This is a genomic window from Bacillus cereus ATCC 14579 (assembly GCF_000007825.1).
Taxonomy (GTDB): domain Bacteria; phylum Bacillota; class Bacilli; order Bacillales; family Bacillaceae_G; genus Bacillus_A; species Bacillus_A cereus.
Map to the genome: position 1 here is coordinate 4,007,964 of NC_004722.1, position 230,686 is coordinate 4,238,649.

A 230,686-nucleotide genomic window follows, 5' to 3' on the forward strand; every position below is an offset into this window, starting at 1 on the left:
CCACCTGCTCTTGATAAGAGTTGTATAATTTTTTGAATTTTTAACTTTATGTTGAAGACTATACCAAGAATAAAAATCACTTGTCAACATTTTATTTGTATAATTCTGGACGGCGATCCGCAAAAACTGGAATTCCTTTACGTACTTCTTTAATTTTCTCGAATTCAAGCTCTCCAAATAAAATTGATTCCTCTTCATTCGCCTCTACTACAACTTCACCCCAAGGATCCACAATTAAAGAATGACCTGCAAACACATTATTCGGATCCTTCCCTGCTCTATTACACGCAACAACATAACACTGATTTTCAACTGCTCTTGCTTGCAATAGCAAACGCCAATGTGCTAAACGAACTAATGGCCATTCAGCTACAACAAATAATACTTTTGCCCCTTTAGCAGTATGAACACGCATCCACTCTGGAAAACGAATATCATAACAAATTGTTCCAGCGCATTCAACATCATCTAGCTTAAATTCGCCCGTACCATTACCAGCTATTAAATATTTATGTTCATCCATAAGCTGAAATAAATGTACTTTACTATATTCGTTGACTAACTGTCCTTCATTATTTACAACATACATCGTATTTGTAACGCCTTGCTCTGTTTGCTTTGCTATGGACCCACCAACAATATGTACATCATATCGCTTCGCCCATTCTATTAACTTTTCTTTCGTTTCCACTCCATCCCTATCTGCAATTTCAGAAAGTCTCGTTAAATCATATCCTGTTGTCCATAGTTCTGGTAAGACGATAACATCTGGCCTTTCCTTCATAGCTTCACTTATTTTATTTTTAGCATTCTCAATATTTTTTTCTACATCTCCAAAAACAATATCCATTTGAATACATGCGACTTTCATTTTTTCAGCCCCATTCTTATTTTTCTCTTTACAAAATACTGGAAAGATTATATCATTTGTCACTAGAATTGTAACAACTTTCAAAAGAGGTGGAAAGTATGAAATTATTTCAACCTTCTGAGATAGTAACATCATTGCCAACACAATTTTTCGCTTCACTTGTTGCAAAAGTTAACAAAGTCGTTGCAGCTGGTCACGATGTTATTAATCTAGGTCAAGGTAATCCAGATCAACCAACACCGCAGCATATCGTAAAAGCTTTACAAGATGCTGCCGAAAAGACCATTCATCATAAATATCCGCCATTTCGCGGACATGAAAGCTTAAAGGAAGCCGTGGCTACATTCTATAAACGTGAATATGGCGTCGAATTAAACCCAAAAACTGAAGTTGCTATTTTGTTTGGTGGGAAGGCTGGACTAGTAGAATTACCGATTTGTTTTACAAATCCTGGTGATACGATTCTCGTTCCGGATCCAGGTTATCCAGATTATTTATCAGGGGTTGCTTTAGCAAAAGCACACTTTGAAAGAATGCCACTTATTGCAGAAAATAACTTTTTACCAGATTATACGAACATTGATGCCTCTATTGCAGAGCGTGCAAAATTAATGTTTTTAAACTATCCAAATAATCCTACCGGTGCTACTGCATCAAAAGATTTTTTTGATGAAACCATTTACTTTGCTAATAAACATAATATATTAGTTGTTCACGATTTTGCTTATGGCGCTATCGGATTTGATGGTCAAAAACCTGTTAGTTTCTTGCAAGCAGATGGTGCGAAAGATATAGGAATTGAAATTTACACATTATCAAAAACTTTCAATATGGCTGGCTGGCGCATCGCTTTTGCTGTAGGGAATGAAAGTGTGATTGAAACAATTAACCTATTACAAGATCATATGTATGTTAGTATATTCGGTGCAGTTCAAGATGCCGCTCGAGAAGCGCTATTAAGTTCACAGTCTTGTGTAATAGACCTTGTAAATAGTTACGAATCTCGAAGAAACGCTCTTATTTCAGCCTGTCACTCAATTGGTTGGAATGTAGACATTCCAACAGGATCGTTCTTTGCATGGCTTCCCGTTCCAAAAGGATACACCTCTGAGCAATTTTCTGATATTTTACTAGAAAAAGCACATGTCGCAGTTGCTCCTGGTGTCGGATTTGGTGAGCATGGCGAAGGGTATGTCCGTGTTGGTCTCTTGCATACAGAAGATAGATTACGAGAAGCCATTAATCGAATTGATAAATTAAATTTTTTCAAAAAGTAATTGACAACACGAAAAATATCTGACAAAATTCAGTTATCTTAAAAATTTAAACATTTCTAAATACTTCTTATCAAGAGCAGGTGGAGGGACGAGCCCGACGAAACCCGGCAACCGATCTACAATTGTAGACACGGTGCTAATTCTCGCAGCATTACGCTGACAGATAAGGAGCTGGTTGTAAAAAAACCTCTCCTTAGCTGAGAGGTTTTTTTATTTAACTAGGAGGTTATAACAATGAGCGGAATTATAGCGACGTATTTAATCCATGATGATTCACATAACTTAGAAAAAAAAGCTGAGCAAATTGCACTCGGTTTAACAATTGGCTCTTGGACTCATTTGCCACACTTATTGCAAGAACAATTAAAGCAGCATAAAGGCAACGTCATTCATGTTGAGGAATTAGCTGAACATGAACATACCAATTCGTATTTACGTAAAAAAGTAAAACGCGGAATTATTAAAATCGAATATCCGCTATTAAACTTCAGTCCAGATTTACCAGCGATTTTAACGACTACATTTGGAAAGCTATCACTTGATGGCGAAGTAAAATTAATTGACTTAACTTTTTCAGACGAGTTAAAAAAACATTTTCCTGGTCCAAAATTCGGGATAGATGGTATTCGAAATCTTTTACAAGTGCATGATCGTCCCCTTTTAATGAGTATTTTTAAAGGAATGATTGGACGAAACATTGGGTATTTAAAAACGCAATTACGCGATCAAGCAATTGGTGGTGTAGATATAGTAAAAGATGATGAAATATTATTTGAAAATGCATTAACACCACTTACGAAACGCATTGTATCTGGAAAAGAAGTTTTACAATCCGTATATGAAACATACGGACATAAAACGTTATATGCCGTAAATTTAACAGGACGAACTTTTGATTTAAAAGAAAATGCTAAACGTGCAGTGCAAGCTGGAGCTGATATTCTATTATTTAACGTATTTGCTTACGGACTAGATGTACTACAATCACTTGCAGAAGATGATGAAATCCCAGTTCCTATTATGGCACATCCTGCTGTAAGTGGTGCTTATTCAGCATCCAAGTTATATGGAGTTTCATCTCCATTATTACTTGGAAAGCTACTACGTTATGCTGGGGCTGACTTTTCATTATTCCCATCTCCATACGGAAGTGTTGCGCTAGAAAAAGAGGAGGCTCTTGCTATCTCAAAATATTTAACTGAAGACGATGCATCTTTCAAGAAGAGCTTTTCTGTTCCGTCTGCTGGTATTCATCCTGGTTTCGTTCCCTTTATTGTACGAGATTTCGGTAAAGATGTTGTTATTAATGCTGGCGGCGGGATACACGGACATCCAAATGGAGCGCAAGGCGGCGGTAAAGCTTTCCGTACTGCAATTGATGCTACTTTGCAAAATAAACCACTCCATGAAGTAGACGACATAAATTTGCATAGTGCACTACAAATATGGGGAAATCCCTCTTATGAGGTGAAATTATGAGTATTCAAGTATTTTGTGATTTCGATGGCACGATTACAAATAATGATAACATTATGTCCATTATGGAAAAATTCGCACCACCAGAAGCCGAAGAAGTAAAGAATAAAATTTTATCACAAGAACTATCCATTCAAGAAGGTGTTTCTCAATTATTTCAATTAATACCTACTAATCTGCACGATGATATTATTCAATTTTTAATAGAAACTGCTGAAATCCGTAGTGGTTTTCATGAGTTTATACAATTCGTAAAGGAAAATAACATTTCTTTTTACGTGATATCAGGTGGAATGGATTTCTTCGTCTATCCACTCTTACAAGGAATCATTCCAAAAGAGCAAATTTATTGTAATGAAACAGACTTTTCAGCAGAGTTTATTACAGTTAAATGGCCTCATTCTTGTGATGATCATTGTCAAATTCATTGCGGATTATGTAAATCATCATTAATCCGTAAATTAAGTGATACAGATGACTTTCATATTGTAATTGGAGATTCTATTACTGATTTACAAGCCGCGAAACAAGCTGATAAAGTATTCGCTCGCGATTTTCTTATTACAAAGTGTGAAGAAAATCATATTGCTTATACACCGTTTGAAACATTTCAAGATGTGCAAGCTGAATTAAAACTTTTGTTGGAGGTGAAGGCATGAAACAACTTTTTCGTCAATGGTATGACTTAAGCGAGATAAAAAAAGAGTTAACAACACGAAATTGGTTCCCAGCAACAAGTGGTAATATTTCTATAAAGGTTAGTCATGAACCACTTACTTTTCTTATTACGGCAAGCGGTAAAGATAAAACAAAAACCACTCCAGATGATTTTCTATTAGTAGATCATGTAGGAGTTCCCGTTTTAGAGACTGAATTACGCCCTTCAGCAGAAACAATATTGCATACACACATTTATAACAATACGAATGCCGGTTGCGTACTTCATGTTCATACAACCGATAATAATGTCATCACAAATTTATATAGTGATGCAGTCACCCTTCAAAATCAAGAAATTATTAAAGCTCTCGATATTTGGGAAGAAGGTGCAACCATTCACATTCCTATTATCGAAAACCATGCCCATATCCCAACACTTGGAGAAAACTTCCGAAAGCATATACAAGGAGATTCGGGTGCAGTATTAATCCGTAACCACGGTATTACCGTATGGGGCCGAGATAGCTTTGATGCAAAGAAGAGATTAGAAGCTTATGAGTTTTTATTCCAATTTCATATAAAACTATTATCAATTCAAGGAGGCGTTTCTAATGGCGCAAATTCGTATTCATGAAGTAAATACTCGTATTGAAAATGAAGTGGAAGTATCTAAATTTCTACAAGAGGAAGGCGTTTTATATGAGAAATGGAATATTTCTAAACTTCCTACTCATTTAAATGAAAATTATTCGTTAACAGATGAAAACAAAGCTGAAATATTAGCTATTTTTTCAAAAGAAATCGCTGATGTTTCAGCACGTCGAGGTTATAAAGCACATGATGTAATCTCACTTTCAAGTAGCACACCTAACCTTGACGAATTATTAATTAATTTCCAAAAGGAACACCATCATACAGATGACGAAGTTCGCTTTATCGTCAGTGGTCACGGCATTTTCGCTATTGAAGGTAAAGATGGGAAATTCTTTGATGTTGAACTTGAGCCAGGCGATTTAATATCTGTTCCTGAAAATGCAAGACATTATTTTACCTTGCAAGATGATCGCCAAGTTGTAGCTATTCGTATTTTTGTGACAACTGAAGGCTGGGTTCCAATCTATTAAGGTAGTTAGTTGAATAAAAGGACTTGGACCCCCTTTTCCAAACTTTTATTCACTCTACATATATACATCCTCCTATGGAACAGGCTTATTTCATTTTGAAATAAGTCTGATTTTTTATTTACTTGAAAGTACCATTTCATCACAAATTTACACCTTAATTTTTCAAGTGCATTTTTCGAACATTTTTTGAACATTTATTGAATTTTTTCTGAAAATTCTGTTTTATATGTGATATACTACAATTAACTTAGAAGGAAAATAATATCGCAAACAGAGGGGGATAATCATGAGCTTACTTATCGCACTTATACTTGGAGTTACATGTGGAGCATTTCCTGTTATTTTAGGAGCTATTATGGAAGAGTTAGAAATTGGTGTTTTAGGATTTGTCGCATCTTGTGTAAGCGCTTTATTATTTGGTTTATTCGGCGCTATTCCTGTTTCAATTCTGTGTGCTTTTTATATAATACGCCATGCTCGTACAAAACAATTTGGTCCTAATCACATCGCACAAATTATCCCGTTCCCGGTTGAACGATGCCGACGCGCTTCTAACTTATAATTATAAAAATTAAAGATGACTAAATAAATAAAAGTCCTCAAATGAGGACTTTTATTTATTTTCTTCTAGAAATTGAAACAATTCTTGTAGATGTAGGGCATCTTCACCATAGCTAACAGATACATGAAATATACCATCAATCTCAGCTTGCATATAAAGATCCACTCCATCACGATCATATTTCAATGCCAAATAAAACTCCATTTCTTCTAACATCTTTTTTGAGGTTCGAATTACATAATGTCCCTTCTCATCTCTTCCATATTCAAATTCTGGTTCAAAATCATATTTTTGTTTAAAAGCTTCTTTTTGTTTTTCATTAATTTGCATACAAGTAGCTCGCTGTACAGTATCAATCATCTCATCAAACTTTTGAAGGTCCACCTCGTTTACCCCCTTATATATTTTTTATATAGTACTTGTGTTCCACTATTTTCTTCGCCATCCTTAATTAACTCTTCATACAATTCTTTCGCCAAACTTAAGCCTGGGACTGGTAATTGTAATCTTTCTGCTTCCTCTAAAGCAATTTTCATATCTTTCATAAAATGCTTTACATAAAATCCTGGCTCAAAGTCTCCTTTTAACATTCGAGGAGCTAAATTACTTAATGACCAGCTACCTGCTGCCCCTGTTGAAATACTCTCTAACACTTTATCTGGATTCAGTCCAGCCTTCTTCGCGTAAGCAACAGCTTCACATACTCCAATCATATTGGAAGCAATCGCAATTTGATTGCACATTTTTGTATGTTGTCCACTCCCAGCTGGTCCTTGTAATTGAATGTTTGTTCCTAACTTTTCAAGTAAAGGTAAGCATCTATCATATATTTCTTTCTCCCCACCTACCATAATTGCGAGTTTTGCTTCTTTTGCGCCAACATCTCCTCCTGAGACAGGTGCATCTAACGTATATATATTTTTTCTTTTTGCAACTTCATTAATCCGTTTTGCTAAAGTAGGTGTAGATGTCGTAAAGTCAATTGCTATCGTACCTTCTTTTGCATGTTCTATAATTCCTTCTATACCAAAATACACTTCTTCTACATCATGTGGATATCCAACCATTGTCATTACAATATCAACTTGCTTTACTAACTCTTTTGGCGTATTACACCAATTTGCACCATCTTGCACTAAAGAATCTGTTTTTGCTTTCGTTCTATTATATACATATACTTTATGACCATCTTGCATTAAGTGATAAACCATACTTTTTCCCATTACGCCAATACCAATGAAACCTATTGATAAAGTTTTATGTTCCATTTTCTCATCCCCTTTGTTCTAATAAATCATTTACCATCTTTCGGAACTCTTTATTAAAGTCATCATCCATACTATTTTTCACATTTGAAAATAAAATAACAAAAGTTCCTTTTTCTTTATTAAAATTATTGAAAGTGTTCCAACCAGATAATACACCATGATTATGAAAATAATCTGGATATATATAAAAACTAAATGCATATTTCCGTTCTGCTGAAGGTGAAAACATTGCTTGTATACTTTGTTCAGAAAGAAGTTTTCCATTTATAATTGCTTCGTCTAATTTCTTCATATCTCCAACTGTCGTATACATCTCACCACAACCATATAGCCAATCCATGCCTAACTTCTGCGCTGGTACAAGCTCTTGATCTTTTTTCACATAACCCTTTGTAAAATTTTTATCTCCAGGTACCATATTTCCCATACCGGATTCATGCATATCTGCTTTTACAAATATGTTTTCTTTTATGTAATCTCCTAAAGGTTTTTTCGATATATGTTCTATTATATAAGCAAGCACCATATAATTATAATCTGTATATCTCCAACCTGTTCCTGCAGGAAATTCTAAATTTTGACGTCCAATCCAATTAATTAATTGTAAGCGGGAAGCCGCATTAATATTGCCTTTTGCGTGTTCAGGTAAACCAGAGGTATGCGTTAATAAATGATATAGCGTAATATTTTTATTCTCCGGAAATGAAGGAATATATTTATTTACATTATCTTGAATATTCAATTTCCCTTGTTCTTGCAGCTGTAAAATAGATGTGGCAACGACTGTTTTCGTAATAGAACCGATACGATATTTTGTTTGAGGCGTATTTTCTATTTTATTTTGAACATCAGCATACCCATATCCTTTATTCAATATAACATGCTCTTTATCTGTTACCAAAACTGTTCCATTGAATTGCTTTCCGACTAAATATTGATCTAATTTTTGAGATATGCTAGCATAATCAATTTGTTGCTCTTCTTTTTCTTCTATATTCCCTTGTACTTCCGATTCAATAGTAGGATTCACTTTAGTTGTTAATACAGTGTTTTCCTTTATATTGGGGCTAACAAGAAAATAGTATACTCCGCCGCCAACTATAGCAGACAGTGAAGCCACCACCATTACTTTTTTTATCATATTGATCCTCCATAATTCCTTCGCTAAAAATTGTCCCCCTATTCTATTATCAAACAATAAAAAAAAATCGCAACAATTTGTTGCGAAAAATCACATTTTTTCTTTTCTATACACACATACTTGATTCTTTCCATTTTTTTTCGCTTCATATAATGCAATATCCGCTCGTTGCATTAATTCTTCTCTTGTAGTTCCTTGTTCATATAACGCAACCCCAAAGCTAGCTGTTAACTTCGAAATTCCAGTGAATTGCTTTGTTTCAATGAAGAATCGTAATGATTCCGCAACTTGAAATGCTTCCTTTTCTACTGTATTTGTCACTAATATAATGAATTCTTCCCCTCCCCATCTTGCAAATACATGTTGCTGCTCCACTTTAGATTTCATAAGCTCTGCAAGTTGTATTAATGCCAAATCGCCAAAATCATGACCATATGTGTCATTAACTGTTTTAAAATTATCTATATCAAATAAAATAATTGCTATTTTCTCATCATTACGTATTACCTTTTCCCATTCTACCTCTAGTATTTGTTGAAACTTTAAACGATTATAAATCTCTGTCAATGAATCTATCATAGCAAGTCTTTCTTGTTCTTGATAGATTTCATCTAATTCTGTAATTTCCGTGCACTTTACAATAAATCTTGATAAATCTTCTGGCAATGGTGTCGCACGTAATAGAAAAGTAGATACTGCCCCTTCATAATTTGACATCTTAATTCTTCTACCGCTTGATAAAGTATCGTCTAGCCATGTTATATCATGCGTCGTCGAGTAGTATCCATTTTCTCTAATAAAATGTTCAGCAAATACTAAATGTTGCTCGCGATAGGCAAACAAATTTTCATATCCGAAAAACGTTAAAAAATTTGTATTACAATCAACAATTTCATCATCTTCTACTATAAATAATAAATCATTTTGAAAATCAAACATCGTTTGAAGCAGTTCCTGTTGTAAACTAACTTGCCTTACTAAAGAAAGTTGATACAAACTCTTATTCACTTCTTCTAACACTGCTTGCGGAGTTACAGGGGCTATTACAATATTACGTATTCCTAATGCAAGTACATCTGTAAATTCCTTTGTTATTTGTTGATCCCAAATGACAATGAATGTACTTTGCGAGGTATACATATTCTTTATATATTTTATTTGAGAATAATCTGTTACATACATAATTATAATGTGCGGTTTCGTTCTTTGAAATAATAGTTCGCCCTCTTCAAAACTATTTGCTATAAACATACATTTTGGATGGATATTTTCTATCGTTTGTTGATGTTTACATCCATTTTCTATATAAAGGACATTTAACTGCAGATCTTGTAACACATTTTGGAAAACCGTATTCTCTAATAAAAAATGTAGTATGTTCATCACTAGTCTTCACTCACTTCATATATCTTGTTCTACTGAATTCCTCACAAACATTTCTAAAAGACTGTTCTCCAATAAACTTTAATTTGTGAGAAATACATATTAACAAGCTAATTGAGAATGTTATCTTCCCTTTTCACTCTATAAATTCCTTTTTTAGTGTATGATTATAGGAATTATATCGTTTGTATGAATGCCCTAGCTTATTTCTTAAAACTTGACAATTAAAATAAAGATATTATATTCTTAAATTCGATAACTTACAAAATGTAAGTAATATACATTGCGTTTTCCCGATAATTTTATATACAATTTGGAGGATATATTATGACAAACGACAACTTTTTTAACGTTCTATATGAACGCACATCTACACGTGCATTCAACCCAAATAAAGAAATCTCATCTACAGAATTACATGAGATTTTAAAAGCAGCAGCACAAGCACCTTCCGCTTGGAACTTACAACACTGGAAATTCCTTGTTTTTCAAGGTGAAGATGTACAAAAACGATTACACCCAATAGCTTATAACCAACAACAAATTCTTGATGCTTCTGCAGTAGTCGCTATTTTAGGTGATTTAGAAGCTTATAAAAATGTTGAGCCAGTATATGGTCCAATTGTAGAACAAGGATTTATGAAAGAAGAAGCAAAAGAACGCTTAGCTAAAAATATTGAATCTGCATATGCTCGTGAACAATTCCCAAGAGATGCTGCCTTTTCAAATGCATCTTTAGCAGCAATGCAACTTATGCTTGCAGCTAAAGCAACTGGTTGGGATACTTGTGCTATTGGTGGCTTCAATCCACAAGCACTGACAGACGAATTTAACGTTTCATCTCGTTACGTTCCAATTATGCTTATTACAATTGGTGAATCAACTTTAAAAGGCCACCCTGCACCTCGCATGAGCGTAGAGCAAGTAAGCGAGTGGGCAAAATAATAAAAAACGAAGGCAACTACATTGCCTTCGTTTTTTTATTCCCTGTCATACTTTTGTAATATTACTACAAATCATTCGACATTTATACTTATGGAAAAGTATATTCTATTCCCTTCTCATAAATAAACGTGACGTTTCATGTCGAATTTTGTTAAGGTGTTGAAATATACCCGTGTATTTTTGTTACAATTGTGATACAATGATAACAAATAGATAACAAGAGAGGGATTTTCATTGAGTTCATACGGAAGCTTTATCGCACTTTTATGTTACATAGTAACTGTACTGCTTCTATATTTTATTGGTGATGCCGCAAACATCTCCATTTTACAATTTCCAAAAGAAGAAGCATTCCAATTAGAATCAGAAAAACATACTGCACGATCCATTGTACCACTACTCCTAGCTCTTCCTGTATATATCATCGTTTTATATAAAAGTAAAAAAGTGTAAAGGCTACCCATTTCATTTATTTCGGTGGTTTTTACATTTTTTTGTTATATTCCACCTATTTTAAACATCATTCCATACTAAACACCCAGCTAGTCATTTAAAATGAGAAAATCCCCTAGAAAAAATTCCACTCTCTGTCCAGTCACTAACTACCGAACTTACATAGATTATAAGTGTGAAGGGGGTGATGAGGATTATGTTTGGATCATTTGGATGCTGTGATAACTTTAGAGAATGTCATCATCATGAAAGAGAGCGCGACCATCGCGAGAAAGAGAGAGAGAGAGAGGTTAGACCACAACAACCAGCTGTATGTAACGTACTTGCTAGCATTTCAGTTGGAACAGAACTTTCTCTTTTAAGCATTAGAGGTAATGGTACTTTCAACAATGTAATTTTTGAAGGTTTCGCTAACGGTGTTGCTCTTTTCTCTGCTTTAGCTCGTAATGACAAAGACAACAAAGATAACAATAAAGACGATAAGAACAATCAAAATCGAAATACTTTTACTGGTATTTTACGTGTATGCCCAACTGATATCGTTGCAATCGCTATCTAATTCTGTCTCTTATCCTCGATAGTAAGCAAATAAGATTTACTTTTCTCATAGAAAAAACCTGAGACCGATTTCAAATCGACTCAGGTTTTTTTATTAATTAGATGCTTTTAACTAGTTCAACAACTTCTTCAGCAGTTGACATCATTAATGCTTTTTCTGCTAATGTTTCCATTTCTGCTTTTGACAACTTGCTTAGCTGTGTTCTTGCAGGAAGAATAGATGTTGCACTCATACTGAACTCATCTAACCCTAATCCTAATAGTAATGGGATAGCAAGTGAATCGCCCGCCATCTCACCACACATACCAGCCCATTTTCCTTCTTTATGAGCAGCATCGATAACCATTTTTACAAGACGTAAAATAGATGGGTTATATGGTTGGTATAAGTATGATACTTGTTCGTTCATACGGTCTGCAGCCATTGTGTATTGGATTAAATCATTTGTTCCGATAGAGAAGAAGTCAACTTCTTTCGCGAATTGATCTGCTAATACTGCTGAAGCTGGGATTTCAACCATCATACCAACTTCAATAGAATCAGAAACAGTTGTACCCGCTTCTACAAGTTTCGCTTTCTCTTCTAATAAAATTGCTTTCGCTTGACGGAACTCATCAAGAGTTGCAATCATTGGGAACATAATTTTTAAGTTACCGTATACGCTAGCACGAAGTAATGCACGAAGTTGTGTACGGAACACATCTTGCTCATCAAGACATAAGCGAATTGCACGATATCCTAAGAATGGGTTCATTTCTTTTGGTAAATGTAAGTATGGAAGCTCTTTATCTCCACCGATATCAAGTGTACGAACAACGACTGGTTGACCTTCTTTTACACCTTCAAGAACTGCTTTATACGCTTCGAACTGCTCTTCTTCTGTTGGAAGATTGTCACGACCCATGTATAAGAATTCTGTACGGTATAAACCAACGCCTTCTCCGCCATTATCGATAATACCTTGTACATCATTTGGTGTTCCGATATTTGCAACAAGCTCAACGTGATGTCCGTCACTTGTTACAGTAGCTTGGTCTTTTAATTTAGCCCATTCAGCTTTTTGCTCTTCAAATTTCGCTTTCTTTTCTTCAAACGAACGAAGAGTTTCTTCTGATGGGTTTACAATTACTTCTCCATCTAAACCGTCAATGATAACGATATCGCCGTTTTGGATTTTCTCCATAACAACTTTCGTACCAACAACAGCTGGAATTTCCATAGAACGAGCCATAATTGCAGAGTGAGATGTACGTCCACCGATATCAGTAGTGAAACCTTTTGCATACTTACGGTTTAATTGAGCTGTATCAGATGGTGTTAAATCTTCAGCAATGATGATTACCTCTTCAGAAATTGTACCAGGGTTTGAGAAGTTAATTCCTAGTAAATGTGCAAGAACGCGTTTTGTTACGTCACGAATGTCCGCAGCACGTTCTTTCATATATTCGTTATCCATGTTTTCAAACATAGAAATAAACATTGATGCAACTTCATCCATTGCAAATTCAGCATTTACTTTTTCGCTATTTACTTTATCTTTTACTGGGTTTACTAGTTCTGGATCATTTAACACTAATAAATGTGCTTCAAAGATCGCAGCTTTGTCAGCACCTAGCTCAGCAAATGCGTGGTCCTTAATAGCTTCTAATTCAGTTTTTGCTTTCTCAAGCGCAGCGTCTAAGCGTGCAATTTCTGCAGCTTCGTTTGTAATTGATTTCTTTTCGATGTTAAATTCAGGATTTTCAAGTCTGAAAGCCTTTGCAATAGCAATCCCACTTGATGCAGCGATCCCTTGAATGTTAAGAGTCATTATTCTCCTAATCCTTCGTTTTTCATAGTTTCTTCGATAGCTGCTAGTGCTTGAGCTGCATCATCACCATTTGCAGTGATTTTAATTTCTGCGTTTTGTTGAATGCCTAAAGACATAACGCCCATGATTGATTTTAAGTTAACGTTCTTTCCGTTATACTCTAAGTTAATATCAGAACCGAATTTGCTTGCAGTGTTTACAAGTAGAGTTGCTGGACGAGCATGAATTCCTGAGTCGCTAGTTACTTTAAAGATTTTTTCCATGATAATTTATCTCCTTTAAATTACAGTATTTTTTAGTTGTATAGACGTGAGTACTACATCATCTATTGTATATAATAGGCGATGTTCGGTCAACCACATCGCCTATTATAATTATAAACATTTTGCGTCAAATTCCTACTGAATGTCAATAATAGCGGTTTCGCCCTTCTTAACATTTCCATCTTTTTTCAATTCGACTTGTTGCCCTTGTTGTAAGTTTGTAAAGACAATTGGTGTAATGATAGATGGTGCATTTTCTTTTACAAATGCAAGATCTACTTTTAATAATGGTTGGCCTTGTTTCACCTTGTCGCCTTGTGCTACAAGCGCTTCAAAACCTTCACCATTTAATTTTACAGTATCAATACCGAAGTGAATTAAAATTTCTTTTCCGCCTTCAGATTGAATACCAATCGCATGTTTTGTAGGGAATACATTGACAATCTCACCGTTCACTGGAGAAACTACTGTTCCTTCAGTTGGCTCAATTGCAAATCCGTCTCCCATCATTTTTCCTGAGAATACTTGGTCAGGTACTTCTGTAATTGGTAAGATTTTTCCTTCGATTGGTGATACAATTGTTTCATTTTCATCAACTTTTTGAGGAGTTTCTTCCACTTTTACAGGATCTTCTTTTTCAACATGAGGTGTACGACCTGACATAATATCATGAATTTGTGATTTTAATGTGTCAGATTTCGGTCCGAAAATAGCTTGAATGTTATTTCCAACTTCAAGTACACCAGCTGCTCCAAGTTCTTTTAAGCGGTCTTTGTTTACATTCTTTTGTTCGTTAACTTGAACACGTAAACGAGTAATACAAGCATCTAAAGAAGCAATGTTTTCTTTACCACCAAGTGCTACTAATACTTCACGAGGGAGTTCGCCTGCTTCTGCTTTTCCTGCGCCGTCATTTGCATTTGCCACTTCACGACCAGGTGTTTTTAGATTCCATTTACGAATTGCAAAGCGGAATCCGAAGTAGTAAATAACTGCTAGTACAAGACCAACAATAATTACCCACCACCATGCTGTACGGCCTGGTAGTACACCGAATAATAGGAAGTCAATTAAACCACCAGAGAATGTCATACCAATTTTAACACCTAAAATTTGCATTGTCATAAATGATAGACCAGCAAATACAGCGTGAATTCCGAATAATACTGGCGCTACGAATAAGAATGAAAATTCAAGTGGCTCTGTAATACCTGTTAAGAAAGATGTTAATGCTGCAGAACCTAAAATACCTGCTGCTAATTTTTTATTTTCTGGACGTGCTTCATGGTACATTGCTAAAGCTGCTGCTGGAAGACCGAACATCATGAACGGATACTTACCAGTTGTAAATGTCCCTGCTGTTAATTCTACACCGTCTTTTAACTGTGCCATAAAGATTTTTTGGTCACCACGGATTAATTCGCCAGCTGCATTTGTATACTGACCGAATTCGAACCAGAACGGTGAATAGAAAATGTGATGTAATCCAAATGGAATTAATGAACGTTCAATTAAACCGAATATAAATGCTGCGATTGTTCTATTTGCATCAATCATTTGATGTGAGAACGTGTTTAAGCCACCTTGAATGTATGGCCAAACGAAGCACATGATAATACCTACTATTAAAGAGAATGTTGCAGTTGCGATCGGTACGAAACGCTTACCTGCAAAGAAACCTAAGTATGATGGTAATTCAATGTTGAAGTATTTATTATAGCAATATGCCGCTACTATACCGACGATAATACCACCAAATACCCCTGTTTGTAGCGTTGGAATACCTAATACGTTTGCATACGCTGGATCTGCAAATCCAATTTTTACTGGGTCTGCTCCAGAACTTGTTACTTTCACTAGCTTATCTACTTCTAAGAACACACTCATCGTTTTGTTCATAATTAAGTAGCCGACGAATGCTGCTAAACCAGCTACTCCGTCTCCACCAGCTAAACCAATTGCTACCCCAACTGCGAATAATAATGCAAGGTTAGCGAAAATAATATCACCAGATTGTTCCATAATTTTTGCAACCATTACGAACCAATCTGCTTTTAAAGCAGGAATAACATTTGTTAACTGTGGATTTTGAAATGCATTACCAAATCCAAGTAAAATACCTGCCGCCGGTAAAATCGCTACTGGAAGCATTAACGCTTTTCCGACTTTTTGAAGAACACCAAAGATCTTCTTAAACATGGAAACCCTTCCTCTCTTATCTATATTGATACCTTCCGACAAACGCCAAAAAGACATGAGGAAAAAAAGATAGAACGATAGCTATACAAAGGGTAGTATATCCCTTTCTCTAGCTTACATTCCTTACTTTTCTCCACTCATGCCTGATCGAATCAGTAACACGTGTCAAAAATAGGTTTACGTATAAGTTCACTATAATTAAGGCAAACGTTTTCGTTACTCACCTTAATGTGTTTGTCGAAATTTGTATAACTTTGCAATAGTTATTATACATAACTATTGTAAGCGATTCAATCATTTTTTTTAACGTTTTCATTTTAGACAAAAATATATGGCTTTTTACACATGCTCTGCCTTTACTAAGCGTTGCAAGTGCATCGTTAAATAAATACTTTCAGCTTCATATACAGGTAGTTGCAACTCTTTTTGCATGACCTTAACTAGCTTCCAAGCCAAGTTATAGCAAGCTGGATACTCCGCCTTTAATAAATCAGCAAAACTTTGCGATTCCTCTACTTTTTCTCCTTTTTTCACCCTCTCAATAGCATATTGAAGATGACGAATAAGACGTAAATAATGAATGCTCTCTTGATCTAATGTAATTTGTAAGTTTGTCTCAATTAAAGATACAAGTTGTGCAATGAGACGGGAGTTTTGATTAACTGAAGATAAATCAGAATTTGTAAGCGAACTGTAAATGTGAAGTGCAATAAAACCAATTTCTCCTTCTGGCAATGTAATTTGCAAACGAGAATTTAAAAGTTCTACAACACCTTCCGCAATTTCATATTCCTTTGGATAGAGCATTTTTGTTTCAACTAAAAAAGGGTTATCAATTGTAAGTCCTTGTTTTAACTTTTTAATCGCAAATGAAATATGATCTGTTAACGCAATATGAATATGTTCATTTAGTGGCGATTTCGCTTTCCCTTGAATGTACAGCATAATATCGTTCATCAATTCAATTAATTTTTCACTAATATGCGGCACTAATAATTTGTATTGTTCACGATCACGTTCATTTTTTAAGACAAACATCTTTTCGATTTGTTCTTGCTCCAATACATCTTTCGCTTTTTTCCCAAATCCAATTCCTTTACCAATCACTACTACTTCCTCGTGTTCCGGATGGCTAGCAATGATGACATTATTATTTAAAACTTTTTTAATTTCTAGATAATTACTCATATAACACCACCCTCGTACTTAAATAGCCTACTTTTATGTTACAGAATATTCTTCTTTGTCGTCAATGTAAAACATCTGCCATTTAATAAAAATTCATTTTTTAGACATGTTTATATATGATGCGTATAATGTAAGAGCAACTGTACATAGAAAGGAGATAACAGCATGATTAAAATGTTTGTAAGTGATATCGATGGTACAATGATGCAACACGGAGGTCTTATTGACGAACAAGATGTTGCGGCACTGCGCAGCCTTGCCGAGCAAAATGTTATTCTTTGCTTCGCTTCCGGAAGACTTGATAATGAAATTGCAGACTTAATGAAAGCTGTAAATACAAATTTTCATCGCATTAGTGTAAATGGTGTTTTTGTATATACACATGAAAATAAACAACTATTATCTGCAACTTTTGATTCCAACATACTTCCCGATTTGTTAGCTATGACGAATGAAGATCCTTATTTCCGTTATGTAAGTGATGAGCATAATTATTACATTGAAGAGAAAACACCTTTCATTCAAGAACTTGAACAACAAGTAACTATGACTTCTGTTGAAGAACCAAACTTACTACAGAAGATTGATGATACAATTTTCCCAAATAAAATTTCTGTCGGTGGAACAAAGGAGAGCTTACAACTCCTTCAGAAAAAAATTGATGAAAAATTCCACGGGAAAGTTAGTACTTTCATCTCAGCAGAACAATGTTTAGATGTAATGCCACCGAATGTTAGTAAAGGCTCTGCCATTTCTGTTTTATTAAATGAGTTTCAAATAAAACCTGAGGAAATTGCTTGTATAGGGGATTCTTATAATGACATTCCTATGTTTTCTTTAACTCCTCACAGTTTTGCTATGTCGCAAGCAGATGATGCAGTAAAAAAACACGCTCACTATGTAGTAAATCACGTCAAAGATGCTGTTAACCACGTAATTGCTCATAATAAAAATACGACTCATTCCTTATAAGGATGAGTCGTATTTTTATTTCTTTACATGTTAACCATTTTCAATTCCACTGTACTTCACAAACTGAAATATACTATTTGTTACGTGCGATATTCGTAATAAATTTATAACGATCTCCACGATAAATACATTTCACGTACTCTAGCGGTATCTCACCTTCTGAATATGACCATTGACGCATTACAAGTACAGGCGCCTTTTTAGGAATATGCAGATGTTCAGCTTCATTTTCCGTCGCAACGGAAGCTTCAATTGACTGAGTAGCGCTAACAAGTTTAAAGCCCAGTTTTTTCTCTAAATGTTCATATAAAGATTGTTGCAATATCTCTTCGTTAATATCTTTTACAAGAGCTGGCGACAAATATGTCGTCTCAAAAGCAATCGGTTCATCATCAGCTAAGCGAATACGCCTCACTTCATAAACCGATTCCCCCTCCTGTATTCTCAACCGGTCTGCTATTTTAGCAGTAGCTGGAACTAGGCGGAAACTAAGTAATTGACTACTTGGGTTCATCCCACGAGAAATCATGTCTTCTGTGAATCCCGTCATTCCTTGCAATTTTTGTTCCACTTTCGGAAGTTGGACAAATGTTCCAATTCCACGCTTCCGATATAAATAGCCTTGTTCCACTAAATTATTAATCGCCTGTCTGATTGTCATTCGACTCACTTCGAACTTATCACAAAGTTCATTCTCAGATGGGATTTTATCTCCCGGCTTCCATTCGCCGTCCTCAATTAGCTGTTTCACCCACTCTTGAATCTGATAATAGATCGGAAATGGTGAATACTTGTCGATGTTCATCAGCAATCGCCTCACTGCATAAAGATAGAGCTTCTTGATCAGCGATTACGGTTACATTCGGATGACGTTGTAAAACTGTAGCCGGACACTCTTCACTATATTCACCTTGCAATAATTCTTTAACAGCTTCTGCCTTTTTAGAACCCATAGCAACAAGTAGAACTTGTTTCGCTTTCATAATGCTTCCAATTCCCATTGTAATCGCATGAGTTGGCACATCTTCTTCTTTTTCGAAGAATCGAAGGTTTGCTTGGCGTGTAGATTCTGTTAATTCAACAATGTTTGTTGGAGAATTAAACGGTGTTCCTGGCTCATTAAATCCGATGTGACCGTTTTCACCGATTCCAAGAATCTGTAGGTCAACTGGGTTAGCAGCTAGAATGCTCTCGTAACGTTTGCACTCTTCCTCTAAATCACTTGCCATCCCGTTTGGTACATAAGTTTGTTTAAATGGAAGATGATCAAACAACTGTTCTTGCATGAAATAGTGATAGCTGTTTTTATCTTCATGTGGTAAATTTACGTACTCATCTAAGTTTACAGTGGTTACACGGCTTGTATCAAGTTTATTTTTTCGCATTTCTGCATAAATACCTAATGGAGAGCTTCCTGTAGCCATTCCTAATGTTGGATTTTCTTTTGTTTTTACAACTTCTTCAATTAATTTATAACCTGCTTCTGCTAATTCTTCTGGAGTTTTTACAACAAGAATATTCATTTAATTACTTCCCTTCCTTCATATGAATTCCTAAACGAACCGTATCATATACATGTAAATCTTCATTCATCACAACAAAGTCTGCATCTTTTCCTACCGCTAATGCACCTTTATTATTTAATCCAAACTCTTCTGCTTGGTTAACTGATGTCATAAGTACTGCATCTTCGATTGAACAACCTGTAAATTCAATTACATTTCGGAAAGCTTGATCCATTTTTAGAATACTACCAGCTAACGTTCCATCTTCTAATCGAGCACTACCATCTTTTACATGTACTGGCTGTCCGCCAAGCTCATATAATCCATCTTCAAGACCTTTTGCACGCATTGCGTCAGTAATAACACTTACTTTTTTCGGTCCTTTTAACTTATATGCTAATTTCACCATGTCAGGGTGAATATGAATACCATCTGTAATTACTTCAACCATTACATCTGGATTTAATAACACATGACCCACAACTCCTGGTTCACGGTGATGTAATCCACGCATTTGATTGTATAAATGTGTCGCATGTGTAATCTTTCTATTTTTTAGTTGCGCATCAATTGCATCTGTATGTCCCATTGTGCCAACTACACCAGTTTCAGCAAGATATTGTTCAAACTCTAATGCTCCCTCTTCTTCTGGTGCATATGTTACTAATTTAATTAAGTTCCCACTTGCTTCTTGCCATTGTTTAAATTGCTCAATATTTGCAGGAACGATATGTTCAAGTGGCTGTGCACCTGCACGTTTCTTTGAAACATAAGGTCCTTCTAAATGAATATATTCGAAATGCGCTCCTTTTTCTTTTGCTTCTTTCGCAGCAGTTAACGCTGCTTCAATTGCCTCTGGAGCTTGTGTCATTGTTGTTGGGAAGTAAGTTGTAACCCCTTCTTTTAACATTTCTTTACCTAGAGTTACTAACCCATCGCTATTTGCATCCATCGCATCAATATCGTATCCACCATGAATATGAACATCGATCATACCTGGAATTATAATCTTCCCTGTAGCATCAAAAACAGTTTCATTTTCTTGTGGTACATATTGAGCCATCAAACCAATTTCTTTAATGGTTTCTGCGTAACGAATAAATCCGTTTTCCACTATTTCTTGACCTGTGTAAATTTTGGCATTGATGACAATTTGCGTTTTCATTTTCATCGATCCTTTCCCATGAATTACCTACTTGTTATTATTACCTTATTCGCCTAGTTCCATCTTAATATACGCACAAGTAGTTGTCTATACATTCTAATGAAATTTCCTTTTTATTCAACAGAAAAGGAAATTTCTTACGTCTCTTATAATTATAATATATATTATTCATTTTTCCAAAAAGGGACAGTATCGCCCCCTAATATAGAAATCACTTCAACAATGGCATTAATCCGCTAGATTCTAACATAATATGTTCACCATCTGTTTCCATTTCTACTGTACGTTTATTCGTTCTATATACCATTATACCGTGCCTTTTTAAGCGTTTCACTACACTTTGGTGAGGATGTCCATACGGATTATTACTCCCGTACGATAGAATAGCAAACTGCGGTTCCACTTTTTTTATAAACGTTTCACTTGTTGAAGTATATGAGCCATGATGCCCCACTTTTAACACATCTGCATGGACATCAAATTGTTTTAATATTTCATGTTCTGTCCGTACATCCGCGTCACCCATTAATAAAAAATCCGCTTTTCCATATCGCACCTTTAAAACAATTGAGGATTCATTATTTTCATCTTTTGATTTCCCGTTGTTTAATACTTGTATAGAAACATGTGGATCCAGCGGTATATATTGTCCTTCCTTTACTGAAACGAAAGGTATTCCTCTTTTTTTTATATTATTCCGATACGTATGATAAGTAAGAGAACTATATGTTTTTCCGCTATCTAGTATAAGCGATACCGGCATTTGCTCTACAATTGGAATTAACCCCCCTATATGATCCATATCGGGATGCGTACTGACAATTACATCTAAATGATTAATCCCTTTCTCAATTAATTTCTGAATAATAACCTCTCCTGCTTCATAAGGTCCTCCATCAATTAACATTGTTTGTCCATTTGGCATTATAATAAGTGTTGCGTCACCTTGCCCCACTTTTAAAAAGCTCACTTTCATTTTACTAAGATGTTGCCGATGCATATGTAAAGGAGACGTAGTATGAATGGACATCATATACCTTTTAGCTGATGCGCTATTTAAAGAAAAACATAATAAAACAGAAACTAATAATAAAATAATCCGCATACCTCTCATAACTCGTCTCCTTTTTTCATTTAGTATGGCACTGTAAATAATTGATATACAAAAAAAGCTTAGCAAAATGCTAAGCTTTTATTTCCATATCTCCTGTAAGCAACCGAAGAATAAATCTGCTTCATTCATTTGTTCATTCTCTTCAGAAAGCGGTGGTAAATCATCTAATGTTTTCAATCCAAATGTGTCTAAAAATTCTTTTGTTGTTCCGTATAAAATAGGACGCCCTGGTCCTTCTGCTCTTCCCATTTCTTTTATAAGTAAATGTGAAACCAACGTTTGTAACGCCTTATCAGTTTTAACTCCTCTAATCTCTTCCATTTCAGTCCTTGTGATTGGTTGGCGATATGCAACAATCGCTAACGTTTCGAGGGCAGCTTGTGAGAGTGAAGCAGCTGTTGGTGTATCTATTAATTTTTGATAATATGAAGCATGTTCTTTCTTTGTAGCAAAACGATATACTTTTGCATACTGTACAATTTGCAAACCACGGTTTGCACCTTCACATTCTTGTTGCATTTCTTCTAAAATATTAATTGCTTCATTCATTTCAATTTCAAGAACTTTCGCTATTTGTTCTGGATAAATCCCTTCATCACCAGAAACAAATAAAAGGCCTTCAATAATTGACTTTTGTTCTTTCCTATCCATTTCACGAGCTCCTTCCTTCTATTTTCTCATAAAAATACACATCAAAAAACCGAATCACAATTAATGCGTTCGGTTCAATATTTTTTCTCTTGTTCCAAACGATACATTAAAACATAGCATGAGATAAAATGTTGCTATCCCATTTTCACATACTGGCTCTATGCAGATTTATTAGAGCTTGATACGAAAATTTCATCAAAATTATGTTCTTGCTCAATTATGATTTGTTGGTTTTTCATAAGTTCCAGAACTGCTAAAAATGTTACAACCATTATTTCACGTTCATCATCAACAAACAAATCATAAAAACTTTGGCGACCACCCTTTATTTTTAACTGTTTTAAAATATCAGTCATTCGCTGTTCAATTGGTATTTCTTGACGAGTAATACGTGTTGTTACAGGTTTTTTTGCCTTTTTACGGCGCATTAATTTTTGAAATGCTGCTAGCATATCATATAACGTAACATCAAGAGGTAAGCTTGTCTCCTCTTCTTGTTGCAACGATGTAAAGTCAATTGGTGGACGTGTATATAGCTGTGCTCTTTCTTGTTCTCTTTCTTTTAACTCAGTAGCAACTTGCTTATATTTCTTATATTCAATTAACCTCTCCATCAATTCTTGACGAGGATCATCTATAAAATCATCACCGTTATCAAGTACATCTTCTTCATGTTTCGGCAACAACATCTTACTTTTAATTTGTAATAACGTTGCAGCCATTACTAAATACTCACTTGCAACATCTAATTGAAGTTCTTTCATCGTATGCACATAAGATAAATATTGCTCTGTAATATCTGCTACAGGAATATTATATATATCAATTTCATAACGATGTATTAAATGTAACAATAGATCTAACGGCCCTTCAAAAGCCTCTACTTTAAAATTATATTGCACAAAGCATCCCACCACATTTTTTCTATAACAACATAAGTATAGAGCATACTCATGTTCTATCCAACCTTTTTAAGAAATTTAATTAAAAATAGACCGATGCCTATGTCATCATGCCCACCACTTCATATGATAACAGTGTAGTAAGAACAATGTAGGAGGTCAAAAAACTATGGGTCACGTTGATTGTGGTTTTAGCGGTGGGTTCGCATTACTTGTTGTACTGTTTATTTTACTAATTATTGTAGGAGCAGCTTGCTTCTGCTAATATGAACAATAACGGATAGGGGGAAACTTCCTAGTCGTTTATTGTTCATATTTCTATGATACACTTATATGTATAACCGTTAGATAGGAGCGAGAAAACATGTATCTTACCGAATACATACAATTTTTAATTCATTTCCATGGAGATTATGACTATTTTGAATGCCACGAAATACTAGAAGAGTATTGGAAGACAAAACCAAGAGGTAATCGTGATCATTACTTAGTTGGTCTCATTCAAATTGCAGTTTCTTTATACCACCAAAGACGTGCTAATTGGAATGGTTCTACAAAAATGATGAAAAGCGCAATTACAATTTTAGAAAAAAGCGGTGTGCCTTTACAACGTTTAGGAATTAATCAAGTACAACTTCTTTCCTTGCTCAATGAAAGATTGCAATCTATCCATAAAAAAGAACGTTTTGTACCTTTATTTTTACCCTTATCAGATTCATCGTTAGAGAAGCAGTGCATAGAGTTATGTCAAAAACAAAACCTCTCTTGGAAAGACTTGAATGCTATCCCAGGTGAATATATTATAAACAAGCACACTTTGCGTGATCGCACAGAGGTCATTACTGAACGAAACGAACAATTACAAAAAAGAAAGCAGAGATAATAAACTACTTATCTCTGCTTTCACGAATGTATATTTTGTTCTAGCCCTTTACATTTTTCGCAAAAACTTGCTGTTTGCTCATTTCCGCAAATTGTAAACTCAAGAAATTTACTCTTTAACTCTTGAACCATCTTCGTCCCAATCCCCACATGACGATGAGACGGGTTCACACTCAAATGCTGAATTTCTAATACTTGATTCTCTTTTTTTACAATCCCCATTATTCCAACAAAATCTTCATTTTCTTTCCACAAATACAATTGCCAATCATCTTTTGCTTCATATTCTTTCATTGTCAATTGTAATGTTTTCACATCTTTTTCAGTTGGCATAAACGAAAGAAGCCCCATTGCAATTTTTTCATAACTTTTTTTAAAACGAATTAACATAACCCTTATCCCTTCTTACAAAAGTTACAAACTAGTAATCCCCTCAATCACTCTTTTCATATCACATTCATTTTACAATATTTTCAACAGAGTGAGAAGAGTCTAAAACAACTTGATAATCATACAAAGCGAAAAGAAGAAAGTCAAATCTATGTTTCAGCACTATTCCTTTAATAAATAGAGTTAAAAAAAGAAAATTTTATATGGAATGGAAAGAAACATATCATTCAACAGCACTTCATTTATAGTTACTCTAAAGCAGCACAATTCTAGCAAAATTAATATAACAAAAAATATTTATTGAAACATATAATGTAATGTATTCTATGTAATTGGTTAAAGGTTTGTTCTCACAAACAATATATTTTAGCAACAATACTACTTGTATGATGAGCTGTAGAAGTAGTACTCAATCTCATTAAAAATAAAAAAGAGAGCAAAAGCTCTCTTTTTCCTTACCTTATTCTTCCCAAACTTTAACTTCTTTCATTACATCGCCTTGACGCATTTTTAATACTGTTTCAATACCGCTTGTTGCTTTACCGAATACAGTATGAACACCATCTAAATGCGGCTGTGGCTCATGAACGATAAAGAATTGGCTACCGCCTGTGTTACGGCCAGCGTGAGCCATAGAAAGTGATCCTACAAGGTGTCTATGAGGGTTTCCATCAGTTTCACATGGAATAGAGTAACCTGGGCCACCTGCACCTGTACCTGTTGGGTCTCCACCTTGGCTTACGAAGCCAGGAATAACACGGTGGAATGTAACACCGTCATAAAATCCTTGCTCTGCTAATTTTTTAAAGTTTTCTACTGTTTTCGGTGCTTCTTCTGGGAAAAATTCCAAGTCGATTTTTTCACCGTTTTCCATTAATATGTATCCTAAAGTTTTCATACGTATATGTCTCCTTTCAACTATCTCAGCACTATATTACCACATTCATGACTAGAAACAAAAAGAATCCGACAATCTAGATACTTCTTTTTTGAAATGTGGAAAAAGCTAGGTGACAAATAAGAAATATATACTATAATAACTTTGTTGCCCGAAAATTTTAGAAAGAGAAAGGGAGCGATTTTTCGTGAAAACGAAATTATTAGCTCTGCTATTAGCTGTAACGGTATTTATGATGCCAACAGCTTCATTTGCAGACATCATTGAGGGAGAATCAATTGTTACATTAGGAGAGAACTTATCCGAACAACAAAAACAAGATCTGTTAAAAGAAATGAAAGCACCAAAAGATGCTACAATTATCACTGTATCTAATGCGGAAGAACATAAATTTCTAGAAGGCATTGTTCCAAAAGCACAAATTGGTACGAGAGCAATTTCTTCTTCTATGATTACATACACAAAACCAGGATCTGGTCTTATTGTACGATCAAAGAACATTAACTGGGTAACAGATGCAATGTACACTAACGCTTTGATTACAGCAGGTGTAAAAGATGCAGAAATTCAAATTACTGCACCTTTTAAAGTTTCAGGAACTGCAGCTTTAACTGGATTAATGAAAGCATACGAAACTGCGTCCAATAAACAAATTCCTGAAGAAGTTAAAAAAGTAGCGAATGAAGAAATGGTACAAACAGCCCAGCTTGGTGATAAAATTGGTGAAGAAAAAGCAGTTCAACTTGTTGCAAAAATTAAAGAAGAAATTGCAAAAGAACAGCCAAAAACAACAGAAGATTTACGTTCATTAATTAAAAAAATTGCTGATCAACTCGGCATTACATTGACAGATGAACAGTTAGATAACTTAGTATCGTTATTTGATAAAATGAAAAATCTTAATATCGATTGGAATCAAGTTGGTAGTCAATTAAACAAAGCAAAAGAACACGTTTCTGCCTTCTTAGGTTCTCAAGAAGCACAAAGTTTTCTAGATAAAGTGAAAGATTTCTTCTCAAGTATCATTGATTTTGTTAAATCTTTATTCAAGTAAAAAAGAAGCCCGCCAGTGACGGGCTTCTTTTTTATACAAGTAACGGTAATTTCATAACAGCCTCTTCAACCGAACGCACTATATGATTTGCTTTCTCCTTTACATATGGATGGGCATGATGAAGAGTAAATGAATGCGGGGTTACTTCAAACATAGAAATATCATTGAAAGAATCTCCAATACAAGCAACTTCATTTGCTTCAATTTGCAAATGATCCATTAGTCGCTTTAGAGCACTCCCCTTACTCACGCCTCTTGGCATAATATCAACATAGCGTTTACCTGATATAAAAACTTCCGCTTCGCCTTGAAACGTATCTCGTAGCTCTTGATCTAACGTCACAATTTTCTCTTCTTCTCCAAAAACAAACAATTTTGCAGGGTGTACAGTCTTACCAAACTCTTCTTCTAACGCTTCAATTTCAGCGATATGCACGCCCATATACGCTTCAAAATTATGGTGATGTTCATTCTTCCTTTTTGTATATCGCTGCTCGTTTGCACAAACAATATCCGCTAGTCCTTTTTTATGTATATATCGATATATTTCCTGGGCAACCACATTTTCAAAACTCGATTCATGAAATAAATTTCCATCCGGAAGCAACATTGTCGCTCCATTTAAGCCAGTTGTGTAATATGGGAATGAAAACCTTTTTACAACTTCATCAATTCTGTGTGTAAAGCGGCCAGAGGCAAAACAAATATTTGTCCCTTTCTCAGCTAACCAACACAGCGCACGTTCATCTTCTTTTTGCATATGATTCACATCGTAAACGAGCGTGTCATCTAAATCACTTACAAATAATTTAATCATGTCCTCTTCCCCTTCCATACACAATATCTACTCTAAGTGTACACAAAAAATGTTTGATTTTTGTTAAAAAATAATAAATTTTTGCTAAAAAAAATAAACGGGTGTATAATCCCGTTTATTTTTGTCTTTTTACATTTTGAGGTCTTACAATACTTGGTCGTACTTTTAAACTAGACATCGTTGGACGGAGTAAAATTTTTGTTAATGCGCCCCAATCAAATGGTAAAAACGGCCATAAATAAGGTGTTTGTAAACTTTTTATAGACGTTAAAAATAAAATTAATATCGTCATACCAATTACAAATCCCATCTCATGGAAGAGGCCTGTTAAAATAATAACAAACAATTTCCCAACCTTATTCCCTAATCCTAATTCATAACTCGGTGTTGCATATGCACCAATCATCGAAACTGCTACATACAAAATTACTTCTGGCACAAACAAACCTACATCAATTGCAATTTGACCAATTAATATAGCGGAAATCAACCCTGCTGCAGACGATAACGGCGTTGGAGTATGAATGGCTGCCATCCTTAAAAACTCAAGTCCGACCTCTGCCATTAACACCTGTAATAAAATTGGTAAATGCGTCATCTTAGTCGGTCCAATAAAAGCAAGATTTGCTGGCAAAAGAGTTGGATCAAATACAAACACTAACCAAAATGGTAATAAAAATAACGAGAATATAACACCTAAAAAGCGCACCCAGCGTAAAAATGTACCGACAGCTGGATTTTGTCTAAACTCTTCCGCGTGCTGTAAATGATGAAAATATGTTGTCGGTGTAATCATAGCACTTGGCGATGTGTCAACAAGTACTAACACATGTCCTTCTAGTAGATGATTTGCTGCTACATCTGGCCTTTCTGTATATCGAATAAGTGGAAATGGGTTATAGCTTTGCTTTACAACAAATTCTTCTACTGTTTTATCCGCCATCGTAATTCCATCTACATCGATGTTATTTAATTCTTGTTTTATAATCTTTACTAAATCTGGATTTGCAACATCTTGAACGTATGTAATGCAAATATCCGTTTGTGATCTATCTCCTACTCGAACCATTTCATTTCGAAGACGTGGATCTCGAATTCTTCTACGGATTAATGCTGTATTTACAACGATATTTTCAACAAATCCATCCCTTGCACCGCGTACTACCTTTTCGGTATCTGGTTCTGTCGGCGTTCGCCCTGGATAACTACGAACATCGATTGCAAACGCTTCCGTTTCACCTTCCACAAATATCACGATGAGTCCTGATAATACTTGGAGCATTACCTCATCCATCGTTTTCACTTTACTTACTTGTTGATGGATTAAGCGATTCTCTAAAAGCTTCACTGTATCTTCTTCTACATCCCTTATCTCATTTGTATCCACCGCTTCTTCTAAAATAGGGATAATATAATTTGTATCACAAAGTCCGTTTACAAATAACACACCAATTTCTTTATTCAAAATTTGAAATTTACGAATGCCAACATCGTATGTAACGCCTAGCCCAACTGTCTGCTTTAAATAATTTTCATTGTCACTTATGAAAGTTGATATAGGGATATCCACTTTTTTAGGCTTCGTCATAAAAACCACTCCTTTCCAAAATTAATTGAATTGCTTTCTTCGTAATAGGTGATCCCCTCTCCCATTCATCATTTCCACACATCTTACCAATGTCACCGACTCCAACGATGACAGGAACATTCAAGTCATCTAAACAATAAATTGTATCTCCGCTAATTCTGCCAATTTCGCCATCTGGAAGTCCAAATTTATCAACACCGTATTCGGTTAAATTCCCATTCCGATCTACACTTACATCTACACGTGCCCATTCCCAATGATGCGTATTAGACGCTACCGCTAAAATACCGAGCACATCAATTTGTTTATGGGTAGCCACATATTTTAAAGCCTTTTCACCAGATCCTTCTCCAATAAATCCACTGTCATCAAACATGACAAATACAGGGTCATATGGCGTTTGCATAATAAGCTCAACAACTTTTTTCCCTGTCAATTTGGTTGGATTACTTTGTGATGCTGAAATACACCTTCCCCCAAATTCCTTCGTTAAAAGCTCAATTGTCCGCTTTGCATATTCATCTCCATCTGTGACCAAAACAACCCTTCGTCTCATTTGATTTATCCTTTCGGTTTACATATAAGTGCTATAAAAAACGAACACAATATCGCTGCGGAAATGCCCGCAGACGTTAAACTAAACATGCCAATACCAATTCCTAAATATCCATGTTTTTCTGCTGCATGCATTGCTCCGTGCAATAGTGAATGTCCAAAACTTGTAATAGGGACTGTTGCTCCAGCACCTGCAAACTTTATTAGTTTATCGTACAATCCAAATCCATCTAAAATTGCTCCGATGACTACAAAAGTTGCCATTAAATGAGCTGGTGTTAACTTTACGAAATCTAACAATAGTTGCCCAATTAAACAAATAACTCCACCTACAAGAAATGCATATATAAAATCCACAATTCACTCTCCTTTAACTCTCTCAAATACGACACCATGTGCAATTGTTGGAATCGTTTCCTTCTGTTGCATCATCATCGGGCTTAATAATGCACCAGTCGCAACGACAAAAATTCGTTGTAAATTCCCTTTTTGCATCTCGTGTAATAAATGACCATATGTGACAACTGCTGAACAAGCGCAACCACTACCACCTGCAAACACTTCTTCTTGACTTGATTCATAAATCATCAATCCACAATCATTGTATATATGCCCAAGATCATAACCTTCCTCAAGTAAAAGTTGTTTCGCAATCGGCGTCCCAACAGCTGATAAATCACCCGTAACAATCAAATCATAATCATCGGCACTTCTTCTTAAATCTTCAAAATGTTGTTGAATTGTATGAGCTGCTGCTGGAGCCATCGCTGCCCCCATATCCAAAGGATTTGTAATTCCTAAATCTTGCACTTTTCCAATTGTAGCCGACGTAATTTTAATTGCACTTTTTTCATTGCTAATTAATATAGATCCTGCACCAGTCACAGTTGAATTTGCTGTCCCTGGCTTTTGTCCACCGTACTCTGTTGGATAGCGAAATTGTCTTTCAGCCGTTGCATTATGACTACTTACTGTAGCTAAGACACGATTTGCAAATCCACCGTCTATAAAAGCTGAGCCAACTGCTAAAGTCTCCATAGACGTCGCACAAGCGCTAAACATTCCTAAAAAAGGAATGCCCCACTTACGCGCAACATAATTTGCTGTCACTGTTTGATTTAATAAATCTCCCGCTAAAAAGAAATCAATTTGCGATGTTTTTATATTCCCTTTTTGCACTGCTTGTTGAATTGAGTCTGACATTAATCTTCGTTCGGCAAGCTCCCAATTTTCTTCTCCACAATGCAAGTCACCATATGAAATATCAAATTTTTTCCCGAGAGGGCCCTCAGCTTCTTTCGGACCGACAGCAGTACCCGTTGCATTCACATATATATCATTTTGAAATACCCACGTTTGTTTTCCGGTCAACCTCATACTAGCCCTCCTTTAAGACATAAAAATTTTAAAGGTATACCTTATTAACCCAATGATATATGCACCAACAACCCCAAATACGATCACACTTCCTGCCAGTTTAAACATATTTGTAGCAATCCCTAGAACAACCCCTTCGCTCTTATGTTCTAAGGCAGCGCTCGCCATAGAATTTGCAAATCCTGTTACCGGTACCGCTGATCCTGCTCCAGCAAATTGACCGATTTTATCATATACACCACACCCTGTTAAAATCGCGGATAATAAAACAAGGGTTGCAACAGTTGGGTTTCCTGCCTCTTGTTCACTGAAGTGAAAATAATGTATATAAAATTTCATCAATACTTCTCCAACTGTGCAAATGAGTCCACCTACAAAAAATGCTTTTTTACAATTTAATAAATAGTTTGGCTTTGGATGATACTCCTTCACTTTATTTATGTAATCATCCTTCAATTTCTGACTTGTCATTTATATACTGCCTCCTACTTTACGAAATAAATCCAGTGAAACAACGATCCTATTACTTTTCCAAGTACAAGAGCAACGAGTAAAACAATAATCTTCCCCTCTACCCCTACTCGTTTCGCTAAAATAGGCAGAACATTTAACACCTCTGTTAATGCCGCAGCAAGCATTCCGATGAATGTGCCACAAAATATCCCTAATATAACGAGCCAATACTGCGACGTTTGAAATGTAATGTTTTTCAAACTGCACCAAGCCCCTGTTAAAGTACCTGCAATGACTGCCCACTCAAAATATTGAATATGCTTTCCACTTCTCGTTAATTGGGCTAAACGGGGGATTATACCAAGTACAGCTAAAAATGCGACATATCCGCTACCTACCGCAATCCCTCCAGCTAAACCAATTAAAATAACAAATCCAGACTCAATCATCGGCAAGTTGTTTCATATTATCCTTGTTTTCATTAACGATTACATACTGATCAAGTGACTGTTGGTATTGAAACATCTCAACTTCTAACGGACTCGGCTCTTCATTAATTCGCTTTTGAAATACATGATTAAAAAATAAAACCATCCCTAAGCCAAGACCTAAAGAATAAGGGATTTGAAATAAAAGTGGTTGCGCATTAAATTCTCCAGTAATCATGTAATATAACCGTTGATGTACTTGTTGCATACTTACATCTTCATGGAAATAAATAATCGCAAGGGCCGCTCCAATGAACAGTAACAGCCATACAAGCCCGAAAAAAATTGGGTGTGTCTTCTTTTTTTCGTATATAATTTCAACAAGAGTTTGTCCAGAACCGAGTAAATTAATTTGTACATGAGATGCTTTCTGTTGAATAATCTCAATTACTTTCATAACATCAATTACAACATGCGTCTTATCATGCGCTGTTATTTTGTAAACTATCTCATTTTGTAACAACTCAACTACGGAAGAATCTCCGGCAAGTTGAGCAACATCGCCCAGCTTTACTTCATAAGTAGGAGAAACTTTTAAACGATTGCGCATTTTAATATAAATCGTTTGTTCCAACTTTCATTCACCCCTTCACTCTTCCTCGTAGTTGTAGTATGGTTATTGAATTTTTTTCTAATACAATTTTTTCATAAAAAAACATCTGCACCATTTCGGTACAGATGTTTTTTACTTATGCCTTTTTCTTAAATAAGTTTACAATACTTAATGCAAGCCCTCCCCAAATGACTACTATTCCAATAACCATCATCATAATCGCTGATCCACTCATTATGAAACACCTCGATCTTTCCATTCTTTTTCAAGCTTGGCAGAATCCGAATGAATTTGTGCATCCCATTTTTTCAGGCCAATGATTATTGCAACTATGAGGAATGCTGCTGCTATCGACCAACCATACGTTACAACAAACTCAGTCGGATAATCTCCGTAGTTCTTTTTAATATTTTGGATTGTACCATCAATTAGCATATACCCTAACATAAGCGGAGTAATAACGAGTAAACTCACTCTCCAAAACGTTCTTAATTTAATATCAGATACAAAGTTTGCATGATTTTGATAAACTGGTAAACGGCGTAAAATGAGCCCTATCGTAACTACTTCCGCAAGTGCAATTGTAATTAATCCGAAATTATTAGCGAAATAGTCGCCAACATATAAGAACATAAGTCCACCACGTGTTGCAAAAACAAGAGAAACTAACACGAGAAGGGTTCCCATAATTCCAATAGTTTTTTCCCGACTTAAACTGAATTTTTCAGATACAGCGGCAAAGCATACTTCCGCGAGTGAAATAAGTGATGTAATTCCAGCACCCGTTAACGATAAGAAAAATAAAACACCAAACAACGGTGACATCGGCAATTCATTAATAATTTGGGGAAATACTACGAACGCAAGCCCAACGCCAGCACTTGCTACTTTATCAACCGGTACTCCCATATTATTTGCCATAAATCCAAGAGCTGCAAAGACCCCAATACCTGCTAATAATTCAAATCCTGAGTTTGCAAATCCAGTAATAAAGGCATTATTTGTTGTATCCGAGTTTTTCGGTAAATAACTAGAATACGTAATCATAATTCCAAATGCTAAAGATAAACTAAAGAATATTTGACCGTAAGCAGCAAGCCATACTTTCCCATCAAAAATACGACTCCAATCTGGTTTAAAGAATGCATCTAGTCCTTGCATAGCACCTTCCATCGTCACTGCACGAACAACGATAATAAGGAACATAACAACTAATAAAGGAATAAATATACGGTTAACAACTTCGATTCCTTTTTTAACTCCTTTAAATGCAACGCCAAGCACAATAATCCAAACGAGAGCTAACGGAATTAATACTTCTGGTACAAGTCCTCCAAATTGTCCTGGCTTATCTGCAACATGTAAGTACTCTTTAAATAAAAATGATTGCGTGTCTTTTCCCCATGCTCCAGTAATTGCAAAGTATGTATACGATATAGACCAAGCAATAATCACTGCATAATATGTTGAAACAATAAATGTTACGCACATTTGCCACCATCCAATAAATTCTGCACGCGGGCTAATACGGAAAAATGTAAGTGGTGCTGAGCCACGATGACGATGACCAAGGGCAAACTCAAACGCTAACAATGAAATACCAGTCGTTAATAATGCAAATAAATACGGTAAAAAGAATGCTCCTCCTCCATTTTCATACGCTGTATAAGGAAAACGCCATATGTTTCCTAATCCAACGGCAGATCCGACCGCTGCGAAAATAAATCCAGCTCTCGTTCCCCATTGTTGCCTCGTTTCCATGTTTCCTTCCCCCTTTATGACAAGTTCATACTTGGATTATATTTTAAATTGACTAAATTATCAATAAATTCTGTTAATTTTTGCGAAAATTAACATCTCTCTCCTATTAACGGCATAAAAAAATCGAATAGACAATTATTCGTCTATTCGATCTTTCATCTGTTTTAATATTTTCTTTTCAAGTCTTGAAACTTGTACTTGCGAAATGCCTATGCGCTCGGCTACTTCTGACTGTGTTTGATCTTTATAGTAACGCAAGTATACAATTAAGCGCTCTCGTTCATCTAGTTCTCTAATCGCTTCTTTTAAAGCAATTTTATCGAACCATTTCGTTTCAGATTGATCTGCAATTTGATCTAAAATAGTGATTGGATCTCCATCGTTTTCATATACAGTTTCATGTATAGATGAAGGGGCCCGGCTCGCTTCTTGTGCTAGAACAACTTCCTCTGGCGTTAGTTCTAGTGCCTCTGCCACTTCATTAATCGTTGGAGCCCTTCCGAATTCTTTCGAAAGCTCATCTCTCATCTTTCGAATTTTGTTTCCTGTTTCTTTTAAAGACCTACTAACTTTCACTGATCCATCATCGCGTAAGAAACGTTGTATTTCACCAATAATCATTGGAACTGCATATGTTGAAAATTTCACGTCGAAAGATAAATCAAATTTATCTACCGATTTCAAGAGCCCAATACATCCAATTTGAAATAGGTCGTCTGGTTCGTATCCTCGATTAAGAAACCGCTGTACAACCGACCAAACGAGGCGCATATTACTTTGAACGATTGTATCTCTCGCTTGTTGATCTCCATCTTGACTTTTTTGAATTAACGCTTTTAGCTCGTGGTCCTTTAACTGAGGTTTCTTCTTCTCATTTTTGACCTCTATGTCCATAGGCTATTCTCCTTAATTGCATAGAGCGTTACTATTTGATAAGTATTTTGTCAAATGGATTGTTGTCCCGAAAGATTCGTTTGAAATAACTTCTACTTCATCCATAAAATTTTCCATGATAGTAAATCCCATTCCGGAACGCTCTAATTCAGGTTTAGTTGTAAAAAGGGGTTGTCTCGCTTCATCTAAGTTAAAGATTCCAATCCCTTCATCTCGAATCGTGAGTTTCACCATTGCTTCTTCCAAAATTACAGAAATATAAACAATACCTTCTGCATTTCCTTCGTATCCATGAATAATTGCATTTGTAACCGCTTCTGACACAACTGTTTTAATCTCCGTTAATTCTTCCATCGTTGGATCTAGTTGTGCAATGAAAGCCGCCCTGTGAACGCGAGCGAATGATTCATTTTGACTTAATGCTGAAAATTGAAGGTTCATTTCATTTCTCATCTATGCCACCCCCAACGTCGCGAGCGCGTGCGCTTCACTTTCTTCTAAGCGAACGATTTTGAATAAGCCCGACATTTCAAATAAACGCTTAACAGGCGGTGAAATTGCACAAACAACCATTTCTCCACCTAATCCCTTTACGTGTTTATATCGGCCTAATATAACACCTAGACCAGAACTATCCATAAACGATAAGTTCTCTAGGCTCAAAACAATATGATGAACACCATGTGTCTCAATCATATCTGTTACTTTCGTTCGCAACTCTTCAGCCGTATGATGATCTAATTCACCCTCTAGTCTCACACATAGGACGTCACGTTTTACTTCTAATTGCATGGAAAGACTCACACGATTTCCTCCTTATGCTCAAACTTTACTTATTCACATACATAAAGATTTTCGTGATACAAAATAAGAATCCTTCCTGCTGACAAAAGAAGAACTATTTCGTCATAAAGTGAAACCTTTCAGCATTATTCACTTACATACGAATAGAAAAGCGGCAAAATATTTGCCGCTATTTTGATGTTGAAAACATCCCAAAACTTCTTTTAAATAACTCCCACCAGCTCGCTGCAGCAACATCTTCTTTTGCTACAATTGTTTGTTTTAATAAAACATCTTTATCTTTTTTAATAACAAGTGTACCAAGCGCGTCACCTTTTTTAATCGGTGCTTTTACTTTCTTTTCAGCAATTACTTCTTGTTTTACCTTGTCCATATTCTCGCCCTTCTTCATAAGAAGAGAAACATTATCTGACGCAACTCCATCTACTTTTTCTTTTTTCCCTTTTCCTACTTGAACTGTCTTAATTTTTTCGCCGCGCGTATACAATTTCTTTGTCATATATTGTCCAAATGCATAGTCAAGAAGCTTCGTCACTTGGTTGTTCCGTTCTTTTGATGTTGGTGCTCCCATGACAACTGAAATGACACGCATGCCATTTTTTTCAGCCGATGCTGTTAAACAATATTTCGCTTCTGTCGTAAAACCTGTTTTTACTCCATCTACGCCAGGATAAAAACGTACTAGTTTATTCGTATTAACGAGCCAAAACTTTTTATCCGTATCTTCACGTAAATAATCTTCGTACTTACCTGTGTATTTACGAATAAGTGGATACTTCATCAATTCTCTCGCCATTATAGCCATATCATTTGCTGTCGAATAATGGTCTTTGGCCGGAAGACCTGTTGGATTTTGAAAATGTGTATTTTTCAGCCCTAAATCTTTCGCCTTTTTGTTCATCATATTTACAAATCCTTCTTCTGAACCTGCGATGTGCTCGGCTACTGCAACAGATGCGTCATTTCCAGATGCAATTGCAATACCCTTTAACATCTCATTTACAGTCATCTCTTCCCCAGGTTCTAAAAAGATTTGCGATCCACCCATTGAAGCTGCATGTTCACTCGCTCTAACTTTATCGGTCAGTTTTAGTTTTCCTTTTTCAACTTGTTCCATAATTAAAAGCATTGTCATAATCTTTGTCATACTAGCAGGTGGTAATTTTTCATTTGGGTTTTTATCAAATAAAACTTTACCTGTATCTTGCTCAATTACGATTGCTGACGACGCTTGTTCCGCTAACTTCGGCGTTGTTTCTTCTGTTTTCTCCTGCTTCGTTTTTTCAGATTGCGCAAAACTCACTGAAGTTCCAGAAAGCAATAACATGAAACAAACAAGTATTCCAAAAACTCGCTTCATGACTAACCCTCCATTCTATATCAGACCTATTTTTTCCAATTCTCCTTTTTTTAATACCAATTTTTTCTATTATTTTCAGTTGACAAATACATTCGTCCCCTATATTGTATTAAGTGTATTACATATAGTAGTACACTTAATACATATGAGGAAGGAGACATTGCTCTTGCATATTCAACTTGACCCAAGAAGCAACACTCCGATATGGGAACAAATTGTTCAAAATATAAAAGAACTCGTATTGAAAAGCATGTTGGCTCCAAGTGATAAACTTCCTTCTGTACGCGAACTCGCTTCTTTACTCGTTATAAATCCAAATACAGTGAGTAAAGCGTATCAAGAGTTAGAGCGACAAGGAATTATTGAAACGTTACGAGGAAAAGGAACATTTGTATCCCAATCGATTACCCCAACATTAGACGAAAGGAAAATCGCTATGGTTGAAAAGCAATTTCATCAATTACTATTAGAAGCCTCTTATCTTGGTGTTACGAAAGATAAAATTCATGATTGGATAGATTCATACTATAAAGAGATTGGAGGAAATACGGATGCTGAAAGTGACAAGCTTGAAGAAAACAATTGATACTCAAACAATTTTAGACGATGTTTCTTTCACATTACAAAAAGGTAGTATCATCGGGTTACTTGGAAGAAACGGCGCGGGAAAAACAACTTTATTACGAACGATGGTCGGCATTTTAGACCCAGACGAGGGAACTGTTACATATGAGGATATCGACATTCATAAGAATCCTGAAACGAAACAAAAAATCGTATATGTTCCGGATTCTACTAACATACTGAACGGTTATACAGTAAAAGAAATCGTGAAGTTTTATAAAGCAGTTTATACAGCTTTTGATGAACCATATTTCTATGAACTACTAGAACATTTCAACTTACCAAATAAACGAATTCGTAGTTATTCAAAAGGAATGAAAGCACTGCTTGCCATCATTTTAGCTGTTGCTGCAAAAGCAGAATATATTATTTTAGATGAACCAACAAACGGACTTGATCCTATCGTTAAAAGACAGATTTTACAGTTTCTCGTTGGAGAAGTTGCAGAAAAAGAAATTACCATTTTCATCTCTACCCATCATTTAGATGAAGTGGAACAAATTGCAGATACAATCATTATGTTAAAAGGACATACTGTAGCATCTATTACGTCACTAGACGATGCAAAATCACAATTTGCAAAAATACAAGTAGCTTACGAGCGTTCATTACCTCAAAAACTAGAAAACTTAAGCAATATTAAAATATTAAATCAAACAGGAAAAGTATATACAATCTTAATTGAAGGAAATGTGGCTACAACACTCGAGAAGTTCTATAAAGAACAACCACTGCTCATTGAAGAATTAACAATGTCACTTGAAGATGTCTTCGTTACGACACTGGAGGAGGATGGATATGTTTCATAAAGCGTTATGGATGTGGAATTGGAAGCGTGGGAAATATGCTGCGTTACTTTTTCTCTTCAGTTCACTTTATTTTTTATCTTTCGAATACTATCAAGCAGCAGAAACTCAACAGTCTCTCTTTCTCCATCCAGAAAAAATAGGTGAAGAAAAGTTCTACTATCATTATTCTTTTTATTCTTCTAATAGCTTTTGGTTAAGTATTATTACAATTATCCTATCCTGTATATTAATTGGCTGGGAGCGAAGTAATCAAAATGGAGATTCACTTATGACATTTCCATTTAAAAGACGTGATATGTTCTTATCGAAGTGGGTTTTCGGTGGATTTTTCATTGTACTATCATTTCTAATCAATTGGGGTCTTATGTATTTTATTTATAAATCTACGATTCACTTTGAATATCAATCTTTCGAACCGTTTCATCGATATTTCTTGTATGCAATTTTCACATATATCGCTATCTATACTGTCTCTTTATGTATAGGTACATTTACTGGCAGTATTATTTCACAAAGCATCTTCAGCATTACTTTTTGCATAATGGGAATGGGAATCTTTTCACTCTTACTCCTTTTCTTTACAGCTCATGCTGAGGCAATACAAGGGAATAAAAGTTATACGAATTTCGAAAACATTTATAAATTCAATAAAAAGACCAACATTTCAAGCGCTATATTAGACTTTTCAATTAGTTATAATTACCACCCTACTGTCCAATCAGATAAAGATCATGGAAAAGTAATACAAAGGGGACCCACTTTTCATAGTTACTACTCTGCAAAAGTAATACTTGTTCCTATCTTCTATACTATTTCCAGCTTACTAATTGGTATGTTTCTTTATGCACGATCACCTAATGAACATAATAAGAAAATTTTCCTTTTCCCAAAATACAACTCACTCTGGATGTGGGGTACTACCTTTTATTTTGCATTAATAGGTGGGCAAATGTTAAAACGTTTTGATTTATTATTTAGTTACTATGTTGGGTTCTTTTTATTTGGAATCGTCACTTATTTTATATTATCACGTCTTACAAACTATAAAGTTTTTTAAAGGAGAGATCCTATGTTTCAAAAAGCATTATGGGTGCATACCTACAAACAAAGTAAATATATTATTTGGCTATTTTGGTTAGTAAGTTTTTATGTACTATCATATAAATACTATTTAGCAGCTGCCGAGCAATTAAAATATTTTCATGAACATAATGAATGGAAATATATATACCGATATAATTATCAACTTTCACTTCCCGATGCTATTATGGTTCAAGGAGGACTCCTTATTATATTAGCCTGCATTCTTATTGGATGGGAACGTCAAAATCAATCAAGTGACATTTTATGGTCTATGCCATTTAAACGAACACATCTCTTCATAACGAAATGGCTTTTTGGTGTGTGTAATATTGTAGCTATCGTTATACTAAATTGGGGACTTTTTGCTATTATGAAAAAGACAACCTTTCATAATAAGTATCAAATATTTTCACCATTTCATACTTACTTCTTGTACATGGTTATCATCTTAGTTGCTATATATACACTTGCATTATGCATAGGAACAATTGCTGGTAATATGATTTCACAAGGATTCTTCAGTGTTGCTATACTTGGATTCCCTTTTATTTTGCCGACTCTAATTGCCGGAGCTATTTCTATTCATACGGTTGGACTTACTTCCAATCATACCGTCTATACGGAGGAAAATGTAGATCGTTACGGTTCAGGAATAGAAAAAGTGAGTATTTTAGCGCCAGTTCGCGGATTCAATATTAATTTTAATTACGATCCTCAACGTGCTTATACTGATCAACAAGGCGTACGTCATGATGAACCTAATTTTACATATATTCCTTCAGCAACAAAACTTACCGGACCAATCGCAAATATGCTTATTCTATTCCCTTTAGGAATGTACTTATGTACAAGATCACCTAATGAACAAAATGGAAACTTTGTATTATATCCGAAGCTTAAAACACTATGTATGATATGTTGTGTAATCTTTATTGGAATGTTTGGAGGAATGGCAGCGGGCGGAAGTCATTCTATCGTAAATTATTATATTGGTTTTATAGGGACCAGTACGATAGTCTACCTACTATTATCTCGCTTATTAAAATTAAAATTTTCTTGGCGTGTAAAATAACCTCCTCTTTAAGAGGAGGTTATTTTAAATTCTCTCTCCTATCCCCATACACCATCTCTTCTTTCATTCCAAATCCATCACCATTTTGCACAATTTGCTCTGTCGGGGCAACTACACTTTCGGCAATTTTCCATTCCCCACGCTCTTTTACGAATACTTGTAGAAAATAGTTCATGCCATCTAATTGATATGCATTTTCTTTTTTCACATTATAGTGAATCGCAATGTAGTACACTTGAATGTTTTCTTTCCCTATTTTTGATACGTATTGCGATAGTCTCGGTATATAAAGTGCTGCTTTCTGAAAAGATAGTTGCTTCGCTTTAACAAGCGATGAACTTTTTACATTACGTAATGTGTCCCGATTACGAATATTATCGCTATGGTGGAATAATACTGCGTTTTGCATAGAACGAACCCATAATTTCGAATATAAGACTGTATTATCATTTTCAATGTACTTCACTTCTTTTCGCACTACTTGGATAGGCGTATCTGCGTACGTGAATGTTTGAAAACAGAAAAAACCACCAAATAAAATGGTAAGTGCAGCAATATATTTCATAATCTTTCCTCCGATCTTTTAATTAAAGTATCGGAGTTTCAAAATATTTTTATTCAAAAGAAAAAGGATAGGAATGCTTTCGCTTCCTATCCTCATTTATTATAATACGCGGCCAAATAGTTCTAAGACCATTTCTATTTCTTGGTCGCTCCAACCTTTAAATCTCTCTTTATAATATTCTTTACGCACAGCTTCAAGTTTTTCAGTTACTTCTCTTCCGTGCTCTGTAATTTCTAAGTACACGATTCGACGATCTGAATTAGAACGTTTTCTTTCTACTAATCCTTTTCGTACGAGACGATCTGTAACAGCTGTAATATGACTGGAGGTTACGTTTACTTCACTCGCAATTTGCGAAGCCATCTGTGGACTGTTTAAAAATAACGCACGTAATACAGAAAATTCATTATATGGCATATGTTCTGCAAAACGTGTATTAATATCATTTTGTAATAAACGTATCATTTTTCGAAATGATGCAGATAAATCTAAAATCAGCGTTTCTCTTTTTTCGTTCAATAGCCTCGTCCCTTTTTTATCATATTTACACATATTATAATCTATAAATACCTATGTTGTATATGCTTTCTTTCCTCAACATTCTCATTTATGTAACTTTTTTCATATAAATTTCTTTTTTGTTCACACATATACATATAAAAAGGATGGTGATGGAAAATGCAGGGTGGAATGAATCCTTATTTACACAACGTACGCACTGCTAATACTGGTAAAGAAGCTACTATTACTGTACAAGGAGAAGGTGTTGTAAAAGCAAAACCGAATGTTGTTATATTAACACTCGGCATTCGAACAGATGATAAAAATGTAAAACAGGCTCAAGAAGAAAATGCAGTGCAATCCAAACAATTGCTGGATGCACTTAAACAGCTTGGTATTGCCGATAAAGATATAGAGACGATTTCTTATACAATTACTCCTCAATACGAATATGTAAATGATAAAGCCTTGCTGCAAGGATACCGCGTGGAGCATTTGTATGAAATTACCGTTTTAAATGTACAAAAAGCTGGGGAAGTATATGATATAGCCGTTTCAAATGGTGCAAATGTAGCAAAAGGTTTACGTTTCCGAGTATCTCATCCAAATAAATATTATGAGCAAGCTCTCATTCAAGCTCTGCACCAAGCAGTAGAAAAAGCTCGTGCTATTGCGAGTACATATAATTTAAATATTAATCCTGTTCCCCTCTCATTCGTTGAAGAATCTGCCCAATTACCAAGGGAGGTTACGTCTTATGCTACTTTACATGCGCAAGCAGCCCCGCCTATTCAATCGGGAGAGTTAGAAATTATTTCAACAATACGGGCAATTTTTACGTATTTATAAATAATTTCATTTATAAGTAAACGTTATCATTTTCCTTGTTGTAAAAACATGATGTTCTGATATAATAAAGGACGGTGAGCTCTTACGAAAGAGATATCACGGGTGGGAGAGGGATATGAAAAAGAAGGTTTAACATGAAAGCAATACTTGAAAGAACATTTAAATTAGGTTTACACGAAACATCACCAAAACAAGAAGTTTTAGCTGGAGTTACGTCATTTTTCACGATCGTATATATTATGATTGTAAATGCATCAATTTTATCCGATGCTGGCATTCCTCTTGAAGCTGGAATTTTAGCAACTGTTTTCAGTTCATTTGTCGGATGTCTACTCATGGCATTTTGGGCAAATGCACCTGCTATTCTTGTCCCTGGTATGGGTGTAAATGCATTCTTCACGTACACAGCTGTGCATACGCTTGGACTAACTTGGCAAGAAGCATTGGCTGCTGTCTTTATCTCTGGTATTATTTTTGCAATTGCCGCTTTTACACCAATCGCTCGCGTGCTATCAGTATCAATTCCAAAGTCATTAAAGGAAGCAATTACTGTCGGCATCGGATTATTTTTAGCGTTTATCGGATTGCAAAAAGGTGGCTTAGTCGTTTCGAACCCAAATACTGCTGTTGCAATGGGTAAATTAAGTAACCCTGTCGTTCTTGCGACCGTGCTTACTCTTATCATTGCACTTGTACTATTTATTCGTAACGTACGTGGAAACTTTTTATGGACGATTGCAATAGGAACTGGTATTGCATGGCTATTTGGCCTTGTTGATACAAGTCAAATCGGAAATAGTTCATTCTCATTCGCTAATTACGGGGATGTGTTTGGAGCTATGTCATTTGGCAAACTTTCTTCCTTACCGTTTTGGATTGCAACATTCTCCTTAAGCATGGTGCTTATTTTTGAGAACATGGGACTTCTGCACGGTTTATTAGAAGATGACCGTAAATTCCCACGTGCTTACCAAGCCAATGCAATTTCAGCAATGACATGTGGTCTATTTGGCACAAGCCCTACCGTATCAACAGTAGAGAGTGCCGCAGGTATTACTGCAGGCGGAAAGACAGGTCTGACGTCTATCGTTACGGGGTTGTTATTCTTTGCATCATTGTTTGCACTTCCGTTTGTCAAACTAATTCCTGATAGTGCCATTGCACCAATCTTAATTATTATTGGCGGCCTGATGATTACAAGCATTCAGCAAATTCCTCTGAACGATTTTTCAGAAGGATTTCCAGCGTTCTTAATTATCGTCATGATCCCGCTCACATATAGTATCGCTGATGGCATTGCGTTCGGATTTATTGCTTACCCTATCTTAAAAGTTGCTCTTGGAAAGCGTAAAGAAGTCGCACCATCTATGTATATCATTACATGCTTATTCTTAGCTATGTTTGTATTACATGCTATTGGTTGAAAAAAAACACCGAGGAAATCCTCGGTGTTTTTTTACTTAAACCATCCTTTTTTATAAAACCAGGCCATCATTCCGCCGCCAATTAATGCCATTAGAAGAAGACAAATAAAATAACTATATTGTCCACCAAGCTCTGGCATATGCGTAAAGTTCATTCCATATACTCCCGCAATAAATGTTAATGGCATGAAAATAGTCGAGAATACAGGTAATGTTTTCATAATGTTATTCATATGATGTGAGTTTAATGAAAAATAACTATCCCGAATATCCGCCGTTAACTCTCGACTTGCCTCAATCATTTCCGTAAGTTTAAGTAAATGATCATGTATATCTTTAAAATAAATCTCATGATCACTTATACCGTAAAAACGAGTGGAATTCAAAATACGATACAATAAATCACGCATTGGAATAATTGTACGTCTTAACTTAGATAAATCTGCCCTAATATCAAATACTTCTTCTAGTACGGCTCCTGCTGTCTCACCTGTTAAATTATCATCAATCGCATTTAAATGATCTTCAATGTAATATACAGGTGCGAAATAATCATCTACAATTTGATCAGTGATCGTATGTGCTACATGTAAAGGTCCTTTCTTAATCCGCCTCTTCTCACCAAGTGTTTTCCATACTCTTTCAATTGCATTATTATGAGAAAAATGGAAAGAAACAATATAGCGATCACTAACAAACAAATCAATTTCATGTGGTTCTAGCCCATCTTCTCCAAACGCGTGAAGAACTAAAAAGTTATATCCATCATAAAAATCAACTTTTGGCCTCTGTACGTATTCTAGACAGTCTTCAATTGCAAGGGGATGGAACTTAAAATGGTCTTGCAGAATATATGTATACTCTTCTTTCGTTGGCTTATATAAATCTAGCCAATACCATACAATATGGTCTTTCTTTGTTTCTTCTAAAGAAACATCATATAATACTTCATCTGTTTTTGTTACTGCACAAATTCTAATCATAATTTCACCCATTATTATTATAAACAAAAAATAGTAAAAAAAGCCAAGGAGAAATCTCCTCAGCTTTTTTTATTACTTCGTTACGATACCGTGTACTAAAGTTGGTGCATCTACGTGTTCTTTAGAGATCTTCATGTTCTCATAAATTTTCGCTTTTACATCTTCAACATTTTCGCGGTTTGCGTAAATTGTAACGAGAGATTCACCTTGCTTCACGCTATCGCCTACTTTTTTGCGCAGCATTAGACCAACTGCTAAATCAATTTCAGACTCTTTCGTTGCACGTCCTGCTCCTAAAAGCATTGCTGCTGTTCCGATTTCGTCTGCAACGATTTCTGATACATATCCGTCTTCTTTCGCTTCCACTTCAATTTTAAATTGTGCTTGTGGCAATTTAGAAGGGTCATCAACAACAGATGCGTCACCGCCTTGCGCTGATAAGAACGTTTTAAATGATTCTAGCGCTTTTCCGTTGTTCATTACTTCAATTAGCTTTTCACGTGCATCTTCTAAAGATGAAGCTTGTCCAGCAAGGTACACCATTTGACTTCCAAGTGTTAAACATAGCTCTTCTAAATCTTTCGGCCCTTTACCTTGTAATGTATCAATTGCTTCTTGAACTTCTAATGCGTTACCGATAGCTTCACCGAGTGGTTGACTCATATCAGAAATAACTGCCATCGTATTACGACCAACGTTATTACCGATACGTACCATTGCTTCTGCTAAACGTTTTGCATCTTCATCCGTTTTCATAAATGCACCTGCTCCAGTTTTTACATCAAGAACAATTGCATCTGCACCAGCAGCAATTTTTTTACTCATAATCGAACTTGCAATAAGCGGAATTGAGTTTACTGTTGCTGTTACATCACGAAGTGCATATAGCTTTTTATCAGCAGGTGTTAAGTTACCACTTTGGCCGATAACAGCGATTTTGTTTTCATTTACAAGACGCATGAATTCATCGTTTTCAATTTCCACATGGAATCCTGGAACTGCTTCTAATTTATCAATTGTACCACCAGTATGTCCTAAACCGCGTCCAGACATTTTCGCTACTGGTACATCTAAAGCAGCTACTAATGGACCTAATACAAGTGTCGTTGTATCACCAACACCACCTGTTGAATGCTTATCTACTTTTACACCTTCAATAGCCGATAAGTCGATTGTATCACCGCTATTTACCATTGCCATCGTTAAATCAGCACGCTCTTGATCGTTCATATCTTGGAAGAAAATTGCCATTGCAAGTGAACTTACTTGATAATCAGGAATATCGCCATTCGTATATCCTTCAACAATAAAGTTAATTTCTTCTGTCGTTAATGCATGTCCGTCACGTTTTTTTGCAATTAGGTCCACCATTCTCATTGTGAAGTCACCCCTTCATTTGTTTTACGATTGCTTTTACTAATGCTAAGAAGTTAGCTTTAACACGTTCTGTCGTTTCAATTACTTCATCGTGGTGAAGTGGTTGATCTAAAATACCAGCTGCCATATTTGAAATACAAGAAATACCTAATACTTTCATACCAGCGTGACGCGCTACAATTACTTCAGGTACTGTTGACATACCAACTGCATCTCCGCCAAGTGTACGAAGCATACGAATTTCAGCAGGTGTTTCATATACAGGACCTGTCATTCCTACGTATACACCTTCTTGTACTTTAATATTTAAGTCTGCTGCAACTTGTTTCGCCATTTCGCGAAGTTCTACTGTATATGATGTAGACATATCAGGGAAACGTACGCCCATTTCAGAATCATTCGGTCCGATTAATGGATTCGTACCCATGAAGTTAATGTGGTCTGAAATTAACATAAGATCGCCTGGCTCAAATGATGTATTTACACCACCAGCTGCGTTTGTTACAACTACTGTTTCTACACCTAGTTCTTTCATAACACGAACTGGGAATGTTACTTTTTGCATGTCGTATCCTTCATAGAAGTGGAAACGTCCTTGCATTGCTACTACTGTTACACCTTGAAGTGTACCAAATACTAGTTGACCTGCATGGCCTTCTACAGTTGATACTGGGAATTCAGGGATTTCACTGTAAGGTACTGTTACTGCATTCTCAATTTCGTCTGCTAATACACCTAGTCCTGATCCAAGGATTAGTCCTACTTGGTGGTGTCTCTTGAAATTTCTCTTTTAAGTATGAAGCTGATTTTGTAATAAGTTCACGATTCATTTGTTTATCCCCCTATTTCTTTAGCTCGTTTAAGAAGCTTGTTCCGTATTCTGGCATTTTCACACCGAAGTTTTCTGCTACTGTTGCACCAATATCAGCAAATGTTTGACGAAGTGGTAACTCTTGTCCGCCTTCTTTCATGCTTGGGCTATATGCTAATAATGGTACATATTCACGTGTATGGTCAGTACCAGGGTGAATTGGATCATTACCGTGGTCTGCTGTAATTAATAATAGATCATCTTCTTTTAGTTTTGCGAATACTTCTGGAAGACGTGCATCATATTCTTGCAGAGCTTCTCCGTATCCTTGTGGATCACGGCGGTGGCCGAATAATGCATCAAAGTCAACTAAGTTTAAGAAGCTAAGACCTGTAAAGTCCATATTTAATGTATCTACAAGCTTATCCATTCCATCCATGTTAGACTTCGTACGAAGAGATTCAGTTACCCCTTCACCATCATAAATATCAGAGATTTTACCAATAGCAATTACATCGTAGTCACTATCTTTTAATTCGTTCATTACTGTACGGCCGAATGGTTTTAATGCATAGTCATGACGATTTGGTGTACGTGTAAAGTTTCCAGGTTCACCAACGAATGGACGAGCAATAACACGACCTACCATGTATTTCTCATCTAATGTTAATTCACGTGCAATTTTACAGATTTTATATAACTCATCAAGTGGCACTACTTCTTCGTGTGCTGCAATTTGCAATACGCTATCAGCAGAAGTATAAACGATTAAAGAGCCTGTTTCCATTTGCTCTTGACCAAGTTCATCAAGAATCTCAGTTCCAGAAGCTGGCTTATTACCGATAATTTTACGGCCTGTTTTTTCTTCTAATTCATCAAGTAATTCTTTTGGGAATCCTTCTGGGAACACTTGGAATGGTGTATCAATGTAAAGGCCCATGATTTCCCAGTGACCTGTCATTGTATCTTTACCAGTAGATTTCTCTTGCATTTTTGTGTAATATCCAAGTGGTTTCTCTACTTTAGAGATACCTTTCATTTCTCGAATGTTACCAAGACCTAATTTCACCATGTTAGGCATTTGTAACCCATTCATATGTTCAGCAATGTGACCAATTGTGTCAGATCCTAGATCACCAAATTGCTCAGCATCTGGTGCTTCACCGATTCCCACAGAGTCCATTACGACTAGGAATATACGTTTATATTTATTCATAACTGCGACCTCCTATAAGTTCAGTTCTACTTCTTGTAGTATGTTCAAAACGCTATAAAGTGAAACTGTTATCCAAAAGAATTCTCATTGTCAAACAGTACTTCTTTAAATCATTTTCTAACCTATTTCGTTTACTTGAAACGATTCAAAAACATTTCTAGTTTTTTCTAAGTCAGATGTCAGACATCTGATACTGATATCATAACATGTTTACGCTTTCTTTTTAATACATTTTCGTAGAATTTCTCATTTTCTTCACACTTCTATTGTAATCCATTCTGCAACGAAGTGCTAATTTTTTTATGATTTATTTCTTCATATTAAAAATAAAAAGTAGCTCTAAAGAGCTACTTTTTATTTTACTTCTATTGTTTCTTCTTTATGTTCATGCAATTCGCCTTTTCTTACATGTACTTTCACTTTGTAAGCACCGTTCTCTTTGAAAGTATGTTTCGTTTCATACTCTCCTTTATTCCCTTCTTTCGCTGGAATAAATTCGTGTTTTTCAACACCATCTTTCCAAATCTCTAGTTGTACTTCAGCACCAGTTAATGCTTCTTCTTTTTGCTTTAAATGAACTTTCATTGTAGATTCAGCATTTGCCTTTATGTCTCCAGCCATAAGATGGATCATTGTGTCACTTTTATGATCTCCATGTCCTGCACTGTGATCACTATTTTCTTTTTTCGCATCTTCTACTTTCGCATTTCCTACAGCAACTTTTACTTCTGGCATAACGTGCATTTCACGTGCATTTGTGTGAGCGATAATATGGTATACTCCATCCGTTTCGAATGTTTTCTCTACTGCATAAACACCTTTTCCTTTATGCTTACCATCTAACATCTCGTGCTTTTCGTCGCCATCTTTCCAAATTTCAAACTTTACATCATCGGCATCCGTTACTTTTTCTTTCCCTTGTGTAACAAGTGCTTGTACTTCTGTTTTTTCACCTGGTTTAATTTCTTTCGGATTTGTTTGGACTGCTACTTTTACAGCTTCAAGTTTCTGTTCTTTTTTCGGTTCTTCTTTGTTTGTATTACAGCCAGCCAACGCTAGCATCGCGATAAATAAAGTTATAATCAGTTTTTTCATCATCATTTCCTCCTTTATACTTTATTTAGTATAGAGGAAATACATTGTAATATTCCAGTCTTCTGCTGAAAACAATATACGAAATGTTTGTGAAGTTTCTGTGAAACTGTCTTTCCCTCTTAATCTATGAAAAAAAGAGCATAGTAACTATGCTCTCGGATGAAACTGTTTATATACATCTTTTAATCTAGTTTTTGAAACGTGCGTATAGATTTGGGTCGTTGAAATATCTGCATGTCCAAGCATTTCTTGTACAGCACGTAAATCTGCTCCATTTTCTAATAAGTGCGTAGCAAACGAATGACGCAACGTATGAGGTGTAAGCTCTTTTTCAATGTTTGCTTCTTTCGCTAATCGTTTTAATATTTTCCAAAATCCTTGTCTTGATAATCGATTACCATGATGATTTAAAAAGAGTGCATCTACTACTTTTTTCCCCATTAATTCTCTTCTTCCTTTTTCAATATACTTTTGAATCGCTTCCGTTGCTAAACTTCCTAGTGGAATAATTCTTTCTTTATTCCCTTTCCCTATGCAACGAACAAATCCCATCGTTAAATGTACATCTTCTAAATTGAGTGCAATCAATTCTGAAACACGAAGTCCTGTCGCATACAGTAACTCTAGCATCGCCTTATCACGAATACCAAAAGCACTTGTCATTTTTGGTGTTTGAAGTAACGCCTCTACTTCATCAACTGATAATACTTTTGGTAATTTCCGTTCCCCTTGTGGCGTTTCAATATGTACGGATGGGTCGTGTTCTACCGCTCGTTCACGAAGTAAAAATTGGTGGAACGAACGAATTGATGCGATATGACGCGCCAATGTTTTCGAAGATTTTCCGTTCTCTTTTAAATACTGCAAAAAGTTAACAATGTGTAAACGGGTCACTTCATGAAAAGTTTTCGTCTGTTCCACATTTTGCAAATACTTTACGTAGCTTTTTAAATCCCGTTCATACGATACTACTGTATTCTTTGCTAATCCTTTTTCGACAACCATATAATGAATAAAATCTTTTAATTGATCTTCCACTCTACACTACTCCCCATTTTCATAGAAAAACATCATTCTATTTACGAAAGCATCCTTTGCCGGTTCTTCATTCCCTGATACTTTTTCTACAGTCTCTTCTTTAGGTTTTTCATAACGATGATAGCTTTCATATTCTTCATTTATCCATAGTATAGCGAAATAAAACAAAATCGTACAACTTGTAAATAATAAAAATACTTTTATTCCATCAAAAGTTAATTTTAAAGCTCGGCGCATTGTAAATTCCTCCAAAATATAAGTTATTACAACATATGCCAAGCTTTCACCAATTTATACCTTATTCAAATAAAAAACCTCTTCCTAGATAAATAGGAAAAGGTTATTTTTCATCCGTTTCATTTTCTTGACAATTTTTACAAATCCCATGGAATGTTAAACGATGATCTTTCACCTTAAAGCTCCAGTCTCGTTCTACTTTCCTTTCCACTTCACCAAGTAAATCTTCTTGTATTTCTTGTACAGCACCACATTGTGTACAAATCAAATGATGGTGGAAACGCTGCGCACCTTCTTGGCGTAAGTCATAGCGTGAAACACCGTCTCCGAAGTTAATCTTATCGACAACTTTTAACTCAGATAATAGTTCTAAAGTTCGATAGACGGTTGCTAATCCGATCTCTGGCGACTTTTCTTTTACAAGGAGGTAAACATCTTCTGCGCTTAAATGATCTTCTTCATTTTCTAGCAGCACACGAACTGTTGCTTCACGTTGCGGTGTTAATTTGTAGCTCGCTGCATGTAATTGCTTCTTAATTCGTTCAATTCTTTCTTCCATTCGGTACTACTCCCTCCTCGCCACTCTTACACCATTATATCAGAAGAAGGGCTTCTGTCAAAAGAAAAAACAATAAAAACAAATTGATAATTATTCTCAAAAAGTATTTATTTTTTATTAATAGCCTCAACGACTTCTTTCATTAAAACTGGTGATGCGTAAGCCTCCACACTAGAAGCAAGTGCTAACACCACTCCAATTACGAGAAAGAAGCATGTATAACGGATTAATAATGGTAATAGTGGCTCGGTTATTTTTCTAATAAATTGATGCCTAATCATCCGTAAAGAAAAACTTGCAGCAATGGTTGTCATAACGAGAAAGACTGGAATGATAATTAAATTTTGTGGCAAAACAGATACAAATGCTAATAATAGTCCATTCCATCCATGCTGACTTACTAAAAAACCAACTGTAAATCCAACGACAACTCCTTTTACAAATAATAAAATAAAAATAAGTGGTAATCCAATAATTGAAATTCCTAAAATCCAAATAAATCCGATGTATTTTAATTGCGAAAAGTAACTTTCTCGAAACATTTCGCCCGCAATGGCAAATTCTCCTTTAGAGACTTGTCCAAAAAAACGTTGTAAATAAAATGATAAATCTTGTTTTTGATTGATTTGTAAACTATTCACGAGAATGGCTCCGAATATTACTCCCATCAATAATAAAACAGCGTTAAATATATATAATGAAGAGTTTTCCTGTATGTGAGACATTACACGGTCTTGCCAATTTTTTCGCCACATTTTTCTTCCCTCCGTTCACACTCTTATTAAAAATGTATGAAAGAAAGAAAAAAGTATGACGAATTAACATTGAAATTCCGCTCTACTTTGCTAAACTAAAAAGTAGAGAATAGGAGGGATTTCTCTTGAAACCATTATTATTAGATTTTCCAACATTATTTCAAACTGAACGCTTGCAAGTTCGTAAACCATTTCCAGGTGATGGTGCAGAAGTATATGAAGCAATCCAAGCTTCTCTAGAAGACTTAGTACCGTGGATACCAATTAACGCTGAAACAGAAGAGAGTGCTGAAGAAATTGTTCGCGAAGCTCACGGACAGTTTTTACTTCGTGAAACACTTGATTTTCACTTATACGATAAAGTATCTGGTACATTCATCGGAGCAATTACACTAAAGCCTGAAAACTGGGATATTCCAAAGTTTTCACTTCACTTCTGGCTACATAGTGCCTATACAAAACAAGGCTATATGACCGAAGCTGTTAAAGGTGCAATTCAGTTCGCCTTTGATAAACTAGGCGCTAGAAGAATTGAAATTCGTACTGATGCAACAAATATAAATGCATGTAGCTTAGCAGAACGTCTAGAATTCATTCTAGAAGGGACAATGGAAAATGATTTCCTAGCACCAGATGGTAGCTTACGTGATGCACGTGTATATGCAAAAATCAATTAAAAAACACTCGCCTTTGGCGAGTGTTTATTTTTGTAGTTGTAAATATTGTACTGCAAACATCGTCTTCGCATCATGAATACGAAGATCTTTCATAAGAGTAATCGCTTCTTCTAACGATACTTCCATTAATTCCACAAACTCATCTTCATCTAACTCAGCTTTATTTTCTTTTCTTGTCAAACCTGTCGCCTTATATACATATAAAATTTCATCTGCGAATCCTGGAGATGTATAGAAAGAAGTAATGAGCTCCATATTTTCACATACATATCCTGTTTCCTCTTCTAATTCACGAACTGCTGTTACCTCAGGTTTTTCACCAGGTTCTAACTTGCCAGCCGGAATTTCTATAATCGCCTTTTCAAGTGCTTTACGATACTGCTCAACAAGCACAATTTTCCCCTCATCAGTAATAGCAATAATAGCAACTGCACCAGGGTGATTTACAATTTCACGTTTACTCATTGCTCCATTTGGTAATACTACATCATCAACACGAACTTTTATAACTCTACCATCAAAAATTGGCTCAGTTTTTACTGTTCTCTCTGCAAGATTACTCATACTACTTCATCTCCCTGTTCTATTTCCTATTCTTTCCTCATACATTTTACCACATTGAAAGGAGCGTGATAGAAATGAAAGTTTATATTTTACCAAATCGCGTCACTTTAGTCGGAAAAGCATGGCAAATTCGCCATAAGCTAAAGCAATATAGCAAAGAGTATACAACTGTACAAGAGTGGATTACAGCAAATAAAGTGAAACATTAATCATGCTTTTACGGGCAGTTAATGCGAAGCGGAAAGTAAACGTTTGTCAACCTCTTTTCCCTCTCGTACAATAAAGGTAAGGAGGTTGACCTATGAAAAAACGTCAATTAGGAAACTCAGATTTGTTTGTTACAGAAATGGGCCTTGGCTGTATGTCTCTCGGTACATCTGAAACAGAAGCTATGCATATTATCGATGAAGCGATCGATTTAGGAATTAATTTTTTTGATACAGCAGATTTATATGATTACGGATTAAATGAAGAATTTGTTGGAAAAGCCTTGAAGGGAAGAAGAGACCAAATTGTACTTACAACGAAGGTTGGAAATCGTTGGACAGAAGAAAAAAATGGCTGGTCTTGGGATCCTTCTAAAGCTTACATAAAGACTGAAGTAAAGGAAAGTTTACGTAGACTTCAAACTGATTATATTGACCTTTACCAACTTCATGGCGGAACAATTGAAGATCCAATAGATGAAACAATTGAAGCTTTTGAAGAATTGAAAAAGGAAGGGATTATTCGCCATTACGGTATTTCTTCTATACGCCCAAATGTCGTTCGTGAATATGCAAAACGCTCAAACATCGTTAGTGTACTAATGGAATATAACCTTTTAAATCGTCGTCCAGAAGAATGGTTCCCCCTTCTAAATGAACACCAAATTAGCGTCATTGCCCGCGGGCCACTTGCAAAAGGAATTTTAACTGACAATAATGCAAGAAAGATAGAAAGAGTAAAGGAAAAGGATTATCTCTCTTATTCTTACGATGAATTACATGCAACTCTAGCAAGTGTAAAAGAAATGATTGGAGAACGCTCTTTAACAGGAACAGCTATTCAATATTGCTTACATAATAAGACTGTTGCAGCTGTTATACCTGGTGCAAGCTCTCTTCAACAATTACAGGAAAATATACGAGCTAGTCAACAGTTACCTTTAACGAAAGAAGAATATATACAACTTCAAAAGATTGTTAAATATGACACATATGCTTTGCATCGTTAAAAATATCGAATTACCGATAAAACAGAAGACTGTCTCCAGTATTAGGAGACAGTCTTTTTTATAACGTATCATATTTATCAGGATTCGTTCCTACATGTAAATCACGATTCAACGTGTTAATTTGACGTATCTCTTCTTCAGTTAGTGCAAAATCAAAAATAGTAAAGTTTTCTTTAATACGAGATGGTGTAACAGATTTAGGAATTGTAACAATCCCGCTTTGAATATCCCACCTTAATATAACTTGTGCAGGTGTTTTTTCATATTTGTTAGCAATAGCCTGAATGATTGGATGCTGGAATACTTCTCCGCCCCTCATTAACGGACTCCATGCTTCCATTTGAATTTGCTCATCTTGACAATAATTTCGCAACTCAAATTGCGTCAACATCGGATGAAGTTCCACTTGGTTTACCATCGGCTTCACTTTGCAATTTGGTAATAATAGTTCTAAATGATGTTTATGAAAATTAGAAACACCAATCGCACGCACTTTACCTTCTTCATACAATTTCTCTAAAGCTCGGTACGTATCAACATACTTCCCTCTTACCGGCCAATGTATTAAATATAAATCTACATAGTCCATTTGTAATTTTTTCAAACTCTTTTCAAACGCCTCGAGTGTCTCCTCATATCCTTGATCGTCGTTCCATACTTTTGTTGTAATAAATATATCTTCTCTTGGAATTCCTGATTCACGTATCGCCTCTCCGACACCGCTTTCATTTTCATATACAGTTGCTGTATCAATCGAACGGTATCCAACCTCTAACGCTGTTTTTACTGCTTGCTTTACTTCGTCTCCTTCTTTCGCTTTATATACGCCTAGACCAATCATCGGCATTTTCACGCCATTATGAAGTGTAGTTGTTGGAATATGCACAGTCGTCTCCCTTTCATTGTTACATTTTTTATAAGCCACAATTTTATTTCAACAAGATTCATCCCAAAAGTCAAAACATACGTACAGTTTACATAACACTTTTATATAGCTAAAAAATAGCGTGAACTCATTCATTCACGTTATTTTTTCTCCATTCTTTCGCTTTTTCATCCACATTGCGCACAAACTCATTTTTTCCTTCCGTATATAACGCGCCATCATATGTATACTTTTCGGCTAATTCTTTCTTTAAGGTTGCATATGCCTCTGCTTCTTCACAATGAGCCATCATATAATCACGAAATGCTAAATGCCTTACTATCTCTGGATTTCCTTTTTCAAACACGTGTAAATGATACGAGCGTTTTTCTTCAGTTCCATGAATAAAATATCGGCGTCTTGAAATACCATTTTCCCCTTTTACGATGTAACCAAGCTCTATAAATCGTTCATTCCACCCATCTACTCTTTCGATATTTTCTACTTCCATGATCATATCAATAATAGGTTTAGCTGCCAGTCCGGGAACTGACGTACTTCCAATATGATGAATTTTTACCGTTTCTGGCATCGCTGATTTTAATCTTTTAGCCTCCATTTGAAATTTTTCACTCCAATGGTTTTCATGTGGAACAACGACAATTTTTCTCATTCTAACTCCCCTTTTCTTACAAGCTCGTCAAAAAATGATCAGTGGTATTTCACTGATCATTTTTTTATTATTTAAAGTCTTTCCAAGTAAGGTTACTTTCACTTAGCAGTTCTTCAAATGATTTATTCTTTTCACGTTCTTTTTGTTCTTGGCGCTTTCTTTCCAGTTCAGCTGCCTCTTTTTCCTCTTCCCTCACTTGCAACTCTTTCTTCTTACTCTTTAATTGTTGCATGAGTGAATCATTTAATTGATCGCCTAATGTAAGTGTTTCTTTCTTTTGGTTGATTCACTTGTGATTGTCTTTGCATTTGTCTTTGTTTCTTTTTCTTCATGCTACTCACCTTTTACTTTTTTCTCCATTATAGTAGATACACAATGAAATCGACAATAAAAAAGGGTCTTTACTCTATTATTCACTTTTTGTAAAAATGTTAATTTTTCGAAAAGACTAAATTTTTATGTAGCTATAATCCTATGAATCTATTAAAATTATGTCGTATGATGTCAGATTATAAAAAAGGAGAATTATATTATGTGGAAAAAAATTATTCCTGCCGTTGCTGTTTTAAGCACCATTACTTTTTCAAGCGTATTTGCCGCTCCCCCATCTCAGAATCCAGCTGAACAAAACCGCTACATAGACGTACAAATGCTTGGTATTAATGATCTCCATGGACAACTAGATACTGTTAAAAAAATCAATAATAAAGAAGCTGGTGGCGCTGATTACTTAGCTACTTATTTAAAAGAACATAAAAAACAAAACCCTAATACACTTCTCGTACATGCTGGTGATATCGTCGGAGCTAGTCCACCAGTTTCAGCATTATTACAAGATGAACCGACGATTGAATTTTTAAATGACTTAAAATTTGATGTCGGTACAATCGGGAACCATGAATTTGATGAAGGCATTGATGAAATGAAACGCCTCATTTACGGTGGATATCATGAAAAAACAGGAAATTTCAAAGGGGCTAACTTCCCCTATGTAGCTGCTAATTTCTATAACAAATCAACTGGCCGCTTATTTTTACCACCATTTACTGTAAAAATGGTAGATGGTGTTCCTGTAGGATTCATTGGGGTTGTTACAACTGATACACCAAATGTTGTTATGCCTACGATGCTTAACAATGTACAAATTACTGATGAAGTAGAAGCAATTAATAAATCAACACAACAATTAAAACGCCTCGGCGTTAAATCTATCGTCGTTCTTGCTCATGTCGGTGGAACAACCGATGAGTCTGGGGTAACAAATGGCGACCTTACTCGAATTGCAAATGAAACAGACCCAGAAGTTGATGTTATCTTCGGTGGACATAGTCATACGTATGTAAATGGTACAGTAAATAATAAACTAATTGTCCAAGCAAATTCATATGGAATGGCTTTCTCAGACGTCGATGTAACAATTGATCGTAAAACAAAGGATATTGTAAAGAAAAAAGCTGAAGTTGTTACAACGTATCATGAAGGTGTAGAACCTGATAAACAAGTAAAGAAAAAACTAGATCAATATAAAGAAAAAATCGCACCACTTGTAAATGAAGTGGTCGGAAAATCTACAGCACCTATCGACCGTAAACAAAATGATGCTGGTGAGTCCACTCTTGGAAATTTAGTTGCCGATGCTCAGCGTCAAACGATGCAAACTCAAATCTCCCTCATGAATCCTGGTGGCATTCGTAATGACTTAGATGCTGGTGATATTACGTGGGGTGAGTTATACGGCATTCAACCTTTTGGAAATCAATTGATTAAAGTAAATTTAACAGGTCAAGACATTCGCGATATTTTAAATCAGCAATGGCAAAAAGGAACAACAAGAATGCTTCAAATTTCAGGTATTCAATATACGTGGGATGCAAATAAACCAAACGGTGAAAAAGTTACAAATATACGTTTAACAAACGGAGAAGAATTATCTCCATCTACAACGTATAGCGTAGTTGCAAATGCCTTCTTAGCTTCTGGCGGTGATGGATTCGTATCATTTAAAAATGGTAAAAATGCAGAAACTGGGCCAAACGACTTTGAAGCGTTAGTCAATTACGTAAAACAATTAAAAGAACCAATTCAGCCAGTTATTGATGGAAGAATTCAAAAAGTAAATTAAGTGTTTCTCTAATAATAAATTTCATTTTTCACGCATAAAGGATTTGTACTGACCCTCTATTTTATACGTAATATACATCATAAAAAGGATACTCGTTCTTCTAATGAACACAGTATCCTTTTCTTTAGTTATCAAAATGTGATGTTTTGTCAACTTCATATTGCTGTAAAAATTGTTGCAACGCCTCTTCTACAAGTTTAGATTTTTGAATTCCTTTCGATTCTGATATAAGGTCCAATCTTGCTAATATTTCTGTATTAATAGAAAAGGTCCGTCTCTTTTTCTCTGTACTTTTACTCACAATTGGTGCAATTACTTCTTCTCTTTTTCTTAATAACTCATAAATGCTTTGTAATTGCTCATAAATTAATAATTGATAATCTGTTTTCTCATATTGAAGGGCGGTCGCTTCTTGGAGTTGTAAGTGACGTGGTTCTTCTCCATCTCCTACAAAAATACGTTTCTTCTGCTCTCCATCATATTCGTATCCAATCAATCTTAATTTCTTCGATAATGTATACGGGCTTATTTCAAGACGTTTTGCTATAATAGCGATGGATTCACGTCTATTTAAACCATCTATAATTTCTCCAATCGTCACAATTTCCCTCCTCCCGTGTTGAAATGACACTAGTATGGTATGTTACAATGATTTTCTAACAGTATATGCAAAATGAATAGCCTGTGCGATTCATACGATTTCACAAAAGGAGGTTTTCAATATGCTTTTTCGTAGCTACACCCCTCAGTTCTATAACGAAAACAAAAAACTTATTCCTAATAGTATCGCTACGATAGAAAGCGTTATGATTAATAATCGAAAACAAACTCTCCTTATGCGTGGACAAAACGTAGAGCAACCTATTTTATTATGCTGTCACGGCGGACCTGGGATGGCACAAATCGGATTTATTCGCCATTTTCAAAAAGAATTAGAGAAGCAATTTATTGTTATTAATTGGGATCAGCGCGGAGCTGGTAAATCCTTTTCAATGAAAGATTTCGGAGCAAATTTCACAATCGAACAATTCGTTTCCGATGCAAAAGAAGTGATTCAATATGTACTTAAAAAGTTCAACAAACAAAAACTATTTCTCGCTGGTCATTCTTGGGGAAGTATTATTGGGCTTAACATAGCACATCAATATCCAAAGTATATCGAGGCTTACATCGGTATTGGGCAAATTGTACATATGAAACAAAATGAAGAATTGCTATATCAACATTTAATTCATTCTGCAAAAAAACATGATCATAAAAAAGCATTAGCTTCCCTTTTAAAATTAGGCAAACCACCATTTTTAGATACGAGACGTCTCATTATTCAAAGAAAGTGGCTTGGCACATTTGGAGGCGCAATCCAAAACGGATCTTCCTTTTCTTTCATACGAAAAGGTTTCTTTTCTCCCGAATATACGCTATTAGATTGGTTCAAGTTTCTCGCAGGAAATTTAAAATCTGGCATTTTATGGGAAGAAATGCTGACAATCGATTTCTTTTCTTCTATCTCAAGTTTATCTATTCCAGTTTATTTTTGTTCTGGTCGCTATGATTATCAAACTCCTTATGCACTCGTTCAGGAATATTGCGATATTATTGAAGCGCCTATAAAAAAGATGATTTGGTTCCCAAATTCAGCACATTCTCCTGATTTAGAAGAACCAAAATTATTCGCTAATTCTTTACAATCAATTAAACAAGAGCTAGCTTTTCAGCATTAGTAACAAAAGGCTCTTTTACATTTCATAGAAAACATTTTATAATAATATGTCGCAAGTATGTATAAACATAGCAAAATGTTTCATATTTACTTGTCTTAACAGAATAAAAATTTAGGGAGATTACATTTATTATGAACGCTGTACTCGTCGCAGTAGCAATTATGCTATTGCTTAGTTTGTTACGTGTCCAGGTCATTGTCGCCATCATTGTTGGAGCTTTAACAGGCGGACTTATCGGCGGACTCGGTATTTCAGAAACGATTAACACTTTTACAACTGGTCTTGGAAACAGTGCTCCAATCGCTTTAAGTTATGCAATGCTTGGTGGTTTCGCTATTTCCCTTTCCAAAACAGGACTTCCAGATGCTATGATTCAAACTGCATTAAAATGGATTGGCAATGAACAAGACACGAAAAAACAAGTTTATTCTAAAATACTTATTTTATTCATTATTTTAACGATGGCTTGTTTCTCACAAAATGTGATTCCTGTTCACATTGCTTTCATCCCCATCTTAATTCCAGCACTTTTAAAAGTATTAAATGAGCTGAGAGTGGATCGCAGACTTGTCACATGTATTATTACATTTGGATTGATTACTCCTTATATGTGGATCCCTGCAGGGTTCGGAAAAATTTATCATGACGTATTGCAAACCAACGCTGCGCAAAGCGGCCTTACATTTGATGTCACACTTATTCCAAAAGCAATGACTATTCCAGCAATCGGTATGATTATTGGATTATGTGTAGCGGTATTCATTACGTACCGAAAACCTCGTACGTATGAAACAGAACAAATTCATACTACCGAAAATGAAATCGTTCCCTATACAAAACGTAGCATTACTTTCGGGTTATTATCTATCATTGCTACATTAACTGTTCAATTAACAACAGAATCAATGATTTTCGGTGCTTTAGCAGGTATTATCGTCTTATCAGTTAGTGGCAGTCTACCACTTAAAGAAGCAGATGCGATATTAACAAGCGGAATGCGTATGATGTCCTTTATTGGCTTTGTTATGATTGCTGCCGCTGGATTCGGCGCTGTTCTTCGAAAAACAGGACATGTTGAATCTCTAGTGCAAACGAGTGCACATATAATCGGAAATAACAAACCACTCGCTGCATTTCTTATGCTCGTTATTGGACTTCTCGTTACGATGGGAATTGGTTCATCCTTTTCAACCATCCCTATCTTAACAACCATTTTTGTACCTCTTTGCATTCAGCTTGGATTTAGTCCAATGGCCACAATTGCAATTATCGGTACAGCCGGAGCACTAGGTGACGCAGGATCTCCAGCATCGGATAGTACCCTTGGACCAACATCCGGTTTAAATGCTGATGGTCAGCACCATCATATATGGGATACATGTGTACCCACTTTTCTACATTACAATATACCGTTACTTATATTTGGCTTTATTGCCGCAATTACATTATAAAAAGGTGCGTATAAAACGCACCTTTTACTTTTTTATTTTTCCTTTTAATTGTTGAAAAGCTACTTTTCCGTTATCTTTGACATAGCTTTCAATTGTCGGTAGTGATGAACCTATCCATTCACACTCTATACTCCCATTCGGTCCAACAATTTTTAATTTATCTGGTATATGTATATTTAGAAATCTCGCTGACCGAATTAACTCAATAGCAATCTGATCACTTGAGGCTACAATTCCATCTATATACGGATTGTTTTGCAATAATGTAATAAATTGTTTATTTGTATACCCTTGTACACATTCTTCTCGATAAGAGATTCCTTCATCCCAAACAGCGTCTAAAAACCCTGCTATATGATCTTCCATTTCTTCACTTCCTTCTCCCTCACCGAAATATGCAAGAAAGTGACACCCTTTCTCTTTTAATAAAGAAACAGCTCTCTGTCCACTTTCATAATAATTTCCATGTGATTGTTGCTCATCGATCACAACAAACGGAAATGGAATTTCTCCTACACTTTTAAAAACTGCTCTCGTCAAAATAACACCTGCAATGTTATTTTGCTTCAGCATATGTATGTATCTATCTTTATTCTCTATATTACAAATAATGATTTGATAGCCTTCTTTATATGCTATTTCCTCAATACAATGTAGCAAAGTGATGTTTGATTGGTTACATAAATTATCTACAAGTAATGCAATTATCGTTGAACTCTCTTTAAATAGTGGCTTCGCTGCACTGTTTGGCCTATAACGTAATTCTTCAATTGCTTCCTTTACTTGTTTTACTGTGTCCTCATGAACGTATCCTTTTTCATTAATAACTCGTGAAACGGTTGCGACTGAAACACCTGCCAATTTTGCAACATCACGTATAGTTGCCACATCGTCACCCCTTAATATGGTAATAGATTACAATTTTACGGTAACCTAAATTACACTATCCGTCAAGATTAATAACTCATATTTCTGAAAATTGTTACATCATTTCACTAAACGATACTCCAACTGAATTTCATGTAAAATTGGAATATTATCATATCCCATACGTGGAATTTCTTTCTTTATTTTTCGTGCCTCCTCTACCGCATTCACATATAAATTAGTCATTACAAAATTACGTTTTTGGTAAAATCGTAACGCATTCATATTATCATTTGTTGTAATAAGCCAAACCTGTCTGCACCGTTCTTCTTCTGCAACTTGTAATACACAATCCACAAGTTTCGTCCCTATTCCTTTTCTTTCTTCAAAGCTATCTAGCGATACAATTTCGCATATATTTCCGGTCACTTCATACGTTATAATTCCGATTATTCTGTCATCTGAGAGCGCAACAAATCCTGGCAACTCTTCTAACTGATGTCCCTTACCACGTGAAACCATCAATGAACTTCCCCAGTTCTCACACATGAACATTCGGATTGTTTCTTTCATCGCTGGCGTAATTTTTTGTATATGCAGCATTTCCTATTTCTCCCCTTTTATATCATTGTGATACAATATAAGTGTATCACATGTAACGGTATTTGGAGGATGAGGTAAAGTATGAAACGTTTTTTTGCAGCATTGTTTACTATACTAGGTGCAATAACTGCCCTTGGGATTTTCTTTACAAATAAAGTGATGTACTTAAAGAAAAAAACAGAGGAAGAAGTACTCGAAAGAGAAACGAAAAAACATTTTCGTATAGAGGATTTTGATGCTCTTCATAAAGAAGAAATTCATATTCCTTCACAATTCGGATACGACCTTCACGGATATTACATTCCTGCCGGTCATTCCACCAATAAGTTTATGGTTTTTTGCCACGGTGTAACTGTAAATAAAATAAACTCTGTAAAATATGCAAACTTATTCTTAAAAAGGGGATATAACGTCCTCATTTACGATCATCGTCGTCATGGTAAAACTGGCGGAAAAACAACAAGCTATGGATACTATGAAAAACATGATTTAAAATCCGTAGTTGACTGGCTAAAAAACCGTTTTGGCACCAATATTACACTTGGTATTCATGGTGAATCTATGGGAGCTGCAACACTTCTTCAATACGCAGGACTTGTAGAAGATGGTGCTGATTTCTATATTGCAGATTGTCCTTTCTCTGATTTTCACGGACAATTACAGCACCGTTTAAAGGTTGAATTCCATTTACCAAAATGGCCTTTATTACCTTTAGCAAACGCATTTTTGAAAGTTCGTGACGGTTATACAATTCGTGAAGTTTCACCAATCGACTGTATAAAAAACATTAACAATCCCGTTCTCTTTATTCATAGTAAAGATGACGACTATATTTTAGCTGATATGACAAAAGCGTTATATGAAGCGAAAGAAAATAATAAGCAGCTTTATATTGCAGAACACGGTGCACACGCTTGCTCTTATAACGAAAATAAAGAAGAGTACGAAGCAGCCGTCGATCAATTTTTAAACACATATGTGAAAGAAACAAAAAACAGGCTTGCATAAGCCTGTTTTTTATTGCGCTAAAACGTCTGTAACTTGTTCCATATTTTCAGAAATCCATTGCATTGCATCATCTAACGTTGGGAATTCTGTCGTTTGAAATGTTACTTCATCTTGAAGTAACCAAACATCCTTTGCCTCTTGCCCTACACCTGCAATGGACCAATGTAACAAACTATATGGATGATTATCATTCAAAAATGATGCCCACGTGCGCTCATTTGCAATGTTTCGTAATGTATGTAATTGTTTATCCATCTCTCGTCACCTTACTCTAGTCAGTTATGAAAACTATTATAACACTCTCTTCTTTCTCAAACAAAGTGCTCTTTTTATATTGTCAAGCACTTCCCTTGATTATATGATGAAATTAAGCGTTTGGGAAGGAGGGATAACGTTGGCAAAAGTACAAATTAAAGTAAATGATAATGGCTCTTTTCGCGTTACAGGGGACGTGGAATTAGTCGACTCACAAGGGAATGTATTCCCAGCAAAACCGGCATTTTCTTTATGCCGTTGTGGTTTATCAAAAAATATGCCTTATTGCGACGCTTCGCATAAAGGTAAATTCGAATCTGTTGTTAGAGCACCAGAGGCAGAATAATTTTACATGTGACATGCACATTTTTTTGTGCATGTTTTTTCTTTTTAGCAACTCCGTTATATCCCTTCTCCTTACAACATTTCTAATACTTTTATTTCCATTCCAGCCTGCATATATTTTCACACAATTCTTCACATTCGAATATTTTTTACTAGCCTTTTATTTTTTTTGTGCTATAATTTGAGCAAACAGCATCCTTCGGGGTCGGGTGAAATTCCCAACCGGCGGTGATGAAGTGAAAACTTCTAAGTCCGTGACCCGTTTTCAACTCGAAAACGGTGGATCTAGTGAAACTCTAGGGCCGACAGTATAGTCTGGATGGGAGAAGGATATGTTTCTAGTTTTTTATATAGTGAATACACTTTTATTTCAGTATGCATATTTTTAAAGATTCATTTTGATTCTTTATATATGTTTAATTTTCTATACTTATTTTTTATACTGAAATAAAAAGAGACAACTAGCGTTTAAAAATTCGATATTTTGCTAGGTTTTTTCCTTATGCAGAAATATCAATTATCGTTAGGTTTCTTTCCTATGCTTTCGTATTCAAACTATATTTCTAGAAATCACGTCTCCCAAACCCCAAGGATATTAAATCCTTGGGGTTTTTTGATTTTTTTAGGAGAGGTGAAGAAAATGACAGATCAAGAATATATGAGGATTGCCCTGCAGTTAGCAGAAGGGACATCAGGACAAACAAGTCCAAATCCTATGGTTGGTGCTGTTGTTGTAAAAGATGGAAACATCGTTGGTATGGGGGCTCATTTACGAGCTGGTGAAGAACACGCAGAAGTTCATGCCCTTCAAATGGCTGGTCAGAACGCCAAAGACGCTACCGTTTATGTAACACTGGAACCGTGTAGCCACTTTGGAAAAACACCACCTTGTTGTGAATTGCTCATCGAAAAAGGAGTTAAGCGTGTTGTAATTGCTACTCTCGATTGTAATCCGCTCGTTTCTGGTAACGGAAAAAGAAGATTAGAGGAAGCTAGAATTGAAGTAACGACCGGTGTTCTTGAAGCAGAAGCAGTTTTATTAAATCGCTACTTTTTTCACTACATGAAAACGAAGCGCCCTTTTGTAACAATCAAAACAGCGATGAGCTTAGATGGAAAAACAGCAACTGTAACTGGTGAAAGTAAGTGGATTACAGGTGAAGAAGCACGTGCTGATGTTCACCAATATCGCCATACACATGATGCAATTCTTGTTGGAGTGAATACAGTTATAGCTGATAATCCTCATTTAACAACAAGAATTCCAAATGGTGGGAAACATCCTATTCGCGTTGTTTTAGATACCCATTTACGAACGCCACCATCTTCTCATGTTATAACAGATGGTTTAGCACCGACATGGATTATTGTCGGTAAGGATGTAAAGGAAGAGAAGATATCTTCTTATGAATCTAAAAATATAGCTATATTCCAAATGGAAACGAAACATATAGAAATCGAGGACCTTCTTTCCTTTCTTGGAGAGAAACAAATTCTTTCTCTATTCGTTGAAGGTGGCCAATCGATTCATGCAAGTTTCTTAAAAACAAACAATTTTAATGAAATTGTAACCTATATAAGCCCGAAATTAATTGGTGGGAAAGATGCTCCTACTTTATTTGGAGGAAATGGTTTTTCAAAATTACAAAATGCGCTTTCCTTGAAAATTCAAGAGATGAAACAAATTGGTGATGATATAAAAATCGTTGCGAATGCCCGAAACGAGGTGACGAAATGTTTACAGGAATTGTAGAAGAATTAGGAACGATAGCAAACATGCAACAAAGCGGAGAAGCGATGAAATTAACGATTCATGCAAAGAAAATTTTATCAGATGTTCACTTAGGTGATAGTATCGCGGTTAACGGTATTTGCTTAACTGTAACAAGCTTTACAACTACTTCATTTACAGTTGATGCAATGCCTGAAACGATGCAGTCGACATCACTTCGCATGCTTAAACCGCACTCTAAAGTAAATTTAGAGCGAGCAATGGCTGCAAACGGACGATTCGGTGGACATTTCGTTTCAGGACATATTGATGGAATCGGAACGATTTTAAATAAAAAACAACATTACAATGCCGTCTATTACAAAATAGCAATTTCTGATGAACTACTGCGCTATTGTTTGCAGAAAGGGTCCATTGCTGTTGATGGAACGAGTTTAACGATATTTGATATAGACGAATCTTCCATAACGATTTCACTCATCCCGCACACAGTAAGCGAATCTGTCATTGGAGCAAAAAATGCCGGAGATATCGTAAACATTGAGTGTGACATGATTGGTAAATATATTGAACGCTTTATTACTAAACCTACAAAACGAGTAGGTTCAATGACCGAAAGCTTTTTACAAGAAAACGGATTTCTATAAGGGGGAAGCACAATGTTTCATCGTATTGAAGAAGCTCTAGAAGATTTAAAAAAAGGTAAAGTCGTTATCGTATGTGATGATGAAAACCGAGAAAATGAAGGCGATTTTATTGCTTTAGCAGAGTACATTACACCAGAAACAATAAATTTTATGATTACACATGGCCGTGGTCTCGTTTGTGTACCGATTACGGAAGGATACGCAGAACGTCTACAATTAGAACCAATGGTATCTCATAATACAGATTCACATCATACTGCGTTTACAGTGAGCATTGACCATGTCTCTACAACAACAGGGATTAGCGCTCACGAACGTGCAACTACGATACAAGAATTGTTAAACCCCGCATCAAAAGGTGCTGATTTCAATCGACCTGGACATATCTTTCCATTAATTGCGAAAGAAGGCGGTGTCCTGCGTCGTGCAGGTCATACAGAAGCTGCTGTTGATTTAGCAAAGCTATGCGGTGCCGAACCAGCTGGAGTTATTTGCGAGATTATAAATGAGGACGGCACGATGGCACGTGTACCTGATTTAATAGAATGCGCAAAACAATTTGATATAAAAATGATTACAATAGAAGATTTAATTGCTTACCGCCGCCATCATGAAACACTTGTGACGAGAGAAGCGGAAATTACATTACCTACAGATTTCGGTACTTTCCACGCAATTGGCTATTCTAACTCATTAGATACGAAAGAACATATCGCACTTGTAAAAGGTGATATTTCAACAGGTGAACCGGTACTTGTACGTGTTCATTCTGAATGCTTAACAGGAGATGTATTCGGTTCACATCGCTGCGATTGCGGACCACAACTCCATGCAGCACTTGCTCAAATTGAGCGTGAAGGAAAAGGTGTTCTTCTTTATATGAGGCAAGAAGGAAGAGGCATTGGGCTTCTTAATAAGCTTCGTGCTTATAAATTACAAGAAGAAGGATTCGATACTGTAGAAGCAAATGAAAAACTCGGCTTCCCTGCTGATCTTCGTGATTACGGTATCGGTGCTCAAATATTAAAAGATTTAGGTTTACAGAGTTTACGATTATTAACGAATAACCCAAGAAAAATTGCTGGCTTACAAGGTTACGATTTAGAAGTAGTCGAGCGTGTACCGTTGCAAATGCCAGCAAAAGAAGAGAATAAATCGTATTTACAAACGAAAGTAAACAAATTAGGACACTTACTAAACTTATAATTAAAGGAGAGATTTATTATGGTATTCGAAGGTCATTTAGTTGGTACAGGATTAAAAGTTGGAGTTGTTGTTGGACGTTTTAACGAATTTATTACAAGTAAGTTACTTGGCGGCGCTTTAGACGGATTAAAGCGTCACGGTGTAGAAGAAAATGATATTGATGTTGCTTGGGTTCCTGGTGCATTTGAAATTCCTTTAATCGCTAAAAAGATGGCTAGTAGCGGAAAGTATGATGCTGTTATTACATTAGGTACTGTAATCCGAGGTGCTACAACTCACTACGATTACGTTTGTAATGAAGTAGCAAAAGGTGTTGCGTCTTTATCACTACAAATGGACATCCCAGTTATTTTCGGCGTATTAACGACAGAAACAATTGAACAAGCGATTGAACGCGCAGGTACGAAAGCTGGTAATAAAGGATATGAATCAGCTGTTGCTGCAATTGAAATGGCTCACTTATCAAAACAATGGGCATAAAAAAAGAGGCTACGGCCTCTTTTTATTTTTTCACCTTTTTTTGTACATCTTTTATTAATTCATTCATCGTTTTTCCTTCTGTTTTTATATGAAGAGCTTGTGCTGTTCTCCATACATTCTCTCTTTTTTTCGCTTCTTCTATAATAGTAATTTCTTTTCTAACTTCCTTTAAATCTTTTCCTTCCGTTTTCAATCCAAAATGTTCAGCTTTCGTTCGAAAGTGTTGTTCGATTCTTTGTTGCATCTCTTTTTGTTCAGGATTTTCAGCAGCCTTAACTGGATCAGAACTTATTGCTTTTATTAAAATTAAACAAGTCATAATCGCTAATATGTATTTGTACATGTAAAATCCTCCAACCCAATATAAATTACATATTTACTATGTACAACTAGGGCTTGGAAAATTCGTTCACAAAAATTCTTTTTTTCGTTCAAAAACCAATAGTAACAGGCGTTCACAACTATTTATTACATTTTATTTACAAAAAAAGCAAACCCTTTTACAAGTTTGCTTTTTCATCTATCTTATAATGCACACTCTTCAATCTCAAATCCTAAATCTGCAATCATACCCCAGTCTGCAGTCGGCTCTTGTCCAGCTGTCGTTAAGTAGTCCCCGACAAAAATAGAATTTGCTGCAAATAAACCGATTGGCTGTACAGAACGTAAATTGATTTCACGTCCTCCTGAAATACGAATTTCTTTTGTCGGGTTTACAAAACGCATCATTGCCAGTACTTTTAAACATTCTACTGGCGTTAACTCTTTTTGCCCTTCAAGAGGTGTCCCCTTTACAGCAACAAGGAAATTACAAGGGATAGAATCTGCATCTATACGTTGTAATTCAAATGCAATTTCAGCACGCTCTTCAATTGTTTCTCCCATGCCAAAAATCGCTCCAGAGCATGGGGAAATGCCCGCTTGTTTTGCTTTTTGAACTGTATCAACACGATCATCATACGTATGAGTTGAACAAATACTATCGTAATTATTTGCATGTGTATCTAAGTTGTGGTTATAACGGTGCACGCCTGCTTCCGCTAAACGTCCTGCTTGATCTTCATTTAAGAAACCTAAACAACAACAAATCTTCAAGTCTGTCGTTTCACGAATTTCCTTAACTGCTCCAATTACGTGATTTACCTCTTTATCCGTCGGACGACGACCAGACGCTACAATACAATATGTACCTGCTTTACGGCGTATTGCTTCATGTGCCCCTTCTACAATCTTCTCCTGCGTTAACCATGCATATTTATCAATCGGTGCTTCTGAAATAATAGACTGTGAGCAATATCCACAATCTTCAGGACATAATCCAGATTTCGTATTAATAATCATATTCAATTTTACTTTCTTACCAAAGTGATGATGGCGAATAATGTAAGCCGCATTCATAATTTCTAAAACTTCTGTATCATCAGCTTCTAATATCGCTATTGCATCTTCTTTTGTAATCATCTTCTCTTCCACTACGTCGTATGCAAGTTTTTTCCAATCCCTTTTTGTTTGTACTTGTTTCATTTCATCTCTTCCCCTCTTTTGTTATATGTATAAATAAAGCATGATACGTTGCCATTATCCCTTCATTTCCCGTGAAGTCTCTTTCGTATATGCGTAGCATCGCACGAAAGAGTGAGGGACTTTGACAATATGATCCTTCATTGCTATTAGTTGCTCCTACTTTTCGAATAGAATGCAGAAACTCCTTAACTTCTGTAAAACTCTCTATGTAACATGTTTCAGAAACATGCACATCCCCTGTTTCTATCTTACATATATGAAGCAACTGATCTTTTGAATAAAAACGTTGACCAATCGATGTTTCATTTTTTATATTTCTTTCTTCTTTCGCACGTTGGAACGAAGCATGCAATTCTTGAAATGTTTCATGTCCAAACGTTGAAAAGAGTAATATCCCATCTATAGACAAATGTTGAAATAAATTTCTTAACACTTGTTGTAAATTATTTAACCATTGAAATGTAGCATTTGAAATAATGACATCATATGATTCTTCTAATCGTAATCGCTCAATATCTTCACAGTGAAACGTTACATTTTTTACATTTTGTCTAGTTTGCGCAATCGCAATCATACTTTCAGCAAAATCAACTGCTGTAATATGTGATTTCGGAAATAACTTTGATAATTGCTCTGTTACATACCCCGTCCCGCATCCTAGTTCTAAAATACGTATTGATGCCGTTTCACTATATCGTTCCTTTAAGATTGAAAGTAATGAATGTGCCATCTTTTTTTGTACATTTGCATATCGATCGTAAGATACGGCTGCCCCATTAAACCGTTTTTGTAGTAACGTTTTGTTGATCATGTCGTATCCCCTCTACAAATTGAATTATCTCATTTGCGCAATATTCGAAATTCATCACACATAATGCATGCCCTGCTTCACTTACTACTTTCAGCTCGCTGCTGCTATTCTCCGTCATACTACGTGCCGCAGACAATGGGCATATTACATCCTGTTCTCCGTGAATAAGTAGTATAGGTACTTTAATTTCTTTTAGTTCTTCTCTCATATCTGTTTCTATTAAATAATCTAAACCTAGTTGTAAAGACTGAATAGAATCACCTTTAAAACGGTCTACAATGTCTTCAAAGTTTTTATTCTCTTTTAGCTCATCTTTCGTAAACATATTTTCATAAAACCGCTTGAGCGTATCTTCTTTCCTTCTCGCCAAATTCCTTTTCAGCCGTTCTACATGCAAAGCATTCCATCCGTTACTGTAATCGCTCGTATTTGTAAATTTAGCAGTACCACCAATTAATACGATGCCTTTTGCCTGAATCTTTTTATAAGCTTCAACTGCTGCTAACGCTCCTAGTGACCATCCAACCAATATTACGTTGTCATTATGCGCTACATCTATAATTCGTTCCGCAAATTCACTTCGTTCTTTCACATTACGCCAATCTATGCATTGAACAGAATATCCTTTAAAATACGGAAGTACTAAATCCCAAATATTCTCTTCCATTCCCCATCCGGGGATAAAAATAATCTTTAGCTCATTCATACGAAAAGCTCCTCTTCTTTCGCAATGTGGATAATTCGGTCAATAGCCCATTTTAAATCAGCTATTGTATGTTGCGATGTAACTGCAAAGCGAATTCGAGAACTATGAACCGGCACAGTTGGCGGACGAATTGCAATAGCCGCAATCCCTGCCTCTTGCAACCTTTTACTAAACCGTAAAGCATGTTCATTTGAACCGACTACAATCGGTACAATATGAGTTGAACTATTTCCAATATCAAAACCAGCATCCCTTAATTTAGTTCTGAAGTATTCTCCGTTTGCTATAAGGTTCTCTCTTCTTTCGTTATCTTCTTTTACAATTTCAATTGCTTTTTGCACTGCTCCTAACGTACTTGGTGGTAAGGCTGTAGTAAAAATAAAGCTTCTCATCATATTTTGTAAATACTCTATATAAATTTCATCACCTGTCAAATACGCACCATAACACCCTAAAGCCTTGCTAAACGTCCCCATATGTATATCAATTTTTTGAGAAAGATTTTTTTCTATATGAGATAACCCAGCTCCGCCGATTCCATATATTCCACTCGCATGTGCTTCATCGACTATAATGATTGCCCCATATTTCTCTTTCAGCTGTACTAAATCTCTCAAATACGCAGTATCACCGTCCATACTAAAAACGGTATCTGTTACGATTAATTTCCTTTTTTCAGGCGAAGCCATTTTCAACAACTTCTCTAAATGATCCAAATCATTATGACGATACCTTTTATGCTCTGCTCCGCTTAATATGATTCCATCAACAATACTTGCGTGATTTAACTTATCACTAAAAACAATATCGTGCCGAGAGGCTAAAGAAGATATGGCACCTATATTTGCCGTATACCCACTATTTACAATTAAAGCTCTTTCAGTACCTTTCCAGTCACATATGCTTCTCTCAACCTCTTCATATAATAGATGATTTCCTACAACGAGACGAGAGGCAGTCGCTCCAGTTCCATATCTTTTTGTACAGGCAATAGCAGCTTCTTTTAACCTTTCATCTCCAGCTAACCCTAAATAATTATTTGACGCTAAATTTAACATCCTTTTTTTATCTCGAATAAGCCAAGTCTCTTCTGCCTTCTCTGTTACATGCAAATCACGATACTGCCCTTGCTCATGTAATTGTTGTAATTTACATTGAAGGTGCGCCCGCCACGTTTGATTCATTTTGGATAAACTCCTCTAATTTTGAAATCATAATATGTTCTTTTGCAGATTCTAATACTTCTTCTTTCGTAAACTCACCTGCAAAGAATGGTAATAATCCTAAAACTGGTACCCCGCTCAGCTCTTCAATCATCTCTTTATTTTCTTGCACTCTTTCCATTTCACATTCTTTGCAACCTGATAAAATGACACCCGCTACGGTTAAGCCATGCGCCTTCGCGTAAGCAATGGTTAACACTGTATGATTTACTGTTCCTAATGTAGGACGAGCTACTACAATAAGAGGCAACTGTAATTCTTTTGCAAAATCAATTACTAAAGCATCTTCTGTATATGGGACAGCAAGCCCACCTGCTCCTTCTACAAATAAGCTATTAAACTCTTTTAATAGTCCATTATAGTAATCAGTAATTTCTTTTAACTTTACTACTCTTCCAGCTCTTTTCATGGCAAGTCTCGGAGCAAGTGGTTCTTCAATAGAATAAGGGCAAATTTCATTTTCTTGTGTCGGTACACCTGATAATGATTTTAACCTTGCCGCATCTCCCTCAGGGTTTGATGCAACATGCCCACTTTGCAACGGTTTATATACCCCTACGTTATATCCTAATTCTCTAAATACACCTGCTATAGCACCTGCAACTACTGTTTTTCCAACTTCAGTATCAGTTGCTGTTATGAAAAAACCACTCATTATTCTCCCTCCGTAACATCCGAGATTGCCTTATATAAAATGCGTAACATATCATCAATCTCTTCAAAAGTAGAAGCAAGTGGCGGCATAAATACAATCGTGTTACCTAGCGGTCGTAAAATCATACCCAGCTCTCTTGAGCGTTTACATACTTGAACACCGACTCTCTCTGTCCAGTCAAACGCTTCTTTCGTTTCCTTATTCTTCACAAGCTCAATACCAACCATTAATCCGCACTGACGAATATCACCTACATGTTTATAAGCAAAGAGCTTTTCTAATTGCGCTGCCACATAATCCGTTTTACGTGCCACTTCTTCTATTAAATTTGTTTTTTCATATAGTTCTAGATTCGCGATTGCTACGGCACACCCTAACGGATTGCCTGTGTAGCTATGTCCATGGAAAAATGTTTTTTGTTCTTCATATTCTCCTAAGAAGGCATTATATATTTCATCTGTCGTTACCGTAACTGCAATTGGTAAATATCCACCTGTTAAACCTTTCCCAGCAGTTAAAATGTCTGGCGTCACATTTTCATGTTCACAAGCAAACATTTTCCCTGTACGCCCAAATCCAGTTGCTACCTCATCTGTAATAAATAATACATTGTACTTAGTACATAAATCGCGCAGTCCTTTTAAATATCCTTTTGGCATTGTAATCATCCCGCCAGCACCTTGCATTAATGGCTCTACAATGATGGCAGCTACTTCTTCATGCTTTTCTTTCAACAATTCTTCCATTTCTTCTAAATGGCTTTTTACAATTTCCTCCTTATTATTTCCGTAAGGAGAACGATATGTATATGGATACGGCATTTTAATCGCATCAAATAAGAGCGAACTATACACTTGGTGAAACAAGTCTATTGCTCCTACTGAAACAGCTCCAATTGTATCACCGTGATATGCTTCTTTTAATGTAACGAATCTTTGTTTCTTTGGTTTCCCTTTATGCTGCCAATATTGGAAAGCCATCTTAATTGCAATTTCAACAGCGGTAGAACCTGAATCAGAATAGAATACCTTCTTCAATCCATCTGGTACAACCTCACTAATTTTTTCTGCTAATAAAATAGATGGAACGTTAGCAAGTCCTAGCATAGTAGAATGAGCAATTTTATTTAATTGCTCACGAATTGCTTCATCTAATTCCGGTACTTGATGTCCGTGAACATTTAACCATATAGATGAAACACCATCCCAATATTCATTACCATTTACATCGTATAGCTTTCTTCCCTCTCCACGTTCAATAATGACAGGATCTTCTTCTAAATAATCTTTCATTTGTGTAAATGGGTGCCATACGTAAGCTTTATTTTTCTCTGCTAATTCTTCATATGTATAAGATGATTTTTCAATCGTTTTACTATTTATTGTCACAATTGTCACCCCTAATGTTAACTTGTTTACAAATAAAGTTAACATTAAATCTGAATGACTGTCAATTATTTTAAAATCAAATAGTTCTTAAAAAAGAACAACTTATCATACGATAAGTTGTTCTACTTTCCATGCTGTATCTTTCCAATTTCTAAAATAATTTCTTCATCTTTTTTTCCCTCTGTATTAATTCCAAGCTGCTTCGCATGCTCAATTAATAAATCATGACGCTGCTCAAATCTAGCCTTATTTACTTCTTTCGTAATTTCTTCTTTTGTTTTTCCATCACTAGAAACCCCTAGTTTCGTAGCTGCTTTCTCCATCGACTTCTTCTCTTCCGCTTCTTTCGCTTTCTTCACTTCTGACTGCTGTACTTGCTTTTGCTTCGCTTGCTCTGATTCAGCTGCAAAAGCTGTGTAAATGCCAGCACTTCCGCCAATGACTAGTAAGGTGGTAAAAAGAATTATTTTTTTCTTCACTCTTTCCTCCCCTTTCAAATTCATTATAACGCACATTTTTTAGTGTTAAAACCTATCTCCTTTATTTCCCTAAAAAAATATCACATATTTTTATTGACATGTATGATGAATATATGATAAAAATTTAACTAACATCATATGAATCGGCGTTGATAGGATTTAGTAGTATTTCGATTTCTGATTTCAGAGAGCTGGTGGTCGGTGCGAACCAGTACAGAGCGAATTATGAATTACCCCCTGGAGCTTCTTTTACGAAACGTAAGGAGTAGTGAAAGACGGTTATAGACCGTTATGTCTAAAGAGTGGTGAAACGAAACTGTTTCACAATTTAGGGTGGTACCGCGAATTTTTCGTCCCTGCATATATTGCAGGGGCGTTTTTATTTTATAAGCGCATATCATATGACCCTTTATTTTGTGATACATTCATTTCACAAGCTAGGGTGGTACCGCGATTTCTTCGTCCCTGCATAATTATATGCAGGGACGTTTTTTTATCCAATCATTTCCGTATCATATAGAAGGACTAACAATTACCGGTAATTTGTCACAAAATTCTAAATTTTAGAAGGAAATATACAATATTTGGCGAATTTTATATAAAAAAGAGCTATTTCACATTACTTAGGAGGGGAAAACAATGGTTTCAAAAATTGAGTCTGTTCTTTTAACAATTTTTATCTTTTTCTGTATTGGTTTTAGTGTTATTCAATTAGAAGTTTCACCACACATCCCAATTTTATTTGGTATCGTTCTTTTATTAGCATTTGGATTCTTGAAGAAAATCTCTTGGTCTACTATGGAGAAAGGGATGATTAGTAGTATTTCAGCTGGCATTCCATCTATATTTATTTTCTTACTTGTAGGCGTATTAATTAGCGTTTGGATCGCAGCTGGAACTATTCCCACTTTAATGGTATACGGCTTCCAACTTGTATCTCCAAAAATTTTCGTTCCAACTGTTTTTGTTGTTTGTGCAATTGTTGGAACGAGTATCGGTAGTGCATTTACAACTGCTGCAACTGTAGGACTTGCCTTTATGGGAATGGGTACTGCCCTTGGATACGATCCAGCTCTTATTGCTGGTGCAATTATTTCTGGTGCATTCTTCGGAGATAAAATGTCTCCTTTATCTGATACAACAAACTTAGCGCCTGCTGTAACAGGTGTAGATTTATTTGAACATATTCGTAACATGCTTTGGACAACAGTGCCAGCTTTCATTATTGCTTTTATCGCATTTTTCATTTTAGGAAGCGGATCTGGTGGAAACGTTGATTTCTCAGCATTTATTAACACACTAGAAAAAAATGCAACGATTTCTATCGTTACACTGATTCCTATTTTATTACTGTTCCTATTCGCATTTAAAAAGGTACCCGCAGTTCCAACATTACTTGCAGGAATTGTGGTAGGGATTATTATTCTCTTTATTTTTAAACCTAGCACTTCTTTAGCTGATTTAATAAAAATTATGCAAGACGGTTACGTTTCTAAAACTGGTATCCAAGACATTGACAGCTTATTATCTCGCGGTGGCCTGCAAAGTATGATGATGTCAATTGCTCTTATTTTCCTAGCTCTTTGTATGGGAGGATTATTACAAGGAATGGGTATTATAGCGCAGCTGATGAATATTATCTCTAGCTTCGTAAAAACTAGTACACGCTTAATTATTTCTACTGCTTCAACTGCAATTGGTGTAAACTTCTTACTTGGTGAGCAATACTTATCTATCGTTTTAACAGGACAAGCATTCGCTAATAAATACGATGAAGTCGGTTTAGAACGTCGTAATTTATCACGAGTATTAGAAGATGCTGGTACAGTAATTAATCCACTCGTACCATGGGGTGTCAGTGGCGTATTCTTAACAAACGTTCTTAGCGTTCCAACATTCGATTACTTGCCATACGCAATCTTCTGTTTAGCTTGTCCAGTCGTAACCATTATCGTCGGTTTTACTGGATTCGGTCTTTCATGGAAAAAAGAAAAAGCAGTACCAGTTTCATAATATAACAAAAAGGATTACCAAATCGGTAATCCTTTTTATATTTCTCGACTATCTATTCGCTTTCTTTCTTCTAAATAACATAAGTAATCCCGCTCCAACAAACGCAAGACCAGCTCCAATTGTAGAAGCAATACTTGCACCTGTTTTCGGTAAATCACGTTCATCTTTTTCAGCTTCTTTATTTTCACTTACAGTTGTTGTTTCTTTTGTATTTTGATCATCTGTTGTAGTTTGTCCAGATCCAGTATTGTTTCCATCTTGCTTTGGTTCATTACCATTATTACCTTCTTCTGTTGGTGGTGTTGGGTTTTCTCCATTACCTGTTGGCGGTGTCGTTTGGTTTTCTCCACCACCTGTTGGCGGTGTTGTTTGGTTTTCTCCACCACCTGTTGGCGGTGTTGTTGGATTTCCTTCACCAGTTTCTTTATCATCATTCTTCTTCGTTATATCAATTACATATTTAGCAAATTCATTTTCAGATGGTCCAACATATGATATCTTCCCATCTTTCTTTATATAATTTTGTGCATTTGGTGAAGAATCAAATGTTGTAATTAACTTATCTGCAACAATCGGTTTAAATGTCCAATTTTTATCTGCTGTCGGATTAATAACCGGTGTTTCTTGCATATATTTCACTATGATTTGACGTGTTTCATCTTGTGATTGGTAAATAACTTCTCCTTCACTTACACCAGGGAACGTTTTACTGCTACCGCGATAATTATTTGTAGCAACGATGAACTCTTGATTGTCAGCTACTGGCTTACCTTCATATGTCATATTTACAATACGATTCGCATTTGCATTTACAACTTTTCCATCTTTATCGTATTTCGCCGGTTGTGTTACATCAATTTCGTATTTTAAGCCATCTAAAATATCGAAGTTATATGTAGGATAGCCTATATTTACTAACGGCTGTTCTTCTGTTTTCGTTGGATCAATTTGATTAAACTGACCTGCAGACATTTCAAGCCATTCTTTCACTTGTGCCCCATTTACTTTTACAGCATATAACGTATTTGGATACACGTATAAATCTGCAACGTTTTTAATTGCTAACGTTCCAGCTGGAATATCCGTATAATATGTAGCACCGTTTCGGCCACCTGCTTTAAATGGTGCACCTGCAGATAAAACCGGAATATCTTTAATCTTTTCGTACTCTGGTTTTTTAAGTTCTTGTTCTACATACCATTTTTGCGCATTTGTCACAATTTGTACGGAAGGATCATCTTGTACTAATGAAAAATAACTATTAATTGGTGCTTTCGTTTCACCTACAGGTGTATTTACATAGTCGATTGTCGCTTGATGCTCATCTTTAATTTCATTAACTAATTTTTGATCAGATTCTACTAATGGGGTACCTTTACTATTAGCAATCGGACGAAGTTGCGGCTTAGATTGATCTTTTTGTACTTCCCATTTTCCGTTTACCTTTTTCAATTGCATATCAATAATACCTAAGTTACTACCAAAAACACCAGGCATTACAACCGGAACACCATTAAATACGTCCTTCACTTCAGTATGTGAATGTCCCATTAATACTGCATCTACGCCAGGAACTTGTGTTGCTAAATGATATGATGCATTTTCCATTTTATTCGCTTCTTTATATTCGCTCTTATCGACCCCTGAATGAGCCAATGCAACGATAATATCTGCACCCTCATCTTGCATTTTCTTCACCATTATTCTTGCTGTTGCGACGATGTCTTTCGCTTTTACTTTTCCTTCTAAGTTCGCTTTATCCCAGTTCATGATTTGTGGTGGAACAAATCCCATTACACCAATTTTCACTATTTGTTTTTGGCCTGCTTCATCCACTACTTCTTTCTTTAAAATATGATATGGTTTAAAATAATTTTCATCGTTCTCTTCCTTATCATCATGGTCAACTTTATAGACATTCGAGTTAATAACCGGGAAATCCGTTTTTTCAATCACTTTGTTTAAATAATCTAAACCGTAGTTAAATTCATGATTCCCAAGAGAGATGACGTCATACTTCATTAAATTTCATTACACGATATAATGGATGTGTATAACTAGGATCCACACGATTCTTCGGATCTTTTATTTTATTCGCTACATAATCTCCAAGCGGTGTCCCTTGTAATGCATCTCCATCATCAAATAGGACAGAGTTCTTCACTTCTTCACGTGCTTTATTAACGAGTGTTGCCGTTTGTACGAGACCTACTTTATTATCTGTTTTCGTTTGATAATAATCGTAATTCATTAAGTTAACGTGAATATCTGATGTTTCTAGAATTCGTAAGTTAACTGTACTCTCCCCAGTGTTCTCATCTGCATGAGCTGTTGCTGGCATTACTTGCGGTGCCATTACACCAATCGCAAGAGTTGCTCCAGCTAGCATTTTTTTTGACTTTTTCACAAAAAATCCCCCTTATACAATTACCAGAAATAATGAAATGAATCCCTATCTGTCTCTAACCACATACCTTTTTTCTTCTATTAGAGACACAATTTTCATTTCACCCTGCGCTAACGAGTAGTCCCCTTAAACGCCCGATTGATGAAGACTATTAATTAAAAGGAAATAAAGCTCCCACTAGTTAAAGTTTCACCTTATCTGACATTATCATATATAAAGTTCTTTCCTATCGTCAATATTTTTTGACAAACTTCAACAAATTTTCTGTAAAGTTATTATAAACTTTTCATAAACATATAATATGCCCTTACATTGCTAATACTGCTGAATATGATACAATTACCAATTACAAGGAGGATGAATTTATGAAAAAAGTCATCTTAACAATTGTTTGTCTCCTCCTTCTGATCATTTCTTATTCTTATTTTGAAAAGAACGACGAGACAAAACAAAATGAATCTGAAGAAAAAACAGAAAAAACATCTGCCCCAAATTGGATTGATAAGCAAACAAACGAATCTTTTTATCATCTTGTATTAGGTGATTCACTCGCTAAAGGATACGGATCGACACAAGGTGGATTTGCTGAATTAGCTTCTAAGCAAATAGAAGCACAAATTCATAAACCAATTACAGTAGAAAACCTTGGGGTAAACGGTCTTACAACAGATCGTCTCGCTAAAAAAGTTCAATCAGAAGATGTAAAGGAAAAAATTAGAGCAGCAAATATAATTACAATTAATATTGGAGGAAATAATTTATTTCGTTTAAATCGTGATGTTGGTGTTATAGATGGTATAAAAATGTTAAATAAAGAAAAAGCTCATTTTGAAGCGGATATAAAAAGTATTGTAAAGACAGTTCGAGATCAAAATCCGGATGCTTTACTCATTCTCTCAGAACTCTATAACCCATTACAACTCGATGACTCCATCGCAAGTTATGCAGATATGTTTTTAGATGGCTGGAATGAATCTGTTTATTCCATTTCCAAAACAAATCAACCATCTATCGTTTTACCAATTCGCAAATTAATATCGAATGATAAAAAAGAGTTATTATTTGACCAAGTACACCCAAATGATAACGGCTATGCAATTATTGCCAATACATTTACAAAGCAAGTGTTATCCTACAAATATTAAAGCGACCATGAAACAATTCTATTTTTATAACATGTCTTTTTTGTTACAATGATAGTGGAAGGGGGCCTTTATATGGAATCACGCGAGTGGGAACGTATTGTTGATCATCTTCTTTCGCTAGTGCCTCTTTTTTATCGCAAATTTATGCTTCCTGGAGAATTTTCTTCTCAAAGACATATGCCGCCATCACATACACAAGTATTACTGCTTTTGCATGAAAACGGCACATTAGCAGTTTCCGAAATCGGCAAGCGGCTAGCGATTTCACGGCCTAACATGACACCTCTATTAAACAAACTTATTCAAGAAGAACTAATAGAGCGTCATTATAGCGAAAAAGATCGACGGGTCATTTTAATTTCTCTAACAGCTGAAGGGAAATTATTAGTAAATCAGTATCAGCAATTCATTTTAGACAAACTAAAAGAAAATTTCCAAACATTATCTGAGGAAGAGCGCGAAAAGCTCATTCATTCTCTTCAAACCATTCAAAATTTAATTTTGAAAACAAACGTATAAAGCTGCTTCTAAATAGAAGCAGCTTTATGATTCGTAATAATTACCATAGTACACATTGGAATATGGCCATGTTGTTAAATATGGTTTTTTTTCCTGTGTAGGCTGTTGTTGTGGTAATTGTGGTATTTGTGATAATTGCTGTAATTGTTGTTGCCGATATAATTCGTATTGTCTACTCGTATCATAAACCGGATAATAATTTACATATGGATATACTTGAGGTACGTAATAATAATACATTATCCTCTCCTCCTTTTTCTTAAACATATTCAAAGGAGAAAATGGATGTGACATTGTTTATAATTGCACAAGTGGTTCTCTCACTCGTTTCTTCCTTTTCTTCAAGCGTAACTTACGGTTCTTTTCGTATAAATAATGCACAACGAAATACGAAATGAGACCAAACACAACTCCTAAAATCGTCATTCCAATTAATACATACACTTCACTTTGTAATAAGCTCTTTAATATCGTAAAAATGTGACTTGAAAACAAGTCCGATATCGTAAATGGTTCATGATGAATTTTCTGTACATGAAATGGATAAATCATTTTTCCTAGCGCATACGCAAGCGGAAATAAAAATACTGGGAGAAACGATATTTTCCCAATAATATTGCCAATAACTGCCGCAGGAAAAGATCCCTTTGCTAACCTGACGATTGGATAAAATATTACATATACGAGCGATGCCGTATAAATGACTAACATTTCTAAGCCGAATCCTATAGCAAACCCTAACGATACTTTCTTTGCGCCTTCTGGCGATCGAAGCAACTTATAATATTGAAACTTTAATATTCTCCACATCCGCTGAAAAAACGAATATGTTTTCTTAGTTGTTTTCACCCTCATCATCTCTTTAACTATATTTTTATATGTAGTATGTCCTTACACACTCTGAAAAACAAATTTAGTTTTCTCTTTTATTATAAATGATATCGAAATGGTTAACTAAATATACATATGACATTTTAATATAAAAAAACCTCCCTTTTAGGAAGGCTCTTCTACATTTTTAAATAAACTCACTAATAACGCTTTTTGAGCATGCAATCGATTACCAGCTTGCTCAAAGACGATAGACTGCGGTCCATCTATAATTTTTCCTGTTACTTCTTCTTCACGATGGGCAGGTAAACAGTGTAAGAAACGATATGTTTGCTTCGCATGCTTAACAAGTTCGTTATTGATTTGGTAAGGTTGAAATAAAGAATATTTCTCTTCTTCGCCCTCTTGCCCCATGCTCATCCAAACGTCAGTATAAATGAAATCAGCTTCATTCACCGCTAATTCAGGATCATGCAAAACTTCAATTTCAGCTCCTGTTTCCTTGGCAATCGCTAACGCTTTTTTTACAATCTCTTCATTCGGTTCATATCCTACAGGCGTTGCAACAGTCATATGCATTCCGACTTTTGCACTCGCTAGCAACAATGAATGACATACATTATTTCCGTCACCTACGTAAGCCAATTTTATTCCTTTAAATGTATTTGTTTCTTCATATATTGTCATGAGGTCTGCCAATGCTTGACAAGGATGATGATCATCCGTTAAACCGTTAATAACAGGAATACTCGATTCTTTTGCAAGCTCTTCTACATCCGCGTGCGAGAATGTACGTATCATAATCCCGTCAATATACTGCGATAATACTTTCGCAGTATCTGAAACAGTTTCTCCTCTTCCCATTTGCATCTCTTTTCCACTTAAAAACATACCATGTCCCCCGAGTTGTACCATTCCCGCTTCAAAAGATACACGAGTACGAGTTGAATGCTTATCAAAAATAAGCCCTAATATTTTGCCTTGTAATAAAGGCTCTTGCTTATTCTTTTTTAAATATATAGCGAACTCAATTAAAGAAATAATTTCTTCTTTCGTTAATTCTTCTAGTGTTAAAAGATCTTTCGTATTTAATTTCGGTACTTGTACAGTTGACATGAAACTTCCCCCTTATATGATTGATACGTTTTTTGTACAAACTACTTTTTTTATTATATATACTGCCTGTTCTAACTCTTCATTCGTGACAATGAGTGGCGGTAATAGTCTTATAACATTAGGGCCTGCTTGTAATACGAGAAGTCCTTCGTTTTCTAGTTGTTCTATAAAACTTGCAACTTCATGCTTACACTCAATCCCAATCATAAGCCCTTTACCACGTATATTTTGAATACATTCGACATGCTGTAATTCCTCTTGCAACTTCTCTAATACGTACTCGCCTTTTTCTTGTACTTCTTTTAAAAACGATGGTTTTTTACTCACTTGCAATACTTCTTTCGCTGCAGCCATCGCGATGTAATTCCCGCCAAAAGTTGAACCGTGCGATCCTGCAGTAAACGACGTTCCGAGCTCTTTCCCGCCAATCATCGCTCCGACAGGAATCCCATTCCCAAGTGCCTTTGCAACGGTAACGATATCAGGCTCTATTCCCACTTGTTCATAAGCGAATAGTGTTCCAGTTCTTCCTATCCCCGTTTGTACTTCGTCTATAATAAATAAGGAACCGAACTTATTACATAATGTTTCAATCTCTTTCAAAAAAGATAGATCAACAGGTATTACTCCTCCCTCTCCTTGAACTACTTCTACCATTACCGCCGCAACTTCTTCATTCATTACTTCCTCTAATGCTTTAATATCGTTAAAAGGGATATGTAAAAAAGATGGAAGTAATGGACCAAATCCTTCTTTTACCTTATCTTGGCCTGTTGCACTCATCGTTCCAAATGTTCTACCGTGAAAAGACTGCTGGCATGTTACGACGAGAGATTTTCCAGTATGCTTACGTGCTAACTTTAAAGCCGCTTCATTTGCCTCTGCCCCACTATTACAGAAAAACACATAATCTAATGCTCTATTTTCTGTTAATAATGACGCAACTTCTTCTTGTAAGCTGTTTGTAAACAGGTTAGATATATGCCATATATCATCAAGTTGCTCTTGTACACCTTTGAGAACAGTAGGGTGACAATGTCCTAAATTACATACGCCAATTCCTGATGTAAAATCTAAATATTCCTTACCTTTATTATCAATAACTTTCGTTCCAGTTCCCTTTACAAACTCAATAGTTCTTCTGCCATACGTTTGAAAAAGATGACTCGTCATGCAATACTCACACCTTTCGTTACCGTCGTTCCAATACACTCTCCCGTAACCTCAGTAAAATCTTTTGTACCATTCACAATACTTATCTTTTGCACTCCCATTTTTAATGATGCTAGTGCCGCCTGTACTTTTGGAATCATCCCACCTGTAATAACACCTGTTTCTATAAAAGTTGCAATTTCAGATTCATCCGTTTCCTTTACCAAATTCCCTTCATGTAATATTCCATCTACATCCGTAATAAAAACAAGCTCTTTTGCTCCTAACGCGGCCGCAATCCCAGCCGCAGCATTGTCCGCATTTATGTTATAAATTTCATTACCATTTACCCCGATTGGAGCAATAACAGGAATATACTCCATATTTATTAATCCTTTTAATAAAGCTGTTTCTACATAACTTACTTCCCCTACATATCCTATCTCTTCGCTGACAGGTTGAATTTGAAGTAAATTGCCGTCACACCCTGAACAACCTACCGCAAGTAAATTATGCTTTTGTAAATTCATTACGAGTTTTTTATTCGTACTTCCGCATAGCACCATTTGAACAACATCCATAACTTCTTTTGGTGTTATCCGTAATCCATCTCTTTTTTCTACGTTGATGTTACAATCTTTTAATTTGGCATCAATTTCTGGTCCACCACCATGAACAATCACTACTTTATACTTCTGCTGTAATTTCTTTATACATTCAAAAAACACATCATTTAATTGATTCAACATACTACCGCCGCATTTCACTACAATATAATCGCTCATCTTCTCTCTCCTTATGTACGATAACAAGCATTTATTTTCACATATTCATAGCTTAAGTCACAGCCCCAAGCTGATCCTGTCTCTTCACCTAAGTGTAAGTACACATTAATGACTATTTCATCTTCTTGTAACCTCTCTTTCATTTTTTCTTCAGAAAATGTTTGAGGCTCACTATTTTTTAATACCGATATAGATTGAAGAGTAATGTCAATTGTGTTCGGATTAATAGCTACTTCACTTTGTCCAATACTGCTAATAATTCGCCCCCAGTTTGGGTCTTCACCATGTATTGCTGTTTTCACAAGACTCGAACCGACTATTTGCTTTGCAATTTTTTTTGCCTCTTCATTCGTTTGAGCTCCTAGCACATTTACTTCTATTAACTTCGTAGCGCCTTCACCATCTTGCGCAATTTTTTTCGCTAAATCTTCACATACCTTCTGTAAAGCACCTACGAAAGTTTCCCAATCTGTATGTTCCATATTTATCGGCCTTGTTTCTGATAATCCACTTGCCATAACGATGACCATATCATTCGTAGAAGTATCTCCATCCACCGTAATTTGATTAAATGTATGATTCGTTATTTGTGATAACGCTGTTTGCAATACGTTATGCTCTATATGAGCATCTGTCGTAATAAAACTAAGCATCGTTGCCATATTCGGATGAATCATCCCTGAACCTTTTGCAACACCCGCAATCACCACTTTCTTCCCATCAATAATCATTTCATAGCAAGTTTCTTTCGTGATAAGATCCGTCGTTAAAATTGCTTCAGAAAAAGAATATGCTTCACTTTCTTCCTTCGTCGGTATAAGAGTTGCAACCCCCTTTCGGATTATATCCATCGGCAGTGGAACACCAATTACACCTGTTGAAGCTACTGCAACGTAATTTTCTTTCATCCCAAAATGTTCCGCCCCTAACACGCGCATCTCGTATGCGTCTTGTAATCCTTGCATTCCAGTACAAGCATTTGCATTTCCACTATTAACGATAATTGCTTGTAACTTCCCTTCTGCCGTTATACTATCCTTCGTTACTTGCAAAGGGGCTGCTTGTATTTGATTCGTTGTATACACAGCGGCACATGATGCTGGTACGTCACAAACGATTGCCCCTAAATCCTTTTTCTCCTTTTTCAGACCATTTACAGTACCAATTGCCGAAAAGCCTTTCGGCGTTACAATTGAACCATTTTCTAATTTTGTAATAGACGCTACTTTAATCATCATGTCCCCCTTATAGATAAAGCGGCATATGTTGTAAACCTGTTGTCTCTTCTAGTCCCGCTATTATGTTTGCATTTTGAATCGCTTGCCCAGCCGCGCCTTTCATCATATTGTCTATAACAGAAACGACCGTAACTCTTTCAGTTCTTTCATCGTAAGCTATGCCAATATCACAATAATTTGAGCCTCTCACTTCTTTTGGACTTGGAAATTTCCCTTGCGTACAAATTCCGGATGAAAGGCGATTGTTCATACGTTTCTTCATACAATTTTTGAAGTTGCTTTATTTCCATCTTTTGTTTTACTTTTGCATAAAGTGTAATCATAATTCCTCGTGATATCGGTATTAAATGTGTGCTAAATGTAATTGGCTGTGATTCACTATTCCATTCTGTAAGCATTTGCTCAATCTCCGGAACGTGCTGATGCTGGTTTACTTTATAGATATGTAAGTTATCGTATAGCTCAGGAAAATGAGTCATTGTTGTTGGTGTTTTTCCTGCTCCTGATACCCCTGATTTCGCATCAATAATAATTGAATCTTCTTCAATCATGCTACTACGTATTAACGGCGCTATCGCTAGCAATGTGGCTGTAGCAAAACATCCTGGGTTTGCAATTAAATTTGCCTTTTGAATCTCAGTCCTTTTCCATTCACTTAACCCATACACTGCTTTTCTAAGAATTTCTTCTTTCGCTGCTGGCCTTTTATACCACAGTTCATATGACGAAGGATCTATCATACGAAAGTCTCCAGATAGGTCAATTACTTTTAAACCTTCTGCTACTAACTTGGGAGTTAACTCCGCCGATACTCCTGCTGGTGTTGCTAGAAATACGATTTCTGCTTCTTTCCCTATTGTCTTCACATCAATTTCTTGTAACGTATGAACGAGAACATTTCGAAGATGCGGATATACATTTGTTATACACTCACCAACTTGCGAAAAAGAATGAAGAGATGCTATCGAAAAATATGGATGTTGTTCTAATAAACGAATTAATTCAATGCCCCCATATCCAGTGGCTCCAATAATTGCGACTTTCATAAGTTCCTCCTCAAATCGATTCTTTAAATTAAGTATGATTATAATATTGTATATTTATAGAGTCAATTAAATATTTATAAATTTTAAATTCTAAAAAAACTTAATTTTATTAGAAAAATAATATACTCAACCGAATTTTTATACAAAAATAGTGCATAGTAGTTTTTTTATTTCACTTCAAGTACAATAAAACAATACATACGTACATACAGGCGGGAAAAAATATGAACGAAAAATTAATTGAGAAAATGATTATAAAAAGTTTTCAGCAATATCAATGCAGTCCAATATCAAAAGAAGATCAGGAAATGCTAGTGAAACATATTCAAACGGTGACTCATTCAAATATTGAAATTGATTTATACGAGGAGATTGAGGATATTGTTTATGATTATGTGACTGGAAAACAATAAAAAATAGGAGATTTCCATGTGGAAATCTCCTATTTTTTACTTAATGATTTACCTGCTACACGTTCAAATAAACCTGGGAATAAAGCATAAAGTTTTGGACCAATTCCCATCCACTTCGGTAAGTTTACTTCACGTTTTTTTCGTGTGCATCGACTTTACGATTTGTTCTGCTACGTATGTTGGTTTTAACATGTAACGTCCCATATTCTTTACATATGTACCAGATTGATCCGCTATTTCAAAAAAGTTTGTATCTATCGGACCCGGATTAATTGCTGTAACATAAATATCTGTATTCGCTAATTCCATGCGTAAACTATTCGTAAATCCTAATACAGCATGTTTCGTTGCTGCATACGCACTTGATTTCGGAGTTGCAATTTTTCCAGCAAGTGAAGCAATATTAATAATATGTCCTTCGTTCTTGTTTACCATATAAGGTAGTACCGCTTTCGTACATGCTACTAATCCAAATACATTTACTTGGAACATATCTTTTACTTCACCCATTGACGCATCTTCAAACGTTTTAAAAATACCAAATCCCGCATTGTTTACTAATATATCAATACGTCCCACTTCTTGTAATACCTTTGAAAAAACAGACTGTACTTCCATCTCTTCACTTACATCTAATACATAATAATAGCAAGGCGTATTATAAGTTTCTTTAATTTTGTCTACTAACGCTTGTAGTTTCTCTTCTGTTCGAGCCATTAATACTGGAGTCGCTCCCTGTGCTGCAACTTGCATTGCAACTTGCTCACCAATCCCACTAGAAGCACCTGTAATGACGATTACTTTATTTTGTAAACGTCCTGTCATTGCTGTCACCTACTTTGCATAATAAATCAATTGTTGCGATGACTCATCAATCATCACTTGTTGATTATATGCTAAATAGTCCAATTGTCCAACCGTTTCTGAAATAGTAAGTGGTAATTGTTCTTTATATAATACCGGAAATAGTTTTACACATACTTCAAATGCTGTCATTGGTTTTTCCTTTAATAACTCAAGCACTTTAAAAGCACGTGTTTCTTGCTTTTGTAATCTCGTTTCAATAAGTTGTTTCACATTTAGAACATCTTCCCCATGCCCTGATAAAATGCGTGAAATATTCATTTCGCTTAAACGCTGTAATGTTTGATTATATTGTAGTAATGGGCGTGCCCGCTCTGTTTGCCCTTCATATGGCGGTTCTAGTATTGGATTCGAAGAAATATGACTAATGAGAGCATCTCCACCAATTAATATTCCATCAGATTCTCTATATAAAGAAATATGAGTAGAAGCATGACCTGGTGTTTCAAGTACTGTAAATCCAGGCAAAGAATCAATACGATCTCCTTCTCTCACAGTATGCGTTAACGATCTATTACAAGAATATTTAAGTGTCCTCGTCGTCAATAACGACTCGTCTTTCAAAAATGCTGCTGGCACACCAAACTGTAAGGCTGTCTCTCTAAAAAATTCATGATACCGCTTTAAAAATTCTGGATTTTGTGTAATCCAAGGCTCATTCCAAGGATGTCCAATAATATTCGTCTTCTCAGAAAATATATTTAAAAGTCCACAATGATCTGCATGATGATGCGTAATGACTACTGTTTCAATATCTTCTATCGTATGTCCTAATGCACCTAATTGACTTTCTAACGCATTCCTTGCCTCTTCTGTATTCGTCCCTGTATCAATTAATGTTAATGTCTCCCCCTCAACTAAAAACACATTCACAGTTTCCACTGCAAATGGTACAGGAATCTCCATTCGGTGAATCGCCGTCATGCTTAGCCCCCCTGTCTCTTTCCGGTTCAAAAATGAATACTTCTTCAGTTTACAACTTCTATATATATTTGTCATTATTTTCAGATAAAAAGAGGTGTTTCCTATAAAAAAACGAATGTATGTACATTTATAAGAATTTCTAACCAAAATTAAAGGAGGAACATCATGTCTATTCAAAACATTTCCTTTCTCGGTGCAGGCTCTATTGCCGAAGCTATTATTGGTGGCTTGTTACATGCAAATGTCGTTAAAGGTGAACAAATTACTGTAAGTAATCGTTCTAACGAGACAAGATTACAAGAGCTACATAAAAAATACGGTGTCAAAGGTACTCATAATAAAAAAGAATTACTTACTGATGCAAATATTCTTTTTCTAGCAATGAAACCAAAGGATGTTGCAGAGGCGCTTACCCCTTTTAAAGAATACATAAATAATAACGTGCTTATTATTTCATTACTAGCAGGTGTTTCTACTGACTCAATTAGAAAACTACTTCAAAAAGACGTTCCAATTATTCGTGCAATGCCAAATACCTCCGCAGCCATTTTAAAATCAGCTACCGCTATCTCCCCTTCAAAACATGCAACAGCGGAGCATATTCGCACTGCAACATCTTTATTTGAAACGATTGGTCTCGTCTCTGTTGTAGAGGAAGAAGATATGCATGCTGTCACTGCATTATCCGGAAGTGGACCTGCTTATATTTATTACGTAGTGGAAGCTATGGAAGAAGCTGCAAAAAAAATTGGTTTAAAAGAAGATGTTGCAAAATCACTTATTCTTCAAACGATGATTGGTGCTGCTGAAATGCTAAAAGCAAGTGACAAACACCCTTCTATTTTGAGAAAGGAAATTACTTCTCCTGGTGGAACTACCGAAGCAGGTATTGAAGTATTACAAGAACATAAATTTCAACAAGCACTTATTTCTTGTATTACACAGGCAACGAAACGATCACATAATCTTGGAAAAACATTAGAACAACTAACAAAAGAAAAATAGAAAAAGGAGCTCAAGTTTATTTGAGCTCCTTTTTCTATAATTACACTTAGTTATTGTTCTTCCCAAAAATCTCTTCTTGCAGGCGACGACCAGTCGGCGTTGCTGCAAGTCCACCTTCTGCTGTTTCACGAAGTGCTACTGGCATCGTTTGTCCGATTCTAAACATTGCCTCAATTACTTCATCACATGGAATTGTACTCGTTACACCAGCTAATGCTAAATCTGCTGAAATCATCGCATTCGCAGCTCCTGCTGCATTACGTTTTACACAAGGTACTTCTACAAGTCCTGCAACAGGATCACACACTAAACCAAGCATGTTCTTTAATGAAATTGCCATCGCTGTAGCTGCTTGATCTTGTGTTCCACCAGCCATCTCAACTGCAGCTGCAGCCGCCATTCCACTTGCTGAACCAACTTCAGCTTGGCATCCTCCCGCTGCACCAGAAATACAAGCGTTATTCGCAACAACCATACCGAAAGCTCCTGCTGTAAATAAGAATTCAATCATTTCTTCACGTGTAGGCTGCAATTTTTCTCTTAGTGCAAATAGTACACCTGGCACTGTTCCAGCAGAACCTGCTGTTGGTGTTGCACAAATAATTCCCATCGCTGCGTTTACTTCATTTGTTGCAACAGCTTTGCTTACTGCATCCAAAATCGTATCTCCAGATAAGCCTTTTCCGCTCTTCATATACGCTTGAACTTTTACAGCATCTCCACCAGTTAAACCAGTTGGTGATTTCACGCCGCGAATACCACGTTCTACTGCTTGCTCCATCCCGACTAAGTTCTTTTCCATACCAGCAATTACTTCTTCACGTGAAATACTTCTTGTTTCCATTTCACATTGAATCATAATTTCTGCGATTTTTACATTTTGTTCTTTAGCTTGCGCCACTAGTTCCGCTGCGTTCCGAAACATGGTGTGTCCCCCCTGCAATTATTCCATAATAGTTACTTGACAAATATTTTGTTGCGCTTTTATTTCTTCAATTACTTCATCTGCTAATAATTCATCTGTTTCAATGACCATAAGCGCTCTTCTTCCTTTTTCTTTACGAGAAACACTCATTGTGCTAATGTTAATCTCATGTTTCGCAAGGATTGAAGCTACCGCTGCAATAGCACCGAAGCGATCGTTATTTACAATAAGTAGTGCTGGGCTCGTGCCTGATAATTGAAGATCGAATCCGTTTAATTCTACAACTTCAATTTTACCGCCACCAATTGAGCAAGCAACAACTTCAATTTCATCTTCACCTTTATACAAACGAATTCTCGCTGTATTTGGGTGAGGTGCATTGGCATCTTCTTCAATGAATTCCACTTCAATTTCGCGCTCTTTTGCTATTTCTAGCGCCTCTGGAATACGTAAGTCATCTGTTTCAAATCCTAATATTCCACCGATTAGTGCTACATCCGTACCATGCCCTCGATACGTCTTTGCAAATGATCCATATAACGAAATGCTTACTCTTTCTGGTTCATGACGAAACAGCTGGCGAGCAACTTGCCCCATTCTTGCTGCGCCTGCTGTATGTGAACTTGATGGTCCAATCATAACTGGACCGATAATATCAAATACTGAGCGATACTTCATCATAACTCCCCCTAAACCTCTATGAAAAAATTTATTCTACTATTCTATTAAGCTGCTACATCTGTCGCTTTTCCAGTTGTACCACGAATTTGTTCTGCTGTACGAATTGGATAGTTTTTGAATAAAAGTAATCCAATATAACCTGAAATAATACCAGTTATCATAATACATAAGAATCTTAGCATTATTTTCATTTAAAAATGATACAAGATAATCCAGAATAAAGTCTGGTAGCAATCCAAAGTTTAACACAGAAGCCATTGCAAGCATAGCATAAACAAGTGATATAACCATTGCTAATGCAGCTAAATTTGCACCCGCTATTCCGCCTAGACTACCTGCTGATGTTCTGAACTCTTTTAAAGAGTGGTATACCAATTAAATCTCCACTACCTTATTAATAAAAAGCTTCTACTAAGGAACTCGCAATAGCTACACTTGCTAATCATATCGTTTAGCTAAAAAGTGAAAAAGACTTATGACAAATAATAGTAATATCTTTCCTATTATAATTCTCGTGTTACTCTCTCATGATTTAGTCAACTTCACTTGTTACGATAATGACTAAAATACATGCGACTTATCATAAATTATAATCTGCCCTCATTATAGCTTGTTTTTTATAAAACGCTTACTTTTGTTGAATTTTAAAAGTTCTGAATAAAAGTCCATTTCTGCTATTTGTATCACTTGTATGTCATCTGACTTATATAACAGTTTTTCTAAATAATCATTATTTCGTATTTTTATCCTATATATTCAAACCATCCTAATTTTCTGTATCATCCAAGTATAAGTATAAAATAATAACAGTTTTATTTTTAAATTTTTTTAGACATAAAAAAATGGTAACCCGCTGTTACCATTTTTTACAAAATAATTATTTTTCTACTGGGAATGATTTCAAATCTGTCGCTATTTCTGTATTAGAAAACAACTCTCTAGCCTCTTTCAATAATTCCTTATATGTATCTCCTTGATAGCGAGAACTAATGTGAGTTAATATTAGTCGCTTCGCATTTGCCTGAAGTGCAATGCTCGCAGCTTGCTTAGATGTAGAATGAAAATAATCATACGCTTGTTGCTCATCTTCTGCTGCGAAAGTCGCTTCATGGACAAGTACATCTGCATCTTGCGCAAGCTCCCTACTCGCTTCGCAATATCGCGTATCACCTAAGATAGTAATAATTCTTCCTTTTTGAGGTGGGCCGATAAACTCATTTCCATTTAATATCGTGCCATCCTCTAATTCAACTACTTCACCATCTTTTAAACGTTTAAAGATTGGACCTGGTTTCACACCCATCTCAAGCAACTTATCAACTAAAAGAGCACCTTGTATATCTTTCTCTACAATACGATATCCAAAGCATTCTATACCGTGTGACAATCTTTTCGTTTCTACATAAAATTCATTATCTTCAAATACGGTACCTTCTTCTGTTATCTCCACAACTTCAAGTGGATATTTCACATGTGTCGTACTTACCGATAATGCCACTTCAATAAATTGTTTAATTCCTTTCGGTCCATACACCGTTAAAGGCGTAGTTCCTCCTTGAAATGAACGGCTACCTAATAAACCAGGCAATCCAAAAATATGATCGCCATGTAAATGCGTAATAAATATTTTTTCAATGCGGCGCGGACGTACAGATGTATGTAATATTTGATGTTGCGTGGCCTCACCACAATCAAATAACCAAGTTTGTCCTCGTTCTTCTAACAATTGTAAAGCAATTGCTGAAACGTTCCTTCCTTTTGAAGGAACACCTGCACCAGTTCCTAAAAATACAAATTCCACTTTCTTTCCTCCAGCTCTAAATATACTCTATCTCTCATCTTACGGAATGTTATTTCAAATGGCAAATTGAATTTACATAACCAAACATCTAGACAACTATATAACACGAACATTATACTCAAAAAATTTAGCTATCGTTCGTGTTTTGTGTTAAAATAATTATACTACATTTTAAGGGAGCGTTTTATTATGAAAGAAGTATTTCGTTTACAAACTGATTTTTCATCTTCATTTGATCGCTGGGTAAGTTCTTTCGTGTCTGATCACCCAGCACAATTAGAATGGACAACTTTAAAGGAATTAATCCATGAATATACAACATCACATACAAATGATACGTTACCAGCATATATTTCTTCAGCTTTAACATATTACGCCCAACGCGTTTCAACTACAAACAGTTCAGAGATTGTTATTTTTGAAAACCCTACAATCTCGTAATCTATAATAAAAAAGCACTGGTTACAGTGTTTTTTTATTTATACTTATTTAACAAATGATCATATTCCATCCAAAAGTCGGTATACATACTTCGCTCAAACTCATCTAAAATTATCTTCTCACTTGATTTATTGAATAATTCTTTTGCCTGTAGCGCAAAAGAAACAATTTGTTTTCTATATTCATTTTCATTTACTTCTATATGAAGCCCTTCATAGTATATAGCCTTTTGATCAGTAGAAATAACTTTGACAAAATCCTTTAAAACCACATTTTCACCTATATGGTTTATAGTCCAATGAATTGAAATTGGGCATCCTAACATGAGCATAGTGCCACATCCGTGCAAAATAAGCCCCTCTTCATTTTCAATATCACAAATATATTCTTTATCTAAAGTTCGTAACAAAGCTAAAGCTGATTCACTTATTCCCCATTCCTCATCCATACCTGTTTGTGTAATAATCGTTCCATCCACATTTAAATAAATTTCCCCGTGAGAACATAAATCTTCCTGCTCATTAAACAACCACTTTTGATTCTCAATATTTATAATAAAATTTTGTGGTCCCATTACAAATTCCCCTTTTATAAAAATATTTATTTTTCATATTATTTATAATCAATATCATACATTTCATCCCACATATCTATTATAAATCCGTTTAATATTTTAAAAACACAGATAAAAAAGATATTGACACTACAATTTTACAGTGCTAACATTCAACATGTAATTGAATATGGTCTCTGTTAGGTGAGGCTCCTGTATAGAGAAACGCTGCTGCCCAAAAATGTCGAGAGACGCCAATGGGTCAACAGGAAAGGTCGGAATGAAGGCCTTTTTTAATGTAGCTGGTTTCAGTACCTATGCTATACAGTGCTAAAACTCAACGAGGGAGAGGTGCATGTATTTTGTCATACACAAAAACTGTTTTTATTTATGTCTACTAACAGTCTTTGTTGTGGACTCTTTTAACTGCGAATTCAGACCTTTACTCGTTTTGAGTAAAGGTCTTTTTACGTCTATATGCACCTTACTATGAAACAAACATAGCATATTCAGAAACTACTAAATTGTACGGAGGTGAGGAACAGTTGGCAATTGATGATTCGGCCCAGATACCCATACGTTTTACATTCATATTTCATCATGTAGGTAGGAAAGAAACTGTTCCTCACCATTTCAAATAGTTAGGTAACAGATTGTTTCCTCCTTCATGACAGAGGAGGAACTACCGATGTTTAATTTACAAAGACAAGAAACAAAGCATGCTTATGAGCAAGATAGCATGAAAACAAATAACGAATTATTAGTGGAGGTTGCAACACAAGATGTAAGCTCTGCGTTAAAACTTTTAGAAACAACACAAGATGGATTATCTAAACAAGAAGCGTCTCGTAGACTTTCTTTATATGGTCCGAACGAAATAGCTCATAATAAAATGGCACCGTGGTACATTCAATTTCTGTCGGCATTTAAAAATCCATTTATTTTCGTTTTATTAGCTCTTGGAGCACTCTCCTTTTTCACGGATGATATGCAAGGAACAATTGTCGTATCTGCAATGGTACTACTTAGTGCAACAATTCGGTTTTCCCAAGAATTTCGTTCTCAAAAAGCTGCCGATAATTTAAAAGCTATGGTTCGAACAACTGCAAGCGTATTTAGAATAAATGGATTTGTACATGAAACAAAAAATGTAACGAATTTAAATCGAAATTACACAACAGAAATTCCAATTGAGGAACTTGTACCTGGCGATATCATTTCCCTTTCAGCCGGTGATATCATTCCAGCTGATGTGCGTATTGTATCCGCTAAAGATTTATTTGTTAATCAATCTTCTTTAACAGGGGAAGCACTTCCTGTAGAAAAATACGAACACTGCTACCATACAGAAAATAAGCATATCTTACCGACAAACATGAAAAAAAATTACAATCCACTCGATATGGAAAACCTTTGTTTCATGGGAACAAATATTGTAAGTGGTAGCGCAAAAGCTGTTGTCATCTCAACAAGTACCGATACGTATTTCGGCTCTTTAGCCAATAAGGTAATTGGAAAGCGTGTAGAAACAAACTTTGATAAAGGTGTAAACAAAGTAAGCTGGCTCTTAATTACATTCATGCTTATTATGGTACCTATTGTTCTTCTCATTAATGGATTCACAAAAGGTGATTGGCAAGAAGCTTTCTTCTTCGCTATTGCCGTCGCTGTTGGCCTTACACCTGAAATGTTACCAATGATTGTAACTGCTAATTTAGCTAAAGGTGCCGTTAAAATGTCTAAACAAAAAGTAATTGTAAAACAGCTAAATTCTATTCAAAACTTAGGTGCTATGAACATTCTTTGTACAGATAAAACCGGAACTTTAACAGAAGATAACGTTGTCCTTGTTCGTCACTTAGATCCCAAGGGAAATGAATGCAATCGCGTCTTGCAATTTGCCTATTTAAATAGTTTCTATCAAACTGGATTGAAAAATTTAATAGATAAAGCTGTTATTAAGCATACAGAGGAAAACAATACATTTAATCCATCAGCTTTTCAAAAGCTAGATGAAATTCCATTCGATTTCGCCCGCCGGCGTATGTCAGTCATCGTAAAGGATATTTCAGGTGAACATACAATGGTTTGTAAAGGTGCCGTAGAAGAAATTTTATCAATTTGTAACTACACTGAAGTGGATGAAAAAATCGTTCCACTCACCGAGGAAATACGTTCAAATGTCAAAAAAATAAGTGAGACACTAAATAGTGAAGGTATGCGGGTTATTGCTGTGGCTTATAAAAAAGATAGAAGAATAAATGATACAGAGTACACAGTAAAAGACGAAACTGATATGATTCTCGCTGGATATATCGGCTTTTTAGATCCACCGAAACCATCTGCAGCAGCTGCAATTCAAGCATTACAGAAACATGGTGTACAAGTGAAAATTTTAACTGGCGATAACGAAATTGTTACAAGAAAGGTTTGTAAAGAAGTTGGATTAGATATCTGCGAACCAATCCTCGGTTACGAGATTGATTCTTTACCAGATAAAGCATTAGCAAGACTTGCCGAAGAAACGACTGTATTTGCGAAGCTTAATCCCATGCAAAAATCTCGTATTATACACGCATTACAAGGAAATGGACACACTGTAGGTTACATGGGAGACGGCATTAACGATGCTGTAGCATTACGTGAAGCTGATGTCGGAATATCTGTTGATACTGCTACTGATATTGCGAAAGAAGCTTCCGATATTATTCTACTTGAAAAAAGTTTAACTATATTAGAAGCAGGGATTTTAGAAGGACGTACTACATTCGGAAATATTTTAAAATATATTAAGATGACAGCTAGCTCTAACTTCGGTAATGTGTTTAGCGTGTTAGTAGCAAGTGCTTTCATTCCTTTTTTACCGATGCTTGCCATTCATCTTTTAATTCAAAACTTACTTTATGATATTTCACAACTTTCTATTCCATGGGACAAAATGGATAAAGAGTTTCTAGAAAAACCACGAAAATGGGATACTGCAAACTTACGAAACTTCATTATTTGTATCGGCCCAATTAGTTCTATATTTGATATTATCACATACGTAGTCATGTGGAATGTATTTGGTGCAAATACACCGAGCGAGCAATCATTATTCCAGTCCGGTTGGTTTGTCGTTGGGTTGTTAACACAAACTTTAATTGTTCACATGATAAGAACACAAAAGATTCCATTTATTCAAAGTACTGCATCAACACCAGTCGTTTTATTAACCGCTCTTATTATGGCAATCGGGATTTATATTCCATTCTCACCACTTGGTGCAGCCGTTGGTTTACAAGCATTGCCACTTAACTATTTCCCTTGGTTAGTAGGAATACTATTAGGCTACGCTTTTTTAACACAATTCCTGAAAAAGCTTTATATTAAAAAGTTTCATAGCTGGTTGTAAAAATAAGAATGAGTGGGTATCCCCCGCTCATTCTAAAAAACATAACACATATTATATATGGAGGTGACCATGATGGTATGGTACGACATTGTATTCAGGTTAGTTATAGCAATTATTGTAGGAGCTTGCATTGGAATGGAAAGACAATGGAGACACCGAATGGCTGGGTTACGGACAAATGCTCTCGTATCACTTGGTGCCTGTATATTTGTTTTATTATCCGTCATGCTTGATCATGATGCTAGCCCATCCCGCATTGCTGCTCAAGTCGTTAGTGGTATTGGATTTTTAGGGGGTGGCGTTATTATCCGCGATGGTTTTAGTATTAGAGGGCTAAATACAGCAGCTACTTTATGGTGTGCAGCTGCTGTCGGTACTCTTACAGGCGCCGGTTTCCTCGTTGCAGCTATATTAGGTGCAGCCGGCGTGTTACTAGCAAATATACTTCTTCGCCCAATTGCTCTTTTTATGAATAAAAAATCAAAAGAAGAATCACCAGAACAAACGAACTACTTACTTTCCCTTACTTGTTCAGAAGAAAATGAAGCACATATTCGTTTTTTACTTATGCATATGGTAAGTACAGAAGGAATCGGTTTAAAAGAGTTGTATAGTGAAGACGTAGATTCTAATCAAAAGGTGTGTATACAGGCTACATTACATTGCAAGACAAATGCGGCTATCTTAATTGAAAAAATAGTAAGTAGAATGCTATTAGAATCTGGCGTTACTGGAGCTGGATGGAAGACTTCTTTAAATTTAGAAGCGAGTTAACTAGGAAAGGTGTCATGATTTTACTACTTCATGACACCTTCTACATAAACTTATTTTCTAACTTTTGTTGAAACGACTTCTCTTGCTTACGTAGTAGTTGACTACCTCGTTGTAAAATCGGTGTTCCATACTTATCGTTAATTTGATCAATGACAGCAAGTAGTGGTTCTTTTTTCGCATCCTCTTCAAATGAAAATAAATCTAATTGTTTCACCGATTCTGTCTTCCACTCTATTTCAGTAGCTGTAACACCTAGTAAACGAACGGAATCACCATCCCAATGTTGCTTCCATAAACGGGATGCTGCTTGAAAAATATCGCGTTCTTCCCAAATTGCATTTTTCAATTGCTTACTCCGTGTTACTGTTCGCCTATCATGGTATTTAATCATAATTTGAATATTATAACTGACAAGGGTTCGCTTTTGTAATCTTTTACTCACTGATTTTGATAACCGTTCTAACATATCAAGTAATTCTTTCTCTTCATCCATATCCTTTGAAAAAGTCATCGAGTTACCGACACTTTTATGTTGGCCCATTTGACTCGGATCCACTTCCCTATCATCCGTACCTTTTGCACGCTTTTGTAAATCAATACCGTGCTTGCCAATTTTAGCGCGAATGATATGCTCGTCTCCCTTCGCTAACTGTTCAATTGTATGTATATGAATTTCATTTAATTTTTCAGCTGTTTTTTCTCCAATCCCATGCATTGCTTCAACTGAAAGTGGCCAAATCATTTCTGGAATATCACGTTTTCGAAGTACGGTAATACCGAGAGGTTTTTTCATATCAGAAGCTGTTTTTGCTAGGAAAAGATTTGGAGCGATTCCGATACTACACGGAAGCTGCAACTCTGTTAATAGTGCTTGTTGAATCATCTTTGCTATTTCAAGAGGCGAACCAAGTGCGTAGCAATCTGTAATATCTAAATATCCTTCATCTATTGAGACTGGTTGTATCTTTTCTGTAAAACGAGAAAGGACTTGAAACATTTGAAATGAAGCTTCGCGATATAATGTGAAATTAGGACGCCTTACAACTAATTGCGGGCATAACCTTTTCGCTTCCCAAAGGGGCATCGTCGTACGTATTCCGTATTCTCTCGCCTCATAACTACATGTTATAATAATTCCTTTTCTCTCTTTTTCATTTCCAGCAACCGCTAATGGCTTTCCTTGTAATGATGGATCATGAGCAATTTCAACAGATGCGAAAAAGCAATTCATATCTACATGTAAAATAACACGACCATTTTTCGGATACATTTCTCGCATAGTACTCACTCCCTAATCAGAACGTTCGTTCTTTTATTATATCAAATTTTGCACAATAGTTATAATAATTACTTGTTCTTTTTTATAATCGATATAAATCGAAACTTTAATCAACTCTCACTAATCGGACTTTTACGGGCAGCAGGGCCCCCACCTAACTTCTTTACTTTCGCTGAATTTTGAGGTAGTGGTCTTACTGTCCGGCAAATAGCGGGATAAACTCAACTATACATTCCCTGTAGTTATATTAATCATTGCAATTAATTATTTACTACTTCCGATTTTCAATATGAATACGTTAAGGTTATTCCCTCGTCTAGTACATGTAGCAACAACGTATATACTTCCATAGTTTTTCTTATATTCGCTTATACGTCTTGTCAAAGCAATCGAATCAAAATAAAAAGCGTGTAAATCATAATTGATTTACACGCTTTTTATTTTCCATTACTTCGCTACTTCTTCAATAATTGCAACAACTAATTCTGCTGTTTTTGCTAATTCTTCAACAGGAATCTTCTCGTTTGTTGTATGAATTTCTTCATAACCAACCGCTAAGTTAACTGTTGGGATACCATGTCCTGCAATTACGTTTGCATCACTTCCGCCACCACTTTGGTGAAGAGAAGGTGTACGACCAATTTTTTCAGCTGCACGTTTTGCAACTTCTACAACGTGATCGCCATCAGCAAATTTAAATCCTGGGTACATAACGTTTACTTCAACGTCTGCATGACCGCCCATTTCTTTTGCAGTTGTTTCAAATGCTTCTTTCATTTTCGCAACTTGCGCTTCCATTTTCTCATTAATTAAAGAACGAGCTTCTGCAAAGATTTGTACATGATCGCAAACGATATTCGTTTGTGTACCACCTTCAAAACGTCCAATATTTGCAGTCGTTTCAGAGTCAATGCGACCAAGTGGCATCTTCGCAATTGCTTTCGCTGCGATAGTAATTGCAGATACACCTTTCTCCGGCGCTACACCAGCGTGAGCTGTTTTCCCGCGAATAATTGCGTTCACTTTCGCTTGTGTTGGAGCTGCAACAACGATTTCACCAACTTTTCCATCGCTATCTAATGCGTAGCCATATTTCGCTGTAATACGCTCACGGTCTAATGCTTTTGCACCAACAAGACCTGATTCTTCTCCGACTGTAATAATAAATTCTATTTTACCATGAGGGATATTTTTCTCTTTTAAAACACGGATTGCTTCGAACATTGATGCTAATCCAGCTTTATCATCCGCACCTAAAATTGTTGTACCATCTGATACGATATATCCATCTTTAATAGAAGGCTTAATTCCATTACCAGGAACTACTGTATCCATATGAGAAGTAAAGTAAATTGTATCAACACCATCTTTTGTTGCTGGTAAAGTACAAATTAAGTTACCTGCCCCATGACCAGTTACAGCCATTGTGTCATCTTCAAATACTTCTACACCTAAATCTGTAAATTTCTTCGTTAATACTTTGCAGATTTCTGCTTCAAATTTCGTTTCAGAATCTACTTGTACTAATTCCATAAATTCATTTACTAAACGTTCTTGATTAATCATAAGACTGCGCCTCCTGCACTACCATTATGTATGTAACACTATTAATTATAACAGAATTTCGCAAAAGTTTCGAAATACAAGACAAAAAACAGATGGTTTACATGTCTAGATAACCATCTGCTTTCTATTACTCATTTAACAATACCCAGCGCATATGATCTTCCCACACGCCATTTACCATTAACATCTTCCTAGACACGCCTTCATATTGAAAACCTATCTTCGTTACTACTTGTATAGATGCTAAATTACGAGGCATAATCGGAGCTTCTATACGATGTAACTGAAATTCCCCAAAAGCAACTTGAATTGCTTTTCTAAGCGCTTCTGTCGTATACCCTTTGTTTAACTCTGCTTTATCTAATTTATAACTGAGGACACAAGATTGATAAATGCCACGAACGATTAAATTAAATGAAATACACCCAATTATTTTCGTATCATCACCCTTTTTAAAAATCCATAGTCTGATGATTTTCCCTTCTTCGAACTCTTTTCTATCCTTTTGCAACTTTTTCTTTTGATAATCTAGCGTAAAAAAATCATCCGGTCTATACTCTTCCCAAGCTTTTAAAAATTCACGATTTCTGTCGTAATATTGAAGAACTGTTTCAGCATACGACTCATCAATTTCCCTTAAGTATAAACGATCTGTTTCGTATATTTTCATCATCGTATCTCCATTCTTCAGCTTGCCCAACTAAAAATTAACAATATACCCTTTTACTATATTCTCTATACACACTCAAATTTCCTGTTATATTTTGCAATCCCCTCCCGAATTTTGTCCTCACTCTCCCCTTGTCCATAATTTCATTTCTCGTTACAATGAAATTGTACTGATTTGCAAGGAGGTATAACGATGCATAAAAAAGCTCAAAAAGTTATGGTTTATGTGATGCTGATTTCTATGCTTGTAACAACATTACTTGCTGGCGCGAGTATGTTTTGGTAAAAAGGGCGATGTGTTCGTCCTTTTTTTACTTTTTACACATGACAAAATAAACCATCTCGACATCGAGATGGTTTATTTTATATAAAACACAATCGCTACAATACTAAAGGAAAATGACATTACAAGTGCTATTACAAAACTTGTATATTGTTTCTGCTGAAATGCTCCAATAACAAAAGTTAGATTAAGTAATGCCATACATACAATCGCTACAAGATAAGAACATATATTAAAAGTTGCCAATATGAATGTAATAACAAATAGAAATCCCATAAAAAACTGCATATACGAAAGTTTTGGATTCAAGTACATATGAGCAACCCCTTTATCTAATTTTATCTTTCTATATTCTCATTAACGCACGGTTATGTACACATGTCAAGACAACTTATTATAATAGAAAAAGCCAACCTTTTCGTTGGCTTTTTCATATGCAACGGCTCCTTTTTCTTTTGCCAATTGCTGAAATGATTTTTTCGATTTCACAATCCATACTTTCGTTCCAATTGGAATGCGATCAAACAAATATTCCACATCGTTTTTCTTCATTCTTATACACCCTTGTGAAATATACTTTCCAATTGAACTCGGTTGGTTTGTTCCATGTATTCCATATTTACTTCCATCAGTTCCTCTTGCATTAAATCCAATCCACCTTGACCCAAGTGGATTTTTTGGCGACCCACCTGGAATATCCTTCGCAATATAATACGGATCCTTCGCTTTCATTACAACATCAAAAGTTCCTTCTGGAGTTAATTCATTCGTTTTCCCTGTCGCTACTGGAAAAACCTTTTGAATCTTTCCATCGTCAATGTAAGCTAATTTATTCGTTGCTTTATTTACAATAATAAAAGGATCTCCGGCACGTGGATTATCCCCAAGAGGCCAAATCGGCGATAAAGAAAGACATAATATGATAGAGAGAAGATACGGCATAGATAATTCCTACCTTCTATATAAGTTCTTTTATATTATCCTTTCCCTTAAAGCGACTTTTAATGAGTAAATATTGTTCCATTTCATACACAAGTTGAACAAGTTTCGCACGTATCTCAAATTCTTCGCGTGTAGCTGGTAATGGCATGTCTCTAAATAATTCCCTCATTTCTTGAAGCTGCCTTAAGGAAATAACGCCAGTACTCTCAGGGCTAATAGCATTACCAATGTTTTCAACAACATCTGCAATCATATCAGCTTGTTCATATGTCCATGATAAAGAAGCTGCTAGTGGTATCATTCGCTCTAAAATTTCGAATTGTTGCATACGCATATTAAAATAACGATAGTAATAATCATCTTCTCGCATAAATGCATTCTCAAGTTTTTTAAACGATAAATCTCTTGCTTCATTTAACATATTCTCGGTTTCAATGAGTTCTGCCCCACTCCAACTACTTTCTCGATTTCGTAAATACACAACCATTTCAAACAAAATCGTTTTAAAATTGCTCTCTATTTTATCCTGATACTCTTTTAGCTTATTTTCACTACTCGGCATATACATATTTACTAATAACGCCACGCTAATCCCTATCGTTAATATAGCAATTTCATTTCCAACTATAAGCCATGTAATTTGCTTCAATGAATATAGATGCATAACAATAACTGAACTCGTGACAATGCCTTCTTGAATTTTAAGCATTACTGCAGTCGGAATAAATGTAAGTAACAATATGCTAATTGCAAGTGGTGTATAGCCGATCGTTTCAAAAATACAAAACGCGAATACCATTGATAATACACACGCTAGAAAACGATGTAACGACACTTGAAGCGATTTGCGCTTCGTATTTTGTACACATAAAATAACTAAAATACCTGCTGAACTATAAAATTCCAACCCTAATAACTGAGCAATAAAAACTGCCGCGCCTGTCCCTATTGCTGTTTTTACTGTACGGTATCCAATTTTAAACATATCATTACTCCTATATGTATAAACGTATTTACAGCTAGTATAAAAAAAGGATGACACAATGTCATCCTTTTCTACTTATTATTCACATAACCTTTTCATATTACAATATTTTTTGTAAAAATTGTTGCGCACGTTCACTTTTCGGCGCTGCAAAAAATTCTTCTGGCGCACTATCTTCTACAAGCTTTCCTCCGTCCAAGAAAAGAACACGATCTGCCACTTCTTTTGCAAAGCCCATTTCATGTGTAACGATAGCCATCGTCATTCCTGTCGTAACTAACGATTTCATAACTTCTAACACTTCTTTCACCATCTCTGGATCTAGCGCCGATGTCGGTTCATCAAATAACATAACTTCGGGTTCCATTGCTAACGCTCTTGCAATTGCTACACGTTGCTTTTGTCCTCCCGAAAGACGATTTGGATACGTATCTTTTTTATCTACTAGTCCAACCTTTTCTAAAAGTTTCTCAGCTTTCTTTTCAGCTTCTTGCTTCGTTACCCCTTTTACATTGGTAGGAGCATACGTAATATTTTCTAATACAGTCATATGAGGAAATAAGTGAAAATGTTGAAATACCATACCGACATTTTCACGAACATGCATAACATTCGTTTTCGGATTCGTTACTTCTTCCGTTCCAATCCAAATGTGACCATCCGTTGGTGCTTCTAACATATTCATACAACGTAAAAACGTTGATTTTCCTGATCCAGAAGGTCCTATAATTGCAACTACTTCCCCTTTTTCAATCGTTGTTGTAATTCCTTTTAATACTTCGTTTTTACCAAATGATTTATGAAGGTTTTCAATTTTAATCACTTTTCTTCATTCTCCCTTCAATTGCCTTCCCGACTAATGTAAGAATAATGACTAACATATAATAAATCAGTCCAACAAAAAGTAATGGTTCAAGATATTTAAATGTCTCACCGCCTACGATGTAAGCACGACGCATTAAATCAGTCGCGCCTATTACTGTTACTACAGCCGATTCTTTCGTAAGTGTCGCAAATTCGTTCACAAGCGCTGGTAATATATTTTTTAATGCTTGAGGGAAAATAATATTTCTCATCATTTTTCCGTATGGTACCCCTAAAGCCATTGCTGCTTCTGTTTGTCCTTTATCAACCGCTTGAATACCAGCACGAATTACTTCTGACATGTATGCACCTGAATTCAAGCTAAATGCAAGTACAGCAGCTAAGAATGCTGGTATTTCATAACCAATTATTTGCGGGACACCGAAATAAATAATCATTAATTGCAATACAAGGGGCGTACCACGAAAAATTGATGTATAAAAATCTGCTGCTATATTTAATGCTCGTATTCTAGCAATTTTACAAAGTGCTAATAGCGTTCCTAAAATAAATCCTGCTAGAGCTGATACTGCTACAATTTTCAAAGTAACTTCTAAACCTTTTAGTATATATGGTATCGAAGGCGTAATCGCCGAAAAATCTAAGTTCATTCTTTTCATTCCCCTCACAGAAAAGTGAAAGGCAGCTTATTTTCCGCTGCCAAACCATTTCTTCACTAATTTATCCATTTCTCCATTTTCTTGCATTTTTTTAATTACTTTATTAAATTCAGCTGTTTTATCACTGTTTTTCGGAAGGGCAATTGCTGCTCCAACTTCTTCTGGCGCTTCTTTAATTTCAATTCCTTGTAAATCTTTCATTTTCTCTAAATAATTTTTAGCAACTGTGTCTTCTATAATTGCAGCGTCAAAACGACCAGCTTTAATTTCTTGTACGATTTCTGGTATACGATCACGTCCCTCAACTTGGAAATCTACTTGTTTTTTAAATTCTGCTGCTTTCTCTTCTTGAATAGACCCTGTTTGTACTCCTACTTTTTTCCCTTTTAAATCCTCTACAGATTTAATGTTAGAATCCTTTTTAGAAACGACCATATTTTTCGCAACAAAATAAATATCTGTAAAATCAACATTATTTTTACGCTCTGCAGTTGGCGTCATGCCTGCCATTACGAAATCAACTTTTCCTGAACTAAGAGATGCTAATAAACCACCAAAATCCATATCTTTCACTTTCACTTCATACCCAAGTTCTTTTCCGATATATTTAGCAACATCAACATCAAAGCCGATAATTTCATCGCTCTTTGACGCATCTACGTATTCATATGGTTTATAATCTGCTGAAGTTCCCATTACGAGTACTTTCTTATTTCCTTTTGTTTCTTTCGATTCCCCATTACTACAAGCGCTGAACATACTTAAAATTAAAATAAGTGCAAACGATATTGATACTAACTTCTTCATCTTTCTTCCCCCTAATAATGTATATTTAAAAGTTTAATAGAATATTTATTCGATGTTTGTATTGTATCAGCACTTTTATTTTTATGCAATATATAAAATAAAAATAAATAACAAAACAATATAAATGCTATTTTTTATGTATAAAATGATGCATAAAATAACACAACTATGCATATTCCATAAATTTTAATAATAAATAAAAAAGGCGGCACATCCACTTGATTGTGGACGTGCCGCCTTTTCTCTTATTTTTTATAGTTCTTCACAATTCTCTTCAAAATATGATTGTAGTTTCGCAATAACTTGCATCGGTTCATGACCTTCAATTTCATGACGCTCTACCATCGTTACAATTTTTCCATCTTTTAATAAAGCAAATGATGGAGAAGAAGGTGGGTACCCTTCGAAATATTCACGCGCTCTTGCTGTCGCTTCTTTATCTTGACCTGCAAACACCGTTACAAGGTGGTTAGGACGTTTATCATAATGTACGGAATGCGCAGCAGCAGGACGAGCAATACCACCTGCACAACCACATACAGAGTTTACCATTACAAGTGTTGTTCCATTTCTTTTAAACGCTTCTTCTACCGCTTCTGGCGTCGTCAATTCTGTATATCCAGCAGAGACAATCTCTTCACGCGCTTGGCGGACAACATCATTCATAAAAAAGTTAAAATTAATCACTCTTTTCCCTCCTCTAAAACTACCTATTTGTATCTTACCAGTTAATGTTTATGAAATACAAGTAAGTTTACTCGGACTCAAGAAGAGAAAAGGTGGCAGAGATCCCGCTCTAACACCTTTTCTTTAAGTGACCACGATGTTTTTGCTTTGCTTTTTGTACTTTCATTAAACGTCTTCTTTCTTTTTCAGCTTCTCGCTTCTCTTTAGACTGCACTTTCTTTTCTTGTTTATGCAATTCATAAGATAAACTAATCGCCTCTTGCGCCTTAGTAAAACGTTTAATATTTATTTCTTTTGCTGCTTGTCGTATGATACGCTTTATGTTTTTAGGACGCTGTTTTTCTTTAACTTCTACACCACATTTTGCAAAGTGCTGAAAATGCTCTAAAAGTGAACCATTCACAAACATAAGCACTTCTTCATCTGACGGTTCCGCCCCAAAAATATACCTCGCCCCATACAATTTCCCTTGTTCTTTACATGTAATGATTCCAACAAAAAATTGGCCATCGTGATATACTGTCAAATCCATTGACAGCCCCTCCTTTAAAAGATTAGAAATACGGGACATCCCGGAGGGGAAGGTTACTGACATGAAATCATGCGTCTGGACTACCAACCAGAACTGTGTTTTTGTATTTCTTTCACTATGATTATATCTTTTTTTCCATAATCTTCATATATTCAGCAATCATTTTTTTATGCGATCCTACAATATAGTCAGGTAGTTCTGTTACTGAAAAGAATTTAAGCTGAACTGCTTCTTCTTTATTCATAACAAAATCCCCTTCGTATTCATCTGTATAATAGGCGGTTGTTACAGATTGAAATTCATCACCGTTTGCTAATTTTGTAAAGTAGTTCGCTCCAGAAAATACATTGATTAGTTGCAAGTTCTTCACTTTTATTCCTGTCTCTTCATATACTTCACGATAAGCTGTTTCTTCTGGTGATTCACTAAGCTCCATTAGCCCACCAGGTAGCCCCCATTTTCCGTACGGCTCTGTCCGCTGCTGCAATAAAACATATCCATTTTCATTTATAACGAGTACAACAGCACCAACTAAAATTAAAGGGCGATGACCAACTATTTTTCGTAATTCTTCTACATATCCCACCGTATCGCCTCCTTTTTCGTTGTCCACACTATTGTATCATATGTACGAAACGACAAAATGCGTATATTTTTCATTTTTTTAACAAAATATTTATTTTATGTGATTCATCTACTGTAGCTAACATAATGGATTCGACTTCTGTACTCTCCTCTAGAAATTTTCTCGCCCACGCTTCTGTTTTTCCTAATAATGCAAGAACATCTTTCTGTATCCTCCCATCCTTTACTAATACAAAAGAAACTGGAGATTTTTTTCCCGCCACTTTAAGATCAAGCCGTGAAACTGCTTCATATTCTGGATACCGAAATATAGAAACGACACCGTTCGCTTCCCATAATGCTAATTTAATCGTTTGAATATCGCTCACATTTCGCATACGAAGTTCCGAAAACAAATATTCCACGGTAATTCTCGCCTTTTTCAAATTGCTAAAATCAATGGAACCATTATGTATAAGAATGATAGGTGCTGGCTCTAAAAAACGTCTCCATCTATCCCATTTCAGCATTAAAACTGAGCTTATAATATGAAGTACAACGAGTATGAACGTTGTAATCATCGAGCCCAGTAACCCTACTTTTTCATCAGACAATGCGTTAGAAATATTCCCACCAAGCAATAACACTAATACAACATCTAAAAAACGAAGTTGTGCGATAGACCTTTGCCCCATCGCTTTCGCAACTAATATTAAAAATATGTATGCTATAATAGCCCGAATAACCCATTCACTATTAGAAAGATGCCGTGCTCCTTCAAAAATATGCATATGCATCACTTTGCACTCCTTACCCGTCTCAAACTGCTATCCTGTTTTAGTTTGCAACGTTTATGAGCATATATGTAAAAAAGCTGGTTCGTTTAAAAACGAACCAGCTTTTTTTACTTAACTGAAAACATATATTTTTTATACGTTTTCCGTACCGATAGTATGAGCCCCATCATAATCATATTCGAGAATAAGGAACTTCCCCCATACGATAAGAAAGGTAATGCAATACCTTTTACAGGCATTAATCCAACGATCATACCGATGTTTTGGAATATTTGAACTGTTAATATACCGATCGATCCAGCGCATAATAATGTACCAAATAAATTATCAGCGGAATAACCAATAATAATTGTTCGATATAGTAGTAATAGGAACAAGAAGACAACTAAGGCTGCTACGATAAATCCACCTTCTTCGGCAATTGTAGCGAAAATAAAGTCAGTATGCTTCTCTGGGATATAGACGCTTCCTCCCCCAAACCCTTTACCTTCCATTCCTCCACTACCTACAGCTAAAATCGATTGTTGCGTTTGATAACCTTGATCTGCATTTTCAAATGGATTTAACCAACCTACAATACGCGACTGTTGGTGAGGTTTTAGTAAAGTAACTAAATTATTATAGAAAAAATCTTGATACTTAAAGAAAATAAATATTAAAGCAGATAATATGGTCAACGGAATAACTGTACATAATGCTATCAATTTCTTTTGAATACCTGACATAAATAAAATACATGCAATAGCAGCAGCATATAAGAACACCATACCTGTATCAGGTTGACTATATACAACCGCCATAGGTGGAAGTGACACTAGCATAATTTTACCTACTAGCTTTAAATCTGTTTGGAATGTCCTTGCCATATACTGTGCATTATGTTTTACTGCTATACTTGCTACTACAAGTAGCAATGCAATTTTGAAAAACTCAGACGGCTGAATTTGTCCAAATACTGGGAAAACAAACCATCTTTTTGCACCTAATTTTTCAGGTGTAAAACCTGATGGTGGTAATACTTTCAAAAGAATAAGTGAAGCAAACCCGGCAATATAAAGTGGCCAAGACAATTTTTGCAATTGATCTAAGTCGATGCTTGCAACAAGAAGTAACAATACAACCCCAATTATGTAGTTAACACCTTGTTTCATAGCAAAGTTTGCAGCTCCATACTGTCCCGTTTGCTGACTGCTATATATAGCAGCTATACTCGTCACACATAGTGCACACAAAATTAAAATTAATTTTACATCTAAACTTTTTAGAAACTCGGTACTTCTTTTCATGACATCCTCCTGAAACATTGTTACGGCAAAAATAAAAAACCAGGAGTCAACATTCTTCATGTTTTGACGACTGATTACACATTATCTATAAAACACTTATATAGAATAACTCTCTTTTTCATACAATACAATATATTATACTACAGTTTCATCAGTAAGATTTGCCAAAAAAATTATTCTTTTCTTATTTTATATCCATATACCATATATCAGCAATGTATTTTCGTAAATTCCTAATACATAATCGTTTATTGTAAGATTACTGGGAAAGGTATTTATACATATAGTAGGATGTAGATGAAGAAATAAGATAATAAAAAGCTCGCATAAGCGAGCTTTTTATTAATATACAGATGTATTGTTTTCTGACATGTTTTCTAAAATTTCTTTAACACGTCCTAAGAACTTACCACAAATTAAACCATCAAGTACTCGGTGATCAAGTGATAAACATAAGTTAACCATATCACGAGCACCGAACATACCGTTATCCATAATTACTGGGCGTTTTACAATTGATTCAACTTGTAGAATAGCCGCTTGTGGGTAATTAATAATACCCATAGATTGAACAGAACCGAATGATCCTGTGTTATTAATTGTAAATGTTCCACCTTGCATTTCGTCTGCTTTTAACGATTTCGTACGTACTTTTCCTGCAAGTTCTGTAATTTCACGAGCGATACCTTTAATTGTTTTCTCGTCCGCTTGCTTAATTACTGGTACAAATAGTTCTTCCTCTGTTGCAACAGCGATAGAAAGGTTAATATCTTTCTTCTGAACAATTTTATCGCCAGCCCACATTGAATTAATTTGAGGATACTCTTTTAACGCTTGTGCTACTGCTTTTACGAAGAAAGCAAAGAACGTTAAGTTAAAGCCTTCACGCTTCTTAAAGTCACCTTTAATTGAGTTACGGTATGACACAAGGTTTGTCACATCTACTTCAATCATCATCCAAGCATGTGGTGCTTCGTGTTTACTACGTAACATGTTTGCTGCGATTGCTTTACGCACACCTGTTACTGGAATTTCGATATCTCCAGGCATTGTAGGTACAGAAACTGGTTTCGCAGCTTCTACTTTTTGCGCTACTGGTGCTGCTTTTGGTGCTTCTGGGCGAGCTTCTACTACTGCCGCTACAGCTTCCTCTTTCTTCGCCGCACCTGCTTGCGGAATATTTCCAGATTCCACTAGCTTTAAAATATCTTTACGAGTGATACGGCCGTTTGCTCCCGTACCTTCTACTAGATCTAAATCAACGTTATGCTCACCCGCAAGTTTTAACACAGCTGGTGAAAAACGTGGTTTTCCATCAGTTGGTTGTTTTACTTTCGGTGCTTTTTCAGACGTAGCTACTTCCGCCTTTGGTTCTTCTTTTGTTTTTTCCTCAACAGCTGTTGCTGCTACTTCATCTGCGCCTTCTACTTGAATCACACAAACTACTTCACCTACAGCTAACGTATCACCTTCACCAGCGATTAACTCTTTCACAATCCCCGTGAAAGAAGATGGTACTTCAGCATTTACTTTATCAGTCATTACTTCTGCAAGCGGATCATACTTGTTTACGTGATCGCCAACATTAACGAGCCATTTACTAATTGTGCCCTCTGTAACGCTCTCCCCGAGCTGAGGCATTGTAATATTTTCTACAGCCATGTATAGTCCCCCCGATTAAAATTCCGCAAGTTCACGCATTGCTTTTTCAACTTTATCTGGATTTACCATAAAGAATTTTTCCATTGTTGGTGCATATGGCATTGCTGGAACGTCTGGACCTGCAAGACGTGCGATTGGCGCATCTAAATCAAATAGACAGTTTTCAGCAATAATTGCTGCCACTTCACTCATAATGCTTCCTTCTTTATTGTCTTCTGTTACAAGAAGAACTTTACCTGTTTTAGAAGCTGCTTCAATGATTGCTTCTTTATCTAATGGATATACAGTACGTAAATCAAGAATGTGTGCAGAGATGCCATCTTGTGCTAACTTTTCAGCCGCTTGAAGAGCAAAATGAACACATAATCCGTACGTGATAACTGTAATATCATCACCTTCACGTTTTACATCTGCTTTTCCGATTGGTAATACGTAGTCATCCTCCGGCACTTCACCTTTAATTAAACGATATGCACGTTTATGTTCGAAGAATAATACTGGATCTTCATCACGAATGGCTGCTTTTAATAAGCCTTTTGCATCATATGGTGTAGAAGGGATAACGATTTTTAAACCTGGTTGGTTTGCAAACATCGCTTCTACAGATTGTGAATGATACAATGCACCGTGAACACCCCCGCCAAATGGTGCACGAATTGTAACTGGACAAGTCCAATCATTATTAGAACGATAACGAATTTTTGCTGCCTCAGAAACAATTTGGTTTACTGCTGGCATGATGAAATCAGCAAACTGCATTTCAGCGATTGGACGCATACCATACATTGCCGCACCAATTGCTACCCCAGCAATTGCAGATTCTGCAAGCGGTGCATCAAGCGCACGATCTTCACCAAATTGATCATACAAACCGTGTGTCGCTTTAAACACGCCACCTTTTTTACCAACATCTTCTCCTAAAACGAATACTTTCTCATCGCGTTCCATTTCTTCGCGCATTGCTAATGTAATAGCATCAATATAAGACATTACAGCCATGAAACGTTCCCCCCTATTCTGCGTATACGTGCTTCAATGCATCTTCAGGTGCTGCATACGGAGCATTTTCTGCATATTCTGTTGCTTCATTTACGATATGCATAATTTCGTCTAACATTTGTTTTTCCGATTCCTCAGTTAATACACCAGCTTCTTTTAAATAAGCCGCGAATGTTATAATTGAATCTTTTTTCTTTGCTTCTTCTACTTCTTCTTTATCACGATAAACACGATCATCATCGTCACTAGAATGTGCTGTTAAACGATATGATACTGTTTCAATTAAAGTTGGGCCTTCACCACGACGACCGCGATCTGCTGCTTCTTTTACAGCTTTATATACTGCAAGCGGATCGTTTCCGTCTATTGTATATCCAGGCATACCGTAACCAATCGCACGATCTGATACGTTTTTACATGCTAATTGTTTTTCAACTGGAATAGAGATTGCATATTTGTTATTTTCACACATAAAAATAACAGGTAGTTTGTGTACACCAGCAAAGTTTGCCCCTTCATGGAAGTCACCTTGGTTTGAAGAACCTTCTCCAAATGTAACGAACGTTACTAAATCTTTCTTCTCCATTTTTCCAGCTAATGCAATACCAACTGCATGTGGTACTTGCGTTGTTACTGGAGATGAACCTGTAACAATACGATTTTTCTTTTGACCGAAGTGACCAGGCATTTGACGACCACCAGAGTTTGGATCTCCAGCTTTCGCGAAAGCAGACAACATAAGCTCTTTAGCTGTCATACCAAATGTTAGTGCAACACCCATATCACGGTAGTATGGTAATGCATAATCTTTCTCTCTATCAAGAGCGAACGCCGCTCCAACTTGTGCAGCCTCTTGTCCTTGACAAGAAATTACGAATGGAATTTTACCAGCACGGTTTAATAACCACATACGTTCGTCGATTTTACGTGCAAGTAACATCGTACGGAACATTTCTAATACTTGCTCATCACTTAAGCCAAGCTCTTCATGGCGCTTTTCTTTTACTTCTGCCATTTTTCATAACCTCCTAAATCCACATTTTTATGCGTGTAACGCTCTTCCATCTACAGCAAGTGCTGCTTCACCAATCGCCTCAGATAATGATGGATGCGGATGAATTGTATGTGCTACTTCCCAAGGTGTTGCATCAAGTACTCTTGCAAGACCCGCTTCAGAAATCATATCTGTTACATGCGGTCCAATCATATGAACACCAAGAATGTCATTTGTCTCTTCATCAACTACAAGTTTTACGAAACCATCTGATTCTCCGTATACAAGTGCTTTTCCGATTGCGCGGAATGAGAACTTACCTACTTTTAACTTATAGCCTTTTTCTTTCGCTTCTTGTTCTGTTAAACCGACAGAAGCAACTTCCGGACTGCTATATACGCATTTTGATACCATAGAGTAATCGATTGGTGTAACTTCTTTCCCTGCAATATGTTCTACTGCAGCAATTCCTTCGTGAGAAGCAACGTGAGCGAGTTGCAGGCCACCGATTACATCTCCAATTGCGTAAATATGCGATTCTTTCGTTTGATAAAACTCATTTGTTTGAATGTATCCTTTTTCCACAACGATATCTGTATTCTCTAAGCCAATATTTTGCGTATTCGCTTGTCTTCCTACAGATACAAGCATTTTTTCTGCTTTAAATTCTTTATTTTCACCGTTGTGTTCAGCTTGGATTGTTACTCCATTATCTTTTACCAATGTTTCTGGTAATACTTTTGCACCAGTTACCACTTTAATACCTTTTTTCTTGAATAGACGTTGCATTTCTTTTGAAACGTCTTGATCTTCTAGTGGTAATATCGTTTTCGCATACTCTAATACTGTAACTTCTACACCGAAGTCAGCAAGCATAGATGCCCACTCAATACCGATTACACCGCCACCAACGATAATAATCGAACTAGGAAGCGTTTCCATTTTTAGAGCATGATCTGAAGACATTACGTACTCTCCGTCTAATTCTAAACCTGGTAATGAATTTGGACGAGAACCTGTTGCAATAAGTACATTTTTTGGAATTAACATTTCATTCTCTTCTCCACTTGCAAGTTCAACTGAAATTGTCCCTGGCATCGGAGAGAAAATAGATGGGCCAAGAATACGGCCAATACCTTCAAACACATCAATTTTACCTTGTTTCATTAAATGTTGAACGCCTTTATGAAGCTGCGTTACTATCTTCTCTTTACGCTCTTGTACTTTCGCAAAGTTTAGTTCTACATTGCTTGCAATAACTCCGAACTCTTCGCTTTTTTTAGCAGTTGCATATACTTCCGCACTACGTAAAAGAGCTTTACTAGGAATACATCCTTTGTGTAAACAAGTACCACCAAGATTTTCTTTTTCGACTAGTGCAGTTTTTAACCCTAGTTGTGATGCACGAATTGCAGCAACATATCCACCAGTACCGCCGCCAACGATGACTAAATCATATTCTTTTGCCATTATCTCAACCCCTAGCTACCGTTTCTTTTTCACGTACAACGTATTCTTTTGGAGCTTCTTCTTCACGTAATACACGAAGTGCTCCTTCTGCTAACGCTTCTAACTCATCTTCGCCTGGATGTACGATAACATCTGCAATCCAGTCCACTCGCTCTTTTATTTCATCGACAAGAATTTTACTGTATGCCAGTCCACCAGTTAATACGATTGCATCGATTTTCCCGTGAAGTACAGCGCTAGCTCCGCCAATCTCTTTTGCAACTTGATATGCCATTGCTTTATAAATAAGAGTTGCTTCAGGATCACCTTTTTCAACCATTTGCTCTACTTTAATCGCATCATTTGTACCGATTAAACTTACAAGTCCACCTTGTCCGACAAGTTTTTTAATCATTTCATCACGGTAATACTCACCAGAGAAACACATTTCTACTAGTTGCCCTACTGGTACTGTACCAGCGCGCTCTGGACTAAATGGTCCTTCTCCGTTTAAACCGTTATTCACATCGATTACTCTTCCTTTTTTATGAGCACCAACTGTAATACCGCCACCCATATGTGTAACTAATAAATTTAAATCCTCGTATTTGTGATTTAACTGTTCAGCTACTTTACGAGCAACTGCTTTTTGATTTAATGCATGGAAGATACTTTTGCGTTCCATACCAGCAATGCCACTTATACGAGCAACCGGCTCCATCTCATCTACAACGACAGGATCTACAATGAATGCAGGAATGTTTAATCCAGAAGCAATTTCATATGCTAAAATGCCTCCAAGGTTTGAAGCGTGATGACCGCTAAAGCCATTTTTCAAATCTTCTAACATCGCATCGTTTACTGTATACGTACCGCCTTCGATTGGACGAAGTAATCCACCACGCCCACAAACAGCGTTTAATTTTGAAATGTTAATACCATGAGAATGTAGAACTTCTAAAATCGTTTCTTTTCGAAACTCATATTGGTCGATAATTCTCTTATATTTTCCAATCTGTTCTACGTCATGACGAATCGTTTCTTCTAGAACGGGTCTTTCATTATCAAAAACACCAATTTTTGTGGATGTACTACCTGGGTTAATAACAAGAATTCGATTTACAGACAATGTTGCTACCTCCACTAATAAATTCAAAAGGAAGTGGAAACCTCATAAGAGGTAACCACACCTTTTGTAAAAGTTATATATGAATGATTAGCGACGGCTAATAATATCGTGACCGTTGCGTAAGTAAGTGCTACGAGAATTCTTCAAGCTTGCAATGCGCTCTTCAGCTAGACGATCTGCCGCTACATAAGTTGCTATGCCATCGCGTTTTGAAATTTCGATTACTTTTGCAATCGTGTCATAAATAGACTCAACACGTTTTAGTGCACGTTCTCTATTGTATCCATATAATTCGTCTGCTACGTTAATTACGCCACCTGCATTAATTACATAATCTGGTGCGTATACAATACCCATTTCATGAATGATGTCACCATGACGATCTTCTTTTAATTGGTTATTTGCAGAACCTGCGATTACTTTTGCTTTAAGTTGTGGAATAGTTTCATCATTAACTGTTGCGCCTAGTGCACATGGTGCGTAAATATCGCATTCAACACCGTAAATTTCATTTGGTTCAACTGCTGATGCACCGAATTCTTCTACAGCACGTTGTACAGCTTCTTTATTAATATCTGTAACGATTAATTTTGCTCCTTCAGCGTGTAAATGTTTGCATAGGTGATATGCTACGTTACCAACGCCTTGAACAGCAATTACTTTTCCTTCTAAATTGTCAGTACCGAAAGCTTCTTTTGCAGCTGCTTTCATACCACGGTAAACACCGTATGCAGTTACCGGAGATGGGTTACCAGAAGAACCGAATGATGGTGAGATACCTGTTACAAAGTCAGTTTCTTCATGGATAATATCCATATCATCTACTGTTGTACCAACATCTTCAGCTGTAATGTAACGTCCGTTTAGTCCTTGGATATAACGTCCTAGTGCACGGAACATTGCTTCGCTCTTATCTTTACGAGGATCACCGATAATTACTGTTTTCGCACCACCTAAGTTTAAACCAGCTGCTGCGTTTTTGTATGTCATCCCTTTTGCAAGACGCAATGCATCTTCAATCGCCGCTTCTTCAGAATCATATGTCCACATTCTTGTTCCACCAAGAGCCGGTCCAAGTGTTGTATCATGAATTGCAATAATTGCTTTTAAACCAGATTCTTTATCTTGACAAAATACTACTTGCTCATAATCATATTTTTCTAAGTATTCGAAGATTTCTAATGTCATTGTCGTTTCCCCCTAATGTTTTACCCTTTTTGGTTTATTTTGAAGCAGTCGCAACTGCCAATGCTAATGAATATACTTTTGTTTCTGCTGAATCAGCACGAGATGTTAAAACAATCGGTGCTTTTGCGCCAGCAATCATTGCTCCTACTTTTGCATCCGCAAAGTATACGAGTGATTTATATAGCACATTTCCAGCTTCAATCGTTGGGACGAGTAAAATATCTGCCTTACCTGCTACATCACTTACTATGCCTTTATGCTCTGCTGCAATTTGTGATACTGCATTATCTAAAGCAAGTGGTCCATCAACGATACAATCTTTAATTTGTCCGCGGCGATTCATTTGTGTTAACATCGCTGCATCAATTGTCGCCTGCATCGCTGGATTCACAACTTCTACTGCTGCAATTGGTGCCACTTTTGGCAAGTCGATTCCTATTGCCCGGGCAACTTCTACAGTATTTTGTATAATAGCAGCTTTTTGTGTTACATCAGGTGCGATGTTCATCGCTGCATCTGTAACGAAAATAAGACGATCGTAATTTGGAACTTCAAATGCTGCTACATGTGAAAGTACGCTACCTTTACGTAGGCCCCACTCTTTGTTTAACACAGCCTTCAAAATATTCGCTGTTGGGATGTTCCCCTTCATAAGCACGTCTGCTTCACCATTTCTCACAGCTTTAACAGAAAGTTCTGCAGCCTCTGCACTAGACATTGCTGCAATCACTTCAACATGTTCTGAAGTTTGTAAACCATGTTCTTGTAGCATCCCCATTATTTTTTCTTGATTTCCATATAGACGAAATTGAGCTAACTGTAATTTAATTGCTTTCGCTACAGCTTCAATTACTTCATGATCTTCAGCTACTGCTACAGCTACAGTTTTTTTAGGCTGCCCTGCTGCTTGATCAATTAAGTATTCTAACTTCATATTTTGTAATCAACCCTTTCCGTCGTCCCTCGTCTATTTATAAAGCAAATACCGTGCCAACTTTTAAAAGTGGTCTTACCAATAATGAAAACGCATTCAAAATGCAGTAAAATCAATACTTTGGAAAATAACAAAAGATTCTGTCTTATTTTGTCGCTTTTTGTATACCATGCAATAAATTGCACGGTACGCAATTTATTGCATGCTATTTTTTGCATGGTCATACTTTTCTAGCTTGTAATATAAATTTCGAACGGAAATTCCTAACGCTTTTGCAGTTTGCGTTTTATTCCCATCAAATCTCTCCAAATATTCATGAATAATATTCCCTTCAAACTCTGTCACTAAATGTTCAAGTGGCTTTTCTTCTAATTCAGGTAATAAATGAGATTGCTTTGACTCCACCTGCTCTTCGTTATGTAATGGCGGTAAATGGTGTACATCAATATAGGTCTCGTTATAATTCATAAAGATAATAGCTCTTCCCAGAATATTTTCAAGTTCCCTCACATTCCCTGGCCATTCGTATGATTGTAAATATAAAATGGCTGAATCAGTGAGCCCTTCTACATTACGACCGTAATCTTGATTAATTTTTTGAATCAATCTGTCCGCAATTGTCGGTATATCTCCTTTACGTTGACGAAGAGATGGAATTTGAATTGGGATTTTATTTAATCGATAATATAAATCCTCCCTAAACTTCCCTTCTAGAATAGCCTTTTCTAAATTCACATGCGTCGCTGCAATTACTCGAACATTAATAGGTATCGCTTTCGTTCCACCAACTTTTACAATTTCTTTTTCCTGCAGTACACGAAGGAGTTTCGCTTGTGTATTTGCAGATAACTCCCCTATTTCATCTAAAAAAATACTACCGTTATTTGCTTCCTCAAAGAACCCACGTTTCCCGCCTCTTTTCGCTCCAGAAAACGCCCCTTCCTCATAACCAAATAATTCACTTTCTAACAACGTCTCCGAAATGGCCGCACAGTTTACACGGACGAACTTATTGTATTTTCGATTACTTCCATTATGGATTGCATGTGCAAACAATTCTTTACCAGTCCCAGATTCACCGCGTAACAGTACTGTTGCTGGTGTATTTGCTCCTAGCTTCGCCTGTTCGATAGCTGCCGTTGTTTCATCTGAATTCCCGACAATATCATCAAATGAATATTTCGCTTCTAATGTGCGAATAATTCGCCTTGCTCTATTCAATCCATTTGTTAACTTTTGAATTTCCGACACGTCACGGATAACGCCGACGCTTCCTTTCAATATTCCATCCACAATGACTGGTGCCACGTTTACAATTACATCGCGCTTTTTTTGCCCAATCTTCATATGTATTCCGCGCACCGCACGACGCGTTCGAAGTACTTTCATATGCATACTTTCGCCTTCTACAATATCAGTTGTAGCAGGCTTCCCAATAATATCTTCTTCTGTTAAACCCGTTAATTTCGTATATGCCGGGTTAATGACTAAACCTCTTCCTTTTTCATCCACAACCGAAATTGCTTCTTCAGATGAGTTAATAATTGCCTCTAATAGTGTTTGAATTTCCTTTAAATCTGTAACTTCTTCCGCTAAATCTACAACTTCTGTTATATCTTTAAAAATTGCAAATGCCCCTTGTACCTCTCCGCCCTCTTTTAATATCGGTATACGCGTTGTAATAATTTTCTTTCCATTCTCTAATGTTAGTTCATAATTTACTTCTATTTGTTTCGTACGTATAATGCGAAGTAATTTACTAGTTGGAATGACTTCTAAAATATATTTTCCTATCGCCTCTTCTTTTTTATATCCGATAATACGCTCTGCACTTTTATTAAAAAGACGAACTTGTCCCTCTCGATCAATTACGATCATGCCATCATGTGTAGAATTTAAAATTAATTCTCCTTGTTGCGTTTGTTCCTCTAATCGCCCAATTAGCCCTTCCTTCTCATGCGCTAATCCTGTAACAATTTTTGCGATATCACCTGGTATAAGAAGAGTGTCTTTTTTCTTTTTTTCCAATAAAACCTTATGCACATCATCTTCACCTGTCATATCAAATATTACATCGATATGCATAGAAAGAAATGGAGTTACACTTTCTCCAATTGCAATCCCGTATTCCTTAGCAATTTGTAGTCCTTTTGCCAACGGATTTATATCAATAATCCCTATAATTTGAAATATATTCGAACTTTGTAACAGATTCAGCAGTGCGCTCCCGCCTTCACCTGCACCAACAATTAATACTTTTTGTTTCATATATCCCACTTCCTCTCGAAGTAACTCTGCAAATTTTTTCACACTTTTATCTTACTCGTTCAGCACCCTCTTGACAAACCCCCTTTCCCTATAACATCATTAAAATATACGAAATAATCTGAAAAGGAGCGTTATGTATGCAGCGTTACGTTGCTCTACTATTAGCACTCATCCCTATTTCATTAGCTGTGTTTGGTATAAAGTTAATGAGAGATACTGTATTCGGGATTCTATTTCCACCAATCTCTATACTGTGGTTACAATTTTTAATCGGCGCTCTCTGCTTCGGGCTCGGGTTTTATATCTTCCGTGGCTTCGTCTTGCACCGAAACCGTAAACGAAATAAAGTACAAGCTCGCTTTAGAAGATAGGAATGCCCCACTATTTATAAATAAAAAAATGAGACCGTTACACGCGGTCTCATTTTTTTATTGGCATTAACGTTCTTGCCGTTTCAGGGTAATCAGTAATAATCGCCGATATATTCATATCAAAATATTTACGCATAAGCGTTTCTTCATTAATTGTATAAGGGCGAACCTCTACACCACTTTCCATCGTTAGTTCGGCAATAGCATCTTGAAGGTAACGATAATTCGGATGTACTGCTGTAGCCCCCATTTTTTTCGCGTATGCCCACGGACTATGCAAACCTTCGCGATATAAAATTGCTGTTTGAATATCAGGAGCCATCATATGGCACCGTTTCATACTGTAGTGATTAAACGAAGAAAATATAACACGATCCTCTAGACTAAATTTCCGCACAAGCGTTATAACTTCTTCCTCTAAACCTCTGTATGGAATTTTATTATTTTTAAGTTCAATATTAAGTAGCAAACTCGTTTGTTCAAGCCATTCTAATACCTCTTCTAAAAGTGGTATTTTACAAAAACCTACTTTATCACCAAATTTATAACTTGCATCTAACTTGCATAAGTCCTCATATACATAATTCCGAACCGCGCCTTTTCCATTTGTTGTCCGGTCCACCGTTTCATCATGAATGACGACAACTTTTCCATCTTTCGTTAATTGAACATCAAGTTCAATTCCATCCGCTCTAAAAGACTCAGCCGCTTCAAATGAAATCATTGTATTTTCTGGGTACGTTCCAGCCGCACCACGATGTGCAAATATAAGAGTCATCCTCACTCCCCCAATCTTATGCTATACTATACGAAAAAGGAGGTACTTCTATGAGACCATTACAAATCTCTCCAGATACTGCAGTCCGCTTATCAAAAGCACTAGGTGTTCCACTTGAACAACTCATGCATATGCCGCAGCACATTTTAATTCAAAAGCTAGTTGAATTAGAAAAACAAAATAAAGACGAAGAATAATACAGTCCTGTTTTGCAGGACTTTTTATTATTTTCTATTATATCACGGATGCCTTTCCTACTAAAATCCTTTAACAGATGTACTACGATGTGATTTAGCCGTTCCTTCATCATTTAATAATGAATCACATCTTTTCTTTTTTTGTTACACGTCATAAAGAAAGCAGACTATTTATTTATAAGTCCCCATTGCGTTCTAAAAACACGATCATAAAAAAACTAGAAGCCCTTTATATTATTTTTTATTGAACGTGCGGAGCATCCCCTGATTCGTATAGTTCTTTCGCTTTTCCCTCCCCGAATGTAGTTAAAATATAATGTTGCTCTTCTAACGCATCCATTGCTCTAGTTACTTTACAAACGCTATCTTCTTGAGCATCCGAGAAATAATTGTGATCTTCTACAATTTTACTAAAATCTTTTTTCGCCCATCTATCAGCAATTGCTAAAAGTTCATTTTTCTTCGTAAAGCTACTCTTATTTATAATTTCTTTTAATTTTTTAGCATTACTTTGAATCATTGGGATAGAGCCCGATTTTCGTTCTGCCACCACTTTTTGATGAGTCATGCGATGCATCGCTGTAATGACTTCGCTTTCAGTAGAATTTTCAGTAACATACACATCAACAAAGACCCCATCCACCTCTCTACCTACTATTGTTTGGTCTTCTTTTTTATCTATTTGAGCGCTCACTTCTTTATCTACTGGATTATCTGCAAGTTCTAACATTCCAAATGTAACTGCAATAGCAAGAACTCCCATAGCTGCTACTATTCCTAGCCAAGTTGAAATTTTATTTTCCATTCCCCTTCTCCCTATCTATATCTATTTTATTGCCTTATAAAAAACTCACTTACATGTAATATTACTGAAAATAGGTTTTATTTTCCACACTATCAAATAATCTCTTTTTCTCAACAAAATAAAAAGACCAACGAATTATAACATTCATTGGTCTTTCATTAAAAAGTTTATTGGCTTTAAATTTGATATCGAGTATCAATTTCAAGAATTATTAAGCTTTACTAAAGCTTAAATCCCTTACTACTTTTACTCTCAACTAGCTTTATGTTCAAGTCTCAGCTTATCCGCAACCATTGCGATAAACTCAGAGTTCGTAGGTTTTGCTTTTGACATGGATACTGTATAACCGAATAAGGACGAAATAGAATCAATATTCCCACGGCTCCAAGCTACTTCAATTGCGTGACGAATTGCGCGCTCCACACGGCTTGCTGTGGTATTATATTTCTTTGCGATATCTGGATACAATACTTTCGTAATCGATCCTAATAATTCGATATCATTGTATACCATGGAGATTGCTTCTCGTAAATACATATATCCTTTAATATGAGCGGGTACACCAATTTCATGAATGATACTCGTAATACTCGCATCTAAGTTTTTCGGTTTTCCATCTACTGTTGTTGCTGATCGGAATGATGGTAGTGGACGCTTAATCATAGCGTTTGCTTTACCACTCACTTGACGAATATGACTCGTTAAATTCTCCATATCAAATGGTTTTAATATGAAATATGAGGCACCTAAGTCAACTGCTTTTTTCGTCACATCTTCTTGCCCGAATGCTGTCAACATAATTACGCTAGGCTGTTTTAACCTTTCAATATGTCGCATTTTTTCCAATACAGCTAAACCATCTAAGTGTGGCATAATAATGTCTAAAACGAGTACATCAGGTTGCTTATCTGTTAATAAGTTTAAACACTCTTGACCATTATAAGCAGTACCGATTACTTCCATATCATCTTGAGCGGCTACATAGCTCTCTAACATTGATACTAATTCTTTATTATCATCCACAAGACATACTTTAATTTTCTCCACAGCTTTTCCTCCCTTACCGAATCGATTCTCCGACATGTGTATCCTTCTAGGCTACATGAATTGTTCGACAATTGTGTGAAAATTCCCTTTTAAAGTTTCTTACTTTCCGATAAAATCACAAAAAAATATGTTTATCGTTCATTTATTCCCTTTCGCAACACATTCCATCATAGAAATACAACGAAACGTTCAACCCTTTCCTTTTATTTTACAACAAAAAACACCTCTTGCGGAGCTTTTACAAAATTTCAACGAATTTTTCAACAGAAAAAGCGAGCTAATAATATATATTAGCTCGCTTTTTTCTCTTGATCATAAATATTAATTCCAGCTTGATGTAACATCCATTCAATATGAACACCATATCCTGATGTTGGATCATTTACAAATACGTGTGTAACAGCACCAATTACTTTTCCATTTTGTACAATTGGACTTCCACTCATTCCCTGTACGATACCGCCCGTTTTCGCTAATAGACGTTTATCTGTTACTTTTATTACCATACCCTTTGTGGCTGGGAATTTTTGTTGCACTGTACTAACAACTTCAATATCAAACGCTTCTACTTTATCTTGATCAATAACTGTTAATATTTTTGCCGGTCCTTCTTTTACTTGATGAGATAATGCGATAGGCATCGCTTTATCCATTATACCGTTTTTCATATTCGTATTTAATTTTCCAAAAATACCATATGGACTATTAATTGTAATATTGCCAATCACTTCACGGTCTGGTGAGAATCTTGCTAATTTCTCCCCTGGATTCCCATGACTACCTCTTTCAATTGATGTAACTGTCGAGCGCATAATTTGTCCATCTTCGACTTGAATCGGCTTTTTCGTATCATTATCAGAAATAACATGACCAAGTGCCCCATATTTCATAGAATCTGGATGAACAAATGTCATCGTTCCAATTCCAGCTGCCGAATCACGGATATACAAGCCAATTCGATAAGACGATTCACCGTTGTCTTTTTGTGGAGTTAGCTTCGTACGAATATATTTTCCATCTCTTAACAATACAAGATTAAGCGGTTCACCTGTTTCTCCACTATTATGAATAAACGGTGCTACATCACTCATTCTTTCAATTGTTTTACCATTAATTTCAGTAATCATATCTCCAATTTGTACACCTGCTATTTCACCAGGAGATATTTTACCTTTTTCAGTTTGAATTAAATGATGGCCTACAACAAGTACACCTTTTGTATTTAATTTCACACCAATTGATTGTCCACCTGGAATCACTTTAAAATCTTTTAACACTTTCACATTTACTTTTTTCACTGGAAAACCAGCAAGCTGAAATACCATATCAGCTTCACCATTTTGATGAGAATTTACCATAAGTCCTTGTTTTTGTTCATTCGAACTCACTGTAAATACATGACGATTTGTGGATGAAGCTTTGAAAACTGGTAATGATGATATTTCTGATTGTTGTCCTTCAAAAACAACAAGTTGTTTCGGTGATGAAATAAACGTTCGAAGCGGTTTAAAACATCCAATAAAAACTAAAGAAACAAGGAGACAAAGACCTATTATTTTTCGAAATTTTTCTAATTTCAACTTGTTCACTCTCCTCGCTCCTACCCCACATTCAGCCTCTTGGCTTCACTTTTTAATCTCTCCTTGCAGTGCTTTATTTATAACCGGAAGAATTAAGAAATCGTCATTTGAGAAAAAAAGCTATCCATTACTGGATAGCCTCTGCTGTCTGTTTAAAATGATGTGCTTGCGTAAGTAATTCTTTCGCATGCTCCGTCGTTAAATCTGTGATTTCCACACCAGAAATCATTCGAGCTATTTCTGGTACTTTATCCTCCATAGTTAAAACAGTAACTGATGTAATTGTCCGATCATTCGCTACTTGTTTTCGAATAAATAAATGTGAATCTGCCATTGAAGCTACTTGAGGTAAGTGCGTAATACAAAGTACTTGCGAGTTTACTGATACTCGATAAATTTTTTCCGCAATAGCCTGCGCGACCCGGCCACTTACACCCGTATCCACTTCATCAAAAATAACAGATGCAACTCCTTGATGCTTAGAAAAAATGCTTTTTAAAGCTAAAATGATACGAGATAACTCTCCGCCAGAAGCAACCTTTGAAAGTGGTTTTAGCGGCTCTCCTGGGTTCGTTGAAATATAAAATTCCACATGATCGTAACCATCCGCCGTAAGTCTTACCGGCGCACCTTCCACAAGGGGCTCTTCTGCATTTCCTTCTCTCTTCATAATTCTCACTTCAAATTTCGTTTTTTCCATATATAATTCTTTTAATTCCTGATGAATTGCATTTGTAAGGTGTTCTGCAAGTTCATGACGCATATTACTTAACAACGTTGCTTCTTTCAGAATAACACTTTCTAATTCCTTCAACTGTTTCTTCGTCGTTTCAATATGAACGTCTTTATTTTCAATCGTAAAAATTTCCTGTTCAATTTTATCAGCATACGCTAAAATCTCTTCTACAGTATTTCCATATTTTCTCTTTAGCATACGAATTTCATTCAAACGTGTTTCGATTTCATCTAAACGATTTGGATCATATTCCATCATATCGAGCTTTTCTCTCAGTTGATAGGCAACCTCTTCTAATAAGTAATAGCTATTTGCAATTGAATCATGATTTTCCTGATACACTTCATCTAAATGTGTAATACTTTCCATTTGCCCCATTGCACTTCTTACATTATCTAACCCTTGTCCGTCGGCACTTAACGAACGATATGCATCACCTAACGCTTTATAAATCTTTTCAAAATTAGAAATTTGCAATCGTTCCTCAGTTAATTCATTTTCTTCATCCATCTTTAAATCCGCCTTGCGAATTTCTTCATGCTGAAATTGAATTAAATCTAAGCGATGTGCCATTTGTTGCTCATTTTCACTTAACGATTTCAATTGTTTTTTTAATTTTTCATAGTCAGCGTATACGTTTTGATATATGTCTAATTGTTTAACGATTCGATCCCCATCAAAGTGATCAAGCATAAACAGATGTCGTTCTTCATTCATTAAATCTTGCGTTTCGTGCTGTCCATGAATATCAACAAGTGTTTTCCCAATTTCTTTTAATATGCTAAGTGTAACAAGCTTCCCATTTACACGACATACACTCTTCCCGTTCGCAGCAATATCACGCTTTAAAATAATCATGCCATCTTCTATTTCTATATCTAACTCTTCTGCCTTTTCAATACATGGATGCTTCTCATCTTCAACATAAAATAGCCCTTCAATCTCAGCCTTTTCTGTTCCATATCGAACAAATTCTGCTGACCCACGGCCACCTACAAGTAAACTAATTGCATCAATAATAATCGATTTTCCGGCCCCTGTTTCACCGCTTAAAACCGTTAAACCTTTTGAAAAGAAATATTTAATGCTTCAATAATAGCAAAGTTTCTAATCGATAATTCCGATAACAATGCCCCATTCACCTCGTTATAAAATAATCCCTTACTAAAGGATTTTCTCAGTTCTTCATTCAAATAATCATGCTATATATTTGTATGTATATACTCTTCTAACCCGCTTCATTGTACCAAACATTTGTTTTACGGGTCAATCCATCTATTTTCTAACTTTATGCAAACAAAATATTATATTACAATTGAAAATTCATATTTTTAACCAATAAAAATATCTTGTTCACTTTCCACTTTACGATGGAAAGCAAACAAGATTTTTTGTTACAACATATTTAAGAAACGATCAGAGACAACACCTGTATCGTCAGGTGTACGGCAAATAATTAAGCAAGTATCATCACCACAGATGGTTCCGATGATCTCATCCCACTCTAAATGATCAATAAGTGCTCCAAGTGAATGAGCGTTACCAGGCAATGTTTTTAGCACAAGCATATGTCCTGCCGTGTCTAATTTTACAAATGAATCCACTAGATTTCGTTTTAATTTTTGTAACGGGTTAAATCGTTGATCTGCTGGCAAGCTATATTTATAGCGCCCATCATGTAATGGCACCTTCACTAAGTGCAGTTCTTTAATATCGCGCGATACTGTTGCTTGCGTTACATTAAATCCCTCATTACGTAAAATATCAACTAATTCATCTTGTGTTTCAATTTCTTTGTTTGCAATAATTTCCCTGATTTTAATATGGCGCTGACCTTTATTCATACATTTGCACCTCACACTATCTCTTACCATAGTTTAAACATTGGTATACTTCACTTATTTATGTTAACTTATAATTCGTTTCTTGTACACAATTGTTTTTACAATCATTATACAATTACAGCAAAAAGAGGAACAACATATGTTATTCCCCTTTCCCTTTTTGTTTTAGAACTTCATGCGCTTCTGTAACAACTTGCTCTATAGAAATCGGAGAATGATTTTCGCCATTCTCACGTTCACCATGCCATTTCAGATGAATTAAAAATTCAATATTACCATCCCCACCCGTAATTGGTGAGAATGTTAAACCTTCCACATCATAGCCTTCTTTTAAAGCAAACTCGACAATCATTTCTACAACAGCTTCATGTACTTTTCTATCGCGAACGATACCTTTTTTCCCAACTTGCTCTCTTCCAGCTTCAAACTGCGGTTTAATTAACGCTGCTACATCTCCGTTAGGCATAAGCATTGTTTTTAAAACTGGCAGTATAAGCTTTAATGATATAAATGAAACATCAATACTTGCAAATTGAGGTAAACCACGTTCTAAGTCTGCTGGTGTCACGTAACGGAAGTTTGTTCGTTCCATTACAACAACACGCTCATCTTGACGTAATTTCCACGCTAGTTGATTGTATCCTACATCTAATGCATAAGATAATTTCGCTCCATTTTGAAGCGCGCAATCTGTAAAGCCACCAGTTGATGAACCAATATCTATCATAACTTTATCTTGTAAATCAAGATGAAATGTCTCTAATGCCTTTTCAAGTTTATAACCACCACGACTTACATACGGCATAACTTGTCCCTTCACCGTAATCTCAGTATCTTGCGAGATTTTCTCTCCTGGCTTATCAAGTCTCATCTCATTCGCATATACGAGTCCGGCCATAATGGCGCGCTTTGCTTTCTCACGCGTTTCTATAAGTCCTCGCTCTACTAATAGTACATCTACTCTTTCTTTTTTTACGCTCATTTGTTACGCCCTTTTTTGTTTTGATGGAATCATTGTATGAATACGGTCTACAACAGCATCTGTCGTTAAACCAATTTCTTCTAATAATTTTGTTACACTCCCGTGCTCTATGAAGCGATCTGGAATACCCATTCGTTCAACTAATGCACTATGGTAACCATTTTCAGATGCAAATTCAACTACTCCTGTTCCAAAACCACCGATTAAACAAGCTTCTTCAATCGTTAAAATCGGTATATTCTTTCCTAGAAGATCATGTAAATATGCTTCATCCATTGGTTTAATAAAGCGAGCATTCACTACTTTCACTGAAACCCCAGCTTTTTCAAGACGCTCAGCTGCTTCCATTGCCATTGGTATTGTCGTACCAAACGTTAAAATAGCTGCTTGTGTACCCTCTTTTAACGTCTCCCACGTACCGATTGGAATCGCCTTTAATTCTTCATCCATATGAACGCCAAGTCCATTACCGCGCGCATAACGCAATGCGATTGGTCCATCTTCATATTGCATCGCCGTATAAACTAAATGTTGCCCTTCATTTTCATCTTTCGGCATCATAAGCACCATATTCGGCAAGTGACGTAAGAATGAGATATCAAATACGCCTTGATGCGTTTCACCATCTGCTCCTACTAATCCCGAACGATCTATTCCGATGAAAACATTTAAATTTTGGCGGCATATATCATGAACAACTTGGTCATATGCTCTTTGTAAAAATGTTGAATAAATGGCTAAGAATGGCTTCATTCCTTGCGTTGCCATACCTGCTGCCATTGTTGTAGCATGCTGTTCTGCAATACCTACATCAATCATACGATCTGGGAATTCTTTTTGGAATTTCTCAAGTTTTGATCCAACAGGCATTGCAGGTGTAATTGCTACGATACGCTCATCTGCTCTCGCTAGCTTAAGTACTGTTTCACTAACAACAGCACTCCATGCTGGTGCAACTTCTTTCGGCTTAACGAAGTCACCTGATTCAATTTTATAAGGTCCTGTTCCATGCCAAGTTCCAATAACGTCACTCTCAGCCGGTTTATAACCTTTTCCTTTTTTCGTAATAACGTGAACGAGTACTGGGCCTTTTGTTTTCTTTGCATATTGCAACGTTTCGAATAACTTTTCATAATCATGTCCATCGACTGGACCTAAATATGTAAAGCCTAACTCTTCGAAAAATACACCAGATACTAGTAAATATTTAAGACTATCTTTTATTTTCTCTGCTGTCGCAGCCACTTTCCCGCCAACTGCTGGGATTTTCTTTAATATATACTCTAATTCATCTTTTACCCAGTGATATTTTCCTGCGGTACGTAAACGACCGAGCACATTATGAAGCGCACCAACGTTTGGTGCAATTGACATTTCATTATCATTCAAAATAACAATCATGTCTGTTTTTTCATGTCCAATATGGTTCAATGCTTCTAAAGCCATTCCGCCTGTTAAAGCACCATCTCCAATAATTGGTATAACATATTCTTTCGTTTTCTTTAAATCACGTGCCAGAGCCATTCCCATTGCAGCCGATAACGAAGTCGAGCTATGACCAGTTTCCCATACATCGTGCTCACTCTCACAACGTTTCGGGAAACCACATAGACCTTGATATTGCCTTAATGTACCAAACTCTTTCGCGCGTCCAGTTAAAATTTTATGTACATAGGATTGATGTCCTACATCCCATAAAAATTTATCTTGCGGGCTATCAAATAATTTGTGCAGAGCAATTGTGAGTTCTACTACACCTAAATTAGGTGCAATATGTCCACCTGTTTGAGAGAGCTCTTCAATTAAAAACTTACGAATATCCTCACTCAATCCCTCTAGTTCACTGATAGACATATCTTTCAAAAAACTAGGGTTTTGAATTTGCGTTAGATCCACATGGATCACTCACTTTCATTTCATAATCTGTCAACATGTCAAATATTATAAAAAACATTTACACAAAACAAGAAATTCTCTTTTCTATTTTTCGTCTTGTCCCGCTATTAACCAGTCTATTGCGCCTTAATCCTATTATAAACCATATTTCTTCAGGCGATGAAAAAAATAGCCGCTAACACAAAGTGATAACGGCAATGTAATCTACATATATTTTTGCCAATAACAAGAAAAGAAAAACCTTTTCCTACATTTATATCATAAAATGATGAATGACTCAACAAATGAAAACGCTGTTATATTAGTTATTACGTTTTGCAATCAAATCGCAAATAGATAGTAAATATTCATCTTGTAATTGCAAGGAGCTAATCGCACCTTTTGCTTCTGCAATTGTTTCTTCTAAAATATCCTTTGCTCTATCTACAGTAAACAACGTCGTATATGTGCTCTTTTCATTAGAAAGATCGCTACCAATCGGTTTTCCAATCTCTTCTTCAGTTCCTTCGACATCTAAAATATCATCTCGAATTTGGAAAGCTAGACCGATATATTTGGCAAACGTAAGCAACTTTTCTTCTTGCTCTTCTGTCGCATCAGAAAGTATCGCACCCGCAAGTACAGCAAATTCAAGTAGTTTTCCGGCCTTATGTTTATGGATGTACTCCAATTCATCAATCGTAAGGCGTTTCCCTTCCGCTTCCATATCTGCCACTTGTCCGCCAACCATTCCTTCTGGTCCTGCTGCTTTTGCGAGTTCAAGTACAAGTCTTACTTTTTTTTCAGCAGAAATTTCTTTTTGCTCATATGCCATAATAACTTGAAAAGCGTATGTCAATAAGCCATCTCCTGCTAAAACTGCCATCGCTTCACCAAATACCTTGTGATTTGTGGGCTTTCCTCTTCTTAAATCATCATCATCCATACAAGGTAAATCATCATGAACTAACGAATATGTATGAATCATTTCAAGAGCACAAGCTGCACCTACTCCAAGATTTCTTTCTTTCCCAAACGCTTGTAATGTTGCAAACAAAAGTAACGGGCGGAGACGTTTTCCACCCGCTTCCAAAGAATATGCCATCGCTTCACGAAGTACATTTGGACATTGTAATCCATTTGCATAGCTTACAAGTTTTTCTTCTACGAAAGTTTTACTTTCTTTCAAAAAAGTATCAAAAGCAATCGTCACTATGCTTCATCTCCTAAAGCAGTAAACGGTTCAAGCTCTCCATCTTCCCCAAGAATAACTGCCATTTGTTCTTGTACATTCTTCAGCTTCTCATCACAAAGCTTAGATAATTCCATACCTTCTTTAAAATAAGAAATCGCTTCTTCTAAAGGTACGTCACCTTGTTCTAGCTTAGAAACAAGATGCTCAAGTTGCGAAATTGCCTCTTCAAAGCTTAATTTATTTTCCATTATTCAATTCACGCTCCTCTATGCCTGATACGCTACAATCTAGTATTCCATCTTGTAATTGAACTGAAACAGCATCTCCAAGGCTTACATCTTTCACACTTTTTAACACTTGCTTCTCTTCATCATATACAAGCCCGTACCCTCTCATCATTACTTTAAGCGGACTTAACGCTTCAAGTTTTTGAGCAGCTCTTACAAAGGCAAATTCTTTCGTTTGAAGTAACGTTTGCATTTCACGTTGTAATTGCTTTTGCAACGTTTCCACAGCTACCTTCGTTTGCATAATTTTTTGAGATGGGTGGTGCTTCTCTAAATAAAATGAAAGTTGCTTTAACTGATTCACCTTTTTATCAATATAGCGCTCTTTCGCTAAAACAAGCTGTTCTAGCGCTCTATCTAATTGCTCTTCCTTTTGCTCATATACTTGTCTTGGATAACGGAACGCATACGATTTTTGCAACACTTGTAGTTTTTCTTCTTTTTTATGTACTAACTCTCTCATTGCTCTTTGCAATCTCAGAGTTCTTTGTAATACCTTTTCTTGTAACTCTATAATGTTAGGTGCTGCCAGCTCAGCTGCTGCGGTCGGTGTTGGCGCGCGTAAATCCGCAACAAAATCTGCGATTGTAAAATCCGTTTCATGGCCTACTGCCGAAATAATAGGGATTTCACTCTTAAAGATTGCTCTTGCAACCATTTCCTCATTGAAAGCCCATAATTCCTCAATAGAACCTCCACCACGACCAACGATTAGTACATCTATCTCTCCCATTTCATTCGCTGTACGAATCGCTTGTACAATCGAGGGAGCCGCTGACTCCCCTTGTACAAGTACCGGAAATACAATAACATTCCCAATTGGATAACGACGTTTAATCGTTGTTATAATATCACGAATCGCTGCTCCTGTTGGCGACGTAATCACACCTATTGTTTTAGCGTAAGGAGGAATCGCTTTTTTATAAACTTGAGAAAAAAGTCCTTCTTCTTCTAAACGAACTTTTAACTGTTCGTACGCTAAATGTAAATTTCCGACTCCGTCAGGCTGCATGTCTTGAATATAAATTTGATAAGAACCACTCGCCTCGTAAACAGAGATTTTCCCTTTCACGAGTACCTTCATCCCATTTTCCGGTTTGAATTTAATATTACGATTATGGCCCGCAAACATAACCGCTGCGATTCTTGCATTTTCATCTTTCAATGTAAAATACATGTGGCCACGGCTATGATTTTTAAAGTTGGAAATTTCACCTTTTAACCAAACAGACTGCAAATGCGGATCATATTCTATTTTTGTTTTTATATAGCGTGTTAACGCTGTAACGGTTAAATATTGCTTCTCCATTTCTCTCTCCTCATAGCCGACTCAAATTATTTACAAACGACACCTGCACGTTTGGCAGATTCAACAGTATTATGAAGAAGCATTGTGATTGTCATTGGACCAACACCCTTTGGCACAGGTGTAATGTAACCCGCAACATCTAACACGTTGTCAAAGTCAACATCACCACAAAGTTTTCCTGTTTCTAAACGGTTAACACCAACGTCAATTACAACCGCCCCTTCTTTAATATAATCCGCTGTTATCATTTTAGGTCGTCCAACAGCTACGATTAAAATATCAGCTAACTTCGATAACTCTTTCATATTTTGCGTCTTAGAATGACAATATGTGACAGTGGCATTTTCATTTAAAAACAATTGCCCCACTGGTTTACCGACAATATTACTTCTTCCAATTACTACTACATGTTTTCCAGAAATATCAAGATTTGTTTCTTTTACTAATTCTACAATACCATGCGGTGTACATGGAAGGAATGTATCTTGTCCCGTCATCATACGTCCCACGCTGATTGGGTGAAATCCGTCTACATCCTTTTCTGGTGAAATTCTTTCAATGATAGCTTTTTCTTCAATATGTTTTGGTAAAGGTAATTGCACTAATATGCCATTAATACGGTCATCGCCATTTAAGCGATCGATTTCAGCAAGCAAACGTTCCTCAGTAATTGTTTCAGGAAGTTCAATTAGCTCTGAGTAAATCCCTACTTGTTCACAGCCTTTTTCTTTTCCTTTCACATAAGAACGAGATGCTGGATCTTCTCCAACTAAAATAACTGCTAATCCTGGTACAATACCTTGCTCTTTCAACTTCACAACTTCTTCTGTTAATTGTGCTCGTTTTTTCTCCGCAACTTCATTTCCTTTGATGATTACTGCTACCATTTTAAGATTCCCCCTTAAAGAATTTACAGTGTATCTTTTATATTAGATAAAACGCCGTTAATAAAACGACGAGATTCCTCATCCCCAAATGTTTTAGCAATTTCAATTGCTTCGTTAATTGTTACGTTGTGTGGAATTTCTTCCATGTATTTCATTTCATACACAGCTACACGTAAAATACTGCGATCAACAATACTAATACGCTCAAGCTTCCACTTTTTTAAATTTTGACGAATCGCTTCATCGATTGCTTCTTTATTTTCTACAAAACCTACTACAAGTGACTCTAGAAACTCATTTGTTTCTTCGCCTTCATCTAGCGTGTTTTCCACTGCTACTTTCGGTTCTAATTCACCTGTAATATCCATTTGGTATAATGCTTGCATTGCTCTTTCTCTAGCCGTCCTACGTTTCATTGTAACTCTCCTTTATGCTTCAAGTCTTTCCTTATACTTTGTTATATTATTATAATTTATAAGCCGTCAATTCACTTACTCTTACAGTTTTCATTGATTTTCCAACCTTATAATACAATGATAATAACACAATTTATCGTTTCACACACGGGTTACAAGGCTGAAAAATAATAAAAAGATTAACTTCAAGTTCCATATCTTATCACAATGTACGTTTTTTGGAAAAACGAAACATTTTCTTGTTTATTTCTTATTTTTTGAAATAGTATAATAATTAGAGGGTTGTAATTTGTGAAGAAATGAAACGATAAAAAAGATGCCTATGTTACTAGGCACCTTTTCATTCTTACACTGGTTCGATTTCTGTTTTTTGTGTTTCGAATGTTACGCCAACGATGTGAACATTCACTTCTTTTGGCTCAAGTCCTGTCATTGTAAAGAGTGCTTGGCGAATATTGTCTTGAATCTTTTGTGCAACAACTGGAATTGCTACACCAAAATACATTACAACATAAAGGTCAACGATAATATCTTCGTTTGCTAATTCAACCTTTACACCTTTACCATGATTTTTCTTACCTAACTTCTCAACAACATCTGTAGCAAAATTACCGCGCATTGCCGCTACACCTTCTACTTCTGCAGCTGCAATACCTGCAATTACTTCAATTACTTCTGGTGCAATTTCTACTTTACCAAGAGTTGTATCTTGACCCATATCTAACATATGTTCAGCCATGAAAAAAACCTCCTTTAATGTATCACTGCGTCACAAGTTCATGCTCTTCCAAAAATTTCGTATTAAACTCACCTTTTACAAAATCAGGATGATCTAGCAATTGCAAATGGAACGGGATTGTTGTATGTACGCCTTCAATGACAAATTCACTAAGTGCGCGCTTCATTTTTGCAATTGCCTCTTCACGTGTTTTTCCGTGAACAATTAATTTAGCAACCATCGAATCATAGAAAGGTGGGATTGAATATCCCGGATATACAGCTGAATCGACGCGAATACCAAATCCTCCTGGTGGTAAATACATTTCTACTTTACCTGGAGATGGCATAAATTTTTTGGCAGGGTTTTCCGCATTAATTCGACATTCAATTGCCCAACCATTAAATTGTACTTCTTCTTGCTGTAACGATAACTTTTCTCCTGAAGCAACAAGAATTTGCTCTTTAATTAAGTCCATTCCCGTTACCATTTCAGTAACCGGATGCTCAACCTGAATTCTCGTATTCATCTCCATGAAATAAAAGGTTTTCGTTTTATATTCATAAATAAACTCAACCGTACCAGCACCTGTATAATCAACCGCTACCGCCGCTTTAACTGCCGCTTCACCCATCTGCTTGCGAATATCTTCATCAAGTGCAGGTGATGGACTTTCTTCTATAGTTTTGAAACGGCGCTGAATTGTACAATCACGCTCTCCTAAATGAATGGCATTTCCGTGTGTATCTGCCATTATTTGAATCTCAACATGGCGGAAATCTTCAACGTACTTTTCTAAGTATACACCAGGGTTCCCAAAAGCGGTACTAGCTTCTTGCTGTGTAATTTGAATTCCTTTTATAAGCTCTTCTTCATGGCGTGCAACACGAATACCTTTTCCGCCGCCACCTGCAGTCGCTTTAATAATAACTGGATATCCAATTTGATTAGCAAGCTCGATCGCTTCTTCGGTATTTTTAATAATCCCTTGTGAACCTGGCTCAATCGGAACCCCTGCTTCTTTCATTGTATCACGAGCAACGTCTTTTGTGCCCATCTTTGAAATAGCTTCTGGACTTGGACCGATAAAAATCAAGTTACATTCACGGCATAACTCTGCGAAATCTGCATTCTCTGCTAAAAATCCGTATCCCGGATGAATAGCATCGCAGCCTGTTAACTTCGCAACGCTAATAATGTTTGTCAAATTTAAATAGCTTTCTTTCGAAATCGTTGGTCCTACACAATACGCCTCGTCTGCAATCTGTACGTGAAGTGACTCTTTATCTGCTTCTGAATAAATTGCAACTGTTTCAATATCCATTTCTTTACAAGCACGAATAATTCGTACAGCAATTTTCCCCACGATTGGCTATTAATACTTTTTTTATCATCACAAAGACTCCCTTATTACGCTTTTACAAGAAATAGCGGTTGTCCATACTCAACAAGTTGTCCGTTATTAACAAGAATTTCAACAATTTCGCCCTCTACATCAGCATCAATTTCGTTAAATAACTTCATAGCCTCGACAATACATACGATAGAATCTTTCGATACTCTATCCCCAACACTTACATATGGAGGGGTATCAGGCGAAGAAGAAGAATAGAATGTACCTACCATCGGTGATGTGATTTTATGTAGGTTTTCATTTTGAACAGCCTTCTTCTCTTCTTGTTTTGGTGCTTCTGCTTGTGCTGCTGCTACTTTCGTTTCAACTTCAACAGGCGCTACTGGTTGCATAGCTTGTTTTGCTGCAGGTGCTTGCACAGCAACAACTTCATTACCACGCTTTTTCATTTTGATTGTTGTACCGTCTTTTTTGTATTCAAATTCATCAATATTAGAGCTATCAATTAATTTAATTAATTCGCGAACTTCTTGAATTTTAAACATGTAAAATCCACTCCCATACTCTTGTTTGTCCCGTTTTTACAGATTCTCGTCACGAAAACTAGATTGACTGTAAAAATACGATGTACTCTATTAGAAAATATATTTCATTAACTAATAGAAATATTTACTATTTCCATCTTACGATAAATTTTTTAAACATTCCAATTTATATTTCTTTATAATAAATCGAAATTCCTGTAAAAATATTATTCCAATAAAAAATTTAATACCTAGTAATAATACCAAGTTTCACATGAAATTGGCAAGACCACTTCTAAAAAAACATTCACTACTTTTTCAAAACGTTACACAGCAAACATGCCATTCCCTCTCCACTCTTCACCACACCTATAGTCAATAACATATTTTTACCAAATATTATTTTTTTGTTTACACGCCGTTCATCATTCCTTCATATAAGAATAGTATGTTCAAAGTGTAGAAAATATATTGTGTCGAGGTGTGGAAATATGATATGGCTCATTCTCTTTTTACCTGCTGTAATCGTTTGGGCATGCGTTCTTTTCATCCACGTCAAATCCGGAAAAAGTAATCATCAGTACCATGAACCACTAATCTTTTACTCACAACGTATTTCTCCGTTCCGAGTTGAACATAGTAAAAATAATTACAAAGACGAAATAGAAAAAAGCTATCGAAAATGATAGCTTTTTTCTATTCACACGTACTTACATACTCTTTTTACTATTTGCATACCCTTTGCTTAGTAAAAGATAATAATCCGCAGGGAAATCCCTACGGATTAAAGTTTCACTTATTTCGCTGGTGGATCAAATTTCACACCTACATCTTTTGATCCGCCTTCACTTCTTACAAGTTGAATAATTTCATTTGCTTCTTTCTGTGAATGTTTTGCCGCTTTAACCGTTACTCTAATATCAGTACCATCAGCTCTTACAAGAGCATCTGGATATCCTCCTTGAGATTTAATTACTGTCTCAAGTAATTCTTGCTTCGTTTCCATTGTAGTGATTGCATCAAAGTTATCTTTCGCTTTACTCTTTTCTGTCGCTGAAGATTTCGAAGAATTCATCACTTCTTGTAATTTTGCTTTCTCTTCACTACGCTGATCTTCCATTTGCATACGTAAAGCTGTGAAATTCTCATCACTTGATTGAACTGATACATTGCCCTCTTTTTTACTTGTTTCTTTTTTTGCATTTTCTTTTTTGTCTGTTTCTTTATTTGTTGTTTCTTTGCTTGTATTTTCTTTTTTCGGAGTTTCTTTAGGCGCTTCGTTTGTTACTGCTTTATCAGTACCTTGTTTTTCTTGTCCAATCTTTTCACCTGTTGCTGGCGATGCTGTATTCATTTTGTCAGGAGTTGTCACGTAATACACAGATAGTACAACAACTAAACTTAACATCGTTAATAGCCAAACTGTTTGTTTTTTTAACACTTTATTTCCTCCCTATCAATTTTTCGGTGAAACTGAAACGCGATGGGCCGGTACATCTAGCAGCCTTATCACAGCTTCTTTTACCATTGCTTTAACTTGTATATTATCCACTCCCTTTGCTACGACAAGAACACCACGTACTTTCGGCTTCTCTGTTCGTAAAACAACAGGAGTTTCTTTATCCCCTTCACGTATAATGACAGTCTTTTCATCAAGAGACTCGTCCTCTACTTCTCTCTTACCGCCTGTTTTATCTGTTTCACCTGTTGTTTGTGAGCGTTTCACTGTATTTTTTTCTAAAATTTTTTCTTCAGATGAATCCAAATTCACTTTAATCGTTACGTCTTTTACTCCTGCTATTTCTTCTAAAGCAGTTTTTAATTCTTGTTCATACGCTTTTTCATATTTTTCTACATTTGACATATTATCATTATTTTTTTGTCCAAAAGTTGGTACATCTTTTTCCTGGTTTTGAGTTTTTTGTTCTTTAAATACAGGTACTTCTTCTTTTTTACTTGAAAAAAAACTACTAGAAAACATAAGCAACATTCCAAGTATGAGTAGGACAAGTAAGAACTTAGGTGTTACCTTTCTTCCCTTCTCATTACTTTCTTTTTCATCTCCATTCAATAAGTTTCGAAAAAATGAGAACTTCGAATTTTTATCTTTATTGTCCATTTACTCTACCTGTCCTCCCTTCCATTTGAACTTGGATTTGTTTATTCTCTAGTTGCCACCTGCTTGAAAAGAAGTCTTTCATTTCTACATTCGTTTCCTCTACTTTTTTCGGTGGTTCTTTCGTGTTAATTTCAACTGGTTTTACTGTTTCGATTGCATCATTTTTACTACGTTCTTTTTCTTTTAACGTCACAACAACAGATTGAATATCTTTCGCTGACTTTACTTCCGCTGTGCTTTCCGCTGCGACTATTTGTATTTCAGAGACTGACATACCATACTGTTTCTCAAACTCTTTTCCTACTTCTTTTTTCATTTTGGTAGCCATCTCTTCTAAACTATATGCACGTGTTAGAGCTTGTATTTCTTTTTTCTTCGAATCTATTGAATTTTTTACAGATCCTTCTGCTACGTACTTTTCTTCATTAAAATTTGCAATTACTTCATTTACATCTGTCTGCAATAGTTTAAAAAGAGGTGTTAAAATTAATACGACTAACAAAAGACTTACAACGAATTTAACGTATTTTTGCAAATTCGAATTTGGAAGAATAAGATGAAGCATTGTCGCTAAGAGCAAAAAAACGATAATATTTCTGATCCACTCTGTAACAAATTGCATACTCTTCACCTCCTACCGCATCATAAGTGTAATATTCCCCGCAGCAATAATAATTGTAATACTTAAAAAGAACATAAATGATACGATAGCTAAGCAAGCAAATACGTAAATGATGCTTCGTCCAATAATGTCTAAGCATTGAATAATTGCTCCGCCGCCAACCGGTTGCAATACTGCTGCTGCGAATTTATAAATAAATGCGATACAGAAAATTTGAATCGCTGGAAAAGCAACAATTAAACATAAAATGACGAGCCCAATAATTCCGACTGTGTTTTTCAATAATCCTGATGCGCTAATAACAGTATCTGCCGCTTCTGTAAACATCCTTCCGACTACTGGAATGAAGTTCCCTGTTACAAATTTAGCAGTTTTCACAGCTATTCCATCAGCAACAGCTGTTGCTGTTCCTTGTACAGATAATACCCCTAAAAAAATCGTTAAAAAGATACCGATAATCCCAACGCTAACGTTTTGCAGAAGCTTGGACAATTTCGTCACTTTATATTGATCACTCATTGTACTTACAATACTTAATATCGTTGCCAGTAATAAAAGCGGTAGAACGATATAATTCATAAGAAGCCCGCTTGTATTCATTAAGAAAATGATAATCGGATGAAAGAAAGATACAGATACAACCCCGCCACCAGTCGCTATAAGCGCCAATAAAATTGGCAATAGCGCTAATATGAAATCTACCATTGTTTGTATCGTTTCTCTTGCATATGTCATAACGACATAAAAACTATTTAAAGCAAAAATAATAAGTACCATATATACAACAGCATCAGCAATTTTACTTACACTACTTTTTGAAAAAGCGGATTGCAGTGATTGCAACAATGCACTAAAGATTGTGAGCATAATGAGTGTGCCAAGCAGTTTTCCATTAGCTGCAAGCTCATGAAATAAATATTTTAATAACCCTATCATCCACTCTTTTAGAGAGAATTCTTTTTCTCCCTTTACAAACTCCATAAAACTCCCTTTTTGACTCTCTGGCAAATAGCCTCCATATTTTGTAACAAGCCCGTCCCAAAATTGCTTCACATCTTCAATTCCGAGCTTATCCAATTGTTGATCAACGACGTTTGTTTCTACAGGAGAAGCTTGTACAACAACTGGTAAAGAAAAGAAAAGGAAGCAAGCAAATAGCAGCTTAGCTCCAAACCTCCTCAACATTCACTCCCCCTTATCCCGTCGGTAAAAATCCGAGAATAGTTTCAATTACAACCGTCAAAATAGGAATTGCCATAACGAGAATTAAGATTTTCCCAGCAAGTTCAATTTTCGAAGCGATGGCACCTTGACCAGCATCTTTTGTAATTTGAGCTCCAAACTCGGCAATATAAGCAATTCCAATAATCTTTAGTAACGTTTCCACGTAGACGTTACTAACTTTCGCTTCACTCGCAACTCTCTCAATCATTTGTAAAATAGAATGAATTTGATCGATTAAAATAAGAAACATCACGCTACCTACGAACACAATAAATAAAGATGTAATACTAGATTTATGCTGGTTCAAAACAGCAGCTAAAAACGTAGCAACGAGGCCTAATCCGACAATTTGTATAATTTCGATTCGAACCGCCTCCTTTACTGGAAGAGAAAGACACTTTTAATCTTGTCGAATAGCGTATTAATTAAAAATGCAACATGAAATAAAATGACGACAAAACCGACAAGGATAACCCAATTTGCAATATCCTCACGCTTCAATTCTTTTAGTACAGTATGAATGAAAGCTAAAACAATGCCGATTCCGGCGATTTGAAATATTAATCCAACATCAATGGACATCGCCTTTCTCCCCCCTATAGCAGTAAAATTACAATAAGTAGCCCTGCTAGTACCCCTAAGCTCTTAATCATTTTTTCGTATTGCAGTTGTAAAGCTTTCGCTTCCTCTTCTTCTCTCTCCAAATGTGTAATACATAAGCGAATATGTTTTTGTTGTGATTCACGATCATGTTGCCCTAGCGTTTCACCAAATTGCTGCAGTATTTCATACTCGGTTTGTTGAAAAGCCGTCAACTTCCAATTCTCTTTCAAACTATCTATCCAAGCTTCCCTTACTGTTTGTTCTCCACTTTCTAGTTTTTTAGCGAAACTTTGAAATATCCAATTTAATGGCTTTGGCATTTGTTTAACTAATCGCTCGGCAGCCTCAGATAAAGGTGTGTGTCCATACATAATTTCTGCCTCTAATGATTGAAGTGCTGATTTTAATAACCTAAGTTGCCTCGGTCTCTCACTGTATCTTTTAGCGTACCGAAAACCCGAAAAAGGTGCTGACCGCAACCGATTAACACCTGCACCCAAATATTTTCACCATACGCCCCTCACCCTTTCTATTTGATAACACTGGTTTTCCATATTTATCTTTCACCTGCATAACCGTTCCTGGACCCCTCGCTTTTGACAACTCCACAAACCTATCAAATATACCAAGCTCTAGCACTGCCTTGAGCGATGGACGTCTCACAACATCCTCATAGGAAAATCCGTGTGCGCTTATAAAAAGCTGGACACCTGCATGCACTGCCTCCATAATTGCTTCACTATCTTCTTTACGGCCAATTTCATCTACGATCAAAATATCAGGACTCATAGAACGAATCATCATCATCATTCCTTCTGCCTTTGGACATGCGTCTAACACATCGACTCGGGTACCAAAATCATATTGCGGGATCCCTTTCACACAACCAGCAATTTCTGACCGTTCATCAACGATCCCCACTTTACAGGAAGGAATTTCCGAAGCACTTACCCCTTGACTCATGCAACGTGCTACATCTCTTAAGAGTGTCGTTTTTCCCGTTTGGGGAGGGCCAATTACCATCGTGTTTAACCACCTTTTTTCATACAAATATGGCAAAAGCGGTTCAGCAATCCCTATTTTTTGACGAGCAATACGAATATTAAAGGAAGAGACATCACGAATCATTTTCACTGCGCTTTTTTCTGTAATGACTTTTCCTGCTAACCCGATTCTATGCCCTCCGCGAAGCGTCACATACCCACGTTTTAATTCCTCTTCCATCGTATAAATTGAGAATTGACTTAACTTATTCAATAAGTAAATAGCATCCTCTGCAGTAGTGATATAGTCATAAAAAAACACCTTTCCGTGTGCAATACACTCTAGCGGCCTTCCAATTCGAACACGAATTTCCTCTAAAGCATCGTATTGCTTACATTCTTCAATTAAGTACTTCATCGTTTTTGGTAAAACTTCTAATACCTCTTTCATCGGCTTCTCCCCACTATACTCGACTTACTATTTCAGTAATGCGATAAAAATACAGCAAATTCCAAGCGCTAGAAAAAAGAGCTTCAAGAAAGAAATTTCACTTGCTACACTCGCTATCCCAATTGTCATTGTTAAAATTAATACGGTAGGTCCAACAAACGCCAACATACCATTTATAAACAACGCTTTCTTCGCATCATTCACATAAAGCATAAGCAAAGCAGCAAATATCTCCGCACTACCTGAAAATAATCGAAGTGCCCCCATAACAAGCACGGATGTTTCCATTGCCGCTAGCCACTGTTTCATTCTTCCACCTTCTCCCGTAACAGTTACTAACTTCGTATTCTAAAAAAGAATATATTTGTACAACCATATGCAGAGGTTGTCTATTTCAGAAGTAAAAACATAATTTTTCTCTAAATTCCGAATTACAATCTGAATATTCATATTATTTCATGGTATATTATGGTATATTTAGTTTAAAAGAGGTTTAAACCATGCAACACGTCACTTTATTACCACTAGATTTATGCCATACAAATGTGATTTTCGAGCTATCAAGTGATCCACATATAAAAAATGCATTGGGAATAACGGTAGAAAACATCGAAGACACGAAAACATTTCTTCTTTTCGCAATAGAAGAAGAGCGTCAAAAGAAATCCTTATCGAGAATGATTGTGAATGAAGAAAATGAAATAATTGGCCTCACCACACTTAAACATATTAATAATGAAAAAAAGCAATCTCACATTGGTAGTTGGCTCGGCTATCCGTACTGGGGAAAAGGCTATAACGAGGCTGCTAAAAAAGAAATCTTTAAAATCGCCTTTTTAGACTTACAACTTTCCTACGTATTTGCTGGTGCTAAAACGAATAATATCCGCTCACTAAAAGCACAAGAAAAACTACCTTATATTTCATTGCATGTGGAAAACAAGTTTCCAGACGAACACGCTGCACTAGAGAAAGAAGTAAAGTCACCTTGCTCTCTGCATGTCGTGTCACGTAAAAATTTTTTAAACTGGTTGAAATTACAAAATGAGGAGGAAAAATATGAAGGCATTGAAAATTAGTTTAACCGTTGTAGTAGAATTAGCTCTTATTTATCTTTTTTCATTATTAGTCGGTTGGTCATTTATAGAGACCTTTTTCCTTGGTAGTTTAGCAATATTTGCAATTATGTGGTTAATTATTATGAGTAACCATAGAAATAACATTACAGATCACGCAATAAGTAAAACATTAACTGGCGTTGAGACTGGCGAAATAAAACCATTTCAAATTGTTTTGACTCCATCTATTATGGGTACTCTTTCACTTGTTTTAGTCAGTTTTATAATAACAGCTATTTACTATCTACCCTATTTCCTATAAAAAAAGCACTCGTGAATTATCACGAGTGCTTTTTCACTATGCACGAGAAACGTATTTACCTTCACCAGTGTTGATGATAAGCATTTCGCCTTCGTTAATGAAGATTGGTACTTGTACAACAAGACCAGTTTCTAATGTAGCTGGTTTTGTTACGTTAGAAGCAGTATCACCTTTAATACCAGGCTCTGTTTCTGTAACTTGTAATTCAACTGTGTTTGGAAGTTCAACACCAAGTACTTCGCCTTGGTAAGTCATAATTGCTACTTCCATGTTTTCTTTTAGGAATTTAAGCTCGCGCTCGATTTGTTTTTCACCAAGTTCGATTTGCTCATAAGTTCCGTTATCCATAAATACATGAGCCTCACCGCTTGCGTATAAGTATTGCATACGACGGTTTTCGATGTGTGCTTTTTCTACTTTCTCACCTGCACGGAATGTTTTCTCTTGAACAGAACCTGTGCGAAGATTACGTAGTTTAGAACGAACGAATGCAGCACCTTTACCTGGCTTTACGTGTTGGAAATCAAGTACTTGCCAAAGGGCATTGTCCACTGAAATTGTTAAACCTGTACGAAAATCGTTTACTGAAATCATGTAAAAAAATCCTCCTGTGTATTACAAAATAATAAGTTCTTTTGGTGATTTCGTAATTACTTCATTACCTTCACTTGTCACAATGATATCATCTTCAATACGTACGCCGCCAATACCTGGAATATAAATACCTGGCTCTACTGTTACAGCCATACCTGGTTCAAGTACTATATCAGAACGGAACGCTAAACCTGGTGCTTCATGGATTTCAAGACCTATTCCATGACCAGTAGAGTGTCCAAAGTATTCACCATATCCTTTTTCCGTTATGTAGTCACGCGTTAGCGCATCAGCCTCGCGACCTGTTAAACCAGCTTTAATACCGTTCACACCACGTAATTGTGCTTCTAAAACGATATTATAAATTTCTTTTAATTTATCAGATGGTTCACCGACTGCAATCGTACGAGTAATATCAGAACAATATCCTTTGTAATAAGCGCCGAAGTCTAATGTAACGAAATCTCCTGTTTCTATCACTTTTTCAGATGCCACGCCGTGCGGTAATGCCGAACGAAGACCTGAAGCAACGATAATATCAAACGAAGAAGATGTTGCTCCTTGTTTTCTCATGAAAAATTCAAGTTCATTTGACACTTCAATTTCAGATACTCCCGGGCGAATGAATGATAGAATATGCTCAAAGGCAGCATCTGCAATCTGTGCAGCTTCCTTTAATATCTTAATCTCTGAATCAGTCTTTATCAAGCGTAACTTTTCTACAAGTCCAGAAGTCGGGATAAATTCAGCATCAATCGCTTCCTTATGCACTGAATAAGAACTATATGTAAGAGTATCTTGCTCAAAACCAAGTTTTTGAATTCCAAGCTCTTTCACTTGCTTTGCCACTTCATCAATGATCAATCCTGCGTGCTGTACAACCTCATATCCAACCGCTTGTTTACTTGCCTGCTCGACGTAACGGAAATCTGTAATAAATTGAGCACGATCTTTTGAAATAAGAACAACGCCTGCTGTTCCTGTGAAGTTAGCCATATATCTACGACTATGTTCATTTGTTAACAAAATACCGTCAATGCCAGCCTCATCAAATGCACTTCGTAATCTTTCAATTTTCTCCATTACTTTATGCCTCCCTCAATTTCTCCATTAATGCAAATAACGCTAACTTATAGCCATAAAAACCAAATCCTACAATTTGACCTGCACAAACAGCTGCCGTCACAGATTCATGACGGAACGATTCACGCTGATGAATGTTAGAAATATGTACTTCAATAACAGGAATCGAAATGCTCGCAATGGCATCACGAATCGCATAGCTATAATGCGTAAATGCTCCCGGATTTAAAATGATCCCTTCATATATATCTTCCGCTTCATGAATAATGTCGATAATGGCACCTTCATGATTCGATTGGAAACATTCTAACTCCACTCCCATTGTTTCTGCTTCTTGCTTCATATCTGCTTCAAGTGTCGCTAGCGTGCCCTTTCCATATACATTTACCTCACGAACACCGAGGCGATTTAGGTTAGGACCGTTTACGAGGAGTAACTTTTTCATATTCTTAAAACTCCTTAATATTAAATATCTATACAATATTTTAACATAGGAGTTACTTATTTGAATAGTTCGTCTTCTCTTGCCCTTCTTGTTCTGCTTTATTGCTATTTACTGCGTAAGAAACAGAATATGCTATAAACACACCATACAATATAAAAATACATATTGTCGTCACAATTGTCTCTTTTGGTAAATGGAGCGCACTTTTAATAACAGGAGCCATTAAACCCATCCCCAAAAACAGTAGTGCCCACCAAAATAGCCCATAAATAATTCCCGCTATAATCCCTTCAAACTTCGCAAAAAATGCTTTATACAAAAAGGCGATCAAAATTGAAAGAAGTCCCATACACACTATTCCGAACACATTGCCCCATACACCCTCTTTCCAACTTCCAAACGCAAATGGTAAAAGGAAATAATTCGGTCCCGCCTCCGTGAATGAAAATATATGAAGGAAATACCAGATCCCGCCCCAAAAGATTCCACCAAACAAACCAATCTGCACAAAATTCCTTGTTCCTAATTGTTCTTGACTCACATCGACACCTCCGCTCAATAGTATGCCCGAAACTATTTTGAAGCATGTTTAAATCCTGCGAAATTTGTCTATAAAAAGAATAAGAAATGTCCGACTCTCATAACATTTTCCCTTGTCATCTACTTGTATTTGCCGATAAAATAAAGGAAACTCGGTGATTGTCTTATTTCAAAACGACAGAACCCAGTATGACAATTGCCTCTTTTTCTACATAAGAGAGAAACAAATACAGGTTGGTGTTAACATGGCAGAAGAGTCAAAACAAATATATGGCGGGCAAGCGGTCATAGAAGGAGTTATGTTTGGCGGTAGAGAATATACTGTTACAGCGGTTCGTCGTAAAGATAAATCGATTGAATTTTATCGATTACCACGCGTTCGTAATAAAGTACTATCTACCCTAAAAAAAATTCCATTTTTACGAGGGATTGCCGCTATTGTGGATGCAAGTGCGAATGGAGCAAAGCATTTAAACTTCGCTTCAGAACGATTTGACGTCCACCCAGAAGATGATGAACAAATTGCAAATAAAAAAGAAGAACAATCAAAATTAACGATGGTATTAGGAGTTGCAGCTGTTGGCGTTTTATCTTTTATATTCGGTAAAGTCATTTTCACAGCAGTTCCTGCACTATTAGCTGAATTAACGAGACCGATTTTCCCATCTCATACTGGGCAAATCATTGTCGAAAGTGTCATTAAGCTCATGCTATTATTGAGCTATATATACTTTATTTCTTTAACCCCACTTATTAAGCGGGTATTTCAGTATCACGGTGCAGAGCATAAGGTAATCAATGCTTACGAGAATAACCTTCCTCTGACTGTAGAAAACGTTCAAAAGCAAACTCGTCTCCATTATAGATGCGGCAGTAGCTTTATTATATTTACAGTCATTATTGGAATGTTCGTTTATTTCCTAGTCCCTACAGATCCTCTTTGGGCACGAGTTATAAACAGAATTTTATTAATTCCAGTTGTACTTGGTATTTCTTTTGAAGTATTGCAATTTACAAATCGATTACGAGACATTCCCGTATTACGCGTACTTGGATATCCTGGATTATGGCTACAACTATTAACAACGAAAGAACCAACAGATGATCAAGTGGAAGTAGCAATTGCATCGTTTGAAGAATTATTACGTTTAGAGAACAAACAATAATTATTTAAAAATGGTGTTCAACTCCTTTCCTCATCGTTAATATACTAATTTCAATATATGTTTTTAGGAGGTGTCCCTTATGAACGGTCGTTCGTTTACTTTCGCTATATTTGTGCTTATTATCGGATTGGCAATATTCGGCCTTGTTTCATCTGTTATTACAAATCCCATGGGTGTATTAAGAAATATCGGGTACATGTTACTTGTTGTCGGTATCTTTTACTTGCTATACAAGATGTTTACAAATTCCAGTGGTTCCGCAAATTCGCAAAGCTCATATAAGCGTGCGGCAAAACAATCGAACCGCAAACATGGGAAACAAAATGTAGCACCCCTAGGCAATTCTTTCTTTAAGTCAAATACTTCTAATGACAAAAGTAAAAAAGGGAATTCTTCCACTTTGAAACGAAAAAGAAAACAGTCTCATTTAACTGTCATTGAAGGCAAAAAAAGCAAAAAGAAAGACCGTGCTTCCTTTTAGGAAATACGGTCTTTTTTTATACTTTGAAGCACTTCTTTTAAACTTTTCTCTCTCATACTTTCAATTCGAAGATGATGATTTTCAAACGGTAAATTCCGTGTCACATCATTAGGTACCACAACGCACGTTAATCCCGCTGCAACTGCTGCTCTCAATCCATTTAATGAGTCTTCAAATACAACAGCTTCAGATGGCTTAATTCCTAATTCTTCTATTGCAACTCGATAAAGAGCTGGATCTGGTTTTACCTTCTCAACATCTTCTCTCGTTTTAATTACTTCAAAATATTCTCGAATTTGTAGCTCTTCTAAAAAATGAATAACCCATTCTCTAGAAGAACTAGAAGCTAGTGCGATTTTTAATCCCATTTCTTTCGCTTCTTCTAAATATTCTTTTACCCCGTCACGAGCTTCTGGTATTCTCATTTTCTCTTTATGTAAAGTTGCCACTTTTTCTTTTAATACACTTTTGTTAAACTTCTCTTTTAATTGATCATTTAGATATGTATAAAGTACCTCATCTGTTGTTCCAATGCATTTCGCAAATTCCTCTAAAGGTAGTTCCCCGCCGTATTCACGAACAGCATCTCTGAAAGAGTGAAACCATATCGTTTCTGTGTCCACAATTAATCCATCAAAATCAAAAATAATTGCTTTCATAATTCTCCCATCCTTTTCGAATTGAAATAAAAAAGGAAACGCCATACGTTCCCCTTAATTACTTTTCTCTTCATTTGCTCTTTGAACACCGCGAAGTGTTTCCACTCGGACTGTATCTTGTTCAAAGTATTGCACTAAATCACCAATGCGATCAATCGCTTCCCAACTTAAATGATGTTCAATTCCTTCTACATCATTGTAAATTTTACTTTCATCCACACCGATAATACGCATAAATTGCTCTAGCAAGTCATGACGATATACGAGACGTTCTCCGATTTTTTTACCTTTTGTTGTTAATACAAGCCCTCTATATTTTTCATAAATTAGATATTCATCTTTGTCTAATTTTTGCACCATTTTTGTTACAGAGGATGGATGTACACTAAGCGCTTCAGCAATATCAGATACGCGGGCGTAACCCTTTTCATCAATCAACAAATAAATTTGTTCAATATAATCTTCCATACTAGGGGTAGGCATCGGTTTCCTCCATCCAAGTTCATTTTGCTTATTCCGTACGAAGCAATCAATAAAATGATACACCAGAAAGAATAACGTGACAAGTTGAAAACGAGCCTAAATATATAAAACAAAAAAGAATCTGTATTTGCATACAGACCCCCCTTAAGTAAAATATTGTATTTCTGCATTAGGAAAAAATTCATTTATATAACCTCTTATCGTTTCTTCCAATACTGCTGCATCATCCTTTTTATATACATATTTTCCGATGCCATATCGTCCCCATTTATACTTCCGCTTCTCTTCATCCATTTCAAGCTTCGTATTTGGATAACGCTCTTGAATAACCTTTTTCGCTGGTTTCGTAAAACGATGCTGAATTAATTCAAACGTTAAATTTGGTATCGTCATATCTTTCAGCGCATTGTACAGTCGCTCAAATAGTTCACGATATCCTTCTTCCCATCCTTCATGCATATAAAGTGGCGCAACTATAAAACCAAGTGGATAACCCGCGCCTGCTACTTTACGAGCAGCTTCAATTCTTTCTTCAAACGGTGATGTCCCTGGTTCAAAATTTTTAATTACATACCGTGAATTAATACTAAACCTGAAACGCGTTTTCCCATTATGTTTTGCATCTAACAAATGATCAACGTGCGAATATTTCGTAACGAAACGCAAACGCCCATGCTCACTTTCTCCAATAAATTCAATCGCCCTCTTTAATGCATATGTTAAATGATCAATCCCAACGATATCTGATGTACAAGCAGCTTCAAACCTTGTGATTTCAGGTGCTCTTTCATCCATATATTGCTGTGCCTTCTCAAATATTTCATCAAGATTCACATACACGCGAACGTAAGGCTTACTCCCAAGTGTTGTTTGCAAATAGCAATAATGACAATGTCCCATACACCCTGTTGCGAGCGGAATTGCATATTCAGCTGACGGTTTTGACGTATCAAACTTTAGCGTCTTCCTTACTCCAACGACAAGTGTAGCCTTTGCATTACGATACTTTTGCAAATCATTTTCTCCTGGCAAATTTCTAATTTGATTATGTGATGTCGTTTCACGAATTTCTAATCCCATCTTCGTAAACTTCTCATAAAGCTCTTTTCCAAGCGGATATTCAAGTGCCTTTGGTTCAAAGTAAACGAGTTTTGGCATAAATGGTTTCATGTGCTTCCCTCCCTCTCGTTAGTATGGGAAACGTTGAAAAATTAACACGCATTAAAGTTTTCCACTTCAGTAACTTGCGTTGCAAGTTACTGAATGTTATAATTTGGATAACAGCTACCTTGCAACGCAAGTTACCTGAGTAAAAGGTGGTGAAATCATGCACAGCCAAATGTTAAAAGGTGTATTAGAAGGTTGCATCCTATACATCATTTCACAAGAAGAAGTGTACGGATATGAACTGAGCACAAAATTAAATAAACACGGATTTACATTCGTAAGCGAAGGAAGCATCTATCCGTTATTATTACGTATGCAAAAAGAAAAATTGATCGAAGGCACATTAAAAGCTTCCTCACTCGGTCCAAAGCGAAAATATTATCACATAACCGATAAAGGATTAGAGCAGCTTGAAGAATTTAAACAAAGCTGGGGAATGGTTTCAACTACGGTAAATAACTTATTACAGGGGGAGTGATAGGGATGAATGCACAAGACATGATTGAATTGAATAATAAAAAACGTGAGCTTCTAACACCTGAAAATGAAGTTGCTTATAGCGATATGTTAGTTTATCTTCGTTTATCTAACGTGCCAGAGCAACAAATGGAAGAACTGTTACTAGAAATATTAGATCACCTCATCGAAGCACAAGCAGAAAATAAAAACGCTTATGACATCTTTGGAGATAATTTACAATCTTATTGCGATGAACTTATATCAGCTTTACCAACTCAAACAAAGTTAGAAAAAGCCTCTTTAATTGGATGTTCTATTAGCTTACTTCTTGCTATACAGTTTGGCATAAATGCAATTATTTCATTTTTTATGTTTTTCTTTGAAAAAAACAATACATTATCAAGTCCGCCTTTTAGCATCCTTGGAACTACTTTGTCTGTTTCAATAATTATACTAGGTATACTATTTATTTTATATTTATTAAAGCGTTACTCCTTTAATCAGAAAATGAATTGGAAAAGAAGAATTCTATTTGGATTCGCATTTGCTACTCCATTTTGTTCCGCTGTATTCTTAAATATTTATTTCCAAAAGCAACCTTATCTCATTTATCATCTAAACTTTTGGCAAAATGCTTTAATTGCTATCTTATTTTTTATTTTATATAAATTACTATATAAAAAATCAAATTTTTAACAGCCCCTCAAAAGGCTGTTTTTTCTTCTGTCTAATTTTACAAATTGAAAAATTTCATAAAGAAAATAAGAAAAATGCAAAATAATTAAAGTTAATTGTTGACGTGATGCTTTTATTATCGGTATCATAAATCTTCGTGAGCAATTATTTTTCGTTATACGATTTTTTTATTATTACTGAATTTTTGAGAGGAGAAATTAGATGTCAGTTAAGAAGAAAACGCAAGTACGCACCGGCAAAATGGTACGTGAACTAATGTTAGCAGACGAAGATGTAAATGCTTCGCTAATTATGGTATATAGTGAAAACGGTGTAAACGCAGAAATTAAAATCGAGGGCTTAACGCCGAAATGTAACGAAGAATTATTTTTGAGCGGAAACGTGGATTGGAACAAGAGTGTTATTTATAAAATTGTTGATTTCACTGGAAACGCTGAAGTTGGTAAAGTTACATTAACAGCGATGAACAAAAACAATGTTTCTCTAGAAATTGAACGCGTTATGTGGAGTAAAGAAAATAAAGAAGCTGCCGAGCAAGAAGAAACACAGGTAGAAGCAGCACCGAAAAAGGAAGTAGTTGTAGAAGCTCCAAAGGCAATTACGCCTGCTCCTAAGCCTGTTACGCGTGTGGAAACACCTGCTATGGCACCTAAGCCTACTCCGGTACCGACACCGAAGCCAGTAAGCGTAGAAGCAGCTGTAGAACTAGTTACTCCAGCGCCTGTGAAAAAAGCGGTCCCTACTCCAGTTACAAAGCAAGAGACAGCACCGGTTGCTCCTGCAAAACCGAAGCAGCCTGCTTTGACTGAAACAAATTCAAAACTACAAGAAAATTATGTTAAACTCGTGAAAAAGACAATTGAAGTTTGTCAAGATTACGAGCTTGGCATCGACATAGATGATTCTATTGAAAGCTTAAAAGAAGAACTACAAAGCCAAGGTATTAGCGTTACATTTGACAAAGAAATTATGGACGTTGTAAATCGCCTTCGTTCTTTACAAGATAAAGGAATCAAAGTAGAAAAAGTACTTAATTTACTATAAAAAAATAAGAGGTGGCAATTGCCATCTCTTATTTTTTATAATTCCACTCATTACTTTCATACTTTTCTTTCGCTAACGTTTGAACTTCATGTAACTGTTCTTCTGTTAATTCATATGGAACAAGTTCTACATCCAATCCTTTTTCAAAGCCAACTTCAAACGCTTTAATTAACTGTTCTATCGTAAATGTACGGTCTGTTAATTCATTAATTGCTACTGCTTTAGAAGAGAACATACTCTTCATACGTTCCTTCACACGTTCATTTGGGAATAAAAATAGATCATATAGTTCATCTAAATCAATTTCTAATGGAATCGATCCATGCTGTAAAATAACACCTTTTTGACGTGTTTGAGCACTACCAGCAATTTTTCGTCCTTCCACTACAATTTCATACCAAGATGGTGCATCAAAACATACGCCGGAACGTGGATTTTTTAAATTTTCACGATCTGCTTCTGTTTTTGGAACTGCATAATATGCTTCTAACCCTAATGCCTTAAAACCATCTAATAAACCTTGCGAAATAACACGATACGCTTCTGTAACTGTTTTCGGCATATTCGGATGATCTTCAGACACAATAACACTATACGTTAACTCTTTGTCATGTAGTACACCCCTGCCGCCTGTTTGACGACGAACGAATCCATATTTCTTTTCGTTAACTACATCCATATTAATATCTTTTTCAACACGTTGAAAATACCCAACTGTTAATGTTGGTACCTCCCATTCATAAAAACGAATTGTTGGTGGCATTTTCTTTTCACTTTGCCAATTTAATAAACATTCATCTAACGCCATATTAAATGCCGGTGAACATTGACCAGAGTTAATATAACACCATTTTTCTTTTCCCATCCTGCACCTCATATAACCAATTATTTTTCACATTCTCTAGTCTACCAAATTCGACAAAATTTGTGAAAGAATACGAAATTTCTTCTTATATGCAAATGAATCTGTTGCATAAATACATAAGGGCATTATAATATTGAAAGTAGGATAAGAAAAAAGGGAGCGATAGAATCGTGTCAACAACTTGGATTATTTTATTAGCCGTAATCGTAGCATTTATCGGCTACACTGTATGGATGTACTTCTATCAGAAAAAATTAATTAAAACTCTTACAGAAGAAGAATTTCGCGCTGGCTACCGTAAAGCACAGCTTATCGATATTCGTGAAGCAGACGAATATAACGCAGGGCATATTTTAGGTGCACGTAACATTCCGTTATCACAAATTCGCCTTCGCCATAAAGAACTTCGTCAAGATCAACCTGTTTACTTATATTGCCAAAGCGGATTCCGTACAGGTCGTGCAGCGCAATACTTAAAAAAACAAGGCTACAAAGATTTCTACCAATTACAAGGCGGATTTAAATCTTGGACAGGCAAAATTAAAAAGAAATAATAACATACAAAAAACTAGCTGAATAAATCAGCTAGTTTTTTCATTTCATCTTATTCGCAATGTATAATAAATTCTGCTTGATTACCTTTTCATCGTTCTCTTCTACATTCCGATACAGCAGTTGATATTCAATTCCTTTCTCTTTCCATATAAGCGTAGCAAATTCGTCACCACGTTCATAATCATCTTTATTTTTAAAATAAGCAGACGTTCCATTATTCAGTTTCATTTGTTCTTGAAATCGCTTCTCTTCCACAAGATCTGGAAAACTATAAGGAAAGTTCGCGACATTTAACTCAATATACTCATTTCTACCTGGTTCTTTCTGTTTATATTTAATCGTTAAGACAGTGTTCTTTTTCCCAAGCGTTCTTACTTCCCCCTTCACATCACTTGTAATATCGTACGGTAAAAACGTTGGAACTTTAAACTTCACCGGAAAATATTTTGGAAGTTCCTTTAGCGGAATAGGATCCGTAACACGATCCATAGCTCCTCCCGTTGTTCCCACAAAGTGTTTTTCTTCTTGCATCGTTTGCTGAAACGAACACGAACTAAGCACGAAACTAGAAAACACGAAACAAATGATTCTTTTTTTCAATTTGTTTCCGCCCTTTCATATCGCTCTCTTAACGAACGAAGCGTTGATATTCTCTTCATATTCGCTTTGTCACCAAACTCCACCTTTGAAAACTTTCCACGTTATTCTCACACATTTTGACAACACTTTTTGCAAACAAAAAAGACCCCTATCATTCTTACGCCCAAGTGAAAAGGTTACGCGAATAAAAAGAAGTCTTATTAATACCATAGTTTGTGAAAAGCTTTTCAGGTCAAGATTTTTTCTTTCTTATTATTTTCCCTTTATAATAAGGGAAAGAGGTGATACATATGGCCAATATAAAACAAATTGCTAAAACTGCTGGTGTATCGATATCAACTGTTTCTCGTGTCCTGAATAATCACCCTTACGTAAAAGAAGAAAAGCGTAAGCGTGTTCTAGATGCTGTTGAAGAATTAAACTACGCAAAAAATATAAATGCTGTCCATTTAATAAGAGGGAAAACATATACAATTGGCGTTATGCTTCCTTTCATTAACCTCCCCTACTTCAGTACGATTATTGAAGGAATCGGAAACGAAGCGTTATTAGCTGGGTATCATATTAATTTATGTCAAACGAATTACGATAGCATTGAAGAAATTCGTGTTCTTGAAATGATGAAAATGAAACAATTTGATGGGATGATTATTTGCTCCCGAACGAGCTCTTGGGAACAAATCGAACCTTTTGCAAAATTTGCCCCTATTATTTCATGTGAAAAAATGAAGCATCCCCTCATTTCATCCATCTACGTAGATCATTATGAAGGTTTCCGTCTTGGTACTGCCTATTTACTAAGTAGAGGCCATGAAAAAATCGGAATTTGTTTAGCAAGAAAAACAAGTGTAAATTCCATGGAGCGCGAAAAAGCGTTCGCCGATACACTTCGTAACGAAGGGAAAACGTTGCATCCTGAATGGATTTTCCACCAATGCTATACAATGCAGGACGGAGCACAAATACTCCATCGTATTTTAAATATGAAAAATCGTCCAACTGCTATTTTCACAGCGAACGATCAAGTTGCAGCTGGTTTATTAACAGAGGCTCGAAAACATGGTATTCGAGTACCTGAAGACCTTGCTATCCTTGGATTTGATAATCATGAAATTTCAAAGGCATTAGAAATTTCCACAATTGAACATCCCGGTCTCGCAATGGGCTCACATGCTTTTTCTTTATTCCATAAGCAGATCCAAAGCGAGCAAATTGTCGGCAGTGCAAAAGAACTTTCATTCCATTTAATTGAGCGAGAGACTGTCTAAAAAGAGCGTTACTTATAACGCTCTTTCTCAGATCTTCACCTATTGACATTATATTTCCCATCTCATATAATGAACCTAACGAACGGTAGGTAGGGGATGAAAATGACAGCAAACCGCATTAAAGCTGTAGCACTTTCTCATTTCGCACGCTACGGCTATGAAGGAACTTCATTGGCAAATATTGCTCAAGAAGTTGGGATTAAAAAACCATCGATTTACGCACACTTTAAAGGAAAAGAAGAGCTATATTTCATATGCTTAGAATCTGCTCTTCAAAAAGATTTGCAGAGCTTCACAGGCGATATCGAAAGCTTTTCCAATTCGTCCACTGAAGAATTGCTTTTAAAATTATTAAAAGGGTATGCAAAACGATTTGGTGAAAGTGAAGAATCAATGTTTTGGTTACGAACTTCTTATTTTCCGCCTGATGCATTTCGCGAACAAATTATTAATAAAGCAAATGTACACATTGAAAACGTCGGAAAACTTTTATTCCCTGTATTTAAAAGAGCAAGCGAACAAGATGAGCTGCATAACATTGAAGTAAAAGACGCCTTAGAGGCTTTTCTATGCTTACTCGACGGTCTTATGGTTGAACTATTATACGCAGGTTTAAATCGTTTTGAGACACGTTTAGACGCTTCTTGGAAAGTATTTTGGCGCGGACTTTCAAACTGACGGATTGCTCCTTTGCAATGCGTCGTTTTTAAGCCCTTTACCTAACGACTGGTAGGAAGGAGAAATGACATATGGCATGGATTTATGTAATCATCGCTGGTATTATTGAAATATTTTGGGTGATTGGACTAAAAAAAGCAGAGGCACCACTTGAATGGGCTGGTGTTGCTCTATTAATTACAATTAGTTTCGTCTTATTATTTAGAGCTTATAAAGATTTACCTGTCGGCACTGTATACGCAGTCTTTACAGGAATCGGAGCTGGTGGAATCGTTCTTACAGAGATTTTCATCTTCGGAGAACCTTTCTCTATCGTAAAAGTTTTATTAATCGGTTTAATCTTCTTCGGAGTAATTGGTTTAAAACGAGTAACAGAAGAAAAAGAAGCGAAGGAGGCCGCATAAAATGGCTTGGGTATTTTTAATTCTAGCTGGTATTTGTGAAATTATTGGTGTACTCTTTATGAAAGTAGCCACTGAAAAGAAAGGCTGGGCACCAAAAGTTATTTTAATCGCTAACTTCGGCGTAAGCTTCTTCTTCTTATCTCTTGCGATGAACACATTACCGATGGGAACTGCTTACGCAATTTGGACTGGAATCGGAACTGCCGGAAGTGCACTTCTAGGCATTCTCATTTTCCGAGAATCAGCGGATTGGCGTCGTCTTGCTTTCTTAAGCTGTATTCTATGCGGCGCTGTTGGCTTAAAACTATTAAGCTAACGAGAGGTGAATGTCATGTGGAAAGAACAAGGAAAGAAAATATTAGCATGGATCACACTTGGTATCGTCATTCTATTACAAATAAGTTTTCATATAATAGAATCATTGTTTCATAAAGTATTATCCATTCTCACATTCCTTCCTAACATGACAATTGAAATGATATCAATTGTTTGGTCCATTATCGCCTCCATTGCAATCGTCATTATATGGAGTATCGCCAAACTATGGAATAAGTTATTAAAAAAGGACAGTACTTCTGAAAAAGAGTAACTGTCCTTTTTTATATTCATTCAGACTTTCTGTAGAAGTTAGATGTGATAAGACAAAACAGACCAACTATGGCAATACTTATACCAACCCTTTTAGTAAACTTGGAAATAACGGTGGTATATCCGAGTAAACATTTGCTAATATGAGACCGATTGAAAATAAAAATATTCCTATTCTATATAACCATTTTCTTTTGTTCATCATTCTCCCCTCCTAACATTTTTCATACACTCCTTTCTTTTGGACATACTACCTAAAAAAAGGAGTGAATAATATGCAAAATTCTATACATAAGCAAATCCTATTTTTATTTTTCCTATTTCTTATTCTCATCATCGTTTTCAGCTTTATATTACATACTCCGAAAGATGTGCCAAATAGCGTTTCTTTTTATAAACTACTGCTCTCGTATTGTCGTTATTGAAGAAGGTGCCTTTTTTAAGGCACCTTTTAAAATTCTCTTTTTTCATATATTTTTACTGAAACAAAGGTAGATGCTATGAACATGCACATGGAACTAATGAATAACAAGCTGTTGTATAGTTGAATTTGTTCTAAGTTAATTTGAAACAAAGCTTCTAAAACAACTATCGGTGCCATGAATATTACTATCGTAATGAAAATGGTTTTCTTATACCCTAGCCAAAAGGATATTGGTAAAACAAAACTTAAATACAATAAAATAAAGCTAATACTAGCAACCATTGTCGTTTCAAGAAATTCAAATAAGTTAACCCCACTCTTCATTCCCATCGTGAAACAACCGACCGTTACACTTATAAAAAGAATAATAATTGCTACTATATATTTCGCATACACAATTTGTTTTCTCAATATTGGTAAACTATTTACTATAACTTCACTCTCATTTTTACTATCTGCTTCAAATGTTTTTACTGTTGCTCCAATTGTAATAATTACGGACATAATTATGAACAGATTTTCCGTATCTGTTAAGGCCATATAAAAGAAAACAGGATACAGTATGTACCAAATTAAAAACTTCCATTGAATGATGAAATCTTTTAAAATTAGTTGTTTCAACGCTATTTTCCTCCTCTCACAGATCACGTTCATTGTACAAATGAATTGAGAAAAACATGGACATAATATACAAAAGAATGAGTCCTGCTATAAAACAAATATTTACGACTAGACTTGTGCTCCAAGCATTCTCTACATCTAACCATTCACTACTTACAATCACTCCACTTAATCCACCAACTATAATTCCCATAAAATACGCCGCCTGTTTCGAACTGCTATATTCTACTAAAAATTCAATTGGCAGTACGATCATGCTATAAACCAATCCTCCCGTTATTCCGCCAAGAATCTCTCCCCACAGCGTAAATCCAGTTATATGTTCATTTTGCAACTGAATTAGACCAATCAAAAGTGAGAAAATCACACCTAAAACAACTAAAATACTTATAAATATGTATTTTGCTATGACAATTTCCTTACGTTGAAGCGGTAAACTATTTAATATCTTTTCACTCTTATTTCTAGCCTCATAACTCGTCGACCATATTGTTCCAAGGATAGGTATAGTTATACTAAGTGTCACAAGAAAATTGTCGCTACCAAAATCAATAATTGTAAGGAAAAGCAAACATATAAAACCAATAAATCCTAACTTTCTTTGCATCATCATATCTTTTAAAACTAATTGCTTGATCATATATTACACCTCACTGAACTCATTCCTTAACATCAATTATTCGTTTTTATATAAGACAAGCCAATAAGTATTAAAGCTCTCTCTTTTTAAAACTCACAATAGCTATAAACATTGAAGCTAAATAACTTACACACGCGCCTATACTCAAAATACTAATAACTAATAGCATATCTGAAGTTCGAAAAATCATTAACATAAGCCTTTCATCCGTAAATATATTGCACATAAATCCTAGTAAACCTATTATAGGAAAAAGCATAACTAATCCCAGCATAGTAACCGTTCGCTTATCCTCACTATATTTTATAGGAAGTATCATAACAGCATACAGAACAGAAAAGAAAATAGCTATAAATGCTGCATACCAAGGAATATTTATATTTTCTTTTAATACAAATACAGGGAGTATAAAGAATACGAATGTAATGATTAAGCTGAATGCCATAAAAAATAGTGTCGATATGTATTTCGCAATGACAATATCTTTTCTAGTAAAAGGTAGACTTACTAATATTTTTTCCGTACTATTTTTCTCTTCATTTGATAAAGAGATTGAAATCATCAAAAGACATATAGCAAAACAAACATACGCCATTTGAAATGGTTCTATAGAGTTTTGGAATGCTCCGTATATTGGTAAGATCAAATAGATAAGAAACATTTTTCTTTGTAAGAAAAACTCCTTCAAAATCAATTGCTGCATGTTAATCCCCCTCCCTACAAATCACGTGCTCCGTATATTTTAATTGCAAGAAACATAGAAAAAATATATATATTAGCTAATGCCATTCCCCCAACTAGAAACCACATAAAATGTGAAGGAATCATAACCCATTCAACAAACGATAATGCCGCCATTTCTCCTTCACCAATAAACATCCCAGCAATAACCCCTACCATAGCCGCTCCACCTGTAAATAGTCCGCGTGCCATTTTAGATTTTGTTCCGTAATAACTAGGAAACAGCACCGCTATATAAACTAAAGAGCATATCGCCACTCTAACTACGGCATACCAAGGGATTTCGATATATAAATCCGAATGATATGCACGAATATCACCAACGACACCAACACTTCGTATTAGAAAAATAACAAACATCGTTACAAGCATGCTCCCAGCGATAAATATTGCACAGGAAATATATCTAGCGATAACGATATCCTTTCGACTTAGTGGTAAACTATTCATAATGACATCACTATTATTTTTTTCATCCATCCCTATCAATATTGTTGATGTGGAAATTGTTATCAGTAAACAACTTAAAGAAAATACCGTTTCACCAATCGGCTCTATAAAAGAAAACATTAGTGGCATAATTAGATACACTAACCAAATCGCCCGAAAAAAGAACAAATCTTTATATACGAGCTGACGCATAGGCACCTCTTCCTTTCGCGGTGTAAACGATAATATCATCTAATGTAGGCTTTTCTAGTACAACCTCATTTCCAAACCAATCTATGATTGCTTGTTTATCATTCGCTAAACCTTCAAAACCAAATTTATTTTTTCGTAATCCAACAAATAGTTCTTTTCCTTCTCGGTCTAATAAATCATTACTTCCTTTTACGATTACGTAGTTCTCCATTAAGTCTTCTTTTTCACCAGTAAATATAATTTCTCCATCATTGATGAACGTAACATAATCTGCAATGCGCTCTAAATCTGTTGTAATGTGCGTTGAGAATAATACGGATACTTCATCTTCCATTACAATTTCTTGCAACATATCGAGTAATTCACTTCGAACAACTGGATCTAACCCTGCTGTCGGTTCGTCCATAATAATAAACTCTGCGTGGTGCGAAAGTGCGATGGCAATCGCAAACTTCATTTTCATCCCTTTAGATAGCTCTTTAATTTTTTTATACTTTGGAACTTGCAATCTATGCATATACGATTGATACTGCTCTTCGTCCCACTTTTTATATAACGGTGCAATAATACGCTTCATTTGTTCACACGTTAAATCTTCGTAATAATGATTTTCATCATATACAAAACCAATATTTTGTTTTATGTCCTTTTCGGCTTTCTTATTGTCTTTGCCAAAAATTTTTATATCGCCGCTATCTTTTCTAATTAAATTCATAATCATTTTGATCGTTGTACTTTTCCCAGCACCATTTGGTCCGACAAACCCCATAATATATCCTCGTGGTAATGCAAAACTTATATTTTTCACTGCAAAATCTTGATAACTTTTACAAACATTTTTTAGCTCTAACATCTCTTATTCCCCCTTATATAAACACGCAATCATCTGCTGCAATTCTTCAAGTGAAAGCTGCAACACTTTACTTTCTTTTACGATTTCTTCAGCTTTACTTTCCAATAGGCGAAGCCTTTGTTCTTTTAATAGTTCATTATTTTTACGTGAAACATAAGTCCCCTTCCCAGCAACAGTTTCTATATATCCTTCTTTTTCAAGCTCCTCGTATGCACGCTTCGTTGTAATGACACTAATTTGTAATTCCTTCGCTAAGCTACGAATAGACGGTAATTGATCTCCACCCTTTAAACCACCATTTAAAATAAGCTGGCTTAATTGTTTTCTTATTTGCACATAAATAGGGTCTTGGGAAGAATTCGAAATAATAATATTCATGTTTTCCTCCAGTGTGTGTATATACTGTATATACCTTATATATACAGTATATACACATCATCCTATTTTTGGCAAGAAAAAAAGACCAACATTTTCCTGTTGGTCTTTCGTATATGTATCACTTTTCAAAGCGATCTAACATCTCGTCTCTCATTCCGAAACTTACTACTGCAATTCCTATATACATAAACAGAAGGAATGCCGGATGAACTGTGTTGTACCAGCTGCTGTCAACAATTAAGTAAATCGTTAATGCCACAACAAGAACAAACGCTAAGATAAACATATAAAAGTGTCTTGTACTACCCATGATAAACTCCTCTCTTCTCACTTCACCATTCAACAGTTTATTTTATCGAATAATTCGATATGACTCAAGGTTAACTTTCTGTTATGTAATCAAGTTCTACCTTTACAATGTCCTCACATGCTATTGAAATGATTGTTCCTTGTTTATCAATCGCCGTCACTTCTCTATTATCCATTACACGATTTGCTACTCTTTCTAACACTTTTCCTTGGTCTCGATAGCAAAATTCTTTTACATCTTTAATTGTTTCTCCATTTTCTAAATGGTATACCATTCTATAACATCGATATCCCACACTTTCACCCCCGTCTTGTTCGTTTTTTCACATATACATAAAAATGAGTAATCTTTGCCTCATCACATCTTCTTAATTTCAATAAAATTCTAACAAAAATAAATACTTTTATCAAACCGACTTTTTCAACAAAACTACCTATAAAACTACACCTTTACACCATTAGGAAACAAAAAATATAATTTTTTAACATTTTCTTCACTATTTCTGCATAAAGTGAAACTTTAATCAGTGGGGATTTTTGTTCATCCCCACTGATTATTAGTTGAACCAATCGGGCATTTACGGACAGTTTATCTCCCACCTGGCTTCTTTGCACCAGCTAAGTTTTGAGTTGGGAGTTTACTGTCCGTTAATGCGGGACAAATTCTCCATACAAAAAAAGAACCCACCTCAGCGAGTTCTTCTTTTGTTATTCTAATCAAACTTGTACAGGAGCTGGCTTTGCATAACGTAAAACTGGTTTTACGTGCAGCCATCGTTTCGTCTAAACGTTTAATGACTGTCGTATGCGGTGCTTCTTGTACAACTTCTGGATTTTCTTCTACTTCTTTAGCGATTTGAATCATCTTATCAATGAAACCATCTAATGTTTCTTTTGATTCTGTTTCTGTCGGCTCAATCATAATACATTCTTCCACATTTAATGGGAAGTAAATTGTTGGTGGATGGTAACCAAAATCAAGCAGACGTTTTGCAATATCTAATGTACGTACACCAAGTTTCTTTTGACGACGACCTGATAATACAAATTCATGCTTACAATGTCTATCGAATGGAAGATCATAGAATGGCGCTAATCTTCTCATCATATAGTTCGCATTTAATACAGCATACTCCGTTACTGCACGCAAACCATCTGGACCCATAGAGCGAATATACGTGTATGCACGAACGTTAATTCCGAAGTTACCATAGAATGGTTTCACACGACCAATTGCTTCTGGGCGGTCGTAGTTGAAGTGATAACCACTTTCCGTTTTCTCTAAAATCGGTTTTGGTAAGTACGGAATTAAATCAGCTTTCACACCTACTGGACCAGAACCTGGGCCACCACCGCCGTGAGGACCTGTAAATGTTTTATGAAGGTTTAAATGCACAACGTCAAATCCCATATCTCCTGGGCGTGCTTGGCTTAATACCGCATTTAAGTTTGCACCATCATAGTATAATTTACCGCCTGCATTATGGACGATTTCTGCCATTTCTAAAATATTTTCTTCGAATAGACCTAATGTATTAGGATTTGTTAACATAAGTGCTGCTGTTTCTTCGTTTACAACACGTTTTAAGTCTTCTAAGTCAACAAGGCCATTTTCATTTGATTTTACTGTAATTGTTTCAAAACCAGCTACAGTTGCAGATGCTGGGTTCGTTCCGTGAGCAGAGTCAGGTACAATTACTTTCGTACGGTTAAAGTCACCATTCGCTTCATGGTATGCACGAATTAACATTAAACCTGTCCATTCTCCGTGTGCACCAGCTGCTGGTTGTAAAGTAACAGTATCCATACCTGTAATTTCAATTAAATGCTCTTGTAAGTCGTACATTAATTCCATTGCACCTTGTACTGTCTTTTCATCTTGCAGTGGATGAATATTTGCAAATCCTGCGAAACGAGCTACACTCTCATTAATTTTCGGATTATATTTCATCGTACAAGATCCAAGTGGATAGAATCCAGAATCAACACCGTGGTTACGGTTTGAAAGCGCTGTATAGTGGCGCATAATATCAAGTTCAGATACTTCTGGTAGCTCTGCATCTTCTACTCGAATATAATCGCTCTCAAACACATCTTCTAGTTTCACTTCTTCTACATCTAATTTGGGTAAGCTATATCCTATGCGTCCTTCTTTACTCACTTCAAAGATAAGTGCTTGGTCTTGGTTCTTCATTGGATAGCCCCCATTTCGTTTACAAGTGTGTCAATTTCCTCTTTTGTACGAAGCTCAGTTACTGCTACAAGCATATGGTTTTCATGCTCTTTATAATCACGGCCTAGATCGTAACCACCGATAATATTCTTTTGTAATAATGCATCGTTTACTTCTTTCACTGGACGTTTGCAATCTACAACAAACTCATTGAAGAATGGTCCAGCAAATGTTACTGTGAAGCCTTTCGCTTCAAATTGACGTTTTGCATACTGTGCTTTAGAAATGTTTTGACGTGCCATTTCTTTCACACCCTGTTTGCCAAGTGCCGTCATTGCAACAGAAGCTGCTAATGCATTTAACGCTTGGTTTGAACAAATGTTAGATGTCGCTTTATCACGACGAATATGCTGTTCACGTGCTTGTAACGTTAATACAAATCCACGTTTACCATCTGAATCTACAGTTTGTCCAACAAGACGTCCTGGAATTTTACGCATAAATGCTTTCGTTGTTGCAAAGTAACCACAGTGCGGTCCACCAAACTGCGTTGGAATACCGAATGGTTGTGCATCACCGATTACAATATCAGCACCAAATTTCCCTGGTGGTGTTAATGCGCCTAATGATAATGGATTTGAAGAAACGATAAATAATGATTTTTGTTGATGAACGATTTTTTCAATATCAGCTAATTTTTCAACTTGTCCGAAGAAGTTTGGATATTGAACGATTACACAAGCAACTGTATCATCTACTTCACTTTGTAATACATCTAAATCTGTTACACCATCTTTATGATTAATTTCAACAACTTCAAGATTTTGACCTTTTGCATACGTTTCAAGTACTGCTCTTGATTCTGGATGAACCGCGCTAGATACAAGAATTTTCTTTTTGCGAGTATGGCCAGCTGCTAACATTGCCGCTTCAGCTAAAGCTGTACCCCCGTCATACATAGAAGAGTTTGCTACATCCATTCCTGTTAATTCACAAATCATTGTTTGGAATTCAAAGATTGCTTGTAATTCCCCTTGTGAAATTTCCGGTTGGTATGGTGTATAAGCTGTATAAAATTCTGAGCGAGAAATAACATGATCTACAATTACTGGAGCATAATGATCGTATACGCCTGCTCCTAAGAAAGAAGCGTATTCTTTTAAGTTAGCATTTTTACTAGCCATTTGAGATAGCTCTTTTAAAAGCTCTGGCTCTGATTTTGCTTCTTTAATTTTTAAATCCCCTTTAAAACGAACACTCTCTGGAATATCAGAGAATAATTCATCGATCGTTTGAACGCCGATCGTTTGTAACATTTCTTTTTTGTCTTCTTCTGTCATTGGAAGATAACGATGCAACATGAAATCTACCCCTCTCCCCGTTACTTTGAACGTTTGTAAAATGGTGTTGGAACAACTACTGCTTTGACGCGTTTATTACGAATTTCAATTTCTACTTCTGTATCAACTGCTGCGTATTTTACATCAATTAGTGCTAAACCAATGCTTTTCTTTAACGTTGGAGATTGTGTACCACTTGTTACTTCCCCAATTTTTTCTTCACCAATAAATACAGGGTAATGCGTACGAGGAATTCCACGTTCGATTACTTCGATGCCGACTAATTTACGAGGCGCACCGTTTTCTTTTTGCTCTTTTAACGTTGCTTTTCCAAAGAAGTCTGCTTCTTTATTTGTTTTTACCGCAAAGCCAATTCCAGCCTCAATCGGTGTAATATCTTTTGATAATTCTTGTCCATAAAGTGGTAATGTTGCTTCGAATCGAAGTGTATCACGAGCACCTAAACCACATGCTTTTAAGCCCTCTTCTGCTCCAACTTCAAGAAGTTTCTCCCAAAGTTTTGCAGCATCTTCACTCTTACAGTAAATTTCGAATCCATCTTCACCTGTGTAACCTGTACGAGATACAAGTGCTGGAATTCCGTCTACAAGAATATCGTTTTTAAATTTAAAGAACTTAATTTCTTTCAAATCTTCTGACACAACTTTTTGTAAAATGCCTTCTGCTTTTGGTCCTTGAATTGCAAGCTGTGCAACTTCACTAGAAACATTGACTACTGTCGCATCGCCAATTACATGACTTGCTAACCATTCGTAATCTTTCTCGATATTTGATGCATTGATTACTAATAAATAGTCTTCTTCACCACGTTTGTAGATTAATAAATCATCTACTGTACCACCATTTTCGTAGCACATAGCTGTATATTGTGCGCCCCCTACCTTTAAGGTAGATACGTCATTTGTAACAACACGTTGTAAAAATGCTAAACTATCTACACCTTTTACTTCAACTTCTCCCATATGAGACACATCGAACAAACCTGCAGCTGTACGTACAGCTTCGTGTTCTTCTTTAATGCTTGAAAATTGAACTGGTAATTCCCAACCACCGAAGTCGATTGTTTTCCCACCATACTTCGCGTATACATCAAATAACGGTGTACGTTGTAATGTAATCATGCTCTCTCCCCCTTATGCTTTGACAAATCAATAAAAGTTGCTTCCCTTTTCTAAACATTTTCATTCTGAAAAGATAGGATATACGGAATCTCATTATATTTTTTTATGAAAGCGTAAATAAAAAATCACTTTCTTGGATAAAATACGAAAGATTCCACACATTTCACACCATTATCCTAACATCATTCGCTATATTTCATCAATATTCTAGCATAAAAAATAATTTAGAATTTTTTATGTTAAAACACAATAAATACAGCTTTTGAGATTTAATACTTTATTATTGTCTATCATATAGCCTTTAATAACGATAATTATGCCTTCTTTTAAGGCAAATCATCATACATTAAAAAATAATTACTTTAGTTTATAAAAGGTGGGAGAGTTGTAATGAATGTCGATATTTCCGTAGATCGGACATGGCAAAACAATTTTTTAAATAGAATTGACGAAGATGGTCCTTGGACAAACTGGGATTTATATCACTTAGCTTATGAAACAGAAAAATCGTTACTTGTTCCTACTTTTGATGGACTACAAGCACCGAAACATTTATCCCATTTCACACCGCTTCCGCATCAATTAGAAGTCGCTCAAAATGTGATTGAACAAATGAACGGTAAAGCGATTCTAGCAGATGAAGTAGGCCTTGGAAAAACAATCGAAGCTGGACTTATTTTGAAAGAATACATGGTCCGCGGGCTCGTGAAAAAGGTACTTATACTTGTCCCAGCTTCTCTCGTATCACAATGGGCATACGAACTGAATACAAAGTTTTTCATTCCAGCTGTAGCCCAAAAGAAAAGCTATTCATGGGAACAAGCCGATGTGATTGTCTCCTCAATTGATACTGCAAAACGTTCACCGCATCGTGATATCGTTTTGAACTTAGAATATGACCTTATTATTATCGATGAAGCACATAAACTTAAAAATAATAAAACAAAAAACTATGAATTTGCACAGCGATTAAAAAAGAAATTTTGTTTATTACTAACCGCTACTCCTGTTCAAAATAAGATTGATGAAATTTTTAACCTTGTTTCTTTATTAAAACCAGGACATTTAGGCAATCAATCCAACTTTGAAGAATATTACGCTTCCAAAAATCGCTCAGCCGAATCAGATGAAGACTTAAAAGCTCTCATTAATAAAGTAATGGTGCGAAATAGACGACATAATACCGGTATCGATTGGCCGAAGAGACATGTACGTACAATTTTTGTTGAGTTTAATGAACAAGAACAAGCTCTATATAATGATATCGAAAATTGGCGAGGACAAGACGCCTTCACATCTGCTTTCTCATCGTTAACTTTAAAACGGGAAGCATGTAGTAGTCGTGAGGCTGTTTACTATTCATTGAAAAAGCATGTAGAAAAAAGACAGAAAGAAAACGAACATTATATAAAAGATCCACATATCGATGTGCTAATGGACAAAATTAATCATATTCCTTTCAACTCAAAAGCAAATAAAGCTCTTGAGCTTATAAAAGAAATTGACGATAAAGTCGTTATCTTCACAGAATATCGAGCGTCACAAATGTACTTACAATGGTTTTTACAACAACACGGTATTTCTTCCGTTCCATTCCGCGGCGGGTTTAAACGCGGGAAGAAAGATTGGATGAAGGAGCTTTTCCAAAACCACGCACAAGTATTAATTGCAACTGAAGCTGGTGGTGAAGGGATTAACTTACAGTTTTGTAGCCATATGATCAATTATGATTTGCCATGGAATCCAATGCGTCTTGAACAAAGAATCGGGCGTATTCACCGTCTCGGTCAAAAGAATGATGTTCATATTTATAACTTAGCTACAAAGCATACTGTTGAAGAACATATTCTGAAACTGTTATATGAAAAAATCAACTTATTCGAGCGTGTTATCGGTGAACTCGATGAAATTTTAACGAGAATTAATATGAAAAACATCGACGCGCACATTCAAGAAATTTTCGCGCAATCAAAAAGCGAAGGTGAAATTAGAATTAAGATGGAAAACTTAACATCTATTATCGACTTTGCGAAACGAAATGAAGCTGAGGTGCAGGGCTATGCAGCAACATGAAATTCATAATTACTTATACAATTTCTTTGAGGCGAATAACTGTGAAATTTTAGAACGTTCTCCTCATTTACTAGATGTGCAGTTAACAATTGAGATGGATAAATTATTAATGAATCGCCCTTTTTATTGGCACTATCTTGAGAAAACAGGAGGCGTACCGAATCCGATGCGCCTTACTCTTATTACAAATCCAGAAAATGAAGAAAATGATGGTGAGCTTATTCACTACGGTTCACCACGTCTACATCAAATTTTCCAAACGACAAAAGAATTAGGCTCATACATACGTTTATATGAGGATGTAAGACATAATGGAGCAACACATACACCGCTCCACCCTTGGCTCGGTATTAATATAAAAGTTTCCTATCAATGTGATCGAAAAAAAGACATCCTTCACTCGATTGGTATTCATCTCATTTCTGGAACAATGATGGCAAACTTTCATGAAACATTAACAAACATTAAACTTACACCAAAAATACCTGATTTTTGTTTTACGCTCTCGCCCATCATTAAACCTCAAAGTGGTTTACAACGCATAGAAGACGCTTTAAAAAATATAATTGCAGAAGATGACCATACGTGGGCAAAAGAAGCAAGAGTGCGTTGGAATCATGATTTAGACCTTTTAAACCGTTTTTATGAAGAAAGTGACGAACTTCCTGAGAGCTATGAAATTGAAAAACAAGCTCTGCAAGAACAGTATGAACCACGTATTACAGTGCAAATTATTAACGGTGGACTCTTTTATGTTACCGCGAATCATTTTCTATCAAAATAAAGCTCCTTCTGCTTTAGAAGGAGCTTTATTTCGAGTTACTCTCTATCCTCATTACGCTCTTGTTGTTTTTGCTTTGCCATGCGTTTTTGATACGCACGATCCTTCGCGCTCACATGATTTGCATCAGTTGGAAGATTTTCTTTCGAACGTCCAATTCCATTGCTCATCTTTCCCACTCCTTTTTACGTTTTTCAGAATACATGTTTATTTTCAGCTAGAGTTACAATCCTTATACAAAAAAATAAGAGCAGCCATTGGCCACTCTTACTCGCTCACATATTTTTGAAACATATCATGGATGCCTTTATTTACTAGGTTCGAGATCTGCTCGTCAGATTTATTCGGATAACGATCACGCAATCTGATAGATGCCTTCACCATTAAATTTTCTAATACAGAACGGCCACCTTCTCCATAAATAATTTCAGCATATTTAACAAGCCTTCCATCCTCTACTGTTGCTGGATTATGATTGAAGAAAAATTTACTCATTGTCTCCACCTCTCTCTTTTGATAACGTTTACATTTATATAGATTATTTATGTTATTTATTTCACAATATTGTATGCATGTATATTTAATTAGTTTCATTATAAAGCAACATATCGATAGTAAATATGTGATTTTCCGTCCATTTTGTGAACAAATTAAAAATGAAAGCGTTTCCTTTATTATATACTAAAAAAACTTACTACGCTAGGGGCAATTTTTTTCAATCTACTACCCCCTCGAAAATTGATATATTTTTTCTTTTCCCATTAAACCTTATACAATTTTCAGAAATTATATTATAAAATATATGTATGACTTAAGGAGGCTTTGTATGAATCAAAATAAAAAAGCTATATTAGATCTTGTCTTTTATCTCGTAATCCCATTCCTCATTTGGAAATTTGCAAAACCTTATATCGATCCTTATTACGCGATGTTACTTTCCTCTGTTCCGGGGATTATTTATACACTGTATACCTTTAAAAAAGAAAAACAGTTTAACGTGACAGGGTTCTTTATTTTAATTACACTCATTTCTAATACAACGGTAGATTTATTATCTGGGTCAGCTGAACGAATGTTGTGGAATGATGCATATTATCACATCGTACTCGGCATTATCGTCATCTGTACAATTTTTATAAAAAAACCACTTATGTTATATTTCGCAGCAGATATTGCAGCGCTGCAAGGCCATGATCGCGATAAAAGTCGTGAGCTTTATCGTGATAGTCGTATCTATCCAGCATTGCAATATTTAACGTTATTTTTCGGGCTACAATTTATATTAAAAAGCTTTTTAAAAATTTATTTCATCTCTGTTTTTGGTGTAGATGGCTACGGTGAAATGAGAGCGATTATGACCGCTGTCGGATGGGGCATTTCTATTTGTATCGGAATAGGATTTGTATGGGTGAACAATAAAATACATGCCGTTACGGAAGAACAAGAATCCGTGCAGTAAATAAAAATCCCCTAGTGTAATACGACACTAGGGGATTTTTGATTTGCTAGACATATGACTAAAATTTAACTTGATTTTTTTCTTTTACTTTTTACATTTCGGTAAAACAAAGCAGCACTCAGCGGCATAACCCCAAACCACTTATTCATAAATGGCTCTTTTTCAGCACGGCGTTGTTCTTTCTTTTGTTTTCGATCTTCTTTTGGAGCATCCATATACGACACAAACTGCTGCGTCACAAAGCGAACATAATCATTAGTAGACATATTATCATCACCTCTACTTGATTAGTATGTCCACTTTTTTATACATTAATCTTTTCCTTTAATTCATTCATAATTTGCTTTACAGACTTATTTGTCGTATCGATATGAATGTGAGCCTCTTCATAATAAGCTCGGCGTGATTCAAATTTCGTTACAAATGCATCTATATCTTTCTTTTGAAATAGTGGACGTGTCGTATCTTCACGAAGCCTTTCTGCAATTACATGCGGATCACAATATAAATACACGACAGTTCCGTTCTCTTTCATCCACTTGCGATTTTCCGCTCGTTCAATAATTCCCCCACCAGTTGTAATAATGACATTATGGACTGGTAGCGCACGTAACATTTCGCTTTCATATTCCCGAAAAGCCATTTCGCCTTCTTCGGCAAAAATATTTCGAATTGCCTTCTCTTGCTTCTCTTCGATTTTTTGATCAGTATCTACAACATCCATTTGAAGTTCTTGACTTAATGCTTTTCCAATTGTTGTTTTCCCTGCTCCCATATAACCGGTTATGTATATAGATTTCATTTTCTGTCCTCTCAATCGTCATTTATTAATTGTTATTATAACGAAAGATGCTACTTTGTTTAATAAAAAAACGTTTTGTTCTTATACTATGAAGAACAAAACGTAACACTCGCTTTTACTTATAAGTACCTCTTCTCACCCACTGCGTTGCAATCCATTTCTCGCCTTTCGTTACAGGTGCCCCTCCATGTAACGTAAGCTCATTTAGTGATTGATCTTGATAAAAATACTCAAAGTATACTGCCATTCCTTTTCTAGGATGTACAGAAAGATTTAATTTCGGGAAGTACGTTTCCCCGCCTTCTTCTACATCATTTAAGTACATTACAAGCGTACTAATACGATTGTTAGCAGCTGATCTACTATGTTCCGCAAAATAATCATAGTGTGCTTTATATTGTTGATCCACTTCATAATTTAAAATGTGCAATCCTTCACCATGCGACGCAGGAACATTCATGATAGATGAAATTCGTTTTTCAATCTTTGAAGTAAGTTTATTGTCTTCCAAAAATGCACCGCTACTTGTTCGAATATCATTTACATCACGTGATGAACCAATTTTAGAACGCTCCATTTTATTTTTAGACATTTCAATTAATTCATCACATTCTTCATCACTTAGTACATTTGCTAATACGACAATAAGAGGTTCTTCAAATTTTGAAATAATGTGTATTTCTCTATCTTCTGTCATAATCGTATTTCCTTTATGATCAAAAATAGTTTGTTCCTTATTTTCACCTATTTGATTGTTGTTTGTCATTTCCCTATTCTCCCTAAAAATAATGATTGGATAGCATGAATATATCATATTCTTTCTACCTTTCTCTTTTTTGAGAAAATTTAAACTTTTAATCATTATATTTATCCATTTCTTCTAAAAAATCAATTTAATTTACAATAGGAAACCTTGGTTTATTTACATATATTTTACATATTATCCTTCTATCCAATCGACTATTTTCCCATCCTTTTTTCTATACCGAAAACCTACCGTATAGAAAGCTTCCTGTTTGAGTGTGCACTGCAACGTAACGAGAATTAAATCATTTTCAAAGACATAATTTCCACTCGCTTCTCCCTTTTCATACTGAAAGAAAAATGTACCTTCTTTTTCTTTTTGCTGTAAATCTTTTTTTATATCTGTAATAGATCGGTTAAGTAATTCATCCAATAAAAACTTTTGTTCTATTTCTATATAAAATTTTTTATCTGTAAACAACATATTTGTTTCGTATATAAAAAAAGAAGTTAATAAAATAAGAAAGATAATCGTTCCAGGCATTGTAAATCCATTTTGCTTTCTCATACGTTTATTCCTATTTCGCTATATCGCATAACTACACCTTGATATATTTTCCCACTAGGATCTTTCACATTTATAATGAGTACATGAGGTGTTAGTTTGTAAGAAACCGTTCCAATATTTTGTAAAACAACTTCCCTCCCGCGCCTATTTACCTTTCTTATAAGACGACTATTCTCTTTTTCATACGATACTTCACTCCCATTACGCGATCGGAATCGTAAAATACTTTCTCCATTTTCAAATGCTAGCTGTTCTCCAGATGATACTTCACGAAACTCCAATTGCATTTGCCCTAAATACACATCCCACTCCCAATCATTTAACCCTTTCGACTGTTTATTTTCCATTTCAATGAAATGTAGGCGGGGAAAGAGCAAAAAAAATATTGATAATAGAAACAGACATACAATCATTTCTATTAATGAAAAACCAAATTCTAATTTATTTTTTCTCCTACATAAAAGCATTGTTCCATCATTCTGTCTTTCACATCTCTCCACACAGTACAAACTTCATTGCCTCCCCAATATGTGTAATACACAATTCCATTTATATTCTTTTCTATTATTCGCTTGTCTTCATTTCCATACATATATATAGCTGCTTCTTTTTTTAATAATCCAGTTGCCTTATAACGAATTTGTATATTTTTTCTTTCTTGCATAACTAATACTGTTTGCGGTAGTAGTAACGATACAGCCATCATTAAAACACTTAACGATACAATCATTTCAGCCATTATGGATCCTTTTTGACATTTCACGATACGTAAATCTCCCTCTTCCAAGCTGAAATACAATTTCATATTTATAATTTCGATACGAAATTATAATCGTACCACCTCTATTAATATTTCCACTTGGATTATATGTCATCGGATTTGGAAACGTATGCAAATCAATTTGTATATCTTCTTCATACTCTCGCTTGACGATATAATACTTTGTACCTGACTCTTTTATAGCATACATATTTCTATCTTTATGCCAACGTAATGTATAGTGCTTTTGACGGTTTATCGCTAATTGCTGCATATACAAAATATCATTTGAAAACTGTCTCAAAAATTGTTCAACTTTTTGTCGCTCGTATAAGGAATGAACACTAAAATACGTAACTATACTTAATACAGAAATAGCAAATAAAACGAGTAACATTTCTAAAAAAGTAAACCCCTGTTGTTTCACAATGCCCTAATTGATACTGCGCCATCATCTGAAATATGAATAGATTCGCCATTCGGGCACTTATCAGTTGTAATATACTTTTCATCTGTCAGTTCTTTTAACGATGGAATTTTATTATGTTGTAATTGATATACTTGTATTTGCGCTTCTATAGATTTCACGTAAGCTGCACAACCTTTTCCTTGGACCGATGAGCGCTGTGTAACTACATTCGGAATAATTAATAGTAATAATATAGTTATGACAACCATTACTAATAGCATCTCTAACAGAGTAAACCCTTCCTCATTCTGCATACAAATGCCCCCTAAATAGAATTCATCATTTGAAACATCGGCATAATCATCGCTAAGTACATAAGGACAACGATTCCTCCAATACATGTAAATAAAATAGGCTGAATGATAACTAACATATGTTTAATTTTCCGTTCCATCTTTTCCATAATAAGATCGCTATAGTCACCTAATTCAATCCCTAAATTGCCGTTTGCTTGTCCATGCGTAATAACATAAGAAAGTTCTTTCTCGTAATACCCACTTTTAGCAATGATAGAATGTAACTGTTCTCCTCCAATTAATTGTCTTTCAATCCGGCTCGCTTCATATTTAAAGAACGGATGATATCTTTGCTCCATCATTATTGTTAAAGCTTCACATACTGATAGTCCACCATTTAATAAACCACTCAACTGAGTAGCAAAATAATGTGAATGCTTTAAAATAAGAAATGTTTTGATGAGGGGAATACGAAGCATAATTTTTACCTGTCTAATATGTGGAAGTTTCCTAAAATACAACATGTATAAAATACCTCCAATAATAACAGTTAAAATAGCGGTTAAAATAATGTAAGGTAGCAGTTTTATTGCACTTAAAATTTGTTCTGTAAGTAGTGGTGTATTAGAACCGAACGAACTATAAACCATTTCAACCTGAGGTAATAAAATGAGTTTAAAAATAAAGAGCATGATTAGTAGAAAAAACATCAAAAACATAGGATACTGCATTATTTTCATCATGTCTCTCCTATACTTATCTTTCTTATAAAGAAGTGCACTTCCTTGTTGCAAAGCAAAAGAAATATCACCATGTTGCTCGGCATAAAATAAATAACTTAACATGTCCTGATGAAACTTTAACTGATGAAAAGAATCGTGTAGACTTTTCCCATCTTTTAACCCCTCAATCATGCGCTGCAATTGTACTTTCTTTTCTACAGGTAATTGAAACTGTAAAAATTCTAATGCTTGTAAAAGAGAGTAGCCTTTTTCTAATAATTCTCCTAAACGTTTCAACAATACTACTTGATCACTTAAACTCCAAGTTTTCTTAAACATAAACATCTTCTTCTAAAAAACCTAAAGCATATCCTTTTCGTATTGACGATTCTAAAGTCTCATGTTTGTAAGTAACACATTCTCCACCAGCTTCTTTAAGCGCTTGTTTTAACTCATATCCATATAGTAGCTCATATATGCTAGCCTGCCTTACTTGCCTCATTGATTTACATAAAGTTGAGCACTTTCCTCTGCAAAACGGACACTTCAATTCGACAAGTCGCTGTGCAGCTACAGCCAATAAAGACTGTTCAATCTCTTGCCTCGTTATACCATAATCCATGAAGCGAATGATTGCTCCTTTCGCATCATTCGTATGCAGTGTTGTCATTACTAAATGTCCTGTCAAACTTGCTCTTATAGCTATTTTTGCTGTTTCTTCATCACGGATTTCACCGACTAAAATAATATCTGGATCATGACGTAAAATAGCCTTTAATCCTGTTTCATATGTGAGACCCGCTTTTTCATTTATTTGAATTTGTAATACATCGTCACTTCTTTTTTCAACCGGATCTTCAAGTGTAATGATGCGACGTGTTTTCTTTTTTCTAATTACCTCTAATAATGCATACATTGTCGTCGTCTTCCCAGATCCAGTCGGTCCAGTAAACACAAGTAGCCCCTGTGAATAGCGTAAAAACGAGAGTAGTTTTGCTGCCGTACTTGGAAATAACGAAAGATGTGATAAGGGCTGAACAGATGCTTGTAAATGAAGGCGAATAACGAGACTTTCTTGATATACTGTTGGAAGTGTTGAAAGGCGTAAATACACTTCTTGTCCATCAATTTGCAAATACAACGAACCATTCTGTGGCTTCCGTTTCTCGCCTATGTCCATAGATGCTAAAAATTTGAAATGTGAGACAAGTTTTTCTCCAAACTCCTTTTCAATACACTGTCTCGTCATTAAATCTTTTCCTATACGTAGTTGCACCGCTACATCCTTCTGCCGGGGCACAATATGTAAATCTGACGCTTGTACCCTACACGCTTCTTTTAAAATTGCATTCGCAAAAATTTCAATCCCATTCATCACTTTTCCCTCCTCACTATGTATATAGCATGAAAACATGTGCAATAAAAATTTGGACTTTTGTATTTTCAACAGAGGAAAAAGGAAAAATATGTTTGTGAAATTATGAACAATTTCCGAATTATTGTCTGAAATTACCTATACTCATGTTTATCTGTATTATAATGTTATTATCTTGGATAAAGTGATAAAGGTGGAGATCCTCATGGAACAAGCTTTAAAAATTACAGGTGTATTATCTGACCCAACTCGTTATTACATTTATAAATATATTTCGCAAAAACATAGTTACGTGACGGTACAAGAAATTGCAGATGAGTTTGACATTCATCCAAACGTAGCGCGTTTACATTTATCTAAATTAGAAGATGTTCATATGCTAAAATCGGAAACGAAGAAAACTGGAAAAGGCGGACGACCGAGCAGATTGTATGTCTTATCTGAAGATGTTATCCAATTACAATTTCCATTCCGTGATTATCAATTGTTAGCAAGAATCGCATTTAATTCTTTACTTAGTCTTGGTGCTGCTGGTGAGAAAGCGCTATACGAAACAGGAAAACAATTCGGAGCTGAATTAATGCAACAACATATGCAACGTTTAAATGTGAGTGAAGATGCTTTAACAGTGGAACAAAAAGTTCAAATTGCAAAAGAAGCTTTCTCACCAGCTGGCTTATCACCTGCATTTGAATTAAGTGCAGATGGAACAAAAATTTTCTATGATGTACACAATTGTCCATTTAAAGAAGTTGCTGTTCATCATCCAACTGAAATTTGTAACATGCACGGAGATATGATGAAAGGGATTTTTGAAATCCTATTCCCTAACATGGAATTAACTCGAAATGATAGTCTATTAGATGGATGTAAATCTTGTAATTATAAACTAACAATTTAATTTTTCATATAAAAAGAAGCCAATAATAATTGGCTTCTTTTTATATGAACGAATATTTACAATAGTAAGAAAAATAAACTATAATGAGGTGAGGTTTACTTTTTTTAGAAAAGGAGGGAGATGGCATGGAGCGCATGTTTCGCGTTCTCGGCTTTTGGACTGGAATTTTCTCGGTTATGTTTTACGTAGGGGATATGCAACCGGCCGCACTACTATTTTTAGGACAAACAGGTTTCTTCGTACTTTTAAGCTATTTAAAATTAACAGAGCGTATGTATATATACGTATTTGGGGCATATTTAACTGTTTTCTTCATAGGATTTACATACTACACGACATTCTTACTTGTGCCTGGGGCTGGACATTAAAAGATGGCATTTTGCCATCTTTTTTTTAATTCCGGAATTTCATAGTTGACTTATAGGTTTTATTACCTTATATTCTATATAACAGATTGGAATTAGGGGGAATCAACATGAATACACTGCTTGTCGGAATTAACGTTGCAGTCATGCTCATCTTAGTTGGCGTATTATATTATATGCAACGTAAGCATGTATCTTTTAATAAACGTGTATTTACCGCTTTAGGAGTCGGAATTTTATTCGGTCTTATATTACAATTTATTTATGAGCCAACTTCTAAAGTAATTATTGAATCAAATACTTGGTTTGGCTTAATCGGTAACGGTTATGTAAAATTACTTCAAATGATCGTTATGCCACTTATTTTAGTATCTATTATTTCAGCATTTACAAAATTACAGTTAACGAAAAACCTTGGTAAAATTAGTGGCCTTATTATCGGTATTTTAATTCTTACTACAGGAATCGCTGCAGCTGTCGGTATCGCTGCAAGTGCAGGATTTGATGTATCTGCAACCGGCCTACAACAAGGTGATGCAGAATCTGCTCGTCTGAAACTAGTTGAAGAAAGATTTACTTCTATTGAAAAGACAACAATTCCAGATAAATTATTAGAGCTATTACCTACAAATCCGTTTCTTGATTTAACAGGCGCTCGTCCAACATCAACAATTTCTGTCGTAATATTTGCAGCCTTTATCGGCATTGCCTTTATAGGTGTAAAACGAAAATATCCAGAACAAGCAGAGCTATTTAAGAAAATGCTTGATGCTGTATATGCAATCGTAATGCGTATGGTAACATTAATTTTACGCCTTACTCCATACGGCGTATTAGCTCTTATGGCAAAAACAGTTGCTGGTAGCGATATAAATGCTATTTTAAAACTTGGTAACTTCGTGTTAGCCTCTTACGTAGCACTTATCGTAATGTTTATCATTCACTTATTATTAATTGCATTGTCTGGTTTAAATCCAATTCAATATTTGAAAAAAGTGTTCCCTGTACTAACTTTTGCATTCACATCTCGCTCTAGTGCTGGTGCGATGCCATTAAATATTGAAGCGCAAAAAGAAAAGCTTGGTATTTCCGAAGGAATTGCAAACTTCGCAGCTTCATTTGGGGTATCTATCGGACAAAACGGTTGCGCAGGTATTTATCCAGCAATGCTTGCAATGATGGTCGCTCCAACTGTTGGAATTGATCCATTACAACCACAATTTATTTTAACTTTAATCGCTGTCGTTGCTATTAGCTCATTCGGTGTTGCTGGAGTTGGTGGCGGTGCAACATTCGCAGCTTTAATCGTACTATCTACAATGAACTTACCAATCGGTATTGTTGCTCTAGTTATCTCGGTTGAGCCATTAATCGATATGGGGCGTACAGCTCTTAACGTAAGTGGTTCTATGACAGCAGGTCTTATTTCAAGTAAATGGCTTGGTGAATTAGATCAAGATACGTACAATCAAGATGATACAAAAACTGGTGAAATTGCTTCATAATGAAAAAAAGACGCTAACATACAATTGTCAGCGTCTTTTTATTCCGTTCCCTCTTTATAGATTTTATCTTGAGAATTATCACTCCAAGTATTCTTCTAGTTGCTCTTTTAACTCTTCCTCAATCTCATAACAAGATTCATCAGCGAGTTCCCCTACTTTCTTACTCCCCAAAATGTTTGATTGAATTGGCATTCCTAAAAAGATTCTTTCACATTTCCAAATTGGAATATTGTGAAATCCAATCATCTCTTTTTCTTCATCTAATATAGCTATAGCAACTGATGAATAATAACCCACCTCAAAGGGATTCTCTTTTTCCCTTGCAAATCCCATATCTAATTCCATGTGGTTTTCTATGTATAAACGTGAATACTCTTTATGCAGTTTAAGTGATATTCGCTCTATTTCCTTCTCCATACATTGAATGTTCTCTTTTAACTCCAACGTAAACTCCTGTTCTTTATATTTCATTTTCGCCTCCTTAAACATAGAAAAAGAGAATACAATAACATATCCTCTTTCCTCAAATATATTTCATTATCTCACAGCCCGTCCTTTTCACAAATAACCATTTTGTTCGCACCATTTATGAAATTGTCCTACGTCTACTCCAACTAACACGATATCCTTTAGCTCTACATCAATGACTTGTTCTCCAATTACAATAGCAAACTGCGATGCTAATTTTGTCTCGTTTTTCTTTACAATTCCAATTCGGTTCCGATGCGGTCCATCTTTTATATATGCTTTTTGTCCTACAATATCAAAGTTCAAAATTCTCACCTCTTTTACTGCGCTCAAATTGGAAATACGATCTCCACCTCGGAAAATTTCCTTTCATTGCACTATTTCTCTATATATATGACGAAACAATAAAAGAGTCCTTCCTTCTTTACAATTATTTTTTCTTTGTTTCATTTTTGTGATTGAAACGTAAAGTTTATAATAAAATACACTTGGAAGCGCTTTCTATGTAATTTTTTATGTTATAATATATAAGTAGAACTTCGTAAAGAGGGTTAAAAAATGAATACAAAAATGATTAAAAAAGTAATTGAAGCATTAAAAGTATATGGCTTTCAGGATGTATCATTCTGTGACAAAACGAAGCTATTTTTATTTCATAACGAAACCGATATTATGAGCGGCTATGCAGAAATAACATATAGTAGTCAATTTGAAAAATTCAACGTACAAATTCATCCAATTGAAACGCATCACCAAGCAGAGTTACAAGAGATTGAAAGACATATACAAGCTTGTATAAGAAAAGTGGAATATTTAAACGCACTTCTTACCGGGCAGACAAAACTAGATGATAAAATTATTATTATGTAAAAAAAGAACGTGATCCAATCACGTTCTTTTTTCATTATACGTTCATCTTTTCCTTTAGTTGTAATCCTGTAACAGATTCTAATACATCCATCGATTCTCCAAATGTCATATCAAAAATTGTCTTGTCCTCTATGTATGGAAACTGTCTGAAACGCTTTTCTAACACCTTCACAGCATCTGATGTAAAGTTTGCACTATCAATACCAAATTCTGTTTCAAGAAGAACGATCCAATCTAACACATGAAAACCTAATCCATTGACGAATGAAATCAATTTTTCTTCTGGGTTTGAAGATAAGAATACTTGGCGTTCCATCTCACTAAAAAGTTCTTCTCCTAAGATTTCAGCTAACTCATCATCATGTTCACGTTCAACAAGTTCTTCGTAGCCGTAATCATCCACAAGCTCTTCTACTTCTTCACTATCCTGACAAAGCAATTGACTAAGAAGTGCCTCTTTCTTAAATTCACTATTTTGTACGACTTCTAAAAAGCTCGTTTCCCATCCATTTTCTAATTTCATATTATGTACTCCTTTATATACGTTTCTTATCATCACTGTACCCAAAAGATCACTTTTATAACCTTTTAGGTAGTTACTATTATTTCACATGATTTATAACATAAGATGCAAACTCAGCTACATCTCCTTCAAAAATATTTATTTCTGGCAAGTGATAGAACGTTGTTTGGAGCGGGTTTCCTGCATGATATACATATATCGTTTTCTCTAGTGCAATCGCCATTCCAAACTCTGTATGGCTCCCGTTTCCGCCATCTAATATAAGTAAAAATACATCCGCTTCTTTTACAGCATTTTGTTCTGCCTGACCAATTTCTCTTAATTGTTCTTCATTCGCTGCTCTTTCATTTTTGGTCCAATCATATGTATGGTGCCATCCTGCATGTTTCAGTTCATTTGCTACGGAACGTACAAGATGTTTATTTTGGAAACCTGAGGCGATATAAAAATTCATTTATATACACTCCTTCATTATGTATGGGGAAACTCCTTTTTAGCGTTATTTGTTATAGCTACAATAAAGAACAACTTCAAAAAAAATCCCCATCTTTAAAACTTATTTGCGTTTAAATGATGGGATGCTTCATGGTCTTCTTTTATTTTTTGTTTTTTATAACTTTCATCAGCTAACATTTCTAGTTCAGCTGTTATCTCTGACTTTTCAAGCTCTCTTTCTTGCGAAAATTTCCTTGAAATATAAACAATAACACTACCAACGTACAACACAAAGCATATAATAAGTGCAGTATTTTCATAGAGACTTAGCTCCAACACAGTCACTCCTAATCCATTCGTATTTTCACGCCTCATTAATTGGAATTTCCCTATTAACCCATTTGTTATCCCGCTATTTGAGGGCAGTAAGACTCCCTCCTCAAAATTCAGTAACAGTAAAGAAGTTAGATGTGGGATGCACCCAACTGATTAAAGTTTCACTTTATTGTAACATAAAAATATCAATTCTTGGAATCTTTCACCCTACTAAAAGAGGCATGATTGTTTCATCATGCCTCTGAAATATTTTGAATGATTGTTTTAATTGCTTCTTTTCCATTATATTTTTTTAGTGCTGTTTTATACTTCTCATTATTTTGACTTAATTCTTCGACATACTTTATAAGAGATTTTACATTTACATCTTCTTCATATAATACGGAGGCATATCCTTGTCTTTCAAAGGACTCTGCATTTAATATTTGATCTCCACGGCTTGCAAATTTCGATAATGGAATTAAAACCATCGGCTTTTGTAATGTTAAAAATTCAAAAATTGCGTTGGAGCCCGCGCGTGAAATAACAAAATCTGTTACCGCTAATATATCTGGCAGTTCTCCATGTACATATTCAAATTGTCTATATCCTTCTTTATTTTGTAAACTTTCATCAAGGTTACCTTTTCCGCAAAGGTGAACAATTTGATATTTTTTCAGAAGTTCTGGTAACGCGGATCGAACCGTTTCATTAATTTTTTTTGCGCCCAAACTTCCTCCCATGATTGTAATAACTGGCTTTTTACGTGAAAAGCCTAAAAATGCTAAACCTTTTTCACGATTTCCCTTTAGTACTTCTTCACGTACAGGAGATCCTGTATAAATTACTTTTTCTTTCGGTAAATGTTTCGCAGCTTCTTCAAATGTAACAAATATTTTCGAAGCAAAACGAAGCGCAATTTTGTTTGCTAGTCCTGGCGTCATATCAGATTCATGTAATAAAACTGGTACTCTATTTAGCCATCCGCCAATTACGACTGGTACAGATACGAAACCGCCTTTTGAAAAAATCACATCTGGTTTTAGTTTTCGAATTCTTACATACGCATCCATAACCCCCTTCATTACAAGAAAAGGATCTTTTATATTTTTTAAATCAAAATAACGACGTAGCTTTCCACTCGAAATACTATAGTAGGGAATGCCTTCCTTTTCTATAATCGTTTTCTCAATACCTTGGTGAGAACCAATATAAGAGATATCCCAGTTGTCTTCCTGTAAATATGGGATAATGGCTAAATTAGGTGTTACATGTCCTGCCGAACCGCCACCTGTAAAGACTATTTTCTTCATACGTCTCCCCCTTCTAGACTATAATACACTAAAATATCTTGCCTCAGGGTGAGAAAATACCATAGCCGTTACGGACGCTTCTGGCTCCATCATGAATCCTTCTGTTAATGAAATACCTATTTCCTCTGGATGAATTAAGCGAAATAGCTTTTCTTGATCTGCAAGTTCTGGACACGCCGGATAACCAAATGACACTCGTATTCCTCTATATTTCGTACGGAAACGTTCTTCCATCGTCAGTTCAGGTGAGTCCGGAATGCCCCAGCGGTCACGAATGAGCATATGTGTTTTTTCAGCAAGTCCTTCCGCTAATTCAAGCGCTAACGATTGAATGGCATGACTACGTAGGTAATCACCTTTCGCCTTCAACTCTTCAGCAATATCCCGAACTCCTTCCCCAACCGTAACAGATAAGAAAGCAACATAGTCCATCTCATCTCCTATTGGGCGCAAATAATCACCTAAAGTACGATAGGGAGCCTTTCCTTGTCTAGGGAATGTGAAACGCTCTATAACACGCGTATGATCTTCTGGATCATATATTACAATGTTTTGTCCGTCGCTTTGCGCTGGGAAAAATTGATACACTGCTTTCGGCTTTAACCAAGATTGTCCTTCCTGCAATAATTCATCTATTAAATCATTTAATTCATGTGCTCTCTTATCTCCCTCTTTCAAAAGCTTCTTCACATTTCCTTTTAATCCAAGGTGATGCCCAAGTAGCATTTGTCTATTCAGAAATGGTGCGAGATGAAGGGCGGGAACATCTCGTAATACAATTCGTTTTGTTGAATCAGGCACCATAACCTCTGATTTTGGTAATGGCTCAATTACTGCTGGAATTTCTACTTTCTTCTCCTCTTTTTTTACGATATGAAGATGACGTTCTTTTTTATCCTGCTTCATCTTCTCACGCTCTTCTTCTTTTTGAAGCTTATTAATAATATCGAGCCCCGTCATCGCATCACTCGCATAACAAACGAGTCCTTTATATGATGGTGAAATCCGATTATCTGTAAACTTTCTCGTTAACGCTGCACCACCTACAACAATGGGCACATCAATATTTGCCGCTTTTAAATCTTCAGCAGTCGTTACCATTTGTTGCGCTGATTTTACTAATAAACCTGAAAGGCCTATAATGTCCGGCTTCTTTTCTTGTACTTCTTGAACAATTCGATCCGAACGTACATTAATTCCTAAATTAATAATCTCATATCCGTTATTCGCTAAAATAATTTCAACGAGATTTTTCCCAATATCATGCACGTCACCTTTTACAGTTGCTAACAATACTTTCCCTTTTTTCGCACTATCACTAGATTCCATATGTGGCTCTAAATAGCTTACAGCGGCTTTCATACTTTCGGCACTTTGCAATACTTCAGCAACAATAAGTTCATTATTATTAAATAGTCGTCCTACCTCGTCCATCCCTGTCATAAGCGGACCGTTAATAATATCAAGAGGTTTTCTTCCTTCTTCAAGTGCAAGACTTAAATCCTCGTGTAATCCTTGTTTCGTACCTTCTACAATATAATTTGCTAGTCTTTCATCAAGCGTTAACGTTTCTTGCACAACGACATCTTTCTTTTTAGCAACTCGGTAAAAGTTTGTAAATTCTTCTAACGTCTCTTTCGTCGTTTCAAACAGTAATGCATCTGCAAGGCGTTTTTCTTCCTCTGGAATCGACGCATAGCGTTCTAATTTTTCCGTATTCACAATCGCGTAATCTAATCCTGCTTTCGTAGCATGGTATAAAAAAACTGAATTTAATACTTCACGTCCAGCCGGCGGTAAACCAAATGATATGTTACTTACACCTAAAATCGTTAAACACTCTGGTAACGCTTCTTTAATAAGGCGAATTCCTTCTATAGTCGCTGCCGCTGAGCCAATATATTCTTCATCACCTGTCCCTACTGGAAACACAAGTGCATCAAAAATAATATCTGACGGGCGTATCCCATACTTCTTTGTAAGTAATTCATAGCTTCTTTTCGCAATTTCTATCTTTCGTTCCGCACTAACCGCCATACCGTCTTCATCAATTGTTCCTACAACTATAGCGGCACCATACTTCTGAAGAAGCGGTGTCACTTTTTTAAATCGTTCTTCTCCATCTTCTAAATTAATTGAATTAATAACAGCTTTTCCTTGAATATAAGTAAGAGCTCGCTCCATCACATTTTCATCTGTTGAATCAATCATAATCGGTACTTTTAAAACTTTCGTAACTTCTGCTAAGAAGTTTTCCATATCTTCTATTTCATCGCGATCAGGATCTGCCATACAAATGTCAATAATATGAGCATTTTTCTTCACTTGCGCTCTTGCCACTTCAGCAGCCTCTTCAAATTTCCCTTCTGCTACTAAGCGTTTAAATTTACGTGACCCAATAACATTCGTTCTTTCACCTACAAATAACGGTCTCATAGACTCATCATATTGCAGTGCTTCTAATCCACTAATTCCATGTCCTTCTCTCTCATGATGGTCACGAGGCCTAAGAGATGCTAGCGCGGATTTCATTGCTTTTATATGTTCTGGTGTCGTGCCACAACAACCACCAATAATATTAACCCATCCTTCTTCAGCAAATCGCTTCACCTTTTCAGCAAGAGAAGATGGAGATTCATGGTAATGTCCATCTTCATCAGGAAGACCTGCATTTGGATAACAAGAAATGTAACACTCCGATAAATCAGATAGTGAACGAATATGGTCCCTCATAAACTCCGGACCAGTCGCACAGTTTAACCCAACAGATAATGGTTTCATATGTTCTACTGATAAATAAAAAGCTTCAATTGTTTGCCCAGCCAGAGTCGTTCCCATTGGCTCAATCGTTCCTGAAATCATAATAGGAACCGTTTTTTTCAGTTCTTCAAAAGCGGCTTGAATTCCAATATAAGCTGCTTTCACGTTACGCATATCTTGACTCGTCTCAACGAGTACTACATCAACTGCTCCTTTTAATAATCCTCGTGCCTGCCTTGTATAAGCCTCAATCAATTCTTCAAAAGTCACACCACCTGTAACACTAATTGCTTTCGTTGTTGGTCCCATCGCTCCCGCAACATATACTTCTTTCCCGCTTTCTTTAACAGCTTGTTTCGCCAAAAGTGCTGCTTCTTCATTTAGTTCTTCATCTAAATGAGACAGATCATAATCACTTAGTACAATATTCGTTGCCCCAAATGTATTTGTTTCAATAATATCCGCTCCAGCTTCAATATAAGCTTTATGAATCTTTAAAATAACGTCTGGTCTTGTTTCCACTAAATATTCATTACAGCCCTCGTACTCTTCTCCTCCGAAATCTTCAGCAGTTAAATCCTCTTGCTGAATCATTGTCCCCATTGCACCATCTAATATTAAAATGCTATTTTTTAATTTTTCTTCTATACACTTCATCAATTAATACCTTCTTTCACTTCTTGCTTTTCTCTTACATATTTAACAAGATGTTCTGTAATTTCATACTTTAAAAATGGTGTAATAAGATAAATACCATTAAAATATTTCATCGCTGCGTCGACCAATTCTTGTGAAATGCGGATCCCTTCCTCAATTGCTGCCTCTTTCGTTTCATGTCCATCCATTCTCTCTCTTATTTCTTCAGGAAGAGTAATACCCGGCACCTCAAAATGAAGAAAATCTGCATTCCGCTTACTTACTAACGGCATAATTCCAATAAAAATAGGTTGTTCCAAATGCTTTGTCGCTTCATACACTTCTTCAATTAACTTGATATCGTAAATTGGCTGAGTTAAAAAATACTCCGCTCCAGCATCTATTTTTCGTTCCATTCGCTTAACCGCTGCTTTTAAGTGCCTCACGTGAGGATTAAATGCGCCGCCTACAGAAAACCTTGTCGCCGGTCCAATTGATTTCCCTAAAATTGAACGTCCATCGTTCATTTCTTTAATCATTTTAATAAGCTCAATAGAGGATAAATCATATACAGAAGTGGCACCGGGAAAATCACCAACGCGCGCTGGATCACCAGTTAAAGCTAACACTTCTTCCATCCCTAACGCCGATAAACCTAACAAATGAGATTGTAGTCCAATGACGTTATGATCTCTACACGTTAAATGCGTCAATACTGGGATATCATGCTTCGTTAATAACGCACCCATCGCCATATTAGAAACACGAGGCGATGCTAATGAATTATCTGCTAGAGTAATAGCATCTGCTCCCGCTCTTTTTAACGCTCTTGCTCCTTCAAAAAAACGCTGTGTATCTAACGTTTTCGGTGGATCTAATTCCACTACAACTGTCGTTTGTTTTTTCGCTTTCTCTGCTAGAGTGACGTGAGCCTTCGAACGTTTCTCATGCGTATGAACGACTTTCGGCCTTTGAATCGTGTCTTTTTCTATTACAGGGGTAATATTCGCAACAGCGCGCTTCATACTTTGAATATGTTCTGGAGTCGTACCACAACAACCACCCAATAACCGAATACCTTGCTCAATAAATCTCGGTGTCATCGCTTCAAAATAAGCTGGGCTTCCCTCATATACGTAACGTCCATCCACATAATTCGGGAGGCCTGCATTTGGGTATGCTGATAAATAGCCATTTTGAGGAATCGATATCATTTTGAAAGCTTCCGTCATATGAAGCGGCCCTAGTTGACAATTCAACCCAACAACATTTGCACCGTAATCTATAAGTTGCTTTAATATTTCATTGACATCATTTCCATTTTGAGTCGTACCTGCTTCATGTAACGCTAATTGCGCAACAATTGGAATATTCGTTTGCTTACGCAATACTTTAACGGCATGAAGTAATTCAAATTCATCGTAAAAAGTTTCTAATAGTAATCCATCAACCTGTTCTTCTAGTAAAGCCCCTGCCTGTTCAAGTAACATAAACTCTCTTTCCATATCAGTCGTTGTAACAGCTCCGATATGTTTCATACCACCAATTGTTCCTAAAATTGCATTTTTATCTGTCACAGATGCTTTCGCCAGTTTTACTGCCGCTCTATTAATTTCTGTAACTTGATTTTCTAAACCATACATACGTAATTTCGCCTCATTTGCTCCATACGTATTCGTTTGAATTACATCTGCTCCAGCAGCTACATATTGTTTATGAATCGATATAATTAAGTCTGGATCAGATACATTCAATTCTTCAAAGCTACTTTGCAAACCATGTGAATGCAATAACGTCCCAACCGCACCATCACCTATTACAATTCCTTTTGATAATAAATCTAGTAATTTCACGACTCTCCCTCATTTCTATCAATATAAAAACCCCCTCTTCACTTTGAAGAGGGGGACATAATCGTTCCTCCTCTTATTATGCAAAACATTCGTTTTGCAGGTATTAGCACCGTTTCAAACATTTCGTTTGAAGGTTGCCGGGTTTCACAGGGCCTTTCCCTCCACCGCTCTCAATAAGAGTTGTCTTTATTATTTTATTTATGTAGCTAAAAGGAAATGCGTTCCCCTTTTAACAATGTTTGTTAATTTTTTAATAAATTTAGCATGCACAAAAGTAAAAGTCAATGACACTTGCGGAAAAATAAAAATTATTTAAAATAAAGTTGCAATTCAGTTATATTTTATTGTAAAGTTAAAAACATAATAAAAATTTCATACGAACATTCTTATCTAGAGAGGTAGAGGGACTGGCCCTGTGACGCCTCAGCAACCATTAACATTTTGTTAATAAGGTGCTAATTCCAGCAAATTGTGAAAGATTTGACAGATGAGAAGAAGACTCTATTCAAACCGAAAGCCTTCTTCTTAGAAGGCTTTTTTTATTTTATATTCACTTAATGTTTCAATTTAAAAAGGAGGAATTTTCACATGTCAACAATCGAAACAAAACTAGCACAAATCGGAAATCGCAGTGAAACTACAACTGGAACGGTTAATCCACCAGTTTATTTCTCAACCGCTTATCGTCACGAAGGAATTGGTAAATCTACTGGCTTTGACTATTCACGAACTGGCAATCCAACTCGCGGTCTTTTAGAACAGGCGATTGCAGACTTAGAATATGGCGAACAAGGTTATGCCTGTAGTTCAGGGATGGCGGCTGTTCTCCTCGTCCTTTCTCTATTCCGCTCTGGAGACGAACTTATTGTATCTGAAGATTTATACGGGGGAACGTATCGATTATTTTCTGAGCATGAAAAAAAGTGGAATGTTCGATGTAGATACGTAAATACACAGTCTATTAAACAAATTGAGCAAGCTATCACAACTGAAACGAAGGCTATTTTCATAGAAACTCCAACTAATCCATTAATGCAAGTTACTGATATTGCTGCTGTCGCAACTGTAGCGAAAAGGAACGGACTACTTCTTATTGTAGACAACACTTTCTACACACCTTATATACAGCAACCATTAACAGAAGGTGCTGACATTGTACTTCATAGCGCAACGAAATATTTAGGGGGACATAACGATGTACTAAGCGGGCTTGTAGTTGCAAAAGGAAAGGAACTTTGCGAGGAAATCGCTCATTATCATAATGCATCAGGTGCAGTTTTAAGCCCATTTGACTCATGGTTATTAATTCGCGGTATGAAAACGTTAGCGCTTCGCATGAGGCAACATGAAGAAAATGCGAAAGCAGTTGTTGCGTATTTAAATGATGAGGACGGGGTGACAGATGTATTTTATCCAGGAAGAGGTGGCATGATCTCATTCCGCCTTAAAGATGAAGCTTGGATTAATCCATTCTTACAATCTTTATCCTTAATTACATTTGCCGAAAGTCTTGGTGGTGTAGAAAGTTTAATGACTTATCCAGCAACGCAAACACATGCTGATATTCCTGAAGAAATTAGAACAGCAAACGGCGTATGCAATCGTCTTCTTCGATTCTCAGTTGGCATTGAAAATAGTAACGATTTAATTCAAGACTTAAAGCAAGCCATTAAACTCGTAAAAGAAGGTGTAAGAATATGAGCTATTCTATAGATACACTCTTACTACACAACCAATATAAACACGACTCGCAAACAGGCGCTGTGAACGTTCCTATTTATAATACATCAACTTTTCACCAGTTTGATGTAGATACGTTCGGAAAATATGACTATAGCAGGTCAGGAAATCCAACTCGTGAAGCTCTTGAAGATATCATTGCTTTATTAGAAGGCGGAACAAAAGGATTCGCCTTTGCATCAGGCATTGCAGCGATTTCCACTGCATTCCTCCTTCTTTCACAAGGTGATCACGTACTCATTTCAGAAGATGTGTACGGAGGCACTTACCGAGTGATAACTGAGGTACTCTCCCGTTACGGTGTTTCACATACATTTGTTGATATGACCAATTTAGAAGAAATAAAACAAAACATTAAACCAAATACAAAGCTCTTTTATGTAGAAACACCTTCTAACCCACTTTTAAAAGTGACAGATATTCGCGAGGTTTCTAAACTCGCAAAATCTATTGGCGCTCTTACTTTTGTTGATAATACATTTTTGACACCACTATTCCAAAAACCACTTGAACTTGGAGCTGATGTCGTTCTTCATAGTGCTACAAAATTTATTGCTGGTCATAGTGATGTTACTGCCGGATTAGCAGTAGTAAAAGATTCAGAACTCGCTCAAAAGCTTGGATTTTTACAAAATGCATTCGGTGCTATTTTAGGACCTCAAGATTGTTCTCTCGTACTTCGCGGTCTAAAAACATTGCATGTACGCCTCGAACATTCAGCTAAAAATGCCAATAAAATCGCACATTATTTACAAGAGCACTCTAAAGTAAAAAATGTCTATTATCCGGGATTACAAACTCATCTCGGATTTGATATTCAACAATCTCAAGCAACATCAGCTGGAGCGGTCTTATCGTTTACTTTGCAGTCAGAAGATGCACTCCGCAAATTTTTATCAAAAGTAAAATTACCTGTTTTTGCAGTTAGTTTAGGAGCTGTAGAGTCAATTCTTTCTTATCCAGCAAAAATGTCACATGCAGCACTGTCGCAAGAAGCTCGTGATAAAAGAGGAATCTCTAATTCATTACTTCGGTTATCAGTCGGTCTTGAAAATGTTAACGATTTAATATCCGATTTTGAAAATGCCCTTTCTTATGTAGAAGAACCTGTAAATGCATAGAGAAAAAGAAGATATGAGATTAGGTTTTCATATCTTCTTTTTATGCGGTTTAGTTATATTCATTTGAATTTCTTCTTTTCTTATAGTCCATAAAAAATAAAAGTATATCATCTATTTCTAAATAATGGATTAATTGATATATTAAGAAATAAAAAGGGGTGAAAATAATGGATACTTGTGCAGATATTTTAATCGTTATCGATTTACAAAATGGCGTATGTTATAGCGAGGAGCATTTATTTGATTTACAGAACTTACTAACAAAAGTAAATAAAAGAATTTCTTCATATAGAAAATTAAATAAACCAATCCTTTTTGTTCAACATTGTGATGATGATTTAGTACCCGAGAAAGAACTTTGGGCTATTCATACCGATCTAGATGTTCAAGAACAAGATTTTTTTGTAAGAAAAACACATGCAAATTCATTTTATAAAACAAACTTAAAAGAAATTTTAGATCAATTATCTGTAAATCGCATTGAATTTTGTGGCGCCCAAACAGAGTACTGTATGGATGCAACGATTAAGTTTGCCCACGGACTAGGATACGAAAACTTTATGGGACAGAAAACAACCTCTACGTTGAATAATCCTTTTATGTCCGCAAAAGAGACAATTGATTTTTATGAGAACATATGGAATCACAGATTTTTAACGTTGCTAAAAGATGAATTTTAGAATAAATGACTAATGACTTGATCATCCTAAGATTTATCAGCCGTAATCAAATATTTCATTATCACCATAAAGAAGTGAATGACATTCAGCTTCTTTTCTTTTAACCTGTTTTATATTCTATATATATCATTATAATTCCTTTGTCATATTATTTTAAAAATTTCGTATATTCATTTGAAAGAATAAGAAAATCATGATAAAATTGTGTTACAAATATATCTATATCTTTCAATTTTTAAAACGCATCGAAATTTTCACCCAAAAATGTCATTTTACAAAAACATGCTAATTTACCTATTTTATTTACATCCGGGTCTCTTTTCTTACAATTTCTTTACTTTAGGACTTTTTTTCTGCAACAACTATTTTCTTTTCTTTAAATTTTTGGTATGTATAGTATGGTATAATAGCTCACACGGAGGTGGAAAAGAACATGTTAGAAACCTTTCAAAAAGAATTAGAACTATATGAAAGTAATGCAGAATTATTAAAAGTGCTAGCTCATCCTGTTCGTTTATGTATCGTAAAAGGATTAATCGAGCGCGGTCCAAGCAACGTTTCTACAATGTATACTGGCTTAAACATGCCACAATCTACAATTTCACAGCATTTAGCAAAATTAAAAAGCGCTAAAATCGTTTCTAGTGAAAGAAAAGGATTGGAAATTTATTACAAAGTAGAGAATGAAACAATCATTCAACTCGTTCGTGTATTATTAGGTTAGGGACTAATAATCGCAGAAAAAGAACGTATTCTATATTTTTTATCTCATATCTTTAATATAAATATATATCATGAGAGGAAATATATAATACTACATAAGTCGTATTAAAAAACAAGACACAGTATATACTGTGTCTTGTTTTTTATATTGTTACATACTGATCCAAATGTAAATGTTGCATATCTTTTGTATGTATAACAACATCAAACGAACTCCCTACTCCTCCATTTAAAATCATAGAACGAACTGCTCGATTTTGTTTTTGCGTTTCAGAAAAAGGATTCGTATCTTGATGGCTCGTAAGCTGTTCTAATATCCCTGCAGCTAACAAGAACTCAGATTGTTTCTTATGCCATACTGCACTCATTCCTTGCATACTAAACATCTCCTTTAGCTCGTCCCAATGAACATGAGTAGTAAGATCCATTTCACCTGGATGCGCTAGTGGGTTACGCATTAGCTTATGCTGATAATATCCTCGCAAACTTCCTTCGCGGTGTGCTGGATGCATCCATTCTTCTTTTGTGTATCCGTAATCAACTGTAATACATATACCTTTTTGAAACCATTTCGAAATTTCTTTTATATACTCCTCCATAACAATTGGTACTTCAAAACGTTGCCCTTCAGCAATATGAATATTATATTTCAATAAATAGCGACCAATTCTTTTATTTAACGGCCTACATACTTCTGAAAGGTTTCCTTCCTCTGTATATGTAATACGTACTTCATACAATATACCATTTCTTTTCTCAATTACTTCAACAGGAAATGCATCAAACAACTCATTCGAAAAAAGAATTCCCTCGAAAGAATCTCCCATTTCACTATAGGAGGTATAGTACGATACATTAGAAAATGAGCCAAGTTGCTCCTGCTGTAATTTCCTATGAAAAGGGCTCACTTCAATCATTGAATAGTTTAAATTAATAAAGGTGTTTGGAGATAATTGCTTCCATTCTTGTAAAACATCATAGGCAAACTTCCCTGTTCCCCCACCAACCTCACAAATATTCGAAGCAACTTCACCATTTTCAACAAGACGAATAAAAAGTTTAGCAAAAGTTTTTGCAAAAACAGAGGATACATTGCTACTTGTAAAAAAATCCCCTTGTCTTCCAATCTTTTCACGTTCTTTCATATAATATCCATGCCCCTCCGTATACAATACAAGGTTCATATACGTACTATATGAAATTGAATAATCCTTTTCTTTCCCCATCCATTCTCTTAAAATGAGCTCCATTCCCATAATGACTCCTTATTGTAAAAACGGATTATTTTCTTTTTCAAAGCCAATGCTTGTTTCTGGACCATGTCCACATAACACCGCTGTTTCATCTGGTAATACAAATAATTTCTCTTCAATACTTCCAATTAATTCAGCAAAACTTCCACCAGGCAAATCTGTTCTTCCAATGCTCATTTGGAACAATACATCTCCTGAGAATACAGCATTCGCTTCTTTAGTATAATAAGAAATACTTCCTGGAGAATGTCCTGGTGTCTCAAAAATTTCAAAATTAAATGATCCAATTGTTAATGTACCTTCTGCATCAATAATATGATCCGCTGGTTTTGCTGTAATACTGCGGTTCATCATAAAAATTTGAGAGCCGTTTACAGTTGCATCTCCTAACCAATCTGCTTCTTCTTTATGTACGTACACAGGAATATGAAAAGCGTCTCTTACGGCATCAACAGCACCGATATGATCAAAGTGAGCATGTGTTAATAAAACAGCCAATGGTTTTAATTGTTTTTCTTGTAAATATGTAACGAGCTTTTCACCTTCATGACCAGGGTCAAAGATAATGCACTCTTTTTGATCGTTCATTAAAATATAAGCATTTGTTTGTAATGGGCCTAACGGCATTTGTATCCATTTCATATGAAAATCTCCTCCAGTTATTAAACTTACTTTTAATGATACAACATTTCTTTCTCTGAGGAAAAGAAAGGATGCTATCTCGACAATCATTTTTAAAACATGTACAATATAAAAGAGTAAATATTCCAAAAACTCATAATAAGAAATGGGTAGACAGAGGAGGATATTGTATGGGCCTTGTTATTATTTTTACACTTGTCACTCTGTTAGCTGTATTTGCTACGCTTAGAACACTTCGTGAAAAAAACTTTTTCGCGAGCGGCTTTGCAATTGCAACTGTACTCGTTTTCGGATGGTTTACGATCATGACTGTTCTATATAACGGGTATCCACCAGCAGCTTAATTCGTTTACACTTTATTCTTCATCGAGATTTTACACAAAAAGAGGAAGGGTTCCCCCTTCCTCTTTTCATATTTCACAACTTATATCATCTTCGCTTCGTATTTGTGCTTTTTTACAAGCCAAGCTCCTCCGATAACACCTGCATCATTACCAAGTGTTGCAATAGCTAACTTCGTGCTCTTTACAGCACGTGAGAAAGCGTATTGCTCGAAATAGCGTTGAATTGGTTCTAATAACGCATCTCCAGCTTTAGACACGCCTCCACCAATAACAATTTTCTCTGGGTTCAATGTACTAGAAAGGTTCGCTACAGCTAATCCTAAATAAGAAGCTACTTTTTCTACTACTTCACCTGCTAATTCATCACCTTGTCCAAGTGCTTCAAAGACATCTTTTGATGTAATACGTCCTTCTTCAGCTAACATAGAACGCAACATGCTCTCTTTATTAGTCTCTTGTATTTTTTGCATAGCAACACGTACAATACCTGTCGCAGATGCTACTGTTTCTAAGCAACCAGACTTCCCGCAATTACATGGGAAAGCATTTTCTGTAACGACTGTAATATGTCCAATCTCACCAGCAGCACCACTCACGCCGTGTACAATCTCACCATTGGCGATTACACCACCACCAACGCCCGTACCAAGTGTCATACAGATTAAATCTTTTGCACCTTCACCAGCACCTTTCCACATTTCACCAAGCGCTGCTAAGTTTGCATCATTATCAATAACAACAGGTAATCCTGTTTCTACTTCTAATAAATCTTTTAGCGGATAGTTTTTCCATCCTAAATTAACCGCTTCATAAATCATTCCAGACGCCACATGTACAGGACCAGGAGCTCCCATACCAATACCAATTAATTTGCTCTTCAATTCGCCTAATTCTTCTAGCTTTTTATCAATTGCTTTCGCAACATCAAGTGTAATATGTTTTCCTTGCTCACCTGTATTCGTAGGGATTTCCCACTTATGTAAAATTTCACCGTACACATTAATAAATGCTAATTTAATCGTTGTACCACCAAGGTCAACACCAACTAACCATTTCTCTTCCATGTTGCTTACCTACCTTTATCTAATTCTTATTTAGCTCTTTTTGAATTTCTTGCTTCAATAAAAATAAAGCTGTTTGATAGTCTTGTGGATCGATTAGCTGTGATTGATTTAATTCACGCAATTCATCTTGCATTAATTGTAAATCTGCAATTCGATCTCCCGTATAAATAATCGTACCAAATTTCTTTAGCAATTGCTGAATATCATAAATAGATACCATTTCATCACCCTCTATGCTCACTTACTATAAAAAATTATAATAAGAAAACGTTCACATATTTTATTATAATCAAGAAGAAAAAGTCTCGTCAATTTTTATTTGTCTATACAAGCTTATTTGTAAGCAGTGTTCCTTTTTCTGTAATAATTTTTTCTATGTTTTTATCAAATGGCTCTACTGGAATGTGTTTTACCATTTGAAAATCATACGCTAATGACAGCGTTTTCCCTTTATAATGCACGAGATAACGATCATAATAGCCACCGCCGTACCCAATTCGCTCTCCTCGTTCTGTATAAGCTACGCCTGGGACAATTTGAAGATCAATTTCATCCATATTCACTTCTTCCGTAAGCCCGGGAATCGGTTCTCGTAAATTCATATACACCGTTTCTAATTGATCAAAATTATTAATTTGCCGGAAGGACATCGTTCTAGTTCCTTTATTACACTTAGGAACTACAACTTTCTTTCCTTCTTCCCAAGCTTTTTCGATAATAGGATATGTATTCACTTCATTTTCCATTGAAAGAGTAATTCCAATTGTTTTAGCTTCAACCCACTCTTTTTGCGCATACAACGAAAATGCAATCTGTTCTGATAAAGTTGTATACTGTTCTTCTGATAAAGAATTCATGTGTTCTATTATTTGTTTACGTAAACGTACTTTCTCTGCTTTCACACATTCTCCCCCCTTACAGTGACACTTTACTCTATGCTGATAGTGTATCACTTTTAACATAGGAATCGAATAAAAAAAGAAACAGTAGGAAAATATTCCTACTGCTTACTTTGTTTCACGGTGTAACGTAGACTTCTTGTCACGCTTGCAATACTTTTTAAGCTCGATACGCTCAGCGTTGTTACGTTTATTTTTCTTTGAGATATAGTTACGATCTCCGCATTCTGTACATGCTAGAGTAATATTCACACGCATTCTTATTTCCCTCCAGTACTAATAACTTAAATCAGACTATACTATAATACCACTTTTAAAATAAAAATTCTACACCTTTTGATATTGTCTAATTTTTTCTATAAGATTTTTCATATTTTCCCTTGCTATTACTGGGTTTCTAGCATGTGAATACACCAAAAATTTTGGTTGTTTTGTGTCAGAAACGATATAAGACCACTCTTTTTCAGTATATTTGAACTGTACTCCTTCAAATATACCTTCTCCCTTCCTTTCTATATCATCCAATAATTTCCTCATAATTTCCCCTTTTTCATTCCATGAACATACCACTTCATCATAAAGTAAATAGAGCGGAGGTGATTGCTCTACTATGCTGAGAAACGTTTTTCCTTGCAATGCTATTAGCTCGAATAATTTTCCAATCCGATATAAAATATCTCGCTTCCACCTTACTTGAAACGACTTTCTTTCATCCTGCGTATAAAATAGAAGATAACATTCTCCTAACTTCAAAGACATTGGGTAAATATTTCCTGTCGATTCGAGTAAGAAATCTGGAATATCTACCTCTTCCAAATCTGTACCTTGGTAAATATTACTATGTTTATCGTATAACTCGAAATGATTTCCTTGCTCAGAAAACATAAGAGCCATATTCGCTTTACTTGATTTCATCAAAGCTTTCACATGATCTTTTTGTTCGCTTGCATAAATCCATGTAACTGTACAACCAAGTCTTTGCAGAAAGAGCATGAGTAAATGTTGCAACGTATCATTTCTCTTATTAATAAGAAGATGAAACTTCTGCATCTGTATTTTCTCGATATCAATATGCTCCAATATAACTTCTATATACTCATTCATAGAAACATGAACGAGCTTATTTCGCCCCATCTCTTTCTCATGCACGTAATAAAACAATTCGGACATATATACTTGTTCTATCTCTTTTTGCTGCTTATACGTTAACGGCATGCCAGCTTGACCATACAACTTTATAACAATCTCATTCTCATTCTCCACTTGAATGAAAACCCCACCTGCACATTGCAAATGATGAACACTATATTGAAAAAGTGACTCGTTCATTTCTTTACATTCCATCGTATGAATCCCTATACCATGAATAGCATGTAAAAATAAATTTTTATAAGAGGTTGTTTCTATATTTTCTTGACTTCCAATTAATATACTTTCTCCTTTTTTAAAAAGAGAACCATACGCCATCGCAATCTTCACGATAAACTGGGGAGTAATTTCAACATTCCCTCTTCCTACAATGCGGCTTTTTTGTAACCACCCTGCACTCATTTCACTCTCTTGAATACCAGCCGCTCCTACTATCGAATGACTATCAATCGCCTTATAAGGCCATAGTTTTCCTTTTTGCTTAATTACCGTACTTCTTCCGATGTGACAGTGATCCGCTACAACACTTTTTTGAAACAGTGTAACATCATCTTCAACTATTGTACGCTCTCCTATTGTCGTTTCTAATAGTTCACAATACTTCCCAATGTGGGTATTTGCAAAAACAATACTTTTTTGAAGATGAGAATAATTTGAAACGATACTATTTTTCCCAATAATAGAATATGGCTCAATTACAGCTCCTGTACCAATCTTTGCTCCTTCTCCAATAAAAGAGGGGCCATGAATTTTCGTCCCTTTACCAATCGTCACCCCTTCTCCCATCCATACCATCGGTAATACTTCTGTATAAGGAATAGGTACTTGTAACTTTTTCGTTAACAAATCAAATTGTGCTTGTCGATATTGATTAAATGTGCCGATATCTAACCAATAACCTTCTGACAAATATGCGAATAACACATTTTTGTTTGCCAATAACGGAAACACATCATGACTGAAATCAAAAAATTGCCTAGGCGGTATGTAAGAAAAGATTTCTGGCTCCATAATATATATGCCTGTATTCACAACATTAGATACTACCTCATTCCAGCCCGGCTTTTCTATATATCGTGTAACCTCCTGGTCTTTATTCATTACAACCAATCCAAATGAGAGTGGATTTTCTACTTCTTTCACAAACATTGTTACCATTCTTTTCTTTTGTTCATGAAACCTAATTCCTTCTGATAATTGAAAGTCAGTTAATGCATCCCCGCTTATCACAACAAATGTTTCATCTAAAAATTGTTCTGCTTGTTTAATACTCCCTGCTGTGCCAAGCGGAGGAGAGTCTTCAAAATAATACAAGTTAACTCCCCATTTACTACCGTCACCAAAATATTGCTTAATGGTCGTACTCATATATTGAACAGTAATTGCAATTTCACGAATACCATGCTGGCGTAATAACTCAATATTATATTCTAAAACTGGTTTTTCTAATAATGGTAACATCGGCTTTGGAGTATTACATGTTAATGGTCTAAGGCGCCTTCCTTTTCCTCCAGCTAAAATAACCCCCTTCATATACTTCAGCCTCCACTTATATAATGTTCAGTAACTCCATATACCATATGTATATTCCCTATCCCACATGAACTAGCAGCATAAACTTGATTAGTTAAACACATCCTCATTTAGAAGACTATATAATTAAATTTCTAACCTATAAAAACGTACATTTCAAACAACAAGAAAGCGCTTACTATAAATTGGTAAATAATACTTATTAACGACAAACATATATACTAATTTTCCCATTACATTATGATACATCTTATCATCATAAACTAAAGGAAACAACGAGCTTTTTTTGTCATGTTTTGACTAAAAAAAGCAGGTGATTTCTCATCACCTACTTTCATTCCTACTCATTCAATAAATAATGCTTTCCTTTTACTAAATAAAAGACATTTTCAGCAATATTTGTAATATGATCTGCTACACGCTCAATATATCTCGCGACAAATGATAATTGTGTAATTTGCGTAATTGCTTCTGGTTGTTCCGGAACTGAAGATATAAACTCACGAATTGCTTTTCCATATATTTCATCAACGGAATCATCCATTTCAGCAATTTGTTTCGCAAAAGTTAAATTTTCTTGTTCATATGCTTCTAACGCTAAATGCAACATCTCATTTGCAACCGCAAACATTTCATCTAGGTTGTGCAAACTAACAGCCACTTCTTTTTCCCCAAGACGAATTGTAGCCTTTGCAATATTAACAGCATGATCTGCAATGCGCTCTAAATCTGTCGCTGTTTTAATTGAAATAAAAATCCTTCTTAAGTCACTTGCTACAGGTTGCTGCTTCGTAATGAGCATAAGCGCAAGATCGTTTATTTCCTCTTCTAAATTATCCATGCGGTAATCACCATCAATGACCTCTAACGCTTTCTCTACATCCCTTGTATGCAGACCTTCCATAGCAATCAATAAAGCCGCATTTGCTAATTCTCCAAGCTCAATCACCTTTTGCTGTAACGCTTTTAAATCACCTTGAAACTGTTCTCTTACCATTTTTCTTCCCCCTCAATATTATGTGCCATTATATAAAAGTGAAACTTTAATCAACCCTCATCAATCGGGATTTGATAGGCAGCAAGATCCCCTCCCTAACTTCTTTGCTTTCGCTAAATTTTAAGGTGGGGGTCTTACTGCCCGCAAATAGCGGGGTAAATCTCCTACATAGCCTCTTACGCTTGTAATAAAACTTAAGATAAGGAGAAGTATTACTTCTTTATTAACAGTAAGATAAAATAAGAAATGCCCTCTGTTAAGAGGGCATTTGCTCTTAGCTTTGAAACGATATCAACCAAAGCGACCTGTAATATAATCTTCTGTACGCTTATCTGAAGGAGTCGTAAATAATTTGTTTGTATCTGTATACTCCACAACTTCCCCGCTTAAGAAGAAAGCTGTTTTGTCTGAAATACGCGCTGCTTGTTGCATATTATGCGTTACGATAACAATACTAAAATCTTTCTTTAGCTCTTGAATTAATTCTTCTACTTTTAATGTTGAAATTGGGTCTAATGCCGATGTTGGCTCATCCATTAAAATAACGTCTGGCTCAATAGCTAAGCAGCGTGCGATGCATAGACGCTGTTGCTGTCCACCAGATAAACCGTATGCATTATCGTGCAAACGATCTTTTAACTCATCCCAAATCGCTGCTCCACGTAAACTTTTTTCAACAATTTCATCTAATGTCTTTTTGTCACGAATACCATGGATTTTTGGACCGTATGTTACATTCTCATAAATAGATTTTGGAAATGGATTTGGCTTTTGGAACACCATTCCTACATGCGTTCTTAATTCTTCAACTGGATATGATTTATCAAATATATTGCGTTCTCTATACTCAATTACACCTGTAGTTCGAACGATCGGTACTAACTCTACCATGCGATTTAATGTTTTTAAGTACGTTGATTTACCACAGCCACTTGGACCGATAATGGCTGTAACTTCATTCTCATGAATACTTAAATTAATATCTTTTAAAGCATGGTCTTCCCCGTACCATAAATTTAAGTTTTTCGTATCAAATACTACCTTCTTTGGCGCAGTCTCGATTTTCTCTTCGTTTTTCACCTGTACATTTACTACTGTTGCTACCATTTGAATTCCCCTTTCATCCACTTCCAACTTATTTTCGATTTCGTAACCATAAAACAAATATATTGATAAATAGCAACAAACCTAACAAAACAATCATCCCAGCTGCTGCTACATACTGAAATTCTTCTTGTGGCCTACTCATCCAATTAAAAATTTGAATTGGTAGAACTGTAAATCTATCAAACATACTAAATGGAACATAATTTGCAAACGCAAGTGCCCCAATAACTAATAGTGGTGCAGCCTCTCCAATTGCTCTTGATATCGCTAACGTACAGCCCGTTATAATCCCTGGGAAAGCATATGGCAATACAATTTGATACATCGTTTGCCACTTCGTAGCACCTAATCCGTAAGAACCCTCTAATAAAACACTTGGTACTGATCGAATTGCTTCTTGACTCGCCACAACAACTGTTGGTAAAACGAGTAGACTCATCGTCAATGCTGCTGCAACTATACTCTCTCCTAAATGAAGAGCATATACAAAAATAGTTAAACCAAGCAATCCAAATACAACGGATGGTACTCCTGCTAACGTTTGATTATTAATCTCTATTATTTTTTTAAATATAGATTCCTTCGCATATTGCTCTAAATAAAGTGCTGTTCCAACTCCAAATATAAAAGAAACAGGTATAACAATACTCATAAATAATATTGTCCCTGACAAAGCTGCAGCAATACCAGCTTCTTTCGGATTACGTGAAGCGAAATTTGTAAAGAAATCTATTGAAAGATAACTTATACCTTTTTCAACAATTTGAAACAGTAACAAAAACAAAATTACGATTGAAAATAAAATTGCTATATAAAATAACAATTTGTAAATTCGATCTTTTAAAAAGCGTGATGCCATATTTTTTTGTATTTTTTTATGATTCAACATTCGCATATTATGTCATCCTCCTAAAACGGCGCATAATTGACTGCGAAATGATGTTCATAATAAAGGTAAACAAAAATAATGTTGCACCTACAGCATACATGCTGTAATACGTAATCGTTCCATGCGGAGCATCACCTAAACTTACTTGCACAATATAGGCTGTTAACGTTTGAATAGAATGTGTCGGATCAAGCGATACATTTGGTGTGGATCCTGCTGCAATTACAACGATCATCGTTTCACCAATCGCACGAGAAGCTGCTAATATAATTGCTGCCATAATCCCTGTAAAAGCGGACGGAAACACCACTTGTTTTACCATTTCAAACCGCGTCGCTCCGAGTGCTAATGAAGCTTCTTTCGTCCCTTTCGCCACAGCTCTCATCGCATCTTCAGATAGAGATGCAATTGTAGGCATCATCATAAATCCGATAACGATTCCTGGACTAATCGCATTAAAAAACTGTAAATCTGGTATAATCCTTTGTAAAAGCGGTGTAACAACTGTTAATGCAAAAAAACCATATACAATTGTCGGGATACCTGCTAATAGCTCTAACATCGGCTTTAATATTTTCCGTGCACTATTTGAAGCATATTCGCTTAAAAATACGGCACACGCTAAACCGATAGGAATTGCTACAAACATAGCAATTGCTGTTACAAGGAACGTTCCACATATAAGTGGTAATATACCGAATTTAGGGTCTTCAAAAAATGGTAACCATTCTTTCTCCGTCAAAAAGGAGTATAATGATATTTTTTGAAAAAACATGATTGTTTCATTAGAGAGCGTAAAAACAATGCCGAGTGTCGTCACAATAGAAACACTAGCAATTATTTTTAGTAATAAAGGTACTATTCGATTGATTCGCTGCGTTTTTTTTCTTTGTTTTGTATTTCTTTCAATCAAATGTTGTACAGAAAATGTAATTTGACTTTTGTCATTATGAGCCAAAGATGAAAACCCCTTTCCACCCTGACATTACCTTTTTATTTCTGTTAACATACGCAGCTGTTCATTGTATTTTTCTTTTCTTAATTTTACATATCCGACCTCTTCAGCGAGGTTACCGACATGCTGAATCATAAACTCAACATAGTTTGCTACATTCATTTTATTTCGGATAGATGCATTATTCACATAAGTAAGTAGCGGCCTAGATAACGGCTCATACTTACCTGATTGAATGGTCTCTTTCGTCGGAAATACACCATTTACTTTTATTGCTTTCACCTTATCTCGATTAGCCATATAATAAGCATATCCTACAAAAGCAATGGCATGTTTATCATTCATTACCCCTTGCATAATAACTTGATCATCTTCAGACAAAGAGACTTTTTTTACAATGCGATGATTTTGTAAGATGACATTTTGAAAATAATCATACGTACCAGAGTCTACGCCTGGTGCATAAAACTTCACTTGTTCACGTGGCCATGTTGAATGAATTTGTGACCATCGCTTCTCTCTTCCATCTTCACTCCAAAGTAGTCGTAACTCGTCTACTGACATATCGTCTACCCATGTATTATGGCGATTCACAACAATCGTAAGACCGTCGTTAGCAACCTCAAAAGGTGTGAACTGAATAGAGTTTTTCTTCATTTCATTTTTCTCGACTTGTTTCATTACTCTCGAAGCATTATTTATATCTACTTCTCCTTTACTGAAACGATTAAATCCTCCCCCAGTTCCAGAAATACTGATGGAAATTTTCACGTCTGGATGCACCTTTGTATATTCCTCCGCTACTGCTTCTATAATAGGAAAAACCGTTGAGGATCCATCAACTCTCACTTCTCCCGTATCATTTAAAGCAAATGCAGTAGACATTTCAAAACAGAGGAACCATATTGATAATACGAAAACTTTAATCGGTGTACGCATCCATTTCACGTGTTCTTCCTCCTAGAAGTAACCGGAAATAACAGGATTACAGATATAAGAATACTGCTAAACTATTAATTCGGTTTTAATTGTTTGTAAAAGTTTTGTAAAGTTCCACATAAATCAACATACGGTACAATTTTAATTCAGTAGTAGCTATTCATTTCCTCTGATGATTTCCCTATAAAATATTTATCCCCTATCCCACCATATACAAGTATCATTTATACGGCCGCGTTTTTTTCAATGTTGTATACTTGTCCACATTTATTACACGATATGCATAAACCATAAAAAAAAGCACACTATCTTTTCAGATAGTGTGCTTTTTTACAACTTTTTTATTCATCATCTTGCTCTTTATTTTTATTGTCTTTATCATCTTTTGGAGCTTCACCATTTACTTCTTTGTTTTTCAAATCAAAGTAAGCGTCCATAATTTCACGACCAATATATCCATTAATACCAGTCTTATCATCATGTACCCACGGAACGACAACAGAGAATGCTACTTCTGGATCTTCAAGTGGCGCATAACCTACTAATGTTAAGTTATATGTTTCCACACGTTCACCGTTTGCCTTTCTACCAATCTCTTTATCTCCGCCATACACAGTTTGCGCGGTACCTGTCTTCCCTGCCGCTTTATATTTTGCACCTGTAAAGTATTTTGTAGCTGTACCACCTGAATCATTATAAACTTGTCTAAATCCTTCTTGAACACGTTTAATTTGCGATTCTGGCATATCAACACGATTTAATACTTTCGGTTCCATAGATTGAACAACTTTCCCAACTTCATCCGGTTTCACTGCCGGTTGACGAATTTCTTTTACAACTTGTGGTTGCATACGATATCCGCCATTGGCAATCGTCGAAATATATTGCGCTAATTGAAGCGGTGTATACGTATCATACTGTCCAATTGATAAATCTAGTAAGAAACCTGGTTGACTACTTCTACCCATCTGACCAGCAGATTCATTCGGTAAATCAATTCCTGTTTTTACACCAAGTCCAAACTGTCCGAAATAATAACGCATCGTGTCAAATGCTTTTTGAGGTGTATGTAACGTACCACCTCTCACATACTGAACACCGGCGATATTCATCGCTGTTTTAAACATGTGAACGTTTGAAGACATTTTTAAAGCTGTAAGGTCATTAATGTATCCCATCGTTTTCCAAGACGACTTCGTAGGTGTACCTTTTAATTTAATTGGTTCATCCAATTGCACCGATCCTGGTTGAATCGCACCAGTTTGATATCCAGTAAGTACTGTTGCACCTTTTACAGTTGATCCCATCGGATAAGAACTTGTCATGGTACCTAATGCAAAATCATTTACTTTCGTTTGACCATCTTCGTTAACTAATTGTTTCCCCGCCATAGATAAAACTTCGCCATTTTTTGGGTTCATCATTACAACGAATGCGCGATCTAAAAGAGGTTCGCTTCCTTTAAACCTCATTAAATTCTTCGCAAGAATATCTTCCACGCGCTTTTGTAATTCCATATCAATTGTTAAGTTCAGGTCATTACCACTTTGTCCTTTTGATACATTAATCGTTTCTAAAATATTACCGTTTTTATCTGTAACATTTCTAACTTCTGCTTTCGTACCGTGTAGGCTATCTTCATACTGTTGCTCAAGATAACTTTTTCCTACTCGGTCATTTCGATTATAATCACGAACAAGATAGTAATCTAGTCTTTCTCTAGGTAAACCTTCATCAGATGTCGACACCCCACCAAGTACACTTCGGAATAAATCATCGTACGTATATTTTCGATCCCAATCAACATTCGTATCTACACCTGGTAATGCTGCTAAGTTTTCACTAATAATCGAATATTCCTTTTCTGTAGCATCCTTTTTAATAACTTGAGGTGTCATTGCATATCCGCCATCCATCTTACTCTTAATCGCTAGTATTTCTAGATCTTTTGCGGATAATTGATTAACCTCTTCTTCTGTTACACGACTTCGCTGGCGCTCGTCTAATTCTTTATCATCAATTTTTTTATCTTTAAACTCTTGACGATCTTTATTCGTAATTTTTTCTTCAGCTTCCTCTTTATGCATAGCAAGCCAATAATCCTTTTTATCGCGATCCGTTAATTTATCTGTCGGTACTTCAATCAAATCTGCTAGCTTTTTCGCTGTTTCTAAGCGATCTTCTGCAGTTGATCCTTTCATTTTTGTAAATGTAATAGTACGAATGGCTACATTATCTACTACAGCTCGCCCATAACGGTCAAATATTTTCCCACGCGGTACAGGATTACTTATCGTTGAGTTTTCTTTCTTCTCCACTTCATTCTTATATTCTTCACCACGAACAATTTGTACATATCCGAGCCTTACAATAACCGCGGAGAACATTAAAAACACGCAGAAAAACAGCACGTTTAACCGAAAAGGAACGTGGGTCTTTTTCTTATTTTGCTTCTGTTTCTTGCTCATACAAACCCCCTCTACCAACAGCTATGTAATGTGAAAGGGACACCTTCATACAGGTGTCCTCACTGCTGTCTTACATCTTTTTCTATTCTAGCATAAAACAAACGAGAAGTTAACCTTCTGGTTCAGTTTGGTTTTGCGCGTTCCCTTGCGTTACAACACTTGCTTTACTCGCATTTCTCTCATCATATTTGACATTTTTAACTGCAAAATAAATAAGAAAATGTCCAGCACCTAAAATACATAATAAGTAAGGTAAACTTTTTTCAGGTGGAAAGAATAGTACAGCACATAAAAAACTTAAAATGGAACAGATTCTTCCGGCGTTTAACCACAGCTCCCGAACAACGACATATTCCACACGCCATTCTCTCGCATTTTTCGCTCTACCAATTACGTCATATGTCATTGATCCGTACGGAACAAGTAAAATAGGATATGCAATTGCAATACATGCCGCATAAATAAGTAATTTCGTGTATGTAACATTGAAAATAACTAAAAAGACGACAGCATATAAAATAATGCCTCCAAGTAAAATTGCTTTTTTTCGCCACTCCTTCTTTAACATACGAGCAACTAAGTAATAACATACAAAGGATACAGCAGAGTTCACTAAACTGTATTTCCCTAATGCAAACTCACTATTAGTTGCTAAATAAACATATACTGAAATGACAAAAATAAACGTTCCTTCTCTCAATCCTTGGAAAAAATGAGCTCGTGTAATCTTTCCCCAATTTTTATCAATCCGTCGTTCTTTCAATACTTGCACGATTTCATAACGCCCTTCACATTCTCTTTTAGATAAAAAGAAGCTTAAGACGACAGCAATTGCAAATAGAGCTAATGAAAGAAAGAATATAACAGTATAGCCACTCCATTTCTCCATACGTGAAATTGTGTATCCTGCTGCTATTGGTCCAATCATTCCAGAGAAGGATGTAAGAAGTCCAAGAAATCCATTAAAGAAATCTCTTGTTTCTGGTTCTGTAATTTCAAATGTCAATAAGTTAAAAGCCAACCAGTAAAAACCGTATCCTACTCCTAAAAGAGCCCCCATTAATAAAATATACTGAGAAGCACTTTTCCCTGCTACTAAGACAACAATAAAAAAAATTGCGAGCGTCCCTACTCCTATTCGTAATAAAATCGAGCGATCGATACGTTTCGCTAATTTTCCCCCTACAAGAAATGTGAGAGGCTGTAATACCACGCTGGCTAAATTATACAAGCCAAGATTCACATAATTTTGTGTTTGTTTCCATAAATAAATATTTACAAACGTATTCGATAAAGAAATTGCGAGCGTGTATAAACCTCCTATAAGGAGCAATAACACTAAATCCCGATTCACTTCAACGTCACCAATTATATGTTTCCATTTCATACACAACTCTCCTTTACTTCATGTTCTAGTCTTCCAAAGACAAGCCCAATTATGTAAAAGGAAAGCATAGAAAAAAGCTAGGAGCTCTCCCCTAGCTTTTTCTATATTTATTACGATTATTTTGCTTCTTGGTAACGTTTTTCAGCAGCGTTCCAATCTACAACGTTCCAGAATGCGCCGATGTAGTCTGGACGACGGTTTTGGTAGTTTAAGTAGTAAGCATGCTCCCAAACATCTAAACCGATAACTGGAGTTTTACCTTCAGTTAAAGGAGAATCTTGGTTTGGAGTGCTTGTTACTTCTAACTCACCATTGTTTACTACTAACCAAGCCCAACCAGAACCAAAGCGAGTTGCGCCAGCTTTTGCGAATTCTTCTTTGAATGCATCGAAGCTACCGAATTTTGCTTCAATTGCAGTTGCAAGTTCACCTACAGGTTGTCCTCCGCCGTTTGGAGATAGGATTGTCCAGAAGAATGTATGGTTAGCATGTCCGCCACCATTGTTACGTACTGCTGTACGGATTGCTTCTGGTACTTCGTTTAAGTTTGCAACTAATTCTTCTACGCTTTTGTCAGCTAATTCTGCATGACCTTCTAAAGCAGCGTTTAAGTTTGTAATGTACGTGTTGTGATGTTTTGTATGATGGATGTTCATTGTTTCTTTGTCAAAGTGAGGCTCTAAAGCATCATACGCATAAGGGTAAATTTGGTAAATTCGTGTTTTGCCATTGTTATATTCCTCCCAGTTTATGTATTGCCACTTAAGTGACATACAACTTCATTCTACCCTAATTGCCATAGGGTGCAAACAAATAAATCACATTGTCTTGCTATCATTAAAGTAGCAAAATTCCCACTTCTTTTCAATTAAAATGCTCATATATTCCATAAAAAAAGCTTCCTTCTACAAGGAAGCTTCCTGCTAACATAATAAACATGCGAAATGGATATGGACCCTGTAGGACTCGAACCTACGACCGGACGGTTATGAGCCGTCTGCTCTAACCAGCTGAGCTAAGGGTCCACAATTATGTATGTAACAACATATCAAATAAAGGAATTCCTATCGGATATGCTCTTTAAGAAATGTAAGATAAATTTACCATATAGAAAAGAAAAGTGTCAATTGTATTTTTCTTATTTAAAAGAAGAAAGTTAATAAAAGAAATTTAGTTATCTCCACTATATGTAAATATAATATATCTTGAGATTCTCTAGATTCCTACGTTACAATGATTTTATACATACATAAAGGAAGTGAATCTATGTCCATATTTACCCAATTCGTAAAAAGCATATACTCGCCTAAAGATATGGCGCTATTCCGTTTTCAAAAAATCGGTAAAACCATTTTGTATATTATGCTACTTTGCTTAATTACTACTATTCCAAGAACTTTTTTGTACGGTAGTTTTATCCAGGATGGTGTTGGCATGGTAAATCAAGTCATCGATAAAGATTTACCTGATTTTAAAATCGAAAATGGCGAACTAAAAGCCGATATTGATCAACCTATTGAAAAAGAAGAAGGAAATACACTTTTCGTATTTGATCCAAATTCAACAGACCTAGAAAAATATCAAAATAAAACAGGTTTATTTGTTTTAAAAGATAAAGTAGTCTCTATGGGAAATGGTCAAACACAAACGTATTCTTATAACGATTTGTTAGGTGCATCTCTTGAGAAAAAAGATCTACAAGAATTTATTTCTTTATTCGATAATATTTATCCAATTTTATTATTTGTTATTGGATTCTTAGTGTACCTATTCCAATTATTCATAACTTTTGTAGGCGTGACTTTACTTGCGTTCATCGGTTCTGCTATGAGCGGTCAACGTAAACTATCCTATAAACAAGTTTGGACACTAACTGCATACAGCTACACAATTCCAACAATCTTCTTTATGATTATGGATGCATGCAAGATTGTCGTACCTGGATCAACATTCATCTATATCGCAGTTGTTTTAATTGTTCTGTACTTAACAATTAAAGAAGTTCCAAAACCGAAAGAAAAATAAGAACGAAAAAAAAATGCCTAAATAGGCATTTTTTTTTTGGACAAGCATATATTCCTAGCAAAGGAGTGAAGAATATGAAGAGATTAGGTATATTCCTATTCGTGCTTGTTCTCGGTTATATATTTTATTACGATATAAAAATCGGTACTTTACCGATGTTAAGTTCATATAAAAAAACAACTGCTGCTCAAACAATTAAAAAAGAAAACACAGACAGTCAACAAAATAAAGCGAACAAAACAGAAAAAGAAACGGATGTATCTTATAAAACAATTGAAGTAAAAACTGGTGAGACAGTTCTTTCTATTACAGAACAAATTAACAAGAAAAAAATTCCTTCCATAGAAAAAGTCATTGACGACTTTAAACAATTAAACAAAAGTACATCTGCTACCAAAATACAAATTGGAAAGTCTTATAAATTCCCGTTATATCAATAAGCTATCACTTAATCCTTGTCAATTACATAAAGGCGCTGATACAATAGTAAAAGTGAAACCGAGTACTTCGGTTTCTATAGCCCTATATCACGTATACTATCATTGATATGAGGGACTAAATAAGAAACTTCTTTTATAAGGAGAGCGATCTATTCGTGAATGAAATGACTCATCGTACAAAAACACGTCCAGTTAAAGTCGGTAATTTAACAATCGGCGGTAATAATGAATTAATTATACAAAGTATGACAACAACAAAAACACATGATGTTGAAGCAACAGTTGCTGAAATCAAGCGTTTAGAAGAAGCCGGCTGTCAAGTCGTCCGCGTTGCCGTTCCAGATGAACGCGCAGCAGATGCTATTGCTGATATAAAAAAACAAATCAACATTCCACTTGTTGCTGATATTCATTTTGATTATCGCCTTGCTTTAAAAGCAATTGAAGGTGGCATCGATAAAGTACGTATCAATCCAGGTAATATTGGTCGTCGCCATAAAGTAGAAGCTGTTGTAAATGCAGCAAAAGAGCGCGGTATTCCAATCCGTATCGGTGTAAACGCTGGTTCATTAGAGCGACACATTTTAGAAAAGTACGGGTACCCAACTGCAGATGGTATGGTTGAGAGCGCGCTACATCATATTAAAATTTTAGAGGACTTAGATTTCCACGATATTATCGTATCTATGAAAGCCTCTGATGTTAACTTAGCAATCGAAGCATACGAGAAAGCTGCTCGTGCTTTTGATTATCCATTACATTTAGGTATTACAGAATCTGGAACATTGTTTGCCGGAACTGTAAAAAGTGCTGCTGGTCTTGGAGCAATCTTAAATAAAGGCATCGGAAATACACTACGTATTTCATTAAGTGCTGATCCAGTTGAAGAGGTAAAAGTTGCTCGCGAATTATTAAAATCATTCGGTCTTGCGTCTAATGCAGCAACACTTATCTCTTGTCCAACTTGTGGTCGTATTGAAATCGATTTAATTAGCATTGCTAACGAAGTGGAAGAATACATCTCTACACTTCAAGTACCAATTAAAGTTGCAGTACTTGGTTGCGCTGTAAATGGCCCTGGTGAAGCTCGTGAAGCTGATATCGGTATTGCCGGTGCACGTGGAGAGGGATTATTATTCCGTAAAGGGCAAGTCGTTCGTAAAGTGCCAGAAGAAACAATGGTAGAAGAACTGAAAAAAGAAATTGACGTAATTGCTGCTGAAATGGCTGCTGAACGAGAAAAAGAAAAAGAGACACAAGAACAATAAAAAGAAGGTTGCCACAATATTTGTGAGCAACCTTCTTTTCTACGTAAAAAAGCTCGTCAGTTACATAACCGACGAGCTTTTACTTTGCACATTTTGGACAACGACCATATATTTCAAACTTATGACCCGTTACTTCATAACCAGTAAAATCTTTATTCATAAAATCCATTGGGCAGGAAGTAATCTCTTTCGTTCCCCCACAATCCAAACAAATAAAATGATGATGATGTTCCATAATAGAACAAGTAAAACGAAAATGTTTTTCACCATTTAATTCCGTTTGTTCTAAAACACCAATCTCAGCAAAAACTGTTAAGTTACGATAAATCGTATCAAAACTAAGCCCTGGATAATCGTCCTTCATATGCTCTAAAACGTCTTTCGCAGTTAAATAACGATTATGTGCTGCAAATAATCTGAGCATCTCTTCTCTTTTTCCAGTATGTTTATATCCTTTTTCTTTCATTAGGCGTAAAGCTTCTGTTAGATTCATACCTATCCCTACTTTATGCAGTTTTTTTCTTCTTCCATAAAATCGCACCGATTAAAATAAGAACTGCTATCATAACAATTGTACCACCTGGCGCTAGATCAAGTTGATACGAAGCAAACATTCCACCAATTACTGCAATTTCACCAAATAAAATGGAAAAGAAAATTGTTTGTTTAAATCCTTTAGCAATACGAATACTTGCTGCAACTGGTAACGTCATTAATGATGATACAAGAAGAACCCCCACTACACGCATTGATACTGCAATGACAAGAGCAACTAATATAATGAAAATAAAGTGAATCCATTTCGCTCTTAAACCAGTTGATACTGCGTATTCCTCATCAAATGATAATAGAAACAGCTCTTTATATAATAAAATAATTGTCGCAACAACAACAATTGCTACAATCCCAATAATAATTAAATCTGTACTTGTTACAGCACTGACACTACCAAATAAATAACTAAATAAGTCTGTGTTAAATCCATTTGCAAGTGAAATGAAAATAACTCCAACCCCCATCCCTGCCGAAAGGATAATTGGAATTGCTAATTCTTGATAGTGCTTATATACAGTTCGTAACTTTTCGATTAGTAGCGCTCCACCAATCGAGAAAATCATCCCCATATATAAGGGGTTTAAAAATCCACCTGTAAAAATGGTTTTTTCAAGTAATAAACTTGCTGCAATACCCGATAACGTCACGTGACTTAATGCATCCGCAATAAGAGATAAACGACGAATAACAACAAACACACCAATTAGCGGTGCAACAAGTCCAATTAAAATACCAGCGTATAAAGAATTACGTAAAAAGTCATATTGTAAAAAATCTTGTATCATTATATCCTCCCGTGATGCTCATGTTCGTGTTCTAAACGATGAACATGATGTCCATATAAGACGGACATTTCTGCATCTTCTAACTCTCGGAACTTCTCTACATTTCCATGGAAATGTAGATGTTGGTTTAGGCATGCAACATGTGTTACTTTTTCGGTAACAGCTCCCATATCATGAGTAACAAGAATTAATGTGATCCCGAGCCTTTTGTTTAAATCCTCTAATATTTCGTAAAAACTTTCCACATTTTTTACATCAATTCCAACAGTAGGCTCGTCCAAAATAAGCAATTCAGGATCACTAACGAGCGCACGAGCAATAAATACACGCTGTTGCTGTCCACCAGAAAGCTCTCCAATGTTACGATCTTGAAACTCACTCATCCCTACATCAGCAATTGCTTTTTCTACCTTTTTCTTATCCTCTTTTGTGAAAAAGCGAAAAAGCCCTTTTTTCGAAACAAGTCCCATTGACACAACTTCAGAAACAGTTGCTGGAAAACCAGAATTGAAACTATTTGCCTTTTGGGATACATAACCAACTTTGTTCCATTCCTTAAACTTCTTACTATCAACGCCAAACACGCGAATGCTTCCTTCTTTTGGCTTTAAAACACCTAATAAACACTTAAGTAAAGTTGATTTACCTGAACCATTCGGTCCCACTAAACCTAAAAAAGCTCCCTTCGGAACTTGCAAATTAATATTTTCTAACACATTCCGATCTTCATATCGGAATGTTAAACCTTCAATTTCTAATATATTATTCATAGCATCTCACCTATTTTAATTCAGAATGATTCCGATTTATATCTATTTGAATTATAGTACAGCTTATTATAGTTGTAAACCAATCTGCCTAAAATATATCTATTTTTTCAAGAAACCTTACTATTATAACAAAAAGCAGAGAAAAATTCTCTGCTTCCGAAAAATATTCCTATAAACTTTTTAGTGAATAGCCGATTTAAACTTACCACCATTTGTCTCTTGCGTGCTCATAATCGTAACAAATGCATTTTCATCAATTTCATGCACAATTGATTTTAACTTCGTCACTTCTAGACGCGTTACAACTGCATAAATAACTTCTTTTTCTTTATCCGTGTAACCACCTTTCGCTACAAGCTTTGTAGTTCCACGGCCAAGACGATGCAAAATCGCGTTTGATACTTCCTCATATTGATCAGATACAATTAAAACCGCCTTCGTTTCATCTAGCCCTTGAATTACTGTATCGATCGTTTTAAATGCGATATAGTACGTCATAACAGAATACATCGCTTGTTCCACACCAAACACAAATGCTGCCCATGCAAAAATAAATAAGTTCACAAACATTACGAATTCACCAACAGAGAATGGTAATTTCTTCGTTAATAAAATCCCCATAATTTCAGTTCCATCTAGCGATCCACCATGACGAATTACAAGTCCTACACCAAGACCTAAAATAAGACCACCAAACACTGTCGCTAAAATAGGTTCTGTTGTAAATGGCGGTACCGCATGTAACGTTGACTCAATGAAAGCTAACGCTACAATACCAAATGTCGAAGATAACATAAATGTTTTTCCAATTTGCTTATAACCGGAATACATAAATGGGATATTGAGAACAACGACTAAAGTAGAAAAACTTAACCACCAAATGTTAGGAGTAAGATAATCTAATATAAGAGAAATACCAATAATTCCACCATCAATAATTTTATTTGGCATTAAAAATAGTTCAATTGCTACCGCCGCGCATGCTGCTCCAAAAATAATCATAACTAAACGATAAATGAGATGAATAACACTTTCTTTTCGATGTTGCTTTTGCTCCATAAGTCCTCCCTTTACTCTTTTTCTGTAGTTTTGTCCTTATATTATAACATACGCTTCTTTTCCTCATGAAAAAGAAACTCCACACGAATATGTACAAGCTATATGCTCATATATTTCGATAGAAGAACGCGTGAAGGAGGATAATAAGATGAACCTCATTAAACAAATTGTTAATAAAAAATTAAATCATATTTCTACAAAAGAGCTATTAAAATATAGCAAAGAATATGAAGTTCCCATTACAGCCGCACAAGCTGATCAAATCGTTTTACTTATGAAGGGTAAAAATATTAATATTTACGATAACAACGAGCGACTAGAGCTTTTAAAACAAATCGCAAAAGTAACTTCCCCTGCCACTGCCCAACAAGTAAATACATTATTTCAGCAACTACTAAAATAAGGAGGGGATTTCCCCCTCCTTATTGCGCTTTAATTTTTTCAAGAAGCCCTTCATCAAAAGTGCCGTTTTTCAGCATTTCGATTTCCAATTTGTATGGTGGCTTCTTATCTTTTTTATCTTCCCCTACATACGGTGTTTCAAGAATTTTTGGTACATGCATTAACTGTGGATGATGTACAATGTGATGCAATGCTTTATACCCAATGTGACCAAATCCAATGTTTTCATGACGGTCTTTTCCTGCTCCGCGTACATTTTTACTATCATTAATATGAAGTACTTGTAAACGATCTATACCAACGATCTTATCAAATTCGTTTAATACGCCGTCAAAGTCATTTACAATATCATATCCTGCATCGTGCGTATGACACGTATCAAAGCATACAGATAGCTTTTCATTATATTTTACACCATCAATAATTTTTGCAATTTCTTCAAAGCTACGACCGCATTCTGTTCCTTTTCCTGCCATCGTCTCTAACGCAATGTTAACCGTCTGTTCTGGCGTTAATACTTCATTAAGCCCTTTAATAATTTGTTGAATACCAGCATCTGCTCCAGCACCAACGTGCGCTCCTGGGTGAAGAACAATTTGTTTCGCTACACCTAATGCCGATGTTCTTTCAATTTCCATGCGAAGAAAGTCTACGCCTAATTGGAATGTTTCTGGCTTCGTCGTATTCCCAACATTAATAATATACGGCGCATGGACGATAATTTCCTCAATTCCGTTCAGCTCCATATGTTTTCTTCCTGCTTCTATGTTCAATTCTTCAATTGGTTTTCTTCGTGTATTTTGCGGTGCACCTGTATAAATCATAAACGTTGTTGCACCGTATGAAACAGCCTCTTCACTTGCTGCTAATAACATTTTCTTACCACTCATGGAAACATGAGATCCAATCTTTAACATACAATCACCTCTTCAATATACAATAGATATAATGATAGCATAATTTGTAGAAATATGTAGTGAATTGTTTGTTCACAAAAGACGCACTACACAAATTCATATGACTATTTAGACAGACTATACTCTTCATTTAAATTAGCGGGATTAAAAAAAGATAAGGGAAACCCCTTATCTTTTTTTATTGCTATATTTTCTCTTCACTTTGTCACGTTCTGTTGCAAGTTTACGTTTATAGTTTGGTTTTACTTTTTTCGGTTTTTTAATAACTTTCGTTGCCATAACATCAAGTTCGTCATTTGGTTTTTTACGGCTCTTACGACGACGACGCTCACCTAAATCTGCCCACTCATCTCCACGTAAATCTACATGTTTAAACTCGATATGACGTTGTTTTTCTAAGCTATCTAACGCTTCTTCGTTTGCTGGATCATAAATCGTCACTGCAATACCAGAATGCCCTGCACGTGCTGTTCTTGCAACGCGGTGAACGAAGAAATCTAAATCTGATGGTGGCTGATAGTTAATAACATGGCTAATGCCTTGAATATCAATACCACGTGCTGCTAAATCAGTCGCAACAATATATTGGAATTCAAGGTCACGAATTTGTTTCATCATTTTTTTACGATCACGTGGTGATAAATCCCCGTGAATTCGTCCAACTTTTAAGCCACGTTCCATTAATCCATCAGCAACTTGGTCTGCCATCTTTTTCGTATTCGTGAAAACAACTGCTAAATACGGTTTAAATTGAAGTAGCATTTTATGCACTAAATCAATTTTATTACGATGTTTAGAAGGCACTAAATAGTGTTCAATGTTTCCAGCTGCAACTTGTTTTGGATTGATATGAATATGCTCTGGATTCTCCATATATTTCTTCAGAAACGGTTTTAGTTTTTGAGGAATTGTTGCAGAGAAAACTAACATTTGCAAGTTTTTAGGCATGCGTGCTGCAATTTTGTCTACATCATGAATGAATCCCATATCAAGCATTAAGTCTGCTTCATCGACAATAATCGTATTTGCTTTATGAACAAATAACGCTTGTTCTTCAACTAAGTCTTTAATACGTCCTGGTGTCCCAACTACGATATGAGGTTGTTTTTTCAATTTCTCAATTGAACGTTGTTTATCAGTTCCACCAATTAAACAACGTGCTGTAATCATTTGGTCTTCCGCACAAAACTTTGTTAATTTCACGATTTCTTCGTAAATTTGTTGTGCTAACTCACGAGTAGGCGCTGTAATAACAAGTTGTACTTCTTCACGACTTGCATTAATTCTGTTTAATGTAGGAAGTAAGTATGCATGTGTTTTCCCAGAACCTGTTTGGGATTGTCCAATTACACTTACACCTTTTTTCACGACTGGGAAAATTTTCTGCTGAATTCCTGTCGGCTCTGTAAAGCGTAGTTCACGAACTGCATCTATTAAAAATGGTTTAAAATCATACTGTGTAAAAGTTTGTTGTGTCATAAGTTACACCTTCTTTCTAAAATTTCTACTGCGCGCACAAATCAGTCAAGTCTACATTATATCGAAATCTACAAGTAAAATCCATCTTTAGTTTAGGTTTTCACTTCAAAAACTAACCTTCTTCCCTTTTATTGCATATTGTATGTGTATATACCTAACTGAAGAAAGGAGGATTTCTCACATGTTTCCGAAATCCCCTACAAGGCAAATGTATCCGAATCCAGGGCAGCAACCTTATACACCATATCCAATTCCACAACTACCACCAATGGCACAAAAAAAGAAAGGTTTTCTTGCTAAGCTTTTTAAAAAACACGATCCAACCGAGCCGTTTATGCAAATGGTTCCACCTTACCGACAAATGGAAGGGCAACCAATGATGCATCAGCAACCACCACCGCCGCAATATCATCAGCAATATCCGCAGCAATACCAGCAACAATATCCTCAGCAACATCCACAATATCAACCATACATGCAGCAACATCCTGAGCAAATGATACCGCCTCAAATGTATGAATCAAATGAAACGCGCGGCGGCTCAACTACAACTGCGGCAACAGCAAGCAGTGGCATCGGCAGTTTTTTTTCGAACTTAATTTCGAATCCAACTAATATGATAAATAACATCGAAAAAGTATCCCAAGTCGTTCAATCTGTAGGTCCTGTCGTCGAACAGTATGGTCCTATTATGCGTAGTCTACCAAGCATTGTTAAAATCCTCACCTCTGGAAAAAGCACGGAAGAAAATCAAACGGAAAATGTAACAGAGCCAGTTGAGGTAGAAAGTCCGCCTCCTGCACCTCAAAAAAAGAAACGAAAACGAAAGAAAATAGTGATTGAACCTGTAATAGAAAAAGAGTTACCGAAAGAACCAGTTCAACAAACAGCAACAAAACCAAAACTATATGTGTAACAATCCTTTGTTTTCTATCCACTCCTCCTTTATAATGTAAAAGACTATGCACAAAAGTATCCCTTGTTTAGAAGGAGAGGATTACTCATATGAAAATTGTTAAAATTTCCCCTCGTGGTTATTGCTACGGTGTTGTCGATGCAATGGTAATTGCACGTAACGCCGCATTAGATAAATCATTGCCGAGACCCATTTATATTTTAGGTATGATTGTTCACAATAAACATGTTACAGACGCTTTTGAAGAAGATGGAATCATCACATTAGACGGTCCAAGTCGCTTAGAAATTTTAGATAAAATTGATTCTGGTACTGTTATTTTCACTGCACACGGTGTTTCTCCAGAAGTTAAACAACGCGCAAAAGAAAAAGGTTTAACAACAATCGATGCTACTTGCCCAGATGTTACCAAGACGCATGACCTTATCGAAGCTAAGAAAGCGGAAGGGTATCATGTCATTTATATCGGTAAAAAAAATCATCCATAGCCAGAAGGCGCAGTTGGTATTGCACCTGACATCGTTCACCTTATCGAAAGAGCCGATGATTTAAAAACATTAGAAATCCCAACAGATAAAATTTTAGTAACAAATCAAACAACGATGAGTCAATGGGATGTTCAACATTTAATGGAGGACATTCAAAAAAAATTCCCAACAGCAGAATTCCATAAAGAAATTTGTTTAGCAACTCAAGTTCGCCAAGAAGCTGTCGCTAAACAAGCTGATGTTGCAGACTTAACAATTGTTGTTGGTGATCCGAAAAGTAACAATTCAAATCGCTTAGCACAAGTATCACAAGAAATCGCGGGTACAAAAGCATATCGAGTTGCTGATGTAAGCGAAATTCAATTAGAGTGGCTACAAGGTGTAGAAAACGTAGCTGTTACAGCAGGTGCTTCTACTCCAACGCCAATTACGAAAGAAGTTATCGCTTTCTTAGAGCAATATAACCCAATGAATCCCGCTACATGGGAAAGAGTTCGAAAAGTACCGTTACAAAAAATATTACCTCGCGTGAAAGTGAAAAAAGAACAATAATAAAAACCGTTGCTTGCATGAGCAACGGTTTTTATTTTTCTTATACAAATATAAATGGATCTGTATGTAACTGCGAAGCATGAATGTGTACATTGAGTTTCTTTGCATCCACTTTTTCTTGTAATTGCTTTTGTACACCTTGTTTCATTACTTTTTCAACATTATGTCCTGGGTCAACTATATTTAAACCGAGCATCATCGCATCATGAGCAACATGATAGTACATGTCACCAGTTACATATACATCTGCTCCTTTAAATTTCGCTTGGTTTATATATTTATTACCATCTCCACCAAGTACAGCTACTTTACGCACTTTATCGTCTAACTTACCGACAACTCTTGCGCCCTTCACGTCTAATGATTGTTTCACATGTTCTGCAAATTGACCAAGCGTCATTTCTTCTTGTAAGTATCCTATTTTTCCTAGGCCTAACGTTTCACCTTTATTATCAAGCGGATACACATCGTATGCTACTTCTTCATAAGGGTGCGCTGTTACCATTGCTTTAATCACTTTCCGCTGTAATGAAGCTGGAATAATCGTTTCGATTCGCACTTCTTCTACACGTTCTAACTGTCCAGTTTCCCCGATATAAGGATTTGTCCCCTCTTGAGGTACAAATGTGCCTGTACCCTCGCTACTAAACGTACAGTGGCTATAATTGCCGATATGACCAGCACCTGCGTCTCCTAATGCTTTCCTTACTTCTTCTGCATGAGTGACTGGCACAAACACAACAACTTTTTTCATTTCTTCTGCATATGTCGGTGCCAAAACTTCTGTATTTTGCAATCCTAACGCCTCAGCAAGTAAATCATTTACCCCGCCCTTAGCAACATCCACATTTGTATGCGCTGCATAGATTGCAATATCATTTTTAATACACTTTTCAATAATTTTCCCATACGCCTTATCTGTATGAATCGCTTTTAACGGGTTAAAAATTAAAGGATGATGAGCAATAATGACATTTGCCCCTAATTGAATTGCTTCATCCACAACTTCTTCCGTTACATCTAACGCAATCAATACGTGCCGCACGGGTTTATTAAGCGCTCCAATCTGCAGGCCAATCTTATCTCCTTCCATCGCCAAATGCTTCGGATACATACTTTCAAATAAAGAAATAATTTCATGGCCATTTGGAATTTTACTCATGATAAAACCTCCCCTATCATTTTCATTTTCGCTTCTACTTCCCCACGCTTCGCTTTTGTTTCTTCAGAATCAGCTGCACGTTCTAACTGTTTTAAAATATTTTGGAAGTTTTTTAATTCTCCTTCCCATTTTTCAACGAAGGCTTCACTTTTTTCTGTTATTAAAAATGGTCCCATAAACAATTCAGCTTGTTTATTTTCAGAGTAAGGCGCTGCAACATTTCCTCGCTCCCCTACTAAAATTTCGTAAATTTTCCCATCTTCTTTTACGATTTTTTCATGGATAAGCTCCCAACCATTCTCAATAAACCATTCACGAATATGATGCGCTGCAATATTAGGCTGTAAAATTAAACGTGTTACACCTTCTAATTTTTCTTTACCACTTTCTAAAATGTCACGAATTAACGCTCCGCCCATTCCGGCAACCGTAATTACATCTACTTCTCCTGGTGCGATAACAGCTAATCCATTCCCTTTACGCACATCTACTTTATCTTGTAAACCACTTTCAGCTACAGTTGCTTGCGCAGAGCGAAATGGTCCATCTACGACCTCTCCTGCAACTGCTTTTGTAGCAATATTATTTATAATTGTATAACACGGTAAATACGCATGATCCGATCCAATATCAGCGACTGTAGATCCTACTGGTATTTCACGTACAACTTCTTCTAATCGTTTTGAAAGCTTTACTTCATTCATGTATTTCCATTACTCCTTCTCTTGTCAGTCTGTCTCCATGATAATGAATTTATAGTAGTTGTTGCAAGCCCATAACAACAATTCACTGCTCTATCATTCATCGTATTTTAGAAAATATAGAAAAACAAGCCCTTTGCATAAGCAAAAGGCTTGTCATACGGAACTTTATTTTTTCTTCGATAACCAATCAGCTACTTTAGCGGCTTGATCAGCTGGAACTATATTGGCAGGCATATTGCCTTTTCCTTTCGAAAGAATTTCTTTAATTTCATCCTTTGAAAGTTTCCCACCAATTTTTTGCAAGTTAGGTCCAACTGCCCCTTGTAACTGATCACCATGGCAGCTCGTACAACTTTGCTTCACAATATCTTCTGGTTTTGATGCCGTTTGTGCTGGCTTCCCGCCATTTTTTGCATCAGCTAACTCTTTAGATTTATTTAGCCCCTGAAATGAAAATACAAACATAACGATAATACCCAATGCTGCAATAAGAGCGAACGGAATCAGCGGATTACGTTTCATATCTCTTCTCCCCCTTCTATACCCCTGAATAGTTAGATGATTCAGTCATTTCCATTGTACTTGAAAACGCTCTATCAGAAAAGAGTAAACTACCACTTGTTAAAAATATTCCATAAATTCAGTTTATTGTTTTTTATTGTCATATCGCTTATTATTTCGATAATTATTAACGTTTCTCATCATATTTTTCGCTTTTCTACATATATTTTTGTATAGAATAAACAAAATTAATCGAAAAATCGAAAAATGAGCATTTGCAAATCAAAAGACAATTCTGTAAAATAAATTACAAGAAATTGTAATCGTTGCCGACAGCTAAATTTTAACAAAAATTAACAAAATAAAAAAGTTTACTTCACAATGGTGAAGTAAACTTAAAAAATAACCTATTCTAAGAAATCCTTAAGACGCTTACTACGGCTTGGATGTCTTAATTTGCGAAGTGCTTTTGCTTCAATTTGACGGATACGCTCTCTCGTTACGCCGAATACTTTCCCAACTTCTTCAAGCGTACGAGTTCGTCCATCATCTAAACCGAAACGAAGACGTAGAACATTTTCTTCACGATCTGTTAGCGTATCTAACACATCTTCTAATTGTTCTTTTAGCAATTCATAGGCTGCATGGTCCGCAGGCGATGTTGCTTCTTGGTCTTCAATAAAGTCACCTAAATGGGAGTCATCTTCTTCACCAATTGGTGTTTCAAGAGAAACTGGCTCCTGTGCAATTTTTAAGATTTCACGTACTTTTTCTGGAGCAAGATCCATTTCTTCACCAATCTCTTCAGGAGACGGTTCACGACCTAAATCTTGTAATAATTGGCGTTGTACACGAATTAACTTGTTAATCGTTTCAACCATATGAACTGGAATACGAATTGTTCGCGCTTGGTCTGCAATGGCACGTGTAATAGCTTGGCGAATCCACCAAGTTGCATACGTACTAAATTTGAAACCTTTACGATAATCGAACTTTTCAACAGCTTTAATTAGACCCATATTACCTTCTTGAATTAAGTCTAAGAAAAGCATACCACGGCCTACATAGCGCTTTGCAATACTTACTACAAGACGTAAGTTTGCTTCTGCAAGACGACGTTTCGCTTCTTCATCGCCTTCTTCAATACGCGTTGCAAGTCGAATTTCTTCTTCTGCAGATAGTAAGTCTACACGACCAATTTCTTTTAAATACATACGAACAGGATCGTTGATTTTAACCCCTGGTGGTACACTTAAATCATTGAGGTCAAACTCTTCTTCTGTTTTTGAAATTTGGCGATTATTAGGGCCTTCTTCGTTGTCATTATCACCAACTAAGTCAATGCCTTGTTCACCCAAATATTCATAGTATTCATCCATTTGATCGGATTCAATTTCAAATCCATTCATGCGTTCTGCAATCTCTTCATATGTAAGAACGCCACGTTTTTTTCCGAGCTCAGTGAGTTGTTCTTTCACTTGCTCAAGGGTCATTTCAGTTTCAATTTGTTTAGAACGAGCTGGTTTGTCAGCCATCTGTTCCCCTCCTTACGCGAGATACAAACATTCATTATACTAAAACTTTATCAAAAAAGCTATTTTCTCGCTTTTTGATTTTGTAAATATGCTACATAATATTTAGCAGCCTCTACAGGATCTGTTTTTTCCATTTGTTTCACTTTAAAGATGATCTCCATCTTTTCAAGTTTTTCCTGATGCCGTCTAAGCGTCTCCAAATGGCCTTGTAACACTTCTTCTGTGTATTCTGGATTAATAAATTCATCCGTCGAAATATCAGTGATAATATTTTTCAACTTTTCATCAGAGAGCCAACTTAAAAATGTTCCGACTGAAGGTTCATTTCCCTTTTCATAATATGCGTATAGTTCATATAAAATCCCTTTATGTTCTTCTGTATGAAAATCTTCTATATGGGATTCCATACGAACAGCTACTTCTGCACTTTGCAACATATGGTAAATAATTTCTCTTTCCGCTCTTTCAAAACCTGTTAACTTCGGTTTTGTTTGAACGACTTGAGACGGTTTAGCAACCTGCTTTATTTGTTTTTGCTGTACCTTTTGTTCTTTGCGATATTGGTGCAATTGATTCAAAAGTGTTTCCATTGAATACGAAAATTCTTGCGATAATGACTTCAAATATGACTCTGCCTGCATCGCATCTTGTAACAACGATAACTCTTTTAAAACACTTTTCACATATTCTTCTTTGCCAGACTCATCTTGCAAATTTTTCCCTAAACGCAAATAATTTATTTTAAAACCAACAAAACTCACACTTGATTTCACAAGATTTTCAAAAGCAGTAGTCCCATATTGTTGCACATATTCATCAGGATCAAGCTTATCTGGCAAGGATGTGACTTTCACTTGGCAACCAACTTTTAGCAATAATTGCCCTGCTTTCATCGTCGCTTCTCGCCCTGCTTTATCACCATCATAGCAAAGAACAACAGTTTCAACGTTACGTCGCAGAAGTTTTGCTTGTTCTTCAGTTAAAGCTGTTCCCATTGTCGCAACAGCTTCTTCCACACCACTTTTTACCGCAGCTAGTACATCGGCATATCCTTCGAAAAGAACCACTTGCCCACGCTTTCTAATAAATGGTCTTGCTTGGTGGAAGTTATACAACAATTTACTTTTGTGAAAAATCGGTGTTTCAGGACTATTTAAATATTTCGGAGTGTCATCTCCTAACGCCCTTCCACTAAACGCTATCACCTTACCTTGTAACGTATAGATCGGGAACATAACTCTTCCACGGAAGCGATCATAATGACTACCATCCTTCTCACTTCTTATTAGAAGGCCAGCTTGTTCCATAGTAGACAGCGATAAACCTCTTTTTTGTAAAATTTTCGTCGCTGCATCCCAAGCAGGTGATGCATAACCAATTTCAAACTTCTCAATCATCTCTTTCGTAATACCACGGTTTAATAAATATGAAAGTGCTTCATTTCCCTCTTCCGTATTTACTAATAAATGATGATAATACTTTTTCAATAATTCATGAGCTTGTTGCATGATGACAGTGTCATCAGATATGTCTTCTTGTTGTCCTTGCCCTGATGTATACTCTGCAACCGCAATTCCATTTCTTTCACCTAGCTTTTGAACAGCCTCGGTAAAAGCCAGTCCTTCCATTTTCATTAGAAAGGAAAATACATTTCCACCTTCTCCACATCCGAAGCAATGAAAAATTTGCTTATCAGATGAAACAGAGAATGAAGGAGAATTCTCACCATGAAATGGACAAAGACCGAAATAGTTACGCCCCTGTTTTCTAAGTTGAACGTATTCACCAATGACTTCTACAATATCGGATGATGTCCGAATCTGTTCAACAACTTCTTCGGGAATTCTGTTCCCCATAACTCCATCTCCGTGTCGTATTTTGTATTCGATATAAATTAAAAAATTCCTTTATAATTCGACAATATTTTTCTAAACTTGTTAGAAAGTGTTGCCGATTACATTGTATAAACGATTTTGAACCTTTCCTATAGGTCCCTTATCTGTATAAATCGCATATACATACTTGCTATATAAAATTGTATACATTTGCTCATCTGTTACAAATGTATCTCTTAGAAACAATACATATACACCTTTTTACAAGAAGAGTAGCAAGCCACATATACTGTTTGATCTTGAGATTTGTAACTTTTTTATGTTGATCCATATAACAATCAACTCCATTTTGTTCAGTATCTACAAAGATCCAATTGCCTTGCTATTTCCTTAAAGGATGAGCATATGATGCGACAAACAAAATTCCGACATGAAATTCCGCTCCAACTTGCACAATTTTAGCCTTCACGGGATATACATCTACACCAACTAATATGTTGTTGATGTTTTGCATATTTCTGTATTCTACATCCCTTCTGTGAATCCTTCCATAATGTGCGTTTTCTTGTATAGATTTTGTCGATTTAACGTAATTACATGTCTTTTTCGTAAATCCTATCCCTAGTTTATTCTGAAAAATTAAAGTCTAAACGTAAAATATAGGTTTTTATCACAATTTTTTATTATAATATATTTTCTTCAACTACGCTACATATCCCTTTATTTTTTCATCTTACATTTCAGGATGACAAACTCACACCTTGAATATACTAAAAGACAAAGGAGTATAAGTATAACCATTACACTCCAATCTATTACAAAGTCCATAGGTACCATATTTCACACGAGCGAAAAAAGCACATTCACCTTTGGTAAATGTGCTAAAACATTTTTTGGTTTTGCACTGCATTCACAATAATATTTGCTGTTTCTTCAATCGCTTTATTCGATACATCGATTACTTGGCAATTTATTCTACTAATTACTTCCTCAAAGTGATCAATTTCTTCTTGAATACGATTAATATTTGCATATGTTGCTCCATCACTTAATCCAAGTGATTTTAATCGTTCTTTTCGAATATGATTTAACTTATCTGGCGTAATTTTCAAACCGAAACATTTTTCTTTTGCCACTTGATATAGTTCTTCAGGTGGGTCAACTTCTGGCACGAGTGGTACATTCGCAACTTTCAAGCGTTTGTTATGAGCTAAATATTGGGAAAGTGGTGTTTTTGATGTACGCGAAACACCAATCAACACGATATCTGCTTTTAAAATACCTCGTGCATCTCTGCCGTCATCATACTTCACAGCAAACTCAATCGCTTCAATCTTTTTAAAGTATTCTTCATCTAACCTACGGACAACACCTGGCTCATATCTCGGCACTTGCCCCGTAATTTCTTCAATTTGATCAATAAGAGGGCCGATAATATCGTATGCCTCTACCCCTTCTTTTGCAGCCTCTGTTACTAAATACTGGCGCATATCAGGCTTAACTAACGTAAAACATATAAGTGCTTGATTACTCTTAGCAATCGAAATCACTTCTTTTAATGTCCCTGTATCTTCTACATACGGTACACGTCTAATATCAGGAGCAAACGGGAATTGCCCCATTGCTGCTCGAACAACCAAATCAGCCGTTTCTCCTACAGAGTCAGATACGACATATACGATTTTATTATCCATTACATTACCTCACTTTAAACAAATTACACTTATTCGTTATTTACTAAATTTACAAACGCACGTGTAATATTTGTTTTTGTAATTCGCCCAATCACTTCTAAACCTTGTTTCGTATCTTTTACAACTGGCATTGCATCAATCTGTCTTTCTATTAATTCCATCGCAATATCATATAAAGAATCCTCTCTACGACACATCGCAATGTTTGGCATCCTTGTCATGATAATATTAACCGGAAGAGAGGTTAAATCCTGCTTTCCTAAGCTCGCTCTTAATAAATCTTTACGAGACACAACACCAACTAATAGAGTCATCTGATCTACAACGAACAATGTACCAACG

General features: G+C 35.8%; 252 protein-coding genes, 1 tRNA gene, 12 pseudogenes, 6 riboswitches and 1 other annotated feature (2 of these 272 only partly in view). Of the genes and pseudogenes, 75 read left to right on the plus strand and 190 right to left on the minus strand.

Annotation, left to right across the window (positions count from 1 at the left end):
* Positions 1-20: riboswitch (SAM riboswitch) on the minus strand; it reaches 121 nt to the left of the window's first position.
* Between the two features lie 71 nt (positions 21-91).
* Positions 92-955: a carbon-nitrogen family hydrolase gene (locus BC_RS20125; RefSeq protein ID WP_002204714.1), complete on the minus strand. Its 864-nt coding sequence runs from the start codon at positions 953-955 to the stop codon at positions 92-94.
* Between the two features lie 14 nt (positions 956-969).
* On the opposite strand from BC_RS20125, the gene BC_RS20130 reads away from it, so the two are divergent.
* From BC_RS20130 to BC_RS20155, 6 genes are all read left to right on the plus strand, one after another.
* The gene (locus BC_RS20130) at positions 970-2,148 is read left to right on the plus strand and encodes a pyridoxal phosphate-dependent aminotransferase (protein WP_000765511.1); all 1,179 of its coding nucleotides are present in this window, start codon (positions 970-972) and stop codon (positions 2,146-2,148) included.
* A gap of 64 nt (positions 2,149-2,212) precedes the next feature.
* Positions 2,213-2,318, plus strand: a riboswitch (SAM riboswitch).
* A gap of 64 nt (positions 2,319-2,382) precedes the next feature.
* A complete protein-coding gene (gene mtnW, locus BC_RS20135; RefSeq protein WP_000014181.1) occupies positions 2,383-3,627 on the plus strand; it encodes a 2,3-diketo-5-methylthiopentyl-1-phosphate enolase in 1,245 nt (414 codons plus the stop codon).
* Entirely contained in the window at positions 3,624-4,283 is a 660-nt protein-coding gene (locus tag BC_RS20140; protein WP_000027460.1) for a 2-hydroxy-3-keto-5-methylthiopentenyl-1-phosphate phosphatase, read from the plus strand. The genes mtnW and BC_RS20140 overlap by 4 nt, the downstream gene beginning before the upstream one ends.
* On the plus strand, positions 4,280-4,918 hold the full coding sequence (locus BC_RS20145; RefSeq protein WP_000811341.1) for a methylthioribulose 1-phosphate dehydratase: 639 nt from the start codon (positions 4,280-4,282) through the stop codon (positions 4,916-4,918). The genes BC_RS20140 and BC_RS20145 overlap by 4 nt, the downstream gene beginning before the upstream one ends.
* Positions 4,896-5,408 carry a 1,2-dihydroxy-3-keto-5-methylthiopentene dioxygenase gene (locus BC_RS20150; protein WP_000057314.1) on the plus strand — a complete coding sequence of 171 codons (513 nt, stop codon included), beginning with the start codon at positions 4,896-4,898 and terminating at the stop codon, positions 5,406-5,408. Before BC_RS20145 ends, BC_RS20150 begins: the two co-directional genes overlap by 23 nt.
* Positions 5,409-5,694: 286 nt before the next feature.
* The gene (locus tag BC_RS20155; protein ID WP_000054659.1) at positions 5,695-5,970 is read left to right on the plus strand and encodes a hypothetical protein; all 276 of its coding nucleotides are present in this window, start codon (positions 5,695-5,697) and stop codon (positions 5,968-5,970) included.
* A 51-nt stretch (positions 5,971-6,021) separates the two neighbouring features.
* Here BC_RS20155 and BC_RS20160 read toward each other — a convergent pair whose 3' ends face one another.
* The 4 genes from BC_RS20160 to BC_RS20175 all read right to left on the minus strand — a co-directional run bounded on the left by BC_RS20160 (position 6,022) and on the right by BC_RS20175 (position 9,762).
* On the minus strand, positions 6,022-6,354 hold the full coding sequence (locus tag BC_RS20160; protein ID WP_000365619.1) for a DUF3909 family protein: 333 nt from the start codon (positions 6,352-6,354) through the stop codon (positions 6,022-6,024).
* A gap of 5 nt (positions 6,355-6,359) precedes the next feature.
* Entirely contained in the window at positions 6,360-7,238 is an 879-nt protein-coding gene (locus tag BC_RS20165; protein ID WP_000400429.1) for an NAD(P)-dependent oxidoreductase, read from the minus strand.
* A 4-nt stretch (positions 7,239-7,242) separates the two neighbouring features.
* Positions 7,243-8,379, minus strand: a complete 1,137-nt coding sequence (locus BC_RS20170) for a serine hydrolase (protein WP_000592910.1) — start codon at positions 8,377-8,379, stop codon at positions 7,243-7,245.
* A 90-nt stretch (positions 8,380-8,469) separates the two neighbouring features.
* Positions 8,470-9,762, minus strand: coding sequence for a GGDEF domain-containing protein (locus BC_RS20175; RefSeq protein WP_001023185.1), 1,293 nt, complete (start codon positions 9,760-9,762; stop codon positions 8,470-8,472).
* Positions 9,763-10,089: 327 nt separating this feature from the next.
* Here BC_RS20175 and BC_RS20180 point away from each other — a divergent pair, with 327 nt between their 5' ends.
* From BC_RS20180 to BC_RS20190, 3 genes are all read left to right on the plus strand, one after another.
* Positions 10,090-10,707: a nitroreductase family protein gene (locus BC_RS20180; protein WP_000180387.1), complete on the plus strand. Its 618-nt coding sequence runs from the start codon at positions 10,090-10,092 to the stop codon at positions 10,705-10,707.
* Between the two features lie 234 nt (positions 10,708-10,941).
* A complete protein-coding gene (locus tag BC_RS20185) occupies positions 10,942-11,160 on the plus strand; it encodes a hypothetical protein (protein WP_000100485.1) in 219 nt (72 codons plus the stop codon).
* A gap of 196 nt (positions 11,161-11,356) precedes the next feature.
* On the plus strand, positions 11,357-11,719 hold the full coding sequence (locus BC_RS20190; protein ID WP_000468041.1) for a DUF3915 domain-containing protein: 363 nt from the start codon (positions 11,357-11,359) through the stop codon (positions 11,717-11,719).
* 97 nt (positions 11,720-11,816) lie between these two features.
* Here the strand turns inward: BC_RS20190 and ptsP are convergent, their stop codons facing one another.
* The 4 genes from ptsP to glcT all read right to left on the minus strand — a co-directional run bounded on the left by ptsP (position 11,817) and on the right by glcT (position 17,179).
* A complete protein-coding gene (gene ptsP, locus BC_RS20195) occupies positions 11,817-13,529 on the minus strand; it encodes a phosphoenolpyruvate--protein phosphotransferase (protein WP_000174207.1) in 1,713 nt (570 codons plus the stop codon).
* Positions 13,529-13,792 carry a phosphocarrier protein HPr gene (gene ptsH, locus BC_RS20200; protein WP_000411080.1) on the minus strand — a complete coding sequence of 88 codons (264 nt, stop codon included), beginning with the start codon at positions 13,790-13,792 and terminating at the stop codon, positions 13,529-13,531. Before ptsH ends, ptsP begins: the two co-directional genes overlap by 1 nt.
* A gap of 135 nt (positions 13,793-13,927) precedes the next feature.
* Positions 13,928-15,991, minus strand: a complete 2,064-nt coding sequence (gene ptsG / locus BC_RS20205; protein ID WP_000473177.1) for a PTS glucose transporter subunit IIABC — start codon at positions 15,989-15,991, stop codon at positions 13,928-13,930.
* Positions 15,992-16,330: 339 nt separating this feature from the next.
* A complete protein-coding gene (glcT, locus tag BC_RS20210; protein WP_000073856.1) occupies positions 16,331-17,179 on the minus strand; it encodes a glucose PTS transporter transcription antiterminator GlcT in 849 nt (282 codons plus the stop codon).
* 165 nt (positions 17,180-17,344) lie between these two features.
* Here glcT and BC_RS20215 point away from each other — a divergent pair, with 165 nt between their 5' ends.
* Positions 17,345-18,151, plus strand: a complete 807-nt coding sequence (locus tag BC_RS20215) for a Cof-type HAD-IIB family hydrolase (RefSeq protein ID WP_000594240.1) — start codon at positions 17,345-17,347, stop codon at positions 18,149-18,151.
* A gap of 73 nt (positions 18,152-18,224) precedes the next feature.
* Here BC_RS20215 and BC_RS20220 read toward each other — a convergent pair whose 3' ends face one another.
* The 6 genes from BC_RS20220 to scpA form a co-directional block, all read right to left on the minus strand.
* Positions 18,225-18,956 (minus strand): GntR family transcriptional regulator, encoded by a 732-nt coding sequence (locus BC_RS20220; RefSeq protein ID WP_014894892.1) that lies wholly within the window; start codon positions 18,954-18,956, stop codon positions 18,225-18,227.
* Complete coding sequence (gene nagB / locus BC_RS20225; protein WP_001024210.1) at positions 18,886-19,674, minus strand: glucosamine-6-phosphate deaminase; 789 nt, start codon at positions 19,672-19,674, stop codon at positions 18,886-18,888. The genes BC_RS20220 and nagB overlap by 71 nt, the downstream gene beginning before the upstream one ends.
* Positions 19,675-19,678: 4 nt before the next feature.
* Positions 19,679-20,821, minus strand: a complete 1,143-nt coding sequence (gene nagA / locus BC_RS20230) for an N-acetylglucosamine-6-phosphate deacetylase (RefSeq protein ID WP_002179749.1) — start codon at positions 20,819-20,821, stop codon at positions 19,679-19,681.
* Between the two features lie 211 nt (positions 20,822-21,032).
* Positions 21,033-21,935, minus strand: a complete 903-nt coding sequence (locus tag BC_RS20235; RefSeq protein WP_001214826.1) for a ComEC/Rec2 family competence protein — start codon at positions 21,933-21,935, stop codon at positions 21,033-21,035.
* Positions 21,936-22,013: 78 nt separating this feature from the next.
* Entirely contained in the window at positions 22,014-22,586 is a 573-nt protein-coding gene (scpB, locus tag BC_RS20240) for a segregation/condensation protein ScpB (RefSeq protein WP_000375167.1), read from the minus strand.
* 158 nt (positions 22,587-22,744) lie between these two features.
* The gene (gene scpA / locus BC_RS20245; RefSeq protein WP_001199753.1) at positions 22,745-23,488 is read right to left on the minus strand and encodes a segregation/condensation protein A; all 744 of its coding nucleotides are present in this window, start codon (positions 23,486-23,488) and stop codon (positions 22,745-22,747) included.
* A 169-nt stretch (positions 23,489-23,657) separates the two neighbouring features.
* Here scpA and BC_RS20250 point away from each other — a divergent pair, with 169 nt between their 5' ends.
* Together BC_RS20250 and BC_RS20255 are read left to right on the plus strand one after the other, a co-directional pair.
* A complete protein-coding gene (locus BC_RS20250) occupies positions 23,658-23,753 on the plus strand; it encodes a YjcZ family sporulation protein (protein WP_000510194.1) in 96 nt (31 codons plus the stop codon).
* A 99-nt stretch (positions 23,754-23,852) separates the two neighbouring features.
* Entirely contained in the window at positions 23,853-24,371 is a 519-nt protein-coding gene (locus BC_RS20255; RefSeq protein WP_000281547.1) for a DUF309 domain-containing protein, read from the plus strand.
* A gap of 20 nt (positions 24,372-24,391) precedes the next feature.
* Here the strand turns inward: BC_RS20255 and ribT are convergent, their stop codons facing one another.
* Together ribT and BC_RS20265 are read right to left on the minus strand one after the other, a co-directional pair.
* Positions 24,392-24,760: a GNAT family N-acetyltransferase RibT gene (gene ribT, locus BC_RS20260; RefSeq protein WP_000908401.1), complete on the minus strand. Its 369-nt coding sequence runs from the start codon at positions 24,758-24,760 to the stop codon at positions 24,392-24,394.
* Positions 24,761-25,220: 460 nt separating this feature from the next.
* Complete coding sequence (locus BC_RS20265; RefSeq protein WP_000853782.1) at positions 25,221-25,658, minus strand: peptidylprolyl isomerase; 438 nt, start codon at positions 25,656-25,658, stop codon at positions 25,221-25,223.
* A gap of 187 nt (positions 25,659-25,845) precedes the next feature.
* On the opposite strand from BC_RS20265, the gene BC_RS20270 reads away from it, so the two are divergent.
* On the plus strand, positions 25,846-26,712 hold the full coding sequence (locus BC_RS20270; protein ID WP_000850516.1) for a DUF1002 domain-containing protein: 867 nt from the start codon (positions 25,846-25,848) through the stop codon (positions 26,710-26,712).
* A 31-nt stretch (positions 26,713-26,743) separates the two neighbouring features.
* On the opposite strand, the gene BC_RS20275 is transcribed toward BC_RS20270, so the two are convergent.
* The 14 genes from BC_RS20275 to dacF form a co-directional block, all read right to left on the minus strand.
* Positions 26,744-27,547 (minus strand): Cof-type HAD-IIB family hydrolase, encoded by an 804-nt coding sequence (locus BC_RS20275; protein ID WP_002026273.1) that lies wholly within the window; start codon positions 27,545-27,547, stop codon positions 26,744-26,746.
* 97 nt (positions 27,548-27,644) lie between these two features.
* Positions 27,645-29,117, minus strand: coding sequence for a spore germination protein SpoVAF (gene spoVAF / locus BC_RS20280; protein WP_000165595.1), 1,473 nt, complete (start codon positions 29,115-29,117; stop codon positions 27,645-27,647).
* The gene (locus BC_RS20285) at positions 29,104-29,673 is read right to left on the minus strand and encodes a stage V sporulation protein AE (protein ID WP_001254415.1); all 570 of its coding nucleotides are present in this window, start codon (positions 29,671-29,673) and stop codon (positions 29,104-29,106) included. Before BC_RS20285 ends, spoVAF begins: the two co-directional genes overlap by 14 nt.
* Before the next feature lie 5 nt (positions 29,674-29,678).
* Positions 29,679-30,029, minus strand: a complete 351-nt coding sequence (gene spoVAE, locus BC_RS20290; protein WP_000345915.1) for a stage V sporulation protein AE — start codon at positions 30,027-30,029, stop codon at positions 29,679-29,681.
* Between the two features lie 3 nt (positions 30,030-30,032).
* Complete coding sequence (gene spoVAD / locus BC_RS20295; RefSeq protein ID WP_001241166.1) at positions 30,033-31,049, minus strand: stage V sporulation protein AD; 1,017 nt, start codon at positions 31,047-31,049, stop codon at positions 30,033-30,035.
* A gap of 12 nt (positions 31,050-31,061) precedes the next feature.
* Positions 31,062-31,520, minus strand: coding sequence for a stage V sporulation protein AC (gene spoVAC, locus BC_RS20300; protein ID WP_000203812.1), 459 nt, complete (start codon positions 31,518-31,520; stop codon positions 31,062-31,064).
* Positions 31,521-31,534: 14 nt separating this feature from the next.
* A complete protein-coding gene (gene spoVAB / locus BC_RS20305; RefSeq protein WP_000572936.1) occupies positions 31,535-31,951 on the minus strand; it encodes a stage V sporulation protein SpoVAB in 417 nt (138 codons plus the stop codon).
* The gene (locus BC_RS20310; RefSeq protein WP_000438369.1) at positions 31,944-32,564 is read right to left on the minus strand and encodes a stage V sporulation protein AA; all 621 of its coding nucleotides are present in this window, start codon (positions 32,562-32,564) and stop codon (positions 31,944-31,946) included. The genes spoVAB and BC_RS20310 overlap by 8 nt, the downstream gene beginning before the upstream one ends.
* A 115-nt stretch (positions 32,565-32,679) precedes the next feature.
* Positions 32,680-32,778, minus strand: a complete 99-nt coding sequence (locus tag BC_RS20315; protein ID WP_000016828.1) for a methionine/alanine import family NSS transporter small subunit — start codon at positions 32,776-32,778, stop codon at positions 32,680-32,682.
* Positions 32,778-34,304 carry a sodium-dependent transporter gene (locus BC_RS20320; protein WP_000450083.1) on the minus strand — a complete coding sequence of 509 codons (1,527 nt, stop codon included), beginning with the start codon at positions 34,302-34,304 and terminating at the stop codon, positions 32,778-32,780. The genes BC_RS20315 and BC_RS20320 overlap by 1 nt, the downstream gene beginning before the upstream one ends.
* A 135-nt stretch (positions 34,305-34,439) precedes the next feature.
* Positions 34,440-35,198: an RNA polymerase sporulation sigma factor SigF gene (gene sigF, locus BC_RS20325; protein ID WP_000350729.1), complete on the minus strand. Its 759-nt coding sequence runs from the start codon at positions 35,196-35,198 to the stop codon at positions 34,440-34,442.
* A gap of 12 nt (positions 35,199-35,210) precedes the next feature.
* Positions 35,211-35,651, minus strand: coding sequence for an anti-sigma F factor (gene spoIIAB, locus BC_RS20330; protein WP_001243393.1), 441 nt, complete (start codon positions 35,649-35,651; stop codon positions 35,211-35,213).
* Positions 35,652-36,002, minus strand: coding sequence for an anti-sigma F factor antagonist (spoIIAA, locus tag BC_RS20335; RefSeq protein WP_000059135.1), 351 nt, complete (start codon positions 36,000-36,002; stop codon positions 35,652-35,654).
* A 169-nt stretch (positions 36,003-36,171) separates the two neighbouring features.
* A complete protein-coding gene (gene dacF / locus BC_RS20340; RefSeq protein ID WP_000831996.1) occupies positions 36,172-37,362 on the minus strand; it encodes a serine-type D-Ala-D-Ala carboxypeptidase DacF in 1,191 nt (396 codons plus the stop codon).
* Between the two features lie 166 nt (positions 37,363-37,528).
* Here dacF and BC_RS20345 point away from each other — a divergent pair, with 166 nt between their 5' ends.
* From BC_RS20345 to BC_RS20360, 4 genes are read left to right on the plus strand one after another with little or no spacing between them, the layout of a single operon-like run.
* The gene (locus BC_RS20345) at positions 37,529-37,948 is read left to right on the plus strand and encodes a GntR family transcriptional regulator (protein WP_000548045.1); all 420 of its coding nucleotides are present in this window, start codon (positions 37,529-37,531) and stop codon (positions 37,946-37,948) included.
* On the plus strand, positions 37,914-38,795 hold the full coding sequence (locus BC_RS20350; protein WP_000922164.1) for an ABC transporter ATP-binding protein: 882 nt from the start codon (positions 37,914-37,916) through the stop codon (positions 38,793-38,795). The genes BC_RS20345 and BC_RS20350 overlap by 35 nt, the downstream gene beginning before the upstream one ends.
* Positions 38,785-39,852, plus strand: coding sequence for an ABC transporter permease (locus tag BC_RS20355; RefSeq protein WP_000468525.1), 1,068 nt, complete (start codon positions 38,785-38,787; stop codon positions 39,850-39,852). The genes BC_RS20350 and BC_RS20355 overlap by 11 nt, the downstream gene beginning before the upstream one ends.
* 12 nt (positions 39,853-39,864) lie before the next feature.
* Positions 39,865-40,950 carry an acetoin ABC transporter permease gene (locus BC_RS20360; protein WP_000486558.1) on the plus strand — a complete coding sequence of 362 codons (1,086 nt, stop codon included), beginning with the start codon at positions 39,865-39,867 and terminating at the stop codon, positions 40,948-40,950.
* A gap of 19 nt (positions 40,951-40,969) precedes the next feature.
* Here the strand turns inward: BC_RS20360 and BC_RS20365 are convergent, their stop codons facing one another.
* On the minus strand, positions 40,970-41,515 hold the full coding sequence (locus tag BC_RS20365) for a hypothetical protein (RefSeq protein ID WP_000873773.1): 546 nt from the start codon (positions 41,513-41,515) through the stop codon (positions 40,970-40,972).
* Between the two features lie 99 nt (positions 41,516-41,614).
* Complete coding sequence (locus tag BC_RS20370; protein WP_001003307.1) at positions 41,615-42,034, minus strand: MarR family winged helix-turn-helix transcriptional regulator; 420 nt, start codon at positions 42,032-42,034, stop codon at positions 41,615-41,617.
* A gap of 159 nt (positions 42,035-42,193) precedes the next feature.
* Here BC_RS20370 and BC_RS20375 point away from each other — a divergent pair, with 159 nt between their 5' ends.
* On the plus strand, positions 42,194-42,865 hold the full coding sequence (locus BC_RS20375; protein WP_001161449.1) for an SIMPL domain-containing protein: 672 nt from the start codon (positions 42,194-42,196) through the stop codon (positions 42,863-42,865).
* A 134-nt stretch (positions 42,866-42,999) separates the two neighbouring features.
* Positions 43,000-44,289 (plus strand): NCS2 family permease, encoded by a 1,290-nt coding sequence (locus BC_RS20380; protein WP_000644307.1) that lies wholly within the window; start codon positions 43,000-43,002, stop codon positions 44,287-44,289.
* Positions 44,290-44,321: 32 nt separating this feature from the next.
* On the opposite strand, the gene corA is transcribed toward BC_RS20380, so the two are convergent.
* From corA to spoIIM, 9 genes and pseudogenes are all read right to left on the minus strand, one after another.
* Positions 44,322-45,284 carry a magnesium/cobalt transporter CorA gene (gene corA / locus BC_RS20385; RefSeq protein WP_164928349.1) on the minus strand — a complete coding sequence of 321 codons (963 nt, stop codon included), beginning with the start codon at positions 45,282-45,284 and terminating at the stop codon, positions 44,322-44,324.
* Between the two features lie 60 nt (positions 45,285-45,344).
* Complete coding sequence (locus BC_RS20390; RefSeq protein WP_001243069.1) at positions 45,345-46,649, minus strand: pyrimidine-nucleoside phosphorylase; 1,305 nt, start codon at positions 46,647-46,649, stop codon at positions 45,345-45,347.
* 7 nt (positions 46,650-46,656) lie between these two features.
* A pseudogene (locus tag BC_RS20395) lies at positions 46,657-47,479 on the minus strand (purine-nucleoside phosphorylase).
* 12 nt (positions 47,480-47,491) lie between these two features.
* The gene (deoB, locus tag BC_RS20400; RefSeq protein ID WP_001046079.1) at positions 47,492-48,676 is read right to left on the minus strand and encodes a phosphopentomutase; all 1,185 of its coding nucleotides are present in this window, start codon (positions 48,674-48,676) and stop codon (positions 47,492-47,494) included.
* A 354-nt stretch (positions 48,677-49,030) separates the two neighbouring features.
* Entirely contained in the window at positions 49,031-49,771 is a 741-nt protein-coding gene (locus tag BC_RS20405) for a FixH family protein (RefSeq protein ID WP_000733456.1), read from the minus strand.
* 147 nt (positions 49,772-49,918) lie between these two features.
* Complete coding sequence (xerD, locus tag BC_RS20410; protein WP_000390088.1) at positions 49,919-50,809, minus strand: site-specific tyrosine recombinase XerD; 891 nt, start codon at positions 50,807-50,809, stop codon at positions 49,919-49,921.
* 6 nt (positions 50,810-50,815) lie between these two features.
* Positions 50,816-51,046 (minus strand): YqzK family protein, encoded by a 231-nt coding sequence (locus tag BC_RS20415; protein ID WP_001250432.1) that lies wholly within the window; start codon positions 51,044-51,046, stop codon positions 50,816-50,818.
* 103 nt (positions 51,047-51,149) lie between these two features.
* Positions 51,150-51,605: a Fur family transcriptional regulator gene (locus BC_RS20420; protein ID WP_000392657.1), complete on the minus strand. Its 456-nt coding sequence runs from the start codon at positions 51,603-51,605 to the stop codon at positions 51,150-51,152.
* Positions 51,606-51,712: 107 nt separating this feature from the next.
* Positions 51,713-52,330: a stage II sporulation protein M gene (spoIIM, locus tag BC_RS20425; RefSeq protein ID WP_013142149.1), complete on the minus strand. Its 618-nt coding sequence runs from the start codon at positions 52,328-52,330 to the stop codon at positions 51,713-51,715.
* 155 nt (positions 52,331-52,485) lie between these two features.
* On the opposite strand from spoIIM, the gene BC_RS20430 reads away from it, so the two are divergent.
* Positions 52,486-53,037 (plus strand): GNAT family N-acetyltransferase, encoded by a 552-nt coding sequence (locus BC_RS20430; RefSeq protein WP_000803479.1) that lies wholly within the window; start codon positions 52,486-52,488, stop codon positions 53,035-53,037.
* A 24-nt stretch (positions 53,038-53,061) separates the two neighbouring features.
* Here BC_RS20430 and BC_RS20435 read toward each other — a convergent pair whose 3' ends face one another.
* Positions 53,062-53,601, minus strand: a complete 540-nt coding sequence (locus BC_RS20435) for an NUDIX hydrolase (protein ID WP_000067042.1) — start codon at positions 53,599-53,601, stop codon at positions 53,062-53,064.
* A gap of 74 nt (positions 53,602-53,675) precedes the next feature.
* Here BC_RS20435 and mciZ point away from each other — a divergent pair, with 74 nt between their 5' ends.
* Together mciZ and BC_RS20445 are read left to right on the plus strand one after the other, a co-directional pair.
* Complete coding sequence (mciZ, locus tag BC_RS20440; protein WP_000870302.1) at positions 53,676-53,810, plus strand: Z-ring formation inhibitor MciZ; 135 nt, start codon at positions 53,676-53,678, stop codon at positions 53,808-53,810.
* Positions 53,811-53,902: 92 nt separating this feature from the next.
* Positions 53,903-54,817 (plus strand): aldo/keto reductase, encoded by a 915-nt coding sequence (locus BC_RS20445; protein WP_000747210.1) that lies wholly within the window; start codon positions 53,903-53,905, stop codon positions 54,815-54,817.
* Positions 54,818-54,875: 58 nt separating this feature from the next.
* Here BC_RS20445 and BC_RS20450 read toward each other — a convergent pair whose 3' ends face one another.
* The 3 genes and pseudogenes from BC_RS20450 to BC_RS20460 form a co-directional block, all read right to left on the minus strand.
* A complete protein-coding gene (locus BC_RS20450; RefSeq protein WP_000547992.1) occupies positions 54,876-55,703 on the minus strand; it encodes an aldo/keto reductase in 828 nt (275 codons plus the stop codon).
* Between the two features lie 127 nt (positions 55,704-55,830).
* Positions 55,831-56,355, minus strand: a complete 525-nt coding sequence (locus BC_RS20455; protein WP_001227186.1) for a GrpB family protein — start codon at positions 56,353-56,355, stop codon at positions 55,831-55,833.
* 67 nt (positions 56,356-56,422) lie between these two features.
* Positions 56,423-56,687 (minus strand): annotated as a pseudogene (locus tag BC_RS20460) (YqkE family protein).
* Positions 56,688-56,887: 200 nt separating this feature from the next.
* On the opposite strand from BC_RS20460, the gene BC_RS20465 reads away from it, so the two are divergent.
* Positions 56,888-58,477, plus strand: a complete 1,590-nt coding sequence (locus BC_RS20465) for a bifunctional metallophosphatase/5'-nucleotidase (protein ID WP_000265553.1) — start codon at positions 56,888-56,890, stop codon at positions 58,475-58,477.
* Positions 58,478-58,601: 124 nt separating this feature from the next.
* Here BC_RS20465 and BC_RS20470 read toward each other — a convergent pair whose 3' ends face one another.
* Positions 58,602-59,078, minus strand: a complete 477-nt coding sequence (locus tag BC_RS20470) for a ribbon-helix-helix domain-containing protein (RefSeq protein ID WP_000151931.1) — start codon at positions 59,076-59,078, stop codon at positions 58,602-58,604.
* Positions 59,079-59,199: 121 nt separating this feature from the next.
* On the opposite strand from BC_RS20470, the gene BC_RS20475 reads away from it, so the two are divergent.
* Positions 59,200-60,198, plus strand: a complete 999-nt coding sequence (locus BC_RS20475; protein ID WP_000898962.1) for an alpha/beta fold hydrolase — start codon at positions 59,200-59,202, stop codon at positions 60,196-60,198.
* A gap of 131 nt (positions 60,199-60,329) precedes the next feature.
* Complete coding sequence (locus tag BC_RS20480; RefSeq protein ID WP_000994817.1) at positions 60,330-61,649, plus strand: Na+/H+ antiporter family protein; 1,320 nt, start codon at positions 60,330-60,332, stop codon at positions 61,647-61,649.
* A 24-nt stretch (positions 61,650-61,673) separates the two neighbouring features.
* Here the strand turns inward: BC_RS20480 and BC_RS20485 are convergent, their stop codons facing one another.
* Positions 61,674-62,537 carry a LacI family DNA-binding transcriptional regulator gene (locus BC_RS20485; RefSeq protein ID WP_000201364.1) on the minus strand — a complete coding sequence of 288 codons (864 nt, stop codon included), beginning with the start codon at positions 62,535-62,537 and terminating at the stop codon, positions 61,674-61,676.
* Positions 62,538-62,636: 99 nt separating this feature from the next.
* Positions 62,637-63,119 (minus strand): GNAT family N-acetyltransferase, encoded by a 483-nt coding sequence (locus tag BC_RS20490; protein ID WP_000902435.1) that lies wholly within the window; start codon positions 63,117-63,119, stop codon positions 62,637-62,639.
* 81 nt (positions 63,120-63,200) lie between these two features.
* Here BC_RS20490 and BC_RS20495 point away from each other — a divergent pair, with 81 nt between their 5' ends.
* On the plus strand, positions 63,201-64,127 hold the full coding sequence (locus BC_RS20495) for an alpha/beta hydrolase (RefSeq protein WP_000819234.1): 927 nt from the start codon (positions 63,201-63,203) through the stop codon (positions 64,125-64,127).
* A 9-nt stretch (positions 64,128-64,136) separates the two neighbouring features.
* Here BC_RS20495 and BC_RS20500 read toward each other — a convergent pair whose 3' ends face one another.
* Complete coding sequence (locus BC_RS20500) at positions 64,137-64,382, minus strand: DUF2552 family protein (protein WP_000360793.1); 246 nt, start codon at positions 64,380-64,382, stop codon at positions 64,137-64,139.
* Between the two features lie 139 nt (positions 64,383-64,521).
* Here BC_RS20500 and BC_RS20505 point away from each other — a divergent pair, with 139 nt between their 5' ends.
* From BC_RS20505 to ribH, 5 genes are all read left to right on the plus strand, one after another.
* Positions 64,522-64,728 (plus strand): CDGSH iron-sulfur domain-containing protein, encoded by a 207-nt coding sequence (locus BC_RS20505; protein ID WP_001151582.1) that lies wholly within the window; start codon positions 64,522-64,524, stop codon positions 64,726-64,728.
* A gap of 190 nt (positions 64,729-64,918) precedes the next feature.
* A riboswitch (FMN riboswitch) is annotated at positions 64,919-65,062 on the plus strand.
* Positions 65,063-65,367: 305 nt separating this feature from the next.
* On the plus strand, positions 65,368-66,480 hold the full coding sequence (gene ribD / locus BC_RS20510; protein WP_000131986.1) for a bifunctional diaminohydroxyphosphoribosylaminopyrimidine deaminase/5-amino-6-(5-phosphoribosylamino)uracil reductase RibD: 1,113 nt from the start codon (positions 65,368-65,370) through the stop codon (positions 66,478-66,480).
* The gene (gene ribE, locus BC_RS20515; protein WP_000493908.1) at positions 66,462-67,106 is read left to right on the plus strand and encodes a riboflavin synthase subunit alpha; all 645 of its coding nucleotides are present in this window, start codon (positions 66,462-66,464) and stop codon (positions 67,104-67,106) included. Before ribD ends, ribE begins: the two co-directional genes overlap by 19 nt.
* Positions 67,107-67,118: 12 nt before the next feature.
* Complete coding sequence (ribBA, locus tag BC_RS20520) at positions 67,119-68,312, plus strand: bifunctional 3,4-dihydroxy-2-butanone 4-phosphate synthase/GTP cyclohydrolase II (protein ID WP_000468974.1); 1,194 nt, start codon at positions 67,119-67,121, stop codon at positions 68,310-68,312.
* Between the two features lie 18 nt (positions 68,313-68,330).
* Positions 68,331-68,792 (plus strand): 6,7-dimethyl-8-ribityllumazine synthase, encoded by a 462-nt coding sequence (ribH, locus tag BC_RS20525; protein WP_000230895.1) that lies wholly within the window; start codon positions 68,331-68,333, stop codon positions 68,790-68,792.
* Between the two features lie 22 nt (positions 68,793-68,814).
* On the opposite strand, the gene BC_RS20530 is transcribed toward ribH, so the two are convergent.
* The 8 genes from BC_RS20530 to BC_RS20565 all read right to left on the minus strand — a co-directional run bounded on the left by BC_RS20530 (position 68,815) and on the right by BC_RS20565 (position 75,578).
* Positions 68,815-69,135, minus strand: coding sequence for a hypothetical protein (locus BC_RS20530; protein WP_000280032.1), 321 nt, complete (start codon positions 69,133-69,135; stop codon positions 68,815-68,817).
* A 182-nt stretch (positions 69,136-69,317) separates the two neighbouring features.
* On the minus strand, positions 69,318-70,316 hold the full coding sequence (bioB, locus tag BC_RS20535; protein WP_000815854.1) for a biotin synthase: 999 nt from the start codon (positions 70,314-70,316) through the stop codon (positions 69,318-69,320).
* Between the two features lies 1 nt (position 70,317).
* Positions 70,318-71,127: a malonyl-ACP O-methyltransferase BioC gene (bioC, locus tag BC_RS20540; RefSeq protein ID WP_000608914.1), complete on the minus strand. Its 810-nt coding sequence runs from the start codon at positions 71,125-71,127 to the stop codon at positions 70,318-70,320.
* Positions 71,093-71,833 (minus strand): alpha/beta fold hydrolase, encoded by a 741-nt coding sequence (locus tag BC_RS20545; protein WP_001004171.1) that lies wholly within the window; start codon positions 71,831-71,833, stop codon positions 71,093-71,095. The genes bioC and BC_RS20545 overlap by 35 nt, the downstream gene beginning before the upstream one ends.
* Positions 71,830-73,017: an 8-amino-7-oxononanoate synthase gene (bioF, locus tag BC_RS20550; RefSeq protein WP_001077285.1), complete on the minus strand. Its 1,188-nt coding sequence runs from the start codon at positions 73,015-73,017 to the stop codon at positions 71,830-71,832. The genes BC_RS20545 and bioF overlap by 4 nt, the downstream gene beginning before the upstream one ends.
* Positions 72,983-73,711, minus strand: a complete 729-nt coding sequence (gene bioD / locus BC_RS20555; RefSeq protein ID WP_000012476.1) for a dethiobiotin synthase — start codon at positions 73,709-73,711, stop codon at positions 72,983-72,985. The genes bioF and bioD overlap by 35 nt, the downstream gene beginning before the upstream one ends.
* The gene (gene bioA / locus BC_RS20560; protein WP_002195789.1) at positions 73,711-75,144 is read right to left on the minus strand and encodes an adenosylmethionine--8-amino-7-oxononanoate transaminase; all 1,434 of its coding nucleotides are present in this window, start codon (positions 75,142-75,144) and stop codon (positions 73,711-73,713) included. Before bioA ends, bioD begins: the two co-directional genes overlap by 1 nt.
* A 77-nt stretch (positions 75,145-75,221) precedes the next feature.
* On the minus strand, positions 75,222-75,578 hold the full coding sequence (locus BC_RS20565; protein WP_000726896.1) for a hypothetical protein: 357 nt from the start codon (positions 75,576-75,578) through the stop codon (positions 75,222-75,224).
* 140 nt (positions 75,579-75,718) lie between these two features.
* Positions 75,719-75,939 (plus strand) — a binding site (T-box leader).
* 278 nt (positions 75,940-76,217) lie between these two features.
* Here BC_RS20565 and nhaC point away from each other — a divergent pair.
* The gene (gene nhaC / locus BC_RS20570) at positions 76,218-77,591 is read left to right on the plus strand and encodes a Na+/H+ antiporter NhaC (RefSeq protein WP_000253731.1); all 1,374 of its coding nucleotides are present in this window, start codon (positions 76,218-76,220) and stop codon (positions 77,589-77,591) included.
* A gap of 48 nt (positions 77,592-77,639) precedes the next feature.
* Here nhaC and cpdB read toward each other — a convergent pair.
* Positions 77,640-79,998: pseudogene (gene cpdB, locus BC_RS20575) on the minus strand (bifunctional 2',3'-cyclic-nucleotide 2'-phosphodiesterase/3'-nucleotidase).
* Between the two features lie 365 nt (positions 79,999-80,363).
* Here cpdB and BC_RS20580 point away from each other — a divergent pair.
* Positions 80,364-81,143, plus strand: coding sequence for a GDSL-type esterase/lipase family protein (locus BC_RS20580; RefSeq protein WP_000755851.1), 780 nt, complete (start codon positions 80,364-80,366; stop codon positions 81,141-81,143).
* 72 nt (positions 81,144-81,215) lie between these two features.
* A complete protein-coding gene (locus BC_RS20585) occupies positions 81,216-81,662 on the plus strand; it encodes a MarR family winged helix-turn-helix transcriptional regulator (protein WP_000445819.1) in 447 nt (148 codons plus the stop codon).
* 24 nt (positions 81,663-81,686) lie between these two features.
* Here the strand turns inward: BC_RS20585 and BC_RS20590 are convergent, their stop codons facing one another.
* The 7 genes and pseudogenes from BC_RS20590 to argC all read right to left on the minus strand — a co-directional run bounded on the left by BC_RS20590 (position 81,687) and on the right by argC (position 87,830).
* Complete coding sequence (locus BC_RS20590) at positions 81,687-81,902, minus strand: hypothetical protein (protein WP_000291956.1); 216 nt, start codon at positions 81,900-81,902, stop codon at positions 81,687-81,689.
* Positions 81,903-81,959: 57 nt separating this feature from the next.
* Entirely contained in the window at positions 81,960-82,520 is a 561-nt protein-coding gene (locus tag BC_RS20595; RefSeq protein WP_002005691.1) for a DUF2062 domain-containing protein, read from the minus strand.
* A 138-nt stretch (positions 82,521-82,658) separates the two neighbouring features.
* The gene (argF, locus tag BC_RS20600) at positions 82,659-83,609 is read right to left on the minus strand and encodes an ornithine carbamoyltransferase (RefSeq protein ID WP_000108862.1); all 951 of its coding nucleotides are present in this window, start codon (positions 83,607-83,609) and stop codon (positions 82,659-82,661) included.
* Between the two features lie 12 nt (positions 83,610-83,621).
* Positions 83,622-84,782: an acetylornithine transaminase gene (locus tag BC_RS20605; protein WP_000200540.1), complete on the minus strand. Its 1,161-nt coding sequence runs from the start codon at positions 84,780-84,782 to the stop codon at positions 83,622-83,624.
* Positions 84,779-85,546: an acetylglutamate kinase gene (gene argB, locus BC_RS20610; protein WP_001286797.1), complete on the minus strand. Its 768-nt coding sequence runs from the start codon at positions 85,544-85,546 to the stop codon at positions 84,779-84,781. The genes BC_RS20605 and argB overlap by 4 nt, the downstream gene beginning before the upstream one ends.
* A gap of 11 nt (positions 85,547-85,557) precedes the next feature.
* A complete protein-coding gene (gene argJ, locus BC_RS20615) occupies positions 85,558-86,781 on the minus strand; it encodes a bifunctional glutamate N-acetyltransferase/amino-acid acetyltransferase ArgJ (protein ID WP_000598402.1) in 1,224 nt (407 codons plus the stop codon).
* Positions 86,782-86,791: 10 nt separating this feature from the next.
* Positions 86,792-87,830: pseudogene (argC, locus tag BC_RS20620) on the minus strand (N-acetyl-gamma-glutamyl-phosphate reductase).
* A 224-nt stretch (positions 87,831-88,054) separates the two neighbouring features.
* Between argC and BC_RS20625 the strand changes: the two are divergent.
* The gene (locus BC_RS20625; RefSeq protein ID WP_001003222.1) at positions 88,055-88,243 is read left to right on the plus strand and encodes a YqzH family protein; all 189 of its coding nucleotides are present in this window, start codon (positions 88,055-88,057) and stop codon (positions 88,241-88,243) included.
* 29 nt (positions 88,244-88,272) lie between these two features.
* On the opposite strand, the pseudogene BC_RS20630 reads toward BC_RS20625, so the two are convergent.
* Positions 88,273-89,068, minus strand: a pseudogene (locus BC_RS20630) (SDR family NAD(P)-dependent oxidoreductase).
* Between the two features lie 9 nt (positions 89,069-89,077).
* Positions 89,078-90,031, minus strand: coding sequence for an MBL fold metallo-hydrolase (locus tag BC_RS20635; RefSeq protein ID WP_000125119.1), 954 nt, complete (start codon positions 90,029-90,031; stop codon positions 89,078-89,080).
* Between the two features lie 165 nt (positions 90,032-90,196).
* Here BC_RS20635 and proI point away from each other — a divergent pair, with 165 nt between their 5' ends.
* Positions 90,197-91,036, plus strand: coding sequence for a pyrroline-5-carboxylate reductase ProI (gene proI, locus BC_RS20640; RefSeq protein ID WP_000027249.1), 840 nt, complete (start codon positions 90,197-90,199; stop codon positions 91,034-91,036).
* 46 nt (positions 91,037-91,082) lie between these two features.
* Here proI and sdaAA read toward each other — a convergent pair whose 3' ends face one another.
* The 3 genes from sdaAA to rnz form a co-directional block, all read right to left on the minus strand.
* Complete coding sequence (sdaAA, locus tag BC_RS20645) at positions 91,083-91,961, minus strand: L-serine ammonia-lyase, iron-sulfur-dependent, subunit alpha (protein ID WP_000489455.1); 879 nt, start codon at positions 91,959-91,961, stop codon at positions 91,083-91,085.
* Positions 91,962-91,979: 18 nt separating this feature from the next.
* Entirely contained in the window at positions 91,980-92,639 is a 660-nt protein-coding gene (gene sdaAB / locus BC_RS20650) for an L-serine ammonia-lyase, iron-sulfur-dependent subunit beta (protein WP_000877445.1), read from the minus strand.
* A gap of 880 nt (positions 92,640-93,519) precedes the next feature.
* Positions 93,520-94,443, minus strand: a complete 924-nt coding sequence (gene rnz, locus BC_RS20660; RefSeq protein WP_000397455.1) for a ribonuclease Z — start codon at positions 94,441-94,443, stop codon at positions 93,520-93,522.
* A gap of 189 nt (positions 94,444-94,632) precedes the next feature.
* Here rnz and BC_RS20665 point away from each other — a divergent pair, with 189 nt between their 5' ends.
* Positions 94,633-94,884: a DUF3932 family protein gene (locus BC_RS20665; RefSeq protein ID WP_000665709.1), complete on the plus strand. Its 252-nt coding sequence runs from the start codon at positions 94,633-94,635 to the stop codon at positions 94,882-94,884.
* A 34-nt stretch (positions 94,885-94,918) separates the two neighbouring features.
* Here BC_RS20665 and BC_RS20670 read toward each other — a convergent pair whose 3' ends face one another.
* Positions 94,919-95,458 carry a hypothetical protein gene (locus BC_RS20670; protein ID WP_000529165.1) on the minus strand — a complete coding sequence of 180 codons (540 nt, stop codon included), beginning with the start codon at positions 95,456-95,458 and terminating at the stop codon, positions 94,919-94,921.
* Positions 95,459-95,626: 168 nt separating this feature from the next.
* Positions 95,627-95,794: riboswitch (M-box (ykoK) riboswitch) on the plus strand.
* Between the two features lie 331 nt (positions 95,795-96,125).
* On the opposite strand from BC_RS20670, the gene mgtA reads away from it, so the two are divergent.
* A complete protein-coding gene (mgtA, locus tag BC_RS20675) occupies positions 96,126-98,831 on the plus strand; it encodes a magnesium-translocating P-type ATPase (protein WP_000482698.1) in 2,706 nt (901 codons plus the stop codon).
* Positions 98,832-98,903: 72 nt separating this feature from the next.
* On the plus strand, positions 98,904-99,605 hold the full coding sequence (locus BC_RS20680) for an MgtC/SapB family protein (protein ID WP_000262342.1): 702 nt from the start codon (positions 98,904-98,906) through the stop codon (positions 99,603-99,605).
* Positions 99,606-99,645: 40 nt separating this feature from the next.
* On the opposite strand, the gene BC_RS20685 is transcribed toward BC_RS20680, so the two are convergent.
* The 3 genes from BC_RS20685 to BC_RS20695 all read right to left on the minus strand — a co-directional run bounded on the left by BC_RS20685 (position 99,646) and on the right by BC_RS20695 (position 103,123).
* A complete protein-coding gene (locus BC_RS20685; protein ID WP_001208858.1) occupies positions 99,646-100,884 on the minus strand; it encodes a DNA polymerase IV in 1,239 nt (412 codons plus the stop codon).
* A 447-nt stretch (positions 100,885-101,331) separates the two neighbouring features.
* Positions 101,332-102,450 (minus strand): tripeptidase T, encoded by a 1,119-nt coding sequence (locus BC_RS20690; protein ID WP_000609803.1) that lies wholly within the window; start codon positions 102,448-102,450, stop codon positions 101,332-101,334.
* 127 nt (positions 102,451-102,577) lie between these two features.
* Positions 102,578-103,123 (minus strand): GNAT family N-acetyltransferase, encoded by a 546-nt coding sequence (locus tag BC_RS20695; RefSeq protein ID WP_001987197.1) that lies wholly within the window; start codon positions 103,121-103,123, stop codon positions 102,578-102,580.
* A 189-nt stretch (positions 103,124-103,312) separates the two neighbouring features.
* Here BC_RS20695 and prli42 point away from each other — a divergent pair, with 189 nt between their 5' ends.
* Positions 103,313-103,405: a stressosome-associated protein Prli42 gene (gene prli42 / locus BC_RS20700; RefSeq protein WP_000549040.1), complete on the plus strand. Its 93-nt coding sequence runs from the start codon at positions 103,313-103,315 to the stop codon at positions 103,403-103,405.
* 72 nt (positions 103,406-103,477) lie between these two features.
* Here prli42 and BC_RS20705 read toward each other — a convergent pair whose 3' ends face one another.
* The 19 genes from BC_RS20705 to BC_RS20795 form a co-directional block, all read right to left on the minus strand.
* On the minus strand, positions 103,478-103,717 hold the full coding sequence (locus tag BC_RS20705; protein WP_000281167.1) for a DUF3894 domain-containing protein: 240 nt from the start codon (positions 103,715-103,717) through the stop codon (positions 103,478-103,480).
* A gap of 66 nt (positions 103,718-103,783) precedes the next feature.
* A complete protein-coding gene (locus BC_RS20710; RefSeq protein ID WP_001146566.1) occupies positions 103,784-104,344 on the minus strand; it encodes a L,D-transpeptidase in 561 nt (186 codons plus the stop codon).
* 16 nt (positions 104,345-104,360) lie between these two features.
* Positions 104,361-105,329, minus strand: a complete 969-nt coding sequence (locus tag BC_RS20715) for an aromatic acid exporter family protein (protein ID WP_000472671.1) — start codon at positions 105,327-105,329, stop codon at positions 104,361-104,363.
* 100 nt (positions 105,330-105,429) lie between these two features.
* Entirely contained in the window at positions 105,430-106,152 is a 723-nt protein-coding gene (locus BC_RS20720; RefSeq protein ID WP_000590206.1) for an amino acid ABC transporter ATP-binding protein, read from the minus strand.
* Positions 106,145-106,804: an amino acid ABC transporter permease gene (locus BC_RS20725; protein WP_001046916.1), complete on the minus strand. Its 660-nt coding sequence runs from the start codon at positions 106,802-106,804 to the stop codon at positions 106,145-106,147. The genes BC_RS20720 and BC_RS20725 overlap by 8 nt, the downstream gene beginning before the upstream one ends.
* 36 nt (positions 106,805-106,840) lie before the next feature.
* Complete coding sequence (locus BC_RS20730; protein ID WP_000737662.1) at positions 106,841-107,620, minus strand: transporter substrate-binding domain-containing protein; 780 nt, start codon at positions 107,618-107,620, stop codon at positions 106,841-106,843.
* 252 nt (positions 107,621-107,872) lie between these two features.
* Complete coding sequence (locus tag BC_RS20735; protein WP_001979317.1) at positions 107,873-108,286, minus strand: BrxA/BrxB family bacilliredoxin; 414 nt, start codon at positions 108,284-108,286, stop codon at positions 107,873-107,875.
* 130 nt (positions 108,287-108,416) lie between these two features.
* Positions 108,417-108,839: a YjdF family protein gene (locus BC_RS20740; RefSeq protein WP_000366600.1), complete on the minus strand. Its 423-nt coding sequence runs from the start codon at positions 108,837-108,839 to the stop codon at positions 108,417-108,419.
* 121 nt (positions 108,840-108,960) lie between these two features.
* On the minus strand, positions 108,961-109,425 hold the full coding sequence (locus BC_RS20745; RefSeq protein ID WP_000542549.1) for an NUDIX hydrolase: 465 nt from the start codon (positions 109,423-109,425) through the stop codon (positions 108,961-108,963).
* 70 nt (positions 109,426-109,495) lie between these two features.
* A complete protein-coding gene (locus BC_RS20750; protein ID WP_000550961.1) occupies positions 109,496-110,200 on the minus strand; it encodes a DUF421 domain-containing protein in 705 nt (234 codons plus the stop codon).
* A gap of 107 nt (positions 110,201-110,307) precedes the next feature.
* On the minus strand, positions 110,308-111,486 hold the full coding sequence (locus BC_RS20755) for an FtsW/RodA/SpoVE family cell cycle protein (RefSeq protein ID WP_000831181.1): 1,179 nt from the start codon (positions 111,484-111,486) through the stop codon (positions 110,308-110,310).
* Between the two features lie 342 nt (positions 111,487-111,828).
* Complete coding sequence (locus BC_RS20760) at positions 111,829-113,148, minus strand: dihydrolipoamide acetyltransferase family protein (protein ID WP_000257660.1); 1,320 nt, start codon at positions 113,146-113,148, stop codon at positions 111,829-111,831.
* Between the two features lie 15 nt (positions 113,149-113,163).
* A complete protein-coding gene (gene bfmBAB, locus BC_RS20765; RefSeq protein ID WP_000290071.1) occupies positions 113,164-114,147 on the minus strand; it encodes a 3-methyl-2-oxobutanoate dehydrogenase subunit beta in 984 nt (327 codons plus the stop codon).
* Positions 114,148-114,160: 13 nt separating this feature from the next.
* Positions 114,161-115,162: a 3-methyl-2-oxobutanoate dehydrogenase subunit alpha gene (gene bfmBAA, locus BC_RS20770; RefSeq protein ID WP_000852548.1), complete on the minus strand. Its 1,002-nt coding sequence runs from the start codon at positions 115,160-115,162 to the stop codon at positions 114,161-114,163.
* A 27-nt stretch (positions 115,163-115,189) separates the two neighbouring features.
* Positions 115,190-116,611 (minus strand): dihydrolipoyl dehydrogenase, encoded by a 1,422-nt coding sequence (gene lpdA / locus BC_RS20775; protein ID WP_001051289.1) that lies wholly within the window; start codon positions 116,609-116,611, stop codon positions 115,190-115,192.
* Between the two features lie 4 nt (positions 116,612-116,615).
* Positions 116,616-117,719, minus strand: coding sequence for a butyrate kinase (buk, locus tag BC_RS20780; RefSeq protein WP_000115781.1), 1,104 nt, complete (start codon positions 117,717-117,719; stop codon positions 116,616-116,618).
* Positions 117,720-117,806: 87 nt separating this feature from the next.
* Positions 117,807-118,907: a leucine dehydrogenase gene (locus BC_RS20785; protein ID WP_000171355.1), complete on the minus strand. Its 1,101-nt coding sequence runs from the start codon at positions 118,905-118,907 to the stop codon at positions 117,807-117,809.
* A gap of 34 nt (positions 118,908-118,941) precedes the next feature.
* On the minus strand, positions 118,942-119,841 hold the full coding sequence (yqiS, locus tag BC_RS20790) for a phosphate butyryltransferase (protein ID WP_000764677.1): 900 nt from the start codon (positions 119,839-119,841) through the stop codon (positions 118,942-118,944).
* Between the two features lie 195 nt (positions 119,842-120,036).
* On the minus strand, positions 120,037-122,109 hold the full coding sequence (locus BC_RS20795) for a sigma-54 interaction domain-containing protein (RefSeq protein WP_011110368.1): 2,073 nt from the start codon (positions 122,107-122,109) through the stop codon (positions 120,037-120,039).
* A gap of 137 nt (positions 122,110-122,246) precedes the next feature.
* On the opposite strand from BC_RS20795, the gene BC_RS20800 reads away from it, so the two are divergent.
* Complete coding sequence (locus BC_RS20800) at positions 122,247-122,480, plus strand: DUF2627 domain-containing protein (protein WP_001190213.1); 234 nt, start codon at positions 122,247-122,249, stop codon at positions 122,478-122,480.
* Between the two features lie 49 nt (positions 122,481-122,529).
* On the opposite strand, the gene BC_RS20805 is transcribed toward BC_RS20800, so the two are convergent.
* Positions 122,530-123,258: a glycerophosphodiester phosphodiesterase gene (locus BC_RS20805; protein ID WP_000172583.1), complete on the minus strand. Its 729-nt coding sequence runs from the start codon at positions 123,256-123,258 to the stop codon at positions 122,530-122,532.
* A 50-nt stretch (positions 123,259-123,308) separates the two neighbouring features.
* Between BC_RS20805 and BC_RS20810 the strand changes: the two genes are divergently transcribed.
* Positions 123,309-123,455 (plus strand): YycC family protein, encoded by a 147-nt coding sequence (locus tag BC_RS20810; protein ID WP_001247671.1) that lies wholly within the window; start codon positions 123,309-123,311, stop codon positions 123,453-123,455.
* A gap of 241 nt (positions 123,456-123,696) precedes the next feature.
* Here BC_RS20810 and BC_RS20815 read toward each other — a convergent pair whose 3' ends face one another.
* From BC_RS20815 to accB, 15 genes and pseudogenes are all read right to left on the minus strand, one after another.
* Positions 123,697-124,260 (minus strand): PRK06770 family protein, encoded by a 564-nt coding sequence (locus tag BC_RS20815; protein WP_000428230.1) that lies wholly within the window; start codon positions 124,258-124,260, stop codon positions 123,697-123,699.
* 252 nt (positions 124,261-124,512) lie between these two features.
* Positions 124,513-125,307 carry a sporulation transcription factor Spo0A gene (gene spo0A / locus BC_RS20820; protein WP_011110369.1) on the minus strand — a complete coding sequence of 265 codons (795 nt, stop codon included), beginning with the start codon at positions 125,305-125,307 and terminating at the stop codon, positions 124,513-124,515.
* Between the two features lie 290 nt (positions 125,308-125,597).
* Positions 125,598-126,896 (minus strand): SpoIVB peptidase, encoded by a 1,299-nt coding sequence (gene spoIVB / locus BC_RS20825; RefSeq protein WP_002024767.1) that lies wholly within the window; start codon positions 126,894-126,896, stop codon positions 125,598-125,600.
* 118 nt (positions 126,897-127,014) lie between these two features.
* Positions 127,015-128,753 (minus strand): annotated as a pseudogene (gene recN, locus BC_RS20830) (DNA repair protein RecN).
* Between the two features lie 264 nt (positions 128,754-129,017).
* Positions 129,018-129,467 carry an arginine repressor ArgR gene (gene argR, locus BC_RS20835; RefSeq protein WP_001032580.1) on the minus strand — a complete coding sequence of 150 codons (450 nt, stop codon included), beginning with the start codon at positions 129,465-129,467 and terminating at the stop codon, positions 129,018-129,020.
* Positions 129,468-129,609: 142 nt separating this feature from the next.
* Positions 129,610-130,449 (minus strand): TlyA family rRNA (cytidine-2'-O)-methyltransferase, encoded by an 840-nt coding sequence (locus tag BC_RS20840; protein ID WP_000111875.1) that lies wholly within the window; start codon positions 130,447-130,449, stop codon positions 129,610-129,612.
* Between the two features lie 3 nt (positions 130,450-130,452).
* Positions 130,453-132,345, minus strand: coding sequence for a 1-deoxy-D-xylulose-5-phosphate synthase (gene dxs, locus BC_RS20845; protein ID WP_000366452.1), 1,893 nt, complete (start codon positions 132,343-132,345; stop codon positions 130,453-130,455).
* Between the two features lie 301 nt (positions 132,346-132,646).
* Complete coding sequence (ispA, locus tag BC_RS20850) at positions 132,647-133,537, minus strand: (2E,6E)-farnesyl diphosphate synthase (protein WP_000150378.1); 891 nt, start codon at positions 133,535-133,537, stop codon at positions 132,647-132,649.
* Positions 133,537-133,767, minus strand: coding sequence for an exodeoxyribonuclease VII small subunit (gene xseB / locus BC_RS20855; protein WP_000428423.1), 231 nt, complete (start codon positions 133,765-133,767; stop codon positions 133,537-133,539). Before xseB ends, ispA begins: the two co-directional genes overlap by 1 nt.
* Positions 133,757-135,115 (minus strand): exodeoxyribonuclease VII large subunit, encoded by a 1,359-nt coding sequence (xseA, locus tag BC_RS20860; protein ID WP_000415249.1) that lies wholly within the window; start codon positions 135,113-135,115, stop codon positions 133,757-133,759. Before xseA ends, xseB begins: the two co-directional genes overlap by 11 nt.
* A 26-nt stretch (positions 135,116-135,141) precedes the next feature.
* On the minus strand, positions 135,142-136,002 hold the full coding sequence (gene folD / locus BC_RS20865) for a bifunctional methylenetetrahydrofolate dehydrogenase/methenyltetrahydrofolate cyclohydrolase FolD (protein ID WP_000226732.1): 861 nt from the start codon (positions 136,000-136,002) through the stop codon (positions 135,142-135,144).
* A gap of 23 nt (positions 136,003-136,025) precedes the next feature.
* Positions 136,026-136,418 carry a N utilization substance protein NusB gene (gene nusB, locus BC_RS20870; RefSeq protein WP_000830247.1) on the minus strand — a complete coding sequence of 131 codons (393 nt, stop codon included), beginning with the start codon at positions 136,416-136,418 and terminating at the stop codon, positions 136,026-136,028.
* A 346-nt stretch (positions 136,419-136,764) separates the two neighbouring features.
* Positions 136,765-137,157, minus strand: a complete 393-nt coding sequence (locus BC_RS20875; RefSeq protein ID WP_000807630.1) for an Asp23/Gls24 family envelope stress response protein — start codon at positions 137,155-137,157, stop codon at positions 136,765-136,767.
* A 22-nt stretch (positions 137,158-137,179) separates the two neighbouring features.
* Positions 137,180-138,530: pseudogene (accC, locus tag BC_RS20880) on the minus strand (acetyl-CoA carboxylase biotin carboxylase subunit).
* Positions 138,531-138,546: 16 nt separating this feature from the next.
* Positions 138,547-139,035: an acetyl-CoA carboxylase biotin carboxyl carrier protein gene (gene accB / locus BC_RS20885; protein ID WP_000472859.1), complete on the minus strand. Its 489-nt coding sequence runs from the start codon at positions 139,033-139,035 to the stop codon at positions 138,547-138,549.
* A gap of 470 nt (positions 139,036-139,505) precedes the next feature.
* Here accB and BC_RS20890 point away from each other — a divergent pair, with 470 nt between their 5' ends.
* A complete protein-coding gene (locus BC_RS20890) occupies positions 139,506-139,700 on the plus strand; it encodes a hypothetical protein (RefSeq protein ID WP_000638000.1) in 195 nt (64 codons plus the stop codon).
* Positions 139,701-139,810: 110 nt separating this feature from the next.
* Here the strand turns inward: BC_RS20890 and BC_RS20895 are convergent, their stop codons facing one another.
* From BC_RS20895 to BC_RS20935, 9 genes and pseudogenes are all read right to left on the minus strand, one after another.
* A complete protein-coding gene (locus BC_RS20895; protein WP_000914708.1) occupies positions 139,811-140,455 on the minus strand; it encodes a SpoIIIAH-like family protein in 645 nt (214 codons plus the stop codon).
* Positions 140,456-140,470: 15 nt separating this feature from the next.
* Positions 140,471-141,133, minus strand: coding sequence for a stage III sporulation protein AG (gene spoIIIAG, locus BC_RS20900; RefSeq protein ID WP_000368881.1), 663 nt, complete (start codon positions 141,131-141,133; stop codon positions 140,471-140,473).
* The gene (gene spoIIIAF, locus BC_RS20905; protein WP_001161052.1) at positions 141,123-141,755 is read right to left on the minus strand and encodes a stage III sporulation protein AF; all 633 of its coding nucleotides are present in this window, start codon (positions 141,753-141,755) and stop codon (positions 141,123-141,125) included. The genes spoIIIAG and spoIIIAF overlap by 11 nt, the downstream gene beginning before the upstream one ends.
* 12 nt (positions 141,756-141,767) lie before the next feature.
* Positions 141,768-142,940, minus strand: a complete 1,173-nt coding sequence (gene spoIIIAE / locus BC_RS20910) for a stage III sporulation protein AE (protein WP_000946110.1) — start codon at positions 142,938-142,940, stop codon at positions 141,768-141,770.
* A 10-nt stretch (positions 142,941-142,950) separates the two neighbouring features.
* Entirely contained in the window at positions 142,951-143,334 is a 384-nt protein-coding gene (gene spoIIIAD / locus BC_RS20915) for a stage III sporulation protein AD (RefSeq protein WP_077393170.1), read from the minus strand.
* Between the two features lie 23 nt (positions 143,335-143,357).
* Positions 143,358-143,561, minus strand: coding sequence for a stage III sporulation protein AC (gene spoIIIAC, locus BC_RS20920; RefSeq protein ID WP_000020914.1), 204 nt, complete (start codon positions 143,559-143,561; stop codon positions 143,358-143,360).
* Positions 143,562-143,575: 14 nt separating this feature from the next.
* Positions 143,576-144,062, minus strand: a pseudogene (gene spoIIIAB, locus BC_RS20925) (stage III sporulation protein SpoIIIAB); the annotation flags it as partial.
* A gap of 3 nt (positions 144,063-144,065) precedes the next feature.
* Complete coding sequence (gene spoIIIAA / locus BC_RS20930) at positions 144,066-145,016, minus strand: stage III sporulation protein AA (protein WP_000665906.1); 951 nt, start codon at positions 145,014-145,016, stop codon at positions 144,066-144,068.
* 27 nt (positions 145,017-145,043) lie between these two features.
* Complete coding sequence (locus BC_RS20935) at positions 145,044-145,325, minus strand: YqhV family protein (protein ID WP_000816050.1); 282 nt, start codon at positions 145,323-145,325, stop codon at positions 145,044-145,046.
* A gap of 191 nt (positions 145,326-145,516) precedes the next feature.
* On the opposite strand from BC_RS20935, the gene BC_RS20940 reads away from it, so the two are divergent.
* Positions 145,517-146,095, plus strand: a complete 579-nt coding sequence (locus BC_RS20940) for a GNAT family N-acetyltransferase (RefSeq protein WP_001164981.1) — start codon at positions 145,517-145,519, stop codon at positions 146,093-146,095.
* Positions 146,076-146,396, plus strand: a complete 321-nt coding sequence (locus BC_RS20945) for a hypothetical protein (RefSeq protein ID WP_000645571.1) — start codon at positions 146,076-146,078, stop codon at positions 146,394-146,396. The genes BC_RS20940 and BC_RS20945 overlap by 20 nt, the downstream gene beginning before the upstream one ends.
* A 36-nt stretch (positions 146,397-146,432) precedes the next feature.
* Here BC_RS20945 and efp read toward each other — a convergent pair whose 3' ends face one another.
* Genes efp through BC_RS20965 form a run of 4 tightly spaced genes read right to left on the minus strand, consistent with a single transcriptional unit; the run spans position 146,433 to position 149,059 of the window.
* Positions 146,433-146,990 (minus strand): elongation factor P, encoded by a 558-nt coding sequence (gene efp / locus BC_RS20950; RefSeq protein ID WP_000626516.1) that lies wholly within the window; start codon positions 146,988-146,990, stop codon positions 146,433-146,435.
* 21 nt (positions 146,991-147,011) lie between these two features.
* Positions 147,012-148,073 carry a Xaa-Pro dipeptidase gene (pepQ, locus tag BC_RS20955; RefSeq protein WP_000411039.1) on the minus strand — a complete coding sequence of 354 codons (1,062 nt, stop codon included), beginning with the start codon at positions 148,071-148,073 and terminating at the stop codon, positions 147,012-147,014.
* Between the two features lie 4 nt (positions 148,074-148,077).
* Entirely contained in the window at positions 148,078-148,518 is a 441-nt protein-coding gene (gene aroQ / locus BC_RS20960) for a type II 3-dehydroquinate dehydratase (protein ID WP_000735140.1), read from the minus strand.
* 52 nt (positions 148,519-148,570) lie between these two features.
* Complete coding sequence (locus BC_RS20965; protein ID WP_000076881.1) at positions 148,571-149,059, minus strand: YqhR family membrane protein; 489 nt, start codon at positions 149,057-149,059, stop codon at positions 148,571-148,573.
* A gap of 244 nt (positions 149,060-149,303) precedes the next feature.
* On the opposite strand from BC_RS20965, the gene BC_RS20970 reads away from it, so the two are divergent.
* Both BC_RS20970 and BC_RS20975 read left to right on the plus strand, forming a co-directional pair.
* On the plus strand, positions 149,304-150,224 hold the full coding sequence (locus BC_RS20970) for a DUF1385 domain-containing protein (protein WP_000807121.1): 921 nt from the start codon (positions 149,304-149,306) through the stop codon (positions 150,222-150,224).
* A 79-nt stretch (positions 150,225-150,303) separates the two neighbouring features.
* On the plus strand, positions 150,304-150,705 hold the full coding sequence (locus BC_RS20975) for an SA1362 family protein (RefSeq protein WP_001014463.1): 402 nt from the start codon (positions 150,304-150,306) through the stop codon (positions 150,703-150,705).
* On the opposite strand, the gene BC_RS20980 is transcribed toward BC_RS20975, so the two are convergent.
* From BC_RS20980 to splB, 3 genes are all read right to left on the minus strand, one after another.
* Positions 150,702-151,364, minus strand: a complete 663-nt coding sequence (locus BC_RS20980; protein ID WP_025687934.1) for an HAD family hydrolase — start codon at positions 151,362-151,364, stop codon at positions 150,702-150,704. The two genes, BC_RS20975 and BC_RS20980, sit on opposite strands and share 4 nt — an antisense overlap.
* A gap of 54 nt (positions 151,365-151,418) precedes the next feature.
* Positions 151,419-151,847, minus strand: a complete 429-nt coding sequence (gene mntR, locus BC_RS20985; RefSeq protein ID WP_001143085.1) for a transcriptional regulator MntR — start codon at positions 151,845-151,847, stop codon at positions 151,419-151,421.
* A 144-nt stretch (positions 151,848-151,991) separates the two neighbouring features.
* Positions 151,992-153,017: a spore photoproduct lyase gene (gene splB / locus BC_RS20990; protein WP_000802127.1), complete on the minus strand. Its 1,026-nt coding sequence runs from the start codon at positions 153,015-153,017 to the stop codon at positions 151,992-151,994.
* A gap of 157 nt (positions 153,018-153,174) precedes the next feature.
* Here splB and BC_RS20995 point away from each other — a divergent pair, with 157 nt between their 5' ends.
* The 3 genes from BC_RS20995 to BC_RS21005 all read left to right on the plus strand — a co-directional run bounded on the left by BC_RS20995 (position 153,175) and on the right by BC_RS21005 (position 155,213).
* On the plus strand, positions 153,175-153,492 hold the full coding sequence (locus BC_RS20995) for a PadR family transcriptional regulator (RefSeq protein WP_000556078.1): 318 nt from the start codon (positions 153,175-153,177) through the stop codon (positions 153,490-153,492).
* 5 nt (positions 153,493-153,497) lie between these two features.
* Positions 153,498-154,169 carry a DUF1129 family protein gene (locus BC_RS21000; protein ID WP_000993579.1) on the plus strand — a complete coding sequence of 224 codons (672 nt, stop codon included), beginning with the start codon at positions 153,498-153,500 and terminating at the stop codon, positions 154,167-154,169.
* 201 nt (positions 154,170-154,370) lie between these two features.
* The gene (locus BC_RS21005; RefSeq protein WP_000111898.1) at positions 154,371-155,213 is read left to right on the plus strand and encodes a hypothetical protein; all 843 of its coding nucleotides are present in this window, start codon (positions 154,371-154,373) and stop codon (positions 155,211-155,213) included.
* A gap of 28 nt (positions 155,214-155,241) precedes the next feature.
* On the opposite strand, the gene BC_RS21010 is transcribed toward BC_RS21005, so the two are convergent.
* Complete coding sequence (locus BC_RS21010) at positions 155,242-156,078, minus strand: lipoate--protein ligase family protein (RefSeq protein ID WP_000514081.1); 837 nt, start codon at positions 156,076-156,078, stop codon at positions 155,242-155,244.
* A 170-nt stretch (positions 156,079-156,248) separates the two neighbouring features.
* On the opposite strand from BC_RS21010, the gene BC_RS21015 reads away from it, so the two are divergent.
* On the plus strand, positions 156,249-156,632 hold the full coding sequence (locus BC_RS21015; protein ID WP_000108653.1) for a rhodanese-like domain-containing protein: 384 nt from the start codon (positions 156,249-156,251) through the stop codon (positions 156,630-156,632).
* A gap of 40 nt (positions 156,633-156,672) precedes the next feature.
* On the opposite strand, the gene BC_RS21020 is transcribed toward BC_RS21015, so the two are convergent.
* Positions 156,673-157,209 carry a hypothetical protein gene (locus tag BC_RS21020; RefSeq protein WP_033666640.1) on the minus strand — a complete coding sequence of 179 codons (537 nt, stop codon included), beginning with the start codon at positions 157,207-157,209 and terminating at the stop codon, positions 156,673-156,675.
* Positions 157,210-157,523: 314 nt separating this feature from the next.
* Between BC_RS21020 and BC_RS21025 the strand changes: the two genes are divergently transcribed.
* The 5 genes from BC_RS21025 (at position 157,524) to BC_RS21045 (ending at position 160,172) form a co-directional block, all read left to right on the plus strand.
* Positions 157,524-158,501, plus strand: a complete 978-nt coding sequence (locus BC_RS21025; protein ID WP_001273985.1) for a LacI family DNA-binding transcriptional regulator — start codon at positions 157,524-157,526, stop codon at positions 158,499-158,501.
* Between the two features lie 96 nt (positions 158,502-158,597).
* Complete coding sequence (locus BC_RS21030; protein WP_002005730.1) at positions 158,598-159,179, plus strand: TetR/AcrR family transcriptional regulator; 582 nt, start codon at positions 158,598-158,600, stop codon at positions 159,177-159,179.
* A gap of 71 nt (positions 159,180-159,250) precedes the next feature.
* Complete coding sequence (locus BC_RS21035; RefSeq protein ID WP_000312339.1) at positions 159,251-159,583, plus strand: DMT family transporter; 333 nt, start codon at positions 159,251-159,253, stop codon at positions 159,581-159,583.
* 1 nt (position 159,584) lies between these two features.
* The gene (locus tag BC_RS21040) at positions 159,585-159,899 is read left to right on the plus strand and encodes a DMT family transporter (protein WP_000312623.1); all 315 of its coding nucleotides are present in this window, start codon (positions 159,585-159,587) and stop codon (positions 159,897-159,899) included.
* Positions 159,900-159,914: 15 nt separating this feature from the next.
* Entirely contained in the window at positions 159,915-160,172 is a 258-nt protein-coding gene (locus BC_RS21045) for a DUF3975 family protein (protein WP_000265429.1), read from the plus strand.
* A 16-nt stretch (positions 160,173-160,188) separates the two neighbouring features.
* On the opposite strand, the pseudogene BC_RS21050 reads toward BC_RS21045, so the two are convergent.
* The 12 genes and pseudogenes from BC_RS21050 to gcvT form a co-directional block, all read right to left on the minus strand.
* Positions 160,189-160,376 (minus strand): annotated as a pseudogene (locus BC_RS21050) (hypothetical protein).
* 246 nt (positions 160,377-160,622) lie between these two features.
* Positions 160,623-161,216: an ABC-2 transporter permease gene (locus BC_RS21055; protein WP_000811452.1), complete on the minus strand. Its 594-nt coding sequence runs from the start codon at positions 161,214-161,216 to the stop codon at positions 160,623-160,625.
* A gap of 16 nt (positions 161,217-161,232) precedes the next feature.
* On the minus strand, positions 161,233-161,856 hold the full coding sequence (locus BC_RS21060; protein ID WP_000595375.1) for an ABC-2 transporter permease: 624 nt from the start codon (positions 161,854-161,856) through the stop codon (positions 161,233-161,235).
* 70 nt (positions 161,857-161,926) lie between these two features.
* On the minus strand, positions 161,927-162,559 hold the full coding sequence (locus BC_RS21065) for an ABC-2 transporter permease (RefSeq protein ID WP_001186580.1): 633 nt from the start codon (positions 162,557-162,559) through the stop codon (positions 161,927-161,929).
* A 14-nt stretch (positions 162,560-162,573) separates the two neighbouring features.
* The gene (locus BC_RS21070) at positions 162,574-163,239 is read right to left on the minus strand and encodes an ABC-2 transporter permease (protein WP_001249549.1); all 666 of its coding nucleotides are present in this window, start codon (positions 163,237-163,239) and stop codon (positions 162,574-162,576) included.
* Complete coding sequence (locus tag BC_RS21075) at positions 163,220-164,092, minus strand: ABC transporter ATP-binding protein (RefSeq protein ID WP_000891312.1); 873 nt, start codon at positions 164,090-164,092, stop codon at positions 163,220-163,222. Before BC_RS21075 ends, BC_RS21070 begins: the two co-directional genes overlap by 20 nt.
* 3 nt (positions 164,093-164,095) lie before the next feature.
* A complete protein-coding gene (locus BC_RS21080; protein WP_001021349.1) occupies positions 164,096-164,470 on the minus strand; it encodes a GntR family transcriptional regulator in 375 nt (124 codons plus the stop codon).
* 118 nt (positions 164,471-164,588) lie between these two features.
* Positions 164,589-164,780, minus strand: coding sequence for a hypothetical protein (locus tag BC_RS21085; RefSeq protein ID WP_000535933.1), 192 nt, complete (start codon positions 164,778-164,780; stop codon positions 164,589-164,591).
* A 70-nt stretch (positions 164,781-164,850) separates the two neighbouring features.
* Positions 164,851-165,054 (minus strand): DUF3929 family protein, encoded by a 204-nt coding sequence (locus BC_RS21090; RefSeq protein ID WP_000262496.1) that lies wholly within the window; start codon positions 165,052-165,054, stop codon positions 164,851-164,853.
* A gap of 442 nt (positions 165,055-165,496) precedes the next feature.
* Positions 165,497-166,973: pseudogene (gene gcvPB / locus BC_RS21095) on the minus strand (aminomethyl-transferring glycine dehydrogenase subunit 2).
* Positions 166,970-168,313 (minus strand): aminomethyl-transferring glycine dehydrogenase subunit 1, encoded by a 1,344-nt coding sequence (gene gcvPA, locus BC_RS21100; protein WP_000903240.1) that lies wholly within the window; start codon positions 168,311-168,313, stop codon positions 166,970-166,972. Before gcvPA ends, gcvPB begins: the two are co-directional and overlap by 4 nt.
* 20 nt (positions 168,314-168,333) lie before the next feature.
* Positions 168,334-169,434, minus strand: a complete 1,101-nt coding sequence (gcvT, locus tag BC_RS21105; RefSeq protein ID WP_000631769.1) for a glycine cleavage system aminomethyltransferase GcvT — start codon at positions 169,432-169,434, stop codon at positions 168,334-168,336.
* A gap of 390 nt (positions 169,435-169,824) precedes the next feature.
* Between gcvT and BC_RS21110 the strand changes: the two genes are divergently transcribed.
* Positions 169,825-171,507: a DEAD/DEAH box helicase gene (locus BC_RS21110; RefSeq protein ID WP_001100037.1), complete on the plus strand. Its 1,683-nt coding sequence runs from the start codon at positions 169,825-169,827 to the stop codon at positions 171,505-171,507.
* Positions 171,494-172,291: a YqhG family protein gene (locus BC_RS21115; RefSeq protein ID WP_001183964.1), complete on the plus strand. Its 798-nt coding sequence runs from the start codon at positions 171,494-171,496 to the stop codon at positions 172,289-172,291. The genes BC_RS21110 and BC_RS21115 overlap by 14 nt, the downstream gene beginning before the upstream one ends.
* A gap of 35 nt (positions 172,292-172,326) precedes the next feature.
* On the opposite strand, the gene BC_RS28245 is transcribed toward BC_RS21115, so the two are convergent.
* Positions 172,327-172,458, minus strand: a complete 132-nt coding sequence (locus tag BC_RS28245; RefSeq protein WP_000064668.1) for a hypothetical protein — start codon at positions 172,456-172,458, stop codon at positions 172,327-172,329.
* Between the two features lie 97 nt (positions 172,459-172,555).
* Entirely contained in the window at positions 172,556-172,783 is a 228-nt protein-coding gene (locus BC_RS21120) for a hypothetical protein (RefSeq protein ID WP_000032702.1), read from the minus strand.
* Positions 172,784-172,856: 73 nt separating this feature from the next.
* On the opposite strand from BC_RS21120, the gene BC_RS21125 reads away from it, so the two are divergent.
* On the plus strand, positions 172,857-172,973 hold the full coding sequence (locus tag BC_RS21125; RefSeq protein ID WP_001987222.1) for a hypothetical protein: 117 nt from the start codon (positions 172,857-172,859) through the stop codon (positions 172,971-172,973).
* A gap of 141 nt (positions 172,974-173,114) precedes the next feature.
* Positions 173,115-173,747 (plus strand): VC0807 family protein, encoded by a 633-nt coding sequence (locus tag BC_RS21130; protein WP_001073111.1) that lies wholly within the window; start codon positions 173,115-173,117, stop codon positions 173,745-173,747.
* Positions 173,748-173,812: 65 nt separating this feature from the next.
* Here BC_RS21130 and BC_RS21135 read toward each other — a convergent pair whose 3' ends face one another.
* The 10 genes from BC_RS21135 to comGA all read right to left on the minus strand — a co-directional run bounded on the left by BC_RS21135 (position 173,813) and on the right by comGA (position 179,423).
* On the minus strand, positions 173,813-174,013 hold the full coding sequence (locus tag BC_RS21135; protein WP_000106083.1) for a YqzE family protein: 201 nt from the start codon (positions 174,011-174,013) through the stop codon (positions 173,813-173,815).
* Positions 174,014-174,051: 38 nt separating this feature from the next.
* Positions 174,052-174,549, minus strand: coding sequence for a shikimate kinase (locus tag BC_RS21140; RefSeq protein ID WP_000836663.1), 498 nt, complete (start codon positions 174,547-174,549; stop codon positions 174,052-174,054).
* Between the two features lie 115 nt (positions 174,550-174,664).
* A complete protein-coding gene (locus tag BC_RS21145; RefSeq protein ID WP_000183861.1) occupies positions 174,665-175,315 on the minus strand; it encodes a 2OG-Fe(II) oxygenase in 651 nt (216 codons plus the stop codon).
* 174 nt (positions 175,316-175,489) lie between these two features.
* Positions 175,490-175,861, minus strand: a complete 372-nt coding sequence (gene comGG / locus BC_RS21150; protein WP_001231316.1) for a competence type IV pilus minor pilin ComGG — start codon at positions 175,859-175,861, stop codon at positions 175,490-175,492.
* The gene (gene comGF, locus BC_RS21155; RefSeq protein ID WP_000923100.1) at positions 175,858-176,328 is read right to left on the minus strand and encodes a competence type IV pilus minor pilin ComGF; all 471 of its coding nucleotides are present in this window, start codon (positions 176,326-176,328) and stop codon (positions 175,858-175,860) included. Before comGF ends, comGG begins: the two co-directional genes overlap by 4 nt.
* Complete coding sequence (locus tag BC_RS21160; protein WP_000829469.1) at positions 176,298-176,600, minus strand: hypothetical protein; 303 nt, start codon at positions 176,598-176,600, stop codon at positions 176,298-176,300. Before BC_RS21160 ends, comGF begins: the two co-directional genes overlap by 31 nt.
* Entirely contained in the window at positions 176,593-177,048 is a 456-nt protein-coding gene (gene comGD, locus BC_RS21165) for a competence type IV pilus minor pilin ComGD (protein ID WP_000813141.1), read from the minus strand. The genes BC_RS21160 and comGD overlap by 8 nt, the downstream gene beginning before the upstream one ends.
* Positions 177,045-177,344, minus strand: coding sequence for a competence type IV pilus major pilin ComGC (comGC, locus tag BC_RS21170; protein ID WP_001178687.1), 300 nt, complete (start codon positions 177,342-177,344; stop codon positions 177,045-177,047). The genes comGD and comGC overlap by 4 nt, the downstream gene beginning before the upstream one ends.
* 11 nt (positions 177,345-177,355) lie before the next feature.
* Positions 177,356-178,393, minus strand: coding sequence for a competence type IV pilus assembly protein ComGB (comGB, locus tag BC_RS21175; protein WP_011110378.1), 1,038 nt, complete (start codon positions 178,391-178,393; stop codon positions 177,356-177,358).
* Entirely contained in the window at positions 178,380-179,423 is a 1,044-nt protein-coding gene (comGA, locus tag BC_RS21180) for a competence type IV pilus ATPase ComGA (RefSeq protein WP_001013170.1), read from the minus strand. The genes comGB and comGA overlap by 14 nt, the downstream gene beginning before the upstream one ends.
* 205 nt (positions 179,424-179,628) lie before the next feature.
* On the opposite strand from comGA, the gene BC_RS21185 reads away from it, so the two are divergent.
* The 3 genes from BC_RS21185 to BC_RS21195 all read left to right on the plus strand — a co-directional run bounded on the left by BC_RS21185 (position 179,629) and on the right by BC_RS21195 (position 182,194).
* Positions 179,629-180,324, plus strand: coding sequence for a helix-turn-helix transcriptional regulator (locus BC_RS21185; RefSeq protein WP_000434123.1), 696 nt, complete (start codon positions 179,629-179,631; stop codon positions 180,322-180,324).
* A 125-nt stretch (positions 180,325-180,449) separates the two neighbouring features.
* A complete protein-coding gene (locus tag BC_RS21190) occupies positions 180,450-180,692 on the plus strand; it encodes a DUF2626 domain-containing protein (protein WP_000440716.1) in 243 nt (80 codons plus the stop codon).
* 107 nt (positions 180,693-180,799) lie between these two features.
* Positions 180,800-182,194, plus strand: a complete 1,395-nt coding sequence (locus tag BC_RS21195) for an L-cystine transporter (protein ID WP_001094344.1) — start codon at positions 180,800-180,802, stop codon at positions 182,192-182,194.
* A 78-nt stretch (positions 182,195-182,272) separates the two neighbouring features.
* Here the strand turns inward: BC_RS21195 and BC_RS21200 are convergent, their stop codons facing one another.
* Entirely contained in the window at positions 182,273-182,665 is a 393-nt protein-coding gene (locus BC_RS21200; protein WP_000875399.1) for a hypothetical protein, read from the minus strand.
* Between the two features lie 87 nt (positions 182,666-182,752).
* Entirely contained in the window at positions 182,753-182,968 is a 216-nt protein-coding gene (locus BC_RS21205; protein ID WP_001008327.1) for a DUF3912 family protein, read from the minus strand.
* A gap of 252 nt (positions 182,969-183,220) precedes the next feature.
* On the opposite strand from BC_RS21205, the gene BC_RS21210 reads away from it, so the two are divergent.
* Positions 183,221-183,532: a hypothetical protein gene (locus tag BC_RS21210; RefSeq protein WP_001093233.1), complete on the plus strand. Its 312-nt coding sequence runs from the start codon at positions 183,221-183,223 to the stop codon at positions 183,530-183,532.
* Positions 183,533-183,566: 34 nt separating this feature from the next.
* Here the strand turns inward: BC_RS21210 and BC_RS21215 are convergent, their stop codons facing one another.
* From BC_RS21215 to BC_RS21240, 6 genes are all read right to left on the minus strand, one after another.
* Complete coding sequence (locus BC_RS21215; protein ID WP_000764267.1) at positions 183,567-184,055, minus strand: hypothetical protein; 489 nt, start codon at positions 184,053-184,055, stop codon at positions 183,567-183,569.
* 79 nt (positions 184,056-184,134) lie between these two features.
* Entirely contained in the window at positions 184,135-184,509 is a 375-nt protein-coding gene (locus BC_RS21220) for a nucleoside 2-deoxyribosyltransferase (RefSeq protein ID WP_001012344.1), read from the minus strand.
* Between the two features lie 95 nt (positions 184,510-184,604).
* Positions 184,605-184,865, minus strand: a complete 261-nt coding sequence (locus BC_RS21225; protein ID WP_001250699.1) for a DUF3966 domain-containing protein — start codon at positions 184,863-184,865, stop codon at positions 184,605-184,607.
* A gap of 194 nt (positions 184,866-185,059) precedes the next feature.
* A complete protein-coding gene (gene murG, locus BC_RS21230; protein ID WP_000724779.1) occupies positions 185,060-186,118 on the minus strand; it encodes an undecaprenyldiphospho-muramoylpentapeptide beta-N-acetylglucosaminyltransferase in 1,059 nt (352 codons plus the stop codon).
* Between the two features lie 18 nt (positions 186,119-186,136).
* Positions 186,137-189,535, minus strand: a complete 3,399-nt coding sequence (metH, locus tag BC_RS21235; RefSeq protein ID WP_000649671.1) for a methionine synthase — start codon at positions 189,533-189,535, stop codon at positions 186,137-186,139.
* Positions 189,535-191,367, minus strand: coding sequence for a bifunctional homocysteine S-methyltransferase/methylenetetrahydrofolate reductase (locus tag BC_RS21240; protein WP_000770352.1), 1,833 nt, complete (start codon positions 191,365-191,367; stop codon positions 189,535-189,537). Before BC_RS21240 ends, metH begins: the two co-directional genes overlap by 1 nt.
* A gap of 70 nt (positions 191,368-191,437) precedes the next feature.
* Positions 191,438-191,547, minus strand: a riboswitch (SAM riboswitch).
* Between the two features lie 203 nt (positions 191,548-191,750).
* Positions 191,751-191,861: riboswitch (SAM riboswitch) on the plus strand.
* Positions 191,862-191,955: 94 nt separating this feature from the next.
* Here BC_RS21240 and metI point away from each other — a divergent pair.
* The 4 genes from metI (at position 191,956) to BC_RS21260 (ending at position 195,632) form a co-directional block, all read left to right on the plus strand.
* Positions 191,956-193,068 carry a cystathionine gamma-synthase/O-acetylhomoserine thiolyase gene (gene metI / locus BC_RS21245; RefSeq protein WP_000103897.1) on the plus strand — a complete coding sequence of 371 codons (1,113 nt, stop codon included), beginning with the start codon at positions 191,956-191,958 and terminating at the stop codon, positions 193,066-193,068.
* On the plus strand, positions 193,065-194,228 hold the full coding sequence (gene metC / locus BC_RS21250; protein ID WP_000122299.1) for a cystathionine beta-lyase: 1,164 nt from the start codon (positions 193,065-193,067) through the stop codon (positions 194,226-194,228). The genes metI and metC overlap by 4 nt, the downstream gene beginning before the upstream one ends.
* A 167-nt stretch (positions 194,229-194,395) precedes the next feature.
* Positions 194,396-194,908: a cysteine hydrolase family protein gene (locus tag BC_RS21255; protein WP_000379157.1), complete on the plus strand. Its 513-nt coding sequence runs from the start codon at positions 194,396-194,398 to the stop codon at positions 194,906-194,908.
* Between the two features lie 433 nt (positions 194,909-195,341).
* A complete protein-coding gene (locus BC_RS21260) occupies positions 195,342-195,632 on the plus strand; it encodes an ArsR/SmtB family transcription factor (RefSeq protein ID WP_000894377.1) in 291 nt (96 codons plus the stop codon).
* Between the two features lie 142 nt (positions 195,633-195,774).
* Here the strand turns inward: BC_RS21260 and BC_RS21265 are convergent, their stop codons facing one another.
* Together BC_RS21265 and BC_RS21270 are read right to left on the minus strand one after the other, a co-directional pair.
* Positions 195,775-196,887 (minus strand): class I SAM-dependent methyltransferase, encoded by a 1,113-nt coding sequence (locus BC_RS21265; RefSeq protein ID WP_000525152.1) that lies wholly within the window; start codon positions 196,885-196,887, stop codon positions 195,775-195,777.
* Positions 196,888-196,896: 9 nt separating this feature from the next.
* The gene (locus BC_RS21270) at positions 196,897-197,526 is read right to left on the minus strand and encodes an MBL fold metallo-hydrolase (protein ID WP_000871236.1); all 630 of its coding nucleotides are present in this window, start codon (positions 197,524-197,526) and stop codon (positions 196,897-196,899) included.
* A gap of 170 nt (positions 197,527-197,696) precedes the next feature.
* On the opposite strand from BC_RS21270, the gene BC_RS21275 reads away from it, so the two are divergent.
* Positions 197,697-197,870, plus strand: coding sequence for a DUF2759 domain-containing protein (locus BC_RS21275; RefSeq protein WP_000524852.1), 174 nt, complete (start codon positions 197,697-197,699; stop codon positions 197,868-197,870).
* A gap of 80 nt (positions 197,871-197,950) precedes the next feature.
* Here BC_RS21275 and glcK read toward each other — a convergent pair whose 3' ends face one another.
* The 14 genes and pseudogenes from glcK to BC_RS21350 form a co-directional block, all read right to left on the minus strand.
* On the minus strand, positions 197,951-198,934 hold the full coding sequence (gene glcK / locus BC_RS21280; protein WP_000391701.1) for a glucokinase: 984 nt from the start codon (positions 198,932-198,934) through the stop codon (positions 197,951-197,953).
* A 19-nt stretch (positions 198,935-198,953) separates the two neighbouring features.
* Entirely contained in the window at positions 198,954-199,154 is a 201-nt protein-coding gene (locus BC_RS21285) for a YqgQ family protein (protein ID WP_000253699.1), read from the minus strand.
* Between the two features lie 103 nt (positions 199,155-199,257).
* Complete coding sequence (locus tag BC_RS21290) at positions 199,258-199,836, minus strand: 5-formyltetrahydrofolate cyclo-ligase (RefSeq protein WP_000642751.1); 579 nt, start codon at positions 199,834-199,836, stop codon at positions 199,258-199,260.
* Between the two features lie 105 nt (positions 199,837-199,941).
* Complete coding sequence (gene rpmG, locus BC_RS21295; protein WP_001265616.1) at positions 199,942-200,091, minus strand: 50S ribosomal protein L33; 150 nt, start codon at positions 200,089-200,091, stop codon at positions 199,942-199,944.
* 69 nt (positions 200,092-200,160) lie between these two features.
* Complete coding sequence (locus tag BC_RS21300; RefSeq protein ID WP_000679337.1) at positions 200,161-202,515, minus strand: sugar phosphate nucleotidyltransferase; 2,355 nt, start codon at positions 202,513-202,515, stop codon at positions 200,161-200,163.
* Between the two features lie 340 nt (positions 202,516-202,855).
* Entirely contained in the window at positions 202,856-203,512 is a 657-nt protein-coding gene (phoU, locus tag BC_RS21310) for a phosphate signaling complex protein PhoU (protein ID WP_000251240.1), read from the minus strand.
* Between the two features lie 291 nt (positions 203,513-203,803).
* Positions 203,804-204,619 carry a phosphate ABC transporter ATP-binding protein gene (gene pstB / locus BC_RS21315; protein ID WP_000226686.1) on the minus strand — a complete coding sequence of 272 codons (816 nt, stop codon included), beginning with the start codon at positions 204,617-204,619 and terminating at the stop codon, positions 203,804-203,806.
* A gap of 28 nt (positions 204,620-204,647) precedes the next feature.
* Positions 204,648-205,514: a phosphate ABC transporter permease PstA gene (gene pstA / locus BC_RS21320; protein ID WP_001242555.1), complete on the minus strand. Its 867-nt coding sequence runs from the start codon at positions 205,512-205,514 to the stop codon at positions 204,648-204,650.
* A gap of 1 nt (position 205,515) precedes the next feature.
* Positions 205,516-206,466 carry a phosphate ABC transporter permease subunit PstC gene (gene pstC, locus BC_RS21325; protein WP_000940918.1) on the minus strand — a complete coding sequence of 317 codons (951 nt, stop codon included), beginning with the start codon at positions 206,464-206,466 and terminating at the stop codon, positions 205,516-205,518.
* A gap of 27 nt (positions 206,467-206,493) precedes the next feature.
* A complete protein-coding gene (locus BC_RS21330) occupies positions 206,494-207,411 on the minus strand; it encodes a PstS family phosphate ABC transporter substrate-binding protein (protein WP_000871827.1) in 918 nt (305 codons plus the stop codon).
* A 332-nt stretch (positions 207,412-207,743) separates the two neighbouring features.
* Positions 207,744-209,870 (minus strand): peptidoglycan D,D-transpeptidase FtsI family protein, encoded by a 2,127-nt coding sequence (locus BC_RS21335; protein ID WP_000038974.1) that lies wholly within the window; start codon positions 209,868-209,870, stop codon positions 207,744-207,746.
* A gap of 109 nt (positions 209,871-209,979) precedes the next feature.
* Positions 209,980-211,257, minus strand: coding sequence for an MFS transporter (locus BC_RS21340; RefSeq protein WP_000871382.1), 1,278 nt, complete (start codon positions 211,255-211,257; stop codon positions 209,980-209,982).
* Between the two features lie 116 nt (positions 211,258-211,373).
* Positions 211,374-211,987 (minus strand): annotated as a pseudogene (sodA, locus tag BC_RS21345) (superoxide dismutase [Mn]).
* Positions 211,988-212,208: 221 nt separating this feature from the next.
* Positions 212,209-212,282, minus strand: a tRNA-Ile gene (locus BC_RS21350).
* 241 nt (positions 212,283-212,523) lie between these two features.
* On the opposite strand from BC_RS21350, the gene yqgB reads away from it, so the two are divergent.
* The 3 genes from yqgB to ispG all read left to right on the plus strand — a co-directional run bounded on the left by yqgB (position 212,524) and on the right by ispG (position 214,990).
* Positions 212,524-213,282 carry a protein YqgB gene (gene yqgB, locus BC_RS21355; RefSeq protein WP_000021897.1) on the plus strand — a complete coding sequence of 253 codons (759 nt, stop codon included), beginning with the start codon at positions 212,524-212,526 and terminating at the stop codon, positions 213,280-213,282.
* A gap of 74 nt (positions 213,283-213,356) precedes the next feature.
* The gene (gene yqfZ / locus BC_RS21360) at positions 213,357-213,722 is read left to right on the plus strand and encodes a protein YqfZ (protein ID WP_000825414.1); all 366 of its coding nucleotides are present in this window, start codon (positions 213,357-213,359) and stop codon (positions 213,720-213,722) included.
* 164 nt (positions 213,723-213,886) lie between these two features.
* A complete protein-coding gene (gene ispG, locus BC_RS21365) occupies positions 213,887-214,990 on the plus strand; it encodes a flavodoxin-dependent (E)-4-hydroxy-3-methylbut-2-enyl-diphosphate synthase (RefSeq protein WP_153577907.1) in 1,104 nt (367 codons plus the stop codon).
* 79 nt (positions 214,991-215,069) lie between these two features.
* On the opposite strand, the gene BC_RS21370 is transcribed toward ispG, so the two are convergent.
* The 4 genes from BC_RS21370 to BC_RS21385 all read right to left on the minus strand — a co-directional run bounded on the left by BC_RS21370 (position 215,070) and on the right by BC_RS21385 (position 218,159).
* Positions 215,070-215,483 carry a Fur family transcriptional regulator gene (locus BC_RS21370; protein ID WP_001054516.1) on the minus strand — a complete coding sequence of 138 codons (414 nt, stop codon included), beginning with the start codon at positions 215,481-215,483 and terminating at the stop codon, positions 215,070-215,072.
* Between the two features lie 13 nt (positions 215,484-215,496).
* Positions 215,497-216,330, minus strand: coding sequence for a metal ABC transporter permease (locus BC_RS21375; protein WP_000613815.1), 834 nt, complete (start codon positions 216,328-216,330; stop codon positions 215,497-215,499).
* Positions 216,330-217,100, minus strand: coding sequence for a metal ABC transporter ATP-binding protein (locus BC_RS21380; RefSeq protein WP_001059661.1), 771 nt, complete (start codon positions 217,098-217,100; stop codon positions 216,330-216,332). The genes BC_RS21375 and BC_RS21380 overlap by 1 nt, the downstream gene beginning before the upstream one ends.
* Before the next feature lie 180 nt (positions 217,101-217,280).
* Positions 217,281-218,159, minus strand: a complete 879-nt coding sequence (locus BC_RS21385) for a YitT family protein (RefSeq protein WP_000435963.1) — start codon at positions 218,157-218,159, stop codon at positions 217,281-217,283.
* 148 nt (positions 218,160-218,307) lie between these two features.
* Between BC_RS21385 and BC_RS21390 the strand changes: the two genes are divergently transcribed.
* A complete protein-coding gene (locus BC_RS21390; protein WP_001048954.1) occupies positions 218,308-218,562 on the plus strand; it encodes a DUF2624 domain-containing protein in 255 nt (84 codons plus the stop codon).
* 19 nt (positions 218,563-218,581) lie between these two features.
* On the opposite strand, the gene BC_RS21395 is transcribed toward BC_RS21390, so the two are convergent.
* The gene (locus BC_RS21395; protein WP_000912460.1) at positions 218,582-219,478 is read right to left on the minus strand and encodes a deoxyribonuclease IV; all 897 of its coding nucleotides are present in this window, start codon (positions 219,476-219,478) and stop codon (positions 218,582-218,584) included.
* 168 nt (positions 219,479-219,646) lie between these two features.
* Positions 219,647-220,957, minus strand: a complete 1,311-nt coding sequence (locus BC_RS21400) for a DEAD/DEAH box helicase (protein WP_000194021.1) — start codon at positions 220,955-220,957, stop codon at positions 219,647-219,649.
* A 181-nt stretch (positions 220,958-221,138) separates the two neighbouring features.
* On the opposite strand from BC_RS21400, the gene vrrA reads away from it, so the two are divergent.
* A complete protein-coding gene (gene vrrA / locus BC_RS21405; RefSeq protein WP_000484166.1) occupies positions 221,139-221,873 on the plus strand; it encodes a VrrA/YqfQ family protein in 735 nt (244 codons plus the stop codon).
* Positions 221,874-221,962: 89 nt separating this feature from the next.
* Positions 221,963-222,913, plus strand: a pseudogene (locus BC_RS21410) (4-hydroxy-3-methylbut-2-enyl diphosphate reductase).
* A gap of 40 nt (positions 222,914-222,953) precedes the next feature.
* Here BC_RS21410 and BC_RS21415 read toward each other — a convergent pair.
* From BC_RS21415 to BC_RS21445, 8 genes are all read right to left on the minus strand, one after another.
* Positions 222,954-224,075: a Nif3-like dinuclear metal center hexameric protein gene (locus BC_RS21415; protein ID WP_000036241.1), complete on the minus strand. Its 1,122-nt coding sequence runs from the start codon at positions 224,073-224,075 to the stop codon at positions 222,954-222,956.
* The gene (locus BC_RS21420; protein ID WP_001006542.1) at positions 224,072-224,779 is read right to left on the minus strand and encodes a tRNA (adenine(22)-N(1))-methyltransferase; all 708 of its coding nucleotides are present in this window, start codon (positions 224,777-224,779) and stop codon (positions 224,072-224,074) included. Before BC_RS21420 ends, BC_RS21415 begins: the two co-directional genes overlap by 4 nt.
* A 165-nt stretch (positions 224,780-224,944) precedes the next feature.
* Positions 224,945-225,301, minus strand: a complete 357-nt coding sequence (cccA, locus tag BC_RS21425; protein WP_000828141.1) for a cytochrome c550 — start codon at positions 225,299-225,301, stop codon at positions 224,945-224,947.
* Between the two features lie 386 nt (positions 225,302-225,687).
* Positions 225,688-226,815, minus strand: a complete 1,128-nt coding sequence (rpoD, locus tag BC_RS21430) for an RNA polymerase sigma factor RpoD (protein WP_000764065.1) — start codon at positions 226,813-226,815, stop codon at positions 225,688-225,690.
* 59 nt (positions 226,816-226,874) lie between these two features.
* Positions 226,875-228,671 carry a DNA primase gene (gene dnaG / locus BC_RS21435; RefSeq protein WP_000528223.1) on the minus strand — a complete coding sequence of 599 codons (1,797 nt, stop codon included), beginning with the start codon at positions 228,669-228,671 and terminating at the stop codon, positions 226,875-226,877.
* Between the two features lie 81 nt (positions 228,672-228,752).
* A complete protein-coding gene (locus BC_RS27755; protein ID WP_000479734.1) occupies positions 228,753-228,896 on the minus strand; it encodes a hypothetical protein in 144 nt (47 codons plus the stop codon).
* 635 nt (positions 228,897-229,531) lie between these two features.
* Positions 229,532-230,344 carry a pyruvate, water dikinase regulatory protein gene (locus BC_RS21440; RefSeq protein ID WP_000368945.1) on the minus strand — a complete coding sequence of 271 codons (813 nt, stop codon included), beginning with the start codon at positions 230,342-230,344 and terminating at the stop codon, positions 229,532-229,534.
* A gap of 29 nt (positions 230,345-230,373) precedes the next feature.
* Positions 230,374-230,686, minus strand: partial view of a helix-turn-helix transcriptional regulator gene (locus BC_RS21445; protein WP_000583756.1) — the 3' end only. Its footprint extends 320 nt past the window's final position; the window shows 313 of its 633 coding nt (coding positions 321-633); its start codon lies beyond the right edge, outside the window; the stop codon is at positions 230,374-230,376.

Coding starts and splice junctions, on each gene's coding strand:
- BC_RS21255 (WP_000379157.1), top strand. CDS start 194,396: ATGGATACTTGTGCAGATATTTTAATCGTTATCGATTTACAAAATGGC.
- xseA (WP_000415249.1), bottom strand. CDS start 135,115: ATGGAGAAGCAATATTTAACCGTTACAGCGTTAACACGCTATATAAAA.
- BC_RS21340 (WP_000871382.1), bottom strand. CDS start 211,257: ATGAAATGGAAACATATAATTGGTGACGTTGAAGTGAATCGGGATTTA.
- BC_RS20635 (WP_000125119.1), bottom strand. CDS start 90,031: ATGACGGCGATTCACCGAATGGAGATTCCTGTACCATTTGCAGTGGAA.
- BC_RS20690 (WP_000609803.1), bottom strand. CDS start 102,450: ATGATTAATCAAGAACGTTTAGTAAATGAATTTATGGAATTAGTACAA.
- sdaAA (WP_000489455.1), bottom strand. CDS start 91,961: ATGTTTCGGAACGCAGCGGAACTAGTGGCGCAAGCTAAAGAACAAAAT.
- BC_RS21440 (WP_000368945.1), bottom strand. CDS start 230,344: ATGGATAATAAAATCGTATATGTCGTATCTGACTCTGTAGGAGAAACG.
- mgtA (WP_000482698.1), top strand. CDS start 96,126: ATGTTTAATTTACAAAGACAAGAAACAAAGCATGCTTATGAGCAAGAT.
- BC_RS20795 (WP_011110368.1), bottom strand. CDS start 122,109: ATGAAACAAAAAGTATTAATTGTTGGTGCAGGTGAAGGCGGGAGCGCA.
- BC_RS21160 (WP_000829469.1), bottom strand. CDS start 176,600: ATGGCTGAAATGATTGTATCGTTAAGTGTTTTAATGATGGCTGTATCG.
- BC_RS20665 (WP_000665709.1), top strand. CDS start 94,633: ATGAAAGAAGTATTTCGTTTACAAACTGATTTTTCATCTTCATTTGAT.
- BC_RS21400 (WP_000194021.1), bottom strand. CDS start 220,957: ATGACACAACAAACTTTTACACAGTATGATTTTAAACCATTTTTAATA.
- BC_RS20275 (WP_002026273.1), bottom strand. CDS start 27,547: ATGGAAGGGGAAGAGGACATGATTAAATTATTTGTAAGTGATTTAGAT.
- nagA (WP_002179749.1), bottom strand. CDS start 20,821: ATGAAAACGCAAATTGTCATCAATGCCAAAATTTACACAGGTCAAGAA.
- ribD (WP_000131986.1), top strand. CDS start 65,368: ATGACAGATCAAGAATATATGAGGATTGCCCTGCAGTTAGCAGAAGGG.
- BC_RS20355 (WP_000468525.1), top strand. CDS start 38,785: ATGTTTCATAAAGCGTTATGGATGTGGAATTGGAAGCGTGGGAAATAT.
- BC_RS20670 (WP_000529165.1), bottom strand. CDS start 95,458: ATGGGACCACAAAATTTTATTATAAATATTGAGAATCAAAAGTGGTTG.
- BC_RS21190 (WP_000440716.1), top strand. CDS start 180,450: ATGGAGCGCATGTTTCGCGTTCTCGGCTTTTGGACTGGAATTTTCTCG.
- BC_RS20785 (WP_000171355.1), bottom strand. CDS start 118,907: ATGACATTAGAAATCTTCGAATACTTAGAAAAATATGATTATGAGCAA.
- bioF (WP_001077285.1), bottom strand. CDS start 73,017: ATGAATCAAACGTGGCGGGCGCACCTTCAATGTAAATTACAACAATTA.
- BC_RS20130 (WP_000765511.1), top strand. CDS start 970: ATGAAATTATTTCAACCTTCTGAGATAGTAACATCATTGCCAACACAA.
- BC_RS21080 (WP_001021349.1), bottom strand. CDS start 164,470: ATGAATATTATTATTTCGAATTCTTCCCAAGACCCTATTTATGTGCAA.
- dacF (WP_000831996.1), bottom strand. CDS start 37,362: ATGAAGCGAGTTTTTGGAATACTTGTTTGTTTCATGTTATTGCTTTCT.
- BC_RS21415 (WP_000036241.1), bottom strand. CDS start 224,075: ATGAGTAAAATTCCAAATGGCCATGAAATTATTTCTTTATTTGAAAGT.
- spoIIIAF (WP_001161052.1), bottom strand. CDS start 141,755: ATGCAATTTGTTACAGAGTGGATCAGAAATATTATCGTTTTTTTGCTC.
- BC_RS20265 (WP_000853782.1), bottom strand. CDS start 25,658: ATGAAAACTTTAGGATACATATTAATGGAAAACGGTGAAAAAATCGAC.
- BC_RS20350 (WP_000922164.1), top strand. CDS start 37,914: ATGCTGAAAGTGACAAGCTTGAAGAAAACAATTGATACTCAAACAATT.
- spoVAF (WP_000165595.1), bottom strand. CDS start 29,117: ATGACGAAGCCTAAAAAAGTGGATATCCCTATATCAACTTTCATAAGT.
- rpmG (WP_001265616.1), bottom strand. CDS start 200,091: ATGCGTGTGAATATTACTCTAGCATGTACAGAATGCGGAGATCGTAAC.
- BC_RS20170 (WP_000592910.1), bottom strand. CDS start 8,379: ATGATAAAAAAAGTAATGGTGGTGGCTTCACTGTCTGCTATAGTTGGC.
- BC_RS20890 (WP_000638000.1), top strand. CDS start 139,506: ATGATATGGCTCATTCTCTTTTTACCTGCTGTAATCGTTTGGGCATGC.
- bioA (WP_002195789.1), bottom strand. CDS start 75,144: ATGTTAACTTTATTTGTAAACAAGTTAACATTAGGGGTGACAATTGTG.
- spoVAB (WP_000572936.1), bottom strand. CDS start 31,951: ATGATTGAGTCTGGATTTGTTATTTTAATTGGTTTAGCTGGAGGGATT.
- BC_RS20220 (WP_014894892.1), bottom strand. CDS start 18,956: ATGAACATCGACAAGTATTCACCATTTCCGATCTATTATCAGATTCAA.
- BC_RS21030 (WP_002005730.1), top strand. CDS start 158,598: ATGAAAATGACAGCAAACCGCATTAAAGCTGTAGCACTTTCTCATTTC.
- BC_RS20580 (WP_000755851.1), top strand. CDS start 80,364: ATGAAAAAAGTCATCTTAACAATTGTTTGTCTCCTCCTTCTGATCATT.
- ptsP (WP_000174207.1), bottom strand. CDS start 13,529: ATGACTCTTAACATTCAAGGGATCGCTGCATCAAGTGGGATTGCTATT.
- BC_RS20685 (WP_001208858.1), bottom strand. CDS start 100,884: ATGCGAGAAATGTATCCGAAAAATGGTCGTGTTATTTTACATGTAGAT.
- dnaG (WP_000528223.1), bottom strand. CDS start 228,671: ATGGGGAACAGAATTCCCGAAGAAGTTGTTGAACAGATTCGGACATCA.
- bfmBAA (WP_000852548.1), bottom strand. CDS start 115,162: ATGGCAGAAGTAAAAGAAAAGCGCCATGAAGAGCTTGGCTTAAGTGAT.
- BC_RS21265 (WP_000525152.1), bottom strand. CDS start 196,887: ATGGGAATGGAGCTCATTTTAAGAGAATGGATGGGGAAAGAAAAGGAT.
- BC_RS20800 (WP_001190213.1), top strand. CDS start 122,247: ATGCAGCGTTACGTTGCTCTACTATTAGCACTCATCCCTATTTCATTA.
- BC_RS20320 (WP_000450083.1), bottom strand. CDS start 34,304: ATGGAAACGAGGCAACAATGGGGAACGAGAGCTGGATTTATTTTCGCA.
- BC_RS21005 (WP_000111898.1), top strand. CDS start 154,371: ATGTCAGTTAAGAAGAAAACGCAAGTACGCACCGGCAAAATGGTACGT.
- glcT (WP_000073856.1), bottom strand. CDS start 17,179: ATGAGTAATTATCTAGAAATTAAAAAAGTTTTAAATAATAATGTCATC.
- proI (WP_000027249.1), top strand. CDS start 90,197: ATGTCTATTCAAAACATTTCCTTTCTCGGTGCAGGCTCTATTGCCGAA.
- argB (WP_001286797.1), bottom strand. CDS start 85,546: ATGAGCGATTATATTGTAGTGAAATGCGGCGGTAGTATGTTGAATCAA.
- metI (WP_000103897.1), top strand. CDS start 191,956: ATGTCAACAATCGAAACAAAACTAGCACAAATCGGAAATCGCAGTGAA.
- BC_RS21335 (WP_000038974.1), bottom strand. CDS start 209,870: ATGAGCAAGAAACAGAAGCAAAATAAGAAAAAGACCCACGTTCCTTTT.
- ribT (WP_000908401.1), bottom strand. CDS start 24,760: ATGTTAATTCGTTTTAAAAAAAGTTATGAAAAAATTGCAATGGGGCTT.
- BC_RS21375 (WP_000613815.1), bottom strand. CDS start 216,330: ATGATACAAGATTTTTTACAATATGACTTTTTACGTAATTCTTTATAC.
- BC_RS21120 (WP_000032702.1), bottom strand. CDS start 172,783: ATGAGTAAATTTTTCTTCAATCATAATCCAGCAACAGTAGAGGATGGA.
- BC_RS20215 (WP_000594240.1), top strand. CDS start 17,345: ATGATTAAAATGTTTGTAAGTGATATCGATGGTACAATGATGCAACAC.
- BC_RS20935 (WP_000816050.1), bottom strand. CDS start 145,325: ATGAAACAGTGGCTAGCGGCAATGGAAACATCCGTGCTTGTTATGGGG.
- BC_RS21385 (WP_000435963.1), bottom strand. CDS start 218,159: ATGGAGCAAAAGCAACATCGAAAAGAAAGTGTTATTCATCTCATTTAT.
- BC_RS20805 (WP_000172583.1), bottom strand. CDS start 123,258: ATGACTCTTATATTTGCACATCGTGGTGCGGCTGGAACGTACCCAGAA.
- BC_RS21130 (WP_001073111.1), top strand. CDS start 173,115: ATGAATCAAAATAAAAAAGCTATATTAGATCTTGTCTTTTATCTCGTA.
- BC_RS21220 (WP_001012344.1), bottom strand. CDS start 184,509: ATGAATTTTTATATCGCCTCAGGTTTCCAAAATAAACATCTTGTACGT.
- BC_RS20180 (WP_000180387.1), top strand. CDS start 10,090: ATGACAAACGACAACTTTTTTAACGTTCTATATGAACGCACATCTACA.
- comGC (WP_001178687.1), bottom strand. CDS start 177,344: ATGCAGAATGAGGAAGGGTTTACTCTGTTAGAGATGCTATTAGTAATG.
- xseB (WP_000428423.1), bottom strand. CDS start 133,767: ATGGAAAATAAATTAAGCTTTGAAGAGGCAATTTCGCAACTTGAGCAT.
- BC_RS21420 (WP_001006542.1), bottom strand. CDS start 224,779: ATGAATGAAGTAAAGCTTTCAAAACGATTAGAAGAAGTTGTACGTGAA.
- phoU (WP_000251240.1), bottom strand. CDS start 203,512: ATGGTAAGAGAACAGTTTCAAGGTGATTTAAAAGCGTTACAGCAAAAG.
- ribH (WP_000230895.1), top strand. CDS start 68,331: ATGGTATTCGAAGGTCATTTAGTTGGTACAGGATTAAAAGTTGGAGTT.
- nhaC (WP_000253731.1), top strand. CDS start 76,218: ATGGTTTCAAAAATTGAGTCTGTTCTTTTAACAATTTTTATCTTTTTC.
- BC_RS20175 (WP_001023185.1), bottom strand. CDS start 9,762: ATGAACATACTACATTTTTTATTAGAGAATACGGTTTTCCAAAATGTG.
- BC_RS20415 (WP_001250432.1), bottom strand. CDS start 51,046: ATGCGCCGAGCTTTAAAATTAACTTTTGATGGAATAAAAGTATTTTTA.
- BC_RS20435 (WP_000067042.1), bottom strand. CDS start 53,601: ATGAGTAATCTTGCAGAGAGAACAGTAAAAACTGAGCCAATTTTTGAT.
- BC_RS21370 (WP_001054516.1), bottom strand. CDS start 215,483: ATGAATCTAACAGAAGCTTTACGCCTAATGAAAGAAAAAGGATATAAA.
- BC_RS20445 (WP_000747210.1), top strand. CDS start 53,903: ATGAAAAAACGTCAATTAGGAAACTCAGATTTGTTTGTTACAGAAATG.
- BC_RS20725 (WP_001046916.1), bottom strand. CDS start 106,804: ATGAACTTAGATTTTTCGGCGATTACGCCTTCGATACCATATATACTA.
- BC_RS21010 (WP_000514081.1), bottom strand. CDS start 156,078: ATGGGAAAAGAAAAATGGTGTTATATTAACTCTGGTCAATGTTCACCG.
- spoVAC (WP_000203812.1), bottom strand. CDS start 31,520: ATGACAAGTCAGAAATTGAAGGATGATTACATAAATAAAGTGAAGGAG.
- gcvPA (WP_000903240.1), bottom strand. CDS start 168,313: ATGTTGCATCGTTATCTTCCAATGACAGAAGAAGACAAAAAAGAAATG.
- BC_RS21040 (WP_000312623.1), top strand. CDS start 159,585: ATGGCTTGGGTATTTTTAATTCTAGCTGGTATTTGTGAAATTATTGGT.
- BC_RS28245 (WP_000064668.1), bottom strand. CDS start 172,458: ATGAGCAATGGAATTGGACGTTCGAAAGAAAATCTTCCAACTGATGCA.
- BC_RS20875 (WP_000807630.1), bottom strand. CDS start 137,157: ATGGCTGAACATATGTTAGATATGGGTCAAGATACAACTCTTGGTAAA.
- BC_RS21035 (WP_000312339.1), top strand. CDS start 159,251: ATGGCATGGATTTATGTAATCATCGCTGGTATTATTGAAATATTTTGG.
- argR (WP_001032580.1), bottom strand. CDS start 129,467: ATGAATAAAGGTCAGCGCCATATTAAAATCAGGGAAATTATTGCAAAC.
- lpdA (WP_001051289.1), bottom strand. CDS start 116,611: ATGGCAAAAGAATATGATTTAGTCATCGTTGGCGGCGGTACTGGTGGA.
- BC_RS20970 (WP_000807121.1), top strand. CDS start 149,304: ATGGCAGAAGAGTCAAAACAAATATATGGCGGGCAAGCGGTCATAGAA.
- prli42 (WP_000549040.1), top strand. CDS start 103,313: ATGCATAAAAAAGCTCAAAAAGTTATGGTTTATGTGATGCTGATTTCT.
- BC_RS20475 (WP_000898962.1), top strand. CDS start 59,200: ATGCTTTTTCGTAGCTACACCCCTCAGTTCTATAACGAAAACAAAAAA.
- comGG (WP_001231316.1), bottom strand. CDS start 175,861: ATGAGAAAGCAAAATGGATTTACAATGCCTGGAACGATTATCTTTCTT.
- BC_RS20465 (WP_000265553.1), top strand. CDS start 56,888: ATGTGGAAAAAAATTATTCCTGCCGTTGCTGTTTTAAGCACCATTACT.
- metC (WP_000122299.1), top strand. CDS start 193,065: ATGAGCTATTCTATAGATACACTCTTACTACACAACCAATATAAACAC.
- comGB (WP_011110378.1), bottom strand. CDS start 178,393: ATGTTTATGTTTAAGAAAACTTGGAGTTTAAGTGATCAAGTAGTATTG.
- BC_RS20810 (WP_001247671.1), top strand. CDS start 123,309: ATGAGACCATTACAAATCTCTCCAGATACTGCAGTCCGCTTATCAAAA.
- BC_RS21285 (WP_000253699.1), bottom strand. CDS start 199,154: ATGGTATCTATTTATGATATTCAGCAATTGCTAAAGAAATTTGGTACG.
- yqfZ (WP_000825414.1), top strand. CDS start 213,357: ATGAAGAGATTAGGTATATTCCTATTCGTGCTTGTTCTCGGTTATATA.
- BC_RS20150 (WP_000057314.1), top strand. CDS start 4,896: ATGGCGCAAATTCGTATTCATGAAGTAAATACTCGTATTGAAAATGAA.
- BC_RS20235 (WP_001214826.1), bottom strand. CDS start 21,935: ATGAGAGGTATGCGGATTATTTTATTATTAGTTTCTGTTTTATTATGT.
- yqiS (WP_000764677.1), bottom strand. CDS start 119,841: ATGAAGTTAGAATACTTAATTGATCAAGCAGCAGGGCAGCCTAAAAAA.
- BC_RS20755 (WP_000831181.1), bottom strand. CDS start 111,486: ATGAAAAGAAGTACCGAGTTTCTAAAAAGTTTAGATGTAAAATTAATT.
- BC_RS20530 (WP_000280032.1), bottom strand. CDS start 69,135: ATGTACAAATACATATTAGCGATTATGACTTGTTTAATTTTAATAAAA.
- spoIIM (WP_013142149.1), bottom strand. CDS start 52,330: ATGTCTCACATACAGGAAAACTCTTCATTATATATATTTAACGCTGTT.
- aroQ (WP_000735140.1), bottom strand. CDS start 148,518: ATGAAAAAGTTACTCCTCGTAAACGGTCCTAACCTAAATCGCCTCGGT.
- sigF (WP_000350729.1), bottom strand. CDS start 35,198: ATGGACATAGAGGTCAAAAATGAGAAGAAGAAACCTCAGTTAAAGGAC.
- BC_RS20190 (WP_000468041.1), top strand. CDS start 11,357: ATGTTTGGATCATTTGGATGCTGTGATAACTTTAGAGAATGTCATCAT.
- BC_RS21110 (WP_001100037.1), top strand. CDS start 169,825: ATGAATGTCGATATTTCCGTAGATCGGACATGGCAAAACAATTTTTTA.
- BC_RS20495 (WP_000819234.1), top strand. CDS start 63,201: ATGAAACGTTTTTTTGCAGCATTGTTTACTATACTAGGTGCAATAACT.
- BC_RS20945 (WP_000645571.1), top strand. CDS start 146,076: ATGAAGGCATTGAAAATTAGTTTAACCGTTGTAGTAGAATTAGCTCTT.
- BC_RS20740 (WP_000366600.1), bottom strand. CDS start 108,839: ATGGATTTGACAGTATATCACGATGGCCAATTTTTTGTTGGAATCATT.
- BC_RS21045 (WP_000265429.1), top strand. CDS start 159,915: ATGTGGAAAGAACAAGGAAAGAAAATATTAGCATGGATCACACTTGGT.
- BC_RS20360 (WP_000486558.1), top strand. CDS start 39,865: ATGTTTCAAAAAGCATTATGGGTGCATACCTACAAACAAAGTAAATAT.
- BC_RS20995 (WP_000556078.1), top strand. CDS start 153,175: ATGCACAGCCAAATGTTAAAAGGTGTATTAGAAGGTTGCATCCTATAC.
- BC_RS20285 (WP_001254415.1), bottom strand. CDS start 29,673: ATGAGACGAAGGGTTGTTTTGGTCACAGATGGAGATGAATATGCAAAG.
- BC_RS21070 (WP_001249549.1), bottom strand. CDS start 163,239: ATGCGTCAGCTCGTATATAAAGATTTGTTCTTTTTTCGGGCGATTTGG.
- BC_RS20735 (WP_001979317.1), bottom strand. CDS start 108,286: ATGAATGATGTTGTCCGCCAAGCGCGTGAAGAGATTGTCTCTGCTGGA.
- BC_RS21260 (WP_000894377.1), top strand. CDS start 195,342: ATGTTAGAAACCTTTCAAAAAGAATTAGAACTATATGAAAGTAATGCA.
- BC_RS20315 (WP_000016828.1), bottom strand. CDS start 32,778: ATGAGTGGATCAGCGATTATGATGATGGTTATTGGAATAGTAGTCATT.
- BC_RS21135 (WP_000106083.1), bottom strand. CDS start 174,013: ATGTCTACTAATGATTATGTTCGCTTTGTGACGCAGCAGTTTGTGTCG.
- BC_RS21090 (WP_000262496.1), bottom strand. CDS start 165,054: ATGGTATACCATTTAGAAAATGGAGAAACAATTAAAGATGTAAAAGAA.
- BC_RS20375 (WP_001161449.1), top strand. CDS start 42,194: ATGCAGGGTGGAATGAATCCTTATTTACACAACGTACGCACTGCTAAT.
- argJ (WP_000598402.1), bottom strand. CDS start 86,781: ATGATTAAAGTAGCGTCTATTACAAAATTAGAAAATGGTTCAATTGTA.
- BC_RS21195 (WP_001094344.1), top strand. CDS start 180,800: ATGAATACACTGCTTGTCGGAATTAACGTTGCAGTCATGCTCATCTTA.
- BC_RS21145 (WP_000183861.1), bottom strand. CDS start 175,315: ATGACAAACAACAATCAAATAGGTGAAAATAAGGAACAAACTATTTTT.
- bioD (WP_000012476.1), bottom strand. CDS start 73,711: ATGAGTGGTTTTTTCATAACAGCAACTGATACTGAAGTTGGAAAAACA.
- BC_RS20165 (WP_000400429.1), bottom strand. CDS start 7,238: ATGGAACATAAAACTTTATCAATAGGTTTCATTGGTATTGGCGTAATG.
- glcK (WP_000391701.1), bottom strand. CDS start 198,934: ATGGAAGAGAAATGGTTAGTTGGTGTTGACCTTGGTGGTACAACGATT.
- pepQ (WP_000411039.1), bottom strand. CDS start 148,073: ATGGAGAAAATTGAAAGATTACGAAGTGCATTTGATGAGGCTGGCATT.
- folD (WP_000226732.1), bottom strand. CDS start 136,002: ATGGTAGCAGTAATCATCAAAGGAAATGAAGTTGCGGAGAAAAAACGA.
- BC_RS21185 (WP_000434123.1), top strand. CDS start 179,629: ATGGAACAAGCTTTAAAAATTACAGGTGTATTATCTGACCCAACTCGT.
- yqgB (WP_000021897.1), top strand. CDS start 212,524: ATGTCCATATTTACCCAATTCGTAAAAAGCATATACTCGCCTAAAGAT.
- spoIIAB (WP_001243393.1), bottom strand. CDS start 35,651: ATGAGAAATGAAATGAACCTTCAATTTTCAGCATTAAGTCAAAATGAA.
- BC_RS20420 (WP_000392657.1), bottom strand. CDS start 51,605: ATGGAAGAAAGAATTGAACGAATTAAGAAGCAATTACATGCAGCGAGC.
- vrrA (WP_000484166.1), top strand. CDS start 221,139: ATGTTTCCGAAATCCCCTACAAGGCAAATGTATCCGAATCCAGGGCAG.
- BC_RS21060 (WP_000595375.1), bottom strand. CDS start 161,856: ATGATCAAGCAATTAGTTTTAAAAGATATGATGATGCAAAGAAAGTTA.
- BC_RS20255 (WP_000281547.1), top strand. CDS start 23,853: ATGTATCTTACCGAATACATACAATTTTTAATTCATTTCCATGGAGAT.
- BC_RS21085 (WP_000535933.1), bottom strand. CDS start 164,780: ATGGGTAGTACAAGACACTTTTATATGTTTATCTTAGCGTTTGTTCTT.
- BC_RS20140 (WP_000027460.1), top strand. CDS start 3,624: ATGAGTATTCAAGTATTTTGTGATTTCGATGGCACGATTACAAATAAT.
- spoIIIAC (WP_000020914.1), bottom strand. CDS start 143,561: ATGTCCATTGATGTTGGATTAATATTTCAAATCGCCGGAATCGGCATT.
- BC_RS21125 (WP_001987222.1), top strand. CDS start 172,857: ATGCATGTATATTTAATTAGTTTCATTATAAAGCAACATATCGATAGT.
- BC_RS20815 (WP_000428230.1), bottom strand. CDS start 124,260: ATGGAAAATAAAATTTCAACTTGGCTAGGAATAGTAGCAGCTATGGGA.
- BC_RS20975 (WP_001014463.1), top strand. CDS start 150,304: ATGAACGGTCGTTCGTTTACTTTCGCTATATTTGTGCTTATTATCGGA.
- BC_RS20730 (WP_000737662.1), bottom strand. CDS start 107,620: ATGAAGAAGTTAGTATCAATATCGTTTGCACTTATTTTAATTTTAAGT.
- spoIIIAA (WP_000665906.1), bottom strand. CDS start 145,016: ATGAAAGAGGTATTAGAAGTTTTACCAAAAACGATGAAGTACTTAATT.
- BC_RS20695 (WP_001987197.1), bottom strand. CDS start 103,123: ATGATGAAAATATACGAAACAGATCGTTTATACTTAAGGGAAATTGAT.
- BC_RS20605 (WP_000200540.1), bottom strand. CDS start 84,782: ATGACGAGTCATCTTTTTCAAACGTATGGCAGAAGAACTATTGAGTTT.
- BC_RS21115 (WP_001183964.1), top strand. CDS start 171,494: ATGCAGCAACATGAAATTCATAATTACTTATACAATTTCTTTGAGGCG.
- comGA (WP_001013170.1), bottom strand. CDS start 179,423: ATGAATGGGATTGAAATTTTTGCGAATGCAATTTTAAAAGAAGCGTGT.
- sdaAB (WP_000877445.1), bottom strand. CDS start 92,639: ATGAAGTATCGCTCAGTATTTGATATTATCGGTCCAGTTATGATTGGA.
- BC_RS21225 (WP_001250699.1), bottom strand. CDS start 184,865: ATGAGGCGTGAAAATACGAATGGATTAGGAGTGACTGTGTTGGAGCTA.
- BC_RS21065 (WP_001186580.1), bottom strand. CDS start 162,559: ATGCAGCAATTGATTTTGAAGGAGTTTTTCTTACAAAGAAAAATGTTT.
- BC_RS21025 (WP_001273985.1), top strand. CDS start 157,524: ATGGCCAATATAAAACAAATTGCTAAAACTGCTGGTGTATCGATATCA.
- bioC (WP_000608914.1), bottom strand. CDS start 71,127: ATGATCAACAAAACGTTACTACAAAAACGGTTTAATGGGGCAGCCGTA.
- bioB (WP_000815854.1), bottom strand. CDS start 70,316: ATGAAACAAGTACAAACAAAAAGGGATTGGAAAAAACTTGCATACGAC.
- mciZ (WP_000870302.1), top strand. CDS start 53,676: ATGAAAGTTTATATTTTACCAAATCGCGTCACTTTAGTCGGAAAAGCA.
- BC_RS21300 (WP_000679337.1), bottom strand. CDS start 202,515: ATGAAGGGGGTTATTTTAGCTGGAGGAAAAGGAAGGCGCCTTAGACCA.
- BC_RS20390 (WP_001243069.1), bottom strand. CDS start 46,649: ATGAGAATGGTGGACCTAATTGCAAAAAAACGTGACGGACATGCATTA.
- rpoD (WP_000764065.1), bottom strand. CDS start 226,815: ATGGCTGACAAACCAGCTCGTTCTAAACAAATTGAAACTGAAATGACC.
- nagB (WP_001024210.1), bottom strand. CDS start 19,674: ATGAATATTCTTGTTGTAAAAACTCCAGAAGAATTAGCAGAAGCAGGT.
- pstB (WP_000226686.1), bottom strand. CDS start 204,619: ATGGTAGCAACAGTAGTAAATGTACAGGTGAAAAACGAAGAGAAAATC.
- BC_RS20500 (WP_000360793.1), bottom strand. CDS start 64,382: ATGGATAAACAATTACATACATTACGAAACATTGCAAATGAGCGCACG.
- BC_RS21215 (WP_000764267.1), bottom strand. CDS start 184,055: ATGAAATTAGAAAATGGATGGGAAACGAGCTTTTTAGAAGTCGTACAA.
- BC_RS20705 (WP_000281167.1), bottom strand. CDS start 103,717: ATGTACTTGAATCCAAAACTTTCGTATATGCAGTTTTTTATGGGATTT.
- spoIIIAG (WP_000368881.1), bottom strand. CDS start 141,133: ATGGACAATAAAGATAAAAATTCGAAGTTCTCATTTTTTCGAAACTTA.
- BC_RS20405 (WP_000733456.1), bottom strand. CDS start 49,771: ATGAAAAAACTGATTATAACTTTATTTATCGCGATGCTAGCGTTGGCT.
- cccA (WP_000828141.1), bottom strand. CDS start 225,301: ATGAAACGTAATCCGCTGATTCCGTTCGCTCTTATTGCAGCATTGGGT.
- spoVAD (WP_001241166.1), bottom strand. CDS start 31,049: ATGAGGTTGACCGGAAAACAAACGTGGGTATTTCAAAATGATATATAT.
- BC_RS20585 (WP_000445819.1), top strand. CDS start 81,216: ATGGAATCACGCGAGTGGGAACGTATTGTTGATCATCTTCTTTCGCTA.
- gcvT (WP_000631769.1), bottom strand. CDS start 169,434: ATGATTACATTACAACGTACACCGTTATTTGATGTATACGCGAAGTAT.
- BC_RS21380 (WP_001059661.1), bottom strand. CDS start 217,100: ATGAATAATATATTAGAAATTGAAGGTTTAACATTCCGATATGAAGAT.
- BC_RS20595 (WP_002005691.1), bottom strand. CDS start 82,520: ATGATGAGGGTGAAAACAACTAAGAAAACATATTCGTTTTTTCAGCGG.
- corA (WP_164928349.1), bottom strand. CDS start 45,284: ATGGGTGAAATTATGATTAGAATTTGTGCAGTAACAAAAACAGATGAA.
- BC_RS20625 (WP_001003222.1), top strand. CDS start 88,055: ATGAACGAAAAATTAATTGAGAAAATGATTATAAAAAGTTTTCAGCAA.
- ribE (WP_000493908.1), top strand. CDS start 66,462: ATGTTTACAGGAATTGTAGAAGAATTAGGAACGATAGCAAACATGCAA.
- ribBA (WP_000468974.1), top strand. CDS start 67,119: ATGTTTCATCGTATTGAAGAAGCTCTAGAAGATTTAAAAAAAGGTAAA.
- nusB (WP_000830247.1), bottom strand. CDS start 136,418: ATGAAACGTAGGACGGCTAGAGAAAGAGCAATGCAAGCATTATACCAA.
- efp (WP_000626516.1), bottom strand. CDS start 146,990: ATGATTTCAGTAAACGATTTTCGTACAGGTTTAACAATTTCAGTGGAC.
- spoIIIAE (WP_000946110.1), bottom strand. CDS start 142,940: ATGTTGAGGAGGTTTGGAGCTAAGCTGCTATTTGCTTGCTTCCTTTTC.
- BC_RS20250 (WP_000510194.1), top strand. CDS start 23,658: ATGGGTCACGTTGATTGTGGTTTTAGCGGTGGGTTCGCATTACTTGTT.
- deoB (WP_001046079.1), bottom strand. CDS start 48,676: ATGAATAAATATAAACGTATATTCCTAGTCGTAATGGACTCTGTGGGA.
- BC_RS21140 (WP_000836663.1), bottom strand. CDS start 174,549: ATGAAATCTATATACATAACCGGTTATATGGGAGCAGGGAAAACAACA.
- ptsG (WP_000473177.1), bottom strand. CDS start 15,991: ATGTTTAAGAAGATCTTTGGTGTTCTTCAAAAAGTCGGAAAAGCGTTA.
- BC_RS20380 (WP_000644307.1), top strand. CDS start 43,000: ATGAAAGCAATACTTGAAAGAACATTTAAATTAGGTTTACACGAAACA.
- BC_RS20980 (WP_025687934.1), bottom strand. CDS start 151,364: ATGAAAGCAATTATTTTTGATTTTGATGGATTAATTGTGGACACAGAA.
- BC_RS20545 (WP_001004171.1), bottom strand. CDS start 71,833: ATGAATGAGCTAAAGATTATTTTTATCCCCGGATGGGGAATGGAAGAG.
- bfmBAB (WP_000290071.1), bottom strand. CDS start 114,147: ATGGCTGTAATGTCTTATATTGATGCTATTACATTAGCAATGCGCGAA.
- comGF (WP_000923100.1), bottom strand. CDS start 176,328: ATGCTTTTATGTAGGAGAAAAAATAAATTAGAATTTGGTTTTTCATTA.
- BC_RS20365 (WP_000873773.1), bottom strand. CDS start 41,515: ATGAAATATATTGCTGCACTTACCATTTTATTTGGTGGTTTTTTCTGT.
- BC_RS20840 (WP_000111875.1), bottom strand. CDS start 130,449: ATGAGCGTAAAAAAAGAAAGAGTAGATGTACTATTAGTAGAGCGAGGA.
- mtnW (WP_000014181.1), top strand. CDS start 2,383: ATGAGCGGAATTATAGCGACGTATTTAATCCATGATGATTCACATAAC.
- BC_RS20455 (WP_001227186.1), bottom strand. CDS start 56,355: ATGAGAAAAATTGTCGTTGTTCCACATGAAAACCATTGGAGTGAAAAA.
- BC_RS20590 (WP_000291956.1), bottom strand. CDS start 81,902: ATGTATTATTATTACGTACCTCAAGTATATCCATATGTAAATTATTAT.
- BC_RS21200 (WP_000875399.1), bottom strand. CDS start 182,665: ATGAAATATAAAGAACAGGAGTTTACGTTGGAGTTAAAAGAGAACATT.
- BC_RS21270 (WP_000871236.1), bottom strand. CDS start 197,526: ATGAAATGGATACAAATGCCGTTAGGCCCATTACAAACAAATGCTTAT.
- BC_RS21275 (WP_000524852.1), top strand. CDS start 197,697: ATGGGCCTTGTTATTATTTTTACACTTGTCACTCTGTTAGCTGTATTT.
- murG (WP_000724779.1), bottom strand. CDS start 186,118: ATGAAGAAAATAGTCTTTACAGGTGGCGGTTCGGCAGGACATGTAACA.
- pstA (WP_001242555.1), bottom strand. CDS start 205,514: ATGCGAATGTTGAATCATAAAAAAATACAAAAAAATATGGCATCACGC.
- BC_RS20760 (WP_000257660.1), bottom strand. CDS start 113,148: ATGGCTGTAGAAAATATTACAATGCCTCAGCTCGGGGAGAGCGTTACA.
- BC_RS20750 (WP_000550961.1), bottom strand. CDS start 110,200: ATGCATATGCATATTTTTGAAGGAGCACGGCATCTTTCTAATAGTGAA.
- splB (WP_000802127.1), bottom strand. CDS start 153,017: ATGAAACCATTTATGCCAAAACTCGTTTACTTTGAACCAAAGGCACTT.
- argF (WP_000108862.1), bottom strand. CDS start 83,609: ATGTCAACTGTACAAGTACCGAAATTAAATACGAAAGATCTTTTAACA.
- mntR (WP_001143085.1), bottom strand. CDS start 151,847: ATGCCTACCCCTAGTATGGAAGATTATATTGAACAAATTTATTTGTTG.
- BC_RS20940 (WP_001164981.1), top strand. CDS start 145,517: ATGCAACACGTCACTTTATTACCACTAGATTTATGCCATACAAATGTG.
- BC_RS20680 (WP_000262342.1), top strand. CDS start 98,904: ATGGTATGGTACGACATTGTATTCAGGTTAGTTATAGCAATTATTGTA.
- metH (WP_000649671.1), bottom strand. CDS start 189,535: ATGAAGTGTATAGAAGAAAAATTAAAAAATAGCATTTTAATATTAGAT.
- BC_RS21075 (WP_000891312.1), bottom strand. CDS start 164,092: ATGTTAGAGCTAAAAAATGTTTGTAAAAGTTATCAAGATTTTGCAGTG.
- BC_RS21395 (WP_000912460.1), bottom strand. CDS start 219,478: ATGTTAAAGATTGGATCTCATGTTTCCATGAGTGGTAAGAAAATGTTA.
- BC_RS21210 (WP_001093233.1), top strand. CDS start 183,221: ATGAATACAAAAATGATTAAAAAAGTAATTGAAGCATTAAAAGTATAT.
- scpB (WP_000375167.1), bottom strand. CDS start 22,586: ATGGATAGGAAAGAACAAAAGTCAATTATTGAAGGCCTTTTATTTGTT.
- BC_RS20715 (WP_000472671.1), bottom strand. CDS start 105,329: ATGTTTAAAATTGGATACCGTACAGTAAAAACAGCAATAGGGACAGGC.
- BC_RS21000 (WP_000993579.1), top strand. CDS start 153,498: ATGAATGCACAAGACATGATTGAATTGAATAATAAAAAACGTGAGCTT.
- BC_RS20710 (WP_001146566.1), bottom strand. CDS start 104,344: ATGCCGTATCTTCTCTCTATCATATTATGTCTTTCTTTATCGCCGATT.
- BC_RS20155 (WP_000054659.1), top strand. CDS start 5,695: ATGAGCTTACTTATCGCACTTATACTTGGAGTTACATGTGGAGCATTT.
- BC_RS21390 (WP_001048954.1), top strand. CDS start 218,308: ATGAACCTCATTAAACAAATTGTTAATAAAAAATTAAATCATATTTCT.
- ispG (WP_153577907.1), top strand. CDS start 213,887: ATGACTCATCGTACAAAAACACGTCCAGTTAAAGTCGGTAATTTAACA.
- BC_RS20490 (WP_000902435.1), bottom strand. CDS start 63,119: ATGCTGCATATACAAAAAATTACGCCAGCGATGAAAGAAACAATCCGA.
- BC_RS20480 (WP_000994817.1), top strand. CDS start 60,330: ATGAACGCTGTACTCGTCGCAGTAGCAATTATGCTATTGCTTAGTTTG.
- accB (WP_000472859.1), bottom strand. CDS start 139,035: ATGTTTAAAATTCAAGAAGTTCGCGAATTAATTAAATTAATTGATAGC.
- BC_RS20145 (WP_000811341.1), top strand. CDS start 4,280: ATGAAACAACTTTTTCGTCAATGGTATGACTTAAGCGAGATAAAAAAA.
- ptsH (WP_000411080.1), bottom strand. CDS start 13,792: ATGGAAAAAATCTTTAAAGTAACTAGCGACTCAGGAATTCATGCTCGT.